We start from the raw sequence: 230,686 nt of genomic DNA on the forward strand, positions 1-230,686 counted from the left end.
TTCTTCCACCTTAAAGGGGAATATTGAGGGCGAGTTAAGAATTGGAGTTATTCCGACAATTGCAGGGAATTTATTGTACCGGGTTATTCCTGATTTGATCTTGAAGTTTCCTAAGCTAAAATTGTTCATCTCAGAAATAAATACTTCATCAATTATTCAAAAAATTAAAATGGGAGAACTCGACGCAGGAATCGTTTCTACTCCATTGAACGTCGATGGAATAGACGAAGAAATTCTATACTATGAAAAGCTGCTGGTCTACGGAAATCAAAACAGAAATAAGAAATACCTTATCCCCGAAGAAATTTCTACGGAAAAAATATGGCTGCTTGAAGAAGGAAATTGTTTGCGGGAGCAAGTGATAAATTTTTGTGGGCTAAATCCAAAGAAAATGCATGAAAACCTTCATTTTCAGCCCAATTCCTTTGAAACCTTACTAAGCTTTGTTGACAGATTAAATGGTCTAACTCTCATTCCGGAACTCTACTTCATGGACTTACCACTTGAAAAAAAATCAAAAGTCATTGATTTTCAAACGCCCGTACCCGTCCGGGAAGTAAGTGTCATTTATCACAGACCCTATGCAAAACTTCGGCTGGTGAATACCTTAATTAAAGAAATAAAAGAAACGATCTTACCACTATTGAGTACAAGTACTTTAAAGAATAATGAAATTGTGATTGCCAAAATTTAGCAAATAAAAAACAAATTAAATGAGTAGTTATTCAGATTTCAAGTGCAACTTACTAATCCTTACTTGTTTTTCAAGAACTCAAAATCTTTATCTATTCTCTAATTTTCCATCAAAAAAGCCGGATTAAAAAGAAGTGTTTCTTTCTAATCCGGTTCGGGTAATATCTATTAAAATGAAGCTTTATTTCCTTAACTATCGGTGGTTTGTTTTTTCACGGCTTCTCTTGCATCGTACACCACACACGGAAAACCAAACAAGCATTTATCCTTAATAATTTGGGCTACATTTTCGGGGACGAGTTGCTCCCATCCGGGCTCGCCGCGCTTCACCATTGCCAGCACCTGATCGGTCGTCCAGCGCATGTGTTCTACTTTATAATCCCGAATGTCCTCAATTTTATCGTTGATTACCAAATAGCTATATAACGGTTTGAGATTGTCCGGTACTTCAAAATTCTGGCAGTTATAGATCGTTTCATCGGCTCGCAGCGTGGGGTAAATCAGCAGCTTTACTTTTCGGCTAAACAACGTTGCAAAAGATTCGAGAATACCGCCCGGCAAAAAGTCGTAGTGTTTTTCTTTAAAAATATCCTGCAAACTCGGAATCCCGAGCAGAAGACCGATTTTGAGCCGCGTCAGTTTGGACAGATAAGCCACAAGGTGAAAGTACTCGTGGTAGTTGGAGATCATCACTACGTGCCCCATGGAGCACAGAATATCCACCCGGTCCAGAAAATCCTTTTCGTCAATGTGCTCATCATCTGCCTGTTGCAGGTTACGCAGCGTCAGCTCCGATACCATCAGCACGCGGGCAGGGTCCACGTCGGGCTCGGCCAAAAACTGCCGCGTACCATTTTCAATGAGGTCTACGTGTACGTTGGTAATAGGCCGCAGGCGGCCGCGCATCATCAGAATGTGCTTTTTATAAAATGCTTCCGACGGTTGCAGCACGCCCCCATCGGCGCCAAACAGGGCGGCATTGGTAAAGCCATTTTTGACCAGATGCAGGCTCATCACACGGTTGTCGACCTCCATAAAATCCGGGCCGCTAAATCGGATCATGTCGATTTCGATCCGCTCGGGGCTCAGGTCGTCCATGAGCGAAAGCAGCAGGGTATCAGCCGACATCGGGTAGTAAAAGCAGCCGTAGATCAGGTTGACGCCAATGACGCCGAGTGCCTGCTGTTGCAGTACATTTTCGTTGTCGAGCATGCGCACATGAATGACCACTTCGTTGTAGGGGCCCATCGGGTGCAGCTGAAACCGCAGGCCAATCCAGCCGTGGGGTTCGTTGGTTTTCTGGTAATTAAGCGCCACAACGGTGTTGGCAAAGGCAAAAAACAAGCTATTGGCGCCGCGTTTTTCGGCCAGGCGTTTTTCCATCAGGCTATACTCTTTGTGCAGCATTTTGATCAGCCGCGACTCGCATACGTAGCGGCCGCTCTCTTCGGTGCCGTAGATCGCATCGCTAAACGTCATATCGTAGGCAGACATCGTTTTGGCAACGGTGCCGGAAGCTCCGCCTGCTCTAAAAAATATGGAGGCCGTTTCCTGCCCGGCACCGATTTCGGCAAATGAGCCGTAAATGCGCGGGTCAAGGTTCAGCCGAAGTGCTTTTTGTTTGGTTCCGAGTGTTTTATCGTGTGAGGCAGACATGAATGTTCTTTTTTGGTAAATATAAAAAAAATACTACTTCTTTCGGTGGCTTATTCCTCCTGCACTTCACTTTCAAGGAAAAACACAAACCACCTGCGGTGACATTTTACCTTCATCTGTACAGAAGGTAATTTCTAAAAAAACAGTAAAAAATTCTGTTTCCATCCCTGTTCCTGGTTATCTTGCCTGTGGATATACTACACCAAACGAAGTTTTTCGAACCTTAGGTGTTTGTTCCGATGCCTTTTTTTCAAGCCATATTCTACGTACTCTTTGCAGTCGTCCCAACATCCGAAACAGGAATGAACAGAATACTTTTTGAACGGATCAATTCTTGAAAAGAGACAATTTTTACCCCTTAAAACACGAAAAAGACTATTAAAACTAATACTAAACCCAACTCAACTTTGTGAAAAAACAAGCAAACTACCTTTTTGTGTATGGCACCCTCATGCGAGGTTTCAACAACCCTTTTGCCGCTACACTTCGGAAGCATTCTTCTTTTGCTGGTTTGGGGCATTTTACCGGGGAATTATACCGCATCAGCTGGTATCCCGGAGCACTTTACCTTCCGAAATCTACCACTTCTGTCCATGGAGAAGTTTACAAACTCATTCATTTTGAAACACTTATTGAACAGTTGGATCTCTATGAAGAAATTGACTCCAACGAAGCACAAAGCCTGTATATCCGGCGCGAGGTACCCGTTATGACCGAACGGCAGGAAGTGATTTCCTGCTGGACATACCTCTACAATCAACCCGTTTTGGCCGCCGATTTAATACCTTCCGGACGATTTACGGCCTGATTTTTTATCTTTACATACCCAAAAACTACCCATGCATGTCTTTTAACTCTTAGTACTCCTTTTTCAACCATTTCAGGCTACCCTTAACTCACCCGTACTATGCCTACGCCCATTCAGGTTTTGCTCGTCGACGACCATCAAATCATCTCCGACAGCCTTTCGCTATTGTTTGGAACCATGGAAAACATTGAGGTAATCGGCAGCCTGAACGACAGCCGGAAAGTGATGGATTTCCTGGAATTACATCCGGTGGATGTACTCGTAACCGATCTGAACATGCCCTATCTCAATGGAATTGAACTGACGGTGCGGGTACGAGAGCAGTATGCCGACATGAAGATTTTGATGCTTACCGTCAAGGACGAACTTGACGTGATTCAGGATGCGTACCGGGCGGGTATTTCGGGCTATGTCATGAAAAAAGCCGACCGCGCAGAGCTCGAACGCGCCCTTCGATCGGTGGCCTCGGGTCAGAAGTATTTCAGCGAATCGGTGATGCGGGAATTAATGATGGGCGCTCGACCGGACACCGCCACCGAACATACCGACGAGTTTGTGCAACTGACCCGCCGCGAGGTAGAAATCGTCCGGCTTATTGCGCAGGAGCTGTCTACGACCGAAATCGCCGAGCGACTTTTTATCAGTGTGGGTACGGTAGAAACACATCGGCACAACATCATGCGAAAATTGGGTGCCAAGAATGTCATCGGGATTATCAAATATGCTATCCGGTATAAGATGCTGTAACTAACGTCTCGTTCATCGGGATTTCGATACTTACGCGGGTGAGCTGCTGTGGGGCACTTTCGAGCGTCCAGGTTCCGTGCAGTTCATCTACTCGATTTTGGATATTTCGCAAGCCAACTCCTTCTTTCGTAGTATGTTGCGACTCAAACCCCACGCCATCGTCACTGACCGAAAGCACGACGCGATTGGACTGAAACGTGAGGCTGATCCAGGCATGCGATGCCTGCGCATGTTTCAGAATATTGTTCACCAGTTCAAGGGTTATGGTATAAAGCTGATATTCTACGGCAGGATTCAGGCGGGTTTCAATCCCATCAAAGACGAAGGAAAACGACGTTTTATCGTTCCCGTTCAGCGTTCCGACCAGCTGCTGAATCGCAACTTTCAGCCCCTTGGTTTCCAGAGCTTCGGGCAGCAGATTGTGCGAAATCAGCCGAATATCTCCATACACATCCTGTACCATGCCTAGCACATCATTCAGAATTTTCTGATCTGTGGCCAGCCAATCGCTGCGATCCAGGGCTTCAAGTCGCCAGCGTATCGCCGCAATTTTGGTGTTCAGATTATCATGAAGTTCAGAAGCCATGCGCTTTCGCTCCATAGACTGCCCCCGGGCCAGCGCTTCTTCAATCTCCCTGTTTTTTGTCAACAGTTCATTGTTGCTGCTGCGAAGGCGGCGGTTTGTCCAGATAATGTACCCCACAGCCCCCAGCCCCAGCAAGAGCATGATAATCAAGAAATTACGTGTTTGCAACAAACTCTGATTTTCCAGGTTTTTAATCTTATTTTCCCGAAGTTCAGCATCGTAACTTTCCCGCAGTTCCATATACTTTTGCTGTAACTTATAGCGTTGCAGGCTGTCCTCGCGGGCCTTGTGCTTTTCCAAAAATAGGAGCGCATTTTTGTAATCTCCTGATTTTTTATAGGTCAAATACAAATTACCTTCCGCACGTGACTGCATCTCGTTCCAGCCCGACTGCCCCGCAAAATCCAGGCTCATGTTTCGGTATTCAATTGCCTTTGAAAAATCTCCTTTGGCCTCGTGTATATCAGCCAAATCGGCATAAATAGCAAAAATAACCACCCGGTTGTTGGCTTCTTTGGCTATTCGAAGCGCTTTGTTTCGGTATTCCGCCGCAAGCTTTTCGTTGCCCAGCTTTTGGTAGCAATTGGCCAGGCCGTGCGGGTTGTCGGCTTTCAGGTTTGGGCTCGTCGACCGGGGCAATAGTTTTTCTACCTGAAGGTAATAATCCAGCGCTTTGGGATAATTTCTGATGCCGAAGGAATCGTAGTAATTATAGTCTCCAAAAAAATCAAGAATCCAGCATAAATTATTGGTATTACTGCTTTGACGAGCCAGTGGGAGCGCTTTTTGGAGGTAAAGAATGCAGCGCTCGGGCAACCCGTTGTTGTTAAGCACAAAGCCCGCCAAAATGTAGGTATACGTAAGGTCATACGGATCAATCGGCAGCTTTTCAAAGTGAGCAATCGCTTGTGTATAGGCCTGAAATGCCTTCGTATAGTCGCCACGCACGTCATATTTTTTTCCGGTAGCCCGCCAGTACAAACCTTCACCCCATTGGTTTTTATAAGTTTCCGATAGTTGCAATAAACTGTCCAGATACGCGTCTGCCCGACGGTCATTCTGATTAAACAATCGCTCTGTCAACAAACTTGTAGTGGCCAGCAAGAGGCTGTCTGTTTCGGGAGAAGCAACCTGTTGTAAAAGTAACTTTCGTTTGGTAACAAGCGTATCCAGGGCCATATTCTGACCAAAAACGGCTGCATGCACCAAAAAACAGAGCAAACTCCACCCGATTTTGCGTATCCACTCTCGGTTACTTTTTTTGTATGTGGAGCAAGAAATTTTCAATTAATTTATTGGGAAAATGATGTTGATAAATCCTATAAAAGGTAGCAAAATTCAGACCCAGAATCAAGCCTTAAAACCTATGAAAGCAACTATCTTCAATAAAGTTTTTTTGAATTAATGAAAGAAAAAACTCAACCCTACCGTCGTACGCAACGTACGCATATCGGGTCGATCTTCAAAACCTACGCCATTTCCCAGAAAACTACTGATTTTACCGTAACTTCCACCTATGGAAGCGTTTATTGCCAGGTTTTCAATAATAAAAAAATTCAGACCTGCCGAGCCCATCACGGCAGGGCCTCTCATTTTGAATTCGTAGGCATCTCCATTCAAAAATACCGGATCAATCAGAAAATCCTGGCTGCAAACGCCGAGTTCCACAAAAGGTCGGAAAGCCTGCAACGTGCCGCCCAAATTGAGCCGCAGCCCCGCTCCCAGCGTGTTGAGCCGATAAACATCCCACTCTTCGGGCGTATTGAAACGGAACGAGTAACCGTCAAAACTGGCAAATACTTCGAGACGCTGATTGAACCCATACCCTACCCGAACGCCTCCACCGAGTCCGTTAGGCTCTGCTTCGTCGAGCTGATTAAAGTAACTGGATGACCAGTAACTATAATTCCCCGAGGCCCCCACGTTGAACCCTTCTGTGTTGGATCGAACGTCCTGCGCGTGTAGCGAACTATGAATTGCAAAAATTACCAGAACAAGAAATACAGGCGTTTTCATAAAAGTTTTGGGTAAAAGTGATGGATTTATCAATTATGTAAATTATTGATTTTCAATTATTTAGATAAAAATAAAATGATTTCATTGTCGGAGAACCAAATTGGTACGTACTACTTTCAGGCCATTGACCCGGCGACTTTGCTCAAATACTACCCGCTGACTATCCTTGGTGCTATACTCAGGAAACCGGATCGAAATCCACTGTCCATTGACTGCCTCCACCGCCTCAAACTGCACCGCCAGGTACGCTTTTTGCGCATTAGTAGCTTTTCGTGCATCCACGATTCGGCCCCGCACGCGCGCACCAGCCACAATGACGGGCGTGCCCTGCACCACCACGGGTGCCAGCGTTCGTAGCCATATCACCTTCCCGCTGCGGTTTTCCTGATCCGAAGAAATACTTTCCGTAAACTCCACCGGGAAGGTTTCATTTCGAAGCTCTACGGCAATCGTCCGGCTAGTAACTTTTGGCAAAACAGGGGTTTCGGGCGTTTTTTCTTCTTTGATTTTTTCAGGTGTTTCCGGCTCGTTCTTTTTGGGCTCAGGTTCTTCTTCCTTTTTAGGCTCAACGGGGCTCTTGCGTTCATCGAGAGGCTTTTCAGTTTTTTGCTTTTTCTTTGGCACCTGCTCTTTCTGGCCAGGCGGCGTAGCAGGTTCGTCCGTTGGATTTGAGGGTGGCACCTGCACCAACCGCGGATCCAGCACAACGGCAGTTTGATTATTCAGCGGAGCCGGGCTATCCGAATCCCGGATCGTTGAAGGTGAAACCTGCAGAGAATCTGCCAGAAGCTGTCCGGGAATATCCAAATCTTCGGCAGTTGGCGCTGGATCGGATGACCAAAATCCGAGTAGCATAATTACGGCTACCAACAACAAAGCGCCCATCAAAATCAGCCCTTCCAGCGTCAGCACAGACTCTTTGATTTTTTTCCAACCTTCTGATCTTTCACTACGAATAGACGAGTCGGCCAGTCGGGTGGGTTCTACCCGGGGCTTGTCGGCGGTTACGGTGGTTGGTTTTATGGAGGCAATGCGGGTAGGTTGCTGAAAATCAAGCCAGTTCAGCAGTCCCGGCGCCACAACTGCGGTAAGCGCCTGCCTGAGTTCGGGTGCAGAAATGAATCGTTTTTCAGGTTTTTTATGAAGTAATTTTTCAAGAATCTGTTCAAGATTTTTGGGTAGTTCTGCCCGATGCTCCCGAATAGGAATTGGTTTCTGACTCAGAATATGGGTGATCAACGTTGAATCCGTACTAGCTCTGAACGGCATTTTTCCCGATAACAGCTCATATAGCAAAATCCCGACGGCATACAGATCGGAAGGAACCGACGGCTCGCCACCATCCAAAAGTTCGGGAGCCATGTATTCCAGCGTGCCCATCACCCGGTTGACGCGTGTCAGGCGCTCGCTACCCACGAGCCGGGCAATGCCGAAGTCCATTAGTTTGACGAATCCATCCCGGGTCAGCATGAGGTTGGCGGGCTTAATATCGCGATGCAGAATGCCCTTCGTATGTGCATGATGCAGGCCGTCCAATGCCTGAATAATCGCCCGAATGGCATGTTCTACCGAAAAAGGCCCTTGCTTGCGAAGGAGGTTTTCGAGCGTAGCGCCATCTACAAACTCCATCACCATGAAATTATCGTCCTGATCCCGGATAAAGTTGTAGAGCGTGGCTACATTGGGATGATTAAGGCGGGCCGAAAGCACGGCTTCATTCCGAAATCGCTCAAAAAAAGTGGTGTCCCGCAGCAGGTGCGGATGCAGCATTTTGAGCGCTACCGGGCGCTGCAGGAGCGTATCGGTGGCCTTATAGACCGTTCCCATGCCGCCCTCGCCGAGCAGTTCTTCGACTCGATAGTTTTGAATCAAACGCCCGATCATAGCAAGTCAAGAGTTTCGGTAGGACGAATTTCCGCTGACTCATCGGGCTCAATCCGCTCTACAATCATCACCGTAATATTATCATGTCCGCCGCGCTGCCGGGCCAGGTCGATCATCTGCTGGGCGGCCTCACTCACCATTTCCAGGTTAAGAAATTCGGCCATTTCATCGTCGGTCAAATAATCGTACAATCCATCGCTGCACAAAAGCAAGCGGTCGCCGTCTTCAAAAAGGTAAGCCGGTTTTTCTACATCAATTTCTACCTTGTTGTGCGTACCCATCGCGCGCGTCAGTACATTGCGTTCGGGATGCGTTTCGGCATCGGCGGGCGAAATAACCCCCTCTTCTACCAGTTTCTGCACGTAGGTATGATCCGTGGTAAGTCTTACAAACTGACCATTTTTGTAGAGATACGCCCGGCTGTCGCCCACATGCGCCACAAAAAGCTGCGCGTCCCGAATCACCACCGTGGTGCAGGTCGTGCCCATGCCTTTTTGCCGGGTATTGCGGCCCGCCGTTTGCCAGATCAGCCGATTGGCTTTGGCCAGGGCAAAATAGAGGCTATCCTCAGGACTTTCTTCCCTCTGATAGTAGGTTTTGGCCACTATTTCGGTAGCCATTTGGGAGGCTACTTCGCCGGCCGCATGTCCGCCCATGCCATCGGCAACAATGGCCAGATATCCCTTTTGGAGTTGCACTTCCCGCGTGGCCGGCCTGATAAACCGCGTGGCATCTTCGTTGTTGGTCCGTACGCAGCCTACGTCCGAAAGTGCCACGGCACGGAGTTGGTTCAGGCTTGGTGAGATTTCACCGTCAGGACTGGTTGATATCCATTTTTTCCAAAACATAGGTTTCGATGGGTTCAGTGGGGCTTTTCAATTATGATTTTGGAATAAAACCAGCGAGCCATCCCGATAAGCGGGCCAATGGTGTTTCTTCCGGGTTTCGTAGCAGGTCGAGCAATTCGGCGGCAGTCATTCGATTTTTGGGCTGATGCGTGAGCAATCGTTTGATGAGTTTTCGGGAATGTCGCGAGAGTTCAGGGACAAGCAGGTCGGGCGACATGTACATGCCTCGTTCTATCTTTACCCGGATTTCGGTTTCCGTTTTTCCATCAAACGGACGGTAACCCGTCAGCATTTCGTACAAAAGCACCCCCAGCGACCAGCAATCCGAGTGCTCGCTCACGCGGTTCTGAAACTGCTCAGGAGCCATCGAATATGTAGTCCCGATTACGTAGCCTTCCTGCGTCAGGCGGGGGGTGTAAGCCGCCTTGGCAATTCCAAAATCCAGCAGCCTGGCTTCTCCTTCGGTGGTTATTTTAATATTGCAGGATTTAATATCCCGATGAATAATCCCGTGTTCATGCAGCAGCACAACGGCCGAAACGAGTTGCTCCAATAGCTGTAAAGCATACGCTTCGGGTAACCTTCTATGGCGCATAATCAGTTTTTCGAGCGTCGGACCTTCTACATATTCCATAATAATACATGGAAGCCCGTCTTCGATTACGTACTCATACAGAGCTGCAATATTTGGATGCTTCACTGAGGCCTGAATGTAGGCTTCGTTCTGAAAACGAGCCGCCTGATCTGTGCGCGAAAGAATCTTGATGGCTGCGGGAAGGCGGGTAGAGATGTGCTCTGCTTTGTAAACTTCACCCATTCCACCCGACCCCAACCACTTGGTCAACATGTACTTTCCAATTGTTCGGTTTGACAGCCCTCCACGCATAGCCTTCGTTGATTAATTAATGACTTTCTTACTTCCCATGAGTTCCATTCCGTAGTGAATCGGCACCGCAAAGGTGATGCGTGCGCCCTGCTGATCGGTTTGGCTGGCGGTAAATATTCCGATCGCATTGCCGTCTTTATCAAATACCGGCCCGCCGCTGTTGCCTGCTCCCGTAGCCGAAACAGTCAGCTGATAGTAGTCGCCCATGGTGCTGTAATAGCCCGCAACCCCGCTTTCGAGTGAGCTGCTGGTGGTTCCACGAATAATTTTTCCAATACTACCGTCGGTTACCGTTGGATCTGGCACAGTGATTACCTGCGTACCCCGATTAGAAAAATCGTTGCCATTGTTTGCCACGACTACATCGGGCGAAATTCCTGGATAACCCATCACCACTACTTTCTGGCCCGGCGCCATGGTAGCATCAGCATCTTTCAGGCTCACGGCTTCCATTTTGGTTGGCAAATCAATTTTAATCATAGCCACATCGTGCTTGTTGGAAATCCTGACCACCTTGCCGGGTGTACGCTGATCGTTCTTGGCGAACGTAACTTCCATGTAGGTATTGACGCCTTCAATAATTTTTCCAGAAATAGGCTTTTGTCCAAAGAAGGATGTTTCGGCAGGCACCCAACGAATCGGATTATCGACCCGTCCGCTTATTTTCCATTGATTACCAGTATTTTGTAGTAATAATCCAGGAAATGCATCCTGAGGAAACGAGTAGTAGGAATTCCAGCTCGCTGCTACATGTCGGTTGGTTAGAATAAAGCCATTTTCATCCACAATAAACCCGGAGCCACTTGCCCCCGAAACGGCGATGGGCCGCCCCACAGGCGTATCTTTTTTCAAGCCCAGCAGGGGTTCAATTTTCCCTGGCTCTACTTCGATATATAGCGGAATCTCGGTGATTTGGCCCGTTTTTGGGTCTTTTTGCTGGTAGTACTGATGGTAAATATCATCTCCCGTAGGCGTGTAAATCAGTTTATAGCCAAATTCGATAAATACCACTTTATCCAAATTTGCCTTGGCAATGGCCTCCGGATCAAAAGCTTCTGATTTTACCTGCTGAATAATCGTCGTGTCCGTTTTGACATAGGTAGTAGCCGGACGAATTTTATCTTTAAATACATAGCCAAGGGCGGTCAGTACGGCCAAAGCACCCACCAGGCTTGCTACGAGGGTACGCTGCGATTTTTTACGCTCATAGGTAATCACGCGCTCAAAGGTCTGCTTGCCGATTCCGCTCTTTTCCGGCGAAACGGTGTCGGGCATTCCGGCAGGCACAAACTCTTCGGTGGCTTTGGAAGGCACTTCTACCAGGCGCGTGGCGGCCATAAGTTCCTGCGGGCGCGGGTCCAGATCAAACACAAATACGGGACCGTTGGTACCCAACCGGATTTCGTCGCCCGGATTAATCTTAGCGGATCCTTTAACCCGGTTTTTATTAACAAAAAGTCCATTGCGGCTTTCATGATCTACCACGCTAAAACTCAGCTCCCCGTCTTTCACAATTTTGCCGTGCTCACGGCCCACAACTGTATCCAGGTCAGGATCAAACTGAATGTCGTTGGTGGTAGCACGGCCAAAGGTAAGCTCACTATGTTTTTGAAAATCAAACTCTTCGATTTGATTGGCTTTTGCACCAGCCAGGTGACGAATGACAAAGGTTTTGATGGTAGTCATGATTTGAAAGGCTTTTATGTTACTGGTTTTGTTTAGTGATTTGTTGTACGTGCATGTGTTGTTTGTACGATACAAATTTCTTTAAATGTGCTGCGCAGCACCATCCCGAAACACCTACATTTAAACTCGTGGAAGACCTGTAATTCATAGGTATAGGTTTACCTGTATAGCGTGCAAAAACTGTCTTTGAGCATGAATTTAGCCCAGCACCGTAGCCGCAAGCCGCCCCAAATTGAGCGTACGCGCATTGGAGTCAATAATCTGACGGTACAGTCCACCGGCTTTATAAAGCGACTCGTGCGTACCCTCGCCCACCACGACTCCCTCGCTGAGCACGTAGATGTGGTCTGCGTCCATGATCTGACTGATGTTGTGCGAAATGATGACCACCGTTCGGTCTTTTTTGATGGCGTCGAGGCTGTCTTTGATTTGCTCCGCCGTAATTGCATCGAGGCTTGCGGTGGGTTCATCCAGAAAAATTACGGGGGGATTTTTAAGAAAAAGCCGCGCAATAGCTATGCGCTGCTGCTGCCCGCCCGAAAGCGAGCGGGCTTCTGAGTCGTACTGATTGGGCAATTGCATAATCTGTTCGTGCAAACTCGCCTGTCGGGCGGCTTCCCGGATGTCTTCGGGAGTGGCATCCATGCGTCCGTAGCGAATATTTTCTTCAATGGAGCCGGAGAAAATATGGTTTTTCTGCATCACAAGCCCCACTTTTTCGCGCACCCAATCGCTATTATAATCTTCCAGCGGAAGGCCGTCCAGCAAAATGCTACCCTGCGTCGGGCTGTAAAAACCGGCCAGAAGATTCATCAGAGAGCTTTTGCCCGCCCCCGACAAACCAACCAAAGCCGTGGTTTGCCCCTGCCTGATTTCCATCGAAACGTTGCGTAGCGCCTGCGTGCCGTTGGGATACACAAAGTCAACTTCTTTGACCTGAAAATTTCCTGAAAAGGTTTCTCCACGCAAGGCCTTCGGTGTCGGTAAAAAGCGGTCGGTATTGATCATGTCAAAGAAACCTTCGGCATACGAAAGTGCCTCCGAGTATTCGTCGTAAATGCGGTGGAGGTGCCGCACGGGAGCAGATACGTTGTTGAACAACATGAGGTGAAGCAGAATGGCGCCAACGGTCATTTGCTGATTCAGCACGAAGTAAATTGTAACCACAAAAACCATCACCACACCCAGCTGCTCAGCAATAGTTTTTAGGCCATCGAACAGGTAGTTGGTGCGGTGATGTCGGATTTCGGTCGTGGAGAGCGACAACCCAAGGTGGCTTTGCCGACCCGATTCGTAGGTTTCCCGGACAAACGATTTTACCACAAAAATAGATTCCAATAAACTAAACAGCGAATTGGCTTTATCTTCTCTAAACCGCTGAATATCATGTCGCACCTGTTTTTGCCGCCTTGATTGTTCGCGGCTAATGAGCGCATAAAGCGGCATGATAAGCGTAGCGCAAATACCCACGTAGATATTTTTCTTGTACATCAAAGCCAGCGCCAGCAATGCATTGGCGAGCATCGGCAAAATATCCACGAAAATATTCTTGACGGTTTTTGCCAGACTTTCGATGCCTTTATCAATGCGTTTTTCAAGCCGACCCGTTTGATTTTGGGGTAACGCAAAAAAGGTGAGATGGTAGCTCACGATCCGGTTGATGGTGTGTGTGTACAGATCAGCAGAAAGGTTAAACCGCAGGCGATCGCTCAGGTACTTTTGTCCCAGTTGTACGAACAGATTCAGAATTTCTTTTCCAAAAAGAATAGCCGCCAACCCGCCCACAATCAGCCATACTTCCTGCTGATCGGGCAGGCCGGTATCGAGCATGCCTTGCACGGTATTTACCGAATACTCCATGACGAGGGGCGTAACCTGTGCCAGCAAGGCGCCCACGACGGTCAGGCTGAGTGTCAGAATAAGTGCTGTGCGGTAGACTTTTACAAAAGGCCACACTTTTTTTATCAGAGTGAGCGTGTTCATAGAGCTATTTTTTCAGAGTACGCGCTTTGGAAAAATCCGTCGGAAGTGCCTGCATAATCTCATGCGTCAGCAATTTTCCATCCGCTTTGTAGTCATAAAAAAGCTCCGTCATGGAAGCAATAATGTGTGGGTCATCTGTCAGGAAAGCCGTCAATTTTGAAGAGCGCCCACTTGAACTCAGCCCACTGCCCAAAATACATACGCATTTACTGCGCGCAAGACCGGGTTTGTTCTCCTGCGGGGAGCTGATGAATAGCTGAATGGGTAAAGTTCTGTTAATTTTTGTAACTCGAACACCTAAGTCCTGCATATCCAGAATCGCCTTGGCGTGTTGGTCGTACAAGAGACGCACAAGCATAGCCTGCGGGTCGGTGTCATCTGCCGACTGTTGCGCCGGAACCATGAAGCGGTTGTGGTGAGGCACGGTTTCCTGCGCCGAAAGCGGCACGTTACTTCCTGTACGGTAGGTTTCTACCTGCACGTGTTCGTTAAAAACTTTGCCCAGATATTTTAAAAAAGCGTGGTTGGCGCCTTCGTTCTGGTCGTTTAGTGTTACAAATTCTACCTGGGCATCACTGCCGATTTTTTGGAGATAAAGCGCTGTTTCGATCAGTTGCGCTTCCACATCGGTGCAATCGCGAAGCAGCGCTTCGGCTTTTCTGGCATAGTCAAACTGTGTGGCGTTGCGCAATTCGTGCGGTTTGAGATCAGCATGTTTGGCTACATAGTCCATGCGATAGGGTGAAATCCCTTCGATTCGGGCCGTATTGGACAACACCAACAGATTGTTTCCCTGGGACTTGGCCGATTCAATTACCTGCGAAATACCATTCAGCGTTTCGCGCGTACCTTCCATGAGCTGCACTTTTTCGTTCACCTTCCCACTCACATCAATCATGATCGTGTTCAACGATTGTGTAGCCTGCACGAGCAGCCCGGTTTGGGTTTTGATTCGCTCCATTTCCTGTTGATTGAGGCGATCTTTTAACCGATTGAGTTTTTCGGTCGTAACGGTCAGGTACAAACCAATAAAAATCCCTACGAACCCACCAACTAATCCGGCAATATCGAGTTCGCGGATGTACTTATCCATGCCGGGAGAAAAAAACGGATGGGTATCGGTCCACCGTCCGTTTTCCATTCGGAAGTCTGTCAGATAGTGTGTAGTATCGTAGAAAAGATAAAACCATTTGAGCCCCAAAGAGACAAACAGAATGGCAAATGGAATCAGGAAAAAGAACGTAAACAGCAACGGGTGCTTCTTGGTAATATCCAGCAGGACGGCAAAAAAGCCTTCGTCGGTTTCAGGAGCAGTAAGCGAAACATCGGTTTCGTCCTGAGAATGCAGGGTTGGTTTCATGGGGCAGGAAATCGTTATGGGTGATTTGGAACGTTAGTTCAGGAAGAGAATCAAGGAAATAAGAATCAGGACACCGCCCAGAAACAGCCCTCCAAAAGCAATAAGCAGGGCATAGTCTTCGGCCATTTCAGAAAGAATGCGGCCCGGCGTACGGTGATTGTAACGCACCGTATGGTCCTGACCTACTTTGAGTTGTCCTTTTTCAAACAACTGATTAACCTTAGCCACCAAAATTTCGCCCGTCGTGTGGTACCGAAACGTTGGTCGTTCCATTTCGTAGGAAGCTCCGTCGGTTTCAATCTCCACTTTTTCCAGCTTAATCACGCGTGCTTTTGCCTTTTTGGATTCGCTGAGCCATTGTGAATGCAACGAATACTTGTGCCAGCCAAGGGCCATACAAATCGCTCCCGACACGAGCGCTACCAGGGCATTTCCATACTCTGCTACAAAATTTTCCATGTGTTACGTTTGGTTGATTTTATAGAACAAAGTTCGACATTGAACGCCCGCAGCTCAATTGGCATTTCCCTACATTCGGAAACAGAAAAACCTGTATTTTGACATACAGGTTTTCATATAGAAAGTGGCTTTACGAGATTTTTTCAGGAAATATTTCTAAAAAAGGAGTCTAAAAATGAAGGAATTAACGGAGTTTTATCAGGAAAGCCGCTCACCGATTAGCCGAAGGCCATCGAGTGTGAGGCTGCGGTCAATCTCTACAAATTCATCCTGTAAGGTTTGGATAATAGACGACAGACCGCCCGTCGCCACGGCAATGCAATCGCCGTGCAGCTCTTCGCGGATACGCCGGATCATGGATTTTACCAAACCTTCATAACCCAGCAAAATGCCTGCCTGAATCGAGTGAACGGTATTTTTACCAATGGCCGAGGCGGGCAATTGCAGCGGCACTTCGGGTAGCTGAGCGGTATTGGCAAAAAGCGCTTTTACAGCGGTTTTTAAACCGGGCACAATCGCAACACCCAAAATTTGCCCAGCCGCCGAAACTGTCGTGAAGGTAAGAGCCGTGCCAAAGTCAACGATGACGCAATTTCTGGCATAGCGGGTGTGCGCTGCTACGGCGTTGGCAATGAGGTCGGCGCCGATTTCGTGGGGATGGTCAATGGCAATTTCCAGCTCCGGATAACTTTCCGGGCCGACCAGTATGGGGTCTTTTCCAAAGAGTGACAGGAGCATGTGCCGCAGCACCGGGGTAAGATCCGGAACTACACTACTCAGAACTACCGTACTGACGCTTTGCAACGAAAGGGAGGCTTCCAGAAAAAACAGCCGAACCTGAGATTCGTAATGAACCACCGACTCGGAGGTTGCTGAGCGTATACGCCACACGTGCAGGAGACTTTTTCCGTCATAAAGACCAAGTACAGTATCTGTGTTGCCTGCATCTACGGCTAAGAGCATAGGGTAGTTTTTTTGGTGAAAGCGACAAATTAAATGCTTTATCGAAATAAATTAGTCTTTGGGGCCGTTTTTGACCTGACAAACCTTGTTTTTTTTGCCTTTCTACGAAAGATAAAGTACTTTCCAGATTCAATAGTGTTGGTAAAACTTACTCTTCGTGCTTGATTTTTGATTTAATAATATGTCCTTATATACAATTAAGCGCCTCTGCTTCGGCCTTGGCCTCACCCTCTTCACTCCACTTTTACACGCGCAGACGGCGCTGCCTGACTGGGAAAACCCCGAAGTAATCAGCAGCAACACCAAGCGTCCGCGGGCACATTTTATTCCGTACTCCAACGAAGCTGACGCCCTGACTCCCAACGGCAAATCGAGCCTGATTCAATCGCTCAATGGTACCTGGAAGTTCAAATGGGTGTCGCATCCTTCCAAAGTTCCAGATACATTTTTTTTGCCCACAACCTCTACCAGCACCTGGGACAATCTGCCGGTACCGTCGCATTGGCAGGTGATAGCCGCCCAGGAAAATCGGCCGTACGACCGCCCTATTTTTTCCAACATCAAGCATCCGTTTGAAGCCACTCCACCCCGGATTACAGCCGATACCAATTCCGTAGGTCTTTACCGAACTACTTTTACCATCCCCCAGGCCTGGCAACAGAAACCGCTGGTCCTTCACTTCGACGGGGTGCAATCTGCCTGCTACGTTTGGCTCAACGGTCAGCTGCTGGGCTACCACGAAGATGGCATGGCGCCTTTTGAATTTGATATAGCGCCGTTGGTACAAACCGGGGTCAATCATCTGGCGGTTGAAGTCATCAACTGGTCGGATGGAAGCTATCTGGAAGATCAGGATTTTTGGCGACTCTCCGGCATTTTCCGGGATGTGTACCTGATTTCAACGCCACTCGTGCACATCAGCGACTACTTTGTCCAGACGGATCTTGACGAAAATTACCAGAATGGTACGCTGAAAGTCAATGTTTATACCCGCAACGCTACCGCACAGGCCCAATATGGCTATCAGCTCATTACGAAACTGTATGACGCCACCGGGCAAATAGTAGTCCCCGCCATCAAGCGTACTCTTGATATGCTGGAACCCGGCGCAGAACTTACGGTTCGGGAACAGATTCCGCTGCCCGCACCCAAAACCTGGAATGCCGAACAGCCCTATTTGTACACGCTCACGATGCAGATTGTGAGCCCCGACGGTCAGGTTCAGGAAGCCCTTCGGCAGCGGGTTGGTTTTCGGAAAATTAGCCTAAAAGGCGGGCAGCTACTCGTCAATGGAAAGGCAATTATGTTTAAAGGTGTCAATCGCCATGAGTTTGATCCCGAAACGGGGCGTGTCATCAGCCGGGAATCCATGATTCGGGACATTCAGTTGATGAAGCAGTTCAACATCAATGCCGTGCGCGCTTCGCATTACCCCAACGTACCCGAATGGTATGATCTGTGCGATGAATATGGGCTGTACGTAGTAGATGAAGCCAATATTGAGAGCCACGAGCTTTGGTATAAAAATATAATTCTGGCCGATAAGCCCGAATGGAAATCAGCTTTTCTGGCCCGTGGCCGGGCGATGGTAGAGCGCGACAAAAACCACCCGTCCATCATTATCTGGTCGTTGGGCAATGAAGCAAGCAACGGAGCAAATTTTGAAGCCCTGGCTGATTTCATTCGCCTCGCCGACCCAACCCGACCGATTCACTACGAAGGCCGCGCCAACTACGGCCCCACCACCCTGAGCAGTTTTGATATTGTGTCGGTAATGTATCCGTCCATTGACCACCTGATTGAACTCGTAAAAAAAGATGATACCCGGCCCATGATCATTTGCGAGTATGCCCACGCTATGGGCAATAGTGTCGGCAATTTGCAGGAATACTGGGATCTGTTTGAAAAATACCCCACGATGCAGGGAGGCTTTATCTGGGATTGGGTCGATCAGGGGCTACGACTCAAAACCGCCGATGGTCGGCCGTACTGGAACCACATCAATTATATCGACGGTGCCAATGCAGGCGACGGGCTCGTCAACCCGGATCGTACACCACAACCCGAGCTCCACGAAGTAAAAAAGGTATATCAGGCAGTGAAATTTGTAGCCGCCGATACCCTTTCAGGGAACTCTCAAACCATTAAATTAAAAAACACCTACGATTTTCTCTCGCTGAGCCCATTCAAACTCGTGTGGAAGGTTCAGGAAAACGGGCGAACGATTCAGGAAGGCATGGTTCCGACCCTCTCGGCAGCAGCCGGAAAAACACAGGACATTTCCCTGGCCTATACTCTTCCCGAAAATCCTCCGGCGGGTGCCGTCTATTTTCTAAACCTCAGCATTCAAACCAAAGAAACTACTCCATGGGCAAAAGCCGGTCACGAAGTAGCCTGGCAACAAATCCCGATTCGGCTGGCTACTCCGCAGCCCGAAGCGATTGTTTATTCAAAAAGTACTCCTTTGAAGCTGGGGCTCATTCGAGGAAAAGGCATTACGCTCACCGGTCAGGATTTCTCCGTTAGTTTTGACCGAAAAACCGCCCGAATGACGTCCTTTATCTACAAAGGAACCGAACTGCTCGAAAGCGGTCTGTATGCCAATTTTATGCGTGTGCCTACCGATAACGACGAAGGCGGCGGGACCGAAAGCTTCGCTGCCCGCTGGCGCGCTGCCGGGCTCGATTCCATGCGGCTGATGGGCTCTGATTTACGGGTCGAAAAAATTAACCCGCATGTGTATAAAGTAAGTTTGATCAAAAGCCTTCAGGGCAAAACCGGAAGTTTTGTAGTCAGTTCTATCTATACCGTTTACGCTACCGGCGATATTCATACCCAAAATACCTTTACACCGGGCGGTACGTGGCCGGCCTCTTTGGCCAAAATCGGGTTTCAGTTTCAAATGCCTGCCGCCTTCAACCAAATTTCCTGGCTGGGGCGCGGGCCTTTTGAATCCTATTCCGACCGCAAAAACAGCGCCTCTGTCGGCTTGTACAGCGGCTCCGTCGACGAGCAGCATTTCCCGTACATCATGGCGCAGGAAAACGGCAACAAAACCGACGTTCGCTGGGTGGCCGTAGCCAATGCCGATGGCCTGGGACTGCTCGCGATGGCCGACTCGCTGCTGAGTGTTACTGTTCACAACTATACAGACGAAGCGCTGCTTGCTGCCAAACGACCCGGTACACCGCTGCAAAAAGACTCCGTGACGGTGGTCAGTCTGGATATGCAGCAGATGGGACTCGGCGGTGACGACAGCTGGTCGCCGCGTGTGCATGAAGCGTATTTGCTTCCGGCTCAGACATATAGCTATTCTTTCCGGCTCAAACCCATCGACTCGCTTTCGGCTATTCAGGCTATTACAGAATCTTCACTACCCATTATTGGCCAGAAAATGAGCCCCGGTGTTGGGAATGATTCCGCTGAGCATTGAGCTGAATTTTGCCTAATGCGCACCATTCAGTTTATAATGATTGGGATTGATCAGCGGATTTAGCTTTGTGGTATGCGGGTTTGATTTCTTAAAGAAAATCCACCCACGCCGCCGGGCATACTTGGGCGTTTCGTGCGGAACTGTGGGCGCAGCCTGATGCGTGGAACGGGGCACAATGCCAACTTTCGAGCCGTAGCGCCGGGCTTTGGGCGGCTGCATTTGGCGTGCCTGTGCCGCTTTATTGGGATGCTTGTAATTATGTACAGAGACGCCCGGATCTACTTTTACTTTGGCGCGATCTTGCGCTTCGGCCTCAAATAAACCCAACATCGTGAACAAAGAACTTACAAAGAAGGTACGGATTGCTTTCATGATTATTTGCATTTTTTGACTAAAAATCAAAAATATACCAGGACTAAACTGGCGTTTGAGCAAATCTACGAAATCACAAATAAGTGGTATTTTGATAAAAAAGAGGGGAAATGCTTTGATTTAAATAAAATTATCAAGAAAAAATTGTAAAAAATCATTCCACACGTTTGCCAGGAAGCTACTTCTATAAAAAATGTAGACGATTTGGTAAAAACAGGATAAAAACGAAGGTGTTCCTTTTATTTTAAACTTTGTAAAAAAAATATACCCATCGCACTACAACCGAAAAGCCAACGGCATCGGTAGCAAGCCTGCCGCAGCTTTGCTATCTTGCACCAAACTTTTTTACGAAATTATCAGCACGCTATGTCCATTGTTGTCTCCAATCTTACAAAAACCTACGGCACCCAAAAAGCCATCGACTCGCTTACGTTTGAGGTTCGCCCCGGCGAAATCGTCGGTTTTCTGGGGCCCAATGGTGCCGGAAAATCGACAACGATGAAAATCCTGACGGGCTACCTGTCAGCGACCGACGGACAGGCGCAGCTCATGCAGCACAACGTAGCCACGGCCCCTATGCAGGCCCGGCGGGCGGTTGGCTACCTGCCGGAGCACAATCCGCTGTATTTGGACATGTACGTCAAAGAGTTTCTTCTGTTTATCGGCAAACTCTACGGCCTGAAAGGGAATGCGCTCAGCCAACGGTTGCAGCAAATGCTGGACTTGTGCGGGCTGACGCTGGAACAACACAAGAAAATCGGGCAGCTTTCCAAAGGGTACAGACAGCGCGTCGGGCTGGCGCAGGCGCTGATTCATGATCCGGCGGTGCTGATTCTGGACGAACCTACCACCGGCCTTGATCCAAATCAGTTGACGGAGATTCGGGCGCTGATAAAAACCGCCGGAAGCAACAAAACCGTACTTTTTTCTACGCACATCATGCAGGAAGTAGAAGCCCTCTGCGACCGCGTGATTATCCTGAACCGTGGCCGTCTCGTGGCCGATAGCTCCCTGTCCGACCTGCGCCGGGAGGGTGAATCGCTGGAAGAAGTTTTCAGGAAATTAACAGCCTGAGGAATTAAACAATGTGATTACTAATTACCCTACAAAAACAGCGAAGCCCTCTTCATCGGAGGGCTTCGCTGTTACAAAAAAATATAGTTTTACTTTACCGTCCCATTTCCTCGGTATAGCGGCGGGGATCGTAGCCTTTGGCAAAGAGCGGGTATTGGTCAAAAATCCGTCGTACTACATTTCGGTAGTAGTTGTTGGGGTTATCCTGCCCGTTAAAAATCCCGGAGGCGTACCCGCGCCACACCACCTGATCCGAATCTGCGTCAATCAGCGAAACGATGAGCGTGCCTTTGTCGAGGGCATATTTGATGGGTTCGTAGCGGAAGCCGTCGTTTTCGGTATCAACCCAATTTTTGATCACAGGCTGCATGTAGCCCTGATACCGCAGGTTATCATAAAAAATACCGTAGTTCACGAGCAGCGTAGGTTTTTCAGCGGTCAGCTTGTAGCCGCGCGCCTGCATTTGCCGGCGAATGGACTCATAAATCTCTGTACACAAGTTGTTGGTATCCCTTTCACATTCAAGAAAGGTATAGGTTGAATAGTCCTTGAAATTGGTTTCATAACTGTAATCGTGCTCCACGAAAACTTTACGACCAAACGAACAACCCGCCATCACAAAGGCGATTAACACAGAAAAAAGCAAGGTAGCTGACTTAACCATACACGTAGCAGAATTTTACGGATTGAAAAATGAAATATATAGTATTAAACAGTAATAGTCAACACTTTACGCCATTAAAATAAAACTTTGTACTTAGTGGCCCATATAGTAATGGACGGCTTTTTTCATTTCGGCAGGAGTAACTACAACATCGTAGGCACAACTGCCCGCGCCAGTGATCAATGAAAAACGTATTTCATTGCCACGATTTTTCTTGTCCTGACGTGTTAGGGAGACGATAGCATCCAAATCGGAGGTTTGAATGCTGACTTTACCAAAGATCGAAAAAATAAACTCTTCAACCTCATCAAGTGTTTTGCGATCAATCATATTTTTTTGAAAAGCCACAAAACTCTCCATAATCATTCCGACGGCAATTGCCTCTCCGTGCAGCAGGCGTTGCCGGGGCGGTTTGCTCAAAAAGTGCGTTTCAACGGCGTGGCCGAGGGTATGACCAAAATTCAGGATTTTCCGCAATCCTTTTTCGGTCGGGTCCTGCGCCACTACATTTTTTTTGACTTCTACCGAATGCTGAATCAAATCGGGCCAATTTTGCTCGCTCAAATCCCGGCTTTTGATCTCGTTCCATTTGTCGGCATCCGCAATGAGGCAATGCTTCACGATTTCGGCAAAGCCTGACCGCAACTCCGACTCGGGGAGTGTTTCCAGAAATGCCGGATCAATTAACACGGCAGCCGGAAGCTGAAATACGCCCAGGTGATTTTTAAATCCTTGAAAATCAACACCAAGCTTCCCACCCACGCTCGCATCTACCTGCGACAGGAGCGTTGTAGGTACTTGTATAAAATCTATACCACGCTTATAAACCGACGCACAAAATCCGCCCATATCGCCAATCACCCCGCCGCCCACGTTGATAACCAACGCATGACGGTCCAGCTCAGCACGGGTCATAGCGTTCCAGATGATTTCGCAGGTGGCAAGGGTTTTGTGGCTTTCACCCGTTGGGACGGTAATCAGCGTATGCCGGGGCAAAAACTCCCTGATCCGATTGTAGCAATGCGTGCGGGTGCGCGCGTCAGCAATGACAAATATCTTTGAATAGCTTGCCTGTTGCATAAAACCTGCCAGGCTGTTTTGGAAAGAATCTATGCGTACGGAATTGTCCATAAGTCAGAAAAACAAAGTAAATAGTGAGAGAGAATAGGGGTCAAAGATACGAGGGTTGTCTCAAAATAGGCGGAAGGCACATGTACAACTCACCCTTTTTTGCATACTTTTAGTATTTATTTCGTACAATTGTTTTTCAGTTTTTGGAGAAATAACGTGTAAAATTGACTCGAAGCCACCTGTATGCGTATCAGTGTAATTATTCCGACCTATGAGGAAGAAAAAACGATTGGTCGGCTGATCCGCGAATTGCAACAGTTTGGCGGGTCACAGCTGCACGAAATTTTGGTGGTTGATTGGCCCGGTTCTGACCAAACCGCCCAACGGGCCCGGGAAGCAGGTGCTACTGTACTGACGGCAAACAAAGCAGGCCGGGCGATTCAGATGAACTGTGGGGCAAAGGCTGCTACCGGCGATGTTCTCTATTTTGTACATGCAGATGTAGGCATTCATCTGGAATTTGTACAGGATATTCAGCAGGCGCTAAGTGAAAATTTTACGTTGGGGTGCTACCGCTACAAATTCGATTCTGATAAAACCCTCCTGAAATTTAATGCTTTTTGCACCCGCTTTGACCGTATTTGGTGCCGGGGTGGCGATCAGACCCTGTTCATTACGCGCACTGCCTTTGAATCGCTCGGCGGTTTTCGGGAAGACCACCTTGTTATGGAAGATTATGAGTTTATCTTGCGGGCAAGGCGGAAGTATCAATTTCGGATTATCCCCAAAGAGGTGGTCGTTTCTGCCCGGAAGTATGAATTTAATTCGTATCTAAGGGTTAATTTGGCTAATGCGGTTGCTTTTGTTCTCTACTTTTCGGGAGCACCGCAAGCTCAAATTATTAAGACTTATAAATCTATAATCAGGACTGAAAAGTACGGGGTCAGTGGCGAAAAATCAGCTTCTTTCCGTACAGCAAAATAACCTTAAACCTATACTCAACTTAATTCCATTTTTTGTTCATGATGAATACTCCTCTTATTTCCGGCATACAGCAAGTCGGTGTAGGCGTTTCCGATGTCACCAAAGCCTGGCAATGGTACCGACAGGTGATGGGGTTTGATGTGCCCGTTTTTAATGATCAGGCCGAAGCAAAGCTTATGATCGACTACACCGGAGGTGAAGTACATAGCAGACATGCCGTGATGGCCCTTAATATGGCCGGAGGAGGAGGTCTGGAAATATGGCAGTTCACAAGTCGTGAACCGGAAGTATGCGCTTTTCATCCCGAACCCGGTGACCTGGGTATTTATGCCATTCGGTTTAAAGCTCCTGATATTCAGAAAGCGTACGAATGGATGCAACAAAAAGCACAGGTAGGGCTTCTAAGCCAATTTCCCGATGCCAAAGGTTTTTGGGGTGTTGATCCCTACGGAAATGCCTTTCAGGTAACCGAGGATTCTTCCTGGTTTGGACAAACCGATAAGCCTATTGGCGGTGTTGCCGGGGTAGTTATTGGTGTTTCGGATGTTGATAAAGCCTTGCCCTTTTATCAAACTTTATTGAATCCGTGCGAAATAGTGTATGACCAAACGGCTCAGTTTGCCGACATTCCGGCGTCAGTGCCCAATCAACGCTACCGCCGGGTAGTGGTCCGCAAAAAAGCGATTCGGCACGGAGCATTTAGTCAGCTGCTTGGCAATGTTCAGATTGAACTCATTCAAGCCCTTGACCGCGAACCCCGCAAGCTCTTTGCCGATCGCTATTGGGGTGACTGCGGCTTTATTCACGTATGTTTTGATACACTCGACATGCCTGCTCTCAAAAGCCTGCTTACGGGCAAAGGCTATCCCTTTACGGTAGACAGTGGCGGGTCGTTTGGCATGGAATCAGCAGCGGGTCGCTTTGCTTACGTAGAAGATCCCGATGGTACCTTGATCGAACTCGTGGAAACCCACAAACTCCCGATTCTCAAAAAAATCGGCTGGTATCTCAACCTGCAAAAGCGTAAGCATCAGCGGCCTTTGCCCAATTGGATGCTACGCATGCTGAGTATCAGCCGGGTGCGCGACTGACGTCGGCTGAGGTCGAAATTGGTTTCCGGCCCATGCTCCCAACGGAAAAGCCAGAAACACTCCAAGACCCACGGCCCAATGGGTCACAGCCCCCACCAACAAAGCCAGCAAACTGACTAATACAGGATACGTATACATAAGCAGTCCAAACAAAACCGAATCGTAGAACACGGTTCCTTTTGTCTGGGCTGCTACTTTTTTGGTATAAAGCCGATACAAAGGCCGGTTGATCGCCCGCCCCAAAGCGCCTATTCCCCGCAAAAAGGCCGAAGGCTGAAGCGGTGAGCAGGCTGCAAAAAATTGGGTAGCCTCCGGCTCTTCGGTGGAGGATTCGAAAATAGTCCGGCACATTTCGTTGCGCAGAAGTGCGTTAAACTCCCGAAGCCATTTTTCATATTCAGCGGGATTTGTAGTTATATGTGAGGGGTAAATTGGCGGTCGAAAGTCGAGAACGACCCGTTTATTAGCCCCTCTGAAATGTTCGTAGGTAACACCCGTGGGCACGACTGGCAGGTTGTGCAGCGCCGGGTCGTTGCCAAACCACGCCTGATAAGCCATGCGCGCCGTGCCTTTGCCCAACGGGCGCAGTTTCCATTCGTTGACACAAACTCCTTCCGAAAAAATAACCACCGTACCCTGATTCCGCATAATCGAAAAACATTCATCCAGGGTAGTATCTATATTTTTCAGATTTTCACGCCCTTCTGTTCCGCGAAACACCGGGATCAGTTTGATCCCTCGCAGCAATCGGGCTATTTTAGGTTTACGAAAAACATCCCCGCGGGTAAGCGTATGTATGGGCTGAGAAAGTACGCCACCAATAATTACGGCATCAAAAAAAGAACCCGAATGATTGGACGCCAAAAGTATCGGCCCCTGCGAGGGTACGGCAGATTTGTTCCGTACACAAAGTTTTGTAACATATAGTGGCAGAGCCAATCGGACCAGAAAGCGGGAGAAATAGTATAACAAGCGAAATAGTTTAAATATGAAATTGAATAACCGAAATAACGTTTTTTTACGTATGTTTAAAAGTGTAGCCGGGCTTTTTGCCGCAACTTATCACTAAACTATTCATCAAAATACTTAGCGATGAACCCCCACTATGATCCCCAAGATTTAAAAATCGCTCATTTTGCAGGTACTACCCGAACCATTTCGTGCTGCGCATCCGCTTTTAAAAATGAAAACGAGCGCCTTGATTCAGGGGTTAAATAGTTTATTTTTGCAAATTACCTGTTTCCAATCCATACACTCTTACCCCCCCTCAATTGTATGCTTTCCAAAACATTTGGTAGCGCGGTATTCGGCGTCAATGCTGCCAGAATCACGATTGAAGTTACCGTTAGTCAGGGACTTCGCTTTTTTATGGTTGGCCTGCCCGACAGCGCCGTGAAAGAAAGTGAGCAACGCGTAGAAGCTTCCCTCAAAAACTCGGGCTATCGCATGCCCCGACAAAAAGTAGTAGTCAACCTCGCTCCTGCCGACATTCGCAAAGAAGGCTCCGCCTACGATCTTCCCATTGCCTTGTGTGTACTCGAATCTTCCGAACAGATTACCTGCCACCGGTCGCTGGAAGACTACATCATTATGGGAGAACTCTCGCTCGATGGCAAGCTCCGGCCCATCAAAGGCGTGCTGCCCATTGCGATAGAAGCCCGCAAACAGGGCATGAAGGGATTTGTACTACCAACTGAAAATGCCGAGGAGGCCGCAATTGTCAATAACCTGGATGTAATTGGTGTTGAAACGATGCAGGAGGCGGTCGAGTTTTTTGAAGGAAAACGTCAAATCGAACCTTTGGTGGTAGATACTCGGGATATTTTTCAAAATACGCATACGCACTATGACGCCGACTTTTCGCACGTTCAAGGACAGGAAAACATCAAGCGGGCGCTGGAAATTACGGCAGCCGGTGGTCACAACGCCATCATGATTGGCCCGCCCGGAGCTGGTAAAACAATGCTTGCCAAGCGATTGCCGTCTATTTTGCCCCCGTTAAGTTTGCAGGAAGCACTCGAAACTACCAAGATTCATTCTGTGGCCGGAAAACTAGGCGCACGCTCTACGCTCATTTCCCGGCGTCCGTTTCGGGCGCCGCACCATTCCATCAGCGATGCGGCTTTGGTGGGTGGCGGGAGTTTTCCACAACCGGGCGAAATTTCCCTGGCGCATAACGGAGTTCTTTTTCTGGACGAGTTGCCCGAATTTAAACGAACCGTGCTGGAAGTGATGCGCCAACCGCTCGAAGAGCGCAAAGTGAGCATTTCCCGCGCCAAAATGGCCGTAGAATTCCCCTCTAACTTTATGCTCATTGCCAGCATGAACCCCTGTCCCTGTGGATATTACAATCATCCGGAGAAAGAATGTGTGTGCGGACCCGGCGTGGTACAGAAATATTTAAATAAAATAAGCGGCCCTTTGCTGGATCGAATCGACCTGCACGTAGAAGTAACCCCGGTTTCATTTGATCAGATTTCCTCCACCCGAAAATCTGAAAGCAGCGATGAAATTCGTCAGCGTGTGATTAAAGCAAGGGAACGGCAAACCGAACGGTTTAAGGACCGCAAAGAAATTTACTCAAACGCTATGATGCCCCCGGAACTTGTGAAAGAATTATGTGAAATAGGCGAAGCAGGCAAAGCGCTGCTGCGCACAGCGATGGACCGACTGGGTCTGTCGGCCCGTGCCTATGACCGCATTTTGAAAGTATCACGCACGATTGCCGATTTGGCCGGAAGTGACGATATAAAAATCGAACACCTGGCCGAGGCGATTCAGTACCGCAGCCTGGACCGTGAAAACTGGGCCGGCTGATGCAACTACGCGTTTTTCCCGATAATATTCTGGAATGGCTGGCGCTTCGGCTAAAACTTGTTCCACTTCCGCTGCTGCATGCCCAGATTTTTCCGGTCGTGAGTAAAGCCGTACTGGAAGCCGTCGATGCCGGAATTTTTGAAGCCATTGAGGCGGGGCACGGCTCTGCGGAAAGCATCGCTACGGCTTGTCAGCTACATCCACGCGCTACCGAGCAGCTATTGGGCGTTCTCACATCCATGCGCTACCTGCGCTTTCGTAGACAGACCTACCGCCTTACCCGCAGTACTCGCAAGTGGATTCTGGCTCAAAGTCCAGACACCGTACGCGATCTGGCAATTTACAACAACCGCGTCGTTTGGCCGTGGCTGGATCAAATGGGCCACTACCTGCGCACCGGACAGGGCATTCAATACCACGATTCGTTTGGCCCCGACGAATGGGATCTTTACCAAAAAGCAATGAATGGCGGGGCCATTTCGGAGGCGCGCGAGTTTGCCCGTAATCTACCGTTGTCGGCCAATGCGACACGCATGCTCGACATTGGTGGGTCGCACGGACAACATTCGGTAGAAGCCTGCCGACGGTTTCCGTCCCTGCAATCTGTAATTCTGGATTTACCAGGTGCTATCGAAAAAGCGGCTCCACTCCTCGCCCGGCAAGGCATGGGAAAGCGGGTGGTTCATCAGCCGGGCAATATCCTGAGCGATCAGCTGCCGGATGCAACATATGACCTCGTGCTGATGTCGAGTTTGGCGCATCATTTCACCACTGAACAAAATCAGGAGGTTATCCACAAAATCAGTCAGTGCCTACGGCCGGGTGGAATTGTCGTAATTAATGAATTTATCCGCCCTAACCCACAGGATGCCCCCGAGCTGGTAGGCAGCAGCACGGATCTTTTCTTTGGTCTCACGAGCACGTCAGGCAATTGGTCCGTTGATGAAATTCACGGCTGGTACCGAGCCGCCAATCTACTTCCCTACAAAATTTTGAGCTACCGGGCCATTCCCGGAAGGTTTCAGGTTGTTGGTCGAAAACCTTTCTGAATTAATTGCCGCACAGCGGCACAGGGTGCACCCTGTGCTGGTAGATTACACCCTTTCAGGGCTGGACCGCACCTTTGCAACACATCTACACAGGCCTACCCTGCGCTAATGGATTGTGCCACTGCAGGGCTGGTCATGGTAGATATATGATTTTGCTCATATTTCAAAAAAATTTTTTTGTAAAACCCCTATTCCAGTCATCAGATACATAAATCAATATATTTCTTTGTTACTATTTATTTTATTTCAGTTAAAATATAATGAACGGTACATGATTTTAAAAATTATGCATTTATATTTGAGAGCATAGTTTTTCTATTATTTATGGCTTTAAAGATGCTTTCAGGGGTAAAATGGATCGTGAATAGAGTTACATGTAGTATCGTTTTAGTTAGTGTTTTTTTTAGTATAACCTCCGCTGCCAATGCATACGCATTCACTATTTCAGGTCCTGAGAGTGTCTGTATTGGCGCTACGGCAACTTTAACGGCGTCGGGTTGTACCGGAAATCTGCGCTGGTCGACCGGTGAAAGTTCGAATAGCATACAGGTTTCGCCCGTAGCTACTACCCTTTACTACGCAGTCTGCAACACGCCCGCCGGGCAAAGTTCCGCGTCGCATGTTCTGGTCGTGTTCCCAAAACCTTCTATTGAAACTAATACCTCTACCCTATGCAGCAATGCACAGGTGCTCCTGACCGCCCGCGGACTGTCGGCGAATACTCCCTTTGTGTGGAAAAGAGATGGCGTTGCATTACCCGAGACGTCTCCAACGCTATTGGCAAAAGATGCAGGAACATATAGTCTGGAAACTGCTCAAATCAGCCAATGGGCGTCTTTTGCTCCCGTTCCCTCTGGCACCGAATTCAGGGATATCGCCTTCATTGATAGCCTGCTTGGATATGCCGTTGGGCGTGAAGGAAAAGCTTTCAAAACAACAGACGGCGGACAGTTCTGGTCACCGCTGGCATTGCCCGTCCAAACAGATCTGGAAGCCGTATTTTTTGTGGATAATCTGACCGGATGGATCGTATCTGCATATGCAAATGCCCAACTTTTTAAAACTACCGATGGTGGACAAACCTGGTCGGAATCCCGGCTGAGCAATGCTTCGGGAATACAGGCCATGCATTTTGCCAGTCAGACCCACGGCTGGATTGTGGGGAATAATGGGTTGATTTTGAGAACAATAAATGGTGGAACTACCTGGACTCAGCAGAACAGCGGAACTTCCAACTGGCTGTATGGCGTCCATTTTATCAGTGAAACAACCGGGTACGCGGTTGGCGAGAATGGTACCCTTTTGTACACCACCAATGGCGGAAATACCTGGACTTCACAGACTGGCGGCGCCGGAGGTTTTTTTACAGCTGTCTCTTTCCATACTGCCACTTCCGGCTGGGCCGGTGGGTACAACGGAGCGCTGCTTAAAACCACGGATGCGGGTCAGACCTGGATACCTGTGACTTTGCCTTTTACCGAAAATATTTCAGCTATTGCTTTACCCAACGACTCAACCCTCTGGATCAGTACGCTCGAAGGGAGTCTCATGCAGAGTACAAACCACGGAGAAAGCTTTACCTACCAAAACAACCCCGCACAGTTTGGCCAACTAAATGCTTTGGCCTGGAAAGGACAAACCGGGTATCTGGCCGGTACCGGAGGCCGATTACTCCGAACCACCACCAACGGTAACCACTGGATGCTTTATGGTTCTCAGCTACGAAACGACCTTTTGGGTGCTCATTTTCTTAATAACAGTACAGGCTGGGTTGTGGGCGCCGAAGGTTATATTGGAAAAACTGACGATGGTGGAAAAAGCTGGCAAACGCAGGATTCTCAAACTCCTTTTAACCTGCACGATGTAAACTTTGTGAATGGAAATCAGGGATGGGCGGTCGGCGACGGTTCTATTCTGTTTACAAACAACGGCGGAAACAGCTGGCAAATGCAGATTTCAGGGTTATTTAGTTCTTTCCGTGATATTTTCCCTTTCGATGGTTCACTGGCGTGGGTCGCTGGCAGCGAAGGGACCATTCGCCGGACTTTCAATGCCGGGCAGGAATGGCAGTTTATTCAAACGAGTACTACACAAGATTTGAACGCCATTCATTTTGTGACACCACAGACAGGCTGGGCCGTCGGACGGAACGGAACAATTATAAAAACAACCAACGTTGGGTCTAACTGGACCACCCAAAACAGCGGTTCGCTGGCTGATTTGCAATGTGTCTTTTTTGTAAATACGTCAATTGGAATTGCCTCCGGCGGCGGACAGACGCTAAGAACTACCAATGGGGGCGATACCTGGGAAAACCTTAACATCAATGCCGGATTCCGGGATGTATATATTTATCCCGATGGGACAGGCTGGGGACTCACCTCTTCCACGGCCTACTACACCGCTGATTTTGGTCAAAGCTGGACTTCGAGTGGTTCTTTTTCAGCTGATTTTTCAGCTCGTGCGGCAAGTATTTCGCCCGCCGCAGGGTTTGCCGTCGGGCTGCATGGTTTTTTGGCGAGGCTTATTCCGCCGCAAAGCTGCGCGTCGGCTTCTATCACTATTTCTCCTAACCATTCCCCTGATTTTCTTTTGACATCTTCGGTTACAAATTATATTTGTAACAATGAGTCAATCACACTCACGGCGGCAAATTGCAACGGAACGGTACGCTGGTCTACCGGACAGACCTCATCCTCAATTACCGTTTCACCACAGACTACTACCGTCTATCAGGCTACCTGCGATATGGGCGGTAACTGCCCTCTGGAACGTTCCCTTACCGTAGGTGTTCAGTCTAAACCCTTACTTTCTGCATCTGCCGGACCGTTGTGCGCAAACGATTCTGTCATTCTCCAATCCTCTGTCCTTCCGGTGATTTGGAAAAAAAATGGAGAAATGCTCCCGGCTCATACTGCAAGCGGGCAGCTTTTGGCTTTGCAGGAAGGAACGTATACTGCCGAAAATACACCCGTTTGGTCAGCCATTCTTCCACTACCTTCTACACAGGATTTTCAGGCTGTTTTTTTCAGTACAAGTCAAATAGGATATGCGGCTGGCAAAGAAGGAACCGTCTACAAAACTACCAATGGCGGTGCGCTGTGGCAAAAGTTGACTGCTCCTTCCTCCGAGTCATTGATTTCTCTGCATTTCATTTCTCCCGATACCGGTTGGCTTTTGGCAAGTTCGGGTACGGTTTACCGCACTACCGATGGCGGTCAAAACTGGGCATCAGCGCCGGGAAATGTACTGACTCCCGCTCAAAAAATCTGGTTTAGCGATGCCTCAAACGGCTGGATCACAGGCAGCAATGGTTCCATTCAACGCACGACCAATGGCGGACAGGAATGGACCTCTCAGGCGAGCGGAACTACCCGCTTATTGCGAAGCATGTTTTTTTTGAATCAAAACAAAGGCTGGGCTGTGGGCGTCAATGGCACGTTCCTGAAAACGTCAAACGGAGGCGATACCTGGGAAAATCAGGGGGACATTACCGGACAGGATATTACCGCTGTACAATTCTTATCAGAATCAGAAGGCTGGATTACCGGCAATAATCTTCTTTTACATACCACCGACGGAGGTACTACCTGGACTTCACCTTCGGCAGCGCTGCCGGCGCTGTACTACCGGGACCTGTATTTTACCAATAGCCAACACGGGTGGATTATGGCGGGTGAGGGTATTATTTACACCAAAAACGGTGGCGAAACCTGGGATTTCTATTCCAATGAAACGCTTAGTTTTTACCCAAAAGCCATTTTCTTTACCGACAACCAAAAGGGTTTTATGGTTGCCGAAGCAGGCAAAATCCTGCAAACAACCAATGGTGGAATTTCCTGGGCTTTGTATGGCTCTTCTCTTCGGGAATCTATCATTTCCATGGCTTTCGCTACGGAAGCAGTCGGCTGGGCCGGCACCCAAAACGGCACGCTATCCAAAACCATCAACGGCGGGCAATCGTGGACAAGTCAGAAACGCTTTGAACATCCTATACTGGACGTACAGTTCAATGACGTCACTACCGGCTGGCTGACTGATGGTCAAATCTGGCGGACCACCAACGGTGGAGATAGTTGGGAACTGCGACAAAATGATTTTGGCCATTCTCATCTTTTCTCAACCGATTCGCAGCACGCCTGGGCAACAACTAGCACTGGTAGTGTGCTGCGCACAACCGATGGTGGACAAACCTGGCAGACTAGTAATCTGAACGGTAACCCCGTACCCGGAGACCTCTACTTTGTGGATAATCAGACGGGATGGTTTGTGGGGAATCAGGGTAAAATTCTCAAAACTTCGGATGGTGGCGCTACCTGGAATAGCCAAAATAGCGGCACAACCCAATTTCTTACCAGCATTTCCTTTATGAATAGCTCCGTAGGGATAGTCGGTGGCGACGGCGTTTTGCTCCGAACTACCAACGGTGGTGCTACCTGGACACAGGTTAGTGCCGCTTTTAACCAAATTCCTTTTCTGCACCTTTCCGCAGAAGGACCCGCGTGGCTTTCTAACGGAACGGGCATGTATATTTCCACAGATTTTGGTGCTACCTGGGCGGCAGTGACGGGCGCAGGTAGTCCGGCGATGCCACTTTTTACAGGGACTTTTCTGGCTAACGGCACAAAAGGCTGGGTGGCAGGCTTTTCGGGCTATGTAGCAGGTCTCACGAGTGCCGCCGGAAACTGTCGAATATCTGATCCGATTTCGCTTATCCCCCCACCGGTCCCACCCATTTTGTCAGCTTCTGATACTTCAATTCCCTTACCCGGAACGGTAACGCTTACAGCCTCCGGCTGCGACGGAAGCGTGCAATGGTCCGATGGCGTCGTTGCCACTGAGCGCAGTGTACTCATTACGAGCACAAGCATTTTCTCAGCCATTTGTACCACCGCCAATGGATGCACAAGCCTGGCTTCCGATACACTTACCGTCTCGGTTGGTGGGCCGGCAGTTGCCGTTCTATCAGGAAGTCAGTTGATTCAGTCCGGCCAAACCGCCACGCTCACGGTGACGTTGAGTGGCATTGCTCCCTGGACGCTGCAATTTAATGGCCAAACGTACAGTAACATTCAGACGCCCACCTTTGAACTGACGGTTATGCCCTACACGACTACGACCTATACCCTGTCAAGCGTGAGCAATAGTTTGGGCACAGGTAGCGTGAGCGGCAGTGCGACCATCTCGGTATTTAATATTTGTGACGTACTCGAACCGAACAATGCGGCTGCAACGGCTTTTCCTATAACTTCAAATGTATATACAAGCCCCCCCATCTGTCTGAATACGACGACTGATAACGATTGGTTTCAATGGCTCTATAATGGCAAAGTGTACTACATTCTGGTACATCCTTATGCCTACAATAGTACCGGAAATTATCAGCTGACACTCACACTGAATCTGGCAACGGGTCAGGTAGAAATCGAAACCCGCTCGGTTAATGGAAGCCAAACAGACACGTTTTTACGGCTCTTTGATTCAGACGGACTTACTGAACTGATGGCTGACGACGATGGAGGCGAAAACGCATTTTCCAAAATCGTGTACACACTGCCGCCTTGTTCTCAGGATGTTGTGCAGACCCAACGCTCAGGCACCTGGAATGACCCCTTTGTGTGGGCTTGTGGCGCAATTCCAACTTCTCTCGACAATACACGCGTCAATGTCGGGCATGAGATCACGCTGCCCGCAGGTTACATGGCAACCGTCAAAAATCTGGAAATGAATGGAGAAATAAATTATCTGCCCAACTCCGGTTTCAGTTTTGGGCAGTAGCAGAATATTTTTAAAAAATTGGCTTTACAATTCCTCGACACTCACACCAGCCAACTCCTGGAAAAGCGTCTGCCAATAGTGCGTGACGTGCGGATTATTTTCTTTGGTAGATGCCGTTGCCTCAAACGGAGATACAACCGTTACCTGTGGCGCACCGATGGCATATTGTTCAAACTTTTTACTATCCGTTTGCGCCCATCCTTTGGCCTGCGCGTCGTCGGTTGGAGGGGTAGTATGAAAATCGCGGCGATCGGCTCCTTTCACACTTTCGATCATATCGCTAAAATAGTACACACGAACCTCGGCTCCGCTTTCGGCGGCTTTGGCAATAATCGGCAGGCTTGCCCAAATATCCGTCGCCTGATTGGAAGATCCCGTATTTTGTTGATTTAACTTCACAAGCGACTGCCGGAGAAAAATCCCTTTCTCTCGTTGCAGCGAAAGTTGAAAGGCGGTTTCGATTGCTTCCTGATCGGTGGCGTTTGCGTTTTGGATTCCTTCTTTTTCGGACCGAACCGTCAGTGAAAGAGCCTTGGCTTTGGATGTATTCTCATGTATAAAATAGACTTCCAGCTTATCCCCTTTATTGGTCATATTTTGCTCCACAATGTCCCCGAGTGCCTGCCGGTACTTTTCCTGAACGAAAGCCTGATTCACATTTACACTTTGTGTTTTATCCAAAAAAACCAATGTATGAATGGGTGCAGGCGGTGTGCCGGGAGTTTGTTCTGCCGTTGGACCGCAGGCGGTGGCTAGCCACGCTAAACTTACAAAAAAAACGGGAGCTGGTGCTAAGGGAAATCTCATGAGGCACAGTAGAATTTTTGGTCTGATACAAAGCTACGGGCAGGCTCAATAACCTACAACGCCAAACGGACGAACGGATGAAATATTGTTTAAAAAACCAAAGCCCCACTCAGGAGCGGGGCTTTGGTTAAAGGGCAAATTCTGTCGCTATCAGGCATTTTTCTGAATCATCGCCATCAAGTCTTCCGAAATTCCGGTGGTAGAATAACCGCCATCGTGGAAAAGATTTTGCATCGTAACCATGCGCGTCAGATCCGAGAAAAGCGTAATGACATAATTGGCGCAATCGTCAGCCGAGGCGTTGCCAAGTGGGCTCATTTTATCAGCAAACTCAAAGAACGAATCAAACCCGCCAATGCCGGTACCCGCTGTGGTTGGCGTAGGTGATTGTGAAATGGTATTTACACGTACTTTTTTGGCTTTGGCGTAGCGGTAGCCGTAGCTTCTGGCAATGCTTTCGAGCGTAGCTTTGGCATCGGCCATATCGTTATAAAAAGGAAAAGCGCGCTGCGCAGCAATGTAGGAAAGTGCTACAAAAGAACCCCACTCATTGATGGCGTCCACTTTTTCGGCTACCTGCATAAATTTATGAAAAGAAAGCGCCGACACATCCAGGCTTTTCATGTACCATTCGTAGTTCAGATCGCCATATTGCTTTCCTTTTCGAACATTGGGGCTCATGCCTATAGAATGTAGCACAAAATCAACCTTCCCGCCCAACACGTCCATCGACTCGGTATAGAGTTTTTCCAGATCTTCTACCGATGTAGCATCTGCCGCAATTACTTTGGCATCGCACTGCTCGGCTAGTTGGTTAATCGCCCCCATTCGCATGGCAATCGGAGCGTTGGTCAGGGTAAAGGTTGCACCTTCTTCCTTTGCTTTCAGGGCTACTTTCCAGGCAATGGAGTTTTCGTCCAACGCACCGGATATAATCCCTTTTTTTCCTTTCAATAAACCGTAAGACATCTTTTTTTTGAATTTTCGATTTTAAATTCCGTTGGTTCAGACCTACTTACTTTGGGCCTTTCAGAGCCGCAAAGTAACGGATTTTTGGCAGGGAAAACTACTGCTGAGCATTTTCCATTTTCAGTACCTGTTATTTATTTTTCCGAAATCAGCGTTGTTGCTCAACCGGCGTCAGGTGCAGCACTTTTTCCAAAAACTGTTCGGTGGCCTCTTGCACGCCCTGCACGTCTTTGGAAGTAAAATGAGACGCAATGACGTGATCGCCACTTTCGGGAAAAGCCCGCTCAATTTTTTGTGTTTCAGGTGTACCCAATTTCGGAAACATTTCCTGCATCGCTTTCACCGAAACCACCTTATCCTGTTCTTCTTCATTTTTGTAGTAGTAGCCCAGAAAAACCGGCATTTTTATACGCTCATATACCTCCGGCCTTGCCACGGCGTCAATCGTTTGTTGCAGGGCAATCAGCCCGTTGGAGTCGTAGCTCGTCAACCAGTAGTTGGCCCGTCCGCCTTGCCCATAGTCTGACGTACGGCGGTCGCCGGCTGCCTGTTTCAAAATTTGCCGTCCCCACGGACCCGTAGTCATTTTGAGCGAGCTATTATATACTGCCATGCAGGGCGAATACAGCACAACGCCTTTCAGGTCAGGATTGGTAGCCGCCAAATACACCGTCAGCAAGCCTCCTGCCGAAGTACCAATCACGATTACACTGTCGCCCAGGGCTTTACCAATCGCCAGCGCGCGCTTGGCACCTGCCATAAAATTTTCGGGAGTAAGGTCATCAAAAGCTGCCGAATCGCTGATTCCTGCATCGTGCATACGCGCCAGGTACAGATTAGCCCCGTAGCGTTTGGCCAGGTTCCGGTGTACGGGGTCGCCCTCCGCCCAGCTCGCCCCAAAGCCGTGGATGTAAACAATGCTGTACGGTGTTTTTTGCCGATTGGCCGTATCTGCCCACACAATGCGTGCTCCATTGTCGGGTTTGAGATCGGGTACTGCCGCTTCTGTGCGTTGTACTTCGGCGGCCAATTCCGTCAGATTTTGGGGTACTGCCGGCAATTCAGGGGTGAGGTCAGCTTCTGGCACGTCGGGCCCCAACACAAACCCAACGGCCAGAAAACCAATAATTCCGGCCAACCAAAGAAGAAATTTTTTCATGAGTAAAGGGTTTTTAGAGATGATTTCCGAAAGATACACCTTTGCGCAAAACACTACAACCTGTCTTAGACTGATCCGATAATTCTCTTTACTAACCTTACGCCACTTCGAGGCATTGTGTATGGATAACCGAAAGTGGCTAAATTTTCTGATTTTTAATCTTTCTCAAACTGATCAAACAAAACTCTCGTTTTGAGATAATTCACAACAGAAATCGTTAGTACAAGAGGAATGTTAAAGAATAATCTCCAATTCTCAGGTTAGCCGTTATGCTTTTAACCTAACAAATCAATCCGTATTCCTGCTGAGGCCGGTGCTATCATTGCTAGGTGGTTTTCTGTATCTTTGCGCCTTAAAACAGGCCTGCCACCGGGCGGTGGGGCCTTGTTGTCAGTCAACCCGATGTAGCAAAACTCATGATTTCAAAAACGTATTCCCCCCAGGAAATCGAAGAAAAGTGGTATGATTTCTGGATTGAAAACCGCTTTTTTAGCTCCACTCCTCATCCCGACAAAGAGCCTTACACAATTGTGATTCCACCTCCGAACGTAACGGGTGTGTTGCACATGGGCCATATGCTCAACAATACCATTCAGGATATTTTGGTACGCAAGGCCCGCATGGAAGGCAAGGAAGCCTGTTGGGTGCCGGGCACTGACCACGCCTCTATTGCCACCGAAGCCAAGGTGGTGGCGATGCTGAAAGAACGGGGAATTCAGAAACGCGACCTGAGCCGGGACGAGTTTCTGGACTATTGCTGGGAGTGGACGCACAAGTACGGCGGAATTATCCTGCAACAGCTCCGCAAACTGGGTGCTTCCTGCGACTGGGACCGCACGCGTTTTACGATGGAGCCTGATTTGTACGACTCGGTAATTGATGTATTTATTGATTTATATACAAAAGGAGATATTTACCGCGGCCACCGCATGGTGAACTGGGACCCGCAGGCGCGGACGACGGTGTCGGACGAAGAGGTGAACATGAAGGAGGTAAATCAGAAATTGGTGTACCTGCGCTACGACCTGGAAGACAACTCCGGAAGTGTCACGATTGCAACTACCCGGCCCGAAACGATCATGGCCGACGTGGCGATTTGCGTCAACCCTACGGATGAACGCTATCAGCATTTGATTGGTAAAAAAGCGTTGATCCCGCTGATTGGCCGGGCGATTCCGATTATTGCGGATGAGTATGTAGAAATCGAGTTTGGAACGGGTTGTCTGAAAGTGACACCTGCCCACGATACCAACGATTATGAGCTGGGCAAGAAACACAATCTGCCAATTATTGACCTGCTGGCCGAAGACGGAACGCTCAACGAAAAGGCGCAGATTTTGGTAGGCGAAGATCGGTTTGTGGCGCGCAAGAAAATCATCAAACTCCTTACCGAAGCCGGAAATCTGGTGAAAGTAGAAGAGTATCGCTCCAACGTTGGTCATTCAGAACGCACCGATGCGGTGATTGAGCCACGGCTGTCGGAGCAATGGTTTCTGAAAATGCAACGCCTCAGTGAACCCGCCCTCGAACATGTCATGAATGATACCATTCAACTCATTCCGCCTAAGTTTAAAAATACCTATCGGCATTGGATGGAAAACGTGCGCGACTGGAACATCAGCCGGCAGCTGTGGTGGGGACACCGGATTCCGGCCTATTACCTCAGCGATGGCACCTGCATTGTAGCCAAAAGCAAGCGTGAAGCTTTACGGAAAGCGCAGCACGAGTTACAGCTTTTTGCCTTAACCGAAGAAGATTTACGGCAGGATGAGGATGTGCTCGATACGTGGTTTTCGTCGTGGTTGTGGCCAATTTCAGTTTTTAACGGTATAAAAGACCCTGAAAACAAAGACATTAACTACTACTACCCGACCAATGACCTGGTAACTGCGCCCGAAATCCTGTTTTTCTGGGTAGCCCGAATGATCATTGCCGGTTATGAGTACAAAGGAACGTACCCGTTCAAAAACGTATACCTGACGGGCATTGTGCGCGACAAGCAGGGCCGCAAGATGTCGAAGTCTTTGGGAAATTCGCCGGACCCGATTGAGCTCATCGAAAAGTATGGCGCCGATGGCGTGCGGACAGGCATGTTGTTTAGCTCACCGGCCGGAAATGACCTGCCTTTCGATGAAAAACTGGTGGAACAGGGACGGAATTTTTGTAATAAAGTATGGAATGCCTTCCGTTTGACGCAAGGCTGGGAAGTGGTAGAAACCACCACACCAAACGAAGCCTCGCTGCGGGCGATTGCGTGGTTTGAGTCACGGATTAATCAGACGCTGACGGAAGTACTGGATCTGTTTACGAAATTCCGAATTTCGGACGCATTGAACGCCGTTTACAAGCTTATTTGGGACGATTTCTGCGCGCAGTATCTCGAAATGGTCAAGCCTGAATATGGCTCGCCAATCGACGCCGCTACGTATCAGTCAACGCTTCAATTTTTTGATACGCTCATGCGCCTGACGCATCCGTTCATGCCGTTTATTACCGAAGAAATCTGGCAAAATATGGGTCAGCGGGCCGAGAAAGAAACGATTTGCCTGGCACCTTACCCACAACCCGGAGCGATTGATCACGCTATTCTGGCCGATTTTGACATCCTGTTTGAGCTGGTGTCTGCCATACGAAACTTGCGAAATACCAAAGGGATCAGCCCTAAAACAGCTCTGCCGCTTGCTATCCGAACGGATTCCGAAACGCGCTACCAAACACTGGAAGCGTTGATTCGTAAGCTTGCCAATGTGTCGGAACTCACGTTTGTGCAGGAACAACCCGAAGGCATGTCGTTTTTGGTACGCTCCGACGAGTTTTTCATCAATCTTTCCGGCGAAATTGACGTAGACGCCGAGCGCGAAACGCTGCGTAAAGAGCTGGAATATACGGAGGGCTTTTTGCTATCGGTTTCCAAAAAACTCTCTAACGAGCGCTTTGTACAAAATGCAAAGGGCGATGTTGTCGAAAAAGAACGTCAGAAACAGGCGGACGCCGAAGCTAAAATTGTGACCATCAAAGAAGCGTTGGCACGACTGGGCTAATCAAGTATATTTTCAAAAATAGCCAACAAACAAAACAGCCGGAGCAGGAGATTTGCTTCGGCTGTTTTCTGTTAAAAAAAATCTTTACCTGTACTTTCTGATTGAAATTGTCACTTTGGCAACAGGCGATAAGCTTTGTTTGCTTCCGTGGATAGTTCCTGTAAATAACTGGCCGAAATGGGCATTGTCGCAAGTGCCGAGCTGTCCTTAATTAAGGGCGCTCCTGCTTGTACAAAATCAAGCAAAGGATTGGGATTTTGCCCGGATGCCGCCTGTGCCTGTCCCCCGATTAGCTGCATCGGTTCATTGGTTTGAATGCGGCACACACCACCCAACGTAGACCGCACCTCCGCCTGAATCAGCCGACCATCGGCCCATTCCATATCAATTTCAAAACCGCCTCTTGCCCGCAAACCTTTGATTTTCCCGGAGTTCCAGGCTTTGGGCAAGGCAGGCAACAAATGAATTTCTCCGGAATGACTTTGCACGAGCATTTCGGCAATGCCAGCCGTGGTGCCAAAATTGCCATCAATCTGAAACGGCGGGTGCGCATCAAATAAATTGGGATAGGTGCCACCGCCCTGCATGCTTGACTTAGTGCTGCGCACGAGGCTAAACAAATTTGTCATGAGTTTGAGCGCCTGCTCTCCATTGCGCAGGCGAGCCCACACGTTTACTTTCCAACCCATAGACCAGCCCGTGGCGGCATCGCCCCGGCGTTCCATGACGCGCTGAACGCCCGCCATGAGTTCAGGAGTGGTTTCAAAATTCATCTGATTGCCGGGATGCAGGCCATACACATGCGAAAAATGCCGATGCTGTACCTCACTATCTTCAAAATCTTCCTGCCATTCCTGCAACTGCCCATACTTTCCGAGCTGATAAGGCAGCAGCTGTCGCAGGTTATCGGCTACTTTTTTACTAAAATCATCATCAATGCCCAAGGTAGTACAGGCTTCCAGATAGCGGGCAAATGACTCCCGCACAATAGCCATATCCATGGTTGGGCCGGGGCTGTACGTGGCTTGTTTGTTTCCGTCGTACAGAAAGTTGTGTTCCGGTGAGTGGCCGATGGGCGTTACCAAATAACCCCGCTCGTTTGGCACCAGCCAGCCCATATAAAATTGCACCGCACCTTTCAGTAAGGGCATGACGTCATTTTTCAAAAACTCTTTATTTCCCTGAAACAGATAGCGCTCCCAGTAATGACTCGTCAGCCAACCTGCGGCCATTGGCCAAAAAGAACACGGACAACTATCAATTGGTCCGGCATGCCGCCAGATGTCCATGTTGTGGTGCGCCACCCAGCCATCGTTTCCGTACATGGTACGAGCCGTTTCGGTGCCGTTGATTGCCAATTCTTTGATTGCCTGTAAAAATGGCTCCTGACACTCCGACAGATTGGTGAGTTCGGCTGGCCAGTAATTCATCTGTGCGTTGATATTGATGGTATAGCCTCCATTCCAGGCCGGCACACGCTGATCGTTCCAGATGCCCTGCAGGTTGAGCGGCTGCCCGCCCGGCCTGGAGCCCGCGATCATGAGGTAGCGTCCAAACTGAAAGTACAAGGCCGCAAACGATGGATCCTGCCCATTAGCAAAAAGCTCTACCCGGCGGTCGGTTGGCATAGCCGACTGTGGCGTAGGCTGCCCCAGCTGCAAAGCTACCCGGTTAAAAAGCCGTTGGTAATCTTTCAGATGACTTTGATAAAGCACGTCATAGCTTTTCTTAGCCACGGCTTTCAGGTAGCCATCTACCGTTGCTACCGGGTCTACGGCTCCGTCTGCCGGACTTTTATCAAATCCATTAAAACTCGTGGCTGCGGTAAGTACTACAATCACTTCCTCGGCATTTTCGATGGAAATAGTCTCCCCCGAAGCCACAACTTTCCCTCCTGCCGTGCGCACATCTGCACGGGTTTCAAAAGCCATTCCCAAACCATCAATAGCCTCTCCGTATAGTTGATTAAGAGCCGTTGGTTTGCGCTCCCCATTTTTTTCATACAGTTCAGGATATTTGTGTTGATCGCCTAATTTCTCGACCTGCTCAAAGGTTCGGCGCAGGGCAAAGCCCGGAACTTTGGCCCGCACAGATAGCTGTTTGCCCCGGCTTTGGGTTTGGGCGGTAGCTTCATGAGGTGTAGAAAATCGCAGCTTACAGCTTATTTTGTCCGGTCCCTGTTTCGTTATTTTAAGCACCATGCAATGGTCCGGATAACTGGCAAAAAGCGACCGCCGATACGTTGTTTGTCCAACCCGGTAACTTACCGTTGCGGTTGCGGTAGATAAATCCAGCGTTCGTTTGTAATCCGTGATGATGTTTTTTGGATGGGAAAAATCTATCCAAAAATCACTCATAGGCTGATACAACTGATGGTTACGTCCGAGCCACTCGCTTGTAATAAGTGCCTGCGCTTCCTGAAATTTCCGCTCACGAAGCAGCTCGGTTGCTTCTTTGTACTGCTTGCGAATGTCCGTGCTTTTGTACGTGCGGGTTGGGTCTCCGGTATAAAGCGTCCCTTCGTTGAGCTGAATATGTTCTTTTTCAGGCTCACCAAACAGCATGGCGCCCATATAGCCGTTGCCTAACGGAACGGCCTCTACCCATTCCTGAGCCGGTTTTTCGTAGTAAATAAGTAAATCCTGCTTCGGAATTTGAATGGGTGAAGTGTTGTTTTGAGCAGCCGTTTGCTGAACTATGCCTGCGGCCAGGAGAATCAAATATAAACGTGTGTACATATAAATCAGCCTAACATTTAATAGTAAAGTAAAAAGCCGAGGCCTTCTCTTGAATTTTTTGACAAATCCTTTGATTTCCATAAACTTACTTCGATTACAAAAATTGCTTTTAGATAAATATTTATTGTTTATCAATAATTATTTTACCTTTGTCAAAAATAAATCATTTTAATCTATGAAAACAGAACACATCTTGTTCGGGCTTAGAATAGTAGCCTGGGCGGTATTTCTTGGGGCCATCGTTCGCACGGCCCTTATGATTGGCTATATTATTGCCATTTTTGTATTTCCTGACAACCCCATTAAAAACAATGCTCAACCAAGCGACCTGGCCGCATTTCAACAAACTCACGAAGTAGAATTTTGGATGCTGATGAGTCTGATTATAGCCATTGCGCTATTGCATATTCAGCTTTGGGAAAAAATAAAAGATGCGCTCGAAACCATTAAAATTTCAAATCCCTTTACCGTACAAATGGCTACGCTTTTTGAAAAAACCGCTTACCTGCTGATTTCGATTTGGGTTGTTAGTTTTATTGGCAGCATCTATTTTCGTCAGGTCAGTAAGCGAACGGAAGGGCTGGAACAGATTATTGATCGGATATCCGTGGGCATGGTAGATGGCGGTGGATTTGATGCGGGCGGTGTGTATCTGCTCAATGCGGGCATCGTCTATATTATTTCGCAGATTTTTCGCCGGGGCATAGAAATGCAGCAGGAAAACGACTTAACTATTTAGTAATGAGCATTATTGTAAATGTGGATGTGATGATGGCCCGTCGAAAAATGTCGTTAACCGAACTGGCCGAAAAAGTAGATATTACGCTGGCTAATTTGTCTATTTTAAAAACAGGTAAAGCCAAAGCCATCCGATTTTCTACGCTGGAAGCGATTTGTGAAGCCCTCAACTGCCAACCCGGCGACATCCTGGAATACGTACCGGACGAAGCCGAAAAGGCGCTATCGTAACGGATCCGGAACTGCTGCCGGTGGCAGTAAAGTTTTCGTACCTTTGCGACATGGAAATACAACCTAATCTTTTTGAGGGATTTAAACTGAATCGTCAATTGCTTAACGCAATCGACGATGCCGGATATACCGCCCCTACGCCCATACAGGAGCAAGCCATTCCGCTGGCGATGGCGGGGCATGATGTACTGGGAATTGCCCAAACGGGCACGGGCAAAACGGCGGCTTTTGTGCTGCCGTTGCTCATGAAAATTAAATTTGCGCAGGGTGATTCGCCAAAAGCGCTGATTTTAGCACCCACCCGTGAGTTGGTGATGCAGATCGCCGCCGCCGTTGTGGAACTGAGCCGCTATACCGACATCCGGACAGTGGCGTTGTACGGCGGCATTGGGCCCAAGTCGCAGATTGAAGCGCTTCGGCGCGGTGTGGATATTCTGGTAACTACCCCGCAACGATTTCTGGATCTGTATGCCAAAGAAGAAATCATTCTTAAGCACATTCATACAATGGTGCTGGACGAGGCCGATAAAATGCTGGATATGGGCTTTATGCCGCAGATTCGCCGCATTTTGGAAGTGATTCCGCGCAAGCGCCAAAACCTGCTTTTTTCGGCTACATTTCAGGAAAAAGTCGAAAAATTCTCGTTTGAATTTCTGGAATTCCCGATGCGGGTCGAGGTTTCGCCGCAGTCTACTACTGCCGAAATGGTGACGCAGTCGCTGTATGAGGTGCCCAATTTTTTAACCAAAATACACCTGCTGGAATGGATGCTGGCCCAAACGGAGGTATTTAGCCGCGTACTGATTTTTACCCGAAGCAAAGAAAATGCGGACAACGTGTATAAATTTCTCCTGAGAAAGGTAGTAGAAGAAGGGGATGTTCGGGTTATACATGCCAACAAAGGCCAAAATACGCGCATCAACGCTATGGAAGCTTTTAAGGAAGGCAATGTGCGCGTGTTGGTCGCTACGGATGTAGCCTCGCGGGGAATTGATGTGACGGAGGTCAGCCATGTAATAAACTTTGACGTACCCATTATCTACGAAGATTATGTGCACCGAATCGGGCGAACAGGCCGGGCCAACCACAGCGGCGAAGCGATTACGTTCCTGACGCCTGCGGATGAGTATCACATCAAATTTATCGAAAAGCTGATCCGGGCGGAAATTCCGCGTAAATCTCTCCCGGCTGAGCTTGAAACTGTGAAGACTCCTTTTGATGAAAATCAGGACCAATTGCGGGAAATTGACCAGCAGAAACGACGCGAAGATCCTACTTTTCAGGGGGCTTTCCACGAAAAAAAGAAACGACCACACATGCGTCATACCAATAAACGCGACACACGCAAGAAAGGGCAGACCAAACGGCGGAGCCGCTCCTGACACAATAAACCCTCGTTTTGGGGCGTTGGGATATACACCCGTCCTCGGCTGGAATGCTTGAATCCGTTATTAACTCACTATGAAGATTTTAGTTCGTTTATTTTGCCTTTTGGGAGCTGCGCTGCCCGGTGTGTGTCAAACTACGATGCAATACGCCAGCACTACGCCCCGTACGCTGGACTCCAACCTGTCGCAGGCCCGAACACTTTCATTGACGGAGCGGCACGTACTTCCTTTGTTTGGTGAGCAACGCAAAACCTCGGAGCAGATTGAAGAAGAAATTCGGTTTTTGAGCGATTGCGACAAATCGTTTGCCAACCGGGAAGAAGCAAGCGTATTTTTTGCGACCCGTGCCTGGGAATATGTTCAGGAAGGGCAGCTTGACACGGCTACGTATCGATTCAATCTTGCCTATCTTCTGAATGAAAAAAATGTGGATGCATTTTGGGGATTAGGCGTGGTTTCTTTTCAAAAAGAACAGTTTGAAGCAGCCGAACGGATGCTCCGGAAAGGCGTGGAGATTGCTCCCGAAAATGTGCCGCTTATCGTAGATTTATCAACGGTTGAGTTAAGGCATTTTTCCCAGACAAACGACCGCGCAGATCTGGACGAATCGCACCAATTGCTGGTTCATGCAGCGAGACTCGATTCTACCTATGCCCAAACGTTTTATAACCTCGCTATTGCCGAATTTCATCGGGAGGATTTTGCAAAATCCTGGGAGGCTTTACACACAGGCCGCCGGTTGAATTTTTCTCTCGTTGACTTTCAGTTTGTAGAACTGCTACGGGCAAAACTCCCCGATCCAGAAGGCTTCTTTAAGTAAAAGTTTTTAAACCATAATATTGCAAAAAAGAAAAAGTGCCAACCCAGAAGGTTGACACTTTTTTACATTTACACACACATTTTTCTTTAAACTAAGCACTTATTTAAACACAAAACCCGAAGGGGAAATATCCACCTTGATGGAATCAACTACGCTCGCATCGGTTCGGTAGCGCACTACGTAGCCCGCTTGCTTGAAAGAGGGCGTAACACCTCCGTAAATAAGCCCCTGCGCAGGGTCCACGCCAAGGCCTGACACTACCCGGCGCAGAAAAGGTGTATCGGTACGAATCGTGGTATCGTCGATGCCAAATCGGTAAATCTCTCCTTTTTGGGCATAGTTGGCGGCAGGATCATAGAACGAGTACAGGAAGTAAAAGCTCCGGCGGTCAGGCGTAATGGCGAAGTTTGACGGAGTCTTTAGCGCGTGATTACCCACGCGTACATTTGCTTCAATGGCATCCGTAAGTGGATTGATTCGTACTACATTATAGTTTGACTGAATCCAGAGTTTTCCATTGGCGTCTACATCAATGGGATCAGGCGAAGCGCCAATTTTGATAATTCGCTTGACCTGATCTGTGGCGGCATCCAGGACGGTCAAGTTTTCGGTTCCGCCTACGGCTCCCAGATAAACCTCATTCCCGATTTTCACCATTCGCTCCGCACCTTTGGGCACCGGAATTTTTTTGGTTACTGTCTGTGTAGTCAAATCCACGACCGCTATGTAGCCCTGATTTTTGAAGAAATCGGAAAAATCACCCGTCGCATCCCAACACGAAACATAAGCTTTTGTGTCGTTGATACGCACGACATAGCGTGGATTTTCGATGTCGGGTGCCGACAACGTAGCTTCGGACTTGAAGGTGCCTACATTTACTATTTCTACCTTATCCTGACCAGCCGTACTGTTATCGACCAAAATGAGTGAATACGCGCCAACTTCCGCCATACTCTGCACATTTCCGGTCAGTGAACGACCGTTTTCCTGAAAGAACAGGTCATTTTGCGCCTCCGACTGCTCGCGTCGGAAGAAGGAAATGCTTCCGTTATTATCCAAAAAATTACCGGCATTCAGCACCATAACTCCCTGTTCATACACTTCGGGATCAGGTGTTTTTTCCCGGCACGCATTCATCCCCACGACCACGCATACGCCGGCTACTACTTTTAAGAATTGTTGTTTCATTTTGATTCAGAATTATATGCAACTAAAAGAGTGAACGAAAAACTACGGCCCGGCATGGCGTTCCGCTTTACATTTAAATAAAAGGCATTGGTCAGATTGTGTACCTGCGCCTGCATGGTAGCCTGCAAACGAGCCAATGTCAGGGTTTTTTCACCCAAAAGCGACACGAAAACATAGCCAGGCAGGTTTCTGGAATTGTCAAAGGTATAATAGCTTCGCTTAACGGCCCGGCCAAGCGCTGTGAGGCGCAGGGTTCCGCGCTGGGCGAAAATCGTTAAATTTCCCTGATGTACAGGAACATACACCAACTGCTTGCCTACAATATCAGCAGCATATGCGTCGTATAGGCGTTCCTGAGAGGCACGGGTGAGAGCATAGCCCGCCGTTGCTCCCAGCTGCCAGCGAAGATAGGTAGTTTGGTAACGGCTCAAAAACTCAACGCCCCGAGCTACAACCAGTTGCAGGTTTTCGACCCGGTAGTTTCTTTCCGGATTCCAGTAGGTCCAGTCGTCTACCCGATTATGAAAAGCTGTTAGTGACGCTGTAAGAATTTGTGAATCAGCAATATTTTGTTTTAACTCTACGCCTATTTCTTTGTTCCAGCTTCGCTCGGGACGGATGTCCGGGTTTCCGAGCGTTTTCCAGTAGCGCTCATTAAGCGTAGGCACGCGGTAGCTTTTTGCAACGGCGCCTTTGGCTTTAAGTGTAGTTTTTTGGGTAGTAAAAAATACATAATCGACCCCTACCGAAGGCGTCAGTGGCGGATCAAAACGAGTGACAAACGCCTGCCGAAGAGCTGCCGAAAACAGCAGGCGCTCGGTTGCCTGCCAGCGACTCATGACAAAAATATCAGCACGATTTTCGGTAATCAGCGGCAACGTGTAGCCTTCAACCCGTGTCCGATAATGCGCCAGCTCCGCCCCCATGCGGACGGACAAAGGTGATCCGTTTTTGGACAAGTTCCATTCTTTTTCTTTTTCCAGGCGAGTCACAAAGCGATCCGTGCCGGTATGTTCGGGCGTAGAAAAATCTCCTTTTCCAAACTCAATCAAATCCCGAATCCAGGCTGTGCGCCAGGTCCAGGAAGGCGTTTGATACTGTACCATAGATCGGTACGACTGCGTGCGGGTTTGCTCACGAGCTACTGGGTTTTCGGGCGCCAGCACCACGCTATTATCTGTAAACCAGGCATGTGCAGAAATTTGCCGTTGCTTTCTCAGGTTCCAGGTCAGATCCTGCACCAGTCCTCGCTGTCTACTTTTGGAAGGTTCAAACAGGTAATTTCTCCGTTCGGTTGTGCCATAGTTATTATTCATTTGGCCGTCATACACGAGCGTTTTTCCAGAAAAATAAGAAGACGCTCCTGCTTTACCTCCGTACGTGGCACCGGCCTGTGTTTGAAAATTGTTAAAACTTCCCTGCTGCCGGCAGAGCTGCGCCCGAAGCCCCGAGGGCTGTCTTCCTGCACTTTCCAGAAGGAGACTTCCTCCCACGGCATCGGTACCAACGACACTGGCGGAAGCACCATATTGAACTGCAAGGCGCTCAAATCCGGCGACTGGAAGTGTCGAAAAATCTGTTTGACCCAGGTTTGGCTGATTGATGTTCAGGCCATTCCACAAAACGGCCGTATGCATAGATGACGTCCCCCGAAAGGCAACAGTATTGAGTTGCCCCGGTCCGTAATTTTTGAACGCCATTGGGCTATGAAACGCCAGAAGTTCGCTGATATTCTGAAAGCGAAACTGCTGTATTGTCACAGAATCAATGCGTTGCACTTTGAGCCCAGCCATAAACCGCTCGGGCGCAAACCCTCTGACTGTCAGTGGATTCAACGAAATTGTGTCGTGCTGTGCATGCAGGGAATTTGATCCTGAGAGGATCAAAAACAGCAGCATCACCAACCACCAAACCTGTGGGCGAGTAACCAATTTTGTAATGAATAAAGTATTTTTAAAAAAAGTCCGAACATCGAAATGCAGCGGACGCAGTATGGGTTTTTCCTCCGAAAACCGATTCCGCGGATTATTTCAGGCAGGTCTCCTGACTTGTCTCGCTGACTCGGGCCTTCCCGTATCTTGCTGATGGATACAGTGGCTGGGGTTTGAGCCAACATCTAAACTATGGGTGAGACGTACAGTTGCGGGGACAGTTTCCGCTTCAAACGGAATTCCCTATTAAGCCTTAAAAACTCTCCTGAAAGAGCATGAGGCACCTGAAACTGACACAAAGGTAAAAAATATGTAGGGATGCGCTCTATTTTCGGGTATATTTTTTAGGAAATTGCCAAAGGGTTCGGCCACGGTTTGTCGGGATTAGTCAGTTAATCCACGGCATTCATCCTTTTCATTCGACCAAATGATTTCTGACCCATACCTTTGAAATTTTACAAGATACATATGCTCCATTCATGACACACTCTACTGCATCAACGGCAACCTCTCAGCGCCCGGCCTGGCTGATTTCTGCGTTGGGGCTTCCTGTGACCGGTAGTCTGTACGTGGCTTTTTTGTGGGATTACTTCGGAATTTATCAGCAATGGAATCACATCGCTATTCCTATTTTTGTAGCCTCTGCTTTTTTGCATTACATCTATTTTTTAGAATTAGGCATCCCTGCCCTTCGTCAAAAAAATTATACGGTTTTCTCGCTACACATTTTTTTAAGCCTGCTGTGTTTGATAAGTTTTTTCTATTTCATTCACATTACGTTTACTACTCCCGAAGAAATCGAAAAGATACTGGATCTTTTTTATCAGAATAAAGGAAAAGAAATTCTTAAAAAAAGGGGGTTTATTACCTTTATTCGGCTATTCAGTTCTTTTCTTACGGTTCTGTTTATCTTAACTTTCAACGGGCTTCTGGCCAATTGGCAGCTCAACGCGCTCAATCGTACATGGGTAGAGAAACCTTCACTTCTGAGTAAATTTCCGGCAATTGAGCCATTCCGGATCGTCGTATGGCATATTCTGGGCTGGGCATTTTGGACCTACATCAATATTTTCGATCAGATCGTCAAAGGCAAACCGATTGACTGGAGCCTTACCTTGCTGCTTGTTTTGCCCTCGATTGTCTTTTTTTATATCAGCCTGCGTACAAGTTTTCGGCTATTGGCCCGCAATCAGCTTTTTCTGGCTATTTTGAGTGCTTTGCTCCTGTGGTTTGCTTTGTGTGCGATCAAGGGTTTGTGGTTTGCCAGTCTTGTCCATTTTTTTGATTTCCCTCCGGTTTTTGATGGAAAAAATATTTTGGAGAATGAAAAATATAAGGCTGCTTCGCTAAATAGTGTGGGCACTGTGGGATATTTCGTAGGATTTGTGCTGGCGGCAGTTGGTAACAAAGAAGCCTACATTATTCTGGTCAGTTTTATTTATGGATACGCCCGGCGGGCAATTCGCGATCAGCGTGAACTCACCAAACTGGCTGAAATCCGGCAGAAAGAAGCGTTGCATCAGCAGGAACTGCAAAAGCAGGTGGTTGACGCACGGCTGCAATCGTTGAAATATCAGATAAACCCGCATTTTTTGTTCAATAGCCTTAACTTTTTATACGCCCAATCGCTGCCGCTCTCCGAAGATCTTTCGCGGGCTACGCTCCTGCTTTCGGAGATGATGCGCTACGCTCTGAACGAAAACAGCGATGAGTCGAAAGTACCGCTCGAACACGAAATCAAACACCTGGAAAATTTTCTTGAATTTAATCAGCTGCGTTTTTCCAACCGACTACAAGTCAATTTCAGCACCGAAGGCAACATTCATTTTCGCCGCATTATGCCGCTTTTGCTGATTACGTTTGTTGAAAATGCGTTTAAATACGGCGAATTACATGACGCACAATATCCGTTGATAATCAATTTATTAGTCACGGAAAACGCACTTACATTTTTTGTAAAAAATAAAAAACGGAGCGGTCCCAAAGAAAATTCAACGGGCATTGGCCTTGACAATATTCGACGGCGGTTGCTGCTCGGTTATCCCGAACGCCACACGCTTACGATTGACGATACCGAACATTTTTTTACAACGGAACTGGTGATCGTGTTGTAGATTTTGAGGGTAAATCCACAAGAAATCAAGAAAATGTAAGCACAAAAAAATCAGTCATGTTTACCAGAAAACAACCAAAACTATGTCCATTAATTGCCTGATTGTAGATGATGAGCAGGGTGCGCTTGATATTTTGACGCACTATATTCAAAAAACGCCTTTTCTGAATCTGACAGCCGCCTGCCTCGGCCCGATGGAGGCACTCGATAAGGTGTATTCTGAACCCGTGGACCTCATTTTTCTGGATATTCACATGCCCGAACTGTCCGGGATTGATTTTATAAAACTATTGAAAGGCCGCGCCCGGGTGATCCTCACGACGGCTTACAGCGAGTATGCGCTGGAAGGCTACGAACTCAGCGTGCTGGACTATCTGCTGAAACCGATTTCGTTTGACCGATTTCTGAAAGCCGTACAAAAAGCCCGCGAACAAATTGAAAGTACCTCCCTGCCGGTCTCGGAGAATGCGCCCGCTGCTACTACGCTGCCCGTTCCAGAAGAAGAAGACTATATTTTTGTAAAAGTAGATGCACGGGTACAAAAGGTAAAATTTCAGGATATTTTGTACGTAGAAGGGCTGGGAAACTACGTCAGTATTTACACGCCCTCGGAGCGGATCGTCACCCTACTGACCATGAAAGACGTAGAAGAACGCCTGCCTGCACGGCAATTTATGCGGATTCACCGCTCCTATATACTTTCGCTGGATCGAATCAATTACATTGAAGGCAATCAGGTTTTTATTGATAAAAAGACGTCCTTACCTTTGGGAGAAACCTACCGCGACCGTTTTTTCAAAGCTTTGGAAGAAAAAATGATGACCGGAAAGCGTTGACATTCCCTTTTTTCAATCTTTCATTCTTCTTTTGGCAACGATTACTACCACAGAAATTCCGCCGGTTTCGCACAAAGGTATTCTCTACATGCTTGGCGCGGTGGTCTGTTTCGGAACCGTGGGTGCCATGGCCAAATGGCTCAGTCGTGATTTTGATACCGTCGAGCTGGTGTTTTTCCGAAACCTCGTGGGAGTTGTTTTTGTACTCGTAAGCCTGCTGAACCGCCCCCTGCAACAAACCGGAGGACGCGCCGGATTGCTGGTTTTTCGGGGTGTCATAGGCACGCTATCGCTCTATTTATTCTTTTACGCCGTTCAAACACTCGGCCTTGGTGCGGCAACTACCTATCAGTACAGCTACCCGATTTTCCTGGCGGTTTTTTCGTGGCTATTTGTCGGCGAAGCGCTCAGCAGGCGCGAGTGGGGCGCTATTTTTATTGGTTTCACGGGCATCTTGTTCATTTTCCGTCCCGACCTCACCGCACCGCTGGGGCATCATGCCATCGGACTCAGCAACGCTATTTTTACGGCAATTGCCTACCTTTCTATTCGACAACTAAGTACTTTTTACGACACCCGGGCAATTATCTTGTCTTTCATGCTTTCGGGCATTCTGATGCCGGTTGCCTCCATGCTCGCCGGCGAATACCTCCACATCGACGGCTATGACTTCCTGGTCGGGCACTTCGTCATGCCCACTACGGCCACGCATTGGGGCGGGCTGCTGGCTTTGGGGATCATCGCAATGCTTGGGCAATATTTTTTGACCATTGCATTTACCTTCGATAAAGCCGGACGGGTGGCGTCGATTGGCTATTCCAACATCCTGTTTTCGGGTTTATTAGGACTTTGGCTCGGCGATCCTTTTCCCGAACTACTCACGCTGATGGGGATGGCGCTAATTATTGGCGGCGGCGTGCTGGTGTCGCTGCGTAAGCCAAAACGCCGGTAAAGAATTCAAAGGCAAATTCCCTAGCACTGTTTACAAAAACCCATTTATGGAAAGAATAGAGGCAATTAATGTAAACCGTTTTTTCACCATTTATCGCAGTATAAAAAGGATGAACGGTTATGCATGTTGAAGAAAAACCAGAAAAAATCAATACTTTGTGAGGAAGTGGAGAGGATGATTTTTCAGTTCGATTTTTGTAATCTAAAAAATGAAAAACTTTGTAGAAAAACAAGCCTTATGTTACCAAACAGAATAACTTTTGACCCAAATCAATGTGGCGGAAAACCTTGCATGCGTGGTATGAGAATTCGGGTAACTGATGTACTTGAACTCCTTGCTGTTGGTCTCACTATTGATGAAATAATCAAAGATGAGCTTCCTGATTTGGAATATGCTGATGTGGTCACATGCTTACAGTACGCTGCAACAAAACTCAACCACCCCGTATTGATAGCTGCCTAGTTCGAGGAATTTATGTTCGGTTCTCATTGTGAGCGCAAATAATAAGCCGTCACCGTTGGTTTGGATTAATTTAGTTAAATTTGATAGGTTTGTAAAAATCAAATAGACTATGGTTGTAGAAAGACAGAAAATACGGGCTCGGTTGGCTGCTATCAAGCCCATACTCGCCCAACGATATCCCATAGACAGCCTGGCGTTTTTTGGATCTGTAGCCCGAAATGAAGCAACCAACACAAGCGATATTGATATTTTGGTTGAGTTCAATAAGCCTATCGGTTTTCAGTTTTTCAGTTTGGCCAAAGACCTGGAAGACTACCTCCAAATGCCGGTTGATTTGGTCTCTCGCAATGGTATCAAACCAGCCTATTTTGTTGCAATCGAACCTGACCTGATCTACGTCTAAACGAGATCCTCGGCTACTGATCAACGATATGCTTTTGGCCATTTCCAAAATCAAAATCTATACGCAGGGCCTTGATTTTACAGCTTTCATGGCAGATATTCGTACAATTGATGCCGTAGAGCGGAACTTTGAGATTATCGGCGAAGCAGCAAATCAATTACCAGAAGCTTTTCGAGACGACCATTCAGAAATAGTATAGCATAGTGTGATAAGTTTTCGTAACAGGCTCATTCACGGATACTTCGGTGTTGACTATCAGATTCTTTGGTATATTGTCCAAAACGATTTAGCTGAATTGGAAAAACAACTTTTACAGCTTTAATTCCGCCTTTACATACGGTCAATACATTCATTTTGAGGGGAGATAAAACACTTCCTGCGTGGAAAATCCCTAATCCATGAATCCCTTTCCCACTTAATTTTCAAGTCGCTGTTTCAGCAGCGAAATCCGCACTTTCCTTTTCACAAAAAACTGTCAAAATCTGTAACTTGCCTACGCATCTTAACCTAACCTACCCTTCTGCGTATGCAACGAATTTTTCTGCCTCTTTTGGCTGTTTTTTTTCTTGTTGGAAATTCTGCCTTTTCACAAAAACGAAAAAAAGCACCTGACACTCCTGCGCCTTCTGTGGCTGTTGCTTCTGATAGTCTCTATAAAAGTTTGAAATGGCGAAATATCGGCCCGTTCCGTGGAGGACGAAGCGTCGCGGCGGTGGGCGTGCCCGGCAATCCGCTGCTCTACTACATGGGAACCGTGGGCGGCGGTATCTGGAAAACCGAAGACGCGGGCCTCAGCTGGTCTAACATCACGGATGGATTTCTGAAAACAAGCTCTGTTGGAGCCATTGCCGTAGCCCCTTCTGACCCCAACGTTTTGTACGTGGGCATGGGCGAACACGCCATTCGGGGCGTGATGACCTCGCATGGCGACGGTGTGTATAAGTCCACGGATGCGGGCAAAACCTGGAAACACCTGGGCCTTCCGGCTTCCCGGCATATTGCGTCTGTACGCATTCATCCACAAAATCCTGACGTGGTGTACGTTGCCGTGCAGGGTGCTGCCCATGCAGCGACCGAAGAACGGGGCGTGTATAAAACCGAAGATGGAGGCAAAACCTGGACGAAAATCCTGTATGTGGATACCAACACTGGCTGTGCTGATTTGAGCATGGATGCTACTAATCCACGCATTTTGTACGCAGGCATGTGGGACCACCGCCGCCTGCCCTGGAAAGTAGTAAGCGGAGGGCCCGGTTCTGGCCTTTATAAATCGACCGATGGAGGCGAATCTTGGACGAAACTCAGCAAAGGTCTGCCTAAGGAAATGGGTAAAGTCGCTGTGTCGGTCTCGCCCGCAAATCCTCAGCGGGTCTATGCCAATATTGAGGCAGAAGGTGAAAAAGGCGGAGTGTATCGCTCCGACGACGGTGGGCAAACCTGGACACAGACCACAAATGCCCGGGTAACGGTAGCACGTGCGTGGTATTACATTGAAATAGAGGCCGACCCAAAAAATCCCGATGTGGTATACTGCATCAATGCGCCACTTCTGAAATCCATTGATGGCGGCAAAACATTCGTGACGGTTCGTTCTCCGCACGGCGATAACCACGGGCTGTGGATCAATCCGCAGAATCCACAAAATATGATCAATGCCAACGATGGCGGTGCCAACATCAGCTTCAACGGTGGCGCTTCGTGGAGTACACAGGAAAACCAACCTACCGCACAGTTTTATCGGGTTATTGCCGATAAGCAGTTTCCATATTGGGTATATGGCGGGCAGCAGGACAACAGCTCCGTGATGATCACGAGCCGCACGACCGGGCCCGGAATCGGCTGGCAGGATTTTGCCAGTGGCCCCGGCGGTGAAAGTGCATTTATCGCCTTTGACCCCGAAAATCCTGAACTGATCTATGGTGGCTCGTATCAGGGCAATATTTCTGTTTTGGATAAAAAAACGGGAGAGCAAAAAGACATTATGGCCTACCCCACCATTGGCCTGGCCGAAGTTCCAAAATACCAGAAATACCGCTTCAACTGGAACGCCCCAATCGTTGCTTCTCCACAAATCCCCTCCGTGATTTATCATGGCGCAAATGTCCTGCTGCGCTCGCGCAATCAGGGTCAAAGCTGGGATGTTATCAGCCCGGACCTTACCCGAAACGACACCACCAAACAGGAAGCAGGCGGCGGGCCTTTTACCAACGAAGGTGCGGGCGGTGAAGTCTACAACACGCTTGCGTACGTGGCCGTATCACCGCACCGCTACGGCGTGATCTGGACCGGCAGCGACTGCGGGCTGGTACACGTAACGCAGGACGATGGCGCAAGCTGGCAGCAAGTCACTCCACCCGACCTGGGCGAATGCCTCATCAACAGCATTGAAGTATCGCCTCACAATCCGGCGGCAGCCTATGTGGTAGCCACCAAGTACCGTTTCAATGATTTTTCTTCCCATATTTTTTATACCAATGATTTTGGAAAAAGCTGGAAGAAAATCGTTCGAGGCATTGCTCCCGAATCCTACGCACGGGTGGTGCGTGAGGATCCCGTTCGCAAGGATTTACTCTATGCGGGTACAGAAACCGGCCTGTATGTATCGTATGACGGCGGTGAAAACTGGACGTCTTTTCAGCTGAATCTGCCCGTGGTGCCCATCAACGATCTTTTTATTCGGGACAATGACCTGTTGGCAGCTACGTCGGGGCGGGCATTCTGGATTTTGGATGACCTGAGCCCCCTGCAACAGGCAAATACGCCTTTCCAGACTGAGTTAAAAGCCAGGCTGATTACTCCCCGCACCACTATTCGCCTGGATGGGCCTTCGATTCCGGAACCGATTCCTGGCTATGGGCAAAACCCAATGGCGGGTGTGCTGATCAGCTATTTCCTGCCCAAAGATCTTGATAGCGCAACCGTTACGCTTGATGTACTGGATGCCGGAGGGAAGCGTATGCTGCGATCTTTTACCAACCAAAAAGACCTTACCTACCAAAAATATGAAGGAGGCCCGGCCCCGCAAGCGCTTTTACCCACCAAAAAAGGCATAAACCGCATGGCCTGGAATCTCCGCCGGGAAGCCCTGCCAGGCGTTGATAAAGTGTTTGTCAATGGGGATTATCGGGGAAGCCTTGTAGGGCCAGGCACTTATACTTTACGATTGATAGCGGATGGAGATACCTCCACGACCTCTGTGAAAATTTTGCCGGATCCGCGCCTGAACGCTCTGCCAGCCGACTTTGAAGCGCAACAACTCGTGCTGACTCAGGCCGAAGATGCCGTACGGGAGATGCATCAGGCCGTCAATGCCATGCGACGGGCCAAAGGACAAATTGAAGCTCTGGAAAAACCCTGGAAGGCAGATTCGACCCAAAAAGAATGGATTGCTTTGGGCAAAGAAGTTGTAGATAAAATTACAGCCTGGGAAGATCGGCTCATTAGCCCGAAGCAAAAAACATTTCAGGATGTAATCAATTTTCAGAATAGACTCAATGCCGAGCTCCTCGACCTGCGCGACCGCGCCGGAACCCACAATCCCGCTCCCACAGCAGGTATAAACGCCCGCCTGAAGGAATTGCTGGATCAATGGCAGGTACACAAAAACGCCATGCAAAAAATTGTTCAGGAAGACATTGAGCGTTTCAATGCTTTGTACAAAGCCCGGCAACTTCCAGCAGTAGTTGTAACGGACGAAAAATGAGGTAATCTGTATTATCTTTGACATGAAATGGTTAATAATCGACAGGCTAAGGCTTTTTGATTATTAACCATTGTAGAAAATGTGTTACTTTAATGAAATATATGTAGCACATTGCCCGTACAGTTAAATAGAATCCTCCCAATTTTCTATGAAGGACATTTTTGAGTTCTTTTATACCCATTCAACAGAAGGTCTGATTATTACGGATGCCGAGTTCAGGATTTTAGGAATAAATCCGGCAGCGGAAGACGTTTTTCAAATAGCCGGATCAACCTGCATTGGTAGCTCCCTTGTTCAGACCATTCCCTTTCAATGTATTGATTTAACTTTTGAAAATATTTTTGAAACCCTAACGCTCGAAGGTTCGTGGAAGGGACGGGTAAGTCATCATTTGCCGAATCAAACCATTCAGTTACTTTCCTGTAATTTTTATCAGCTCAGGCAAGAGCTTTCTGAACAGACTCACTATGCGTTTCTTTTTGATCTGATTTCGGATTCAAAGCTTTTATCAGCCTCGCTGCTTCTACAACAGGAGCAGTACGCCTCTTTCCTGAAATCATTATCCGAAGGTATCACCGTTCAGACAGAAACCTCAGATATTATTTTGTGCAATCCGGCAGCTGAGCGTATCCTGGGGCTAACGCGCGATCAAATGCTTGGGCGCTCTTCGGTCGATCCACGCTGGCGCTGTATTCATGAAGACGGAAGCCCTTTTCCCGGCGAAACGCACCCGTCTATGGTTAGCCTTGGCACGGGACTTCCGCAGCGAAATGTAGTGATGGGTGTGTACAAGCCCGATGGTGATCTTACCTGGATTAGCATTAATTCTGAGCCTATTTTTGATAATAATTCAGCGATTCCAACGGCCGTCATTACGTCTTTTAATGACATTACGGAGCTGAAAAGTATTGAGCAATCGCTCAAAAAAACGGAAGAACGCTGGAATTTCGCCCTCGAAGGCTCCGGCCTGGGTGTGTGGGACTGGAATATCGCCAAACAGGAAATTTACTTTTCGCCTCACTGTCGGCGCATCCTCGGGTTTGAGCACTACGAATTACCCGATGATATTGATACATGGCGAAGTCGTGTCCATCCGGATGACCTCCCGGTCGTAAAAGCACAACTGATTCAATATCTGAAAGGACAGCAGGAAAGATTTGAAGTTGAATACCGGGTTCGGAAAAAAGATGAAAGCTATACCTGGGTTCTGGATCGCGGCATGGTCGTCGATATTGATTCCAATGGCATGGCACGGCGTATGATTGGGACGCATGCAGATCAGCAGCAACGCAAACAGATGGAAGAAGCCGAGCGGCAGATTTCGCAGCGCTTTAAGGCCGTATTTAATTCCATGTACCAGTTTATCGGCATCATGACTCCCGACGGCTTACTGGTCGATGTCAATGAAGCCGCCCTTGCTTTTGCGGGGATTACAATGCAGGATGTGGTCGGCAAACCGTTGTGGGAAGCTCCGTGGGTGTCGTATTCGGAAACCATTCAAACGCAGATTCGGCAGGATATCGCCCGGGCTGCCAAGGGTGAGTTCATACGCCATGAACTGGAAATTGCCGGGAAACAGAATGACAGTACGATTATTGACTTTTCGCTAAAACCCGTCCGGGACGAAAACGGAATTGTTACGCTTATTATTCCCGAAGGTCGAGACATTGGAGCGCTTAAACACACCGAGAAACTGTTGCAGGAAGCCAACGAAGCATTGGCCAAACGCGCCGAAGATCTAAGTGTTTCCAATGCCGAACTGGAACGCTTTGCCTATGTCGCCTCTCACGATTTGCAGGAACCGCTCCGCACGGTAACCATGTTTCTGGAACTGCTCGATGCCCGCTATGGCGCTCAACTTGACACGACGGGCCGCACCTATATTGCCACGGTTACGCGCGCGGCCAACCGCATGAAAACCCTGATTCAGGATTTGCTGCAATATGCCCGCATCGGCAACGACAATTTTACGCTTAAATCCGTTGATAGTCAGGCGTTGGTAACGGCCGTAATTGAATCCTTCGGACAGACCATTCAGGAGACCGGAGCAAAGATTATTGTTCGTGATTTGCCACGATTACATGCCTCTGAGACAATGCTCTACATGGTTTTTCACAACCTTGTGGGCAATGCACTCAAATATAAACAAGGTGCAGAGCCCATCATCGAGATTGGCTACCGCCTGGAAGATGCTCATTACGAGTTTTTTATCAAGGACAATGGCATCGGGATTCATAGCAATTACTTCGATAAAATATTCATTATTTTTCAACGTCTTCATAAAAAAGAAGAGTATTCAGGTACTGGACTGGGGTTGGCTCTTTGCAAGAAAATTGTAGAGCGTCATCGGGGTACGATTCGGGTAGAGTCTGCGCCAGGGCAAGGAAGTACCTTCTATTTTACAATTCATAAAAAAATCAAACGGCTGCATTGATCATGTCTGCGGCACGAAATTTGATCATAGACTGTTAGCAATTAAAATTTATTTTCTAAAAAACTCTTGTATGGTACGCTTACTCACCGGTGCTGTTCTTGCCATTGTTCTGATCGCCCTATTCATGGCGTTGCGCGCCGAAACCGTAACAGAGCGTCCCAAACCACCCAAGCTCGAATGGCTGACCGTTGAGCAGGCCTATGCTCTTTCACAAACTCAGCCACGCAAACTGCTGATTGACGTCTATACCGATTGGTGCGGATGGTGTAAAGTGATGGACCGCGAAACTTATACCGACCCGCGGGTGATTGAGTACATCAATAAGAATTATTATCCGGTTAAATTCAATGCTGAGCAACGGGAGGACGTGGAGTTTGGCGGACAAAAATTTGTGTTCGTTGCGCAGGGGAACAGCGGCGTTCATCAGTTTGCGGCAAGTCTGTTACAAAACAAACTGAGCTATCCGTCTACGGTTTTTCTGGACGAAAATCTGCACATGATTCAGCCGTTGCCCGGCTATTTCAAGGCTCGTGAATTTCACGAGATCATTACTTTTTTTGGGGGAGATTTTTATAAAAATGTTCCTTTTGAAAAGTTTAAGGCCGAAACCTACCCCCAACAATTTGCAGGAGAATAATTTAGCGAGCATCTTTACTATATCAACCTCCCCTGCTTAGGCGGAGTTGTTATACCTTTTGCTCGACGTAAACTTCTCATGAATAAAATTCTTTTTCTGGCAGGAATCCTCTACCTGTGTACCGCCCTGTTCTGCTTCTCAGCAGCGCAGGTTCCTGACTCTTTGCAGCGTATTCCCGACGATTCGGTGCGGGCGCTCGCCATCGGAAAACTGGCAGCCAATACAGCTTTCAATCATAAAGATTTTTCCAAAGCATCTCAACTGCTGCGCTCCGCTCTGACCCTGAATAAAAAGCTGGGATCAGCCTATATTGACGCCAAACTTTGGCGTGAAAGCGGGATTATTGAACAAGCCCGCGAAAATGGTACCGGCGCTGTTGCGGCTTATCAAAAAGCATTTGAAGGATTCAAAAAACTAAATAATCCGGAAATGCAGGTAGATGCCCTGCTGCGTATGGAGCAGATTTATTTTGACCAAAACGAACTGGAATCGGCCCGAAAATATACCATGCAGGCGCTCAAAATCCTGGAAGCTACGCCTGGCTTGTCCGACGAACTATACGGTAATGTGTATAATGAACTTTCCAATATCAATGGAAAAGGAGGAAATCAGCCGCAGGCCTTTCACTTCATAGAAAAGGCCCGGCAGGCTTATCTGAAAACTGGTAATGAAGAGTCGGTTCAGACGGCTAATTTTAACTCAGCCATCATTCTGCGTAAAATGGGCCGCTACGACGAATCTTTGGCACGACTCCATGAGGTGCAGGAATTTGCGTTGCGTACCAACAACAATTACTTTCTGCTTTTTGTACGGATGCATCTTCCCAAAACCTTAAAAGACAAAGGCAACTATGCCGAAGCCTTGCAACAAAACGACGAAGCACTCCGCATGGTGACGACGGACGCTTCGCTCAAACAGTTTAGTTTTCTGGAAACAATTTATACAAACTACCACGAAATCTACGCCAAACAAAACGACTACAAAAAAGCCTACGATTTTTACAAACTCGCCATTCAAAATCGGGATAGCGTCATTGACCTGGAAAAAAAACGGGAAGTGGCCCGGCTTGAAACACAATTTGAAACCCGCCAAAAAGAAGAGAAGATTCAGGAGCTAGGCACCGACAATGAAGCCAAACAGCAGCAGTTGGGGCTTTTGCTGGCCTCTCTGACAGGTGTGCTTGCGTTACTTGGATTACTTTTCTGGCAGTTTGTGCGGCTGCGCCGGAGCAAAGCAAAAATCACGCAGCAATCAGAACAGCTGAAATTGCTGATGAAAGAACTTCACCACCGCGTCAAAAATAACCTGGCGATTGTGTCGAGTTTATTAAAATTACAGTCCAACCGCATGGAAGAAGAGTCGGCGGCGCGGGCCGTTCGGGAGGGTCAGCAGCGGGTAGAAGCCATGTCGCTTATTCATCAGCGGCTGTACCAAACCGATTTGCTTACAACTATTAATATGCGCGACTATTGTATTGATCTGATCGAAAACCTAATGCTGGCCTATGGCTATTCGCGAAATAATTTTGATTTGAGACTCAGCATTGAGGAAAAAGAACTCGACGTTGATTTGGCCATTCCGGTGGGACTAATTCTCAATGAATTGCTTACCAATGCATTCAAATATGCCTACAAAGACGTGCAGGTGCCCATGCTTTCTATTTCTCTCACCCGCCAAAATGGCCTGACGCTCGAAATTGAAGACAACGGTCCGGGTATTAACGAAGCACAGTGGATGCAAAACACAGGCTCTTTTGGCAAACGGCTGATCAAAAACCTCAGCGAGCAAACCGGAGGAGAATACCAAATCGGCAATAAAAATGGCACCTATTACAAGCTCCACATTACCGAACAAGTTTTACGTAAAGCGGCCTGACCTATGATGATGAACCCCGCACCTATCCGAATTTTACTCGTAGAAGATGAGGCAATTTTGGCCATGGAACTCAGCGAAACCCTGGAAATGGAGGGCTACACCATTGCGGGCACAGCCAACAACGGGCAGCAGGCGCTCACCATTTTTCAGCGAGAGTCGGTGGATTTGCTGATTTGTGACATCAATATTAAAGGAGACTGGGACGGCATCGAAACCGTGCGCAGGATTATTGCCATTCGGGCAATTCCGGTCATTTATCTCACTGCCTTATCCGATCAGGATACCATTGAGCGAGCCAAAAGAACCTACCCGGCGGCGTATATTCCCAAACCTTACAACCTCAATAGCCTGCGTCTTTCTATCGAAATGGCGATCAATAATTTTGCCCTGCGCAATAGCCCTGCGCAACTCATGACAATTCCGGCGGACGCTCCCCCGGACCGAGTAACCGAAAACCGCGAAGGCCCCACACGGGATTCAATCCTGTTGGTTGATGATTATATTTTTGTAAAAAACAACTACCGATTTGTCAAGATTATTCTACGGGACATTCTGTACATGGAAGCTGACAATAACTATACGGTCATACAGACCAATCATCAAAAACTCGCCATCCGGCAGTCGCTGAGCGCAATTTTAGATCGGTTAAATATGCCACGCCTGATCCGGACGCATCGCTCGTTTGCGGTCAACCTCGACCGGGTGGAGTCGTTTAATGACTATGAAATCAAGGTTGGAGATCATGAGATTCCTTTGGGTCGAAATTACAAAGATGAATTTCTTCGGCAGTTCGATTTTCGTTAAGATTTCGTCCGATACGTGCCGTTTTCTGCCATTGACATACATGGTTAACTCTTTCGCTACTATTTGTCACTTGCGAACACTATTCTTTTTGTATATTAATCCCCAAAACATGTAGTATAAAAAGGATGACTTATCCCTTGCCTAGCTTTCTCAATTCCAGCGATGAAACCATCGAACTTGTGGAAACTACCCAAAATCAAGGTGGGCAATTTACCACTTTGCGTCGGGTGGTGCGGCCCGCACTCGTACTTCCTCAGCCGTACCTTCACGCGCACTGTGACGAAATAATCGATGTTTTGTATGGTACACTTTCGTATACGCTCGGAGGTGAAACAGGACAGATTCGGGCCGGAGGAAGGATCATATTTCCCGGCGGGCTGCCGCATGCGCACGGCAACCTGAGTTTTTCGGAGGAGTTGATTTATTTCCAGATGTTTGCCCCTTGCCGGTCAGCAGATATGCCAATGCCGGAAATGCTGACCGTCATGGATTCGGGGAAAAATACGGGCAAAGGATTTTCTGTTGGTATTCAAAAAACAATCATTTTCTTCTTTGCCCGTCTCAGTCAGCAGCTTTGTGGTCGCGCACCTGCTAAGTAATTTATGCACCTGCCAGAAGACACAAGTACCTGATCTGCAACAACTAAAACTAACTGACTGCAAATAATCCAGTTGCAGGAAACTCGTTAAATAGTATCTCCTTCCTGCATGCGTTCGGCGTTTTCGGCCATGCGTAGCTGCTCAATAAAATCACCTATATCCCCTTCCATTACCATCGGCAGGTTATATACTGTGTAGCCGATGCGGTGGTCCGTCACCCGGCTTTGGGGATAATTGTACGTCCGGATTTTGTCGGAGCGGTCGCCACTGCCTACCATCGACTTGCGATGTGAGCTAATGGCGTCGTTACGTTTCTTCAATTCAATCTCATATAACCGCGACCGCAACACACCCAACGCCCGGTCTTTATTTTTTAACTGTGAGCGTTCGTCCTGACAACTGACGACCAAACCCGACGGAATGTGCGTGAGCCGTATAGCCGAATAGGTCGTATTAACCGACTGCCCGCCGGCGCCCGACGACTGAAACGTATCCACGCGCACGTCGTTCATGTTAATTTCTACGTCAACTTCCTCGGCTTCGGGAAGCACCGCTACCGTTGCCGCCGAGGTATGTACCCGTCCCTGCGACTCCGTAGCGGGCACGCGCTGTACGCGATGAACACCCGATTCAAATTTCAGTTTGCCATAAATATCATCGCCTTCTACCTTGCAGACAATTTCCTTGTAGCCTCCGTTAGTTCCTTCGGTATAGTCCATTACCGACAAGCGCCAGCCCATGCGCTCACAGTAGCGCTGATACATCCGGAACAAATCTCCGGCAAAAATGGCCGCTTCGTCGCCACCGGTTCCACCTCTGACTTCCAGAATAATATTTCGGCTATCGTTGGGGTCTTTCGGAATCAGGAGTTCTTTGATGGCCGTTTCGAGACTTTCTTTTTTGGGCACCAGTTCGGTAAGTTCCTCCTTGGCCATTTCCCGCAGATCTTCATCTTTTTCGGTGGTAATGAGCTCCTTGGCTCCGGCAATATCTTTTAGTACTTTCTGATAGGCATCATATTGTTCCACGATCCGTTCCAGGTCTTTGTATTCTTTGCTGAGTTTTGAATACCGCTTCATATCGGAGACAATTTCCGGCTGAATAATCTGCTGGCCAATTTCCTGGAATCGTTCTTTTAAGGCTTCTAATTTATCAAGCATCTTTTTTCTGTATCGTTTCGGGACGCAAAGATACGTAATTTAGCGTCACGAATGCGGCGGGCTTCTGTTTCCAACTCTGTATAAAACAATCGCCTGACGAAACCGTGTTACCTGTTTACATTCCAAATCTTCACTACATAGAGTTATGGTAAATCGCTTATTTCTTCCTGTCTTAGTTCTCAGTATCTTCCTGATTGGCTGTAATTCCGAAGATCGCGTCGGCAACACGAAGGAGCTTGCTCAGGAAATGAAAACCATGCAAATAAAACGTGTAACCAATACGCAACTCATCGCAACCCTTGATGAATGGGGCAAGCAAATGACGGCAGTGGCGCAAAAATCGCTTGAAAAAGAACTGAATCAGAGCCCCGATCAGGCATTCACGATTTGTGCAGATTTAGAAAAAGTACCACTCATTGCGGCGTTGAATCGAGAGTACAGCGTACAAATTGAGCTTGTAGGCCCAGCCGATATTACCAATCCAAAGCTTTCACAAAAAGAACGGGAACTGCTTGATGCCTACCTCTACAATGCCGAAAATAACCTGCCTCAGTCTGATAATGTACAAAAACTGAATGATACGTTACTGGTTTACAATGCGCCGGTAGCCGCTACAAGTCCGATTTGTAAAAGTTGCTTTGAAAATCAAAAAGTACCCTTCGCGGTGTGGAGGGTACTTTTTGATAAAAAAGCCGTAATAAAAAAGCTGGACGCGAAAAAATTAAACAAATAATACCTCTTACGACAAACTCAGGGCATCTTTCCAGCGTGCATACGCCTCCTGATAAGCATCTTTATTTTTAATGTCAGGCTCAATCGTATGCACAGCAGAAAGCCCTACGAACGCTTCGCTACGGTTTTTGTAGTAGCCTGCGCCCAATCCTGCCGCCCGGGCGGCACCTTGTGCACCGTCGGTATTATACAGCTCGACGGTAGCGCCCGAAACGCCCGCAAACGTATTTCTGAAAATAGGGCTCAGGAACATATTCGCTTCTCCTGCCCTGATATTTTTCAGCGACACACCAAGCGTTTCCATCACCTGCATGCCATAGTAAAGCGCAAATACGATGCCTTCCTGCGCCGAGCGAACCACGTGCCCCAGCGAATGACGACTAAACTGCAAACCTTTAAAGGTAGCGCCCGGATCCTGATTACACAGCATACGTTCGGCACCGTTGCCAAATGGCAAACACAGCAGCCCGTCGGAGCCAATCGGGGCATGCGCGGCCAAATTGTTCATTTCGGGATACGATACACTACCTTGCAGCAACGTATTGCGCATCCAGCTATTCAGAATTCCTGTACCATTGACACACAGCAAGACGCCATAGCGCGGCGTTCCTAATAGGTGATTGACGTGCAAAAATGTATTGACCCGCGACTCAGCATCAAATTTGGACTGATCGCTCACGCCATATACAACGCCCGAAGTGCCCGCCGTGGCGGCAACTTCACCCGGTTCGAGTACATTGAGCGAAAACGCATTGTTAGGCTGATCGCCTGCCCGATAGGTAACAGGAGTGCCTTCGGCCAAACCCAGCGCTTCGGCTGCCTGCGCCGTCAGGTGCCCCTGATCGCCGAAGGTTGGAAAAACCTGCGGGAGCAGGTCGGCTTCAAAGCCAAAATGATCAAGTAGAAAACCAGCGGGTTGCTCGTCCAGAAAATCCCAGAAAATACCCTCAGACAAACCCGAAGGTGTAGTGGCTACTTCGCCCGTCATGCGGGCAGCGAGGTAGTCGCCGGGGAGCATAAATTTATGTACTTGCGCGTAAATATCCGGTTCGTTTTGCTTAACCCAGGCTAGTTTGGAAGCAGTAAAATTGCCGGGTGAATTGAGCAAATGCGGCAGTACTACCTCCGATCCCAGCGATTCAAAAGCGGCTTTCCCCACGCCAACAGCCCGGCTGTCGCACCAAATAATGGAAGGCCGAAGTACCTGCATTTCTTTATCTACTACCACCAGGCCATGCATTTGATAGGAGATACCTATGGCCTTTACTGCGTCGGGTGCGACGCCTGACTTATGCATCACGGCCTTACTTGCAAGGCAGGCATTGTGCCACCACTGCTCGGGTTGCTGCTCAGCAAAACCCGCCTGAGGCGCATTGATTGGCATTTCGGTTTCGGGAAAAAAAGCAGAGGCAACCACTTGCCCCGTATCAGCCGCAAGCAGGCACGCCTTTACGGAAGAACTGCCTACGTCAAATCCAAGAAAGTACATAAGAATTGTGGGGTTATAGGAGTGTAGATCGTAAAGGTACAAAGCCCAACACGCATTTTGCAAGCGATTGCCAGCCTGCCAGCCATTTTGTACCTGGCTTTTCCTTCCAAAACCAGATGTAGGACTACTTCCTGCAAAAACAAAACTACCCAACTATCCTGCACAATTTCTATGTGCTGCGGATAGTTGGGTAGTTTTTTATTTAGAATTAAAACAGGACAGGCTTCTTAGTTTCCTGTATTAACCATCATAGATTCCTGAATCGACATGGCTGTTTCATGATTTTCTTCAAGAGTATTGATTCGGGCATCAACCCAGCTTCGGAATGCCGCACTTGTGGTAGAATCACGGTGTGATTTCAGAGTAGCAATGCTTTGCTGATTTGAACGGACGGCCCAATCAATGTACGCAGAATCAAACCGTGCGCCCTGTAAGCCCGAAAGCTGCGTGTACGCCTCCTGATTCATAGTTCCTAATGTTGTAGGAAGTGTGATGGCACTTTGCTGAGCCAAAGTTCCCAAATCCGTAGTCGCCATGTTGTAGTATTCCGACATGCTGACTCCATAGTCTTTTACATCCTGAGATTCTGCATTGGTCGCTACAAGCTGTCCGGTGCGAACACCCATCAAGTTGGTTTCTGCTGCTGCCATCGCAAACTCCCTGTCAACCTCTGATACCATCATGTCGTCGTTGTCATCATCCTTACAGGAAACGGCAACAAACATTCCGGCCAATAGCAATAGATTCCATTTCAGCTTTTTCATACTTTTTTCTTATTAATTTGAACGTAATAGGACATCGATGCATCACTTGGGGTGCATCAGCTATTAAGTTTCATAAATAAGTATGCCATCAACGTATATTGATCCTGCAAATCAAAATACATGTGCTTTTAAAGGGAATCAGACTATTGAAAGCACAGAAAACAAGTAACTTTCAAAAATTTGATGACATTTTTCAACATGACTATGGAAGAAATCTGTACTGAAGAATCTACGATACAGCTACAATGTAGCAGGCAAGCACTTATCAATCAGAATAGTATGGGCAAAAACAGCCCCTTACTTTTTCAAGATCGTAAATTCAACCCGGCGGTTGGCGGCCTGACCTTCGGGAGTGTCATTGGTCGCTACGGGACGGCTTTCGCCGTAGCCTTTACTAGCTACGCGGTCAGGTTCAATGCCTTTTCCAATCAGGTATTCGCGCACTGTATCAGCTCGATCCTGCGAGAGCAGCAAGTTTGCAGCATCGCTCCCGACATTGTCGGTATGTCCGCCCAGCTCAATGATGAGTTTTACATTTTGAGTCATAGTGAGGGCAATTCGATCCAGTTCGGGAAAAGACTCAGGTCGCAGCGCAGCTTTACCAAATTCAAAAGAAATATTGTTTAGGCGCACAATCTGCCCTTCCTCAATAGGGATAAGTTTTAATGATTTATTGGCAATTTCCCTGAACCCTTTTCCCTGAATAGCGGCCACCGAATCCGTTAAATCTACGTTTTCTCCTTCCGCAATAAAGTTGGGAGCCACGGCCCGCATGCTGTATTTCTTGCCATAGGGAAGCACTAGTTTATATTCGCCGGTAGTCGGATTAGTCGTAGCCGTGCCTGCTTCTTCGCCATTGGCCATGTCGTCATAAATAATTGTGGCTACGACAGGTTTTCCGGTTTTTGAATCAATCACTTTTCCACTGATAATCACCACCGGATCCGGCGCAGGCGTGGCAGGTTGTGCCGGATCTTTTGTTTCGTTGCCGGAGCCCCCTCCTAGTTTAATCCGTACCACATCACCCTTACCGATTGTGCCTTTGAAGGAAGTAAGGTAGGCATAATCTCCTACGGCAGACACGGTGTAGTAGGCGTCATAGCCGTCCGTATTTACTCCCGGCCCCAGGTTTACCGGCTTCGACCAGCGTTTCCAGGATTTGTCGATACGTTTGGTAAAGTAAATATCGTTGCTGCCCTGCCCGCCGGTCCGATCACTTGAAAAATAGAGCGTAACGCCATCTGCGGCCAGAAAAGGCGTTGTTTCGGTAAATTGGTCGGTATTAACTTCCGGACCGAGATTCTGCGGTTTGGTCCAGGAACCATTTTTTTGTTTAAAACTTACGTAAATATCATCCTGCTTGCTGTTCTTTTTTTCGCTAAAAGCCATAATCAGAACCTTGCCGTCATTCGACAAAAAGCCACAGTCAAACTGCCCTTTACTCATTTTTTCGTAACCCGGAATATCAAGTTTTTGTGGCGGTGCCCAGCCTCTCGCCAGTCGCTGACTCGTCGAAAAGCCCCGGGTTTCGTAGCGCCCGTTGGTGTAAGCACCCTTAATCAGCATGGTATTTCCGTCGGGTGTGATGCTGTATAAACTGTTATATTCTTCTTTATTGATCGGGGTCGGAATCCGTCGGGCCAGGCTCCACTGCCCATTGACCGATTCGGCAAACCAGATATCCTGACTTCCTTTATCACCAAAAGAATTTTGCGGATGACTGATTCTTGAAAAATAGAGGGTTTTGCCATCCGGTGAAATTACGGGCGCAATTTCGTTGTACTCGGTATTTACATTTTTACCTAAATTTTCAACCATTCCGGTTTGGGCCAGAAGTGGCAAAGAAAGACATAGGACAGCGGGCAAAAATGTAAATACCGAAATTTTCATGAGGTCAGGCATTGGGCTTTGTAACATACAACGTATGGTCGAGCGGCTTATTTTCTGCTTTTTGCAGGAAGAATGTCTCCATCTTTTCGAGCAATTCATCGACCGTATCTGCCACAAGCATCAAGTCGCGGTTTTCGGGCCGCAGAAAACCTTCTTCGGTCATTTTGTCTACATGCGCAATCAGGTGATCGTAAAAGCCATTCGTATTGAGCACGCCAACCGGACCATGAAAAATCTTTAGCTGAGACCATGCCAAAATTTCAAACAATTCATCGAGTGTACCATAGCCGCCAGCCAGCGCAATGACACCGTCCGACATCGACACCATTTTCGCCTTACGCTCGTGCATTGTATCTACAAAGTGCAGCTCAGTCAGGGTTTTGTGGGCAACTTCCAGTTTGGCCAGAAAATTCGGGATAATGCCCGTTACCTGCCCGCCGTTTTCGAGCACGCCATCGGCCACAGTTCCCATCAGGCCCAGGTTTCCACCGCCGTACACTGTGAGTATTTCTTTGGCTGCCAGTTTTTTTCCTAAATCATAGGCAACGTCTTTATATACAGGCTTATTTCCAGGATTGGAGCCACAATATACCACAACTGATTTCATCGTATTTTTTATTTTTTATAAGTAAATATCCTCTTCTTTGAAGTAAAAAGAGAGTTAATTTTAAGCTTCCTCAGAGATTAATTCCTGAGCCAGTTTTTTCAGATCCAACCCGCCAAACGTTCCTGAACTCATCATCAGCAGGTTCGTATTCACCCATTTTTGTTCTTTCAGAAAACCAACCAATTCTTCGGGTTTTGTAAAAACAAAAAGGTCGTCCCGTTTAAATGCCGCACGAATATCCTCTGCCGATATAGGCTCCAATCGCTTGTGTTCTACTACGTCGGGGCTATAAAAAACAACGGCAACGTCGGCTGCTTCCAGTTTGTGACGGTACTGTTTGAGAAAGGTTTTATTAAGACTGCTAAACGTATGCAGCTCGGTACAGGCCACAAGGCGGCGCTTCGGAAACTGCTCCTTTACGGCCCGCGTGGTAGCTTCTACCTTTGAAGGTGCGTGGGCAAAATCGCGGTAGGCATTCACTCCCGGTGCTTTGGCCAGCATTTCCATGCGTTTGGCCGCGCCTTTGAAAGTTTGAATGGCACCGTAAAACTCTTCATCCGTTATTCCCAAACGCTCACAAACGGCTTTTGCACCGCTGATATTTTTCATGGTATGCTCGCCAAAAATATAAAGCGGCACTTCGCCCAAAGTTTTGGTAAGTAAATACGTGTGACCGTCGCGTACTTTGTAGGGATGCGCTTCGTAAGGAATTTTAGTAACGTCCATCCGCTCTTTCTGACCGATCACGTCCAGCATATTATCCGTTTCATCAAACACCATTACGCCCGCCCGAGGCAACGAATCAGCCAGGATTTCAAACTGCCTGACGTACGATTCCCAGGTTGGATATACATTGAAGTGATCCCACGCAATGCCACTCACGAGTAAAATATGCGGCTGATAGTGCAAAAACTTTGGCGTGGGGTCGTCAGGAGAAGTAAAATATTCGTCACCTTCAATAATGATGACAGGTGCATCGGCATCGAGCCGCACCATGTGATCAAAACCTTCCAACTGCGCACCAACGAGGTAATTGAATTTTCGCTGACAGAGCCGCATGACGTGCAGAATCATAGACGTAATTGTCGTTTTCCCGTGACTTCCGGAAATCACAACTCGCTGCTTATCAATACTTTGACTAAAAACAAATTCAGGATATGAATAAACAGGAATGCCCAACTGCCTGGCTTTGAGCAGTTCCGGGTTGTCGGGACGAGCGTGCATACCCAAAAGAACCGCATCCAAATCTGCCGTAATTTTTTCTGGAAACCAGCCCATTTCGGCAGGAAGCAGCGCCTGATTGGCTAATCGTGAGCGGGAGGGTTCGTAAATTTCATCGTCGGAGCCCGTAATTTGAAATCCTTTGCGGTTCAATTCCAGCGCCAGGTTGTGCATAACACTGCCACCGATGGAGATAAAGTGTATTTTTTGTTGACTCATAAGTAGTAGGAAACAGGAAGATTTGAAAAGGGAATTGGACGGATGATTTACCGCTCTTGCCCACTTTCGAACATTCATTCTTAGATTAGGAGCCGAAGTTATAAAGATTTTTTAAGATGGCGCTCTAATTCTACTGCACAGAGCCGCGCTGAAAAGGAAGTGCGTAAGCCCCTGATTTCGTCCACTCTCAATTTTTTGATTATTTTCTTAACCAATTCTGCTTCTACATATATAAAAAACCAGTCAATAATTAAACAGATCAAACGGACCTTTCTCTCATGCGACTAAAATTACATTTCCTTGTCGGTTTCTTAGTTCTGTTAAGCACGCTGGCTCAGGCTCAGTTGCGGGTGGCCCGTATCTTTGGCGATCACATGGTTTTGCAGCGCAATAAACCCATCGAAATCTGGGGCTGGGCTTCCAAAGGTGACAAGGTAGAACTTACTTTAAACCAACAAAAAGTGACTACCCAAGCCGCCGCTGATGGTAAGTGGAAGGCGCAACTTCCCGCAATGCCTGCCGGAGGCCCGTACGAATTGAGCATTAAAACAAAAAAGCAAACCGTTCTTTTCTCAGACATTCTTTTGGGTGAAGTGTGGCTGCTATCGGGGCAGTCGAATATGGAGTGGCGCGTCAGGCAGGCAGATAGCGCCCGAAGCGAGATGGCGAGCGCAAATTTTCCGACAATCCGGCACGTAGAAATACCGCATACGTTGAGTTTTGTGCCCGAAAGCGACGTTGAGGCAGGCAGCTGGCAGCTAACTACTCCCGAAACCGTGGGCAGTTTTTCGGCAGTGGGTTATTTCTTTGCGCGCGAATTGAGTCAGAACCTAAACGTACCCGTGGGCCTCATTCACTCCTCCTGGGGTGCTTCGCAGGTAGAGGGCTGGATTAGCGAAAAAGCCATGGCCGATTCTGACGTATTAAGCGAATACCCAAAAACCATGGCCCGAACCTGGGAGCAGGATGCCCAAAATCAGGAAAGGAAACTTATTTCGCAGCTGTACGGAAAGGCCGATTTTGATATAAATGCTATTGACGAATCTGCCTATACTACCCCAATTTACGACTTTACTTCATGGAAAGTAACGGTTGATCCGGCGACGAATTGGGACTGGCAGGGCGTGTGGGCTTTTCGCGGAAGCGCCTACCTGCAACGAACAGTGGACATTCCCGAGGAGTTTGCCGCCATGGAAACAACCTTGAACTTTGGTCGAATCAACCATCGGGTTTCGTTTTTTATCAATGGAAAAAAAATGCAGGAAGGGAATTTTACTCAATCGATTGAACTGAAAATCCCGGCTGGTACCTGGCAAAAAGGATTCAATTCGTTGGTGCTGAAAATTGAACCTACTGAAAATTCTACCGGACAACAAATGGCCTTCTCGGGCTCAGGAGCAGATTTTTCGGTGGCAGGTGCCGGTAAAAAAGTTTTGCTGCAAGACAAACGCTGGCGCATGATGCCATCCTGGAAAGCCCCCCGCTCCTACGTTCGTCTGATGAATAATGTGGGGACAACCCTGTACAACGCCATGATTGCGCCGCTCATTCCGTATACAATTGCAGGTGCGCTTTGGTATCAGGGCGAGAGCAACGCCGGGCGGGCCTACGAGTATCGCAAGTCTTTTCCATTGCTGATTAGTAGCTGGCGCAAAGACTGGGGCTATGATTTCCCCTTTCTTTTTGTGCAGCTCGCCACCTACGGACCTTTTCAAAACAGCAATCAGGGCAGCGAATGGGCCGAACTGCGGGAAGCCCAAACTATGACGCTCAGCCTGCCCAATACGGGCATGGCCGTAACAACCGACATTGGAAATCCCAACGATATTCATCCGACTAATAAACAAGACGTGGGCAAACGTCTGGCGCTTTCGGCATTGAAAGTAGCCTACGGACAAGAGCTCGTCCACAGCGGACCGATGTATAAAGAAGCGCAGTTTGCCGATGGCAAAGCCGTTATTTCTTTTGAACATACGGGCAGCGGACTCGTTATAAAAGATCGCTATGGGTATCTGAAAGGGTTTGAGATTGCGGGTAAAGATCAAAAATTCTACTATGCTCCGGCCCGCATCGAAGGCAACAAAGTAGTGGTATCGCATCCCGACGTGCCACAACCCGCTGCGGTGCGCTATGGGTGGGCCAATTCGCCGCTGGATAATAACCTGTTTAATGTCGAAGGCCTGCCGGCGGTGCCTTTTCGAACCGACAATTGGAAAGGTAAAACAGAAGGTGTGAAGTTTCGGTAAAGCGTTATAATCAATTAAAAGAACTTTCTATGAAGCCAATAATTACGAAACTTTTGCTACTGATTTCTGTACTTATAGTCCAGCAGAAAGCAGTTGCGCAAGATCCTGAAAAAGAAGTGATTCAGGTAGCGCACGATTTTTTTGCGGCTTTGGAAAAAGGCGATTCAACTGCTTTTCGAGCCCTGTTTATTCCTTCGGCAAAAGTGTACACGGTTCGTGAAAAATACGCTCAATCTGTCATTAACCACCGGTCGCCTTTTACAGATACCTTTCGACCCGGAACAGTTATTAAAGAACGCATGAAAAGTCAGGGTGTGGTCGTGCAGGTGCACAACCGTACGGCGATGATTTGGGCACCGTATGATTTATGGGTCAATGACGTTTTCTCGCATTGCGGCATAGATATTTTTACGCTGCTGCTCACTCCCAATGGCTGGCGCATTGCCTCGCTTGCATATAGTATTGAAAATGAGGGCTGTACGCCTCCCTGAGCTAACTTATTTGCTTAATTTTTTTATTGGGGTTAAAAGTACCTTCCGAAACTCAACTTCGGAGCCTTCGGCTTGCAGGGCAATTTGTCCGGTAGCAGCGGTCGCATTATATCCGTAGTTTACAAAATCATCATTCACCCAAACTTTAATAGTATTTCCAAGGCACTCGATTGTCATTTTGTTCCACTCGCCTACCGGCTTTTCGGAGCCATCAGTCAGGTTTGGAATGCGCCGGAGTTTGTCTCCATTTACACCCCACTTCTCACGTGGACCGCGTCGTTTTTCCATATCGGGCACTTCAATATCTTCCTGTATACACCAAAAATCACCGGCATTGGTGTGCATCATCTGTACTTCAATAGACTTGGGAAACATCTCGTACAGCGCTCTCGGCGTAGATACAAACACCAACGCCCCGCAGTTGCCGGGTTTTCCGGCAAACCGATATTCCAGTTCAAGGCGGAAATTTTGGTAACTAGCGTCCGTAATCAGGTGCCCGCCGGGCGTGCCGAGACTAACAAGCATACCGTCGCGAACCACGAACGGCAGCCGTGCTTCCTTATTTTTGTCCATTTCCGGCACATCCGCATGCCAGCCTTTTAAGTCTTTTCCATTAAATAGACTTTGAGATTGAGCCGATGCATTTTTGGAGGAAAACAAACAATAACCAAGGGCTATCAGCCCCAATAGGTATGATTTTTTCATAGATATAAAGATTCACAGATCATGAGATACCCGTAAAAGGGCATTAGGCAGTTGGTATAATGTAAATGAATGAGTCTTGATCTGTCTATGATAAATTGGTTAAGGCAAATCAGTAATCATCTATCCTGACATTCAAGGCAATAACAATTCATCAGGAAACACGTTTTTACAAATATAAAGAGAGAAAAATATGACATACCTAATCAAAACCGGCGCAATTTGGGCAGCACTAGTTGCTCTGATAGCCTGCGGCAACAATGCACCGGAAGATACCACACCAACGCCAACCGGCCCGGCGCAGTTTTCGGTACAAGAAGCTTTTCAGGGACTTTCTTTCAGAGATCCCGTAGAGCTTGTGCATGCGGAAGATGGGAGCAATCGACTGTTTGTGATTGAGCAGCGCGGCCTGATTCGCTCGTTTTCTACTACCCAATCCAACCCTTCGGCCAATACCTTTCTGGACATTTCGGGCAAGGTGCAAAGTGGCGGAGAGATGGGTTTGCTTGGGCTGGCTTTTCACCCTGATTTTAAAAACAACGGTTACTTTTTTGTAAATTATACACGAGATAATCCCCGCGAGTCGGTCATTGCGCGTTACCAAGTGAGCAACCCGGCCACCGGTGTAGCTGACCCGCAAAGTGAAACGATTTTGTTTACCTACGCTCAGCCGTTCGGCAATCACAACGGCGGTTCGGTGCACTTTGGCCCTGATGGATTTTTGTATATTGCCACTGGTGACGGCGGCAGCGGTGGCGACCCGCAGAATAATTCTCAAAATCGAAAAAATTTGCTGGGTAAAATCCTGCGTGTAGACGTAAACTCCACAGCAAAAGGAGCTTATGGAATTCCGTCTGACAATCCTTTTGCAGGAAATCAAGAGCAATTTCGGGAAGAAATTTATGCATACGGGCTACGCAATCCGTGGAAAATCAGTTTTGACAAAACCCAAAATCAATTGTGGGCGGCCGATGTTGGGCAAAATGAAACCGAAGAAATTGACCTCATTGTTAAAGGCGGGAACTACGGATGGCGTCTGAAAGAAGGCGACGACTGCTACAATCCATCATCAAATTGCGAGCAACCCGGGTTGATCGACCCCGTTTGGGAGTACGCCCAATCCAACGGCGACCGCTCCGTTACGGGCGGTTACGTATACCGCGGCGCGCTGACTCCGGATCTTACGGGCAGGTACATTTACGGCGATTTCGTTAGTGGACGTATTTGGGCACTTGATCCACAAGCCGATGGAGCTAACCGAAACGTGCTATTGGTAGAAAAAGTCGGGTCGATTTCTACGTTCGGTGTCGATGAAAAAAATGAGCTGTATTTCTGTAATTATCAGGATGGTAAGATTTACAGAATCGTGAAAAAATAATGTTTCTCTGCTAAATTAGTTTCAATGAATGGCACTGTCTCCGCGTTGGAGGCAGTGTTTTTTAGGTCTATCGTTAATATCTAGCCTGGGTGCAGGTTTTACCAATAGATCGTTATCCATTTCAATAAAACTATACGTTTAACTTTACTACAAAAAATGGAAAGCAAAAGACCACGACGAAATATAGAAAAGGAGTCATTCCTGACAATTGGAATGACTCCTTTTCTATATCTACAAAAACCTGCTAATCAGATCATTGACGTGCCTTCACGATTTCTGTAAAATCACGGGATTTAAGCGAGGCGCCTCCTACAAGGCCGCCGTCCACATCAGGGCAGGCAAAAAGCTCAGCGGCATTGCCGGCACCTACACTTCCACCATAAAGTATTGAAATTGAGTCAGCTACGGCTTGGCCATATTTTCCTGCAAGATGTGCCCGAAGGGCTGCATGCATATCTTGTGCCTGTTCGGCGCTTGCGGTAAGGCCGGTGCCGATGGCCCAAATCGGTTCATAGGCAATCACAACTGCCTGCAATTGCTCTGCCGACAGGTGAAACAGGCTTTCGGAAATCTGCGTTTTTACTACTTCGATGAAATCTTCGTTCTGCCGTTGTTCGAGCGATTCGCCACAGCAAAAAATCGGCGTCAGGCCGTTTTCCAGGGCGCTGTCTACCTTGGCCGCTAGTTGAGCGCCCGTTTCGGCAAAGTACTGCCGCCGTTCGCTATGGCCCAAAATGACGTAAGGAATGCCAATTGCTTTCAGCATCGGAGCAGATATTTCTCCTGTAAATGCACCCGAAGCTTTCTCGTGGCAATTTTGGGCACCAAGAATTATTTTCGGAGCGTTTTCAACGTACTTGCTGAGCGTGGTAAGGTAAAGAGAAGGTACACATAATACGACCTCCACGTCGCCAAGTACTTCATCATTAATCATATGTACTACCTCAGATGTAAGCGATAGGGCTTCATCGAGCGTTTTGTTCATTTTCCAGTTTCCGGCTACTATTTTTTTACGCATACTCAGGCGGGTGATTTGAATTTTGACATAAAGTTTACTCCCAAAATTACCATTTTTTCCCGGGAAGCGTCGGAGAATGTTAAGGTTCTAAAAAAATGTAGCTTTTTTGACACTTAATAAGTTTTTTTTGTGTTTAATCAAGACCAAAGTATATACTTTTGTATAAAGAATAGCACCTGAGGTAGTTATGAGAAGAATGGAGTTTTACATACTCGCTTTTGTGAGTCTGCTCCTGTGTGAAACCGGACAGAGCCACGCTCAGATACTGAAAGTATCTGAGGAAAAATTTGGCTTTTTTTTAGACAAAAATAAAAAAACTGTACGCGTACCTTTTGAATTTTATTCAAATCTCATCATTGTACCCGTTCAGATCAATGCCTCCGATACGCTTCGGTTTATTTTGGATACAGGCGTAAGCGCTACGCTTATTACAGACCCCAAAGCCCTTGGCAATCAAAACCTTACCATGGCACGCCGGGTGCTGCTTACAGGTGCCGGCGAAGGCAACCCCGTGTATGCACGGGTTGCGCTGGACAATTCTCTTTCGATGGGTATGATGAAGGCCGCACACCAAAACCTTCTGGTTCTTGAAGAAGATTTCCTTCATCTGTCCGAATACGTTGGCGTACCCGTACACGGCATTTTTGGGTACGAGATTTTCAATAATTTCGTCGTTACCATCGACTTTCACCACAAAGAATTAGTGCTTCAAAAGGCAGAGCATTATACCTACCGCAAACGAAAAGGCGAGCAATATCCCATTACCATCGAAGACACCAAGCCGTTTACAAATGCCGTGGCGCTTGTAGCCGATGGTCGCGAGCACCCGATCCGGGTTGTAATTGATACAGGCGCCGGGCACGCATTGCTGCTTGACCAAACCTCTCGTGAGCAGATTCCGCTTCCAGAAAAAGTAATTCGGACGCAGTTGGGCCGTGGCCTGAACGGCGTCGTAAACGGCAGTTTGGGCCGCATTGAGCGTCTCAAATTTGGTAGTTTTGAACTGGACAACATCGTAGCTTCTTTTCCGGATAGCATTGCGTTTGGCGCTAAAATCCCCGAACAATCGGACCGTCAGGGGAACATTGGCTGCGAGCTGCTGCGGCGATTTAAGGTTACGATGAATTATCAGGATCATTACATGGTACTGAAACCGATCAAAAAAAGATTGCGCGAGGCCTTTGAACACGACATGAGCGGACTGGAAATCAGGTCATTGGGCACGAATTTGCAAAGCTATTTTGTACAGGCGGTGTTGAAAGGATCTCCGGCACATGCGGCGGGGCTGGCCGAAGGCGACGAAATTTTGTTCATCAACGACTATTCGCCGCAGGAAGTAAGCATCAGCGAAGTATATAAAATGCTCCAAAAAGGCGATGGAAAAGTGGTGGAATTACTGGTCAAACGCGACGGTAAAATCTTTTTTGCCAAATTCGTCCTGCATCGAATGATCTGAAGCACGAACTTTGTGCCATGGAACATTCAGCAGATTTGCAGGTCATTCTTACCAAAGACGGTTCGTACTCTTTGTACTCTCCCCATTTTGATCAGTTCTATCATTCCATTCACGGCTCGCTGCAGGAGTCTTTGCACATCTACATCGACCTGGGGCTTCGACGATTTAAAGGACCTGAAACTCAGCCTTTACGGATATTCGAGATGGGTTTTGGCACCGGCCTGAATGCGTTGCTAACTTTGCAATGGGCTCATCAGCACCAACGAAGCGTTCAGTATGTGTGCGTGGAGGCCTATCCCCTGCTACCGCAAACCGTAGAAGCGTTGCACTACGAAAATCTGACGGGACAACCGGGCCTGCAGCTTTTGCAGGAAGCCGCCTGGGGCGTTCCACTTCCCGTTTCTCCTTTGTTTGAATTCACTAAAATTGCAACACGTTTGCAGGATTTTACCTGGAACGAAGCGTTTTTTGACGTCATTTATTTTGACGCGTTTGCACCGAGAGTGCAGCCCGAGTTATGGACGCATGAGATTTTTGCACAGGTTGCGGCATTTACGGCTACGGGCGGAAATCTCGTGACTTATTGCGCCAAAAGCATCGTGCAGCGGGCGTTGCGGCAAGCAGGATTTGTGGTAGAAAAACATCCCGGTCCGCACGGCAAACGACATGTGCTCCGGGGTATCAAGGGTTGAGGTCATAAAAAAGGCGCTTCTGAAAGCGCCTTTTTTACCAGTACTGTATCTTTTACTTTTAAAAATCAACTCAACTGACTCGCCGCAGCTTCGCCTCGATCGTTTGTTGCGTATGTGGAACGACGCGTAGCCGCTCTTTGGGAATCAACTTTCCGGTATCAATACACACGCCGTAGGTGCCATTCTTAATGCGTACCAGTGCATTTTCAAGCTGAGTGGCGTACTTTTGAAGGCGTGCGGCCAATTGGCTCAGGTTTTCGCGTTCGCTGGCGTCGGCTCCATCTTCAAGCAATTTGGCGGTACCTGCCGTTATATCCGTACCGCTGTCATTCCTTTTACTAAGAGTCTCCTTAATGTAATTGAGTTCATTTCTCGTACCGTCCAGCTTTCCGCGGATCAATTCCTCAAACTCTCTCAATTCATCCTCTGAGTACCGGGTTCTTTCTTCTTGCATGGTCGTAAATTTTGAAAGATAAAACGTCGTGCGCTTAGTGTATCAACAAAATTAAGTGTAATTGTTCACAATTCCCCTAAACAGTTTCTTTAAAAAATTAAAAACAAATATTTTTTTAGCATTCGTAATTTGTGCCAAAACACCATGTAATATTCTGGGTTAAGTACGCAGAAACATGGATCATTTCTGTTTATTAATAAAGTAAAGAAGATTCTATTTTTTCGAATCAAATAAGATAATTTCAAGAAAAAATAGATTTTTGTTTTTATCGTTTCAAAAGATGTAAGTTTGTGTATTAATAGTTTAGATACTTCATTAACTTACTAAAAGTCAATTTATTAACGACCATATCAATGATGTCTTATATAGAACCGGCTCCGATCAAGGATAAAGAGAATCCGTTGGAGTCTATGATGCATCGCTTCGACAAAGCGGTTCAATTGCTCGGAATTTCCGAAGAAATGTATCACATCCTGAAAACACCCCGGAAACAGGTGATTGTGGGCCTGCCTGTCACAATGGACAATGGGGAGATCAAAACCTTTGAAGGCTACCGGGTGATTCACTCCACTATATTGGGTCCAAGCAAAGGCGGCATCCGGTTTGACCCCGGCGTTAATCTCGACGAAGTGCGTGCTTTGGCCGCCTGGATGACCTGGAAATGCGCCGTAGTGGATATTCCCTACGGTGGTGCCAAAGGCGGCATTGCCTGCAACCCACGGCAAATGTCGGCGGGCGAAGTAGAGCGTCTCATGCGAGCCTACACAACCGCAATGCTCGATGTTTTTGGTCCGGATCAGGATATTCCGGCTCCCGACATGGGTACCGGACAACGTGAAATGGCCTGGCTAATGGACGAATATTCCAAGTCCAAAGGCATGACCGTGCAGGCGGTTGTTACCGGAAAACCCCTGGTGCTGGGTGGCTCGCTGGGCCGAACCGAAGCTACCGGACGCGGCGTAACGGTGTCGGCCCTGGCCGGTATGGATAAGCTTCGCCTCAATCCGTACAAAGCAACGGCTGCCGTGCAGGGTTTTGGCAACGTGGGCTCTTTTGCGGCATCATTGCTTCATGAGCGGGGAGTAAGTATTCAGGCGATCAGTGATATTTCAGGAGCCTATTATAACGACGGCGGTATTGACATTGAAGCAGCAATCGCCTATCGGGATAGCAATAATGGTACTTTGGAAGGTTTTGCAGGTGCCGAACGTATCGGTGGCGACGAACTGTTTAGCCTGCCGGTAGATGTGCTGGTTCCGGCGGCAAAAGAAGATGTCATTACCCTGAAAAACGCAAGTTCGATTCAGGCACGCATGATTGTGGAAGGTGCCAATGGCCCTACGTCTGCCAAAGCAGACGACATCATCAACGAAAAAGGAATTATGGTCGTGCCCGATATTTTGGCTAATGCCGGCGGCGTGACGGTTTCGTATTTTGAATGGGTCCAAAACCGCATCGGTTATAAATGGACGCTCGAACGCATCAATCGACGCAGCGACCGCATCATGAAAGATGCCTTTAACAAAGTATATCAGGTATCGCAGCAATATCAGGTATCGCTTCGCATTGCTGCCTACATCGTGGCAATCGACAAAGTAGCAAGTACCTATAAATATCGCGGCGGATTCTGATTTGACCTTCCCATGAAATACCCTTTGCCCGGCAGAAAAGCATGTTTTCTGCCGGGTTTTTATGTTTTAGTCAGGAATACCAACTTTTTCGGTGCCCGTATCCCGCTCAGGACAGTATCTTTGTTTTCGGTAGCAAAACTATAATTCCCAAAAACCGTTCGTTCATGTCACTCAGCCCGCGGTTCATTGCGTTTGTTCTGGCCTTTTTGATCTCAGCAATCACTACTTCTTTTCTGACCTTTGTGCAGGACGTCACGAGGAGTATGCTCTTCGTAACGTGTGTATCAAGTTTTGTCGGTTCTTTTTTTCTGGTGCTCTATACCATCGAAATTATCGTATATAGAGAAGTCAATAAAATGTACCGGACAATTCACAAACTGAAACTGAAAGATTTCAACATTTCCCGCAAGGTATTGATCCGGGAAAGTAACCCGCTCAAACGTCTCAACGATGAGATTTTTGTGTATGTAGCCAAGAAACAAAAGGAGATTGAAGAACTTAAAAAACTGGAACAATTTAGAAGAGAATTTTTGGCAGATGTGTCTCACGAGCTCAAAACGCCCATTTTTGCCGCACAGGGTTTCATTCACACGCTGATAGACGGAGCCATTGACGACGAAAAGGTACGGGATCGTTTTTTAAAAAAAGCCGCAAAAAGCCTTGATGGTCTCGACGCTCTTGTGAAAGACCTTGTGACACTTTCGCAAATGGAAACCGGAGCCATTAAGATGAATCTGGACCGGGTTAATTTACGAGTCCTGACGGAGGATATTCTGGATCGCCTGGAAAAAATAGCGCAGGATCGGAACGTAACCTTGAAAATAAAACCGGATAAACTAACCGAAGTTTGGGTAAAAGCAGACGCCATGCGAATTGAACAGGTCATGATTAATCTGATCGAAAATGCCATAAAGTACAACAACGACGGCGGAAAAGTGATTATTCATTTTGACGAAGACAAAAAAAGTTACGCTGTTTCGGTGCGCGACAACGGCCCCGGTATTCCGCCCGAGCACCTTACCCGTATTTTTGAACGGTTTTATCGGGTCGAAAAAAGTCGCTCCAAAGAACGAGGCGGCACCGGGCTCGGGCTTGCCATTGTGAAGCACATTCTGAATGGGCACGGCTCAACGATTGCGGTAAAATCTCAGGTAGAAAAAGGAACAACTTTTACCTTTAAACTGGAAAAAACAGATGAATTTTAACACAAGTATAGTCATTCTTTCCCTTTGCTTTCTGGCCTGTGTAGCCGAGCCAACGCCCGCACCGCCACCTGTGCCTGAACTAAATGATTCAACAGGTGTGGCCCGATTTTTGTCTTTGGGCGACTCCTACACGATTGGCGAGAGCGTTCCCGAAAACGACCGTTGGTCTGTACAACTTGCCGCCTTGCTGCGCAAAGATGGTATTAATGTAGCTCCACCAGAAATTATCGCCCGCACCGGATGGACCACTGCTGAGTTAGCTTCGGCCATTGAACAGGCCAACAAACCCAGGCACTATCAGTTGGTATCGTTGCTAATTGGTGTCAATAATCAGTATCGGGGACAAAGTACCGAGCGATTCAGGACGGAATTTAAAGAATTACTCACTACCAGCATTGCCTTTGCACAAGGCCGCAAGCAGCGGGTTTTTGTACTGTCAATTCCTGATTGGGGCGTTTCGCCTTTTGGAGCCAACAGCGATCGTGCCAAAATTGCCCGCGATATTGATGCCTTCAATGCCGTAGCCAAAGAGGAGTGCGAGGCCGCCGGCGTTTTATTTATTGACATAACGCCTTTGTCTCGTTCGGGGCTCAATCAGGCAGATATGTTTGCTTCGGATGGACTGCATTTTTCAGGAAAAATGTATGGTCTTTGGGCCAGAGAAGCCCTTCCGGCAGTAAAGGCATTATTGAGTAAATAACTTTGGTACATCTTCTTTATCTATTTTCAACCATCCTTCATTTTTATCCATGTTTGTACATACTGTATTTTTTTGGCTTAAAGAAAAAGAAAATGAGCAGGCTCGGCAGCAGCTGCATGCAGGCCTAAAAGAACTGGCCACCATTGATGAAATTCAAACGGCTTATGTAGGCGCGCCTGCCGATACGCGTCGCCCGGTTATTGATCATACTTTTGATTTTTCGATCACGTTTGTTTTTTCGGACGACGCTTCGCAAGAGAGGTATCAGGTACATCCCGAACACCTCGCCTTTATTGATGCCTGCAAACACTTGTGGGAACGCGTTCAGGTCTATGACGCTGTTTCCTGAAAGAAACGGCACTACGAAGAACGGCTGACTCAGCATACAGAGTCAGCCGTTCTTCGTTTTAAAAGCAAAGACCGTTACAGGTTTAGCTGCAACGGTCTTTACTTTTATTTTTAAAATTTAATTCTCACTACACAAGACTCGAAGTGATTTTTGAGCCTAGGTACTCCCGATTCAGGCGGGCAATATTGTCCAATGAAATTTCCTTGGGGCATTCGGCCGAGCAGGCACCGGTGTTGGTACAAGCGCCAAAACCTTCTGAATCCATCTGAGCAACCATTTTCTCTGCCCGAATTTTACGCTCGGCCTGTCCTTGTGGAAGCAAAGAAAGCTGCGAAACTTTGGCCGATGTAAACAACATAGCCGACGAGTTTTTGCAGGCCGCTACGCATGCACCGCAGCCGATGCAGGCAGCTGACATGAAGGCTTCATCAGCCGATTCTTTCGGAATTGGCAAACTGTTGGCGTCGCGTGCGTTGCCGGTATTGATTGATACAAATCCTCCGGCAGAAATAATGCGATCAAAGGACGTACGATCTACCACGAGGTCTTTCACCACCGGGAACGCTGCCGCGCGCCAGGGCTCAACCACGATTGTGTCGCCATCCTGAAACGAGCGCATGTGAAGCTGACAGGTCGTTACACCTTTCAGCGGGCCGTGCGGACGTCCATTGATGTACATAGAGCACGTTCCGCAAATACCTTCGCGGCAATCATGATCAAATGCAATGGGTTCTTTGTTTTCAGAAACCAGTTTTTCGTTCAGTACGTCGAACATTTCCAGAAAGGACATGTCCGGTGAAATTCCGTCCAGAGAATAGGTTTCAAAGTTCCCTTCGGATTTTCCATTTTTTTGTCTCCACACCTTCAGGGTGAGGCTCATATTTCCTGCTGACATGAGTTGAAATTTTTAAGTGGTTGGTAGCAAATCGCTTACCAGATAAAATTTCGCCAGTAAGCGATTTTTTACAAAACAAACCGTTATTATTTATAGCTTCTTTGAGCAATTTTTATATTGTCGTACACGAGTTCTTCTTTGTGAAGTTCCCAGTTGCTTTCATCTTTAAACTCCCAGGCAGATACATACATGAAGTTTTCGTCGTCCCGTAGTGCCTCGCCTTCTTCGGTTTGGTATTCTTCGCGGAAGTGACCTCCGCAGGACTCGTTACGGTCGAGTGCATCGTGACACATCAGCTCGCCCAGTTCCAGGAAGTCAGCTACCCGGTTGGCTTTGTCCAGTTCAGGGTTAAAGGTGTTTTCTTCACCCATGACCTTTACATCTTTCCAGAACTCCTTACGCAGCGCCTGAATTTCGGCAATAGCTTCTTTTAGTCCCTGCTCGTTGCGGGCCATTCCGCACTTGTCCCACATGATTTTTCCCAGTTTCCGGTGGAAAGTCTCAGGAGACGTTTTACCCTGAATGGTAAGCAACTTTTTAATTTTCCCCTGAACTTCGGCTTCTACCTTCGCAAATTCTTCATGCTCGGTCGAAATAGCTCCCGTCCGGATTTCGCCGGCAAGGTAGGCCCCAATCGTATAAGGAATTACAAAATATCCATCGGCCAATCCCTGCATCAGGGCCGAAGCGCCCAGGCGGTTGGCGCCGTGATCCGAGAAGTTTGCTTCACCCAGGGCATACAAGCCCGGCACGGTGGTCATCAGGTTGTAATCTACCCAAAGGCCGCCCATTGTATAGTGCACCGCCGGATAAATCCGCATCGGAACTTCGTAAGGATCTTCGCCGGTAATCTGCTTGTACATATCAAACAGGTTGCCATATTTCTCCTTTACGACCGCTTTACCCAATTGCTGAATTAGCTCAGGAGTAGCATTTTCGATATTATTTTTATTAACCTCTCCCCGGCCGTATCGCTCAATAGCAGCGGCATAGTCCAGGTAAACCGCCATTTTGGAAGGTCCTACACCATATCCGGCATCACAACGCTCTTTGGCTGCACGAGACGCAATGTCACGAGGTACGAGGTTACCAAAAGCAGGATAGCGACGCTCGAGGTAGTAATCACGCTCTTCTTCCGGAATATCATTGCCGGGGCGGTTGTCATCTTTCTTTTTGGGTACCCAAATCCGACCATCGTTTCGGAGCGACTCCGACATCAGCGTCAGTTTGGATTGATGATCTCCCGATACAGGAATACAGGTTGGGTGAATCTGCGTAAAGCAGGGGTTTCCAAAATAAGCGCCCCGCTTGTGCGCGCGCCATGCGGCAGTTACGTTACAGCCCATGGCATTGGTTGAAAGGTAAAATACGTTTCCGTACCCACCTGTACATAACAAAACAGCGTGTGCTGAATGCCGTTCCAGTTCGCCCGTTACCAGATTGCGGACAATAATGCCCCGGCATTTGCCGTCGATATTGACCACGTCCAGCATTTCGTGACGGGTATACATCTTGACAGCTCCGATACCAACCTGCCGCTGCAAAGCTGAATAAGCTCCCAACAGTAACTGTTGGCCGGTTTGTCCGGCTGCATAAAATGTACGCTGTACCTGTACTCCACCAAACGAACGGTTGGAGAGCAATCCGCCGTACTCGCGGGCGAAAGGAACACCCTGCGCTACACATTGGTCAATGATACTGCCCGAAACTTCGGATAACCGGTAGACGTTGGCTTCGCGCGAGCGGTAGTCGCCCCCTTTTATAGTGTCATAAAACAAGCGATAGATTGAATCGCCATCGTTCTGATAATTCTTGGCTGCATTAATTCCCCCCTGAGCGGCAATGGAGTGAGCCCGGCGTGGGGAATCCTGAAAGCAAAATGCTTTGACCTGATAGCCCAGCTCAGCCAGCGAAGCAGCGGCAGAAGCCCCGGCAAGGCCTGTACCAACGACGATTACCTCGATCCGGCGCTTGTTGGACGGATTGACCAACGGAACAGACGAGCGAAACTTGGTCCACTTGGTATCCAGCGGGCCGTCGGGGATTTTGGCATCTAAATGAGATGAAGTTGCCATTATATATTAGGGTTTAATGAATCAATTAATTTTATTGCATCAAATGTTGTACGAAAAAATAGATCGGCATGGCGGCAAAAGCCACCGGGATCAGGATTGCAAACAGCCACACGCCCACAAAATCAAAAAGTGGGTTGTACTTGGGGTGATTGGCGCCCAAGGTTTGCATGGCACTTCTAAATCCGTGAATCAGGTGCAACGACACCGCAACCATTCCCAGCACATAGAACAAAACCAGCAAAGGGTTTGAGAATGCCTCCTGTGCTTCTACATACAAGTCTTTGACAATAATTGTTTTGGTGGTATTGTCATCATTCAGCTTTTCTTCCATTTTGCTGTTCAACACGAAGTCTGCGGGCATGTTTTCCGTGTTTACGACGGTTCCCTGCGCCAGATCGATGGTGTAGCTTTTGTAGGGCAGATGGCCAAACTTGTACTCATACCAAAACTCGCTCATGTGAACAATAATGAAAACGAGCAGGACGGTACCCAGCACAGCCATGTTTCGGCTCGACCAGCTACTTTGATTATTGATCCTGGCGTAATTGGTGGTTCCACGTGCTTTCCGGTTAACGTAAGCCAGGTAAAACCCGTAAAACGCATGGATCAAAATGAAGGCATACAAACCATACGAAATGGTCTTAATCAGTGGGTTAGTGGTCATAAAGACCGTGTACATGTTAAAAGCCAACCCTTCGTCCGATTTAAAAAGCTGCAGGTTGCCGACAGCATGAACGATCAGAAAAGTACATAGAAAAAGGCCCGTAAGAGCCACAATTAGTTTTTTACCAATAGAACTTGATAACGTTTGTGTTAGCCACGACATAGCAAAACGCGTTAAAATTTGTGCAATAAATAGATGAGATTATAACCTTTCAAAGGTACACGACAAACCTGTCCGACACAATAAAAGCCTTTCTATTTTGCACAATTGCCAATTATTTATAATGATTTTAAGTTTTTGAGGAATTAACAGTTTGTACAAAATAATTGTTTGGTTTGTGCACGGACTCAAAAGCGAGTTTTTACCAGAAATCGGTATATTCACTTTTGCAGGGAATAAATACATATTTTTTCCCTGCTTGTTCGTTCAAATGTATATTGAAACCGTTAAGCAGCCTTCCCATGCGCCCACTACTACGTTTTATATTTTTTTCACTCTCTTTTCTTTTACTTGTCTCTCAGGCACAGGCTACGCACGTAAGAGCCGGTGAGATTACAGCACGGCGAATCTCGACGACTTCCCTGACTTACGAAATAACTTTTACCGGATATTTTGATTTACAGAACGGCAGACCCGCGGCTGATGCGCAGGTAGACGTCCAGTTTTTTGTGGGCAGCACCGGGCCAATCGTCGTGCCAAGGCTGTTACCTATTGCCGAAATTGGAAATAATACTTCTCGAAACGAATATACATTTACCTACACCTTCCCGGCTCCGGGACGATTTGACATTTCGGTAAATCTTGACAAACGAAATAATAATGTACTTAACATTGGTCCTCCACCTACTCAGGAGCTTAGTTTTTATATAAAAAGTACATTGGTCATTAATGCGAGCCTTGGCCAAAACCGCACGCCTGTGCTGCTGAATGCGCCTATTGATCTGGCAGCAGTCGGACAGCGTTACATACACAATCCGGGCGCTTTTGATGCCGACGGCGACAGCCTTGCCTATCGTTTGGTAATTCCTCAGCAGGGAATTGCGGGCAGGCCCAACGGCAGCAATGTCCAGTATGCTGACCCCAATCAGGTGCAACCCGCCGGTCCTACCGAAAATGGCACCTTTCCGCCAACATTCGGTATTGATGCTCTCACCGGTGATCTCACCTGGGACGCTCCCTCCGTGCCCGGTTTTTATAACGTAGCGTTCGTAGTAGAAGAATGGCGAAACGGCATCAAAATCGGAGAAATTGTGCGCGATATGCAGATTATCGTAGTAGAAGCCCGCAACGACCGCCCCCGGCTCGATTCTATTCCTGACCTGTGTGTAGAAGCCGGATCCTTGATTCAGCAGGCTATTAGAGCCACTGATAAAAACGGAGATCGCCTTATTTTGACTACAAGTGGCGGGGTTTATCGGGCCGATCTGATTGATCCGCAGGTGGCAATTTTCCAGCCCAATCAACCTCCGAATCCATTGGGCGAAGCGGGCGGTGTATTCAGGTGGCAAACCAGTTGCGACCATATCCGGCTGGAACCTTACGATGTATTATTTAAGGTAGAAGATAATGCGGGGCCTAACTTTCCTAATCCCAATTTATTCAGAAAACTAGTTGATATTAAATCTTTCCGAATTCAGGTATATGGCCCCAAGCCCCAAAACCTGACGGCTGAACCAATCGCTGATGCGGCCGGACGGGCCTTTCGCCTAACCTGGGATCCGTACCAATGCCAGATACCGGGTGCCCAAATCGTCATTTATCGCAAAGAAGGATGTTCTGATTTTGAGGCAAATGCCTGTCAGCCTGGTCTGCCTGTTTCGTTGGGCTATCAGGAAGTAGGGCGGGTAGCGGTGGGTGCTATCAGCTATGTAGATAACAATGATGATCAGGGGCTTCGCCGGGGTGTACTGTATAGCTACCGTCTCGTGGTGGAGTTTCCGCGTCCGGGTTCTAACATAAATGAGCCGGGCTATCTGAATGGCGGCGGCAGTAGTTTACCGTCTTCCGAATTTTGCCTGGATTTGCCTCTGCTTATTCCGGTAATTACAAACGTAACCGTAGACTCAACCGGTACTACAAACGGACAAATTACGATCAAATGGACTCGGCCCATTGGTCTTTCCCCTGACGCCCTTAACGGCCCTTCACAGTATCGGCTTTTCCGCGCAGTGGGTCTTACCGGCACTGACTATACACAGATTGCAACGATCAATACACAGCTAGTACCCGGCGCTGCTGATACTCTTTTTGTAGATAGAAATCTCAACACAACCCAAAATGCTTATCGGTATCGTCTGGAATATTATTTTACTGAAAATAATGCGCTGGTCAAACTTGATGACGGCGAACCCGCAAGCAGCGTCCGACTGGAACAGGGCAATGCGGAATCCCGACAAATACGATTGCAGTGGACGGCCAATGTGCCGTGGATGAACACCAACCAAAGGCACAAGGTGTATCGCGAAGACCCTGCCAACCCAGGTGTATTTAATCAAATTGCAGAAGTACCCGTACAAGGCCCCGAAACGTTTTCATACATTGATGACGGCACCGACCGATTTGCGGCAGACGGTGATATTTCGTTGCAACTATCTGCCGATTCGACCTATTGCTACAAAGTAGAAACGGTTGGAACCTACGGGAATAATCGAATTCGTCCGGCTATACTTTTGAATCTTTCCCAAATTATTTGCGTCACACCGCTCGATACCATCCGCCCCTGCCCACCAGTGCTAAGCCTTGACACCCTGGATTGTGCTACTCTGGAACCTGATGCGTACTGTGACCAAACAACATTTACCAATAATTTATCGTGGATTTATCCGGCTCAGAACGCTCAAAATGAAGAGTGCGATCCTAATATTGTTCAGTATAACATTTATTACGCACGCTTCGCCGATGAGCAACCTGCCTTGCTCACATCCGTAGTGCCCCCTCCTACGCCACCCTCTACGACCTTTGCTCATACGGGCCTGACGTCTTTTGCCGGATGCTATGTGGTAACGGCTGTCAATCGTTTTGGAAATGAAAGTGCGCCCAGTAATTTGGTATGCAAAGACAACTGTCCGCAGTTTGCATTGCCAAACGTATTTACTCCCAATGGTGATGGACGAAACGACGTATTCCAACCGCTGAATTGTCCTGCCTTTGTCGAATCTGTTGAATTCAGAGTCTTTAATCGCTGGGGAGTGAAAGTGTTTGAGACAACTGATCTGGGTATTAACTGGAACGGTAAAACCAACGGTGGGCAAGACCTCGCCGCCGGACAGTACTACTACGAAGCGATTGTTACGTTCACATCAGTAAACCGCCCCTCGGAACCGTTGGTGTTGAAAGGCTGGATTCAACTTTTGCGCTAGCTCATGAACGTTGTCTATTTTGATGGAGTCTGTAATCTGTGCAATAGTGCCGTCAACTTTTTGATTGATCGGGATAAAAAAAAGCGGCTATCTTTTGCATCCCTTCAATCGGAAGCAGGCGTAGCAATTTTACGAAAGCAAGGTTTACCGACCGATACCTATGACAGTTTTCTGTTCCTGAAAGGAGATCAACTCTATACAAAATCGGATGCGGTACTTGAAGTGGTCCGTATCCTGGGTAGCGGCTGGCAACTGCTGTATATCTTTAAAGTAATTCCCCGCACTTTACGTGACCCGCTCTATACATGGGTTGCGGCCCGACGGTACCGGTGGTTTGGAAAACGAGCGGAATGCCGCCTGCCTACTCCGGAGCTGCGGGCAAGGTTCCTGTGAAGCGCTTATTTCCTGAATTGCCCCGTAATGCTTTTCTTTGTAGCCCGATTCACCTTGAATCGGGCTTTTTTTGAATTCAATACGTACAAATTTCTTTAACCAGTCATCAATCTATGAACGCATACGTTTTTCCGGGTCAGGGTTCACAATTTCAGGGAATGGGAGCCGAACTATACAAAACCACTCCCCTGGCCAAAGAATTATTTGACAGAGCTAATGAAATCCTGGGGTTTGACCTCGTCCGTACGATGTTTGAAGGAACCGACGAAGACCTCAAACAGACCAATGTTACCCAACCCGCCATTTTTCTACATTCGGTAGCTCTTGCGAAGGTTACGCCCGACTTCCAGCCTGATATGGTAGCGGGACATTCCCTTGGCGAGTTTTCGGCACTAGTTGCGGCGGGTGGTATTTCTTTTGATGATGGACTTCGGTTGGTGGCACAACGTGCCGACGCTATGCAGAAGGCCTGTGAGCTCCGCCCCTCCACAATGGCCGCAATTTTGGGACTTCCTGATGCCATTATTGAAGAAATCTGCGCATCAATAAAGGATGATGTGGTCGTTCCGGCAAATTTTAATTGCCCGGGACAAGTCGTAATTTCTGGTACAGTTGAGGGTGTGCAACTCGCCTGCGAAAAACTAAAAGCAGCCGGCGCAAAGCGGGCATTGATCCTTCAGGTTGGGGGTGCTTTTCACTCTCCGCTGATGGAACCTGCCCGCGAAGAACTCGCCGGAGCCATTGCACGAACGGCATTTACTACGCCTCAATGCCCTATTTATCAAAATGTTACTGCTATGCCTTCACAAGACATAGACGTTATTAAAACTAATCTTATTGCCCAACTCACGGCCCCTGTTCGCTGGACGCAGTCGGTAGAAAAAATGGTACAGGATGGTGCCACGCATTTCATTGAATGCGGACCCGGGAAGGTACTACAAGGACTGGTAAAAAAGATTTCGACGGGTATTGAAACAGCAGGATTATAATTTTTTTTCAATTAATACTTGACAGGCAATTCCAATAATACTACTTTTGCACCACTATTTAATTGAATGATTGGCAGGTGGTGTAAAGGTAGCACAGGAGATTTTGGTTCTCTTAGTCAGGGTTCGAATCCTTGCCCGCCAACGGAATGCCCCAAAAACCTCGTTTACGCACTGTAAACGAGGTTTTTTTACGTTGCAATATCTTCCCAATTTACAACAGGGGCCATTTGTGGCCACTTTTATACGTATTACTTCCCAGTCTCTTCCCAATTTACAGGCATACAAAAAACCAGTTCAAGCGCTATATCACATACCTACAAATCAAAATTCAATACTATCGCCCACTTGAATATCATGTAAATCGCAATATCCGGCATTTACCTCTACTACATATTGTGCCTCGCCCAGCGATGGGAGACTTTCTTCCGAAAAGGGTTGAGCATTTTTTTGAATGGAAACTATTTTCCGGGCCTGATCTACATAAATTATATCCAATGGCATTTGGGTATTTTTCATCCAAAATGCCTGTGGTTCGGCACGCTCAAAAATAAACAACATGCCCGTGGAGTCTGGCAGGTAGGGCCGGTACATCAATCCTTTGGCGCGCTCAGCTTCATTTTCAGCAATTTCAACATCAATTTTTTTTAGAACCCTTCCATCCCGAACAAAGCGCAGTTCGCCTTCTTTTACAAATACAGGATCGTTGGTCTTAGCCGTTTCGGAATCACCAGAAGAAGGCTCATTCCTGTCCTTTTTAAGGAACGGAACTAAAACATACCCAAGACCGCCAATGATAAAAACGGTTAGCAAAATATAAGCAAAGTAAGACTGTTTGGTACGCATACGTATATAATTAGAAAATTCTCAATCAAAAATTTAAGCATTTGATTATCAATAGTTTGAATTTATTTAAAGCCTGAAAAGTTCATTGAAGGTTGTAGGATAATCAATATTTTGCGTTTAAGGTATGAACATTACCTACAATATTCCAGGCAAAATCTTACACCCTAATCAGTACGATTCATACATGATTGACTTCATGTGTATCAACTACTTTCGCACCTCAATTTGAAAAATGACTTCGTTTTATTGAAACAGAACGTCTGCTTTATCGCTCCTGAAATAAAAATTGAACTATAAAAAACTACTTCGGGCAAGGGAATATAACGTTTATCTTCAAGGCAATAGTTGAACCAGTGTGGAGAAAGCAAAGAGCTCCTTTTAAAGAATCACCTGATAATCAAATAATTAATTTACTCAGACCACGGACATCATCTCTTAATTCGATACAAGTAGGGCGCTTTGTTTGATGCTCCTGTGTATTTTTTCTCCAAACGCTCCAAAACCTTCAAATCTAAAATTTTCTTCTGAAAGTTATTTCGGGCGTAGGTCTCTTCAAAAATGGTTTCGTACAAATCCTGTACCTCCTTCATCGTAAAGGATTCGGGCAGAAGGTTTAGCACAATACTATTTGTGTTAAGATTTAATCGTAAAGATTCGAGCGCTTTGTTAATCATTTCCGCATGATCCATCATCAGGACCGGTAGCTCGTGTACATTGTACCACTCCATTGATTCGTCCAAGGCTGTTTTTTTTGGTGTAACTTTATTAATATCTACCAAAGCGTAGTAACCCAAAGAAACAAATCGGTTGGTAAGCCATTCAAAATCTGCCTTCGAAAGTGTCATTTCACCGATAAAATGCTCCTGATTGAGCTCTATCACTTCTTCCAGAAATTCTCTGTTAGTCCGGTTTGCCTGACCAAAGTTTTTAAAATGCGCCAGAAAGATGTTTGACATGCCCGTTCGTTCTTCCAGAATCCGATGCGCTGCTTCGTCTATCCCTTCTTTTTGAAGAATAAATCCGCCCGGTAGCGCATAGAAATTTCCTTTAAAATTCAACTTCGAAACCAATATTTTAAGCGTTCGTTCCTGATAGCCAACTATCACACAGTCAATGGCAAGCTGGGGAATATATGTTTGATTATTGAATAGATTCATCAGAAATACGGCAATAAGTATTTAAGCAAAATTATATTAGGTTTATAAGTATCACAAAGTATTGATTTACAACAACATAATCCCTAATGACTAATAACCTAATAGCTAACAACTACTTATGGTTTAAGTAAAGGTACTCCTCCTCCTTAAAAAACACCATTTGCATTTTATAAATATTCAAAGAAAAAATAGTTAAAAACTTTATTGTCTATTTTTGTAGACTATATACAAATCTCCTTACCTTTGTTTTATAAAATATAAAATTAAAGCTAAGGACTCACCAACCAACTAATAAAGAAAGCAGACATCCTTCCCGACACGCTATTTTTCAGCATTACTTCCATGATTTTTTATAAGCAACTAGATACATGAAATATTTCTTCGTTATAACAGCAATTCTCTTCGTGGGTGTATTAAATTCCTTCGCTCAAAATGCAAGTACTACAAAAGCATCAGAAATCATCAGGTTAGAATCTATCCCATCATCATCAGATATGATTTGGGAAGGAGGAGAACGCACATTAATTTCGGAATGGGACAAATTGCCAACAGTTTCTAATGTATCAACTCCAAGCCTTGCGGCATTCTTACCAGACCCCTCAAAAGCCAGCGGAATGGCTCTAATTATTGCACCGGGAGGCGGCTTTCATTCTTTGAGCATAGATAATGAAGGTAATTTTTTGGCTCAATGGTGCGTCGAACATGGTATTGCAGCATTTGTCTTAAAATACCGCTTAGTTCCAACCGGCGAAAATCCTGGTAAGGAATTTATGGAAAAACTGGAAAAGGGTCAGGAAAAATTAGATGCCGATATGGCCCCGTACATAAAATTGGCCAACGCTGACGGATTGGCGGCGATAACGTATCTGCGGGAAAATGCGGCGAAATACACAATTAATCCAGCAAAAATCGGAATTATAGGATTTTCGGCAGGTGGCACAGTGGCTGCGAACGCCGGACTAAACTATACCTCTGAGAAAAATAGACCCGATTTTTTTGCACCGATTTATGCGGCTATGCATGTATTGGATTTGACAAAATTAGCCCCTAAACCAATGCCATTATTTATGGCCGTTGCGAGTGATGATTTCTTCGGTTTTCAAAAGCAGTCTATTGAGCTATACAAAACGTATAACGTAGCCAAACAGCCGGTAGAATTGCATATTTACGAAAAAGGCAATCATGGATTTGGTATGAAAAAGCAGAATCTGCCAAGTGATGAGTGGATTAATGCATTCAGAAAATGGTTAGAGTCACAAGATCTGATTTGAATAAAATAGCTTTAAATTAACTCAATAGTATTGTCAAAACCACCTGCGTTCATGAGCTTTTGAAACTGGTAAGCAGCTGCCCACTTACCAGTAGTTCTATTCCTCGTAGGCCCAGTCGATGCGGTGTTTCATGTCCCGAATTACGAGCCCCTGATTTTTGAAGTACGAACGTATTTCGTCAACCTTGTCGTACTGCTGCGCTGCTTTATGTTCGCGATACAGGCTAAGCATTCCCGTCAGCACCGACTCTCCCTGCGTGGGTTCTTCCTGTAAACCTAAAACCTCTTCGAAGAATAGAATAAAATTGTCTTTCAGGAGGTTAAATGTTTCTTCACCCAAAGCTGCCGACCGTACCTGATTCATGTAGAGCATGTTCACGTACTTCAATAAATTAAATAGATGAGCGATGGCTACGGCCGTATTCAGGTCGTCGTTCATACCGTCATAAAAGCCCTGAATGGATTTTTTTATATCCTCAATCTTCTTCTCATCCAAAGGCACATCTGCCTCAGTTACAAAGGCTTGCATTTTTATGACGCGTAAACCATTGGCTAATCGTTTAAATCCTTTCTGAGCCGCTTTAAGGGCTTCATTGGAAAAATCGAGCGTGCTGCGGTATTGACTTTGCAGCATAAAAAACCGCACGGTCATGGGACTATACGGCTGTTCGAGCAACGGGTGATTGCCGCTAAACAACTGTGCCGGCAGAAAAGAATTCCCCAACGACTTGGACATTTTCTGTCCATTGACCGTCAGCATATTGGTATGCATCCAATACCGAACCGGCTCGATGCCCGTAAGGCCGGTACCTTGCGCAATTTCGCATTCGTGGTGCGGAAATTTGAGGTCCATGCCGCCTCCGTGAATATCAAACCGATTGCCCAGATATTTGGTACTCATGCAGGTACATTCGAGGTGCCAGCCCGGGAATCCGCGACCCCAGGGTGAGTTCCACTGCATGATATGTTCGGGGGATGCATTTTTCCAAATCGCAAAATCCAGCGGATTTCGTTTTTCTGATTGGCCGTCGAGCTCGCGCGTTTCGTTAAGCAAATCTTCCAGAATTCGGCCCGAAAGCTTGCCATAATTGTTTCCTGCCTGATTGTAGGCATTTATATCAAAATATACCGAACCATTGGATTCATAGGCCAACCCCTTTTCGATCAGCAACTGCACGGCTTCAATTTGCTCAATGAGGTGTCCCGTGGCGGTAGGCTCAATGCTGGGAGGAAGCGTATTGAAGTCCTCCATGACCTTATGAAAATCGTTGGTATAGCGCTGCACAATTTCCATGGGTTCCAGCTTTTCGAGCTTAGCCATGCGTCCGATTTTGTCTTCGCCTTCGTCGCCATCGCCTACCAAATGACCTACGTCGGTAATATTGCGCACATACCGAACTTTGTAGCCACAATGTAACAAATACCTGAACAGTAAGTCGAAGGTCATAAACGTGCGTACATTTCCAAGGTGCGCATTGTTATAAACCGTCGGGCCGCATACGTACATGCCTACGTACGGTGGAGCAATGGGTTCAAAGAGGTCTTTTTGACGGGTAAGCGTATTATAAAGCTTCAGCGGCTGTTGTGTTGTCATGAAAGGGATTATGTTTTGGTTTTTCCTGACGGAATTGGCGGCACAAAAATAGGTAATTGCCAAGGATTGACCGCCAAAAATTGCATCTTACCGCCACCGCCTTCATCGGGTTCAGGGGTTTTCCTTATCTTCGCAGAGATTTTTTTATTCAAAAATACTGACGAACCGTATTAGTAACTGCATGAAAATTGTAGAAGTAGGAACCGATTCTTTTTTTCGTAGTGAATTTCTTCAGCTTCCCGTGCGGATCTACCGGCACAATCCTTACTGGATTCGTCCTTTGGATAAAGATATTGAGGCAATTTTTGACCCTCACAAAAACAAATTATTTTCGACCGGCGAATGTGCCCGATGGCTCGTTATTGATGGGAGCGATCAGACGGTGGGCCGGGTGGCGGCATTTATTAATCAAAAAACGGTGCACGCCGGCAATGAACAGCCCACGGGAGGCATGGGCTTTTTTGAATGCGCCAACAGTCCCGAAGTCGCACGATTATTGATGGATACCTGTCGGAATTGGCTTGCCGAACGAGGGATGGAAGCGATGGATGGGCCAATCAATTTTGGCGAGCGCGACAGTCGTTGGGGCTTGCTTGTGGATGGCTACGACAAAGAGCCTACCTACGGCATGGACTATCACATGCCCTACTACCGGGCATTTTTTGAGGACTACGGATTTCAGAATTACTTTGAGCAATACACTTATTACCTTCCCATGCGGGAAGAAAAAGTACGTCCGCTGCTACATCCGGCCGTTTTTGACCGCGCCCAAAGAATTTTTGCTACACCGGGCTATGATTTCCGGCATGTAAAGAAAAATGAACTGGCAAAATTTGCGGAAGATTTTCGGATCATCTACAACAAAGCCTGGGCCAAAAACCTGGGCACAAGCGATATGAGTACCGAGCAGGCACGGGCGTTGATGCAGCGCATGAAGCCGATTCTGGAAGAAGAGCTGATGTGGTTTGGGTATTACAATGACGAACCCATGTCATTTTTTATCATGCTGCCGGAGTTGAATCAGATTTTCAAGCATGTAAACGGAAAGCTGGATTGGATCGGGAAATTAAAGTTTTTGTACCATACCTACCGCAAAACCAATCATCGGGCTTTTGGGGTGATTTTTGGGGTGATACCCGAATTTCAAAAGAAAGGAATTGAATCAGCTATTGCGCTGGCCTATTCAAAAGTAGCCTGGAAACCCGGCTATCAATACACAGATCTGGAATTGAACTGGATTGGTGATTTTAATCCTAAAATGCTGAACTTTGCCAAAATGCTCGGGGGAGTCATTCAAAAAAAACATCTAACCTATCGCCTTCTATTTGATCCTTCAAAAGAGTTCAAAAGGCATCCAATAATTTGATTGACAAGCTACTATCTACGACTATTTATTTTACGTTTTACTTATAAATCGCAGCGGCAGACCGCTTTCTATTTTCAATCTCTATGAGTTTACTTACTGTTGGATCTGTGGCCTTTGATGCCCTCGAAACGCCCTTTGGCAAAACTGATAAAATTATTGGCGGTGCCGCAACTTACATTACGCTGGCTGCTTCTTACTTCACAAAAGCCAATAATCTGGTGGCAGTTGTAGGCGGAGATTTTCCTCAGGAAATGATCGACCTTTTTGTCTCACACGGCATCAATACCGAAGGTTTGCAGATAAAAGCTGATGGAAAAACTTTCTTTTGGTCAGGTAAATACCATACGGATATGAACACCCGCGACACGCTGGATGTACAGCTTAACGTTATGGGCGATTTTGACCCCGTCATTCCTGCTTCTTACCAGGGTTGCGAATATCTGATGCTGGGAAATACCGCCCCGGCCATTCAGAAACAAGTACTCGACCGCATGGAGAAACGCCCCAAACTCGTGATGCTCGACACCATGAATTTTTGGATGGATATTGCCATGGACGACCTGAAAGCGGTTTTGCCATTAGTTGATGTCCTAACCATCAATGATGAAGAAGCCCGAATGCTATCGCAACAATATTCGCTTCGCAAGGCAGCGGCAATCATTATGGAGATGGGCCCCAAAACGCTCATTATCAAAAAAGGCGAACACGGCGCGCTACTGTTTCAGGGTGACCGCATTTTCTTTGCTCCCGCTTTGCCTTTGGAAGAAGTTTTTGACCCAACCGGCGCCGGAGATACGTTTGCAGGTGGCTTCATTGGCTACCTCGCCAGTACCGATGACATTTCTTTTGAGAACATGAAACGGGCCATTATTTACGGCTCAGCCATGGCTTCTTTTTGCGTAGAAAAGTTTGGCAGCGAACGTTTGGTAAATCTTACCGAAAAAGAAATTGATAACCGCGTACTTGAATTTGTAAGCCTTGCCAGCTTCGAAATCCGTTAACTATTTGCGAACGCAGATCGTGCTTTACCTGCGGTCTGCGTTCGTTTTTAATTTTGTAAAAATCGGACAATCCGCCGAATGGGCACCGGGCAGATAGCCTGTACTCATCAGAAATTCTCCTACGATTTCGCCTCCCGTAAATCTAAAATTTTTCTTAAAAAGCTTGACCCATTCTGGCTTAGTCAAGGGATGATGCGCATCGAGCCAACCCTTCCATGATCCGTAGTCTTCCCGAAGCGCTACAATACGCTGAGCATTAAAAATAGCAGCATTTATTTTCAGTCGATTACGAATAATTCCGGCGTCATTCAGCAGGCGCTCAACATCCTGAGCGGTGTAAGCGGCCACTTTATCAATTGAAAAACCATCGTAGGCCTGCCGAAAATTTTCTTGCCTGCGCAACATCAGCGTCCAGCTTAATCCTGCCTGATTAATTTCCAGAAGCAACCTTCCAAACAACTCGTCGTCCTCCGCAATCGGGAAACCGTAGTGGTAGTCATGGTAGTGCTTATGCAACCGAAAATCAGCTGAATCCAAGGCGTCAGGATCATTTACAAAAGAACAGTACGACATAGTAAATTGGTGGCTCGCCAGAGCGCATTAGTCAGTCATTCGTTTATTTTTTCTGCGAATTTTACTCTTTACCCAGGGGTATCCCCAATAAACAAGATGCGTTGCGCCAATGCCGACGCCTGCTCCAAACAATACATCGGATAGCCAATGTTCATTTTTCATAATTCGTAGGGCACCTACCGAGCTTGCTACGGCATATCCTCCCACGCTATACCACATGCTGCGGTGTCCATATTCCTTATGCAGAAGTGTGGCCGAAGTAAAAGCCGCCGTAGTATGCCCCGAAGGAAACGCATCAAAACCCGACGCATCAGGCCTGGGATAACGTGCTACAAGTTTAAGACTTTGAGTAACACCCTGTGCGGTAACGTTGGCCAATAAGGTTAGAAGCAGTTGTTGTCCGGGCATGTGCCTCCCTTTGACACCAGCAGCTCCCAGGCCTAAACTTAGAGCTGCCGGGGCAAATGGCAGAAATTTATCGGCCTGAGTATGTATACCACCGGGATACCTGTCCACAACCTGATGCTGCAACTGACGACTTATTTTTCCCTGCACCAATAGCCCACTCGTAGCCAAAGTTGCCGGAATAATAAGTGCTTTGACGGGAAAAGCCTGCCGCAACGTATCGTCCTCCGACTGCCCCTGAACCGGAGTCATGCAGGCAAGCAATATCCAACACAACCCAAGAAATTTCTTCATAAAAACAAATGATCCAGCTTCCCAGGAAACATAATTAGCCGATAGTTTGAACGGACTTTTTTAGTATAAATTTATTGTTCAAGAATGCTGCACCGCTTCCTGAATCCGAATTAATTGGGTAAGCAGACCTTCCAACTGATCAAGCGGGAGCATATTGGCACCATCAGACTTAGCCTCGGATGGGTTAAAATGGGTTTCAATAAACAGCCCATCAGCCCCTACGGCAATTGCCGCTTTGGCGATCGTCGCAATGAGACGCGGCTTGCCACCCGTAACACCGCTGCTTTGGTTGGGCTGTTGCAGGGAATGCGTACAATCCATCACCACAGGTACTTCAAATGCCTGCATTTCGGGAATATTCCGAAAATCAACGACCAGATCTCCGTAGCCGAAGGAATTGCCCCGGTCGGTCAGGATTACAGCTGAATCCGGGTTGGTGTCCTTTATTTTTTCAACGGCAAACTTCATAGAGCTTCCCGACAGAAACTGACCTTTTTTGACATTAACCGCTTTTCCTGTTTGGGCAGCGGCAACCAGTAAATCGGTTTGGCGACAAAGAAAAGCCGGGATTTGTAATACATCCACATACTCAGCGGCCATCGTAGCTTCGTGCGCCTCGTGCACGTCAGTGACCGTCGGTATACCAAAGGTCTGACCTACTTCCTGTAAGATTTTCAGGGCTTTCTCATCACCAATGCCCGTGAACGAATCAAGCCGGGTCCGGTTGGCTTTTCGATACGAACCTTTAAAAATAAATGGAATTTTGAGACGATCCGAAATGCCGTGTATGTGCTCAGCAATACGCAGAGCCATATCCCTGTTTTCAATGGCACAAGGGCCGGCCATCAAAAAAAAATGGCCGGAATTGGTATGTTTTATATTCGAAATTGGCGACATAAACGTAGTTGTCCTGACGTTAAAAGATTTTTCAAAGATAGCGTTCTCTGCCTTCTTCTGTGTTTGATGGGAACCTTTGACCGCTCAATATTTTGTAAGCGACTGATTTTCTGATATTTTTTTAATCTGTTAAGACCCTGACCAAAAGCGTGCCTTTAAAATATTGTTTGACAAAATGATTTGAAATATCTTTCTTTGTGGCGTTTTTAACCAAAAAGCGTTCAAAAAATGTCAGAAATCGCAGAAAGAGTTAAGCAGATCATCGTCGAGAAACTTGGCGTAGAAGAGTCGGAAGTTACGACCGAAGCTAGCTTCACCAATGATTTAGGAGCCGACTCTCTTGATACCGTAGAGTTGATCATGGAATTTGAAAAAGAATTCAATATCTCAATTCCGGACGATCAGGCTGAGAACATCGGTACGGTAGGTCAGGCGGTAACCTATCTGGAAGAAAACGTGAAGTAATTTATTGTTTTACTATCCGTATCATCTTCACCCTTAATCTATTTTATGAGTTTCAAACGCGTTGTAATTACTGGTATCGGTGCCCTTACACCGGTCGGAAATGATGCTCCCACCTTTTGGAAGAATTTAGTGGCTGGTGTCAGCGGAGCTGCCCCAATCACCCGATTTGATGCCGAGCGGTTTCGTACCCGCTTTGCCTGTGAAATAAAAGGCCTTGATATCAATGATTACATTCCGCGTCAGGAGGCTCGTAAAATGGACCCATTTACCCAATATGCGGTCATTGCGACCGATGAGGCTATGAAAGACGCCGGCTTTGATACCGATAAACTGGATCTGGACAAAGCCGGCGTTATTTGGGGTTCGGGAATTGGAGGTTTAAAAACCTTCGAAGATGAGGTAATGAATTATTCGGAAGGTGGGCGCAATCCACGCTTCAATCCGTTTTTTATCCCCAAAATGATTGCCGATAGCGCCTCCGGGGTTCTATCAATCCGGTATGGGTTTCGTGGCCCAACCTTCATCACCGTTTCTGCCTGCGCTTCGGCCACCAATGCCCTCATTGACGCCTACTATTACATCCGGTTGGGTGTAATGAAGGTATGCATCAGCGGCGGCTCAGAGGCTGCCGTAACCAATGCCGGCGTAGGTGGTTTTAATGCTTTAAAAGCGCTCTCCGAACGCAACGACTCTCCCGAAACCGCTTCACGGCCTTACGATAAGGATCGGGACGGATTTGTCCTTGGAGAAGGCGGCGCAGCACTTATTCTTGAAGAATATGAGCACGCCAAAGCTCGCGGAGCAAAGATTTATGCCGAAATGATTGGCGCGGGCATGTCATCGGATGCCTATCATATTACGGCCCCGCATCCTGATGGAATCGGTGCATTTAATGTGATGAAAAATGCCCTGGAAGATGCTGGCATTCAGCCGGAAGAAATCGATTATATCAACACCCACGGCACGTCAACACCTATTGGCGATCCGCAGGAAATCAAAGCGATTGAGCGGTTTTTTGGGGATCATGCATTCAAAATGAATATCAGTTCCACCAAATCCATGACAGGCCACTTACTCGGAGGTGCCGGAGCCATAGAAGCGGCTGCCTGTATTATGGCAATTCAGGATCAGGTAATTCCGCCAACGATTAATCATTTTACAGACGATCCTGAAATCAACCCTCGTCTGAACCTAACGTTCAATACGTCTCAAAAGCGTGAGGTCAAGGTTGCTCTGAGCAATACTTTTGGTTTTGGTGGACATAATGCATCCGTTATTTTCAGAAAACTGGAAGATTAATTACTACTAATTCTATGCATCTTGGCTAAGCGAATTTTATTACCGATCCTCTCGCTTTTCAAGTCAGATAGTAGCCCTGCGGAAAAGAGTTTCAAGAAATCCATAGAATTAATTCTGGGAGAGAAGCCCGCCAATATCCGTGTGTATCAACTGGCTTTCAGGCATACGTCAGCCTCTCGCGAAACTGCCATCAAGGGATTCAGAGAGTCGAACGAACGCCTTGAATACCTTGGAGATGCCGTGTTGGGCATGGTAGTTGCCGAATTTCTTTTTACCAAATATCCCTACAAAGACGAAGGCTTCCTGACCGAAATCCGCTCCCGCATTGTCAATCGGGAAACGCTCAATCAAATTGCCCGCAAACTAGGCCTGGATCGGCTCATTGAGTACGACGGCAACCGCCGCGGCATGTCGCCCCGATCGTCTATGTATGGCGACGCCCTCGAAGCATTTGTGGGCGCTATCTACCTGGATAAAGGATTCCGTTTCACCAGAAAATTTATTCTCAAAAAACTTCTTGCGCACTACGATCTCGAAGATATTATTCAAAATAATATCAACTTCAAAAGCCTCATTATCGAATGGGCACAACGTGAAGGCAAAGAAATCAGGTTTGAAGTACTGGAAGAAAAAGGCAATCGGCATCATCGCGAATTTATCTCGCAGCTAGTTGTTGAAGAAGTAGCGTTCACTACCGGCAACGGCTTCACCAAGAAAAAAGCCGAACAGGCTGCTGCCGAAAAAGCCTGCGAGCAATTGGAGCTCAAATAATCTTTTCCTTGTGCCGCTGTTGCACAAATTACCCCTTCTTTCGTATTTTTTTATCTGAAAACACCCGTCTGAGGTATAATTTCCCATCTTTCGTAAAAGGTGTGGAATAATTTCTCGCTACTACTCGTGTCAACTTTTCACACAGAAACATGCCACTATGTCTGTATAAATTGGTAATCTTTAACCAATTCGGACATTTTGACAGAAGTTTTTATGTAAAAGGATCATGGAACAGGAATTTAAAATAGCGTATTGTAGTGTCAGAAAAAACACCGTAACAATACGCTAACCTTTAAATAGTATCACCCATGAATACCTTAGTAAAAAACGGAAATCATCAGTATCCTGGATTTTTTAATGGCTTTGTAAACAAAAGTCTGATGAATGAGCTGTTTGAACCAGCCTACAACGGTACTGCACCAGCTGTAAATGTGGTCGAAAATGAAAATAGCTTTCGTATTGATGTAGCAGCACCAGGGCTTCAAAAGTCTGATTTCACCATCAACCTTGACCAAAACCGGTTGACGATTGCCTCCAAGAAAGAGCAAAGTGAAGAAGAGAAAAATGAGAAATACACCCGTCGTGAGTTCCGCTACGCTTCTTTTCAGCGGACATTCACACTGCCCGCAACCATCGATAGCGAACAAATCAGCGCAACCTATACGGATGGGATCCTTCATATAGAGCTTCCCAAGAGAGAAGAAGCAAAGGCTCGGCCCAATCGCACGATTGAGATCGGTTAATGCGTTTGAACCCAACAGGCCAAAGGCGATTTCTCTGAACCGAAATCGCCTTTGGTTGTTATAGTATGTAAGGTGATAGACGTAGGCGGATGTGGTATGATTCTTTTTTTAACAATGAGTACCTTTGTTAAAAATTGTTAAAACCCCTCCACAAAGGAATGATAAACGATAGCACCTGCGTTTCTAAGATACATTTTTAAAACCCGAAGTAACAACTATGAATACAAACTGGAAAGCATTAATAGTGGTGGGTTTGCTGTCAAGTGCCACCACCATTGCCGGTTTCAAATTATTGGAATCAGGCAGTGAGCAGGATGTAATATTGAAAGAAGCTCCCGCCGAAACGTTGGCTCGTTTTACGTCCACCGGTGCGCCTACGGGTATGCCCGGAGACTTTACGTATGCTGCCGAGGCCACCACGCCAACGGTGGTACATATCAGATCGAGCATGATGCGCCAGGCAAGTGCTTCCAACGCGCAGATTCCTGAATTTTTTCGCGATTTTTTCGGTGATAGCTTTGAAAGACAACGAGGCCCTCAACGTGCAGAAGCAAGCGGCTCGGGAGTCATTATCAGCAGCGAAGGCTATATCGTGACCAACAATCACGTGGTGGAAGGAGCCGAAGAGCTTGAAGTGACGCTTTCTAATAAAAGAAAACTAAAAGCCAAAGTTGTAGGAACGGACCCATCTACGGATATAGCAGTGATTAAAGTAGAAGAGTCCAAATTGCCGTCGATTATTTTTGGTAATTCTGATGCCGTAAAAGTCGGCGAATGGGTGGTTGCTGTTGGAAATCCTTTTGATCTCGAATCAACCGTAACCGCCGGGATCATCAGCGCCAAAGGGCGTGGCCTGGGTATTATCAGCAACGAATACAAGAAGAAATACGGCAATAGCGGCAACTATGAGGGAGATTCGCCATTGGAATCATTTATTCAAACGGACGCCGTGGTAAATCCGGGAAACAGTGGCGGAGCGCTCGTTAATTTAAAGGGTGAACTGATTGGAATCAATACCGCTATCGCCAGCCCTACGGGTAGTTTTGCAGGTTATGCGTTTGCGGTACCTGCCAGCATTGTCAAAAAAGTTTCTGGTGATTTAATTAAATTCGGCAATGTACAACGTGGTTATCTGGGAATTGTACTGGACGACCTTGATAGCCGCAAAGCCGAAGAATACGGTGTGAAAGTGAACGAAGGTGTCTATGTTAGCAAGTTTGCCCCAAATAGTGCCGGAGAAGCTGCCGGAGTTAAACAAGGCGATGTGATTGTGAAAGTAGATGGACGCACGATTAACTCTGTTCCTGAGCTTCAGCAATCCATTGGTTTGCATCGCCCTGGCGATAAAGTCATGGTTACGGTGAATCGCGATGGGAAAGAAAAAGATCTGTCAATAACTCTGCGCAACCGTGAAGGTGGTTCCGACGTGTTGAAACGTGAGGAAGCTTCGGTAGCCCTAAGCGCCCTGGGCGCACAGTTTGATAACCTGACTACACAGGAAAAGCAGAGCCTTGCCCGCTACAAAATTCCGGGAGGTGTAAAGGTAATGTCTATCCAAGGTGGGAAATTGACCAGAGTTGGGGTGGAAGAAGGCTTTATTATTACCAAAATTAATGGCAAGCCTGTGTTGTCGGTAAAAGAACTCCAACAGGCATTGGCCGGGAAAACAGACTCAATGGTTCAGTTTGAAGGGTTGTATCCTGATTCTCCTGCTGAAATCTTTACGTTTGGATTTCGACTATAAGTCATGAAATTATAATTTCCTTTTTACCGAGTTTACAATAAACGCCAAATGCCCGAATTGCTTCGGGCATTTGGCGTTTATTGGCTAGTAACTTAAATATAAATAAAATTATTCAAAATAATTCATCACCCGGTGGCCGCTATTTTCCAGCAATTGGTCTTTTTTGAACAGTTCTACATCGGCAGTAACCATATCGTTGACCAGCGCTTTGAGATCATACTTTGGTTTCCAGCCTAGTTTGGTTTGAGACTTTGTTGGGTCGCCAATCAAAAGCTCTACCTCTGTTGGGCGGAAATAGCGCTCATCAATGGCAACAACCTCTTTTCCTATGGGCAACTGGTACGCAGGATTTGAGCAACTGGCAACGGTGGCTTTTTCGTGTACGCCCTCACCCGTAAACGTCAGTTCTACGCCTACTTCGGCAAACGCCATGCGCACGAACTCCCGGATGCGGGTTGTTTGTCCTGTCGCAATCACAAAATCCTCGGCAACATCCTGCTGCAAAATCAGCCACATGGCCTCTACATAATCTTTTGCATGCCCCCAATCGCGCTGAGCATCAAGATTCCCGAGATACACTTTGTCCTGCAAGCCCAGGGCAATACGGGCAACGGCCCGTGTGATTTTGCGGGTTACAAAGGTCTCTCCCCGAAGTGGAGACTCATGATTAAAAAGTATGCCATTGACGGCAAACATGTTGTAGGCTTCCCGATAGTTAACGGTGATCCAGTACGCATATAGTTTAGCTACTGCATACGGAGAACGCGGATAAAAAGGTGTCGTCTCGGACTGAGGCACTTCCTGCACAAGCCCGTACAGCTCAGAAGTGGAGGCCTGATAAATCCGGGTTTTTTGGGTGAGTCCCAGTAAACGAACGGCTTCCAGAATCCGTAGTGTACCGATTCCGTCAACATTAGCGGTATACTCGGGCTCTTCAAAACTAACCTGCACGTGCGACATTGCTCCCAGGTTATAGATTTCGTCGGGCTGTACGTCCTGAATGATGCGAATAATATTGGTCGAGTCGCTCAGGTCTCCGTAATGAAGATGAAACCGGACATTCTTTTCGTGGGGATCTTCGTAAATATGGTCTATCCTTTGGGTATTAAACAAGGAAGTACGGCGCTTAATCCCGTGGACTTCATACCCTTTGCTGAGTAAAAGTTCGGCGAGGTAAGCTCCATCTTGTCCGGTGATTCCGGTTACTAATGCTTTTTTCATAAAAGATTCGATGCACTGCATCCATTTTGGTTATCGAATCACAAAAATAGATAATCTAACTAAATCCACGACACCCATTTCGTATTCGTTTGAAGGCTAATACTTTGGAAAGTCGGTAGAAGCGCGAATTTGCAGTCCCTTTTTTATTTCAACGCGTTCGGGCAAAATGACTGCTGCCGGGTATTGCTGCCTGATTTGAGCCAGGTAGTTATCAGCATCCGTCCGGTACATAAAGTCTCCGGCTTTGACCCGATACGTAGGCTGTGAATAACTCACATAGGGGGCCAATTCTGAAAAAGATTGATAAACAAATGCTTTGGCGGCGTCGGCTTCCTGACGAATGTTGCCGACGTAAAGCTGAATTCTGAAACCGCTGATGTACCGAATGGCTTTATTTTGCTGGGCCATTGTATCCAACACCGCTTCCAGTTGCCGATTGATATACAGGGGCTTATCGTCCGGAGAGGGACGATAGCGTACAGGTTCTTTTTTTTCGGGTTGTTGTTTTTTTTCCGGTACAGGCTCTACGTACGAATAGTGTGGCCTGACAGACGCCAGGTTTTTCTCAAAACTTTCAGCAGCAGACCCGGGAGTCGTTTTCCTGGCACAGGCAGACAGCCCCAGGAAGATTGATAGAGCAAGCGAGTAACGAAATACTTTATAAAAATTCATGTGTCGGGGTAATTCAGGAGTACATACAAACTTAACCAAAAACGAATTAACATCCTTATTTAGCGCACACAGGCGTTATTGTATACCTTTGTTTTTCAATGTACGTAACTATGCTGATTCAGGAAAACATCTCGCTTCTTCCTTACAATACCTTCGGGTTTGATGTAAAAGCCCGCTATTTTATTTCTATATTTTCCATAGACGAGCTCCGGGCGCTGCTTAATTCTCCCGAATGGTCCTCTGTTCCAAAGCTGATTTTGGGAGGGGGAAGCAATGTTTTGCTAACTGCGGATGTTGATGCGCTTGTGATTCATATAGAAATCAAAGGAATTGAAGTAGTGGCCGAGGAATCCGGGCATGTAGTGGTACGAAGCGGGGCGGGCGTAAACTGGCATGCATTTGTGATGCACTGTGTTGAAAATGGCTATGCAGGTGTTGAAAATTTGTCGTTAATTCCCGGAACTGTTGGGGCTGCGCCCATGCAAAATATTGGTGCGTATGGGGTTGAAATAAAAGATGTCTTTGAGCATTTGGAAGCCGTAGAAATAAAAACCGGGCAGCTCAGAAAATTTTCAGCCGAAGAATGCGCCTTTGGCTATCGGGAAAGTGTATTTAAACGAAGCCTGAAAGATCAGTTTATCATCACGGCTGTTACCTTTCGCCTATCAAAAAAACCGGAGTTTCGGGTAAGCTACGGGGACATTCAGCAAACGCTGGAAGAAATGCAGGTGAAGGAGCTTTCATTGAAAGCATTAAGTGCGGCCGTTTGTAAAATTCGTCAAAGCAAGCTTCCCGATCCCAAAGAGCTTGGGAATGCCGGAAGTTTTTTCAAAAATCCGGAAATCCCAAATGAACATTTTACTGCCCTAAAAGAGCGGTTCCCTACCCTTCCGGGCTATCCGACGAGCCCGAATCAAATCAAAGTTCCGGCAGGATGGCTCATTGAACAGGCAGGCTGGAAAGGTTTCAGAGAAGGCCCGGTGGGTGTGCATGCCCGGCAGGCATTGGTGTTGGTTCACTATGGAGATGGCCACGGAGAACAAATTTTGGCACTATCGCGCCAAATTCAAGCCTCCGTTTGCGATACATTCGGCATTCTGCTAAATCCGGAAGTAAATGTGATTTAGAAAACAAAAAAGCAGGAAGCCATTAACGATGGAATCTTCCTGCTTAAAAATAGCTGCCAGCAAGTAGCTTTTGAGCTATAAAAATTTATACGAAAATTTCACACAACTACTCAAAACACAACGAAGCGGCGCCCAATAGTCCTGCATCATTGGCGAGCGTGGCTCTTTTTACCACGAGATTTTTCAGGTAATAGGGCGTGAGCCAATACTCCAATTGCCGCGTTACGGCGGGCATGATAAAATCAAAGGAAGCAGAAAGTCCGCCGCCTATCAATACCGTAGAAATATCAAGAATACGGATCATCGCTACGAGTCCATCGCCGAGCATCGTGCCTACTTCATCAAAAATCAGAAGCGCAAGTTCGTCACCTTCGGCAGCCGCCGCCACGAGCCCCGTGGTAGAAATCGTGCCATCTGCCGGGAGAGTTGTTTCACCGGTAAATCCTTCGCGCATGTCGTTTGCCAAATTGAGCAACTCTACTTTGCCGATGTTTCGTTCAAGCACCTTTCCATGCTTAGAAGGAATATGGCCGGGCTCCATAGCGTTGCCGCTTCCACCTTTAAACACCTTCTTGTCGATGATCGCTGCACCCCCAACACCCGTTCCGAGAGTAACAAAAATATAGTCTTCCGGTAGTTTTTCTTCTCCAAAATAATATTCTCCCAAAGCAGCGGCGTTGGCATCGTTTTCCAGAAAAAACGTATGATTGGGAAAACGGGCGTTCAGATCCGGAATAACGGGTGTCCCATCTATTTCAGGAATCGCCGTTATTTCGATCAGCGTGGTACGATCGCGGGTAATAAGCCCGGGAACGCCAATTCCGATGCGTTTAATCTGCGGATGTTCAATGAGTTGAAGAGCGATGGCATCACCCAGACGGTCAACAAAATGGCCAGAACTGCGCCAACTGGCAGTATCGTGGCTGTAAAAGTTGGAGATTCTTCCATCAGTAGCGTCCACGAGTCCCATTTTTACGTTGGTACCGCCTACGTCTATGCCGAGGTACTGTTCCATGAAATGTATGAAAAGAGAAGTAAAGAATGTTTTATTTTAGAACGGAAAGTTAATCATTTCTCCTGCAATCTGCATAAATTTAGATAATATCCCCCAGTTGTGGGCGAATTATCAGATCTTCTATCACGGCGGAGGCTGATAAATGGGCTGCCGACCAGATATTTTCGGCAATATCTTCGGCTTTCATAAACCGGGTCTCGGGCAAATCGGTGCCTGCCCAACTGTCGGTATACGTTGCTCCCGGCAAAATCGCTGTTACCTTAACGCCATGCGGTTTCAATTCTTCGCGAAACACTTTGGTCATGCCATAAAGTGCAAACTTGGAAATACTATACGACCCGCCATTTGGATAGGCCATAATGCTGGCCGTAGAACAAATCATGAAAATATGGCCCTGCCTGCGGCTAATCATTGTTGGCAAAAGCCCTCTTGTTATGTGATAGGCGCTGTAAACATTCGTTTCTATGGAACGTTCGAGTATTCCTTCGGGTTCTTTGTGAAGCTGACCCGGAATAAAAATCCCGGTATTGTTTACCAGAATATCCACCGCACGCTGAAACCCCAGAACGTACTCAATAAATCTCTCGGTTTCAGTACGTTGAGAAAGATCCGCTGAACAGGTATACAGCGTTACTCCGGAATAATTTTCCTGAACAAATGCTTGAAGCTCAGCCAGATTCTGATTGCTGCGCGAGCAGGTGATCACATCATAGCCACCTGATAAAAAACGTAAAACGGTGGCTCTGCCTATTCCTTTGGTTCCACCGGTGACTACAACAAGAGGATTCATTTTTTACTTTGGGTCAATTTTTTCTAAATTTCCCGAAATTATCGAATACAGTTCAGATACCATGGCTATTATAGGAAAATACTTTATTTTTTTGGGAACCCTCTTTACACGAAGAGAAAAACTGAACGTGTACTGGCGCCGTTTTATGGAGGAGTGTGTCGGAGTTGGTGTAAATTCAGTTTTCATTGTCGCCATTGTTTCTACATTCATTGGAGCTGTATCCTGCATCCAAACGGCCTATAATCTCGTAAGTCCGCTGATTCCGGTTTCGACGGTTGCACTCATTGTGCGGGATATGGAAATCCTGGAATTGGCTCCCACCATCACCTGCATTGTGCTGGCTGGCAAGGTAGGGTCCAACATTGCGGGCGAGCTAGGCACCATGCGGATTACTGAGCAGGTAGACGCACTCGAAGTTATGGGAATCAATTCGGCTTCGTATCTGGTACTTCCCAAAGTATTGGCCGCTATGTTTACCTTTCCTATGCTCGTAATTTTAGCGGCATTTTTAGGTATTTTGGGCGGCTATCTGGCTGGTACCCTAACGGGCGTAATTACCCCGCGCGACTATGTATATGGAATTCGGGATTCGTTTGTGCCCTACAATATCTTCTTCATGTGCGTCAAACCTTTCGTGTTTGGTTTTCTTATTTCTACTATTTCTTCTTATCAGGGCTATTTTACCAAAGGAGGTGCCCTCGAAGTTGGGCAGGCTAGTACACAGGCAGTTACCAATAGCTGTATCGCTATTTTGGTTGCGGACTATCTTTTAGCTCAATTATTCCTGTAAGCTATTTCCACAATTTTATGATTGAGATAAAAAACATTGTCAAATCGTTTGGCGATAAAGAAGTTCTGAAAGGAGTAAGCTGCATTCTCCGGCAAGGAGAAACCAATCTCATTATTGGTGGAAGCGGTACGGGTAAAAGTGTACTTCTGAAATGTATCATTGGCCTGATTAAGCCCGACGAAGGGGCGATTCTCTACAACGACCGCGATTTTTATAATAGCAGCCTTGAAGTTCAGCAATCGATCCGGCGGGAAATGGGGGTACTATTTCAGGGTGGAGCTTTGTTTGATTCACAGACCGTCCATCAAAACATTCAATTTCCGCTCGATATGCTCACGACCATGTCCGAAGCCGATAAGCGGGAGCGCGTGGAGTTTTGCCTGCAGCGGGTAGGGCTTGAAGGAACCGGCAAACGAATGCCCTCGGAAATAAGCGGAGGGATGAAAAAAAGGGTGGGCATTGCCCGGGCCATCGTCATGAATCCAAAGTACCTTTTCTGTGACGAACCTAACTCCGGCCTTGACCCGCTGACGGCCGTCAAGATTGATGAGTTAATTAAAGAAATCACGCAGGAATATAACATTACTACTCTCGTGATTACTCACGACATGAATTCGGTGATGGAAATTGGCGAGAATATCATTTTTCTGCACAGCGGTCACAAACTGTGGGAAGGCGACAACCAAACGCTGATGCATTCGGATGTGGCAGAATTGAATGAATTTATTTTTGCCAATAAACTACTCCGTGACCTTCGCTCCTAGATAATTTTCAGGCAGATGCACCCAAATAGCGCCTCAGTTGCGGCGGCAGCGTCTGCCGTTCAATCAGAAGTGTGGTTATGATAAAGACCAGAAACAAGAGCGCTTTAACTACGAAGGTTTGCCAGAAATCGGGCAGGACGATCCAGGACGCCGCATAAATAAATAGCCCGCCTACGCCAATGTAGCCCAAAGCCGAACTCAGGTTGTAGGGAACCGGGTAAAACTTTTGTCCAAAATAATAACACAGCCCGGCCATTAAACTACCCGAACCGGCAAAAGCCAAAGCACACCCAAAATAGCCCAAATGCGGCACAAGCAGGATATTTAGCAAAGCTGTGGTTGAAGCACCCGTCAGGGTCAAATAGGTGCCATAGTGCGTTTTATCGGTCAGCTTAAACCAGGCAGCGAGGTTATAGTAAACTCCCAGAAACAAAAATCCGAGCAGCAGCCAGGGGACTACGATGAGTCCTTCGTGGTAAATTTTCTTTCTCAAAAATAGTGTCGCCAGCAGATCAAGGTTCAGGCAAATGCCGACCCACATCAGCACGCACACGATGATAAACCACTTCATAATTTGTGCAAAAACGGCCGGTGCATTTTTGTCTTCGGCTTTGGAAAAGAAAAAAGGTTCAGCAGCGTACTTGAATGCCTGAATTGACAAATTCATAAAGATAGAAAGCTTAAAGGCCTGCCCATAAATCCCGATTGCGTCTTTGGTGGTTCGTCCGGCATAAAAATTCTCCGGCAGTAGATATTGCAGAAACATTCGGTCGAAGAGCAGATTGGTGGCTCCGGCAATATTCATGACCATGATCGGGAAAGCATATACCCACACAGGCTTGAAAATCGAAAGATTCCAGAGAAATGTGAAGTCCCGGATTTCCTGCCGTAAAAACCAGAAGAAGGTTAAGTTGGCCACGAGGTTAGCCATTATGATGTAGGCGGGGGCAATTGCCGGATTATAAAACAGGGAAACCACGGGCTGAAAAACGGTCAGATATTTCCCGTCAATAATATCCTGACATATAACAAGAAAGAAAATATTCAGGCCAATATTCAACAGAATATTAACGACCCGAATACGAACAAATTTTTTCGCTTTCTTTTCCAGTCGGAGCCGCGCAAAGGGAATTGCCACGATGCTGTCGGTAGCCATAATAATCGCCATCCAGCGTACTAACCGCACTTCTTCGGGATATTGAATAAAGCGGGCGATAGGCTCCGCAAAAAGCAGAATACTTCCCGAAAAGACCACACTAACGAGCACAACGGCGCTCATGATGAGGTTGTAATAGTGAGTACGGTCGGTTTCTTTTTGGGCAAATCGGAAAAAAGCCGTTTCCATGCCAAAGGTATACAGCACAAAGGATAACCCGGCGTAGGTGTAGAGCTGCACTTGTACAGCCAACTCCGCTGGAACAAAGAGTTGGGTGTGTAAAATAACAAGCAGGTAATTCAATAATCGGCCCAACATGGTACTGACGCCGTAAGTTGCGGTTTCGCCAGCCAGTTTTTTCAACACACTCATACTAATTCAGGGTTCTTGATTGCTTTTCTTCATCCACCGAAGCGGGCAGCAAATATACTTCTTTGGGTAGGGTTTGCACAAAAAAAGTCCTTTTCCGCCGAAACGAAAAAGGACCCCGGAAGTAACTTTCTCAATCGATTATTTATCGAGTGCAGCAATAATGTCTACCAATGTTTTTTCGATCCGGCTCCATCCTTCTTCGGATTGCAGGTCAATCGCCATGATTTTATCGCGATAATCGGCTGAAACTGTCAAATGGTAAATCCCGCCAATTAGAATTGCTATGAGCGCCTCTGTGTCAGGATAGCCTGGGATTTGTCCGATTTTTTCCGACATTTTGTTTCCCACATCATTGCGGGCATCAGAAAGCACGGGTTTTCCTGCGCCGATTTCCCAACGAATCAGATCCCGGGTTGCTTTACGCTCCCGAAGGTCTTTCAGGTTGGTTTTCATGATGTCAGTCCACACTTTACCCCGATCTTCGGGTGCAGGTGTTGGTAGATTTTCGATAAATTCCAGGCTGGAAGTTGTCGTATACTGACCGGTTTTGACAAACTGTTCCATCAGGCCATCTACGCCACCAAAGTATCTGTAAATCAGAACCTTGTTAACGCCTGCCTGACGAGCAATGAGGTTCACACCAACTTTCTCGGTGCCGTATTGCTCAATCACTTCGCCTACTGCCTTCAGAATTTTACCTTTGGTGCGCTCACGATCGCGCTTCTTTACTTTTGCTTGTGTAGCCATTTAGCGGGGTTATTTAGGAGTGTATAGTAAAAAAATAAAATGCACAGAATGAGGACTTATACTACAATGTGTAACTTTTTCTCGTGTCTCAAACCTAATTGAGAACGCATATAAACGGTGAATTCAAAATTGCTGAGTACGTAAATATGTAACCCTGTATAATTGAAAGCGCTGGTGCGGAGTATATGTAGAGTATATTGATATTTCGGTGACGAATATACAAAAAAAGATTTCGGCACCAATTTTATTTTCAAAATAAGTTACTAAAGAAACTTAGGGTTTTTAACCTCAGGAAAATTGACCAAAGAGTATTCTATTATAAAATACTGATAAACAATTATTTAAAAAACGGAATGAACACGATTGACGACAGAAGATCAGAAAATTAAGATAAAAAAAATATTTAATTGTAAACTTCAATGAAGCAATTTCGTTTAACCCAACTACTCTTTTTCTGAATAGCTTACCGAAGAATCTGCATTCGTTCAAGCCATATGCATGTAAAGGTACCTGTTAAAAAAAGAACTTATGCCTACTTTTACCCAAAAATCAAGCTAATCCATAATGCGACCAAGAGTAAAAATTTGCTGCATCAGCAGTATCAATGAAGCAAAAATGGCCATCAACTATGGTGCAGCAGCCCTGGGACTCGTTGGCCATATGCCCAGTGGGCCGGGAATAATTGAAGACGATCTGATCCATGATATTGCGAGGATTGTTCCACCGCCCATTGCTACATTTTTATTGACCAGCGAAACAAAGCCACTCGAAATAATCAATCATTTCAAACGCGTTTATACTACCACGATTCAGATTGTGGACGCACTCGAAGAAAGAGACTATGAGATGCTGCGAACCCAACTGCCACAGGTAAAATTAGTACAGGTAATTCATGTACTTGATGAGCGTTCGGTACAAGAAGCCATTGAAGTATCAAGGTTTGCAGACGCCATTTTGCTCGATAGTGGAAATCCCAATTTGTCTATAAAAGAATTGGGCGGAACCGGGCGAACCCACAACTGGGAGTTGAGCAGAAAAATTCGGGACGCAATTTCAATCCCATTGTTTCTTGCTGGTGGATTAAACAAGGATAACGTAAAAAAAGCTATTGAAACCGTGCAGCCTTTTGGCATTGATCTTTGTAGTAGCGTTCGAACGAACGGAAGACTTGATGAACAAAAATTAAAAGATTTTTTTGAAGCTCTTTCCTGAAATATCATACAATTTCTACGACATGAATAAATAAAACTAGGCAATCGCTGGCAAAGTAATCGTAAATGTACTTCCGGTACCGAAGTCAGTTTCTACCAAAATTTGGCCTCCCTGCGCTTCGATAAACTCTTTGCTGATGGCAAGCCCCAGCCCGGTCCCCTCTTTTTTGGAGCCCGGCACCCGAAAGTACCGATTAAATAGTTTGTCGATATATTGAGGAGCAATGCCCTGCCCGGTATCTTTCACCGCAATTTGAATGAATCCTTTTATGTAAACCAGCGACACATAAATTACCGATCCGTCGTAGGAGTACCGAATTGCGTTGGATAGGAGATTAGTTAATACCCAGGTTGTTTTTTCAACGTCTACCTCTGCGTAGGGCAACTCGTCGGGTATGGAAAATTCAAACGTAATACGTTTTTGAGCGGCCTGCGTTTTGACGGCTTGCACGGCATCGGCAACGAGGACTCCGGCATCCGTTGACGTTGGTATAATTTTTATATTTCCGCTTTCAATTTGAGTAATATTTAATAACTCGGAGGTAATTTTCAATAGCCGGTCAGCATCTTGCCGAATACCACTCAGCAGATTCCGCTGTTCGCTGTTCAATGGGCCGATCTGTTCATTTTCCAATAATTGCACACTCATTTTTACCGACGAAATTGGCGTTTTAAATTCATGGGAAACCGTTGCGATGAAGCTTGTTTTCGCAAAATCCAGTTCCTTGTAGGCCGTTACATTGCGTAGGATAATTACGTGTCCGATGAGTCGCGTGGCTGTTTCGCCGGGCGGAACAATAGAAATGGGGTGCGTATCCTTTTCAAAATAACTTTCCTGATGATTCGCATAAATCTTGATGGATTCAGACGCAGCATCCGACGATTGCTCAGCAGAAGTAAGCAGGTCTTCTATCAATCTTCGAACCAAATCATTCCGAAGTGCCAGCTCACGAGTTTGATGCCCAAGCAATTCGGAAGACGACAGGCCGAGAATATCCAGCGCTTTATCATTGGCAAAAATCACTTTTAAACTTTCATCCAGTCCAATTACCGGATCGGACATGTTGCTGATCAACGTCTCAATCCGTTTTTTTTCCATATGCAGCCGCGCCACATTGCTGTCTTTGTATTCTTCCAGCTTTTCGGCCATTGTGTTAAAAGACTGAGCGAGTTCACCAAATTCATCATGGCTCTCAAAATGCAGCCGTTCGTGGTAGTTTCCCGCAGCAATTTGCTGAATACTCTGTGAAAGCTCTCGTATCGGGTCGGCAATTTGGGAAGGCAAATTGATGAGCAACACAAACGCAGTAAAAAAGCAAAGCGTGGCCGTTAGAGCGATCCAAAATACGGCTTTTTCGGCCCGCTCACCTGCCAATTCGCTTTTCTGCTGAATGGCCTGCATGTTCATTTCCATAATCTTGAAAAGTCCGGCCCGCAAGGTGACTTTGGCCAGGCTATCGTTCCGGTTTTTTTGAAGTCGAACGAATGCTTCCCGAACCTGCCTCGTTACTTCTTTCTCCCGGATTTCGGTCAGATTATTCTCCTGCCGAATAAGGTTGGAGTCAAAACCCATGAGCGAACGATCCTTGCTGTTTTCCAGACTCAGAAGCATGTTTCGGCTATATTCCAGGGAGTTATAATTGGCTTTCAGGATATTTTCCGCATCCGATTTGAGCGCCTGAATGTAGCGAGTTCCCACACCACCAAGCAGAACAATCAGGATAAAGAGCAGCCCGACCCCCAGAGTTAATTTGGTTTTTATTTTCATCAGGACAGAATAACTAAGTCTATTTCGCTCATGGATAGTTTTTTCAACAGCTGATTAAAAACATTGGTAGCCAAAATCACCCGAATCAAATTGAGGTGCGGCTTGCCAACACAAATCGTAGTTATTTTTCGTAGTTCAGCCTGTTCAATAATAGCCGCCGATACTCGTGAATTTTTCACCTTGATTATTTCTGCCCCCAGCTCGGTGGCCAATTTAAAATTATTAATCAAATGCCGCTGCTTGTCCAACGGAATCCGGTCGGCACTTTCACCGGGAATCTGCACATAGAGTACGTACCATTTACTGTTGTAATAATTGGCAAGCCGGGCAGTTTTCCGAATCACCACCCGGGCAGTTTTTTCATTACTGCTTATACAAGCCATAAAACGCTCGTGCCGCACCGCTTTGGAATGGCTGATTTCCTGTTCTACCTTTCTTTCTACCTGTGATGCTACTTCTTTCAGCGCCAGTTCGCGCAGTTGTAAGATTGGCTCCTTTCGAAAAAAATTAGTCAGCGCGAGTTCAATTTTATCAGCCGAATAAATTTTCCCTTCCCGCAACCGATTGATCAGTTCATCGGCCGTGAGGTCAATGTTAACTACTTCGTCTGCCTGCGCAAGCACGCTGTCAGGAATGCGCTCCCGCACTTCAATGCCGGTGATGCGCTTTACTTCCTCGTTTAGGCTCTCAATATGCTGGATATTTACGGCCGAAATTACGTTTATACCTGCTTCCAGAATATCCAAAACATCCTGCCATCGTTTTTCATTCTTGCTCCCTTCGGTGTTGGTATGGGCCAATTCATCTACGATCACTACCTCGGGTCGAAGATTGATGATCGCCTGCACATCCATTTCTTCCAGCTCTTTGCCGCGGTAAAACAACTTTCGTCGGGGCACAACCGGCAAGCCCTCTACCAACTCCTGAGTTTCTTTTCGATTGTGTGTTTCGATATAACCCAGTTTTACATCAATCCCATTTTTTAGTAATGTATGGGCTTCCTGCAACATCCGGAAGGTTTTTCCCACGCCCGCACTCATCCCAATGTAGATTTTGAATTTTCCCCGACGCGACTTTTTGATTAAATCGAGAAATTCTTCAGCAGAGCGTCTTGTTTCTTCCATACAAGAGTTATTTGTGCATGTAACTAAGGTGCTTTGGACTAAAAGCGAAGCGAAAGCGATGTACCCACAAAGGCGTTTGTAGAAGATGGCGCATTTTTATAAGTAAACAGCGCATCTCTACTGGAAAAGGTTCTGCCTTCTACCCGCCACAAAACTTCCTGGCTGATGTGCACATCAAGATTCACTGAATACCCAAACGTCTGAAATCCATTGGGCGTATTGGTTGCTATGATAACCCCATTCTTATCAGCAAAATACTCTGCACGAGCACCAACCGACACAATACCGGAAGGCGTAAAACGAGCCATCATAATGGGTGCATACCACGGATTGTACGCTGCGCTTCCTTTGAACTTTTGTTCAATTCCTATATCAAAACCAAGGATAAGACCAAATTTCTGATGAAGTTGAAGTTGGGCATAAAGATTATGAAAATAGCGCATTCTACGCTCAGACTCAGGGTAGTCATTCCCGACAAATGAGCTGCTGTTGATCAGCAGGCGGTCGGTTGGCGTCCAGCTGACCTGATGCCCGAAGGCTGGTGACTGATTGCCCGGTTGGCGCTGAATTCGCTGCCAGCCATTTAACACAAGTCCGCTCAACAGCCACTGTCCGTCGGCAGAGGTATACGTAAGTTTCGCTCCTGACAAATAGTACGGCGAGTTTTCGGCCATCAGGCTGCGGGTCATCGTCCAGCAGTTGGCACCAATGGCACTTTCAAAACCGATGTGTGAAGCAAAAATACCCATATCGAGCCACAGCGATTTTTTTGCCGACAGTTTAACTCCTACATTGGCTTCAAACACATTTTTGAGTACTCCTTCCTCAGCCGCCAAATTTGCATTGGCGTAGGTACCAGCCATCACCGCCAACTTTCCCCGAACGCGCTCAGTTTGTACCTCGGCCTGTAAAAAACCAAGGTTAAGGTTTACTTCATTGTGCCGATTGTAGGAATACAGAAACGCTGGTCGTGTATGGTTCTCAGGATTTGAGAAATCATAGACATAGTAGGTTTCCAAATAGCCGCTGACCGTTAATTTACGAGCCTCGGTATTTAAAGAATCTGATTGCGCCCAGCTGCGGGAGTTCAATCCTGCGCATAGGAACAACCCGAAAAATATCAATAGTTTTTTCATTACTATATGCTTTCCAGCATGTCAAGTTCATAATTCAGTTCCAATGCATGAATATACTCAGGGCCCAAAAATCCCAGCAATGGTTTTTGGGTGTGTTTTTCAATCAATTTCAGCAGATTTTCTTCCGAAACCTGACGAACTTTTGCAATACGCTTTACCTGAATCTGTGCCGCTGCTACTGACAGATGCGGATCCAGTCCGCTGCCACTAGCAGTTACCAATTCGGCAGGCAAATCAGCTCGCTTTACTTCCGGGTTATGGTCAAGAAAATGCGTGATTCGATCTTCTACTTCTTTGAGATGCGCAGGATTTGACGGGCCGTGGTTACTCCCACCCGATCCTGCCGCATTGTAATCAGTAGCCGAAGGGCGTGACCAAAAGTAGCGGTCTTCGGAAAAATCCTGACCAACGTTCATGTATTGTACTTTTCCATTATAGATACGGGTATGTCCCTTTCCTTTGCCAGGAACTACCTGAGCAACACTCCATACGGCTAATGTATAAAAGACTCCAAAAAAGAGAACGCACACAGCCGTGAGTCTGATGGCAGGTAAGATGTTGGTTTTCATTGGTTTATAAAATTCGTTTAAAAAATAAATGATAAGGCAGAATCAATAAGCTTGATTCCGATAAATGGAGCGACGAGTCCACCCAAACCATAAATAAGCAGATTTCGACGCAGCAATGCGCTGGCACCAATTGGCTTGTACGCTACCCCTTTCAGCGCGAGCGGAATGAGAAAAGGAATAATGAGCGCATTGAAAATAACTGCCGAAAGTATAGCACTTTCCGGACTCGCGAGCTGCATGATGTTCAGACCTTGCAGGGAAGGAATGCCTACCATAAAAAGTGCCGGGATGATGGCAAAGTACTTGGCAACGTCGTTGGCAATACTGAAAGTCGTCAGCGTGCCGCGGGTCATGAGCAACTGCTTGCCAATTTCTACAATCTCAATCAATTTGGTTGGATCGTTGTCCATATCTACCATATTTCCGGCTTCCTTAGCCGCCTGCGTTCCGCTGTTCATGGCTACTCCTACATCGGCCTGAGCCAGGGCCGGGGCGTCGTTGGTGCCGTCGCCCATCATGGCTACCAATCTCCCCTGCGCCTGTTCGTGCCTGATGTAGTTCATTTTATCCTCCGGTTTGGCTTCGGCAATAAAATCGTCAACGCCCGCTTTTTCGGCAATATATCGGGCCGTCAGCGGGTTGTCGCCCGTTACCATCACTGTTTTTATACCCATTTTTCGCAGACGTTCAAATCGCTCCTGAATACCTGGTTTGATAATATCCTGAAGCTCGATTACGCCAATGACGCGCTCGTTTTCGGCTACTACCAGCGGCGTGCCGCCATTGGCAGAAATGGCGATAACCTGTTCGTGTATTTCTTCCGGAAAGTGATTTCCAGCTTTTTCACTCAGCGTGCGAATGGTATCCACCGCCCCTTTCCGAATCCGCGTTTGTCCGACATCAATACCCGAACTTCGGGTTTCGGCAGTAAATTTTATGAATCGGAAATTATCCAGTTTCAGGTTCGCCGGAACACCTCCCACCAGTTCAATAATAGACTTGCCTTCGGGAGTTTCGTCGCTTAGGGAACTCAACAATACGCTATGGGCAAATTGCTTTTCATCCACTCCGTTTGCCGCAAAAATGCGGGTCGCTTTTCGGTTGCCAATCGTGATGGTGCCGGTTTTATCCAATAATAAAACATCAATATCGCCCGCCACTTCAACCGCCCGTCCGCTCTTGGTAATCACATTGGCACGCAGCGCCCGGTCCATTCCCGCAATGCCTATGGCCGACAGCAAGCCGCCAATCGTCGTTGGAATCAGGCATACAAACAGCGAAATGAGTGCCGTAATGGTTACGGGAGAATTGACATACTCGGCAAAAGGCGCAAGGGTACCCGTAACCAGAATAAAGACAAGCGTAAAACCGGCAAGCAGAATGGTCAGCGCTACTTCATTGGGTGTTTTTTGCCGGCTTGCGCCTTCTACCAGGCCAATCATTTTATCCAGAAAGCTCTCACCCGGCTCGGTCGTAACCAACACCCGAATCCGGTCAGACAGCACCTTAGTTCCGCCTGTTACAGAACTCTTGTCGCCACCGGCCTCCCGAATCACCGGGGCACTTTCGCCGGTAATGGCACTTTCGTCAATCGTGGCCAGGCCTTCTATAATTTCTCCGTCGGAAGGAATTATATCTCCGGCTTCACACAGGAACACATCGCCTTTCCTAAGCTGTGAAGAGGAAACAGTCGTATACGAAGTACCCTTTTCAACTCGTTTTGCCGGAGTTTCTTCCCGGGTTTTACGCAGGCTATCTGCCTGCGCTTTGCCGCGGGCTTCGGCGATTGCCTCCGCAAAATTGGCAAAAAGCAGCGTGAGTAACAGAATCAGAAACACGGCAAGATTATATCCTAAACTGCCTTGTGAATTCTCTCCCGCAGCTATCCAAATGCAGACAAAAAACAGAATAACGGTACCGATTTCTACCGTAAACATGACGGGATTCCGAAATATGATCTTCGGATTAAGTTTTATAAAAGACTCCCGGAGCGCCTGACGCACCAGATCTTTTTGAAATAGAGATGAATTTTGGGATTTCATATGGAAAATAAGAAGTGGATCCGAATTAGTAGTAAAGAGAAAAGTATTCGGCTAGTGGCCCCAAAGTGAGCGCCGGGAAAAAGGACAAAGCCGCTACAAGTACAATGACCGCAAATACGAGCAGTCCGAAAGTGGCAGTATCGGTTTTTAATGTTCCTGCACTTTCAGGAATATATTTTTTGGAAATCAACAATCCCGCAATCGCTACCGGGCCAATGATGGGCAGAAACCGCGCCAGCAGCATCACAAGCCCACAGGCTATATTCCAAAAAGGCGTATTGTCGCCAAGTCCTTCAAAACCACTGCCGTTGTTGGCACTTGCGGAGGTAAATTCGTACAACATTTCGCTGAATCCGTGAAAGCCGGGATTGTTGAGCCAACCGGCATATTCGACCGGATCGGTCACGTACAGATGACTTGCCAGGGCAGTGCCTCCAAGGATCAGAAGCGGGTGTACCAATGCTATGCACATGGCGATCTTTACTTCACGGGCCTCAACTTTTCGGCCCAGAAACTCGGGCGTACGACCGACCATGAGACCGCCCATGAATACGCCAAGAATGATGAAAACAAAGAAATTCAGAAAGCCGACCCCTACTCCACCGTAGAAACAGTTGACCATCATGCCTACCATGGCAAACATACCCGTGAGCGGCGTCATGCTGTCGTGCATGGCATTGACGGAGCCGTTGCTCGTAACCGTGGTATTGATGGCCCAATAGGCCGATGAAGCAGCACCAACCCGGATTTCTTTTCCTTCAAAACTCCCCAAACGTTGATCAATGCCAAGAGTTGAAATCACCGGATTACCTTTCAATTCGTTTAGAACCGAAGGAATTACCAAAAGCAAAAAACCGAGAGTCATTACGCCGTAGATCATCCAGGCCAGTTTTTTTCTCCGAATTACATATCCAAAGGCAAATACCATGGCAATCGGAATCAGAAAAATGAAGGCAGTTTCGAGCATATTAGTGAGGTAATTGGGATTTTCCAGGGGATGCGCTGAGTTGGTGCCATAGTATCCTCCACCATTCGTTCCCAGTTGTTTGATAGGCACAAATGCAGCAGCCGGGCCCCGACTGATTTCCTGAACTGCTCCTTCCAAAGTTGTAGCCGCTGCTTTTCCCTCGAAAGTCATCGGTACGCCATTTAGTAGCAGGACTACCGCTCCCAGAAAAGCCAGTGGAAACAGAATACGCGTAGCCGACCGGACCAAAAGGCTGTAAAAATTTCCCAGGCGAGTAGTAGTATTTGGGCTAAATGCTAAAAAAACTACTGAACAAATAGCCATTCCCGTAGCAGCACTTACAAATTGCCATACCATGAGTGTGAGCTGTCCAAAATACGACAGCCCACTTTCACCGGAATAGTGTTGCAGATTGGTGTTTGTCACAAAACTTACCGCCGTGTTGAAGGCAAGGTCGGCCGACATCGAGGGATTTCCGTCAGGATTCAGCGGCAACCATTCCATATTGGTCAGGACAAACAGGGAGACTGTAAACCAAACCAAATTAATGGTCAGAAGCGCTTGCAGGTGCTCTTTCCAGCTCATGGGAAGGCGCGGGTCAATACCTGACAACTTAAAGAATAGACGATCCAGGGGATTGAAAAGTACGTCCAGCCGCGTGGGTTCGTAGCTGAAAACTTTGCCGATGTACCTTCCCAAAGGAATGGCCGCCGCTAATACGAGTAAGTAGGTACATAAAATTCCGAGTATTTCCGTAGGCATGATTTCTAAAATTTTTCAGGATTAATTAATACATAGCTCATGTAGCCAAAGACAGCCAGAGCAATAATCAGCAGTAGGATCATCATGGTGTTTTTTGAATTTTTTAGTAAAAATTGGTTGCAGAAAGTGGTTTCCACCCTCAGATTTTTTCGAAATAATCAATGCACTTGAACAGGAAGAGAAAAATCAGCAGTCCAAGAAAATAGAGTACGTAGGTCATAGCCGTAATTTTTGATGTTTCTTACCTAGAAGTAATTGCTATGCCACAAATTCAAGTTTCAATTCAACCCTTTGATTATTAATTATTTACGACAAAAAACTTACCTATACCAAACAAAAAACCCTTTCAAAATGAAAGGGTCGTATTGGCAAAATGAAAGGGTACAGATTCTGCTAGCTCAGGCGATACTCGGCCAGTTTTCGATACAGGGTCGTGAGCGCAATGCCGAGAAGTTCGGCGGTTTTGGTTTTATTTCCCTGCGTATAATTCAGGACTTTTTGAATATGAATCTTTTCGGCACTTGCCAGTTCGAAAGCCGAAAGTTGCCGGGGTGCCGACGCACTCGCCAGGGCAGGCTGCATGTCTACCGGCAAAAGGTCGGGCGTAAGTTCGGGGCTGTTTGAAAGAATGACGGCCCGCTCAATCACATTTTTCAGTTCGCGGATATTTCCATTCCAGGGATGGTTTTGAAGGGCTTTTAAAAAATCCCCTGAAATAGCCGTAACTTTTTTATTGGTTTTAGCAGAAAACAGGTCTAAAAAATGAGCAGCCAACTGCGCTACATCTTCGGTGCGCTCGCGCAGGGCCGGCAGCCGGATCTGAAAAACGGAAATGCGGTAGAAGAGGTCTTCCCGAAAATGTCCGGCCTCAATTTCATGCCGGAGATCCCGGTGCGTAGCAGCCAGAATGCGGACGTCTACCCGCGTGGGTTTACTTTCGCCAATGCGGATAAACTCCCCGGTTTCCAGCACACGGAGCAACTTGGCTTGCAGTTCGAGCGCCATTTCTCCGATTTCATCCAGAAAGATAGTCCCGCGATTTGCCTCGTCAAACAACCCTTTATGGTCTTTGATGGCACCCGTAAAGGCCCCGGCCCGGTGGCCAAACATCTCACTTTCGAGCATTTCTTTCCCAAACGCCGAGCAGTTGATCGCCACAAAATTATGGGTACGACGAGCGCTTTCCTGATGAATCGCCTGAGCAAAAACTTCCTTCCCGGTTCCCGTTTCTCCGGTCAAAAGAACCGTCGTGTCGGTTTGCGCCACCCGTCGTGCCAAATCAACGGCCTGCATCAAGGAAGCAGACTGACCGACAACCCGCGCAAACGAATACCGCTCGCCCAGTTGTTTTTCCAACTGCCGAACCCGCTTGGCCAAAGCGGCTTTTTCAACAGCCCGATAGAGCAAAGGAATAATTCGACTATTGTCATCGCCTTTGGTTATATAGTCGAAAGCGCCATTTTTGATTGCCTGAACACTATCCGGAATATTGCCATAGGCCGTCAGAAGGATGATTTCTACCTGCGGAAAGCGTTCCTTAATAGTAGCCGCCAATTCGACGCCACTAGCGTCGGGGAGTTTTACGTCACAAAGCACAACGTCCACATCTGCCTGTTTCAACATAGCGAGCCCCGTTTTGCCGTCGCCCGCCCCAAGTACCTCAAAGCCTTCCAGACTGATTATCCGGGTGAGCAGCGCTCTGAGCTTCTCCTCGTCATCAATGATAAGTACCGTTTTCAACGTTTTCTCTGTCTGTTCCTACGCAAATGTAGTGGTTTTGGGAAGGGCAGGGAAATGTTGGGCGGGACAAACTTTCTGATGATTAATCCACGAACATTGAAGCCAATTCTTTCACAATTGCGTTTATTTTTGGAACTGCAAACTACTCCTTACCTTTACAGCATGATACACTCCTGCCCCCTGTTGCGCTCGCTGACGCTCCTCCTGCTTATGGCTGGTCTTACCTTTTCCTGCCAAACCAGGAACTCATCCGACAACACCACTGAACAAACCGCCGCTCTGCCACCCGCTCCGAACTTCAATGCCGACTCGGCCTATGCGTTTGTAGCCCGGCAGGTAGCGTTTGGGCCGCGCGTACCCAACTCAGCGGCACACGTACAGACCGGAAATTACTTGGTAGAAACACTAAAAAAATACGGGTTTACGGTTACGGAACAACCGTTTACAGCCACCACCTACGATGGCAAAAAACTCAACGCCCGAAATATCATAGGAAGCTATAATCCGCAGGCTTCCAAGCGTATCATGCTTGCCTCGCACTGGGACTCGCGGCCGTTTGCTGATGCAGATTCTACGCAAAAGAATAGCCCCGTGCCCGGCGCCAACGACGGCGCAAGCGGTGTAGGCGTGCTGCTCGAAATAGCCCGGGTGCTCAGTCAGGATTCGACAAAGTTGTCACTGGGAGTTGATCTGGTATTTTTTGATGCGGAGGATTGGGGCAACTCTGCCGTCGCAACCGACGCCTACGCAGGTTTTTGTTTGGGCTCGCAATACTGGGCGGCCAATCGGCATATTCCAAACTATACGGCTTACTTTGGAGTTTTACTGGACATGGTGGGCGCCAAAGGGGCTACGTTTCCGAAAGAGGGCTATTCCACCAAAAATGCCAACGAAGTGGTGCGGAATGTCTGGACTACCGCGAGCCAATTGGGATACAGTACCTATTTCATTGATCAACAGGGGCCGTCGATTACGGACGACCACGTGCCGGTTAATGAAATTGCCAAGTTTCCGATGATTGATATTATTCACATGCAGGTCAATAATCTGAGCCAAACGTTTTTTAAAGAATGGCACACCACCGAAGACGACATGGACACTATTGATCCGGCAACGCTGAAAGCCGTAGGGCAAACGCTCATTCAGGTACTTTACAACGAGGCTCAGCCCGTGATTTAACAAACCAATGAAGACAACGTATTTAGTAATAATTATTTTTTTTATACTGACCGCCTGCTCCTCTGCTCCTGAAAAACTGGGTTCGCTGGATTTGGTTAAATGGCGGCAGGATCGGCGGGCGTGCGAAGGTGTGCGGCCTGGCCTTGTGGAAAGCTTCAAAGCCGAGCAGGCACAGCTTATGGGCAAGTTTGCCGATGAAGTGGGCACGATGCTGGGCAAACCTGACATTCATCAACTGGGAGGACGCAATCAGAAGTACTACGTGTATTTTCTGGAAAAAGGCTCACAGTGTGAGGATATTACCAAAAAATCGGAGGCTTTAAAAGTGATTCTGAGGTTTAATGCAATCGGTCTGCTTACCGAAATTACCTATCAGAACGATTTGCCGCAGGAATAAAGAAAGGTTTATACAAAAAACTTCTTTCGGATAATCATCTCTTCCACAACTTCCGGCACCATGTAGCGCACCGACCTGCCGTGGCGTACCGCATCACGAATATACGTCGCCGAAATATCAAGCAGTGGAGCCGAAACATAGGTTACACGCGGGTGATCCTGAAACACATGCGGAGCCGCATGCGGGCGAGGGTACACGTACAAGCCTACGTATTCCAAAATCTTTTCATGATTTTTCCAATTAGGAAACTGTCCCAGATTATCCTCACCCATAATGAGTTTGAACTCATGTTGCGGATATTTTTCCAACAACCGGATCAGCGTATCAATCGTATAGCTAGGCTTGGGCAAATGAAATTCAAAGTCGGTTGCTTTGAGGCGGGCATTGTCTGCAATAGCTCGTTCGACCATATCGAGGCGGTCAAATTCGTGTAGCAGGCTTTTATTTTTCTTAAAAGGATTTTGCGGACTCACCACAAACCATACCTGTTCCAGGTCTGTGGCCGTAGCCATAGTATTGGCAATAATCAGATGCCCGATGTGAATGGGGTTGAAGGAACCAAAAAACAGGCCTATTTTCATGCGACAAAATTCTTCACGAGCTGTTCTGCTTTCAGGAGCGTAAGCGCAAGGTCATCGTTGACAAGCACTTCGTCAAATTCCTGTTCAAAGCTCAGTTCATACCGCACTTTGGCCAGCCGCGTAGCCATTGTTTCGTCGGTTTCGGTGCCCCGGCTGTTGAGCCGCCGCTTGATTTCGTCTTCCGAGGAGACTTTCACAAAAATGGCGAGGGCTTGTTCTCCGTAGGCCTCTTTGAGTTTCAGGCCACCTTTTACGTCCACGTCAAACAATACGTGCTTTCCTTCGGACCACAGTCGTTCAATTTCTTTTTTGAGCGTACCGTAATAATTTCCGGCGTAGACTTCCTCCCACTCGGCAAAGTCGTTATTGGCTATGTGCGCACGAAAATCAGCAACGGACAAAAAGTAGTAGTCGTGCCCATCCACCTCATACTCGCGGCGGGATCTTGTACAGGCCGATACAGAAAAAGCAAGTTGGTTTGGAAATGTGTCGAGCAGGTGCCTGACGATCGTAGTTTTACCGGAACCCGAGGGTGCAGAAAAGATAATGAGTTTTCCTTTCACCAGAACCGATCAATTAGAGAGTTGTGCTTTAATAGCCGCGACAAGTTTTTCGGGGCAGGGGCGTCTTTCAACTTTGGAGTGGAGAGTTTCTTTGATACACTTTTCAAGATGATAGGTTTGAATACAGGGCATACACTTGTCCATATTCTGCCTGAAATGTTCTTTTTCCGCCTCATTCGCTTCGCCATCCAGTATTGCCTGAATCATTTTCATGCACTCGGCATGATGCTCGCAGTAATGCTTCAAGGTCTGTTCCTGCTTGTCTCCGGCAGCCTCAGATGTGTTAGATGATACATTCATCGCTGTTGGGTATTCGTAAAACCAGTGTAGTTATACAGTTGTACCTTATAACCGCAATGCCCGCAAAAAAAGTTTCACGGCTTAGGCATCATACCCCATCGAACTTGCATAATTTTTTAGTTTTTCTTTCAATAAATTCCGGGCGCGGTGGAGGCGTGAGCGTACCGTTCCGATTGGGATATCGAGGATTTTAGCCATTTCTTCATAGGTAAATCCTTCGATGTCACACAGGATAATAACCGTACGGAAATCTACCGGCAGGGCATTGAGTGCATTAGCGACTTCATCCCCGATCATGTCCTGAACGGCATCCGCGCGCAGGTCTACGGTATGCGTGGTATCGGCAGCGTCTTCGGAGTTATAGGTTGTTTCAACTTCCTGATAATCAACCTTTGAGGGCTCCTTGCTTTTTTTACGATAGTCGTTAATAAAGCTATTTTTCAGGATTCTGAACAACCACGCCTTGGCATTTGTCCCCTGTTCAAAAGACGAAATGAAACGAAAGGCTTTAAGATAGGTATCCTGAACCAGATCATTTGCATCGTCTTCATCGGTCGTAAGCCGGAAGGCGAAATTATACATTGAATCTATATGCGGCATAAATTCACGGTTGAAGACCTGATACTTCTGTTCGTCCGTGTAGCCTTCTTTCATAGGTGCTTCTGACATGGTTACTGACATAGAAATGCACAATTTACGAATTTAAAAAATAGCGCCAAACTCAATTCACACAACTTGATGAACGGCAGCTGGACTCAATCGGTAGCAGTTTTGGGCAGGTTAGCCTTGGGGGAGAGTATTCTTTTACAAACTCAAAACTCCCAAAATGGTTTAACAGCAAAAAAGCTGACAATTTTGTTAAGTAGTGAAAAAGTCGAGCCAGCTTTTGATGAGACGGCCAAATTGTCAGACAAAACGAAATTATCGCCTGGAAAATAGCTGAATGAGTACGATCAGCAAAGTAGTAAAAAGAGTACTTGCCACGATCCTAAGCAGGGTGTAGCCAATCATGCCGAAATGGCTCATTTCGATCAGAAAAAGTACGCTGTGATGAACGAAAATCAGAGGAATAAGGTAGGCCAGATACCCGCCAACGCCTAGTTCTGATAAAGTAATTTCCAGCCGTTCGGTTGTTCCTTTGGTTTCCAGCTGCAATTGAATCCAAAAAGGCCGCAGGTACGCAATGAGAACGGTGGCTGCGGCATGAATACCGAGCGTATTGTAGAACACATCGAGGATAAAGCCCGTCAGAAAACCCATAAAAAGCAATGCTGTACGGTTTACTTCGGCAGGAAGCAGCACGATGCCGGCTACGTAAATGAAGCAGAAGCCGTAGTCAAACAGTACGACATTACGTAATATCAGGATTTGCAATACCAGATAAAGCAAAAACCAAAGCGAATACTGTATGATTTCACGCAAGCTCATTGTCTCTCCTCTTCAATAGGTTTTAATAATTGGTCTTGCTCCGTTTGCAGGCGATTCTGAACGACATACACGTAGGAAAGGCTCCGGAAATCAGTTGCCACTTTCAGATCGATATCATAAAAAGTCTGATCGGGACGGATCTTTGTGCTCTTGACGGTACCTACCATGATTCCGGGCGGAAAAACTGAATTATAGTTGGAGGTGACGGCAGAATCTCCTTTGAGCACTTTTTTATAGCGGGAAATATCCATGAGCGAAATGGTCTCAGGGTCTTTACTCTGCCAGCGTGCCGGGCCAATTTCGCCACTTCGTACGAGGCGGGACGAAACCATAAACTGCGAATGAAGAATAGACGTAACGACCGAGTAATGTTCTGAACACGAACGCACTTTGCCCACTACCCCGGTAGCCGAAATCACTCCCATGCCGGGTTTGATGCCGTCGGCGCTACCTTTGTCAATTGTCAGGTAGTTATTAGTCCGGTTTGTTTCGGTCATGATCACTTTGCTCACAATGAACTCAAACCGATTGGCAAATACCGAATCAGGCGTGTAGGCGGCCGGTGCCTGAACCGGATTCAATTCTTTTAGTCGCGCAACCTGCTCATTCAGCGCGAGATTTTCGTGGGCGAGTTGCTCATTGATATCTTTGAGGTGCATGTACTCCCGAATAGAGTTCGAGAGGGTGAGCGTTTTTGCCACGTAATAGTTAGACGTATTGAAGTATTTGGCACCCCAATAGGAATTACTCTGCGTAATCAGCCAAAAGCTGAGAACTTCGAGCAGGACAAAAAAAATGAAGTTCCGGTTTCGGGAAAAGAACTCAACAAGTTGCAGCATGAACCAATATGACACACAAACCATTTACAGGCCGTCGGAAGCTCCGAGGGCCTGTAAAGAGTATTTCAATTAATTGTTCCTAGGTAATTAAGACAGGCTTATAAAGCTCTAAATTTTTGAGCACATCGCCGGTTCCGATAACGACCGCTTTCAGGGGCTCGTCTGCCACGTGAATCGGCAGTTTTGTTTTGGCAGCCAAACGCTTGTCCAATCCGTGCAAAAGTGCTCCTCCACCGGTCAGGTGAATTCCGTTCCGGTAAATGTCCGCAGAAAGTTCGGGTGGAGAAATTTCCAGAGCCTTCATCACTGCTTCTTCAATTTTGGAAATTGATTTATCGAGCGCATAGGCAATCTCACTGTACGTAACCTTGATCTCCTTGGGAATTCCCGTCATGAGGTCACGGCCCCGGATTTCATAATCTGCCGGCGGATTTTCCAATTCGGGCAACGCCGAACCGATAGCGATTTTGATCATTTCCGCAGAACGTTCACCAATAAGCAGGTTGTGTTCGCGGCGCATGTAATCGACAATATCGCGGGTAAAAACATCCCCCGCAATGCGGACGGATTGTTCACAAACAATACCTGAAAGGGCAATAACCGCAATCTCGGTAGTTCCACCGCCAATATCAACGATCATTACGCCGTTTGGCTGGGTGATGTCGATCCCAATGCCGATCGCGGCGGCAATTGGCTCATGTACCATGTACACTTCTTTGGCACCGGCATGCTCGGCAGAATCCTTTACCGCACGCTTTTCTACCTCGGTGATTCCCGAAGGGATACAAATTACCATCCGGTGCGAAGGAGTAAAAAAACGATTTCCGGTGTCGATCATTTTGATCATCCCCCGAATCATCATTTCTGCTGCGGTAAAGTCAGCAATTACTCCGTCTTTTAGCGGACGAATTGTTTTTATATTTTCATTCGTTTTTTCATGCATTTGCATAGCCGTGTGGCCGATCGCCAGCACTTTTCCCGTCGCCTTGTCTATCGCAATAATCGAAGGCTCATCCACCACCACTTTATCCTTGTTTATAATCAGAGTATTAGCTGTACCCAAATCAATCGCTATGTCACTCGTTAAGAAGTCAAACAATCCCATGTTTTAATTTAGTAAAAAAATCAACTCCTGATTTCAGATTCGCAAAATTACAGATAATTACACACAAACAAAGTCATTTGTAGAAATTACCTAATTATTTGGTAGTCAGTTAGTAAGCCTATTCAGCTACTTATTTCATATCAGGAGTTTTGTAAATAGTCGCTACCTTTACAGGATTATGGGAATTAGAGCATTACTGAGCCGGCCTTTGGCTCACTATATCGTAGAAAAGCAGCTTCGCTGGATCGCCAATAGCCGGGCTATACAAGAGCAATGGCGCCAAAGTTTGGTTACAAAAGCAAAAGATACCCGCTTTGGCAAAGACCATTTCTTTAAAGATATTCAAACCTACGCCGACTTTCGGCAGGCGGTTCCGGTGCGGGATTATGAAGAGCTGAAACCGTACGTAGAACTGATTTTGCAGGGCGAAAACGACGTTCTCTGGCCGGGCAAACCTGCTTATTTTGCCAAAACTTCGGGCACTACCTCCGGTGTGAAGTACATTCCCATTACGTCCGATTCTATTCCGAATCACATCAATTCAGCCCGGGATGCCCTTTTAACCTACATTCACGAAACAGGCAAAGCTGAGTTCCTGGATAAAAAATTAATCTTTTTGTCAGGAAGCCCGGAACTCGATCAAAAGGCAGGCATTCATCTTGGACGGCTCTCCGGAATTGTCAATCATCATGTACCCGGCTACCTGCGTACCAATCAGCTGCCTTCTTACGAAACCAACTGCATGGACGATTGGGAAGCCAAGCTTGAAAAAATCATTGACGAGACCATTTCTCAACCGATGTCGTTGATTTCGGGCATTCCTCCCTGGGTGCAGATGTACTTTGACCGTATTCGGGACCGAACCGGCAAAGACATAAAAGATGTTTTTCCTGACTTTTCACTGTTTGTGTATGGCGGAGTAAACTTCGATCCGTACCGGGCAAAGTTGTTTGAATCCATCGGTAAGAAAATTGATTCCATTGAAACATATCCGGCTTCGGAAGGTTTTCTGGCGTATCAGGACACCCAAACGGAGGAAGGACTTTTGCTTTTGCTCAACAGCGGTATTTTTTTCGAGTTTATTCCGGCTGAAAATTACTTTGATCCAAATCCTCCGCGATTGTCAATTGCGGAAGTTGAGTTGGGTCAAAATTATGCCGTAATTATCAACAGCAACGCCGGACTTTGGGGGTATTCGATTGGGGATACCGTCAAATTTGTCTCGCTGCATCCGTACCGAATCCTTGTTACGGGGCGGATCAAACACTTCATTTCGGCCTTTGGCGAGCACGTCATTGGCGAGGAAGTCGAAAAAGCATTGCATTATGCCATGGAAAGACATCCGGAAGTAGAAGTCACAGAATGTACCGTGGCTCCTATGGTAAACCCGCCCGAAGGCGGTCTGCCTTATCATGAATGGCTGATTGAATTCAAAACACCACCAACGGATGCTGAGGCTTTTGCGAAAGCAGTAGATACAAGGCTTACGCAACTCAACGTCTATTATCAGGACTTAATCACCGGTTCTATTTTGAGGCCACTTGTCATTACGGCACTCCCAAAAAATTCATTCATCAACTATATGCGCTCGAAAGGAAAGCTGGGTGGACAAAATAAAGTACCGCGTTTGTCGAACGACCGGCTCATGGCCGACGATCTGCGAAAAGGAGTATGATTTTTTGACCCCTCCCTTCTTCACCAAAAGTAGTTACCAGTTACAGTATATGACAAAGAAAAGAATCGCCCTCCTGGGTTCCACCGGATCAATTGGTACACAGGCACTTGATGTACTAAGCGCTCAGCCCGATGCATTTACGGTTCAGGTATTGACGGCTCAGCATAACGCGGATTTACTAATCCAACAAGCCATTCAATTCCGCCCGGCAGAAGTCGTGATTGGGAATGAAGAATTGGTTTCAAAGGTCAAAATTGCCCTTGAACCGCTCGGGATTAGAGTTTACTCCGGGCCGGAAGCGTTGGCCTCGGTGGTCGAATCTGACTCGGTTGATTTGGTTCTTACGGCCTTGGTGGGCTATTCGGGTTTATTACCTACGCTTCGGGCGATTCGGGCAGGCAAGGCTATTGCATTGGCTAATAAAGAAACGCTCGTGGTTGCAGGCGCACTTGTTACGCAGCTTGCCCGGGAGCATCAGGTGCCGATTTTTCCCGTCGATTCGGAGCATTCAGCTATATTTCAGTGTTTGGTTGGGGAGGAAAATAATCCGATTGAAAAAATCATTCTGACAGCCTCCGGCGGACCTTTCCGCGGAAAAGACCGGGCCTATTTGTCTACGGTCACACGGGCGCAGGCGCTTAAACATCCCAATTGGAGCATGGGAGCCAAAATCACGATCGACTCGGCCTCGCTCATGAACAAAGGCCTGGAAGTGATTGAAGCCAAGTGGCTGTTTGATCTGGAACCTTCTCAGATTGAGGTCATTGTTCATCCCCAAAGTATCATTCATTCGCTGGTACAGTTTGAAGACGGCAGCCTGAAAGCCCAACTTGGTTTGCCCGATATGCGTCTGCCGATTCAGTATGCTCTTGCGTATCCTCAACGCTTGAAAGCTGACTTCCCACGGTTTGATTTTGCCCAATACCCTTCGCTTACCTTTGAACCGGCCGACACCCAAACATTTCGGAATTTAGCGTTGGCCTATGAAGCTTTGGCCAAAGGTGGCAACAGTGCCTGTATTATCAATGCCGCCAATGAAGTTGCCGTAGCGGCATTTTTGCAGGATGAAATCAGCTTTTTGGATATGTCGGATGTGATCGAAACCTGCACCGCAAAAGTGGCTTTTATCGAAAATCCTCAGTACACAGACTATGTGGAAACCGATCAGGAAACAAGACGGATTGCCGCCGAACTAATTCATGAAAAAGTATGAACAGCGGTCTGTTAATGAAGTACTTTTCCGTAGTCATAGCCGCCTCGTTAAAGTTTTTTGCCGGTCCTATCACCGGATTTGCCGTTGGACTTAGCTGGTACGAAACGGCCCTCTGCTCCGCCGCCGGCATGATGCTCAGCGTGCTGATTTTTACTTATTTGGGAAAAGGCCTGCAAACTTTGATGGGTCGGTGGCGAAAAGGCCCCTCCAAACGATTTAGTAAATCGAGCCGAATGGCTGTGCGGATTTGGCAAAAGTTCGGAATTATTGGCATTGCCCTGCTGACGCCCTTTCTGTTTACGCCCATTGGCGGAGCTATTTTGGCCGTTGCGCTTCGCGTGCCGCGGCAATCCATCTTTTTGTGGATGCTCATCAGCGGTTTGTCGTCAGGCTTTATCTTGTCCTACCTTCTGTACCGCATGACTTTTCTTCAGGAATGGATCAGTAAATAAACCCGGGGAGTTTTGGCAAGATGTATTTTTAATGGGTATGGATATATGCTTACTTTTTGAGAACTGCGGTCCGTCGTGGGAAGTAACCGCAGTTGCTCACGCCCTTGTCATATAATTCAGTCGTTCATTAAATGACTGAACAAAGATAAGGAGTACCAATAGCCCGGATTAGAAGTATTGGGACATAAACTGTCGGATTTGGGACATAGTATTTTTGTGGTGACAAAGTCGAGAAACTACCTTCCAGATTCAGGCCGAAGTTTTGCCTACGTATTCCATGGGAGTCAGGCCATATAATTCTTTGAAGCACTGCCCAAAATAGGAAGGTGTTTCAAATCCAACCATGTAAGCGGTTTCGGAAGCCGAGTAGCCAATCTTTAATAAATTCGTAGCCTTTTTGAGCCGATACTGCCTAATAAGCTCATTTGGAGAAAGTTGAGTAAGTCCCTGAATCTTACGATACAGCGTTTTGCGACTAATGGCGAGCATTTCTGCCAAACTTTCAACCGAAAAAGCAGAGTCATCCAAACGCTCCTCTATTAACTCATACACTTTGCGCAGAAATTTATCCTGCACGGTTTCCACCGGCTCTGAGGCTTCTTTTCCGATAAGTTGCTGCTGATAAAAGAGTTGCAACTTTTGTTGACGCGTCAATAAATTTCGGAGGCGCAGGTGCAATTCTTCCAGATGAAAAGGCTTGGGCAGATAGATATCCGCTCCTTCTTCAAGACCTTTCAGAATATCCTTTTCATTGGTTTTGCTCGTCAATAAAAGTACCGCAATATGATCCGTTGCGGGATGTTTTTTGAGTAAATTAGTCAATCGAAATCCATCCATGTTGGGCATAGCCACATCCGAAATCACAACGTCCGGAAGCTCAGTTTGGGCTATTTCCCAGGCTATTTTTCCGTCTGCGGCCGTCAGCACTTCATAGATTGGGCGCAACTCATCGGCAATGAACGTTCGCAGTTCGGCATCATCTTCCACCACAAGCACTACGGCAGCCTTTTCGCTCGACCGTTTCTCCGGTCGGGGCTCGGTGGGTTCGTGCCAATCCAGAACAGGCAGCGTTGGAATGGAATCCGGTCCATGCTCTTGTTCAGAGGCCGGTTTCAAAGGAAGTTCCAGCGAAAACACCGTTCCCTGATTGATAGCGCTGCTTACCGAAATGGTACCTTCCATAAGCTCCGTCAGCTCTTTTATGAAGGCCAATCCAATACCCGTGCTTGGTTGAACAAGCGCTACATTGGGTCGTAAATCTTTTGGATTGAGCGTATGAAATCGATCAAAAATATGCGGCAATCGTTTGGGTTGAATCCCGATGCCGGGATCTTTGACCAGCAACCGAACCCCCTCCGAGTCACTGTCCGACGGTTGCGGTTCCAACGTTCCTGTATGCGGAGAATACGAGTGAATGGCATGCTCAGCCTGCGGGTAGTCCGTCAGGAGAAGGGGCGGAAGCTGATGCCGCGGAAGCAGCAGAATAACGATTTCTTTCGGGCCGGAGGAGTCCTCTACCAACGTGAATTTGAGGGCATTGGCGAGCAGATTATGAACGATTTGCTCGATTTTTTCGGCATCAAAAAAATAATTCTGCGTCAGCTGATTTTCAAACCTGATGTGCAACTTCCGGTCTTCGGCAAGAGGTTGAAAGGCTTCAACGAGTTTTTCTATAAATTGCCCCAAATCGCCCGCTGCTTCATGAACGGTTAGATTGCCGGATTCGAGCCGGGCGAGGTCGAGCAACTGATTGGTGATCCGAAGCAACTGACGCGCGTTTCGCTGCACGAGTCGAAGTTTTTGCCGCGCTTCTTCCTGTTTTTCGTCCCGGAGCAATTTTTCCACCGGCCCCAAAATCAGCGTCAACGGGGTACGAAATTCATGGGTGATATTGTCAAAAAAACGGCTTTTGAGCTCGTCCAATGAATTAATATGTCGTTTTTCCCGGCTCTCTTCCAGCGCGTTGGCCGTTCGAATCAGCGTAGCTTTGAGGTCCTCAAAATTCAGGGGTTTGGGCAAAAAATCAAACGCGCCCAAATTCATGGCTTTGCGAATGGACGAAAGGTCGGTTTGAGAAGACATGCCCACCGCGCGAAGGGCCGGATTTAGCTGAGGGAGTTCTGAAAGTAACGAAAACCCTCCCAAACCGGGCATGTGTAGATCCAGCAATACCACATTCAGCTCCGGTTTTGAGCGGATCTGATTCATGGCTTCACCGCCATCTTTTACAAAAAAGAATGTATAATTATCTGTCCCGAATTTACTTCGGAATAGCTGTTCAATTTCGGAATCTGCGTCAACTATTAAAATCTTCATTTTATAAAAATAAATAGTTTGAACAGATCTTCAAAAGGTAGCCGAACGACTTGTTTGCAACCAGCCTATTTCACAAACTGATCGGCATCTAACGGCTGACAGACTTTTGCGGAGCAGCGGTTTTTTTCTTGAAATCTCCCTGAGAAAAATACTTTTCAATGAGGCAATACATCAAAATAAAAAAGTAGCGGCTACCCATTTCTTTTATTTTGAGCTTTGATTCGCCGTACTTTCGGTTGGTCCAGCTGTTGGGCACCACCGCATACGAGTAGCCCCGCACGATTGCTTTCAACGGTAGCTCAATCGTAAGATTGAAATGAGGCGAAAGAAAAGGCTTGATGCCTTCCATCGTTTCTCTTTTGTACAGTTTAAAAGCGTTTGTTGTGTCGTTGTAGTTGATCCCCATCACCATTCGCACGATAAAATTGGCTACCCGATTGATGATTTTTTTGACCTTCGGGTAATCAACCACCTTCCCTCCTTTTGCCCATCTCGACCCAAATACGCAGTCATAATTTCCTTCGAGCATCTTGAAATAATACTTTACAAGATCTTCGGGGTCGTCTGACATATCGGCCATAAACACCGCCACGCAGTCGCCCGTAAAGCGTTCGAGACCGTAGCGAACGGCGTAGCCAAAGCCATTGGGACCGAGATTGGTATAGTAAACCAGCTCCGGAATTTCTTCTGACAGCTCATCGAGTACGCGCAAAGTACCGTCTTTGGAATTGTCGTTAGTTACACATATTTCGTGTGGAACGTTGTATTTTTCCAGCGTGCTGTGCAAAGTCCGAAGCGTATGAGGAATGGATTCTTCTTCATTATAGGCCGGTATAACTACGCTTAACTTCATGTAAATCTGCTGTATGGTAAAGTGACAAATTTGACTATTTCACTTGTAATTTCCTGGTTTTTCAACCAGCTCATGGCTTCATTTCTCTCAGCTGGGCTGCATATTTTTTTACAGTCTGCTGCACCACCGAATCGTAGGCAAAATTCAGCCATTCGTTTACATTTTCAAACATCTCTTTCCGATTTTGGATAAAAAACGCATTGGTAGTAGCCTGCACGTTACTGAGTCCGCCGCGGTGTTTTCGATACACGCCCATTGGCTCGGGCAGGTAGGCAATTTCCCCACGAGCAGCCAACTGTAACACGAGTGCCCAGTCGCCGGCAGCGGCTTTGGCATGCCAGGGAGCAAAGTCTTCCTGCAAAAAATAATTACGGTACAAAATGCTTGCCGTGGCCATAAACCAGTGATCCCGCAGTAAATCTTCTATGTTTGAAACTGCTTTTTGCGAAGGACTATTAAAAAAATGACTTTCTGAGCCATCTTCATAGATTACCTCCACGTTATGATGACAGATAGAAAAGTCGGGGTTGGCATCGAGCATTTCTACCTGTTTCTGCAATTTATACGGATCGGTCCAGTAATCGTCGCCTTCACACAACGCTACGTATTGACCCCGGCAGGCTTTCAGCAGAAAAAGGACGTTGTTTCGCCCGGCAAACTCACGAGGCTCAGCCGGACCCAAATTCTGCGGGTGCAGGTAGGCCCGAATGAGGTCAGGATGTCTGTCTGCAAAAGTTTGAATGATGTCGGGGGTGTTGTCCGTAGAAGCATCGTCACCGATGACAATTTCAAACGGAAAGGTTGTTTGTTGCTGCAACGCTCCTTCGAGCATTTGGGCAATGAAGTTCTCGTGGTTATAAACAGGCACACATACCGAAACCTTCATCATAGCGAACCTCGGAATCGGTGGGGCAACAGCGCAAAAAAACTATATACATTCATCATCCATTTGGGCAAAACAAAGCACCGCAGGATTTCCCGCACTTCCAGCGCCGACGGGCGGCGCAGATAGAGGTAGTACAAAGCAAGTGCTGCACGCCGAAAATAGCTTTTCTTGTATTGTCGGGCATCCAGCAGCATGCGATAGTAGCGCGAAATGTTTCGCCGGAGTGCAGGGCTGTACTCAAACTTGGTTTCCTGATCAATGCCCTTGTACATCATGATGCGGTTTTGCAAAAAACGGGCATCCCGATAATGATCCTTGAAACTTGCGCCGGCAGAATTTTTACGATACACCGACATCGTCTCGCCGATATAGCCAATCGGCCCGTGCTGTGCCAGAATTACGTAGCGCGGAATATCGCCACTTGTAGATTTCAAAAACCAATCGGGATAGTGCATCAGTCCGTTGCGAAACAGCACGGCCGAGGTAGCCATAAACCATATTTCCTCTTCTCCAATCAGGTCTTTTACCTCAATCACTTTCTTCTGATCTGCCGCATTTACCTCGTGAGCCGGCGTACCGTCTTCATAGGTCACGAGGGCATTATGAAAGCAGGCGGAAAAATCCGGATGCGCATCCAGAAAATCCACCTGCTTTTGTAGCTTGTGAGGGCTTGTCCAGTAATCGTCCCCATCGAGCGGAGCGATGTAGGTTCCTGTGGCCAGTTTCAGGGTTTCGATGGTGTTGAAAAGCCCATTTTGACCAAGATTTCGTTCATGCAAAACCGCCTTTACTTTACCGGGATAGCGTTTTTCGTAGTCCAGAATCACCTGCTGAGCGCCATCCGTGGAGCAGTCGTCTCCCACCAGGATTTCGTAGTCAAAATCCGTGATTTGGTCAAGAGCGCTTTGAATGGTTTTCCCAATAAAAGCAACCTGATTGTACGTAAGTATGGTAACGCTGACTTTCGTCATGGAAATATCAATCGGTTTTTCAATGAATCACTTGCCTGCCTGCGGTGGCAGTTAGGCGTACAGATCCCGTAGCTGCTGTGCCGTAGGGAAACCTGGCGTGATAAGCTCTGATTCAGGTTTATAGATATAGGCCATAGGGTAGCCTCGCTCGATGAAGGTAGGCTCGGCCAGGTTGTTATACCGCAACTGCACCGACCAGCGAATGTTGCGGGTAATGTTGTTGCCGGACTGATGAACCAAAAATGCGGAGAAGATCAGCACGTCGCCGACCTGAAACTCCGTTTGCACGAATTCATCTTCGCGCAAAGCGGCCGTAATTCCTCCCTGATAGCCCGACGTACTCGATTCGAGCAGGCCCGTGGTGTGGCTTCCCGGAATCACCTGCAGGGCACCGATTTCGGCGGCAGCGTCTACCATCGGAAACCAGATTACCGTGCTGTCGAGGGAGCCTTGTCCCGTCCGCCAATCCTGATGCGCATCGAGCTTCCAGTGTTTACTGCCATCTTTTGATAAAAAACGGCTGTTGAACTGCATAGCCGGGCGTGCGCCAATGACGGGCTTTTCGATGCCCACTTCTTTCAGTAAGCTGATTATTTTTTCATCCAGCGCAAAGCGATGCAGCGAGATGGCGTGCTGTACGGTTTTTCCGGTATTGACAAAGGCCGTAAAGTCTTTTTCAAAAAAGTCAAACATTGCATTTTCAAAGGCATCCCGGTCTTCAATGTCTACCGTACGGCCCGTCGCCCGTTGAATTTGGACGGCAAAGATTTCGCGTGCTTCGCGGTAAATCCCCGCTACGGCTTCTTTGTCAAGATAATTCCGTAGCAATAAAAACCCATTCTGATTAAATTCTTCTTTAAGCGTTGCCATAGTTTTGTTCAGATATATGTGAAAAACATCGCTAGTTAGTCTTCTTTTTTAGTCAAACGAATGACCTGCCTCAGCCGTTGCCTTGATCTTCGTGAGTGGTGCTAATCCTCCCAAACGGCATAGGCAAATCCGGCAGCGCCAAATCCGTTTCCATTGTAGAGCAGGTATTTTTTGCCCTTATGCTCGTAGCGGTGCGCATAGTTGATCATCATGTAGTCAAAATCCTCGGGATTGTCTGATTTCCCTATCCCCACCAAATGATCTTTGCGCTCCCAATGCGTTCCATCAACGGACTCGGCGTAGCCAAGCCGGTAGCTTTGGTTGCGGTCGGTGCGGTAGTCGCGGGTGTGGCGGTAGGAGTAGTACATTTTGTAAAGCCCGTCTTCTTTAAAAACACTGGGCCGCCCTACGGCGTGCAGAAAATCGTCAAATTCGAGCGTCGGCACATCGCTGATTTCCCAGTGAATGCCATCTTTTGAAACCGCCGACTGTCCCCGATAAAAAGGCTCCGGATAGCCGTGAATGTACTCGCACTTGTGCCCCGAGATGTACCACATGCGCCAGGTTCCGTCGTCTTCTTTGATCACCGACGGCTGCGCTGCCCAAATAGGATTCTGAATGCTGCGATCCATGATGGGGCCTTTGAACATTTTTTCAAAACTTAACCCACCATCCTGACTTACGGCAAGGCCCATGGAAAGCCGGTACGAATTGTGCGTTCGGTTCCAGCCGGTGTAGTACAGCCAAATGTCGCCATTGGGCTGATCCACAAACCAGGCAGGCATGGCGCCGGTTTCGTCGTACTCGCCCGGTCCGCCCAGTTCAAGCACGGGCCTATCGTGGATGTAGCGGATTTGGGAAGGGTCGTCGTACTCTACATCAATAAATGTAGGGCGCGATTGTCCCTGCGCATCGCGCGACGAGAAATATATTCTTAAAAAATCTTCGTGCTTGTAGGCAAACGGAACCTGCGCGTGCGACAGGCTGTGCGGCAGTGTTCCGTCCGGTTTATATACTACTCCTTTTTTGATCCACATAGTATGGTTAAGTTTTGAATGAATCTGAGTGTTACGTTCATTCAACTTTTCTTTTGTATTGAGATTACCCTTCGGCCTTTTCGGCTCTCAGACGCCAGTTATCCACAAAATCTTTTCCGGGAATCGGCAGATCTACGTCAATCTCCGGTGCGGTGGCGGTTACGGTATATTCCATGACATAAAAAGCGTTGCCAAAAATCCAGTGAAGTTTGAAGTTTTCCAGATTTGCAGGCAGGTCTTCCAGCGGTACTTCGGCTCTGAACAGCGGATTGGCTTTCAGAAGCATTTGGTAGCTTGGCCGGGACCGCAGCCACGGCGCTACACTTTCGTCGCCGACTACCACTTTTCCGCCCGGACGAACGACGCGGGTCAGTTCGGCAAAGGCTTTTTTGCGCTCCGAAAACGTATTGATTCCTCCAAAATGAAAAACAGCATCGAAGGTATCGTCTGCGAAAGGCAGGTAAGAGCCATTTCCCAGAAAATAATGTACGTTTACCTCTTCGGTTGACAGTTTATCCTGCGCCAGTTTTAACATATTTGGCGATAAATCGGAGAGTACAGCCGTGCCGCCGGGTTTTATTTTTTCAAGAATCAGTGCCGAGTCTTTTCCCGTACCGGCGCCAACTTCCAGAGCCGTCATGCCGGGTTTGAGCCCCATCAGATCAATCATAAACTGCCTGGTTGCGGCTTCATCCGAGTGGTTGAGGGTTTCAAAAACCCACGAAACGCCCCTGTCGTACCGCAAAAATGCCTGGTCGTACAAGTATTGTTCGCGGGCATCATCGGGCAGTAACTCTTTGGGATAAAGCATATTAACTATACCTGTATCGCCTACGGAATATACCACGCCATCCTGGCTGATCAGCGATTTTCCGTCCTCTGCCAATTCGAGAGGAGTTTGAGTAAGCGGGCAAACCAAGGCATTCAAAAAGTCCTGATGAGTCATTCTTCGGAATATTAGATTTTTTTTAGTCGGCCAAAATTAACCATTTTCTGCGAAGTCCTTTCATTAGCCGATAGGTTCTTCGTGAGCGTTTGTACAACAATTTTTAACCATTGGCATTTATTCTGAGTTAATTCGGTGGAAATAAATCCTGCATTTTTGTACGCTTTCTCTATTTTTTCATGGCAAAAAAATTACTCAAATTCAAAAATTACGACGTCCATTCCATTACTACTATCGGTGCAACCGGTGTGCTGAACGCCAACATTGCCACCTGGGTGATGCAGGTAGCAATGGGTGGAAAAATGCTTTGCGTGGCTCTTTACAAAATAGATTATACGCTGGAATTGGTTCAACAGACCGGAATTTTGAACGTAAATCTTTTGGCCGAAGACCAAACCCGGCTCATCGCGCGCCTGGGCCGAAAAAGTGGCCGACAAACCGATAAACTCAAAACCGTCCCCTACGCTACCGATGAGCGGGGCTGCCCTTACCTAACCGAGGCGATTGGCTACGCACAGTGCCGGGTGGTGAGCTACACCGATGCCGGCGATCATCTGTTGGTGGTGTGCGAGGTGCTGGCGCAAACCGTTCTGCATGCAGACAAAAACGTGCTGACCAATAATTTTTTGCGTGAAAAAGGGCTAGTGAGAGGCTAAAACGGCCGTTCGGCGTCGGTAAAAGCGAACGCCATCAACGCTCCCAATGGGCTCGTACAGCTGCCGGATGCAGGCGGCAATTGCCGGAAATCGATCGTGAGGCAGGAGCATATTTTCCATAATTGAAATGCCTTTGACGGACGCATCCACAAACAAAGCGGGACGATTGCGCTGGATGTCTTCCAGAAATAGTTTTTCACGAAACGGATATAAACTACTGGTTTTCATAAACAAATGATGCGTATGTGAATTTCGATAACCGGCCGCGCGGCGCGTCTGCACATACAGGCGATCGGCCCAGCCCCACACCACGAGCCGGTCGTTGGGCTGTCCGTTGGCCCGAATCATGGCTACCAGTTTTTTGTCCAACCGATGCGAAACGGGAGTTTCAAGCGGCTGCCGGGTATAGAGATTAAAACTCCCCTGAACGACCGCGCCCGCAAACGCCATCGCAAGTATGAGCCGTTGCCGGTTGCCCGGGGGCTGCACTGTACACAGCCATGCCGCCAAAAAAGTAAAGGGCACGAGCAGGTACAACAGGTAATGATCAAAAAAATTGCCGGATTGCACACTTGCATACACGCTTGTTCCCAATAGCAAAACGGCAAAAGAACCCAGTCGTTTTTGCGTTTTGCTTAGCAAACGAAACGACGGCCAAAGAAACAAAATCCCGGCAAGGCAGGCGGCCAAAAGCGGAATGAAGTAGAGCCCATGAAACCTGCTCCTGAAAATAAAGTACCCTATCCGGACCGGATCGAAGCGGGCCGTCATGGACTGCGAAGAAAACTCGGTGGAATATGAATAGTAGTAGTAGTTCCAGAAATAGCCGTTCCAGAAAGTAGCCACGCTGTCGTGCCAGGCATAGTACAGGTGCACGCCAAGCGTGGGCACGATGCCGCCGGCCACAAAGGCGATGAGCGAACCGTAGGCCCGCCGATAGGCCAACAAATAGGCCAGGTACGTAGCAATAACCAAACCCATGGGTATATTTTGGAATTTTGCATACAGCAAGCTCCCCAGAAGCATGCCGAGCAGAAACGCCCAGAAACCGGATAGCTTTTGCCTGAATTCGTAGCGTAAATAGCCGTACGAAGCCAGGCTGATCATGAGCACGCTGACATGCTCTGAATTGTAGCTGATGTAGTCGAAGTAGCCCGTAGTGCCGATAAAAAGACAAAGAAACCAGCTCCACAGCAGAGCGAGCGCAGCGGATGTCCACAACCGAAGCATCGCATAGAACACGCCAATAGTGCCAAGCCATAGGCTTACGCCCAGGAGTTGAGCGCTGGCGTAGGTTGGTACTACGCCGAGTTTGGCAGCTATAAACAAAGGAAGTACGGTAAGCGGACGCGAATCAGAGAAGTTCAGGAGTGTCCACCAGGTATTAGGGTAGTGTTCCATACTCAGCACGCTGGCAAGCCAGGTACTTGTGTCCTCGTTCCCTTCGGCGTTGTTCAGGTTCAGGACTCTGAAAATACTGGCAATGAGCAGAATAACCGCCAGAAAGACCGGTGAATAGCGTTTGGCAAATGGAGAATTTTTCCAATATACCAGCCAAAGCACACCGCTCGTCAGCGGCACTACCAGCAAAAGTAGAGCTGTTTCCATTGAGTTTTTTTTAACGTTGAGTTGAGTTTGTCCGACACGAGCACGTGGCTGCGCCGGTTTAGGCTGTTTCTATAATTTTTATTTCTTCTTCCGTCAAGTCGTACAGTTGATACACTAATTGGTCAATTTGGTTTTCTAAATCGGTTGTGTCGGCTTTCTGATTACTACTTTTTTCCTGAATAGCTCTCTCAGCTAATTCGATCAATTTAAACTGAGATTCCTCATCAATAAATGGAATTGGAATTTGTTCAAAATATTGTGGTTTAACCTCGATATATCCACCACTTCTAATTACACAAATACTTTTTAAAAAGTGCCAGACAACTTTTGAATTAAGAATAGCTAGTAATGATCTATCATTTGAAGGCAAGAAAACTGCCGGAGCATTTAAGTAAACCCCTGTATCATCAAATGCAAACTTGTTTGTATTTTGAAGGTTAGGAAAAATTATTTTGGGCTTTTCAAATAAATCGTAATAGGCACAGTTTCTCAATTCCCACCAAAATTCACCTTTATCAAAACGCTTTTTGGCTTTCTCTTTAAAACATTCAAGATGATTAAAAATTTCCGGATAAGATTCCTTCATTTTTCCCAATGCTACGTCCTCAGTTAGTTTACCAAAAGTCTTTGTTGTTGATTTACTTTCAAAGACAATCATTTTTTTAAATGGTTGAGGCGTTGTCCATTTCTTTAAATCTTTCCCATCATAAACATGTTTCAAAACAGCGTAATTTCCTAAATTACTTTCAATTACAAAACCTTCATTTAATCCTGTAATAATCCCTCGAAAACACTTTCCATATATTTCTCCAATAGTTTTATATTTTTGAATTTTAGCTAAAATATTTTGTTCAAATGGATTTATGAAATTCCAGGCAGACGAATTTAATTTATCCTGTGCAACTTCTGTGTATACTGATTCATCGCTTAATAAATCTTTATTGTTGAAATTAATTTTTGTGAATTTGAAAAATTTAAAATTGCTCTTATGCTTGTTTTTTTGAGCTATAAGTATAACTGGATAAGTTGTTGCTTCTTCAAAAACCGTAACATCTGTAAAATCAATGTATCTTTCAAATCGAAAATTATTTTCAACAAAATTTCTTAACGTTTTTCCTGCTGTTGTTTTGTCAAAAGTGTTATTAATAAATGAAAAATAACCCTTCTCTTTCATTATACTATGGCTTAACTCATAAAAATATGAAAAAATATCACCTCCTGATGTAAATACTTTATAGTTAGAAATAAGATGATTTTTAAAATCTCCTAACTCTTCCTGCCTGATATACGGAGGATTTCCAATCACCACATCAAAGCCTACAAAATCGCCTTCATCGTTCAGTACTTCGGGAAATTCAAAGCGCCATTCAAAGGCATTTTCAAAAATTTTATTGGCTTTTATTTCTTCTATTTCTGTTTCTATCTTTTTTGTTTCAACGGTCAGTTGCTGCACTTTTTTGTTCCAGACGGCTTTTTCTTTTTTACTCATTTCAAAAAGTTGCTGCTGATTGGTCATTTGAAACAACTCGCCCGATAGTTTGCGCAGTTTTTTTAGTTTTGGGTCATTCAAAGAAATTTCACTTCTAAAATCCGACTTAATGTCGGCAATCAGCCGTTCCATTTCTCTTTTTTGTTCCTTACTTTCGGCATTTCGGTACGTATCCACGGCTATCCGGTAGCTGTCAATCGTCCACTTGCTTTTCTTTAACGCCTGCTTAATGTCGGCATCAATAGCAAACCGGCTCACCAGGGAATTCCCGCATTTGATGTTGATGTCAATATTGGGCAATGTTTCCAGTTCGGTGGCATTTTTGTAATAGGCATTTTTCAAAAGTTCAATCCACAAGCGCAACCGACAAATCTTTACTGAGTTGGGGTTAATATCCACACCAAAAAGGCAATTTTCAATCAGCGTCTGCTTTTCGTGAAAAAGTGTTTCCTGTATACGCTGACTTTCTTTATTGGCCGGGTTATAGTCAAATAGTTCACCTTCTTCGTCCGTAACGATCAACTCATCATTCACTACTTCTACCTCGTACCTGTGCAGCGACTTAGCCTGCCTGTCTTCCAGTATTTTCAGATCGTTTTTTACCGCAATCATTTCATTCAGAGCCGAAACCAGAAAATGCCCCGACCCCACCGCAGGATCACATATTTTGATGCTGTTGACTACTTCATTGGCTTTCTTTCTTGATATTTTATGCGGGATCAACTCATAAATATCCTCAATTTTTCCAATCCCCAAATCAGGAAAATTCTGGTCAAATTTCTGCACCACCGCCTTTCGGATCGTTTCACGGCACATGTACATCGTAATGAAACCCGGAGTAAAAAACGAGCCGTCTTTGTAGCCATTTATTTTTTCAAAAATCAACCCAAGAACCGACGCATTGATCAGCGTTTTGTTATCTTCCTGAATTTCTTCGGCTCCTTCATTACTAAAATCATAGGCATTCAGAAATTCAAACAAATAGTCGAGCGTGCTTAGTTTTCCCGTTCTTTTTTTACCATACTGATCTTTCAAAACGGTAGAAGAAATGATTGGAATCGTTTTCTCGTCTTTCAAATTGCTGATAAACAAAGTAAGCTGCTCCAAATCCGTTGGCTCAAAAAGCGAAGAATTCAGGTAAGGTACTTTCTCAAACGCCTTTTTTACATCGTCGTTTCTTTTGTCATATTTACGTGCCAGCACCTGAAAAAACAACCCGTTCAGATCGTCATAGTTTTTGATTTTATTCAGATTCAAAAACGAGTACGATTGGTCGCCTTTGTGGTACGTAAGCAGCTGCGCTTCCAGCAACTTCAAAAATAAAATCCGATTGATCCACGTAATTGTGAGTTCCAGGGCTACATTGAAGAGTCGTTCCTCCTGCGTATTTCCGTATTGTCCCGGTTTTTCCAACCGGCTCAATTTATCCAGACTATCCAGCTGAATAATCGCATCTTCAAGGATTGTTCCCGTATTTCGTTCACCCGCCTTGTTGCGTTCAATCAGCTTTTTGCTTCCTTCTTTGGTTTCGGTCAGGCCAATAATGTGTAGCAGCTCACTATAAAACCGTTTGTCGAGGCTATTGCTATCGTTAGTAAAAGGTAATTTTAACAGATGCTCCGGCGACAGCAATTTGAACAACGCAATCAGCGCCGTATCGTCGGCCTTATCCGCATTACGCAGCGGTTTTTGATACTCCTGAATATTGAAATAGGTAAATTCAATTTCGCCGGTGATGTTACCGATAAACGGCTCCGCAATTTGTTTGTAAAAAAAATCGGTTTTGGTATCGGCCAGCCGTCCTCCTTCAAAATCGTTGAATTGTTTTACAAGGTTTTTATTTTGGGCAAAAAGTTTGTCAAATGTAGTCGCATCAAAAATGAACCATTCGTTGATATTGGTTGCTATGAGGTATTTTACTTCAAGATTTTTGTAGGTAATTCGCTCCCTCAAATAATACAGCACCAATTCCTGAAACGCCTTCACGTTCAGCTTTTTGGAGGTTAGCATTTCTGCTTTGTTGGTCGGTTTTTTCGCTTCAATAATTACCCCCACCGAAGTATTGGCGTGGGGGCCGTTATGAATCACAAGGTCGTTCCGGCCTTTGGTATTGATGAAGTGGTTTTGTTTGTAATAGGTATCTTTTAGAAAGTCCGAAACCAGGTTTTTATGAAACTCTTCGCTTTCCGTGTCATTTGTGCGGTCGAGTAACGAAATAAGATTGGTTTTGAAACGTTCAATTTCATCTCTGTTGGGCTTTACTTTCAGGAAGGCTTTGTTCAAAATCTTCCTTGGCTTGAATTCTCTTAATTCCATTCTACGATTTATATCCTTTTAAAGTAGGTTAAGCAGGCAAATCCGTGGGCCAAATCCGTGGGCTGTGTCGCACAGCCCCAAAGGCCCAAATCCGTGGGCTGCGTCGCACCATAGCCGTCAGGCTAAGAATAGCTTCGGAGAAGCGGAACGTTTGTAGTATCTCATAATCAGTTAGTTAACAAGCTTCGGAGAAGCGCAATGTTTGCAGCTAGTTCAAACTCGGACTCCATTGCCAAAGTGTAATATTGCGCTTCTCCGAAGCTTTTTTATAACCACAATGGCTTTTTCTACAAACATTGGGCCTCTCCGAGGCCATTAGCCTGACGGCTATGGTGTCGCACAGCCCCAAAGGCCCAAATCCGTGGGCTGTGTCGCACAGCCCCAAAGGCTGCACATCAATCTACGATGTATTTCTGTGAAATAGAAAAGTAAATCGGGGGAAATTATTGATCGTTTGCTTTTCACAGCCAAAGTGAATACCGGATTGTAAGATTTTTGGGCCGCTCCCAACGGAGCTCAAACGAATAAATATTCTAAGTTGCTACAAACGGATTGCTCCTACGGAGCTTTTTCTCTCATCCGTGGGCTGTGGTGGTACAAAGCTCACGGAAGAAAGTGGGTGAACAAGCGACGAAATACATTCAGCTACTTAGCGCGTAGCCTGCTCCAGCAATTCTCTGATTTCCTCAATATAGACCCGGTCGTTGCTGAGTCGTGGTACTTTATTTTGTCCGCCAAGTTTTTTACGGCGCCCCATCCATTCGTAAAAAGTACCGGGCGCAACCACCTGAACCAAAGGTTTGAGCAAGGCAATATCCTGAAACCGTTTGGCATCATAGTCCGAATTCAGCCGCCGCAGGGCTGCATCAAGTGTTTCAACAAAAACGGACAGATCGTTTGGATCATTGGAAAATTCGATGATCCATTCGTGCCTTCCCCGCGCGCCATCCTCCATGTACACGGGCCCGGCCGTAAAGTCCCGGACAATTGCCCCTGTCTCTTCGCAGGCTTCGGTCAGGGCCATTTCGGCATTTTCAACAATCAGTTCTTCACCAAAAGCATTGATGAAATGCTTGGTGCGGCCGCTTACTTTCAGACGAAAAGGAAAGCGGGAAGTAAATTTTATGGTATCTCCGATCAAATAGCGCCACAAACCCGAGTTGGTAGACAGAATAATCGCATAGTTTTTATCCAGTTCTACTTCATCCAAAGTCAGCGTTTTTGGAAAAGGTTTGCCTAATTCTTCCATGGGCATAAACTCATAGAAAATGCCATAGTCGAGCATCAGTAGCATTTCGCCGGGATGAGCGAGGTCGTCCTGCAAGGCAATGAAACCTTCGGAAGCGTTGTAGGTTTCGAGGTAGGTAACTTTGTCGGACGGAAAATATTTTTTGGAAAAAAGCTCACGGTAGGGTTGAAACGCAACGGCCCCGTGAACAAATACCTCAAAATCGGGCCAAACATCCAGCATAGACTGCGCGCCTTTATGCTCCATGATCCGATCCAGCAGCACGATTGTCCAGGTAGGTACGCCCAGGATACTCGTGACATTTTCCTCGGAGCATATAGCGGCCATTTTTTCCAGCTTTTCTTCCCAGTTTTCCAAAAGGGCAACTTCCAGAGGCGGCGTGCGCATAAACTCGCCCCACGCGGGCAGATTTTGCATAATTACCGCCGACACATCGCCCACCTGCGTTTCCGAATTATAGGGATTTGTATGAATCGTGCCGCCAATCGAAAGTCCTTTTCCTTCAAAAACCTGCGTATCGGGCCGATTGGCCACGAGGAGCGTCATCATATCTTTTCCGCCCATGTGGTGGCACTCTTCCAGCGACTCCGGCGTGACGGGAATATACTTACTGCGTGCGTTGGTAGTGCCCGACGACTTGGAAAACCATTCGGTTGGCGTGGGCCAAAGCACGTTGGGCTCGCCTTTCAGCACCCGCTCGATGTACGGAAAGAGATCTTCGTAGGTTGACACCGGCACTTGCTCCCGGAATTCCTGAGTGGTTTTGATTTGGCCATAGTTGTACCGAATCCCCCATTCGGTATAGCGGGCCGTTTGGATTAATTCGTTAAAAATACGCTGCTGAGTCTCGACCGGATTCTGCATAAAATCCTGAATACGCTGAAGGCGGCGTTTCAGAAACCAAACCACTACGTCGTTCACCATGCTCATAGTATTTCTTCGGAGAAATTAAATTTTAACGTATTCCAGGCTTGCAAGTTATCTGCCTGATACAAACATACCAAATTATTGATTGAATTGGAGAAGTGCCACTTCGGTTGGGGAATAGCTACTTAAAAATACGCCCACTAGTACATTTTTATGCAAATCTTATTCCCGCAGAAACAACCTGAACCAGGTTCAATCAAAAGTAAAAATATGTTTTCCTGTATGTCAGGGGTAAACATCAATTTTTTTATGCTAATTATTTGGAATTTTAGTCCCTTCCATTTAGCTTAGAATTAGAGAGAAAACACTGATACACAATAATGTAGCATAGTATACACACACATTTTTTTATAATTCAGTGTATTTTAAAACAATGTTCTCTCTCTTCTACAATGGTCAACGGGCGCTAGATGCGCCCGTTTGGCATGCACAAAATACTTTTTCTGAAAGAATCCTGTACAAATAGCTATTTGATCTATTTTTTCACTTAAATGAACGCTTACCTATACTTATTTTAATCTCGCTGTTACCATCTGACTAAATCAGCGTCTAAAACCACAATAAACGATATTGCCGTACAATAGGGACGTCGGACAACTACTCTACACACACTAAGTAATTTGAGTCAGGCTCAAAAAAAGCCTGTACTTTATTTTCTTAAAGAGTAACCCTCCCCTATATTAAGTATATTAAGTAAAGCAGGTTTCTATATGGAAACCTGCTTTTTTTTATGGTACAATTTACATCACTCATCTTTATGTAAGTTGCTCAATCAGAGCACTGTGTTGTGGATAACGACCGAGCAAATCGCTGCGATCGGCCAGTTCGAAATCTTCGAAATCGAAGCCGGGTGCCACGGTACAGCCCACAAGGGAATAGCTACCGCCCGCCATAGGTTTGGAACCGAACCACATCCCGGCCGGTACTACGGCCTGAAAAACCTGCCCGGCTTCGGGGTCATTGCCCAGCCGAATGATGCTGAGCTCTCCGGTTTCGGGATCAATTACAAAAACTTCCAGCGGATCGCCCGTATAAAAATGCCACAACTCATCGGCCTGAATGCGGTGCAGAGCCGAAACATGATGCCCTTCGAGTAAAAAATAAATAGCCGTACCAAACGAACGTGCACCGCCAAACCGTGACGGCAGCGCCTGCGCTGAAATCAGCTCCGCAGCGCGGTAAGTTTCGGCAAAATAGCCGCCCTCAGGGTGCGCCTGCATCGTCAGTTTTTCGACCCAATACGCCGCACTTTTCTTTTTTTCTGCCATAATTTTAGTTGTAAACTATTGGTCAACTATACTGCTCTTTTCAAACGTAAAAGTATTCCAAATTCTATCGTACTGATCTATACGCGCCATTTTATTAACTTTTGAGTATAAAAACCTGCGAATTTACTCTTTCCTGATAGACCTGAAACCGGTCAATTTTTAACAAACAGTAAGAATTACTATCTATGAATTTAAAAAAACTCTACCACTCCCGTTTGTTTCTGTACCTGATGGCAGCAGGTATGGTTGTTTCCTGTATGAAACTGGCGCCTACGGGTTCGTTACCCATTGTGGTTAAAGAAGATGCAGCCACGGCACGGGCAACGGAGATTCGGGACAATAGCTCCATTAAATTGGCTGATGGCCTGAAGCTCGATTTATGGGCTTCTGATTCGCTGGCACCGGACCCAATCGCCATGTCGATTGACGATCAGGGCCGGGTGTACCTGACCCGGACGAACCGGCAAAAAAACTCAGAATTTGATATTCGCGGGCATCGCAACTGGATGACGCCCTCCATTGCACTCCAAACGGTGGAAGAACGCCGGGCCTTTTTGCGTGAGACGTTTGCCCCTGAAAAAAGTGCCGAAAACGAGTGGCTTAAAGACCTTAACGAAGACGGCTCCCACGACTGGAAAGACCTGGCCGTTGAAAAAGACGAAGTTTGGCGGCTGGAAGATACCGACGGCGACGGCCTTGCCGATGTCTCTACCCGTATCCTCAGCGATTTTTTTGAAGAAATTTCGGACGTAGCCGGAGCGCTGCTCGTGCGGGCCGAAGATATGTTTGTGGGCATTGCCCCCGATATGTGGCGCCTGACCGATACTAACGGTGACGGCCTGCCCGATCAGAAAACGTCGATCAGCCACGGCTACGGCGTGCACATTGGCTTTGGCGGCCACGGCATGTCGGGTGCCATCGAAGGTCCCGACGGGCGCATTTACTGGGGTATTGGCGATATTGGCGCTTCCTTAACCGACAAATCCGGCAAAAAACACGAGTACCCCAATGAGGGAATCATCGTACGGTCGGAGCCGGACGGCAGCAATTTTGAAGTCTTTGCCGCCGGACTGCGCAATACGCATGAGTTTGTGTTTGATGAGTACGGCAATTTAATTACCGCCGACAACGACGGCGACCACCCCGGCGAAAGCGAGCGATTGGTACACATTGTGGACGGGCATGATGCCGGCTGGCGCGCCAACTGGCAATACGGAAAATATACCGATCCGAAAAACAATAGCTATAAAGTCTGGATGGACGAGCAGCTTTTCAAACCTCGTTGGGAAGGACAGGCTGCCTATATCATTCCGCCCATCATGAATTTCCACAATGGCCCCACAGGTATGGTTTATAATCCGGGTACGGCGCTGGGCTCGGAGTGGAAAAATAAATTCTTTTTGGTGGAATTTGTGGGAAATCCTGCCCGCTCGCCCATTTGGTCGTTTGGTTTGAAACCACAGGGCGCCTCGTTTGTGCTCGATGGCGAAAAAAATATCCTGAACGGTATTCTCCCCACGGGCATCCGCTTTGGCCCCGATGGCGCATTGTACGTGGCCGACTGGCTCAACGGCTGGAACACCAAAGATGCAGGACGTGTATGGAAGCTTGACGTAACGGCTGATAAAGATGATTATAAAGCCCTGCGGGAAGAAACCAAACGCCTGATGCAGCTCAACTACGCTACGCAGTCAGAAGATGCATTGCTTGGATTTTTGTCCAATCAGGACATGCGCATTCGGCAAAAAGCTCAGTTTGAATTGGTAAAAAGAGCTGCGCCGGGAGCTGCTGTTTTTGAAAAAGCGCTCGCATCCTCATCCCCTCAAATGGCGCGGATTCATGCCGTGTGGGGCTTAGGCCAATTGGCCCGTCAAAACAAATCGTATGGCAATCCGCTGTTGGCTTTGCTGAAAGACGCTGATCCCGAAATCGTAGGACAGGCCGCCAAAGTTCTTGGCGATGCGGCAATTGCTGAGGCAGGCCCGATGCTTGCTCCCCTGCTCACGAGCCAAAACGACCGGGTAAAATTCTTTGGCGCGCAAGCCATTGGCCGCGTAGGCTACACGGCGGCGGTTCCGGCTTTGTTAAAAATGATTGAGGCCAATCAGGATAAAGATGTGTACCTGCGGCATGCAGCGGTTTTGGCACTCACCCGCCTGAACCAAACGGAGCCAATTATAGCGCTTGCTAAAAGTCCTGACAAATCGCTGCGACTAGCCGCCGTGCTGGTGCTACGCCGCTGGAAAAATGAAAATGTGCGCCTGTTTCTCGCCGACTCCGACGAGTACATAGTAGCCGAAGCAGCCCGGGCCATCAACGACGACCTGTCGATTCCGGCTGCGCTGCCTTCCCTTGCCGCAACGCTCAAAGAAACCCGTTTTACGTCAGAACCCTTGCTTCGCCGTGCCATCAATGCCAGTTTGCGGGTGGGTGGAAACGAGCAGCTTGCTTCTCTGATTGCTTTTGCCAAACGCCGCAACGTACCCAAAGACCTCCGCACCGAAGCCCTCGCAACGATTGCTTCATGGGCGTCGCCTTCGGTACTCGACCGCGTCGATGGCCGCTATCGGGGCGTTGTGACTCGTGATCCAGCGTCCATTCAGGCATTGGTAGAGCCGCATCTTGCTACACTATTGGCCGACAGCGAGCCGCAGGTACTGATTGCCACTGCGGAAATCATGAGTGCTTTACAAATCAAAAGCCAACAGAAGGAACTGATCCATATCCTGAATAATAATCCGTTCCCTGACGTCCGGTCTGCTGTACTTACGTCGCTTACAGCCCTGCAATATTCCGATTTGGAATCGATCCTTAAAAAAGGAATGAACGATAGCAACGAAGATGTACGCACACGGGCTCTTAGCCTTGTAAACAGCCAAACGCTTTCAGAACAGGCACTTTCAGATATTGTAAATGTGATTTTTGCCAAAGGTTCGGTAAAAGAACAACAGCAAATGCTGCGAATTTTGAGTGCAGCACCCGCCCAGAAAACGACCACCATTCTTGGCAATCTGATTAGCCGGGTAGAGAAAAAAGAGCTATCGCCCGCGCTCAACCTCGAACTGACCGAAGCCGTAGACTCTACGCACTCAGAGGCGTTGATTAGCCGCCTTGCCGCGGCAAGGCCCAAAGGTACGGGCGTAGCCGACTATTTGGATGCCCTTTACGGTGGCGACCGTCAGCAGGGACAGCGTTATTTTTACACCAATTCTACGGGGCAATGTGTGCGTTGCCACGCTGTCAATGGCAGAGGTGGAGAAGTAGGGCCTTCGCTTACAACGATTGCCAATGAGCTTAGCCGCGAGAAAATCCTTGAAGCCCTGATTGAACCCAGCGCCCGCCTTGCCCCCGGCTATGGCACCGTGACGCTGACCCTCAAAGATGATCAGATGATTACAGGAATTTTGATGGCCGAAACCAGCAGCGAACTCACGCTGAAAACCTCCGAAGCTGAGCCGCTGAAAGTACCAACCGCACGCATCGCCAAACGGGAAAACCTTCCGTCGAGCATGCCGCCGATGGGCTATATTATGTCTAAAAGAGAGATCAGAGATGTCGTAGAATTTTTGGCAAGTCTTAAAAAGTAATTGATACTTGTTGCTTCATATAAACCAAGGCCCGCAGGTTCTCTGCGGGCCTTGGTTGTTTTAGTGTAGTTGGTGAAAACATCAAATGTATTTAGCTGTAGTTAGTGTTTTTCATCAACTACACCGAATATAAGGCTTGAAAAATAATAGCCATGAAGCATTACCAGAAACTCTTTTTATCCTGAGTTTGATTTGGCAGGCTTGTGCTTGAGTACAAATATGAGGTCACAATTTACCTGCTTAGATCCGATTCAATCACGTGCGAGATATAAAACATATACTCAATATCAGGTACTTTCAGAATGAGTGAGTTGAACTCGAGCAAAAGCATTAATTCACCTTCGGGTTTCTCCATGGTGTTTTTGTAAACGGGTGCAATCAATAATTGCTCAGCGACCCGGACAGCAACCAAATCATCTGGCTTTAAGTCCTCGAACTGATCGGCTGATAATAAATAGCCAACCAGCAAAGTTCCTGGCTTGAATTTCACATAGTCTGATGGTATTGTTTCAAAAACGACGGCAGAAGCCAATTCTTCATCAGTGAGCCGTCCTCGTCGCATAAGCCAGCCATCGGGTTGGGGGTTTCTGTCATCGAAATGAAGTAAAGTGTCTACGATTTTCTGCAATGTAAGATCAGTCCGGATTTGTGGGTCTAATTTGGGTAGAACGACAAACTCTTTGTATACAGGCTGATTTACAGACGATAACCGCGTGGTGAGTAAATTTAGATTCTTCTCTCCAAATACAATTTCTTCAGGAACGTTTAAAGCATGAAGAATTTTTTCTTTCACATCGGATCTGAAACGGGAAGTATTCAAATATACATTTATCATAGCCCGGGTAACGCCTATCTTTTTAGAAAGATCAGCCTGTTTAATATCCTTACGTTTTAGATAAACTCTGAGACTTTGGCCTTCGTGCTCATCCTTCGTTTTCTCTAACAGTGGATGGCTAGGCATAAAATGAGTTTTGCCCAAAATGTAGGCGGTAGAGCCGGGAATAGCCTTTTCTATCTGACTCAGCATGTATTCTGAGGGCTCAGTCATTTCGTTTTCGACTCTTGAAATGGTGTGGGCACCTAGTTCTACCAGAATAGCAAATTTAGGACGGGACAAATTCATTGCGACTCTTAAATCAGCTAATCGTTCAGCCGCCAAGTTTGAAGTCATTTCCGTATCCATGATTATTTGTTGAATGTAGTTGTTTGTATCTAATGTAATAGTATTTATGAAGAAGATTTAAAAGTACAAAAGTTTAATTTATTGGTCCGTAGTTGGTGAAAAATCCCAACTACACCGCAAACTAGGGCGTAAATATTGTTGGTGAATTCACCAGGCTTCGGAGAAGCCCAATGTTTGTAGGAAAAGCTGGTTTTTGTAACTAAATAGCTTCGGAGAAGCGCAATATTATGATTTTATGCTTCTTCGATGACTTTAAGTGACCGTCAACATTGCGCTTCTCCGAAGCTCCATAACTTGCTGATTATGAATTACCTACAAACATTTAGCTTCTCCGAAGCTATTCTTAGCCTGACGGCTATGGTGAAAACACCAACAAAGGCATTAACAAAATACCAATGATGGCATTCTAGCTTCCCTTACTTATCATTCAAAATCAGCGGAATTCCGCCTTTTCCTCCACCCAAAATGACAATTTTTGTATTCGGCGATTCTGCCAGTTCTTTTTGGGCTTTAATCAACTCATACTGCAACTGCCGGTCGGTAAGACTTGTCGCAATGATGGTTTGGTAATCCGAAATACCCTTGGCCTCTACCCGCTTCCGCTCGGCTTCCTGCTGTTCTTTTTGCAGGACAAATTCCATTTTCTGCGCGTCCTGTTCTGCATTTATTTTTGATTCAATGGTTTTCTTCACTGATTCAGGCAAATTAATGTTCCGAATCAACAGCTGTTCCAGAATCAGGCCACGTTCTTTGAAATCCTTGTCGATGGTTTTGTAAATCCGATCCTGAAACTCATCGCGTTTTTTGGAATAAAGTGAAACCGCATCATAATAAACAGCATTGTCCCGAATCCTTGTACGCGTAACGGGCCGAACGATTTTATCCTTATAATCTCGGCCAATTTGTTGATAAATCGTCGGTGCAGAGCTTGGGACAATTTTGTACAGAACCGTCAGGTCAATGACCACTTCCAGACCGTCTGCCGACAGCACCCGGATGGCGTCATCGCCCGATTGCTCGCCTTCCGCAGCCGTGGCCGACATGGTGTAGTTTTGGGTTTTGGTGTCGAAAACGGTAACCTCGACCAGCGGATTGACAAAATTCAATCCATTTTCAAGCACATTGGTACTTACTTTTCCAAACAGCGACTGAACGCCAATGGTCCCCGCATCAATCTGCCGAATACTCGCAGTAAGTGCACCAACGAGTGCCACGAGAATTCCCGCAATTTTGACGGGCCGTGAAAAGCGGGAGATATTCAGTGAGGGGGTATTAATCGCAAAACCCGCCACAACAAGCAGCAGACCTAAAATTATAAAAAACATAGGGATGGTAAATTAGGTGAAAGTTTGCGTGTGTTTCTGAAACCGAAGACAGGTACATATCCACACGCAGGCACATTCTGTGCTCTCCTAAATTACGGAAAAACCCAACGCCATACAAGAATTTTGATAAAAGGACGCCCCGAAGGATGTAACGTCTTCGGGGCGTTTGATTAGTAGTGGAAAAGAGGTTCAAATCTATTCCCAACCGCCACCCAACGAACGGTAGAGATCAATGAGTGCCGAAAACTCCCGTTGCCGGATCGTCGTTTGTTCCAGTTCGGCAGAAAGTACCGAGCGCTGCGCGGTGATTACTTCGAGATAGGAGGCATATCCCGCCAAATACAAATCGTTGGAAATAGATACGCCCTGCTGCAACTCCGACGTTTCCTGGGTTTTCAGAGCCGATATTTTCTTTAAATTATCAATAGTTCCCATCAGCAGAGCGGATTCCTGATACGCTTCCAGAATCGTTTTATTATAGCTGTACAACGCTTCCAGACTTCGGGCCTGCGCACGATTCTGATTGGCACGCAACGCCTGTCGATTCAGAATGGGAGCCGTTAATCCTCCCAATAATCCAAAAGCCAGCGAACCCGGATTCAGAAGTACGGCGCTCCTGAAAGCGTTTAGGCCGGTGTAGGCCGTAATGTTCAGCGAAGGCAAAAACGACAGCCGGGCTGCCTGCAACTCTTCCTGATTTGCTTTGAGTTCGAGTTCGGCCTGCTGCACATCCGGTCTCCGTCGAAGCATTTCGGCAGGAATACCCACACCAATACTTTGTGGAAGCTTTTGATCCAAAATAGGATTTCCGCGTACGATGGGCTGAGAGAAACGTCCCATGAGGGTATTGATGCGGGTTTCTATTTCCAAAATTTGTTGTCGAATTTGTATTTCCAGGCTTTGGGTATTGAGCAACTGAGCCGCAAATTGCCTGACGGCCAACTCATTGGCCCGGCCACCCTCTTTCTGAATAATTATAGTTTCCAGAGCTTGTTGCTGCAAAACGGCATTTCGTTGAATAATTTCCAACTGATTATCCAGCGTCAATAACTCATAGTACAAGCGGGCAATATCGGCCACCAGGGTAGTTTGAACCAACTGACGGCCATTTTCTGTGGCCAGAAAACGCAGGTAAGCAGCTTTGCGGCGGGTACGAAGTTTACCCCAAATGTCCGCTTCCCAGGTACTTCGAGCCCCCACAAAATAATCGGGAAGCGGGTTAGTCATGCGTTGATCGGGGTTGATATTGTCCGAAAAATTGGTATCATAATTTCCCACACCATCCATCGTATATTCACCAAATCGGCGAACACCGCCCGAAATCTCAGCATCTACCGTCGGCCACAACGCCCCGGAGCGCTCCTGCAAATCGGCCCGGGCCTGAGCAATGCGCTGCTGCGCAACGGCCAAATCCGGATTTCGGATCAGGGCTGTGTCCAGCAAAGCCACCAAATACGAATCCGTAAAAAAATTACGAATGGTCATCCCTCCTACGCTGGAACTATCCATGCGTTCCAGAAAAGTCCGGGGCGCCTGCAGCGACGTTGGTGCGGGCAAAGGTGTCATCATTTTACACCCGTTCAAAAACATAAGCACGACCGGAAGGAGGTATTTTATTAGAGGTATGTTACACTTCATATACGTAAGATTGTACATAGAACGCCGGGTGTTTCAGAAGCCGAAGAAACACCCGGCAGGTAGCTATATCTATTGATTGATTAAATTTTCTTCGGTTTCTTCCGTAGGCGCAGGCTCCACAATTTCAGGAGTTTTTTTCTCGGTAAGACTTGCAAAAAGTACGTAAAGACCCGGAATCAGGATAATCCCAAAGATCGTCCCAATGAGCATACCGCCGGCAGCGGCAGTTCCGATGGAACGGTTGCCCAGCGCACCTGCACCCGTGGCAATACACAGCGGAATAAGACCCGCAATGAACGCAAAGGAAGTCATCAGGATGGGACGCAGACGCTCGGTAGCTCCTTCCATAGCCGCTTCCAGTACCGAAAGGCCTTCTTTTTGTCTCAAAATAGCGTATTCTACAATCAGAATGGCGTTTTTACCCAAAAGCCCAATGAGCATAACCAAAGAAACCTGCGCATAAATATTATTTTCCAGCCCCAGAAGTTTTAACCCTAAAAAGGCCCCGAAAATACCCGTTGGCAACGACAGAATAACAGGCAACGGCAGCAGAAAACTTTCATATTGCGCCGCCAGCAGCAGATATACAAACACCAGACATAGAATGAAAATATAAATGGCCTGATCGCCCGACAGGATTTCTTCGCGCGTCATACCCGACCACTCGTAGGTAAATCCTTTGGGGAGTTTTTGGGCCGCCACTTCTTCTACGGCTTTGATGGCATCGCCACTACTGAATCCCGCAGCAGCGTCGCCGTTTATCATCGCCGACGTAAACATGTTGTAGCGCGTGAGCTGTTCAGGGCCGTAAACTCGTTCGAGTTGGGTGAAGGTAGAATAGGAAACCATTTCGCCCCGATTGTTTTTAACGTACATCTTGATGATGTCTTCGGGTGCCGCCCGGTAGCGCGGATCGGCCTGCACCATCACTTTGTACATTTGCCCAAAGCGAATAAAATTTGATGCATAGTAGCTCCCGATTAGCGTTTGGAGCGTACTCATGGCATTGTCGACGGTTACGCCTTTCTGGGCAGCCATGTCCTGATCCACGTGAATCAGGTACTGTGGAAAACTCGCATCAAAACTCGTGAAAGCGTTATTGATGGCCGGTGTTTCTTTTAGGGCCGCAATAAATTCATTCGTCACCCGGGCGGTTTGTTGCAAATCTCCGCTTCCGGTTTTATCCAGCAGGCGGAGCTCAAACCCGCTCGAATTTCCAAAACCGGGCACCGTAGGTGGTGGAAAAAACTCAATGCTTGCATCATGAATATTTTTTGTTTTTTCCTGCATGATCTCAATGATATCCTGCACCGACCGATTGCGGTCGTCCCAGGCTTTGAGGTTAATCATGCCCATGCCGTACGAAGCGCCTGCCGACTCGGTCATGAGGCTATAACCTGCCAGCGTAGATACTGATTCAACCTCTTCAATTTCGGCGGCCACCCGCTGCACTTCATCCAAAACGACCTCCGTCCGCTCGACGGTAGCGCCTACGGGTGTGGTCACGTTGACATACAAAACGCCCTGATCTTCGGTCGGAATAAAACCCGCCGGTAAAATAGAATTGATCCCCCAGGTAGCTGCACAAAAGGCTACTAACAACAGAATCGTGATAACCCGCCGCCCTGCGATTACTCCTACCAAAGACTTATACCGCGCAGCTACGGAGTCATAGCCGCGGTTGAAGGTGCCAAAAAAGCGATTTAGAATCGTCTGCTTCTTTTCTTCATGATGCGTATTTTTCAAAAGAAGAGCGCACAAAGCAGGCGTTAGGGTGAGGGCGTTGATTCCGGAAATAACAATGGAAATGGCAAGCGTCAGGGAAAACTGTCGATAAAAAACGCCCACCGGACCCGACATAAACGCCACGGGTATAAACACCGCCGACATCACGAGCGTGATGGCCACAATGGCGCCGCTGATCTCGCCCATTGCGGCAAAAGTCGCTTCCCGGGCACTCATATCGCTTTCGGCCATTTTGGCGTGCACGGCTTCTACCACCACAATCGCATTATCGACCACAATTCCAATAGCCAAAACCAGAGCAAAAAGGGTCAACAGATTAATCGAAAAACCCAGCATTTGCATAAACGCAAAGGTCCCGATCAGGGCCACAGGAACGGCAAGGGCCGGAATGAGCGTGGAGCGGAAATCCTGAAGGAACAGGTAGACGATCAGAAAAACCAGAATAAATGCTTCAAACAACGTTCGTACTACCTCAGAAATGGATGCATCCAAAAAGCGTGAAACGTCGTACGAGACCGTGTAGGTCATGCCGGGCGGAAAGGACGTTTCCTTCAATTCGGCCACCCGCTTCTTTACGTTCGCAATTACCTCACGGGCATTCGAGCCGGGGCGCTGTTTGAGCATAATCGAAGCCGACGGACGACCGTCAGACTTTGACGCCATGCTGTAATCCAGCGAACCAAATTCAATTTCGGCCACATCGCGCAATTTGAGCATCGAGCCGTCAGGCTCCGCCCGAATCACGATGTTTTCGTACTGTTCGGGCTCGTACATTTTGCCCGTGTAGCGCAGCACATATTGCAACATGGGCGAAGTCCGTCCTGAGCTTTGACCTGATTTTCCGGGGGCTGCTTCTACATTTTGCGCTCGAATCGCCTCAATCACTTCCTCTGTTGATACTTTATAGCTCGTCATCCGGTCGGGTTTGAGCCATACGCGCATGGAGTAATCACGGCTACCCATAATTTCAGCAAAGCCTACGCCGTCAATTCGTTTCAGCTCGGCCAACACGTTGATGTCAGCGAAGTTATACACAAACTTTTCACCAATTGTCGAATCAGAACTCATGATGTCGAGGTACATCAGCATGCTGTTTACCTCTTTTTCGGTCATAACGCCCGCCTTGATTACTTCTTCGGGCAGCTCATCAATAACCGACTGCACGCGGTTTTGCACATTGACCGCCGCGAGGTCTGGATCGGTGCCTACTTCAAAAAAAACCTGGATCAGCGTCGTGCCGTTGTTACTTGACACCGACGACATGTAGGTCATGCCCGGCACACCGTTGATGGCACGTTCGAGCGGAGTTGCTACTGCTTTGGTACATACCTCCGCATTGGCCCCTGTATATTTGGCCGTTACTGTCACCGACGGCGGAACGATTTCGGGAAATTGTGTGATGGGTAAGCTGATCAGCGCCAAACCTCCCAACAAGGTAATTAGTAACGAAATAACCAATGAAAGCACGGGTCTTCGTATAAAAAGATTAAACATGAATCGGGGCGAGTTAGATAAAAAAAATAGACCGCATACTCTTTTGATAGCTTATAGCGAAAGTCCTTCGTCAATCGAAACAGACTTCCCCGTGTCAGCTTTTACGAGCTTGGGCAGGATTTTTACATTATCCTTCAACGACTGAATCCCCTCGTACACCACACGGTCGCCTTCTTTCAAACCCGACTGCACCAGGTAATAATCCGAAAACCGGGACTTCGGCACAAAGCTTTTTACCTTCACCTGATTATCCTTACCGACTACATACACGTAGCTTTTATCCTGAATTTCAAAAACGGCTTTTTGCGGGACCAAAATAGCATCCGTAACTGCATTGGTCAGACGAATAGTACCCGAAGAGCGGTGTTTCAGGAGTTTGCCTGGATTGGAAAACTGCGCCCGAAACGCAATGGAGCCTGTTCCTTCGTCAAATTCTCCTTCCATGGTTTGTATTCGTCCTTTTTCAGGAAATTCAGAACCATCGGCCAGCTGTAATTCTACGATGCGGTTGTCGGTATCGCCAGTCTGTTTGCGGGATTTTATAAATTCGAGGTATTCATTTTCTGAAACATTGAAATAGACATACACAAACCTGGTATCCGAAACCGAAGTCAGCAGCGTTCCTTCGTCAATCAAACTTCCAACTTTGTAGGGAATCCGGTTGATGACTCCATCAAATGGCGCTTTGATTCGGGTACGGCTCATGTGAATAGCGGCATTCGTTTGGGCCGAGCGCGCTTCTTCAATTCGGGCCTGAGAGGCCAGCAAACGAGCTTCGGCTACCTCCCACTCAATTTTTGAGATCACTTTTTTATCCACCAATTGCTTGATCCGGCTTACTTCCAGCTCAGCAGCTTTGGCTTCGGCAATGGCACTTTGCAGATTTGCCTTGGCTTTGGCAGCTTCGGCTTCATATTCTTCATCATTGATACGAAAAAGTAACTGACCTTTGCGCACTTCCTGCCCTTCATCCACATATATTTGTTCCAGATAGCCTTTCACACGAGCGTAAATTTCTACATTTCTGACCGCATTGATATCTCCAACATATTCACGGTGTAGTTCTGCTTTTTGTGCTGTTAGCTCAATGACTGGAAATTCGTCTACCGTAATTTTGGGAGCATTTTTATCCGCATTTTCTTTGCTGTTCACGGTGCATCCTGCCAGCAGGAAAGCACAGATCACAGCCACATATCCGGGGGCGTTTGTTATAGTTTTCATTGATTAAATATTTTGATGGGTTAAAGTTTTTTTGTGCATAAGTTTTCCTTCCGAAATAAATCAGCCATTCACTGTCTGAATTATTCTGAAAATATTTATGTAACTAAATAAAACTTAAATAATTTAACGTGAAAATAGTGTCCTGACTATCAGGCATTCACTACACGCAGAAAAGAGGAAAATCAACCCAGTTCGGGTGGAGGTATAGAATAAGGGAGAAAAAAACTTAACCAACGTTTTTCTTCACTGAGAATAGGCGCGGCCAGCGTTTTTAGAGCCCGAAAGCAGATGAACTGCGTCACACCGTCTTCATAGTGTGTTTCCAGGGTATCTTCAAAATCAAAGTTCCCTCCTTCTACTTCTTCATTGTCAAACTCACGAGAAGAAGCATTATGAGTAACTTTTATCTTTTTTACTTTTTTGACATACGACGAAACCGGCTTGCAGCGGGTTTGCTTCAAATAACACTTTGATTTAATTAAATTTTTTGCAGGTATTGTACTATTAGAGCCATAAGAAAGGGCCTTACTTAGCGTCAGCGACAAAATCAGCACCAGCATGTAAGCCACTCGTATCATGTAGAAAAACTCAAATCGGCAGAAACTTCACTAGTAAGTAAAGACGAAGCAAAGAAAACCTACTTCTTTATAAAAACTAAAATAGTTCTAATAAAGTTTGCATAAAAATATTTTATACTAATAATCAAAATATTATTTCAAGATATTTAAATATTGCCAAATTATCAGGAGCATTCTTTTGCAAGGTCAGATTGTTCTCTATTTGTATTTTTCTTTGAATAATTTTAAAAAGAACGGATTTTTTGTAACTAAACTATTTTAATATACGTCAATCCGTCCAATTTTTAATTCAGGCTATCGAGCCATGCCTGAACGGTTGGTCCGGTGATTGAAAAAACGGTATTCGGGAATAAGCCCAGCAGCAACGTGGCCAACGCAAGTACCATCAACAGGCTCATTTCTCTTGGAGATAGGTCTGTAAGCAACGCCGCATCTTCTGACTTCCGATACCAGAATTCTCCAAAGAACATGCGCTGCAAAGTCCACAGAAAATAGGCCGCAGCCAGTACAATACCAACGGTAGAAACGGCCGGAATCCAGATCGGAATCTGCCCTGCGCGAAAGGCCCCCATCAAGGTAAATAACTCTCCTACAAAACCAGAAAAACCCGGCAGCCCCAGGGAAGCAAAAAAGGCGATACCGGTTAAGACCGTATACCGGGGCATTCGGCCAATGAGCCCGCGGTAGTGATCGATTTGCCGGTTATGCGTCCGGTCTGAAAGAACACCAGCCAGTAAAAACAACATCGCCGACAGCACCCCGTGGCTAACCATCTGATAAATAGCGCCGTTGAGTCCTTCGGCAGTTAGTGCCGCGATTCCCAGCAACACAAATCCCATGTGTGAGATTGATGAATAGGCAATCATCTTTTTGAGGTCGTACTGCGCCAGAGCATTAAAGCCACCGTACACAATGGAAATCATAGCCAGAATCGCCAGTGGAACGGAGCTATCGAGGGCTTCATTTGGAAAAAAACCATGCACGATTCTGATAAACCCATAGCCGCCAATTTTAAGCAAAATTCCGGCCAGCACAACCGAAATCGGCGTGGGCGCTTCGACGTGGGCATCGGGCAGCCAGGTATGAACGGGCACAACGGGAAGTTTGACGGCAAAGCCGGCAAACAACAGCCAGAAAGCCAGCACTCGTACCGAAGTTTCGCCCAGAAAAATACCGGAAATTGGATTGAGCCAGGCATCCGGCAGGTAATTGGCCGGATCGGCCAGGTACTCAAACCGGAATGTGTGCACCAGCTGCTCAGGCAAAAGTACGCCCTGCGCCAGGGCCTGCTGTACTTTGGAAATCAAACCTTCGGAAGGCAGTTCGCCAGCCAGAAGCCAGCCCGCCGCACGGGCCGTTTCCAGCGGATCAATCGCTGAAAGATACAGGCCAATCATCACGATAAGAATCAGTAAAGAACCGAGAAAGGTGTACACAAAAAACTTGATGGCGGCGTATTCACGCCGGGGCCCTCCCCAAAGTCCGATCAGGAAATACATGGGAAGCAGCATGAATTCAAAAAAGAGGTAAAACAAAAAGAAATCCTGCGCCAGAAAACAACCTACGACCGTGCCGCTCAGAAGCAAATACAACGCAAAGTAGGCCTTAGGGCGGGCCGTGATGGTCCAGGAACTAATGGCACCCACGAGCATAATACTTGTTGCCAGCAGCACGAGCGGCAGGCTGATTCCGTCTACGGCCAACGCGTAGTCGATCGAAACCGTGCCAAGCGAGCCCAGCGGCAGGGTGATCCAATCATAGAGCTCTGAATAGGGATAGCGACCCGTGCTGAAATCAAAGTTTGTGTATAAAAACCCGCTCAGGACAACTTCGAGCAGGCAAATGCTGAGGGTCAAAAGGCGGAGATTGCGGCTGCGGTGGGCAGGCCACACGAGCGCCAGCAAAGCGCCGGTCAGAGGCAGAAAAATCAGTAGGGTGAGCAGATGTTCACGCATGGACAGTCGATAGAGGTTTGGGATTCGGTTTCGAATCAGCTAATTTATAGTAAGTACTTGAACATATTTAGTTTCATTAAATGGACAATCAAACAATGGTACAAACATTTGATTATCAGTACAATAAAAAACTAATAACCGGGCGGCGTTCCGCTAATAACCTAACAGCTAATAGCTACTTAAATCACAAGCACCCACAGAAGCAGCAAAAGCACGCTCACAAAGGTGACCAGAAAATAGGATTGTATTTTTCCATTTTGAAATTGCCGAACTACTGCTCCTGCGCCACGCACCGAATAACTAACCGCCCGCACGCCTCCGTCGGTCAGATAGCGGTCTGCCCAGCTTAGCACATGCGCCACAACAACCATATAGCGGCTCAGGCGGTTTACGAGCGTGTCGATGCCCCGATTCTCGATGTACGCGCATGCGCGGGCTATTTTTTGCAGCGGCCCCAAAAAGAAAATGTGCTGTTGGGTTTCTTCGCTGTGCTCTGCCAATAGCCGAAGGCGATTGAATATCTGTTGTGCCAAAAGCCGCCAGTTTGGACTTTCGTCTTCTCCTGCATCGGCCAGAAAATTTCGGGTACCAGTCGCTTTTTGCCAGGCAAAGCCAATGCCGGAAACTGTTACGGCTACGGAAACCATAGGTACCCAAACAGAATGAACGTCAGGCGCATACTGCAATACCCGGAACAGCCAGCCTGACTCTGCTTCAAACGGATTAGACGAATACCAGAAAAATAACGTCCCTACTGCCAGAATCGCCATGGGTATCCACATCAAGGCAGGCGACTCGTGCGGATGAACGCTTGCAGCTGAATACCGTTTTTTTCCAAAAAAGATTAGCCACACCTGCCGGGTCATATAGTAGGCAGTGAGTCCGGCGGCCAGAATTGCCAGTGCAGCAAAGACATAAGCCACTGAACCCAAAGAAGCCGTACTCGCAAAGGCCGCCAGAAAAATAGCGTCTTTTGATAAAAATCCCGACAAAAGCGGAAGCCCCGAAAGTGCAGCTGCACAAATCACAAAACACCAGAAGGTACGAGGCATAACCGTCCGAAGGCCACCCATCGTACGCATATTTTGAGGATCAAAGTTGGTTTGAGTTTCGGTGGGATGCAGGGCATGAATAACCGAGCCTGCTGACAAAAACAACCCGGCTTTAAAAAATGCATGGGTAAGCAGATGAAACATAGCCGTTTGCCAGCTACCCAAACCAACCGCAACGACCATCAGCCCCAGCTGCGAAATGGTAGAATAGGCCAGCACGCGCTTAATATCCCAGGCCCGCAGCGCCAGCCAGGCACCGTGCAGCATTGTGATGGTACCAATGCAGGCAATGACTACCTGCGCTGTCGGGGTCAGGAGAAAGGAAATACGGGCCAAAAGAAAAATCCCGGCGGCAACCATCGTAGCGGCGTGGATCAAAGCCGACACGGGCGTGGGGCCTTCCATGGCATCCGGAAGCCAGGCCGAAAGCGGAAATTGCGCAGATTTGCCGACGCATCCACCAAAAAGACAAAGCCCGATTGCGGTCAATAAGCCCGGTGAAAGCACCGACAGGGCCGAGGGAAGAGCAGTAAAATCGGTGGTGCCGGTATGGTGCAACAAAAGCAAGATACCCGTCAGAAAGGCAGCATCGCCGATGCGGTTGAGAATAAAAGCTTTTTTGGCCGCCCAAACCGCCCGTGGTTTATGATGCCAAAAACCGATGAGCAGGTAAGACGAAAGCCCTACGAGTTCCCAAAATATGTACATTAACAGCAAACTTCCCGAAAGAAGAATGCCCAGCATTGAAAAAATGAATAGTTGCAGAAAAGCAAAATATCGGCTCCGGTTGGGGTCGTCGTGCATGTAGGCAATGGAATAGACCTGCACCAGCAGCGCCACCGCATGCACGAGCAGGAGCATGATGCCCGCCAGCGAATCAACCCGAAGCGATAAGGTAAGAACATAGGGCCCGAGCCTGATCCAGTCATACTGCATCTGAACGGACTCCGGCGAAAGAAAAAGCAGTAAACTCAGGCCAAGCCCAGCCGCTGTAAATGCGGCGGCTACCCATCCGACTGAGGCTCTTAGAAAACTGCCCATGCCTGCAATTGCGCCGAAAGCAAGAAAAGGCAATGCCAGCAGAAGAAGCACGGGAAAGGTTAAATCGGTTGAAGACATGTACTACGTTGGGTATTTGGCTGGGCAAATATCTTTAATTCGGCCCCCAATTCAAACCGAACTTACAGGTCTTTCTCAATATCATCGGTCTGTACCTGCCCATGCAGGATGTCCAGCAGTTCTTTGATCTGATAGACCGAACGATTATACGAATTACTTAAAATGATAATAATGAAGTCGTCCGCAGGATTCATCCACATCATGGTATTGTAACCTTTCCACCACCCCCCGTGATAAATATAGCGGGCTTCTTCGCGTTCGTCCAGGTGCATTCTGAATCCATAGCCATAATTTTTCATGCCTTTTCGTTCAAAACTTCGGGGAGAGAACGCTTCCCTCATGGTTTTTCTACTAAGCAAACAATTGGCTGTCAATCCTTTATAAAAGCGATACAAATCTCCGGTGGTGGAATACAAACCTTTATCACCCACTACTTCGTCGTAGTAATCCTTGGGCACCTCGCGCCCGTACTGATGCCCGACCGTTCGGAATGGCAGCGTTGAATCGGCAGCATTGGTGTTCAAAAAGGTATGCGTCATGCCGAGCGGAGCCAGGATTTGCTTTTGGAGATAAGCCTCAAAAGTCACACCTGATACTTTTTCAACAATTGCCGCCAAAACCAGATAATTGGTATTACTGTAATTGAACGAACGGTTGGGCCGATTGTAAGGTACGGGAGTCGGTTTTACAGTTGCAAACCAACGCATGACGTCCAGATTAGACGGATACTTTTTGCCGTGCCGCACGCTGTCCATGAAAGCGTAGGTGTAGTTGGGCAAGCCACTTCGGTGGCAAAGCAGATCCTTAATGGTAATGGCGCGGTACGGGAAATCAGGAAAAAAATGCTGGATTGAATCTTCTAAACGGACTTTTTTCGCCTCGTATAATTTAAGAATAGCCACTGCTGTAAAGGGTTTCGAAAGGGAGGCCAATTGAAACGCATGCTGCGAACGGAGCGTATCTTTATCTCTTAAATGAGAATATCCAAACGATTTTTCATACAGAACGACTCCTTTTTGAGCAATCAGGACATTGCCATTAAATCCTGAAAGGCGCTTTTTCCTGAAAATTTCCTCGATTTGACCGACTTTATGTGTGGCATCAATTTTCAATCGAATGGTCGCTTCCTGTTCCGCTGTCAACGGACTTCCGACACACTCGGTATACCAGTCGTTCGGTTCCTTCACTTTGCTATGTTGCGTCCGCTCACAGCCCTGCAACCCAATGAGGAGGGCAAAACCCAGCACCCATTTGGCTTTCTTCTTCACGTTTTGTATCACCAGCTCACTACCAATTTTGTGTCAAAAAATGTAATTTTAGGTAAAGAGTTTAGGAATAAGTCGTCTTTTTATTTACATCTTTGTGTAAAACGCCTAACAAAGGTACGGAGGAAAGGCTTTGAGTTCAACATTTTATGGAATCCAATTAAAGTTTCAGAAACGCTTATTGAACCAAAACCCGTAGCGACAGCGGTATTCCGTTTTCTTTCAGTGTTAAAACGTAAATATCAGGTTTAAGTATCTTTTCCGGGATAAGTTCCAGAAGTTCGGGGGAAATTCGCTGCTGTTTTAGACCAATTTCGACACCCTGTAACGAAAATAACCGAACCTGCGACATATCCTGAACAGGTAATGCAAGATAGATTCGGTTGCCCGTAGCGGGAGAAGGGCTCACGTAGGCCGACGGGTTTTGATGCGGTGTAATGATATCCTGAATGGGCGAATATTCATACGTTCCGTCCCAATCCACTATTTTCAATCGGTAGTAACTTGTGCCGGGCCTTGGGTCTGTTTCGGCAAATTCGTAAGCCTGCGGAGCTTCCTGTCCACCCGAGGCCGGCATACGGGCGACATCTACAAATCGCTTTAAATCGGTACTTCTCTGAATCACAAATTCGCGCGTATTCACTTCCTGAGCAGTTTTCCAGGAAAGATGAACTTTCTGATTGATTTTTTGAGCTTTAAAATCAACGAGCCTTACCGGAAGAATGAATAACGTGCGCTCGCCGTTGATTGTCAACTCATCAAACCACAGCGTTCCGCGACCGCTGATCGCTCCATATGCGTATATCCTGAGCGTGACTCCGGTAGATAGATTTGGATGGGCAAAAGGAATGGTCGGTTCAACAAAAACAGAAGCGCTCGTCAGCTCTACTGCCTGAATAACAGTCGAATAATTATCCAGACTACTTTTAAAAAGCACCCATACGGGCCCTTCGCCAGAGCGCTTAAGACGTACGGAGATGGACGAAAGTGTGTACTCATATTGGATTGGTGTGAATGAAATCTGCATGTAAAATGATTCATCGATTTCTGTTGGCCAACGCTTGGTAATCAAGGCCTGATTGACCGCATCGGTGATACCATATGGGCTGATTTCAAGCTGACCTACATCCGCAGAAAAGGAGGCAGCGCTAATCGAAAAATTAGTAGATCCGGACTCCCCTGAGAGTGAGTTGTCAAAAGGCCATCTGATCTGAAACGGAGTTGTTTGTGCATGAGCAAACAAGTGAGAGAAAAGCACAAAAACCAATGTGCGAACAACGAGAATGCAGTGACATAAACGCATGGAACAGAGAAGTTAAGAGGAGTAATTTCAACCCTGTTTTTCATACCTACGCTGAGCACTAGTGGTGTATCTGATTTTAAGTTAATTACTATTTAAATAAAAAAAAAGCTCTGGCGAAAATTTACGCCAGAGCACTAATTAGAACTGTTTTTTTGCTAAAAATACTTTTAAATCAGTAAGGAACAACCAGTTGGGAGCTGTACCGGGTTCCATTTTTTATGGTAGAAATAATATATAACCCTGGTGACATAAATGAAAGTGGCCGAAGTTCCAGCGTATTGGGTTCAGTCTGTTTCATGTCAAACGGAATGGTCTGTCCGAGCAAGTTAACCAACTGCAAAGACGAATCGTCAAGTAAAAAAGTACGCAACCGAACCACCTGATTCCTGATTGGATTGGGACTAACCAACAGCTGCGGCGCATTAGGATTATTGACAACATCTACCACCTTTGAGTATTCATACGTATTGTCTTTATCGACCTGCCGCAGGCGATAGTAGTTCGTTCCCAAAGCGGGTGACGGATCGGTAAATGTGTACTGTGTTTTTCCTTCGGTTTCACCGGCGGCTGCAAGTTTGCCAATATCTCCAAACTCTTTGAGGTTCGTACTCCGTTGCACCACAAACTCCTTACTATTGCGCTCCCAGGCAGTTTCCCATTCCAGAGCAACTTCTTCGCCCAGTCGCTGAGCGCGGAAATACGTCAGGTTTACAGGTAAAATTCCTTCAATTTCACGAATTCGGAGAGGACCAAACTGAATAGAACCAACTCCCAGCCCGAACCGAAAGTCAAAGTCCGTAATGGGAAGATCATTATTAGACCGCACATTTTCTGAAATCAACTCTGTTCCTGCCCATAGGCTGTACGAATTGAGTGCCAACGTATCATACGTACCAAGTGGAGTCAGGTATGGAAAAGGCTCATCTCGTCCGTTTGTCACCAGCAGGATAGCGGTTGGACCGCTCAGATTAGCCGAAGTTGTGAAGTACCTAGGATCGTATATCCGGTAGGTATTGTCACCATTAAAGGCAATCGAAAAGCGCGCAAAAGAATTTCCGGGTGAGGTTGCTCCAACTGCGGTAGTTGAGTAATTTGTACCAAAAGAAAAAAGACCCGCATTATTGCTTGCACCTGAGTTATTAGGCACATTTACGGTAAACTCAATATACAAACTCCGCAGGTTAACGCCTATGTCTGTTGAGCGCACAATACGGGCTTCGCCGCTTGTTGATGGACGATTAAACTGCAAATAGCCATCGCCGGGGCCGCTCGTCAGCGTGAGTGGAGGCGCAATACGGATAGTATCAAACTGCTGAACGGTCGGTGTGGTAGATGCGTACTCAGCCTCATCCAGAAAATCCTGTTCAAAATATACACGTTGAGCATGAACACAAAAAGGCAATCCCAGAACTGCAAGTCCCAGAATGAGTGCTGATTTTCTTATTTTCTTATAAAGATTTTTCATTTTACATTAAATAATAACACGGGTATGTTGAAAACGTGTGGTCGCTTTTTACATTTTTACAAAGGTAAGGAAATGAGCTTCGTATCTCTAAAACTTGAATAGATAAACTTCTTCCTGGATTTTATCATTTTAGGTAAAAGCTATTCTCTGCCATCCAATGTTGATTTTTCCTCATGGTTTGTTTCTGATGAAACATTTTGCGGAATGCGTGCCAAAACCAGGCCATACTTTTCATACAGAACATCCATGGTTTGGAATGATTTCAGTCGGTGTTTTTTTGTAAAAACCAAATCTCCGGGTCGGCTTTCGCGCTCCTGTGCAAACCTGCCCGAATAAAAGTGAAAACTTGGTGTGTAGTGATCGTTGACTACGAGGAGCTCATTGGGCAATGTTTTGGCGATTAACGCCGCTTCTTTTACGGGTTCCTGAAGCAGGGCACCCAACCGCGGCATCCAGAGGATGTTTACGGTTACGAGCAATACGACACCCATCAGTCCCAACCGGAGCTGCGGGGGCCAGGAGGTTTTGAAGCCTGTCAATCCAAGAAGTAGCAATAAAAATACCATGGTAAGTACATACCACACATCAAATTGTTCAGCTGCTCCACGCATGACCTCCACGGCATACTCGTCGTTTACGTACGGAATACCTGCGGGCAGAATAAACGGAATGACTGTCAATACAATCAGTAAACTCATGAGCGGGCCGACGCCAACCGGCCGTCTGCTTTGCGAAGCATACCAACCGCCTAACACAAATAACGGACTGTATCCATAAATGATGTAATGATGCAGTTTGGTACCCGACAGCGAAAAGAAAACAAACACAAAAGCAAACCACAGCAACAGAAAGGAAAAGTAGCGGTCGTACCACAAAAATCTGGCTTTGCCGAGAGCCCGAAGCATGAGACCTGTAAACGGCAACAGCCCTACCAATAGAATAGGCACAAAGTAGAGAATGCCGCCATAATGCCCTTCAAAGGCTGTTTGGAAGCGGTTGAGGTTATGATTCATGAAAAACCCCTGCAAAAACTCGTCGCCATTTTTTTGGTATTGAAGCACATACCAGGGCGTTGCCACTAACAAAAACAACGCAATTCCGCCCGGATGCAGCAGTCGAAGCAACGGTTTCCAGGTGCGCCATCGCAACAGGTAGAGTATCGTGACGGCTCCCGGCACAAGCACCGCAATGGGACCTTTGGTCAAAAACCCAAGCCCGGTCAGGAAATAAAACAGCAGAATGTAGTTTAACTGCCGGTGAGGCGCAGCCAATAATTCAAACAGACAAAACATAGCTCCTGCCAGCGCGGCGTTGAGCAGGGCATCAGCCAGGGCTGCTTTGCCGATAATCGTAACTTGTAAGGCGCAGGTAGCAAAAAGCGCGGCATACCAGGCAGTCTGATGGTTTAGTTTTCTTTTGGTAAAAAAATAAATTGTCCACATCCAGGCAATAGCCGCCAAGGCAGAAGGCAGCCGCATCGCCGCTTCGGTCCAGCCGAGCAATTGTGTAGCGGCATATTGCAGCCAATTGGTAAGGGGCGGTTTGTCGTAGCGGGCTTCCTGATTAATATAGGTAGAGATAAAATCCTGCCGAAGGACCATTTCACGGGTTCCTTCGGCAAAGAACCCCTCGTCTTCATCGAATAGCGGCGCATTGGAAAGCCCCCATCCGAAGCCAAAAAGCATGAGAATCCAAAGAACAATCTGTTGGTTTTTGTCGGTCAAAAGCATTTGAATAACGTTGAAATTTAACTCGCCATCATTCCGCCATCAATTGGCAGCGCCAGGCCGGTTACGAAGGAGTTGCCGGGGTCGCACAGCCATAAAATAGCCTGTGCTATATCGGCAGGCTCGCCGTAGCGCCCAAGCGGAATATTTTTAACTAGTTTTTGTTCATAATCAGGTGCCAGAGCAAACATTTGGTCCACCATACCGGTGCGGGTAAAAACCGGGCAAATAGCGTTGATACGAATATTTTTGCGGGCATACTCCATAGCGGCGGCCTTGGTCAATCCTACGACGGCGTGTTTTGTAGCCGTGTACACCGAGCTGTTGGGCAATGCTTTCAGGCCAGCCACCGAGGCAACATTCACAATACAGCCACCTCCCTGCGGCTGCATGTGCCGAAGCTGATGCTGCATACCAAAAAATACGCCCCCCAAATTAATGTTTACCAGCTGATGAAACTCAGCCTGCGGTACATCGGCCACTTTGCCCAGATTACCCGCCACGCCCGCATTATTGATGGCAATATGCAATCCGCCAAAGTAAGCTACCGTTTGCGAAACCAGTGCAGCAATTTGCTCAGGATCAGCCACATCACAGTGAATAAAAATAGACTCTCCACCTATTTCCTGCACCATAGCGACTGTTTGGGCACCGCTGTCATCGTTGATGTCCGAAACGGCGATTTTCCCGCCTTCACGCGCAAAAGCGAGCGCTGCCTCCCGGCCAATGCCCGAGCCTGCTCCGGTAATGAGTACTACTTGTTCTGCAAATCTTTTCATGTGCTTGGGGGGAGTGAGTGAAGGAAAAAGTATGCAGGCATACGTTTAAACACAAACCTATAAAAAACTCAACGGTTGAAAGCAGAAGTCAGGATTCTTTTTTAGAAAGCAACTCTCGCAAACCCCGATTTTCCCATGTATCCAAACGCGGCAGCACCTTTTTTTCTGACAGATAGTACAGCAATGCGGCGGTGCCGGTACCCAGAAATGCCCCCATGTGTACATCCAGAAGGTAATGCTGCAGCAGGTACATGCGTGAGTAGGCTACAAGCAAAGCCAATAGCAGAAAAAACAATTTGTATGGCATGGAGGAATTAAAAAAAGCCAGCATAGCAAATAATGCAAAGGCCGAAGTGGTATGCCCTGAAGGAAAGCTGCCATTCTGATACATTGCAACACCGCTCACGGTGTGTAGCCACGGGAGAATGTTTTCCATGACGCGGGCCGGTCGGTGTGCATCAGGAAAAACAAAATGCTTGCTGAGCTGCACAATGATTCCTGAAAATACATATCCTGCCAGAATCAGAGTACCTTTTTTTATGGAAAACCAGGCAAACAACAGCACCATACCGATCACAAAAATACCATCTCCCAAAAACGTCATGAAACTGAAAATCCAGTCCTGAGCCGGTGTCCACAAACGATTGATACTAACGATGATGTAATTTTGGGAATAAAAAAACTGTATATAACCTACGCCCAGCCAAAGCAGGCCAAAAGGCAAAAAAAAGGCGCGATGCCGATAGAAAAAGGAAATCATGCTATACCAGAAATTAAAGGTCTGTGGACGCCAGGAACCGGACTCCCTGCTGCCGGGCAGTCTCATAAATCGGATCAGCCAAATGTCCCAGGCCCGGCACGTCGGATGTGCAGTCGGTTAACAGGGTAATTTTTGGTGCCAGCGCCGGAGCGTGCCGAAGGATTTGTTTCAGGCTTGTGGCTACGCAATGCGAGCGGGCTTCTCCTCCAATCCAGATTTCTTCATAGTGGGTCAGGTCGTTGAGCAGCGCCAGATTTAGTTCCGTTTCGGGTGCATTTTCTACGGGGATTTGGGCTTGAAAAACCCCAAAATGCTCCGACAACGGGTTCTCGCCTTTTGCCAGGGTTCGGTAATTTTTCTGCGTCTGATGCGTCCATTGTACAAGTGCGGTTGCAATTGGCTCGGCCAATGCAGCTCCCCTGCTGCCGGCAAGACAATGCTCGGGCCAAATAAAATGGGTAAACTCTCCCTGTTCTTCCAGCTTCCGAACGTACGTTTTGCAGTACTCAGTCTCAAATCGAGGGAGCCACTTTCCTGTGCAAATATCGTCATAAGAAATCGGCGTAAAGGCCGCAGGTGGCTGACCATCAGCATTTTCCCAAAAACCCGGATGGGCTATATCCAGTACCTGATGCGTATCAAGAGTAGCAATTATTTGCCCGATTTGATCAGCGTGAGTGCTAATCAGCCTGGCAAGTCGTTGAATGTCCTGCTCGGCACCGGGCACAAAAAGTGCACCCTCCGGCGAACAAAAATCAACCTGAGCATCAATAATCAATAAAGTACAGCGAGCGGTGTTTTCCATGTACACAAAAGTAGGCGTTTGGGGCTGATCCGACAATTTTTTCTATCGTTCTCAGGGCCACTGCCGGGGCAAAGCAAGCTGTGCTGCGTACATTCGGGTACAGTGGCTATGTATATACTGCAAGAGTACATTGACCTCATTTTCAAAATCGACGTAATATTCTTCATCCAGTTTAGCGAGTCGAGCCAGTACAAGTTTTACCTTCTTTGCCATGTACAGCGCACATTTGTCCGTCCGTGAATTGTAGTTGCTCAGCTGCTCGCTATGTGTGGCAAAAGCCGTGGTGAGCATCCGGAGTAACAGCTCTATTTCTCCGTATTTATCTTTGGTTATTTTCACATGATAGGTTATCTCTCCGCTAAGTGTGCGAAGATCCATCATTAGCCATCCGGCCGAGGAATGATTCGTTTTGCCCAGGAGGGCTATATGCTCAAAAATCACGCTTTTCCGCTCTTCGACCGTTGCAGAGCCTTCTATTAGCTCAAAATGAAGTTTATCGGCAAGCACCCGGTCTTTTGTAATCAGACGCAGCAGCAGTTTGTCTTTCTCCCGCGTCGGCAGGTTCAAAATCGCCTTTTTAAGCGGATCATTTAATGCCATTTTATCTCTCCGTTTACTAACTTTTGGTTTACTATTTACTAAAAAATCCCTTATTTTATTCCTGTAAGTCCTACTATAAAATCATACCTTAAAAGCATGAATCGAACAATATCCCTAGTGATTATTACCACTGTCTTGTGCGTTTTTGCAGGCACTCTCAGCTATTTTATCTGCAATATCCCCTCGTATGATGACTACGCAGCCACCCTGATTTTCATCAAAAACCATTACTACCAAAACCCTGATACTGCGGAGAAAATACGGGCCTTGCTCATTCCTCATGGTGAGCATTACATTTTACTCTCCCGTGGCTCAGCAGCGCTTTTTTACACTATTTTTGGCACAATCAATTTTTCAGCGCTGGTTTGGTACCAAAATATTTACCTGCTCGCTATATTCGTTCTGATTCTTTTTATTATCAAAAATCAGAGAATTTCCTACTTCCCCGTTCTCGTTCCTATAACCCTGTTTTTGTTTAACCTTTCGCATTGGCAGGTTGCGCTTTACTACTGGGGCGGAATCCAATATTATGCCGTATTTTTCTTTTCTTTTTTAAGTTTGTTTCTGTTACATATTTCGGTTACTAAACCGTCTCATTTCTATTTTTTCGGGGCACTATTTTTTGCCGCAATCGCCCTGGTCTCCTTCGGCAATGGTATACTGGTTTTACCGTTGGGGTTTTTCTTTCTGGCCGTAAAAAACAAACGAAGTTACCTGACCGTCTGGACACTTTTCAGCCTCTTGGGAGTAATTTTCTTTCTTTCGGGTTTTCATGGGTCATTCAGCAACAAGCCACCTTTTAATCCTTTTTGGATGGCAAAATTACTCTTCACTTTTCTGGGAAGTTTTCTTTATGTGAATCCTGCTGCTCAGTTTTGGTCGCACGCCAATATCGTGCTTTGCTTTGTTGCTGGATTGGGGGTCTTTGGGTTTTGGCTTATGCTTTTATTTAAAGGATATGCCTTTAAAAATCCATTTTTGTACTGTCTGCTCTCGTTACCAATCCTCACCGGAATCCTGATTGCGATGGCTCGCTACGACTCCAAAGCAGCGGGTGGCATTGCGCCGAGGTACATGTTTTTTTCGGCTTGCCTGCCTATTTTCCTACTTTTAATTTTTCAGGATATTAAAAAAACCAAATTCCCCGTAATTTTACCGACCCTAAGTCTGATTATGCTCCTTTGGATGCTAAGCTTTGTGAACAATTGGCGGGATATTCAACGGAATAATAGAGAAATTTCCCAAACCCTGGAACAATGGCTTGAAAACCCTGCGACCCCTTTGGTGTATTACAACCCCGACCCACGATACGCAGAAGCTCTTCAATGGGCACTTGAACATGGTGTATATAGCTATTCACCTGCTGGTCAACCGTCAGGCACAATACGACTTTCCCAATCCCCACCATAAAGTTCTATTTTGAAAATAGTATTAACACAAAGGATATTTGTTTTACAAATCACATACACACATGATTTCAGTGGCCCTCTGTACGTACAACGGGGAAAACTATTTGCCCGAACAGTTAGAGAGCATTTTACAACAATCGCTACCAATAGACGAAATTGTTGTATGTGACGATGGCTCCACGGATGGCACCCTTGTATTGCTTCAAAAATTCGCAAGTCAGGTCAACTTTCCTATTCGCATCGTTCAAAACGAAACAAACCTGGGCTCAACCCGGAATTTTGAAAAATGCCTTTCGCTGTGTTCGGGAGAAATTATTTTCTTGTGCGATCAGGACGATGTATGGCGGGTAGATAAAGTAGAAAAGCAAGTAGATTATCTGCAAACTCACCCAGAAATCGACGCCGTTTTTTCAAACGCACAAGTTATTAACGACGACTCACAGCCGACCGGATCTACGATTTGGCAAGAGGTTGAGTTTACAGAAAGCTCGCAGCGCCGCTGGAAAGCCGGAAAAGCGCACGAAATTTTGTTTGGTGGTTTTGTCGTTACGGGTGCTACGCTGGCCTTACGTCGCTCATGCCTGGCTCGACTTACGCCCTTTCCGTTACATATCCCGACGCTTATTCATGATGCCTGGATTGCCCTGGCGCTGAGCCTGGAAAAGAAGATTGATTTCATTGCCGAACCGCTCATTTCTTACCGCATGCACGCAAGTCAGCAGGTTGGGTTTGGTGCAAAAACCGACCCCGTTCGGTTTTCGGATCGCTTTCGCCGCGATCGGGCCGAGAAACTTACGCCAATTCTGGAAAAAGCTGATCATGCCCAGAATATGTACGCTCTGCTCCGCGAACTGCCGTTTGTTCCGCACGAAAAACTCGTGAAACTTTACCTCCGGCAAAGGCATTTTCGCCGCCGGGCAACCCTGCCCGATAACCGTTTGCAACGACTGCCGGGCGTCATGAAGGAGGTCGTTTCGGGGCGCTATTTGTTTAGTAGTAAAGATTGGTGGCTACCGGCTTTGGGTGATATTTTTGAGTAAGAAGTAGCTGTTAGCGATTAGGTTTTTAGCCATTAGAGCGATTCAATTATACGTGCATTTAGCATTCATAGAGTATATTTCAAAGTGAAAAATTATTCTAAAATCTGAAAGTCAATTAGATAAAAAAGCTAACAGTTGGGCGACATTCCGATAAATGTTCATTACTACTTATCATCTACTTTTGTATCTTTTTTAGAGAAATCGTATTCGTCTAAACTCATGAGTTCGCTACCTGTTCCCTCCGTTGCCGTCCTGATTCCGATTTACCAAAACCATTTTTCGGAAGTAGAAAAAGCTGCATTAAAGCAGTGTTTTCGCACCCTTGACACTTATCCGATTTACTTCGTAAAACCCCAAAGTCTGGATATAAAAATACTCCTGAGCGAGTTTCCGATGGCCCGTACTCAGGCTTTTGCAGACGACTATTTTACGGGCACCGACAGTTATAACAAGCTGATGATTTCGCCCGGTTTTTACCAGCAGTTCGACGCATTCGATTACCTGCTTATCTGTCAGCCTGATGCCTACGTTTTTCGGGACGAGCTGCCCTATTGGTGCGCTCAGGGGTACGATTATTTGGGAGCGCCTACGCTGCATCAGGAAGAATTTGACGCGCTGCCTGCGCATCAGCATCAGGACTTTGCCCGGGCGCTCGCTACGCATCGTTTGGTGTTTAATGGCGGACTATCGCTACGCAGGGTAAAAGGGATTTTACGCTATCTGCGCATCTACAACACACTTTTTCCGGCCTGGATAGGCAACGAAGACATGCTTTTTTCACGCGAAGCAACCCGGCTTCGTTTGCTGAAGCCTTTCATCAAGCTTCCTTCCTGGGAAGTAGCCCTGCGTTTTTCTTTTGAGAAAAGTCCGGCTGCAAGCTTTGAACTTACGCAACATTCGTTGCCCTTTGGGTGTCATGCCTACGAGCGTTACGCACCTGATTTTTGGCATCCGTTTATCCCATCGCTCTCCTGACAGCCTGCCGTTTAACAAATTTTAACATACTAAACCGCACCAGAATGCGTTGTGGCGATGTTACAGAAAAAGTACCAAACTACTCCGACACCTATGCGTTTCGTATCGTTTATTGTTTTGTTGGCCACCTTTTGCCTGCAAATCGAACCTGTGAGCGGGCAAGTGACCCGGCAGCCTTACGTAGAAGAGCGCTACTCCCGCTCTGTGCGTATTCTTCAGGTAGAACTCACCGACCGCTACACCATCATCGACATGCAGTATGGCGAACCTGCCACGCAGCAGATGTTTAGAATGCAGCCCTTTTCTACGGGTGGATCCATTGGTTTTGATCCCCAAAGTCGTCTGTATAAACCCGGTGATACCAGGCATCGGTTTAATTTCATAAAAGCAGAGGGCATACCGGAGTCGCCTGCATCCCTGAAAGTAAGACCCGGCGAAGTGGTGCGTTTTAAGGTGTATTTTGAGCGCCTTGATCCGGGCATTGAGGTGTTTGATTTGTACGAAGGCCGTAATCCTGACCAAACTGAATACTGGAATTTTTACGGCGTTCATATTACCAATCCGGCCCGAAAAAAACCAGTGGCCAAAGCACCCGCACCCACCAAAACCCCGCCACCTGCCAAAGTACAGGAACCAGAACCCACACCAACTCCTGCTGAACCGCCTCTGCTCGACAAGGTTCCTGACGAGCTCCCCGTTCAGGAGCCGGAGTTTATCACCTTGGCCGGAACTGTTTTTGACGCCAAAACCAATAAACCCCTGTCTGCCCGCTTGTACTACCGGGAGGAAACTGACACACTGAGTCTGAATACGTCTTCGGGTAAATATCGGCTGGGACTCAATAAAACCCAACGCTACACGGTTGGAGTTCAGGCCAAAGGATACCTCAACGGCAGCTTGCTGGTAAGTCCGGCAGACTCTGCTGCCAATCCATCGCTTCGGCATGACTTCTACCTGACGCCGTTGGCCGAAGGAACGAGCGTCACGCTGAACAAAATTTATTTTGCAACTTCTCAATACCAGCTTTTATCCGAATCTTTTGACGAATTGAACGGATTGGTGGAATTGCTAAAAGAAAACCCTGGCCTGAAAATCCGGATTGAAGGACATACCGATAGCGTGGGCGATTTTGAAAAAAATGTGGAGCTCTCGCGCAACCGGGCCGATGCTGTACGTACGTATCTGATCGAAAAAGGAATTGACACCTCGCGCCTGGAAGCCAAAGGTTACGGCCCTACGCGTCCGGTTTCGAAGGGCAACAGCGAAGAAGAACGTCAGAAAAATCGCCGGGTCGAGTTCGTGATTTTGGGAACCTGATTTTTTATAGAAAGATAGTTTAGTTAGAAAAAAAACCTAAAAAAGCGGAGTCCGGCACCGAGGGACCTCCGCTTTTTTGGTGCTTTGCCTACCTTTGCCCTGCTGCCTGTCCATTTGCCTGCATCCTGGCTTTTCAAAAAACGGCACTCCTGCACAATGAATCACGTAGAACTACAACTTACTCTTTCGCCAGACTATACCGACATCCTGATGGCCGAGCTGGCCGAACTTGGCTATGAATCCTTTGTTGAAACCGACGAAGGGCTGCATGCGTATATCCTGGAAGAAGATTTTGATGAAACCCAACTCATAAGCCTGCTGGCCAAATATCAGGCTTTCAGCGCAATAGGCCATTCGTGGAAAACGTTAGAAAGAGTGAACTGGAACGAAGAGTGGGAACGCAGCTACGAACCCATTGAGGTGGGCGAAGCCGTACGGGTGAGAGCTTTGTTTCATGCGCCCGACGAGCGTTTTAAGTACGAACTGCTCATCACTCCAAAAATGTCGTTTGGCACCGGACACCACGAAACTACCTGGCTGGTCATGAACGAACAACTCAGCCTGCCGCATCAGAATCTGGACGTACTTGATGTTGGTTGCGGAACGGGGATTCTGGCGATTCTGGCCAGAAAACTAGGCGCCAAACGCCTACTTGCCTTTGATATTGACGAGTGGGCCGTAGAAAATACCCGTGAAAATTTTTCGTTAAATTCCATCACCGATTCATTGGCAGAAGTCTTTCAGGGAACCATCACGGACGTTCAACCTGAGCTGCGCTTTGGCGGTATTCTGGCGAACATCAATCGCAATATTTTATTGAATGAAATCAAAACCTACGTTCAACATTTGCTGCCCGGTGGCTGGCTTGTGGTGAGTGGGTTTTATGAAACCGATGCTCCCGACATCATTCAGTGCACTGAAAAAGAAGGACTTATCTTTGAACGGATGAACACCCGCAATCAGTGGGCAACGGTGGTTTTTAAGAGTTAAACCAAGGAATTTTTACCTGCCTTATGCATAGCAGCTATATTCAATCCGGTAGAAAAATCGGAAAACGTCCGGGCGCTCTTTGCGGCCTCTGGCTTATTTTGTGGGCATTTTTGGCGCTGCCTGCGCTTCATGCGCAATCGGTTTCTTTTTCGGAAGATCCCGGTACGTTTATCGTAGAAGTAAAAAAAATAATGGAAGCCAATGCTGTTCCTGCCTACGGACAAGCTGCTCGCGACCTGGAAACCGTCTGGATGAGCTCTGCTTCCTCAGCCCAACAAACGCAGTTTGTGACGCTCATGCGCCGCCTTGCCGGCAAAGGCCAAAAAGCAGGTCCGGTGTTTTATTTGCTGCTGCGCAATTTTCATACGGCCCTCACGCAGGAAGGCGCTGACGTAAACGGCTTGCTGACCATGCTTTCCAAAGCAAGTGAACGTTATGATGCAAAAACGTACCTGAAATTGCTGGAATCGGTTCAACTGGTTTTAGAAAAAAAACAACTCTACGCTTCTAACTATTATAAACTTTATCTAACCGAAGGAAATATTTCTTTTCGGTTTGATGAGGCCGCTGCCCCAACCCCAACAGCCAATAGCGCCGTCGCACCCACTACGAATGACGGCTGGGACGATGTACCTGCCGATACGGCGGCGGTTCTTATTCCCACTTCTCAGGCACTTCCTGTGCTGACGGGTGCTCTTCTGACCTTATCGAAAGGCCAATTTGCTATGGTAACGGCTTCCGACTCCGTAACCTTCGGGCCAAGTGAAGGAAGCGTTGCGCTGCGCGAAGGGCTTTTTGCAGGAAAAGGCGGGAAATTTTCCTGGGCTTCGGCAGGTGACTCCACTATGTATGTCGACTTTGCTGACTATTCTTTTGGAATTTCAAATCCCAAACTTAGCATCGAAAACGTAACCCTGCACGCAACCAATCGGCTTTCCAAACCTATTGCCGGTGCTTTTGAATTTAGAAGCGTTAAGCGGCAGGCAGGTAAACCTGCTACCTATCCGCGATTTGTATCAAAAAAAGACGATGCCGAGCTACGCAATACCCGCCAAAGCATGACCTACCGCGGCGGGCTGAGCCTTGTGGGCACCACGATGTACAGCACATCCCTAACCAATGAGCCTGCGCACGTATGGGTAACTTACCAGAAAAAACCCGCTTTCAGGCTTTCGAGCAAACGTTTCGTCCTGACAGATTCAGTAATCACCGCTGCTTTGGCTTCTTTTTCTCTGCCCCTGGGACAAGACTCCATCTATCATCCCGGCGTGCATTTTTATTACAGTGATGATGCCGGATATTTACGTCTCGAACGCGCCGACGGTACTTCATTTGCAGATCTTCCGTACGCAGACAGCTACCACAAAATGAATATTTGGGCCGAAGCCATGCGCTGGAATCTTGCTCAGGAAAAAGTAGAGTTCTACATGATTGTGGGTAAAAAGGAGGTTCCGGTACGGCTCGAATCATACGATTATTTCCGGAAACAGCGCTTTCAGGGCATGGCCGAAGAGTTTGGTTTTCAACCGCTGATTATGGCGGCCAATTATATTCAAACCAAAAAAGTCCAGGCATTTTCGCCCTACGACCTGGCCAATCAGTACCGGCAGGATGCTGCCATTATGCGTAGCGCTCTCGAGCGCCTTAGCTTGCAGGGCTATTTTGAAGCCAACGAAAAAGCAGATTTATATCGCCTCACCCGCAAAGGCGTTATGTATATTCTGGCTAATACGGACAAAAGCGACTACGATAATTTCCAGATAATTTCTCAGTTTGAAGCCAACAGTGAACTAGCCAACGCCACTATTTCGATGAAAGATACCCTCCTGACAATTCGGGGCGTGGAGCGGTTTGTGGTGAGTGATTCGTTGAAAATAATGGCCGTGCCATCTGATAAGCAACTCGTAATGGGCCGCGGGAGGGATTTTGTCTTAAATGGCCAACTCAAATCAGCTAATTTCAGGTTTACTGGTGCAGATATTAAGTTTAATTACGACAAATTTTTCGTCAATCTCAATCAGGTAGATTCCATCACCTATGTACCGCAGGAGCAATACGCCAAAGGTAAAGGCAGCGAAGTGGGCGGGCACGTGAAGTACGAAAAAGGCGGGACGTTTTATCTGAGTGATCCTAAAAATAAATCGGGCCGGCAAAAAGGCGGCAAATCTCCCCGATTGGTCATTCCCGAAGGGATGACTGTGTTTTTTGATCAGCCCGAACGAGGAAAATTAAAGTATCAGCGCGAAGTTTTTTTCAAAATACCCAAACTCGATTACGACAGCCTCGACCAACGGGACGTTGTTTTTACGGGCACGTTTAACTCCGGTGGCATTGTGCCCGCTTTTCAAACTACGCTGAAAAGCATGGATGATAATTCCCTCGGATTTGAGTACAAAGTCCCCGCTGAAATGAAATTATATGGCGGAAAATCATCCGCTAAGTTTGACAGTCCGCTCGTGATGGACAACAGCGGACTTCGATCTACGGGTACGCTTAGTCATTTGTCGGCTGCTATTGCAGCAGAAGAAATGCTGCTCACAACCGATTCCCTGCTTGCTTCGGGAACGGAGGCCTCCATTAAAGAAGCAACAATCGGCAAGGGTTATTTCCCAAAAGTTGAGTTGAAAAATTACTCCCTGCGCTGGTTTCCCAAAGCGGATAGTATGTTTATCGTGACCAAGGGAAATTCATTTAATTTTTATGCCGGAACCACGCAGCTCGAAGGCGGGCTGATGCTACGGTCGGTGGGACTTTTTGGCTATGGAAAACTAAAACGTGCGGATTCTGAACTTGCTTCGCGCGAAATAAAATTTAACAAAGAAGGTTTTGTAGCCAATCAATCGCAGTTTAGCGTAACCTCCGGGCAGCAGCAGTCGTTCAGGCCGATTCTTCTGGGCAAAAATGTCAATGTTGATTTCAATATTGCCAAAAACATGGTGGACCTGGCTACGGCTGCAAGCGGCTTTGGCACCGACTCCTCCACGCTCGAATTCCCGTATGCCGCCTACCGCACCTCTATAAGCAAAGCCCGATGGAATATTGCGAAAAAAACCATCGCCATGCAGGGCGACGTCAATAACTCGACCTTTACCTCAACTGCGGAAGAACAGGAAGGGCTGGCTTTCAATGGCTCGGCAGCTTTGTATGAGATTGAGAAAATGATGCTCAATATCAGCGGTGTACCCTTTATTCGCACTGCGGATGTAAAAATCATACCGGATAAAGGCCTTGTGAGTGTTCGGCGCAATGGAGAAATGAATCCTTTCAAAAACGCCCGCATCGAAATTGATACCCTCAACAGCAGCCACCGTCTGCGCGATGCATCCATTCAGATTGTGTCCCGAAATCGTTTTGAAGGTTCAGCGACCTATGAGTACATTACGGCACGCAAGGATACTTTTGATATAAAAATGGAAAACTTTGAGCTTCGCGAAACCGGTGGAGCTGTTGCTTCCTCGCGCCGAAACAAAAACGCTCCGACCCCGCCTGCCGGCACGCACTACTACACCACGGCCCGCGCCGAAGTAAGCGAAAACGACCGCCTGTTGCTCTCGCCCCGCATGCAGTACAAAGGCAAAGTGCACCTGATCGCTTACGAGCCCAAGCTGCAACTCGACGGTTTCATCCGCCCACAGCTCCGGCCCCGGCCTGAGCTGTCGAGCTCCTGGATTACCTTCAAAGAAAACGGTACGGATTCTACCTCCGACGGAACAATCAGCATTCCGATAAATAAAGATCTGAAAAATGAAGTAGAACAGCCGCTCTTTGCCGGGCTGCACTACCGCTCGGGCGGAGGCATGTACCTGTCCTTTCTATCCCCAAAAGATACGGAGCGCGACCGCGATATTTTTGTGGCACAGGGCAGTTTGCGCTATGAAGAAGACAGCAAGCTTTTCCGCATTTTGCCGCCTGCCGGAGCCGACGGCCTGATCAACGAAGCAAACGCGTTTATCTTTGACGATCAGAAAGGAGTCGCTTCCTTTGCGGGCCCGCTCAAACTGACCGACAGCGAGCTCGTGCGGGCAGCGGGGCTGGTGGATGTGCAGGTTGACAGCGCCCGGTTTGAATTCAACACACTACTGCTGTTAGATCTACCTGCGCTCGTGCCGGTAACGCCCGAAATGGCCACCAAGATTGTTCAAACAAATCTTGACGAACAAAACAGCGAAGCCGCCGAAGACGACGCCTCCCGCCTAACGCTGAAACTTGCAGCGCTGATCGGTCAGAAAGCAGCGGACGAGTACCTGACCAAAACGGCCGGAGAATACAAACCGCTGTACGAAGCCTCTAATCTGCTGGATGTTCCGCTCGTGATTTCCAATCTGGCGCTGCGGTGGTCTGACGTACACAGTTCCTACTTTTCGATGGGTAAAATCGGCGTTTCAAATATGGGCCGAAGCGACATCAATGCGCAGATGGACGGCATGTTTGAGCTACGAAAAACAGACCGGGGCGACGAGTTCAGCATGTACCTCGAAGTGTCACCGGATGTGTGGTACTATCTGGATTATTCTCAGAAACAGCTCGGCCTGGTTTCTTCCGAAATGGACTTCAATGATCAGATTCTGGCCAAATCCAAGAACGTCAAAACCAAGGATATGGAGCTGATTCAACTGGGGTTTGAGGAGAAAGCAATGTTCATGGATCGCTTCTACGATTTTTATCAGCCCGCCCTCAAAAAAGCCCGTCTTGTGAAGGCCGCCGAAAAGAAAGAAACCAAAAAGAAACCGGAGAAGAAGAAAGTCGAAGCAACCGAAGGTTTCTAACTAAAAGGCACGGAATCCGTGCCTTTTAGCGTTAATTACTAAACTATTAAATTATCTAGTTCGGGATCATTTGGTAAATCCGAATAGAATCGTATTTTTGTTCTGTTAAGTGTCTAATTACTCATTTATTTCTTGAAATAATCCTAAAAATGACAATCACCTTGTTTCTTATTTCAGTTATCGGTGCCTATCTATTGGGCTCAATTCCAACATCAGTCTGGTACGGAATTGGCTATTTTGGGGTAGATGTGCGGCAATACGGCAGCGGAAACGCAGGAGCAACCAACACTTTTCGGGTACTTGGCAAGCGTGCCGGGACAATCGTGATGCTGATTGATGTACTGAAAGGCTGGACAGCGACCTGTCTGGCGCTACTTTTGTACTATTTTAATACAATAGATGCCGGTGAACTACTTACTTATAAAATTATCTTTGGAATAATTGCCATCGCCGGGCATATTTTCCCGGTGTTTGTCGGCTTCAAAGGCGGCAAAGGTGTAGCCACACTGCTGGGCATGGTGCTTGCGGTGCACCCCGAGCTTGCCCTGCTCTGCATTACCATTTTTATCCTGACACTCCTGACGTCTCAGTACGTTTCGCTTAGTTCTATTTTGGCGACTCTCGCCTTTCCGGTGCTCTCGCTGTTGCGGGTGTTTGGGCAGCCCGATACGCTGTTGGTTGTTTTTGGATTTGTCATGTTTTTATTGGTGGTCATTACACATCAGAAAAACATCGTCCGGCTCTTTAAAGGCAGCGAAAGTCGCGTGAAACTTTTTGGAAATTCCCGCTCCGGCAACTGATTCATCCGCCTGTAAATAGCATGTGTTTTTTCATACCAAAAGCCCGGAAGCAGTAGATCGCTTCCGGGCTTTTGGCTAAGGAGCGTTTTAGCGCTCCTTCTATTTTTCATGGCTCTATGTAAAACAACTCAGGTAAGGGGACGGCGATTATGTTTGTGTGTATACTATGTGTTCATTTTACTTTACCGTCAGGCTCCGGGCGTGCTGAACCGAGCTGAGGCTGTCGAAAGCCCGGCTACGCCCAAAACAAAACAAGGCGTGGCTGATGCGGTTGCCTTCCAGGCGGGCAATGAGCTCAAAAGGCGTGGATTTGAGTAGACGATTGTTGCTTTTCAGTCGGAGGCAATCGGCCTGTACGTACACATATTTGTCGCGATCTATATCGCCAAAAACGCTGAAAACTGCCGAATGCCGTACGTCGAAGCGTTGATGCACGTACTGCGAACGAGTACGCTCCCAGTCAAAAAGCAGTTCATCGGCAGTACTGATTTTGTTTTCGGCGGGTTCGTGCGCTCTGAATTCCGGGCTGAGCAGCGCCTTGACCGCCTCACTCTGCCCTTCTGACAAAATCCGTAAAAAATCAAGCACGAGTCGCTCGCCCTGCTCAGGTGCGGGCTTGGCCGGAATTCGTTGTGCCACAGGAGACGAAATCAATCCCCAAAGATTCAAAGGAAAGCTAAAATTTTTCATAACGTTGAGTAAATTAAACAGCACCTTGTTTGATTGTCTGACGTGATGATACAAAGGTCATCCAAAACATCGCCGCTGACTTCCTGTATTTGGCCAATTTCTATCGGATTTGGGACACAGGCGTCGATTGGCTAAATTCGTGAGCCCAATCAACCGGGTTCAATTCATATTTTAAAGCATTTCATTGCTATGCAAACTTATCTGGAAAATCATAAAGAGCGTTTTTTAGGCGAACTCCTTGACCTCCTGCGCATTCCGTCGGTAAGTGCCGACTCCAAGTTTAAAGAAGATACCCGCCGGGCCGCTGAATTTGTGCGCCAAAGCATTGAAGATGCCGGGGCCGATTGGGTAAAAATTTTTGAAACACCGGGACATCCGATTGTCTATGGCGAAAAAATCATCAATCCCGCCGCGCCAACCGTCCTGATTTATGGCCACTACGATGTACAACCCGCTGATCCCTACGAACTTTGGGACTCGCCGCCGTTTGAGCCCGTCATTCGTAATGAGCGCATTTATGCCCGGGGCGCCTGCGACGACAAAGGACAGTTTTATATGCACATCAAGGCGCTCGAACTGATGCTTGCCACCAACACGCTGACCTGCAACGTAAAAATCATGATTGAAGGTGAAGAGGAAGTGGGCTCAGACCACCTCGGCGAATTTGTGAAACAGCATCGCGACATGCTCGCCTGCGACACAATCCTGATCTCAGATACGAGCATCATTGCCAACGACGTACCGTCTATTGAAGTTGGCCTGCGCGGACTCACTTACCTCGAAGTAGAAGTAACGGGCGCCAACCGTGACCTGCACTCGGGTGTGTACGGCGGGGCGGTGGCCAATCCGATCAATGTGTTGTGTGAAATGATTGCTTCTTTGAAAGACGAAAACGGGCATATTACCATTCCGGGTTTTTACGATCAGGTAGAGGAACTTTCGGCAGCAGAGCGCAAGGCCATGAACGAAGCGCCGTTTAGCCTTGAAGAATACAAAAAAGATCTTCATATCGAAGACGTAGCCGGTGAAGCCGGTTACACCACAGTTGAACGAACCTCAATTCGGCCAACGCTCGACGTAAACGGGATTTGGGGCGGCTATACCGGCGAAGGTGCCAAAACCGTTTTGCCGTCCAAAGCCTACGCCAAAATTTCAATGCGCCTTGTACCCCACCAAACGGATAAGGAAATTGAAGAGAAATTTACCAGGCATTTTTTGTCCATTGCGCCTCCTTCGGTTTCGGTACGCGTGAAGCCGCATCACGGCGGGTTGCCGTATGTAAACCCTACGGATTCTATTGAGTATGAAGCAGCGTCCATGGCAATGGAAGAATCGTTTGGTAAAAAACCTATTCCGACGCGGGGCGGTGGCAGCATCCCGATTGTTGCACTTTTTGAACAGGAACTAGGTGTTAAAAGCATCCTGATGGGCTTTGGGCTCGACATCGACGCATTACACTCACCCAACGAAAGCTACGGGTTATTCAATTATTACAAAGGCATCGAAACCATTCCGCTGTTTTTTAAACACTATGCGGCTTTGAAAAAGTAACCTATTTCGGTTTTAGGCTTATCCACCCGAAGAGTAGCACCTGTTTTGATACAGCCACTCTTCGGGTTTTTGTTGTTTTGAGTAATCACTCTTTAAGTAAAACTTACTTGTATCTTTGGGTTAATAATTGATTATAATAAATAGTTATCCAAAAATTAAATATCTGACTAATAGATTAGTGTAAATTGTTGAGAAAATCCATTACTTTTTCATGACATTAAAGTCAACCTCCCTATATACTCTGTTTTATTCATGATAAAGACGCTTGTACTCATCCTTTCTTTGAGTATCATTTTCATTGCCGGTCAGGCTCAGGATTATAAAAAAGAAGCGCTTGCGCTTTTACGTAAAAATCAGGCGGATACTCAACTACGCTCATTAAAGAATATTCAGATTACGGATGCATTTCCCAATCAAACTTCGGGTACATTTATTGTGTATGTACAGCAGGTAAAGGAAGACATTCCGGTAGCGAATGCCATTCGTACGCTGGTTTTTAAGGATCAAAAACTTATTTCCCAATCCGGAGATTTTGTACAGCGTTTTGCTTCAAAAGGCGTAAAGAAAGCACACCAAATACCAGCAGAGTCGGCAGTTAATCAGGCAATTAAACACCTTGGCCTATCCAAAGCCCTGAGAGCAAGTCCCGTTGGTTCAGATACTTTGGCGAATGGTCAGCAAATAACCTTTGCCGCAAATGCTATCTCGCAAAAACCCATTCCTGCTCAGCTTCTTTGGGTCAAAGACTCTTCGGGCGTGGCGGTGCTATCCTGGGAAGTAGGAATAAGCCCGCTGTCGAGCGACGATCATTGGCTCGTTCGGGTGGAGGTAAGCTCGGGAAGGATTGTCAACAAAGTAAACCTGACGGTTTACTGTCAGTGGGTCACGCCGCATAGTCACCTACCGGATGTTGGGCATCAGGCCGATGGCAGTCACTCGTTTCATTCACCCAACCCTGTCGTTTTACAGCCGTCAGCAGCTGTTGATTCAGTAATTTACCGTGTAATCCCTTTTCCAAATGAAAGCCCTTCGCATCTAAACGGTGCTTTTGCAGAGGTTGTAAATCCCTGGCAATTGGCTGGCGCAGGCCACCCGGCGGTAACGCTAAACTGGCACAATGACGGCACCACCGAATATTCCTATACCCGTGGAAATAACGTATATGCCTATGAAGACCGCGATGCGAACAATTTGCCCGGCCTCGCTGCCACTTCGAGTACTTCGTTACCAAACCTTACGTTCACGAGTGTATTTGACGAAAACACTGCCCCTACTGCTGCAACTAATCAGCAGGCCGCTATAACCAATCTTTTTTATTGGAACAACATCATTCACGATGTCATGTATCGCTATGGATTTGATGAACTGCGGGGGAATTTTCAGAACAATAACCTGGGGCGAGGCGGAGCTGGCGGAGACTACGTATTGGCCGATGCACAGGACGGAAGCGGAGCCAACAACGCCAATTTTTCGACTCCACCCGATGGCAGCCGCCCCCGCATGCAAATGTATCTTTTTGATCCACCTTCCGGCTCTTCAATCCAACGTGACGGCGATTTTGATAATGGCATCATTGTTCATGAATACGGACATGGCATTTCTACCCGCCTGACGGGCGGTCCCTCGCAGGTTACGTGCCTGAGCAACGCTGAGCAAATGGGCGAAGGATGGAGCGACTACTACGCGCTGATGTTTACGACCAATTGGGCCAATGCGCTCCTAAGTCAGGGCGCCGACCTGCGTCCTATCGGAACCTACGCCCTGGCACAACCTGCCACCGGAAGCGGCATCCGAACGTATCCCTACACAACCAACATGAACGTAAACCCAATGACCTATGCCTATGTAGCCAATTCGAGCAGTGTTCATTACATTGGATCTGTTTGGTGTACTATGATTTGGGATATGACCTGGGAAATCATTCAGCAAACCGGACAAATCAGTCCTAACCTCTATGAAGCAGAGTCGCCGGGCGGAAATACGATTGCGATGCGGCTCGTAACCGAGGCACTTAAAATTCAGCCCTGCTCACCCGGATTCGTAGATGCGCGCAATGCAATTTTACTGGCCGATACACTTCTTTTCAACGGTGCGTATAGTTGTGCCATTTGGCGGGCTTTTGCCCGGCGCGGACTGGGCGCAGGGGCATCACAGGGAAATAGTGATAGTTATACCGATCAGGTTGCCGCTTTCGATACGCCTTTTGCTCAAATCACTAAAACGGCAAACGTAAGCTCCGCACGGGAAAATGGAGAATTTTCATACACATTAACAGTTACATGTAGCTGCGAAGCTTTTTCAAACTATGTCATACGCGATACGATTCCATCGACGCTTACGTACCTCAGCGGTGGAGTGTATGACTCTCTCACGCGGGAAGTTACCTTTGGTCCTGTCAGTCTAAATCCCGGGCAACAGGCATTTTATTTTCTGGAAGTGAAGAACAATATGCCTTATGATAAAGTCATTCATTTGACTTCTGATGGCAGCACGTTGGCTCCTTTTACTACTTCTACCCTTTCTGGCATCAATGCGTGGGGCGTTTCAACCAATCGTTTCAGAAGTACCGGCAGCAGTTTGCGCGTTCTCAATACAGGTTTGGTGTCTACCGTTGCCCTGACATCACCCGCCTACACGCTCGGCACCGGTATTTCGATGCTTTCCTTTTGGCATTTCATTGACCTGGAAGACGGATATGATGGTGGCGTCGTGGAGATTTCTACGGATAACGGTAACAACTGGATGGATCTGCAACCATACATCATTCAAAATGGCTATAACTACATGCTCAGTTCTGACTATGCGAATTATCTGGGCGGAAGGCCGGCGTTTTCGGGTTACGTGCCTTTTTTTGTAAATACTCTGATTGACCTAAGTTCATTTATCAATCAAACCATTCGCATTCGATTTCTCTTTGGGGAAGATGAATCCTTTGGCTATGAAGGCTGGTATCTGGATGACATTGAGTTAAAATCAGAAACTTCCCTAATCAATAATGCTTACCTGATGAATGGGGCAGCGGTGGCCGGAATTGGGCGAAATATTTTACCGATTCTTCCCCCGCAGAACATCCTGAGCGTCTCGTCCGGCACCTGGACTGACCCCACAATCTGGTCGTGCGGGTGTGTCCCTCAATTCACGGATAGCGTTACTATCAATCCGGGACATACAATTCAGATTAATCGAATCAACGCCCGGGTAAAAGAAATTATGTACAATGAAGGAACAGTTGAGATGATAAATAGTGGCAGCCTTCAACTGAACTAAGACGTGCAAATGCGGTCCTAAAAATACTTTCGCCGCCCCATCGGAATGGTATTACTCAGGGTTATGGATGTAATATCAGGATTGAACGGAGTAGTTACGATGTGTTCAACCTGAATTTTCAAATCACCAATTACAACCCCGGCTCTTGGGACTATTGTTAAAAAAATATCCTGATCTTTTCGACGTAAAAAGTACGCTTCGTCAGTTTGCAGATGCCGTGCTTCAAGTTTCCCGATATAAGTACCTCCGCCACCAAGTCCTATAAAAAATCGGGTATTTCGTTTGCCGGGTGCACCAAAATAATAATCACCGAAAAGCAGTCCATAGGGTGTAAATTTCCCTTGTAACTCGCTATTGGATTCCAGATCTGTAAATTTAGGTCTAAAAACCCCGCCAAGCCGCAGGCCGAGGTTGATTCGGGGCGATACGATTACTTGTGGAGCGAGAAAAACCTGCCAACCTAATCGTGTATTTTCAAGAAATAATGGTTTAACGGTGTAGGCGGCACCCGCTTTGGAAGCTCCTGCACCAACGCCAATTTCCATGTAAGCCCGGCGTTCGTCCTGATAGGGCCGCTCAAACGACTGAGCCGTGGCCGTTTCGGCAATGAAAAAAATAAGCAAGAGGTACCATTTCATGAGTTTCATAATCCTGAGCGAGTAAATTTGTGTTTTCAATAGCCAAACCTTTTGCGCAGGAACACTTCTTCTCTCTCGCTCAAAAATTACCGCACACCACTCAGAAATCTTCCTACTGTTCAAACGTTATCCAATCCAGCGTTACTACCGGATCGGCTGCATCTTCTTCTTTCCTGACACCCACAAAATACAGCTTTTTCAGCCCGGGTGTTGCCTGAATAGGTGAAGATATTTCGGCAAATGTTTCCTTACTTCCAGTTGCTGCCAGCTCCACAGAACCTATCACCGTACCCTGAGCCGATCCTTCTCTGACTTCCATCGTCAGATTTTTTCCAGGCAACGCATAGCGGTAGGTTAGATTTTTAATGTTTTTCAAATCAATAGACTGAAAAACAATAATCGAGCCATTTTTAAGACCTGTGAGTCCATTGCGTTGTTTGGTTGCTTCAATTACCTGATCGGCCTGCTCCGCTTCTACTTTGGCCGAACGCAGCCACAGGGAAGTTTTGCCCGTCAAAGGACGAATCGCGCCCCCCGCATCGGTGTAGGAAGCCGTCAGCTGATAGACGCCTGCCTTTTTTTCTTCCAAATGCTCTTTCAGGATTTTTGTGCCTTGCGCCGGTAGCGAATTTTGGGTTTCGCCCAGGGCCAGCACGTACTTTACAATTTGCGTAGCTTCTTCTTTGGAAAGCTGCGGGTGGGCGTTCATTGCTATTTCGCCCCACACACCACCACCACCCGTAATGACCTTGTTGGCCAGGCGCGCCAAAGCTCCTTTGTCGGCCCGGTATTTTGTAGAAACATCGGCAAAAGCCGGGCCAACCGAAGGTTTATTTAATTGATGGCAAGCTTTACAATCGCTTTTTTCCAGCAGACTTTTACCCAAATCTACATTTTCGTCAGTATCCTGATGCCCAATAAGAGCGGCCTGATTGGCAAGCTGCGGAATGAAGTTAAACTGTACCTTAATACGCTTTGGGTCAATGACTTTATCTTCCTTATCTTTTACTTTGACTGCATAGTTAAACGCTTGATTATCGAAATAGAATGTTCGATTACCAGCCGTTTCAATACTAACCTGCGGGAGGGTGTTTCCGACGCCAATCATCAGCGTATCGTTGTGGCTCAGGCCTACCCGATCTGTTACCGTGAGCACCACCGGAAAAATGCCGTTTTTCTTAAAGGTAAAAGCTGTTTTGGAATCAGTAGATGAAACCGTTTTTCCATCAAATTTCCAGGCATACGTCAGTTCATCCTGATCCAGATCATAGCTTTTGGCTCCTTCAAACCGAACCGTCAGCGGCGCAGTTCCCAGCGTATCACTTGCCGAAATAACGGCCACCGGTGCGCGGTTTCCGGCATTGTAGTCAATCCTGACCAGCCGGGCATCATCGTTATCAATGCCATAGACCGAGCCATATTCGAGGGCATACAGCGAGCCATCAGGCCCAAAGGTCATGTCGATAGGCCGACGAAAGTCTCCCGTTTGCGGCATAAATTGATCCATACCCTGATAATCGTGGTTTTTGTCCAGCCGTACGGCAAATACCCAATTGCGCATCCACTCGGTAATGAATAGCGCTTTGTCGAAATAGGCAGGAAATTTTGTAGCCGATTTCAGCGCCGGATCAAAGTGATACACCGGGCCAATGATGGCACTGCGCCCGCCTTTGCCCAGTTCAGGAAACTCCGGCGATTCGTCGTAGGGATACCAGATCAGTGCTTTTTGAGCCGGGGGTAAGTTCTTGATTCCGGTATTATTTGGCGAATCGTTTACGGGATTTTCAGGGTCAAACGCAGGACCGATTTTTTCGGTTGCAAAATCAAAATCGCGGTAGGCTATGTTGTTTCCAATGAAGTAGGGCCAGCCAAAATTTCCCGCTTTTTTTGCCTGATTAAACTCATCGTACCCGCGGGGACCACGATCGCCGTCTTTGCCGCCATCCGGCCCGATTTCACCCCAATACAAAAACGATGTCAAAGGATCGACCGTAATTCGGTACGGATTGCGGCAACCCATAATATAGATTTCGGGACGCGTACCGGGCGTATTTTTCGGAAAAAGATTGCCGTCCGGAATCGTGATGCTCCCGTCCGGTTCGGGATGAATCCGCAGGATTTTCCCCCGCAAATCATTTGGATTAGCGGCTGAGCGCTGATCGTCAAAAAGCGTTCGGTCGGGGCGCTCGTCTATGGGTGTGAAGCCATTGGAAGCGAACGGGCTCGTATTATCTCCCGTAGAAATGTACAAATTTCCGTCGGGACCAAATGCCAGCGAGCCGCCCGTATGTCGGCTTATTTCGTAGTCAATCGGTATTTCAATCAGGATTTTTTCAGACTCAACATCCAGCGTATAATCGTCCCGCATAGTAAAGCGCGACACGTGCTGTTTGGGTGTTTCGGAAATAGGTGTGTTATAAAAATAGACGAAATGATTTTTCTCAAAATCAGGATCAAGCGCCAGGCCAATAAGTCCATTGCCGTATTTGGTTTCCCAAAAAACCGGAAACTCACGAATCAACCGCGTCTTTTTTTCGGCGGGGTCATACATATAGAAATTCCCTTTTCGCTCCGTAAAAAACACCTTGCCATCCGGTGCGATAGCCAGCTCCATCGGCTCGTTGAGATCGTTGGAAAGGACGGTTTTGGTAAAACGGTTTTCTTCGGGAATCGAATCTGCCGGGACTTGCACAGCCTGCACAGGCCGGGAAATCACTAAACCAAAACATAAAAATAATCCTACAAGAAGGCGGGTACGCAAGATGGTATTCTGACTACACATGAACGGAACAGACAGGTTAGGAACGGATGGATCTGATAAAACGAAACGCTCTTTTTAAACGAAAAAAGCCAATTTTTCTGGTAACTATATTTAAACTAAGACGAGTAATCCACTGAATTACCGTAAAGCGGTACCGCTATTTTTTTGGCAATTATTTCTACAAAAAAACGTAACCCGTTGTTTCCAGATTCTGTTCAGGGTTTTAGCCACAAACTATCCGTAAAATAGCGATTGGAATCCAGAAAATGCTGTTCTGACACAAACCCGCTTTCCCGCGCCAAAAGCTCTATTTCGTCCAGCGTATATTTTTTGGAAAGTTCGGTCCTGATTAATTCATTCTCCTGAAAATCAAAGGCTTGATCCAGTTCTTTGATGTACACTGTTTGCGCAGTTTTGCTCACAAGCATGCTACGGACTTCTCCTGTATACGGGTTGTAATAGCTGTAAAAATCGAAGGTTTCGGGCCGAAACTCAGCGCCCAGCTCCCGATTCATGCGATGCAGCAAGTTTAGATTAAACGCCCGGGTAACGCCCTGCGAATCGTCGTACGCTTTTTTTATAAGATCCGGATTTTTACGTAAATCAAAACCCGTCAGCAACCGATCGCCCGAATTCATGCGCTCCCAAAGCATGTGCAGCAAGTCCAGAGTTTCGCCTTTCTCGTAGTTTCCGATATTTCCTCCCAAAAAAAGAAATAAATTAGGAATGTGCTCAATATCAGGCTTTTCCAGCACTTCAAAATAGTCGCCTACCAACGGATTAACTTTCAGATTGGGTAAAGCTGATGCAAGCCCGGCGCGCAGATGTACCATCGCTTCTTCCGAAATATCAATTGGAATGTAGGTGAAATCTGCCTGCTGCTGCACCAGAAAACGAAGCAACTCCTTGGTTTTCAGTCCATCTCCGGCACCTAATTCGATAATATTAAATGAACCTCTAAACCGCAAGGCAGCGGCAATTTCTGTCGGCTGTTGCGTTAAGATCTCCATTTCGGCGCGCGTAGGATAGTACTCAGGCAGCTCCATTATTTTCTGAAAAAGCCGACTTCCCTCATCGTCATAAAAATATTTGGAGGAAATATATTTCTGCTTTGCCGACAGCCCTTTGGCTACTTCTTCGGCAAATGGGTTTCTGATTTCGGTGGATGTTGATTGCAACGTTGAGAAATTTTTAGAAGTAAAAAAAATGAATTCCAGGCGTCAACGCACCAGTCGTATACCCGTGCATTGCCATTGCAAATGCGGGTGGAAAAAATTGCGGTAGGTAGCCCGGCTGTGGCCCGGCGATGTAGCCGATGACGCTCCCCGCAACACCATTTGATTGATCATAAACTTGCCGTTGTATTCGCCGATAGCGCCCGGAGCTTTTGAAAAACGTGGATAAGGTAAATAAGCACTCTGCGTCCATTCCCAACGCTGCCCCCACGGCATGTGTGCAGAGCCAATTTCCCACTCAAATTCGGTAGGCAAACGCATGCCTTTCCAGCTTGCATAGGCCGCAGCTTCGTAATAATTGATGTGGCAAAGTATCTGACCGGGCTGTACTTCCTGCAAACCGCTGAGGGTATACTGCTGCCAGCGATTGTCTACCCAATGCCAGTACAACGGTGCTTCGGCCCGTTGGGCAGTGACCCACTGCCAGCCTTCGTCGAGCCATAGGTCGAAGTTACGGTAACCACCATCCTGCATAAATTCCATGTATTCGCCATTGGTAACCAGGCCGTTTTGTATCGTAAATTCTTCGAGAAATACTTTGTGCCGGGCGAGCTCGTTGTCGTAGCAAAAGCCTTCTCCTTCAAACCCAATGTCATACAAACCTTCGGGTATCACTACTTCTCCCGACTTTTCATTGACCTGATTCAGCAATGAAAAGCCCTGCTTATACACAGGAAAAATAGGATTATGCCCCAGAATAAATTTTAGGTCTGTAATCAGTAATTCCTGATGTTGTTGCTCATGATTTAACCCAAGCACGACCAGTTCGCGAAGGTCAGCAGGCAACACAGGAGTAGCCAATAGTTGACGCATGGCATCATCCACATAGCGGCGATAGGTGTAGACTTCTTCCACACCGGGCCGGGTAATATTCCCCCGGTCGGTACGCACCACCCGGCTGCCCACGTGGTTGTAGTAACTATTGAACAGGTAGCTGAAATCAGGGTGAAAACGCTCATAGTCCGGAAGGTTTTTAACCAAAATAAATTCCTCAAAAAACCAGGTTGTATGCGCCAGGTGCCATTTGGGCGGACTCACAAAATCGACGGGCTGAGGGATATAATCTTCCCTTTGGAGCGGCGTACACAAGTCTACGGAATAGCGACGAACGACCTCATATTCAGCGGTAATATCAGAAGTTGCAGGAGAGTCTTCGGTTAGTACAATCGTAGGATAATTCATGAGTCAAATTTGTATTTTCAAGATTTAAAATAAAAAATCTGTGCCCCGCATGGAATGCCCCGCATGGAATGCCCTGCATGGAATGCCCTGCATGGAATGTCGGGATAGAATCGCATGGATAGTAAGTATACGGAAAAGCCCGGCGGAAAATTCCCGCCGGGCTTTAAAGCTTTTTTGAACTAAAAACCAATAACGACTCAGGTCTTACCGCAGTTTCAGCGTTACGAGGGTCATGATGGCTAAAATGATGCCTACAATCCAGAAACGAGTCACGATTTTGGATTCGTGGTAGCCTTTTTTCTGGAAATGATGGTGCAAGGGCGACATCAGGAAAATCCGTTGCCCTTCACCGTATCGTTTTTTGGTGTATTTAAAATAACTCACCTGCATAATGACCGAAAGATTTTCTGCCAGAAAAACTCCACACATAATCGGAATCAGCAATTCTTTCCTCACGGCCAATGCCAGCACGGCAATTACTCCGCCGAGCATCAGGCTGCCCGTATCGCCCATAAAAACTTGTGCAGGATAGGCATTGTACCACAAAAACCCGACACAGGCCCCCACAAAGGCCGCACAAAAAATCACGAGTTCTCCGGAATTGGGAATGTACATGATGTTAAGATATTGGGCAAACTTGGCGTTTCCGGACAAATACGCCAGTACCCCGAGCGTCAGGGCAATAATGCCCGAAATACCCGCTGCCAGTCCGTCGATTCCGTCTGTAATGTTGGCGCCGTTGGACACAGCCGTAATGATAAAAATAGCTACAAGGGTGTAAATAATCCAGGTATACTCGGGTGGCAACCAGCCAAACAGCAAGGCGCTGTAATCAAATTCGTTATTTTTTATAAAAGGTACCGTAGTAATTGTCGGATGCACAATATCCTGATAGCGTTGTACTTCGCCCAGGGTAGAGCTGAGCAGCGGCTGATCGTAGACCCGAATGCGTACGTGGTCGTTGAAAGAAAGCGTCAGTCCAACAATTACGCCCAGGCCGATTTGTCCGATTACCTTAAACCGCCCGTGGAGGCCTTCCTTATTATTCTTGAATTTTTTGATATAGTCATCTAAAAAACCGATCATTCCGGTCCAGACGGCCGTAATAATCAGCAGGACTATGTAGACATTGGTAAGTTGGGCAAAAAGAAGCACCGGCACCAGCAGCGACGCCAGAATAATGAACCCGCCCATTGTGGGAGTGCCTTTCTTTTCGAGCTGACCTTCGAGACCCAAATCCCGGATCGTCTCCCCTACCTGCTTGCGTCGCAGCAGGTCAATCATTTTCCGGCCATAAACCGCCGCAATCAGCAGGGACAAGATGGTACACCCCAGCGCGCGAAAAGAAATGTACTGAAATACACCCGCTCCGGGGAAATTAAATTGTTTGTCGAGATAGTCGAACAAATAGTAAAGCATGAACGCGAAAATTGAAAGTGCGGGAAAATGATTCGCAAAATTGCTGTTTTATCCAATACCTTTATCATGTGGCTCCCGGTATTTTCTTTTTTCGGGTAAGCCATTCGCTACTCCGTCACCAAAAATACGGATGGCGTTCTAGCCATTTTCCGGCATTCCGAACGCCCGGCGCACTTCGGCTTTATCGTCAAAATCAAATTTTACACCTTTGATTTCCTGATACGTTTCGTGCCCTTTTCCGGCCACCAGAACAATATCTCCCGGTTGTGCCTCGGCACAGGCGCGCTGAATAGCTTCGCGTCGGTCGGCCAAAACCGTTACCTTGCGGTATTCCTGTGGTGGTACGCCTTTCAACATCTGATCCAGTATTTCCTGTGGTTCTTCGTGGCGCGGATTGTCGGACGTTAGAAAAACCCGACTGCTTAATTCGCAGGCGATAGCTGCCATTTTAGGGCGTTTTTCCGCATCCCGATTTCCTCCGCAACCTACCACCGTAATTACCTCAGCCATGCGTTCGTTTTCATTGGCAGTCCGCAAGTGAGCAATCGTTTCCAGTACATTTTGCAGCGCATCGGGCGTGTGGGCGTAATCCACAATCGCCGTGACATCCTGAGGCGAGCGGATTTGCTCAAAGCGACCGGGCGCACTCCGAAGATCAGAAGCGATCGATAGCACCGCGTCGGGATCCTGCCCCAGCAGAATAGCCGCACCGTACACGGCCAGCAGGTTATAGGCATTGAAGCGGCCAATCAGACGAAACCATACCTCCACGTCATTGACATCCATGTGCATTCCAAACAGAGTTTCTGCGTGGATTTTGCCTTTGAATGAAGCCATTGTCTGTAAAGAATACGTCTCTACCCGAGCCGCGCAATTTTGCACCATTACCGTACCCCGACGGTCGTCGATATTTACCAAAGCAAACGCATGTTTAGGCAGTTGGTCAAAAAAGCCCTTTTTAGCCTTTATGTAGTGGTCAAATGTTTTGTGAAAATCGAGATGATCGTGAGAAATATTGGTAAAAATACCTCCGGCAAAGGTTAACCCGGCAATACGCTGCTGCACCACGGCATGACTGCTCACTTCCATGAATACATGCGAGCAACCATTTTGCTTCATTTTTTCCAGCAGAGCCTGCAAGGTTAGGGAGTCGGGTGTGGTGTGCGTAGTGGGTATAACCTCGTCTTCCATTTGATTTTGTACCGTCGACAACAGCCCGCAGCGGTAGCCCAGCTCACGAAAAAGATTGAACAGCAGCGTAGCAACGGAGGTTTTGCCGTTGGTTCCGGTGACGCCCACAAGGGTAATTTCCCGGGACGGATGCCCGTAAAATGCCGATGCTATCAGCCCCATAGCAAGCGCTGAATTTACTACCTGAATATATGTTACGTGGGGCAGAGTTTGAGCAGGCAAAGCCTCACAAAGTACGGCCGCTGCGCCTAACTCTATGGCCTTGGGAATGTAGTCATGCCCGTCGGTTTGAGTACCCGGCACAGCAATAAACAGCGTGCCGCTTTGGACCTTCCGGGAGTCAGCCGATAGAGCCTGAATAGACTTTTGTGTGGAGCCTACCACCACCGCATCAGGGATTGCTTCGAGCAGAGTCAGGAGCTGTATTGTCTTTTCTGGATTTTCCATAGTCTATTGTAAGCTTAGCATAATACTTTTTTGCCCCGAAACCGTGGAGCCCGGCGTCAGCGATTGCGACACCACTTTTCCTTTTCCTTTGAATGTTACCCGAAAGCCTTTGTTTTCCATGATAAACAACGCATCCCGCAGGGGCATTCCGCGCAAATCAGGCACGTCCGATTTTTCAATAGATTGTGTCTTATACCGGGTTTTCCCTTTGGTTCCTACGCTGCCATGTACCCATTCGTCTTCGGTGCCCGTGATAGGGCTGAGGTGCAGGGTTTCGGCCAACAGCTGCATATCGGTAGCTTTTCCGGCAAACTGAACGGTGGCTGCTGTTTCGGAGGTCTTTATCTTTGCCGGCTCGTGAAGGCTGAGATCGTAGGCATAAATGCGGTCGGCTACTTGTTTAAAAACCGGGGCTGCTACTTCACTTGCATAAAGTTCCGTTCCTGACCCGAGGGAATTATCTACCAGCACAAAGCAACTATACTTTGGACGGTTGGCGGGGAAATAGCCCACAAAAGAGGTACGTAGGGCCCGATTTTTTAAATATTTACCATTGACCGTTTTCTGTGCAGTACCTGTTTTGCCAGCGATCAGATACGGGCTTTCTTTAAGCAGTGGCGCGGTGCCCCGTTGCACAACGCCTTCCAGCATGGAGCGTATCTTTCGCAGGGTTTTTTCTGAGCATAGCGGACTGGAATCCACGTAGGGCTCAAACTGATCAATGACTTCGGCGGAGCTTCTGACCTGCTCCACAATCATGGGCCGCACCCAGTAGCCGTTGTTGGCAATGGCGTTGTAAAGTGCCAGAATCTGAATCGGGGCCAGGCGCATCTCGTAGCCGTAAGACATGTAGGTCAATGATGATTTACTCCATAACTTGGAACTCCGGTCGCGGATCAACGGCGCGGTTTCTCCCTGCATCGCCAGGCCCGTTCGGTCTTTTAACCTAAATTTATCCAGGTATTCGAGGTATTTATCGGGTTTTTTATAAAAATACTTTTGCATCAAAAGATGCGTACCAATGTTGGACGATTTTTCGAGCACCTGGCTAGCCGTGATTTTTCCAAATCCGCCTGTATGCGAATCTTCAATGGAAACTTTGCCGTAGTTCATACGGCCATTTTTTGTGTCTACCCAGATTTCGTCAGGATTGATGCCGGTTTCTTCCAAAATCGCCATCATGGTAGCAAGTTTGAAAGTAGAGCCCGGATCCGCACCAAACGTCAGTGCGTAGTTTTTATCATCGCTAAATTCATTGGGGCCTTTGCGAGTCAGGTTAGACATCGCCTTGATTTTACCCGTAGCAACCTCCATCACCACGACACAACCAAAATTTGCCTTATAATTTTCCAGGGCCTTTTTCAGCGCAGATTCGGCCACATCCTGAAAATTAATATCCAGCGTACTATGAATGTCGTAGCCCGCTTCGGGGCGAATATTCAGTTCGTCGCCCACCGGAATTTTCACTCCTCCGGGCAGTACTTCTACCCAACTAATGCCATCCGTACCGGCGAGTTGTTTGTCAAAACTTGCCTCCAAACCTACCCGACCGTGCCCGGTTCCGGGATCAAGCGCGCCGATAGTACGGTCAGCCATGGGCGAAAACGGACGATAGCGGCGGTATTCGGGATCAAATTTGCCGCCTTTGGATTTCTTTTTTTGAAAAAATGGCCAGGTTTCTATTTTTTCCCGTTCCAGATAATTGACTGCCCGGCTCAAAAGCGGTACGTATCGCTTTTTGGCTGCCCGCGCGTTCCGGATTCGTTCCAGGTAGTAGCCCTTGGAATATTCTCCAAACTGCGTAGCAAAATAACCCGCCACCTGATCCAGATGATCAGCAAAATAGGCGCTATCGGCCACGCTCGGGTCAATGCCCACTTTATAAAAAGGCAAAGAAGTGGCCAATAAACTACCATCGCTTGCATAAATATTGCCCCGCATGGCTTCTACCGTATCCAATTTCTGATCCTGCTGCTCAGCATGCTGCGCCCAGGTTTTTTCTTTGTATACTTCGTAGTATTGCACCCTGACCAACTTTATCACCACAAATAGGGCCAGCACCACAAGGCTCCCCGCAACCAGGTAGGCCCGGTTGATCAACGCTTGTTTTTCGTTTGTTTTTGGTTCTTCCTGGCGTTTCATAAAACTTTTTAGACTTCAAAAATACGTGTAGTGTGTGTGAAATGGAGGTAATTTAATGATCCCCTGACTATTTCATGGCTATTTTCTAGTTCTATTTTTTGCAAAAAATCCACCTTTTACTGAATGTAAGTTTTGGAATCTTGTGGTCATAGTGAATTATTCTGGCGTAAAAGTTTTTATTTTGCCCTCTACACTAATCGCTATTTACTGACGATTTCTTTTTTTGGTTTCTATGAGTTTTTTAGATGCTATTTTCAAAGCTTCTACAATTTTATTTTGTAGATCTTCAATGGTATTAATCTCCATATTTCAATGAATTAAATAATTGATTATCAAATATTTATCTTCTTCAAAATGAAACCCGATTTTATATTCCTCAACTCTCTTAACTTCCTCCTTCTTATGGCACGTATGTAAGTGGCAGAATAAAACTTAAAAACCCTGTTGTCCTGAATAATGCCGATTTTCACTCCTGCACAGGTGCGACTAATTTATGCGGTGGCGTCAGGTTTTCTTCCAGACCCGTGCCCTGTACCTTTTGTACTACCTCCGACTGCTTGCCGCTTTTCATATACTCGGCTTTGATGGTTGTATACTCGGCCCGAAGATCTTCTACTTCCTTTTTCAGAACCAGGCTGCGCCGTACGTATTGCTCCGAAAGGTAGCCGATTCGCTCATAAACGAGCAGCAAAAACACCACCCACAAAAAATAGTAAAAATACCGAATGGGAATCAGGTCTTTGTTGGTTTCATTTTTTTCACCAAATACTTTTCCCAAAGGCAAAAACCGGCTCAACCATTGAAACAACGAGAACTTACGTTTTGGAGGAGGAGGAGCGGGTTTGGAGCGATCTATTCTTTTATTTTCTGCCATAGATTTTAAGGGTAAAGGGCGCTGTTTTGAAATAGAAGAAAAGGTGTGGGTGGATCCTGAAAAACTCAGGGCAGGCGCTCGGCAATGCGAAGCTTGGCGCTTCGGGCGCGTGGGTTTCGGGCGGTTTCTTCGGGCGTAGCTTCCAGGGGCTTTCGGGTGATCGAGCGGAGGGGCTTGATTTCGTTTCCAAAAAAATCCTTTTCTACCTCTCCATCAAATTTTCCCTTGTTGATAAAATTCTTGACCAGCCGATCTTCCAGCGAGTGGTACGACATCACCACCAACCGGCCGCCGGGCGCCAGTACGTCGGGTGTCTGAGCCAGAAATTCTTCCAGCACCAGCAACTCATCGTTGACTTCAATGCGCAGTGCCTGAAAAACCTGCGCAAAGTATTTGTTTTCACGATGACGGGGAGCAAAACGGCCCGCCACATCTTTCAGATCATTGACGGTTTCGATGGGCGTATTGAGCCTTGCGGCATAAATAGCCTCGGCCAGGGTACGGGCATTGTGCACTTCTCCGTAGCGCCCAAGGATTGTTTGAAGCTCAGCAGCGTTGTACTCATTAAGCACCTGCCGGGCATTTTTTTCGCTTTGGCGGTTCATACGCATGTCCAGATCAGCTTCGAAGCGGGTCGAAAATCCCCGCTCGGCGGTGTCGAACTGATGGGAAGAAACGCCCAAATCGGCCAGAATGCCGTCTACTTTTTCAATTTTATGAAGTTTCAGATAGCGGCGCAAATGCCGGAAATTGGCGGCCACAAACACAAAGCGCGGGTCGTCTTTGAGAGCTACGGCATTGGCGGCAGCGTCGGCATCCTGATCAAAGGCAAGCAGGGTGCCCGTAGTCAGGCGGTCCAGAATGGGCCGGGAATGCCCGCCTCCCCCAAACGTTACATCCACATAGATGCCGTTAGGACGGATCGCGAGGCCTTCCAGGCATTCGGGCAACATGACGGGGGCGTGATAGTTAGTTGGGGATTCCATACTTTAATTAGCAACGTGGCGAGGAACTTATTCTTGCGGCAAGTCCGTTACAAACTTAATGATTTTCCAGGGTACCCCCGTTTCCTTTTTTCGGATTTAATTTTTAACAAAACCTCTATAATAACTCATAATTCATTGATTATGAAACACCTGAGCCGCTGGTTATTGGTTATTTTCAGTACTTCTTTTGTGGCATGTACTTCTTCTCAATCTCCCGAACTTAAAACCGGAATCTGGCGCGCTACTCTCCTCCGTGAGGCTCATACCCTGCCTTTCCTGCTTGACATTCAGCCCAACTCCGACGGCAAAACCTATACGGCTTTTGCGCTTAACGGCAGCGAGCGGCTTAAACTTGATACGGCATACATCGCCAACGACTCTTTACACATTCCGATGGAGTTGTTTGATTCTGAACTGATTGGAAAAATTGATGGTGATCAGATCAAGGGTGTTTGGCGGCGCTACCGCGTCGGGCAGTTTGCCGGCGAGCTACCCTTTGAAGCCTCTTTTGGCGAAGAGTATCGATTTTTCAAACCCGACCCCGCTGCTAAAACTCCGTCTGTAAACGGAAAATGGGCCGTAACTTTCCAGGGCGAAACGGGCAAAGATTCTGCTGTGGCCGTCGGAATTTTTGACCAACAGGGCGCTACCGTTACCGGAACATTCCTGACTCCCACGGGCGATTATCGCTATTTGGCCGGAGATGTTCGGGGCGACAGCCTGTATCTTTCCTGCTTTGATGGCTCGCATATTTTTTTATTTAAAGCAAAAATTCAAGCCGACGGCTCACTGAAAGGTGGTTTTTGGGCCGGAACGACCTGGTACGAAAACTGGACTGCTCAGCGAAACGATAACGCCACTTTGCCCGATGCCAACAGCCTGACCTACCTCAAACCCGGCTATGAAACCCTCGATTTTAGTTTTCCAGATGCCAGCGGTAAGCAGGTATCGCTGCAAGATCCTGCCTATAAAAATAAGGTAGTGGTGGTACAGATCATGGGCTCGTGGTGTCCAAATTGTATGGATGAAACCAACTTTTTGTCGCCCTGGTACAAAAAAAATCGGGAGCGTGGCGTGGAAATTATCGGCCTTGCCTTCGAGCGATCTGATAAACTGGAGGTTTCTGCCCCAAAAATGAAGCGTATGGCCGAACGCTATCAGGTAGAGTATCCTATTTTGCTGGCCGGACTTAGTGATAAGGATTCGGCCGCCCGCGCCCTGCCCATGCTCAACCACGTGATGTCCTTTCCGACCACGCTGATTGTGGATAAAAAAGGAAAAGTGCGTAGTATCCATACCGGGTTTTCGGGCCCCGGCACCGGCAAGTACTATGATGATTTCGTAGAAGATTTTAACCGACTCATTGATAAATTAGTGAGCGAATAACGGAATTTTGATTTCTTTTCCGTCGTGTCGCTTTTCTTTCCTGGTGTTTTATGACTCGTGCAGAAAAGGTATTATTATTTGTTTTAGCCTGTATCAATTTCACTCATATTGTTGATTTCATGATTATGATGCCGCTCGGCCCTCAGCTGATGCGGCACTTTTCTATTGGTCCTCAGGCATTTGGCTTTATAGTTTCCTCGTATAGTTTAAGCGCCGGAATTTCCGGTTTTCTGGCCGCCTTCATCGTCGATCGCTTTCCCCGCAAGCAGGTTGTATTGGCAGCTTATACCGGTTTTGTGATTGGCACGCTGGCCTGCGGTCTGGCTCCAACCTATCCGCTACTGATTGCCGCGCGTATTTTCGCCGGAGTTTTTGGCGGCATTCTTGGCTCACAGGTCTTGTCCATTGTCGGCGATGTATTTGCGTACGAGCGGCGGGCGCAGGCCATGTCTATTGTCATGACGGCCTTTTCGGCAGCCTCGGTCGTTGGGGTTCCATTTGGACTCTACATCGCTACGGAGTTCAGCTGGCATGCTCCATTTTTGTTTGTTGGTTTTTTGGGAATAGGCGTTTTGGCGCTTATCTGGCAGTTTGTGCCCCGCATGGACGCCCACCTCGTGAGCAAGCAGCTGCGGCCCAGTCCTATTGCTGTTCTGACAACTATCCTGCGAAATCCAAATCAGATGCGGGCGCTATTCCTGACAACAACCATTATGGTGGGGCATTTCAGCATTATCCCATTTATTTCTCCCTATTTGGTCGCCAATGTTGGGTTTAGCGAAACTGACATTTATCTGATTTATCTGGTCGGCGGCGCTCTGACTATCTTCTCGGCGCCATTGGTTGGCAAGCTGGCTGACAAACGAGGCAAGTTCCCGATTTTTGTAGTGTTTGCGCTACTTTCGATGCTACCCATTTACCTAATTACCCACATGCCTCCGGCACCGTTGAGCTATGTGTTATTTGTTTCAGGATTATTTTTTGTCTTCTCCAACGGACGACTTGTTCCGACGCAGGCAATGACGACTTCGGTAGTATCTCCTCAGCAGCGGGGTGGATTTATGGCTATCAACTCGTCTGTACAATTGCTGGCACAGGCACTTGCTACTTACGGAGCGGGTGTGCTCATTGGCAAAACCTCTACCGGTGAGCTGACTGGCTACGGCACCGTTGGTTTTTTGGCAATGGCGGCTATTTTTGCCAGTATTTTTATCGCCCGCATGGTTGTTCCCATTGATGCTGCTTCCGCAAAAGCTATTCCGAAAGCGGAGCCTTCCGTATAAAAAAAGTCATTACCTTTTTGGGGCAATGACTTTACTTTTGTTCTGTTTATCAATTATTTATCGTAAAGCATCAAGTTCTGTTTTTACAAAATTCATGAGCTCGGTAATATGCTTTTTGGAAAAATCGAAAGGTACCTGAGCAGCTTCATAAATTTTGCCAATGGGTGCCGTGTAGCCAAGTTTCAGAGCATTGAGGTAGCCCTGCAAACCTGCTTCCGGATTTTCCCGGTAGTTTTTCCACACCCCAATGGCCCCCAGTTGTGCAATGCCGTACTCGATGTAGTAAAACGGCACTTCATAAATATGCAACTGCCGCTGCCAGCTGTACGCGCGATAGGCTTCCAGGCCATTCCAGTCGGTCACAGAATCGGCAAATTCGGTATAAATTTTTACCCAGGCTTCCGAGCGCTGCTGCGCTGTGTGGGCAGGATTTTCGTACATCCAATGCTGAAACTTATCGACCGTTGCCACCCACGGCAGCGTTTCGATGATGGATTCAAGATGCTGGATTTTAGCCCGGCGGAGGTCTTCCTCATTTTCAAAAAACTCATCCCAAAAATCCATTGTAAGTAACTCCATGGACATCGATGCCAGCTCAGCAACCTCGGAAGGCGGATGTTTGAAGGCATTCAGCGCCAGGTCGCGGGTAAGCAGCGAATGCACGGCGTGGCCACCTTCGTGGAGCAGAGTCACCATGTCGCGCAGATTAGACGTGGCATTCATAAAGATAAATGGAACACCAATTTCATCCAGCGGATAATTATACCCACCGGGAGCTTTCCCTTTTCTGGATTCCAGGTCAAGATGTCCCATGGTTTTCATAATCCGCAGGCAATCACCTAAATAGCTATCCAGGCGGGAGAAACAGCGGATCGTTTTATCGAGCAATTCCTGGCCGGATTCAAAGGGTTTCAGAGGCGACCGTCCTTCGGGGTCTACCTTGGCATCCCAGGGACGCAGCGCATCGACTTGCAACGAATTTTTCCGTTGTTGTGCCATATCATCCAGCATCGGCACTACGGCCTCGCATACTGCATCATGAAACTCAAAACAGTCCTGGGGAGTATAGTCAAAGCGCCCCATTGCCGCAAACATATAGTCACGATAAGTAGCGAAATCCGCATTTGTCGCCACCTGATCCCGCAGTTGAATAAGCTTCTGAATGAGTTCGTCAAGCGTTTCGTGGTCCTGATAACGGCGCTCGCTGATGGCCCGCCAGGCTTCTTCACGCACGGCCCGGTCGGTACTTTGGAGGCGGTCGGCGGCTTTTTGGAGAGTCATTTCCTCCCCGTCGAGCGTAACCGTCATCGCTCCGGCAATAGCGCCGTAGCGGCGTTCTTCGGTTTGGAGTTGCGTTTGAAGCGCCACGTTTTCTTCCCGGAAAATCTCAATGGATTTCATCATTCCCCGAATCGCCACGTCAAAACCCTGATCTGTCAATTCTTTCAGGAATGGATTGTCGGCGGCTTTCAGGTCAAGATCGTTGCCGTACATGGCGAGCTGCGGTTGAATTTCACTGATAAAAAATTGCAGCGATTCGATCAGTTCTTTGCTCGTGGTGTCGCAGGTTTGCCGAATGTAGCGCCAGGCAAAGTTTTCGGAAAGGTAAGATTCCAGCTCACTGCGATCCAGAAACCACTGCCGCAGGTCCGCTGCGTTACTAATTTCTCGGGTTTTAAGATTATCAAATAACGGCTGCACATCCTCCCAGCTCGTAAGCGCAAACTCCTCCCCGATAAATGGCCGGGGATGGCGCTGAGGAATGGCTATGTTTTCAGGTTGATTCATAAGGCTTTTCGTTCGACAGTAAAGTTGTTTTTGTTTTCTATTTATAAAAAATAAAGATAAATCAGTACCAGGCTTTCATTAGATATTCCTTAGCGAAACATGCCTACCCGTTCGGCTTCGAGTTGTAGCCGTGCCTTGTCTATGGGCACCACGCCTACCTGCTCGCAAACAAGGCCCCCGCCTAAATTGGACAAACCCGCAATGATTTGCGGAGACAAACCAAGTGCCACGCAGCAGGCCGCAATGCTGATGACAGTGTCGCCCGCCCCCGAAACATCCGTTATGCTGCGGCGATGCGCCGGAAGGTGGTAAGTTTGATCCTGAAAGTCAATATAAACGCCATATTCTGACAACGTAATGAGCGCCCCTTTTGCTTCCAGAGTCGTAATTAAATGCTGCACTACGGACTTGAACGCTTCTTTATCCTGAACATCAACCTCTACTTTGAGCCCTTCCCGGAGTTCTTTCAGGTTGGGTTTAAAAAGCGTGGTGTGGCAGTAGGCCAGAAAATTTCTTTTCTTGGGATCTACTACCGTAGGAACGTGATGTTCGTTGGCAAAAGCGGTGATTTCGGTGATAGCCTCGGGGCTAAGCACGCCTTTGTCATAATCTTCAAAAATAACTACCTGACAAGTAGGAATGAGCTCCTTTGCCTTGGCAATCAGCTGATTGCGTTCGGTGTCAGAAATCAGCGCGTCCGTTTCGGTATCAATGCGCACCACTTGCTGCGAGCCCGCAATGATCCGCTCTTTAATGGTAGTAATCCGGTCCTCACTCCGAATCAGGCCCTGACAGCTAAGCCCGCGCCCGACCAACTCCTGCTGCAAACTATCGCCGGGACCGTCGTTGCCAATTACGGTACAGATAATGGCCTCAGCTCCAAGCGCCTGCACATTCAAAAGTACGTTTCCGGCGCCGCCAAGGCGGTATTCGCGTCGGCCAACGTTAACTACCGGAACGGGCGCTTCGGGTGAAATCCGCTCTACTTTTCCCCACACGTAGGAGTCGAGCATGACGTCTCCTACGACGAGTACCCGTAATTTTCCAAAATCTTCAAAAACCTGGTCTATGGTCATTAGATATAAATATGCAAGTTAGCAAGTAGCTCAAAATCCTGATTAATTAGCGCTAGTTCAATTCTTAAAATGCCTAACGAAAAACCTGGGGCTACGACTTGTAAAGTTCTGAATTTTTATCAAAATGACCCTATTTGATCTTTATATGTCATGAATAGCAATCAAATGGAGAATTAATTATTCAAAATATACTATTTTTGAATTTATACAGTATGCAAGCATACCAAATTTATTACCCAAAACGGTCCTTGCTTTTACCCTTTGACCAATCTCCAAACCTATATTTATGGAAAATTTATTTGCCACCGAACGCCTGCGCCACCTGCTTCCCCGGATTCAGGCATTCGTTGAAACGGAATTGTATCCCCTGGAAACTACGGATTATTTAAGTGGAAACTTCTCTGTTGTTGAACCGCTACTTTTACAAAAAAGAGCACGGGTAAAAGAAGCCGGGCTCTGGGGATTGCACCTTTCGGCCGCTGATAGCGGGCTGGATCTGACGCTGTGCGAGTTTGGTCAAATCAGTGAAATCCTGGCTCGCTCACCCTTTGGGCATTTTGTATTTAACACACAGGCACCCGACATTGGCAATACCGAACTGCTGCATAAGTACGCACCCGAGGCACTTAAAGAACGGTACCTCAAACCTCTGATGGCTGGCGAAATCCGCAGTTGTTTTAGCATGACCGAGCCGGAATTTGCCGGGTCAAACCCAACCCGCATGGGCACTACGGCAATCAAAGACGGAACGGACTACCTGATCAACGGGCATAAATGGTTTACGAGCTCAGCCGATGGCGCTGCTTTTGCGGTGGTAATGGCCGTGACCAACCCGGATGCGGCCCGGCACCGACAGGCGAGTCAGATTTTGGTACCGATGGACACTCCCGGCGTAACCCTCGTGCGGAATATTCCAATTATGGGCCACAGCGGTGACAGCTGGGCAAGTCATGCCGAACTGCGCTACGAAAACGTACGCGTTCCTCAGGCCAATCTCATCGGCGCCGAGGGTGCAGGCTTTTTGCTGGCGCAGGAGCGGTTGGGGCCGGGGCGTATTCATCACTGCATGCGTTTTATTGGCATTGCCGAGCGGAGTTTTGAGCTAATGTGCCGTTACGCCGTGAGCCGTGAGCTGGAAGAAGGTACCGTCCTGGGCGACAAGCAATTTATTCAGGGATTTATTGCCGATAGTCGGGCCGAAATCGATGCCGCCCGCTTGCTGGTGCTGCGCACCGCCCGCCACATTGACGAACTGGGTGCGGCGGCTGTGCGTGAAGAAATTTCCATGATAAAGTTTTTTACGGCCAATACCATGCTGCGCGTAATCGACCGCGCCATTCAGGTACACGGTGCGTTGGGCATGACGAGCGACATTCTGCTGTCGTACTGGTACGTACACGAGCGCGGCGCCCGGATTTATGACGGGGCCGACGAAGTTCACAAATCAGCCCTGGCCCGATCTATTCTGAAAGGCTACGGACTGGATGTTAAAAGAAAGGAAACCCGCTAGCCATGAATCTAAAAATCGATGCACCGGCGGCCGTTCGGGCAGGTGAAGAAATAAACGTGAATGCACTGCAGGACTATCTGCATACGCAGAAAATCCTGCCTGCTGCTGTACTTGACGTACGGCAATTTCCGGGAGGCTATTCCAATCTGACGTACTTGCTCAAAACTCAGGATCAGCAGGAATATGTTCTGCGACGGCCTCCTTTCGGTGCTGAGCACATCAAAGGGGGCCACGATATGGAACGCGAGTTTCGGGTGCTGACGATGATTCAGCAGGCGGGTTTTACCAAAATTCCGAAACCTATTGACCTTTGTACCGACCTGCAGGTAATGAATTGTCCGTTTTACATCATGGAGCGGGTGCCGGGAGTTATTTTGCGGGCACAGTCCGACAACGCCAGGGCCCTGCCGGCAGCGGCACTGAGAACTACCTCCGAAGCGCTCGTGGACACGCTAGCTGATTTACACAAAATTGATATTTACAAAACAGGCCTGAACCAAATCGGCAAACCCGAAGGCTACATCCGGCGGCAGGTTGAAGGCTGGTACAAACGCTACCTGGCTTCCCAAACCGACGACCTTCCGGCAATGGAGCAGCTCTACAACTGGCTTAATGCCTCGATGCCTGCCGAACATGCACCCACGCTGATTCATAATGATTTTAAGTACGATAATCTCGTGCTGAATCCCGAAAACCTGAGCGAAGTACGGGCCGTACTCGACTGGGAAATGTGTACTGTGGGTGACCCGCTCATGGATGTGGGCACGGCACTCTCCTACTGGTCCGAAGCCGGCGATGGCGCTTTTGAGCAGAGTTTTAATCTTACCTGCCTTCCGGGCAACCTCAGCCGTCAGGAGTTTGCCCAACGTTACGCCCAACAGAGTGGCCGGGATGTATCCGGCATCCTGTATTACTATGTGTTTGGGCTTTTTAAAAATACCGTAGTCATGCAGCAGATTTATGCCCGCTGGAAAAAAGGTCTGACGCGTGACGAGCGTTTTGGCCGTCTGCTCGTGGGTATACAGTCGCTTTCGGATACCGCCCGTAAGGCCATAGATCGGGGTACGATGTAGGTGTACTATCATATTCATCGCATCGCATCGCATCACAGGGCTTCACCCTGCGCTTGTAGATTGCGCCCTTTCAGGGCTGGAATTAGGATTTGTACAATTAGAGTTGTTTTTCAGAAAAAACAGATAATTAAATACCTCATTTACAGACTATTAAATAAAATATTTTTTTATAAAAACTACTTTACAGGATTAATTCTATAAACAAATTTAACCCAGTCATTCACTCATGAAAGCTATTCTTTGTACGCACTTTGGCCCACCCGAAGAACTGACCCTCAGTGAAGTTCCTTCTCCCAAACCGGGAAAAGGACAGGTGACGATAGCCGTAAAAGCCTGCGGCGTCAATTTTCCGGATACACTCCTGATCCAGAACAAATATCAGTTTAAGCCGCCGTTGCCCTTTTCTCCGGGTGGCGAAGTAGCCGGAATTGTGCTGGAAGTTGGTGAAAACGTAGCGCATGTAGCTGTGGGTCAGCGCGTACTTGCCCTGACAGGCTGGGGAGGTTTTGCCGAAGAGGTAGCTGCCGATGCTGCCACAGTGCTACCTATTCCGCCGGACATGGACTTTGTGGCTGCTTCCAGCATGATGTACACCTACGGCACATCTTACCACGCCCTCAAAAACCGCGCACAGCTCCAACCCGGCGAAACCCTGCTCGTGCTGGGTGCCGCCGGAGGCGTGGGTTTGGCCGCCGTACAATTGGGCGTTCTGATGGGCGCCCGTGTAATCGCTGCTGCCTCGTCTGATGAAAAACTGGCGATTTGCCGGACGTTGGGTGCCGCTGAAACCATCAATTACTCCACCGAAGATCTGCGGGAACGAATCAAAGAATACACCGCCGGGCGGGGAGTTGACGTAGTGTATGACCCCGTGGGCGACCGCTACACCGAGCCCGCCCTGCGGTCGATTGCCTGGAAAGGCCGCTATTTGGTAGTGGGTTTTGCGGCGGGCGAGATACCCAAAATCCCGTTGAACCTGGCGCTGTTGAAAGGCTGTCAGATTGTGGGAGTGTTTTGGGGAGCTTTTGCCAAAAATGAACCGAAAGAAAGTCAGCAAAACTTTAAAGAATTACTTTACTGGATGACCGAAGGAAAACTTTCGCAGCATATTCATAAGATTTATTCACTGCCCGACGCACCCGCTGCCCTGCGAGACATGATGGAGCGGCGAGTGGTTGGAAAAGCGGTGGTGGAAGTTTTTGGAACCACATAGTAACTTAGAAAACATAGATTTTTGCGCTATTGTGACCTATGTGCCTATGTGGTAGAAGTTTTTTGGAACCACATAGTAGCATAGAAAACATAGGGTTTGCGCTATTGTGCGCTATATGCCTATGTGGTGGAAGTTTTTTGGAACCACATAGTAGCATAAAACATAGCGTTTGCGCTATTGTGACCTATGTGTCTATGTGGTGGATGTTTTTTGGAACCACATAGTAACATAGAAAACATAGATTTTTGCGCTATTGTGACCTATGTGCCTATGTGGTGGAAGTTTTTTAAACCACATAGTAGCATAGAAAACATAGGGTTTGCGCTATTGTGACCTATGTGGTAGAAGTTTTATGAACCACATAGTAACATAGAAAACATAGGGTTTGCGCTATTGTGCGCTATGTGGTGAAAAGAAAAAGTCAACCCTCAGGCAAGGCTCTAAACAATTCAGTTACAAAAGTCCTTTGTCCATCTTTGAAGAGATTCACGCAATTAAAATTGATAAGTATGCCTTTGGGGGCATTGAGTAGTTTCATGTAGGTCATTAATTGAGCCTGGTGAATTGGCAAAATACCTTCAACCGATTTAAGCTCTATTGGCAAACAGTTTTCTACGAATAAATCACACCGCAACTCTGCTTCAATATCAATGCCTTTGTAATGAACAGGCACTAACATCTCGGATTTAAAAGCAATTTTTCGTAGAAAAAGCTCGTGTTTTAGACATTTATGATAAACGCTTTCGAATAAACCTGGTCCGAGAGCTTTATGAACTTCTATTGCGGCACCTACTACCGAGTAGGTCAGTTCGTTAAAGTATTTTTTTGTCATACATTTTATTTCTTAAACATATAAGAGATATATGTCTGCTAAACATAGCCAAAAGTCAGAGGAATAAAACAATTGTTAGTAGTAGAAAATCCACATTTTTCACCTTTTACTTCCTTCAAAAAAGCAACTAATATAAAGCCTACATGACCAATTATTCAAAATTTTCAGTTTTGATATGCACCCTCTTGTAAATAACTGTTTGTCAGTAATTTATCTACAATTTCAATCTTCTTTCTCTCCTCAAAAAGAAAAACTTACACCCGCCAAAAGGATGCGTGGCTGCAGATACTGCACCTGCTGACCCACAAGAATATCTGAAATTTCAGTTTGGAAAATGGCCTTTTCATTAGCCAAATTGTTCAGCCATACGTTGTACGTCCAGCGGCTTTTGTTCGGCGAGTAGCTCCACTGTGCATTCAGAAGCATTGAGGTAGCAGCTGTGGCAAGTTCTTTTTCGGGGAGGATCGACATCGGAATCAGGTATATTTAAAGGAGTAAATAGAGTCTTTAAATATAGACGTTTTTCCATGAATGAGTCACTTCTGTTAGAGTATATATTTTAGCCTTGCAAAGCGTACAAATTGCAGCGAGGATTTAAAAGAAATAACTAACTTTCCCATTCGTCAATCCATCAAAAAAAGCTAAAAACCTTTCAATTCATGAAAACTTTTGAAACCCTTGCTGAATTCTGCGAACAGGTCGGTCAGGAAATTGGCGTGAGTGCCTGGGAAACGATTTCGCAGGCGCAAATTAACGCCTTCGCAGACGCTACCGGAGATCATCAATGGATTCACATCGACCCCGACAAAGCCGCTACCGACTCGCCCTTCAAAACCACAATTGCCCACGGTTTTCTGACGCTTTCGCTTGCCCCTAAGCTCATGGCTGAGGTCTACGAAATTCGTTCCGTAAAAATGGGCGTCAACTACGGGGCCAATAAAGTTCGCTTCACGAGCCCGGTGCCGGCGGGTAGTCGGGTCAGGATGCGGATGACGTTGCTTTCCACGGAGCCACAGGCGCCAAACGGTATTCGGGCCACGGCAGCCTGTGTGTTTGAACTGGAAGCTCATGAAAAACCCGCCTGCGTAGCGGAACTCGTAACACTGCTTTTTGAATAAATTAACCCCCTATCTTAACTATTTATTTATGAATCGATTACAAGACAAAATAGCGATTATAACCGGCGGAGCCCGGGGCATTGGCAAGGCTACGGCCCTACGTTTTGTGCAGGAAGGCGCCAAAGTAATTCTGTGGGATATGCTCGCCGCTGGTGAAGAAACCGCCCGTGAACTACGCGAGCAGGGCTACGTGGCCGACTACATGCAGGTAAGCGTAACCGATGTAGCCGCTTTGGAAGCTGCCACGAAGTCGGTCATCGATACCTACGGGCGCATTGATATTCTGGTCAACAACGCGGGCATCACGCGGGATCGTTCGTTGCTCAAAATGTCGCATGAAGAATGGAATCAGGTGCTCGATGTGAACCTAACAGGCGTTTTTAACTGCACCAAAGTGGTGGTTCCGCAGATGGTAGCGCAGGCCTGGGGGCGCATTATCTGTACGTCGTCGGTGGTGGGTATTACGGGTAATTTCGGCCAAACCAATTACTCAGCGACGAAGGCCGCGATCATCGGAATGGTGAAAACCTGGGCGAAGGAATTGGGCAAATACAACATTACGGCCAACGCCGTGGCCCCGGGTTTTATATTGACCGACATGACGGATCAAATCCCGGAAGAGGTTCGTAATCAGACCATTGCCGGTATTCCTTTGAGACGCATGGGCCTGCCCGACGACATCGCAAATGCCTATTTGTATTTGGCTTCTGACGAAGCATCGTACGTCAATGGACATACGTTGAGCGTCAATGGCGGCGTTGCCTGAAAGGAATTAATGTAGCTGTTAGCTTTTAGGTTATTAGCTACTATTCGTGTATATAACTCATAATCAATTAATTATGCTATCAATTGATAGTCAGTTAATGATAACTAATTTTCGCAAAAATTTATTACAATAACCTGAAAATCAAGTAGATAAAAAAGCTAACAGCCGGGCGGCGTTCCGCTAATCGTTAAATGCTCATAGCTACCTACCAATTAATAATACCTTTTTCGCCCAGACCCAGTTTCCCCATAAACTTGGATGAAAACTTGGAGCGAGACGTCAGATAGCGCACACTCACGCCTACGTAGGGCGTAGCCGGAGGAGCGGTTGAGGTCAGATTTTCGCGGGCGCTGTTGAAGGTTCGCAGCTGCCGAAATCCGGCTAAACCTGCCTCCACGGATACATTGAACACCGAGAGCGCGTGTACGTTGGCAGCAAGGCCGAGCTTTACGTGCTGATAGTTTTGCCGCCGGAGAAGCTTTTCTTCGGCGGTTTGTACCTGAAATCCACCGCTGTACCCGCTGACGCCCGCCAGCATATCTACGCTAAACCATTTGGTGGGATGGTAGTTGGCCGTAGCCATAAACGGCAGCAAAGCCGTAACCCGCCACTGCTTGCCCAACCGCTGATTGATGCCGAAAATGGGAATAAACCGAAGTTTTTGGTTATAAGCCAAAATAGAACCGTAGGCAATTTGACTCCTCAGGCCAATGATCCGCATGCGGGCACCGCCGCCCCAAAAGAAAGGTTGAGGCGTAAAAAACGTCTCGTTCGACTCCGTGACGCCCAACGCTGCTCCATATACCCACAGCTTGTCTTTCACGCTTGCCTGCATCCGAATGGCACCCACAGAAATGGTTTTGTAGCCATTGTCAGGAAATTTGGTTCCGTCAAATGTGGGCTGAATCTGCGTAAACTGACCGATCATGACCGTGTGGACGGCACGCAAATCAAATTTTTTACGAAAACTGAATCCGGCCTGAACTTCACTTTGTATCGGAATAATGCCCAAACCACTCGTACGCGTCAGGCCAAATTCCTGACTTCCAGCCGCCTGACCCGGCACAACGTAGTCGGCCCGAAGGGTAACATTGGGATAAAAAAGCCGACTCAGACCCAATTGCTGCGCATGTACAGAAAGCAGGCAGGTTAGGCCAAAGAAAAGTAACAGAAAAGATGTAATTTTCATGCGGGAGATCGTTGCCATTTGAAGTAGCCAATAAACGACAAAAATACGCAGCTATTGCCCATTTCCCGGTTGCTTTTGTTACAAATCGTCGTCCGCTGATTCCAAACGCACGTTTAAGTTTTTAAAACCACATCCATCTATGCTTCGTTTGCCGTCTGTTAAAAATCTTATGCTGGGCCTCCAACAAGTATTGACTCGTTTTCCGTGGGTCGTATTTGCCGCAGCTCTGAAAGTTTCAGCTGTAATTTTCCTGGTTGAAAATTCCGTAAAACACGAATTTTACTTCCTTTTTGTACGGTTGACGCTGCTGTTATTTCTGGCCATTCCTCTTTTTCTGAGTCTCACGCTTGTGGCGGAGCGACGGCAGTGGAAAGCCGCATATCAGATCCTGGCCGGGCTCGGAATAGTGGCGCTGCTGGTGCTATTTTTTATGACCATGGAACCAACGCCCATTCAGCGCGACTACTACCGATTTGGCATGTTTCTGGTATGTGCGCATCTGCTGGTATCTTTTGCACCATTTATTGGTTTTGATGAGCCTAATGGTTTCTGGCAATTTAACAAAACCATGCTCCTGCAATTTCTCACCGCTACGCTCTACGCCGGAACGCTCTTTCTTGGGCTCATCATTGCCATTGAAACGGTACGTTTTCTGTTTGATGTGCCTTTTTCATCAACCTTTGAACTGAACCTATTTTTGATAATTGCAGGATTTTTTCACACGATTTTCTTCCTCAATGGTTTTCCGGCCCGGCTCGAAACTCTGGAAAATCAGACTACTTATTCGAAAAGTGTCAAGCTTTTTACGCAATATGTACTTCTACCGCTGGAAGTAATTTACCTGATTATCCTGTACGTATATTTCGGTAAAATCCTGGTTCAGTGGCAGTTGCCGCAGGGCGGTGTGGCCTACCTGGTCATGGCGTTTTCGGTAGCGGGTATTCTGGCGCTTTTGTTACTATTTCCGCTGCGCAATCAGGCCGAAGAGCGCTGGATTCGCCTGTTTACAAGACGCTTTCATTTAGCGCTTTTTCCATTAATTATCCTGCTCTTTGTGGCCATCTTTCGGCGTATAAACGACTACGGTATCACCGAAAACCGCTATTTGGTAGCAGCACTTGCTGTTTGGCTGGCGGGAATTTCATTGTATCTTTTGTTTAGCAAAAAAGACGACATACGCTGGATTCCGCTGAGCTTATGCGTCGTTAGCTTTTTGCTGGCCGTTGGGCCGTGGAGCATTTTCAGCGTGTCACGGCGTCATCAGGCACAGCGTTTTGAAAAAATCTTAAAAGAGTATAATCTATTGAGTTTCTCACAAAATCGCAATGGAAAAATAGACCTAACCACGGAAAAATACGAACAGCTGATTTCAGGGATCCACTATTTCCGAAATCGCCGTGAACTGTCAACTCTTACGCCATTCTTTACCTCCTTACCAGCCAAAAGTCAAGAGGCCTTTACTGTCGCCAATGCCATGGAGGCGGAGCTGAGCGAGGTCGTGGACGTGAAAACTCCCGTTGAAAAAACTCAAACCTTTCAATACTATGGCCTGGCTGGTGCCGATCAGGAGGGTTTCACGATTGACATCAAGGGTTATAACTATCTATGGGGTGTGGAATTTAACGGGGAAGAATCATTTATTTCTAATGAATGGACCATTAAAACCACTGAAAAAGGGGCTTTGGTAACGGTTTTGTCTAAAGGTTCACCGGTAGTAGTTTGGAATGTAGCCGAACGCCTTGCCCAACTACAACCACAATATGGTGATTCGTCTTATGAGCTGACACCCGAGGAGCTGACTTTTTCACATACCGGGCTGAAATTGGTACTCAAAAATGCAAACAAGCAACGTGATATTTATAATTTTCAGGGCTTTCTACTACGAAAAAAGTAAGGCCGTCAGAAGCAATTTTTCAGGAGAAAAGATAGCCTTTTCACCTTTTTGAAGAGTATTTAGTAGAGGCAGGAAACAACTGTCTCACGAGCCACATCTATTTAATTTAAAACTCCATTTTCCCTAAATTTTAAGGTCATGATTCGTCTGTTTTCTTATTTCCTCGTTCTCGTTACGTGGTTTCCTGCCGTTCTGGCGCAGGGGCCAACGCCTACTTACGCCGAGCAGCTGGGTTTTCCGGCTGGCAAAAAAGTCATTATCATGCACGTGGACGACGTGGGGATGTCCTACGATTCCAACGAGGGTGCTATTCAGGCTATTCGTAACGGGGTGGCTACCTCTCTGAGCGTGATGATGCCCTGCGCCTGGGTGCCCGGCTTTGTGCATTATCTCAAACAAAACCCGGATCTTGACGCGGGCCTGCACCTCACAATGACTTCCGAGTGGAAAGATTACCGATGGGGACCGCTTGCCGGAAAACCAACCGTCAAAGGTCTGGTAGATACCGAAGGAGCGCTTTGGCCGAGTGTGGCTGACGTAGTAAAAAACGCTTCGCCTGATGAAGTTGAAACGGAGATTCGGGCGCAGCTCGAACGTGCCCGTACCATGGGTTTTGAACCTACGCACATGGACTCGCACATGGGAACGCTCTTTGCCACACCGGCTTTTCTACAACGATATATTAAGGTTGGAATAGAAGAAAAAATTCCGGTGATGTTTCCCGGTGGCCACAACACGGCGATTCGGGTAGACGAGCGTATGTCGGGCGATATGTACGCACTCACGCAGACCGTTGGAAAGCAGCTGTGGGCAGCGGGACTTCCCGTTCTCGACGACCTGCACAATGTCAGCTATGGCTGGAAACTCCCCGAAGATCCGGCACCGTCCAAAGAGAAATTGCAGGCCTTTAAAACTCAGAAATACATTGACGGCCTGGCGAGTCTGAAGCCCGGCCTCACGATGGTCATTATGCACTGTACGGATCCAACAGAGGTATTCCCGATTATTTCTGGCTCTACGCAAACCCGTGAGGGCGATTTACTCGCCATGATTGACCCAAAACTAAAAGCGTATATTGAAAAAGAAGGCATCATCCTGACCACTTTTCGGGAAGTCATGCAGCGGCGGCAGCGTGTAAAGTAAAAGTTTTAACCATAAAAAAAATGGGCGATACGGAATGTATCGCCCATTTTTTTTATGGATGTCTTACTATTTTATAAAACCGTCACCGACGTAAGTCCGGCAGATTCTTCTCTTTCCTTTTTCTCCTCCGGAAAAACAAACCGCATCGGATTGGAAACCGTTTCGGGAAGCAGCGCAGCGGCCAAAACCTCGTCAACCGTATCAACGTAGTGAAAGCTGAGGTCTTTTATATAATCGGCGTGCACCTCTTCTACGTCCTTGCGATTTTTTACACAAAGAATAATCTCTTTCACTCCCGCACGACGGGCCGCCAGAATTTTCTCTTTAATTCCGCCAACGGGCAGTACCTTTCCGCGCAGCGTTATTTCACCCGTCATGGCAATAAACGGCTTCACGCGACGCTGCGTAAAAATGGAGGCCATGCTTGTAAGCATCGTAATACCAGCCGAAGGTCCATCTTTGGGCACCGCTCCGGCAGGAACGTGCACGTGCAGATCGTAGTGATTAAAAATGCGGTAATCAACTCCCAGCCGCTCGGCATGCGCTTTCAGGTAAGAAAGAGCCGTTATGGCCGATTCTTTCATGACTTCGCCCAATTGACCCGACAGCGTCAAGCCACCTTTCCCACGGCTCAGGCTCGTTTCAATAAACAGAATTTCTCCACCAACCGATGTCCAGGCAAGGCCCGTTACAACTCCGGCCAGGTCGTTGTCCTGATATAAATCTTTGTCAAAAATTTCGCCTCCCAGAAATTTCTCAATATGGTTTTCTTTGATAGCCTTGATATATTCCTGATCCATCGCAATGGATTTGGCAATTTTTCGCAGAACAGTACCCACTTTCTGTTCCAGGTTTCGGACGCCGGATTCGCGGGTGTAGCCTTCAATAATTTTTTGAAGCGCTTTGTCTTCAATTTTTACATCATTTGCTTTCAACCCGTGCTCTTTGCGCTGCTTCGGAACGAGGTATTTCTTGGCTATCTGCAATTTTTCTTCCATCGTGTAGCCCGTCATCTCGATAATCTCCATGCGGTCACGCAGGGCGGGATGAATCGTGTCCAGTGCATTGGCCGTAGCTACAAACAGAACTCTTGACAAGTCGTATTCGACTTCCAGATAATTATCGGTAAAAGACGAATTTTGTTCAGGATCAAGTACTTCCAGCAAAGCAGAAGCCGGATCGCCGCGGTAGTCAGAGCTTACCTTGTCGATTTCGTCCAGAATAAAGACCGGGTTTGACGAACCGGCTTTTTTGATATGCTGAATAATTTTTCCGGGCATAGCGCCAATGTAGGTCTTGCGGTGTCCCCGAATTTCGGCTTCATCGTGTACGCCACCAAGGGCCATCCGGATATACTGCCGATTGAGCGATTTGGCTATTGATTTTCCGAGAGAGGTTTTGCCTACACCGGGAGGGCCATACAAGCACAGAATTGGCGCTTTCATGTTGTTTTTGAGCTTCAAAACGGCCAGATATTCCACGATCCGTTCCTTCACTTTTTCGAGGCCAAAGTGATCCGTATCCAGTATTTTCTGCGCACGAACCAGATCAAAGTTATCCTTTGTGTACTCGCTCCATGGCAAATCGGTCATCATTTCAAGGTAATTGAGCGTGACCGGGTACTCGGGAGCCATCGGATTGATCCGTTGCAACTTGTTGATTTCTTTATCAAAATGTTGCTGAACGCTTTGGGGCCATTTCTTGCCAAGCGCATTAATTCGCAAATCGTCCAGATCACGTTCGGGGCTATCAATGCCCAGTTCGTCATGCAGAACTTTGATTTGCTGACGCAGAAAATAATCCCGCTGCTGTTGGTCAATATCAGAGCTCGCTTTGGACTGAATCTCTCGTTTGAGTTCCAGCATTTCAATTTCGCGCATCATGTATTGCAGTAGCAAATTGGCCTGCTTATGACTATTGGGTTCTTCCAGCAATTTCTGTTTATCCCCAACTTCCACATTAATATTGGATGAAAGGAAATGAATCAAAAATACCGGGCTTTCGATATTGTCCAGCGCGATGCGTGCTTCCTGCGGAATCTCGGGATTCAGGCGCATGATGCGGTGGGCGCCGTCGCGAAGCGAATTTAGCAGCGCTTTCGATTCCTTACGATTGGCATAGGCAAAGGAGTCATCCATGCCTTCTATCTGCGCCGTGATGTACGGGTCTTCGCGAACGATCGATTTTATTTTGAAACGCTGTCTTCCCTGAACAATAATGGTGACGTTTCCATCCGGCAGCGTGATCATTTTCAGAATATGAGCCACGGTACCAACCTTATGCAGGTCTTCGGCGGTAGGGTCCTCCTTGTTTGGGCGTAACTGCGTAACCGCACCCATAATCCGCTGATTGACATCGGAATTGCGGTAGATTTTCTTTACCAGTCGAATGGCTTTTTGCCTGACAACTGTAACGGGTATTACCATTCCCGGAAACAGAACGGTCTGTCGGATTGGCAGAATGGGCAGTTCGTCAGGAAGGTCAAAGGGTTCGTCCACACCTTCCGGTCCACCGAGAGGTACAATTTCGAGGCTGTCTAGATCAGAATCTGACATTAGTAATCGACTATATAAGTCTGAGTTTTCAAAATTCATAGGCATTCTGTCAGTTTGACAGATATTCATTCCCAAAATACAAAAATATAAACATGTGCGGGGGTTCTATGCAGGTACAATACTTATGCCAGTCTGTACGTGTCAGTTTTTGGCTGTTTCCGATTTCGGCTATTTTACAAAGCCTGCACAGGCTTACCTTTTTTAAACAAATAAGTTTTTCGCTCGCTTCCCCACTTTGCATTGACCATATTTACCTGATCATCAAACACTTCCATTAGAAAATCATGCCGCATGACCCAACCCTCCGGATTGCCGGAAAAAGGGACTTCGAGGTAGATCCACGTGGCATCTGCCTCCTGTTCTTTTCCGATGAACTGAAACGGCTGAATCTGTCGGGCCGGGTTAGCCAAAGCAACATGTTTTTTGAGGTACTGTTCAATGTAAGGGCTATTTTGATCGCCATTTTGCAGTAAAAATCGCTTGTTATTATTGGCCAAAGATAGCCCCTTTTCCAAGTCGTCTGTAAAGGTACGAATACTTATTTCCAGCGTTTTTGACTCAGGACTGTACCGCAACTGCGTGACACTTACGTGGTACTCATGCCGAAATCTGACGGATGACAGCACGAGAAACAGGCCGAAACAAAGTAGCAACAGAGGTACGTTTATTCGTTTCCTTAGAAAATTCATTAGAATACTGCTTTCCAGACATCGTTAAAAATGGCAAAGGCCATGAGCCCCAATAGAAGCACCATTCCGACTTTCTGCGCATTTTCCAAAAAGCGATCGGAAGGTTTTCTTCCTGAAACAATTTCATACAGGAGGATCACCGAGTGGCCACCATCAAGTGCCGGAATTGGCAGGGCGTTCATGAAAGCCAATACCATCGACAGCAGGCCGGTCAGGAACCAAAACCGCCCCCAATCCCACACTCCGCCAAACATACGGGCAATCCCGATGGGACCGCTAAGCGCTTTGGATGCTGATACTTCGCCTCGGAAAATCTTTCCAAACCCTTTGATATTATTATATACTACTCCAAAAGCGTCTTTTGTACCTACCGCAGCAGCTTCCGGCAACGAATAACTTACAGTCGTATAGTTCAGTTCGCTTTTGGGATAAAATCCTATGGTACCTTCGGGCGTAATACTAACCGAAAGAGTTTGGGGTACGTTATTGCGAGTGATTGAGAATGGTACCGTCTTGCCTTGCAATGAATCCAACGCCTCCTGCAATTGGTGAAAAAAGGTAATGGGTATGCCATTGACAGCCGTTATGCGATCTCCGGTTTGGAGTCCGGCTTTTACCGCGGGCAGGCCCGGCACAAGTTCTCCAACTGTAAAGGGTTCCGCCGGGCGGATAAAATTCCCCCGTTGATCGGGTTCAGAAAGTTTTTCGATAAAGCTATTGGGAATATCAATGTCAACCTCTCCTTCTTCCGCACGTTGGACGGTGTAATAGCTATTGCTCCCCAGAAAAACATCAGAACTGACGGCTTCATCAAAATTTGTAAAGCTTTTTCCGTTGACGGCTACAATTTTATCA

183 protein-coding genes, 1 tRNA gene, 1 pseudogene and 1 riboswitch (2 of these 186 only partly in view) are annotated in these 230,686 nt (G+C 47.2%); of the genes and pseudogenes, 80 read left to right on the forward strand and 105 right to left on the reverse strand.

From position 1 onward, the window contains the following. Positions 1-694, forward strand: the 3' portion of a protein-coding gene (locus EZE20_RS00330) for a LysR substrate-binding domain-containing protein (protein ID WP_132113317.1). 242 nt of this gene lie to the left of the window's left edge; 694 of the gene's 936 nt are visible here — the last part of the coding sequence; the start codon falls outside the window, past its left edge; it ends in the stop codon at positions 692-694. 188 nt (positions 695-882) lie between these two features. Here the strand turns inward: EZE20_RS00330 and EZE20_RS00335 are convergent, their stop codons facing one another. Next, positions 883-2,349 (reverse strand): TonB-dependent receptor, encoded by a 1,467-nt coding sequence (locus EZE20_RS00335; protein ID WP_132113319.1) that lies wholly within the window; start codon positions 2,347-2,349, stop codon positions 883-885. A gap of 409 nt (positions 2,350-2,758) precedes the next feature. On the opposite strand from EZE20_RS00335, the gene EZE20_RS00340 reads away from it, so the two are divergent. Next, positions 2,759-3,157 carry a gamma-glutamylcyclotransferase family protein gene (locus EZE20_RS00340; RefSeq protein ID WP_132113321.1) on the forward strand — a complete coding sequence of 133 codons (399 nt, stop codon included), beginning with the start codon at positions 2,759-2,761 and terminating at the stop codon, positions 3,155-3,157. A 99-nt stretch (positions 3,158-3,256) separates the two neighbouring features. Then, positions 3,257-3,904, forward strand: a complete 648-nt coding sequence (locus EZE20_RS00345; RefSeq protein WP_132113323.1) for a response regulator — start codon at positions 3,257-3,259, stop codon at positions 3,902-3,904. On the opposite strand, the gene EZE20_RS00350 is transcribed toward EZE20_RS00345, so the two are convergent. The 10 genes from EZE20_RS00350 to EZE20_RS00395 form a co-directional block, all read right to left on the reverse strand. Beyond that, on the reverse strand, positions 3,882-5,711 hold the full coding sequence (locus tag EZE20_RS00350) for a tetratricopeptide repeat-containing sensor histidine kinase (protein ID WP_132113325.1): 1,830 nt from the start codon (positions 5,709-5,711) through the stop codon (positions 3,882-3,884). The genes EZE20_RS00345 and EZE20_RS00350 overlap by 23 nt on opposite strands. Before the next feature lie 180 nt (positions 5,712-5,891). Continuing rightward, positions 5,892-6,506, reverse strand: coding sequence for an outer membrane beta-barrel protein (locus tag EZE20_RS00355; protein ID WP_132113327.1), 615 nt, complete (start codon positions 6,504-6,506; stop codon positions 5,892-5,894). An 81-nt stretch (positions 6,507-6,587) separates the two neighbouring features. Next, a complete protein-coding gene (locus tag EZE20_RS00360; RefSeq protein WP_132113329.1) occupies positions 6,588-8,390 on the reverse strand; it encodes a serine/threonine-protein kinase in 1,803 nt (600 codons plus the stop codon). Then, positions 8,387-9,238, reverse strand: a complete 852-nt coding sequence (locus tag EZE20_RS00365) for a Stp1/IreP family PP2C-type Ser/Thr phosphatase (RefSeq protein WP_132113331.1) — start codon at positions 9,236-9,238, stop codon at positions 8,387-8,389. Before EZE20_RS00365 ends, EZE20_RS00360 begins: the two co-directional genes overlap by 4 nt. A gap of 31 nt (positions 9,239-9,269) precedes the next feature. After that, the gene (locus EZE20_RS00370) at positions 9,270-10,124 is read right to left on the reverse strand and encodes a serine/threonine protein kinase (protein WP_132113333.1); all 855 of its coding nucleotides are present in this window, start codon (positions 10,122-10,124) and stop codon (positions 9,270-9,272) included. A 12-nt stretch (positions 10,125-10,136) separates the two neighbouring features. Then, positions 10,137-11,810: a trypsin-like peptidase domain-containing protein gene (locus EZE20_RS00375; protein ID WP_132113335.1), complete on the reverse strand. Its 1,674-nt coding sequence runs from the start codon at positions 11,808-11,810 to the stop codon at positions 10,137-10,139. A gap of 198 nt (positions 11,811-12,008) precedes the next feature. Further along, positions 12,009-13,793: an ABC transporter ATP-binding protein gene (locus tag EZE20_RS00380; protein WP_132113337.1), complete on the reverse strand. Its 1,785-nt coding sequence runs from the start codon at positions 13,791-13,793 to the stop codon at positions 12,009-12,011. A gap of 4 nt (positions 13,794-13,797) precedes the next feature. Beyond that, positions 13,798-15,153 (reverse strand): hypothetical protein, encoded by a 1,356-nt coding sequence (locus EZE20_RS00385; protein WP_132113339.1) that lies wholly within the window; start codon positions 15,151-15,153, stop codon positions 13,798-13,800. Between the two features lie 33 nt (positions 15,154-15,186). Then, positions 15,187-15,612, reverse strand: coding sequence for a DUF3592 domain-containing protein (locus EZE20_RS00390; protein WP_132113341.1), 426 nt, complete (start codon positions 15,610-15,612; stop codon positions 15,187-15,189). 198 nt (positions 15,613-15,810) lie between these two features. After that, a complete protein-coding gene (locus tag EZE20_RS00395) occupies positions 15,811-16,575 on the reverse strand; it encodes a type III pantothenate kinase (protein WP_132113343.1) in 765 nt (254 codons plus the stop codon). A gap of 181 nt (positions 16,576-16,756) precedes the next feature. On the opposite strand from EZE20_RS00395, the gene EZE20_RS00400 reads away from it, so the two are divergent. Continuing rightward, entirely contained in the window at positions 16,757-20,008 is a 3,252-nt protein-coding gene (locus tag EZE20_RS00400; RefSeq protein ID WP_132113345.1) for a glycoside hydrolase family 2 TIM barrel-domain containing protein, read from the forward strand. A gap of 12 nt (positions 20,009-20,020) precedes the next feature. Here EZE20_RS00400 and EZE20_RS00405 read toward each other — a convergent pair whose 3' ends face one another. After that, entirely contained in the window at positions 20,021-20,380 is a 360-nt protein-coding gene (locus tag EZE20_RS00405) for a hypothetical protein (RefSeq protein ID WP_132113347.1), read from the reverse strand. 366 nt (positions 20,381-20,746) lie between these two features. Here EZE20_RS00405 and EZE20_RS00410 point away from each other — a divergent pair, with 366 nt between their 5' ends. Continuing rightward, entirely contained in the window at positions 20,747-21,454 is a 708-nt protein-coding gene (locus EZE20_RS00410; protein ID WP_132113349.1) for an ATP-binding cassette domain-containing protein, read from the forward strand. Between the two features lie 94 nt (positions 21,455-21,548). Here EZE20_RS00410 and EZE20_RS00415 read toward each other — a convergent pair whose 3' ends face one another. Both EZE20_RS00415 and aroB read right to left on the reverse strand, forming a co-directional pair. After that, entirely contained in the window at positions 21,549-22,118 is a 570-nt protein-coding gene (locus EZE20_RS00415) for a DUF4136 domain-containing protein (RefSeq protein WP_132113351.1), read from the reverse strand. A gap of 93 nt (positions 22,119-22,211) precedes the next feature. Next, positions 22,212-23,249 carry a 3-dehydroquinate synthase gene (aroB, locus tag EZE20_RS00420; RefSeq protein ID WP_132113353.1) on the reverse strand — a complete coding sequence of 346 codons (1,038 nt, stop codon included), beginning with the start codon at positions 23,247-23,249 and terminating at the stop codon, positions 22,212-22,214. 183 nt (positions 23,250-23,432) lie between these two features. Here aroB and EZE20_RS00425 point away from each other — a divergent pair, with 183 nt between their 5' ends. Further along, positions 23,433-24,173, forward strand: a complete 741-nt coding sequence (locus EZE20_RS00425; protein ID WP_132113355.1) for a TIGR04283 family arsenosugar biosynthesis glycosyltransferase — start codon at positions 23,433-23,435, stop codon at positions 24,171-24,173. A gap of 38 nt (positions 24,174-24,211) precedes the next feature. Continuing rightward, positions 24,212-25,264 (forward strand): VOC family protein, encoded by a 1,053-nt coding sequence (locus tag EZE20_RS00430; protein WP_317129147.1) that lies wholly within the window; start codon positions 24,212-24,214, stop codon positions 25,262-25,264. On the opposite strand, the gene EZE20_RS00435 is transcribed toward EZE20_RS00430, so the two are convergent. Further along, a complete protein-coding gene (locus tag EZE20_RS00435) occupies positions 25,229-26,236 on the reverse strand; it encodes a 1-acyl-sn-glycerol-3-phosphate acyltransferase (RefSeq protein ID WP_132113357.1) in 1,008 nt (335 codons plus the stop codon). The two genes, EZE20_RS00430 and EZE20_RS00435, sit on opposite strands and share 36 nt — an antisense overlap. Before the next feature lie 303 nt (positions 26,237-26,539). Between EZE20_RS00435 and EZE20_RS00440 the strand changes: the two genes are divergently transcribed. From EZE20_RS00440 to EZE20_RS00450, 3 genes are all read left to right on the forward strand, one after another. Then, positions 26,540-28,081: a YifB family Mg chelatase-like AAA ATPase gene (locus tag EZE20_RS00440; protein WP_132113359.1), complete on the forward strand. Its 1,542-nt coding sequence runs from the start codon at positions 26,540-26,542 to the stop codon at positions 28,079-28,081. Continuing rightward, positions 28,081-29,130 carry a class I SAM-dependent methyltransferase gene (locus EZE20_RS00445; RefSeq protein ID WP_132113361.1) on the forward strand — a complete coding sequence of 350 codons (1,050 nt, stop codon included), beginning with the start codon at positions 28,081-28,083 and terminating at the stop codon, positions 29,128-29,130. Before EZE20_RS00440 ends, EZE20_RS00445 begins: the two co-directional genes overlap by 1 nt. A gap of 324 nt (positions 29,131-29,454) precedes the next feature. After that, entirely contained in the window at positions 29,455-34,908 is a 5,454-nt protein-coding gene (locus EZE20_RS00450; protein WP_132113363.1) for a WD40/YVTN/BNR-like repeat-containing protein, read from the forward strand. 24 nt (positions 34,909-34,932) lie between these two features. On the opposite strand, the gene EZE20_RS00455 is transcribed toward EZE20_RS00450, so the two are convergent. The 3 genes from EZE20_RS00455 to EZE20_RS00465 form a co-directional block, all read right to left on the reverse strand. Continuing rightward, positions 34,933-35,715, reverse strand: coding sequence for a hypothetical protein (locus EZE20_RS00455; RefSeq protein WP_228713476.1), 783 nt, complete (start codon positions 35,713-35,715; stop codon positions 34,933-34,935). Positions 35,716-35,865: 150 nt separating this feature from the next. Continuing rightward, a complete protein-coding gene (locus EZE20_RS00460; protein WP_132113365.1) occupies positions 35,866-36,684 on the reverse strand; it encodes an enoyl-ACP reductase FabI in 819 nt (272 codons plus the stop codon). Between the two features lie 148 nt (positions 36,685-36,832). Then, positions 36,833-37,843: an alpha/beta hydrolase gene (locus tag EZE20_RS00465; RefSeq protein WP_132113367.1), complete on the reverse strand. Its 1,011-nt coding sequence runs from the start codon at positions 37,841-37,843 to the stop codon at positions 36,833-36,835. A gap of 416 nt (positions 37,844-38,259) precedes the next feature. On the opposite strand from EZE20_RS00465, the gene EZE20_RS00470 reads away from it, so the two are divergent. Beyond that, positions 38,260-40,884: a valine--tRNA ligase gene (locus EZE20_RS00470; protein WP_132113369.1), complete on the forward strand. Its 2,625-nt coding sequence runs from the start codon at positions 38,260-38,262 to the stop codon at positions 40,882-40,884. A 110-nt stretch (positions 40,885-40,994) separates the two neighbouring features. Here the strand turns inward: EZE20_RS00470 and EZE20_RS00475 are convergent, their stop codons facing one another. Further along, positions 40,995-43,622: a glycoside hydrolase family 95 protein gene (locus EZE20_RS00475; protein WP_132113371.1), complete on the reverse strand. Its 2,628-nt coding sequence runs from the start codon at positions 43,620-43,622 to the stop codon at positions 40,995-40,997. 175 nt (positions 43,623-43,797) lie between these two features. Here EZE20_RS00475 and EZE20_RS00480 point away from each other — a divergent pair, with 175 nt between their 5' ends. The 4 genes from EZE20_RS00480 (at position 43,798) to EZE20_RS00495 (ending at position 46,799) form a co-directional block, all read left to right on the forward strand. Continuing rightward, a complete protein-coding gene (locus EZE20_RS00480; protein WP_132113373.1) occupies positions 43,798-44,361 on the forward strand; it encodes a DUF2975 domain-containing protein in 564 nt (187 codons plus the stop codon). Positions 44,362-44,363: 2 nt separating this feature from the next. Further along, the gene (locus tag EZE20_RS00485) at positions 44,364-44,591 is read left to right on the forward strand and encodes a helix-turn-helix domain-containing protein (protein WP_132113375.1); all 228 of its coding nucleotides are present in this window, start codon (positions 44,364-44,366) and stop codon (positions 44,589-44,591) included. A gap of 50 nt (positions 44,592-44,641) precedes the next feature. After that, positions 44,642-45,973 (forward strand): DEAD/DEAH box helicase, encoded by a 1,332-nt coding sequence (locus tag EZE20_RS00490; protein ID WP_132113377.1) that lies wholly within the window; start codon positions 44,642-44,644, stop codon positions 45,971-45,973. A gap of 79 nt (positions 45,974-46,052) precedes the next feature. Beyond that, positions 46,053-46,799, forward strand: coding sequence for a tetratricopeptide repeat protein (locus EZE20_RS00495; RefSeq protein WP_228713477.1), 747 nt, complete (start codon positions 46,053-46,055; stop codon positions 46,797-46,799). Positions 46,800-46,898: 99 nt separating this feature from the next. Here EZE20_RS00495 and EZE20_RS00500 read toward each other — a convergent pair whose 3' ends face one another. Together EZE20_RS00500 and EZE20_RS00505 are read right to left on the reverse strand one after the other, a co-directional pair. After that, entirely contained in the window at positions 46,899-47,987 is a 1,089-nt protein-coding gene (locus tag EZE20_RS00500) for a DUF5074 domain-containing protein (RefSeq protein ID WP_132113379.1), read from the reverse strand. Further along, positions 47,984-49,918 (reverse strand): TonB-dependent receptor plug domain-containing protein, encoded by a 1,935-nt coding sequence (locus tag EZE20_RS00505; RefSeq protein ID WP_228713478.1) that lies wholly within the window; start codon positions 49,916-49,918, stop codon positions 47,984-47,986. Before EZE20_RS00505 ends, EZE20_RS00500 begins: the two co-directional genes overlap by 4 nt. Before the next feature lie 85 nt (positions 49,919-50,003). After that, positions 50,004-50,221: riboswitch (cobalamin riboswitch) on the reverse strand. Between the two features lie 176 nt (positions 50,222-50,397). Here EZE20_RS00505 and EZE20_RS00510 point away from each other — a divergent pair. The 12 genes and pseudogenes from EZE20_RS00510 to EZE20_RS00565 all read left to right on the forward strand — a co-directional run bounded on the left by EZE20_RS00510 (position 50,398) and on the right by EZE20_RS00565 (position 64,736). Beyond that, entirely contained in the window at positions 50,398-52,032 is a 1,635-nt protein-coding gene (locus EZE20_RS00510) for a sensor histidine kinase (RefSeq protein WP_132113381.1), read from the forward strand. 82 nt (positions 52,033-52,114) lie between these two features. Further along, positions 52,115-52,867, forward strand: coding sequence for a LytR/AlgR family response regulator transcription factor (locus tag EZE20_RS00515; RefSeq protein ID WP_132113382.1), 753 nt, complete (start codon positions 52,115-52,117; stop codon positions 52,865-52,867). A 31-nt stretch (positions 52,868-52,898) separates the two neighbouring features. Then, the gene (locus EZE20_RS00520) at positions 52,899-53,819 is read left to right on the forward strand and encodes a DMT family transporter (RefSeq protein WP_228713479.1); all 921 of its coding nucleotides are present in this window, start codon (positions 52,899-52,901) and stop codon (positions 53,817-53,819) included. Positions 53,820-53,942: 123 nt separating this feature from the next. After that, complete coding sequence (locus EZE20_RS00525) at positions 53,943-54,281, forward strand: DUF433 domain-containing protein (protein WP_228713480.1); 339 nt, start codon at positions 53,943-53,945, stop codon at positions 54,279-54,281. Between the two features lie 109 nt (positions 54,282-54,390). Continuing rightward, complete coding sequence (locus EZE20_RS00530; RefSeq protein ID WP_132113384.1) at positions 54,391-54,684, forward strand: nucleotidyltransferase family protein; 294 nt, start codon at positions 54,391-54,393, stop codon at positions 54,682-54,684. A gap of 28 nt (positions 54,685-54,712) precedes the next feature. Next, positions 54,713-55,006 (forward strand): annotated as a pseudogene (locus EZE20_RS24350) (HepT-like ribonuclease domain-containing protein). A 204-nt stretch (positions 55,007-55,210) separates the two neighbouring features. Further along, a complete protein-coding gene (locus tag EZE20_RS00540) occupies positions 55,211-58,387 on the forward strand; it encodes a WD40/YVTN/BNR-like repeat-containing protein (RefSeq protein WP_132113386.1) in 3,177 nt (1,058 codons plus the stop codon). Positions 58,388-58,535: 148 nt separating this feature from the next. Further along, on the forward strand, positions 58,536-60,821 hold the full coding sequence (locus EZE20_RS00545) for a PAS domain S-box protein (protein ID WP_132113388.1): 2,286 nt from the start codon (positions 58,536-58,538) through the stop codon (positions 60,819-60,821). 70 nt (positions 60,822-60,891) lie between these two features. Then, complete coding sequence (locus EZE20_RS00550; protein ID WP_132113390.1) at positions 60,892-61,458, forward strand: thioredoxin family protein; 567 nt, start codon at positions 60,892-60,894, stop codon at positions 61,456-61,458. Positions 61,459-61,536: 78 nt separating this feature from the next. Further along, on the forward strand, positions 61,537-63,333 hold the full coding sequence (locus EZE20_RS00555) for a histidine kinase dimerization/phosphoacceptor domain -containing protein (RefSeq protein ID WP_132113392.1): 1,797 nt from the start codon (positions 61,537-61,539) through the stop codon (positions 63,331-63,333). A gap of 3 nt (positions 63,334-63,336) precedes the next feature. After that, on the forward strand, positions 63,337-64,137 hold the full coding sequence (locus tag EZE20_RS00560) for a response regulator (protein ID WP_228713481.1): 801 nt from the start codon (positions 63,337-63,339) through the stop codon (positions 64,135-64,137). 125 nt (positions 64,138-64,262) lie between these two features. Then, positions 64,263-64,736 carry a cupin domain-containing protein gene (locus EZE20_RS00565; protein WP_132113394.1) on the forward strand — a complete coding sequence of 158 codons (474 nt, stop codon included), beginning with the start codon at positions 64,263-64,265 and terminating at the stop codon, positions 64,734-64,736. Positions 64,737-64,822: 86 nt separating this feature from the next. Here the strand turns inward: EZE20_RS00565 and prfA are convergent, their stop codons facing one another. After that, the gene (prfA, locus tag EZE20_RS00570) at positions 64,823-65,896 is read right to left on the reverse strand and encodes a peptide chain release factor 1 (RefSeq protein WP_132113396.1); all 1,074 of its coding nucleotides are present in this window, start codon (positions 65,894-65,896) and stop codon (positions 64,823-64,825) included. A gap of 145 nt (positions 65,897-66,041) precedes the next feature. On the opposite strand from prfA, the gene EZE20_RS00575 reads away from it, so the two are divergent. Next, on the forward strand, positions 66,042-66,629 hold the full coding sequence (locus tag EZE20_RS00575) for a hypothetical protein (RefSeq protein WP_132113398.1): 588 nt from the start codon (positions 66,042-66,044) through the stop codon (positions 66,627-66,629). Positions 66,630-66,635: 6 nt separating this feature from the next. On the opposite strand, the gene EZE20_RS00580 is transcribed toward EZE20_RS00575, so the two are convergent. The 5 genes from EZE20_RS00580 to EZE20_RS00600 form a co-directional block, all read right to left on the reverse strand. After that, positions 66,636-68,117, reverse strand: a complete 1,482-nt coding sequence (locus EZE20_RS00580; protein ID WP_132113400.1) for a xylulokinase — start codon at positions 68,115-68,117, stop codon at positions 66,636-66,638. A gap of 227 nt (positions 68,118-68,344) precedes the next feature. Then, positions 68,345-68,881, reverse strand: a complete 537-nt coding sequence (locus EZE20_RS00585; RefSeq protein ID WP_132113403.1) for a DUF4142 domain-containing protein — start codon at positions 68,879-68,881, stop codon at positions 68,345-68,347. A 297-nt stretch (positions 68,882-69,178) separates the two neighbouring features. Beyond that, complete coding sequence (locus EZE20_RS00590) at positions 69,179-70,699, reverse strand: OmpA family protein (protein WP_228713502.1); 1,521 nt, start codon at positions 70,697-70,699, stop codon at positions 69,179-69,181. 76 nt (positions 70,700-70,775) lie between these two features. Beyond that, positions 70,776-71,378, reverse strand: coding sequence for an LOG family protein (locus tag EZE20_RS00595; RefSeq protein WP_132113405.1), 603 nt, complete (start codon positions 71,376-71,378; stop codon positions 70,776-70,778). Positions 71,379-71,438: 60 nt separating this feature from the next. Continuing rightward, positions 71,439-72,818 (reverse strand): UDP-N-acetylmuramate--L-alanine ligase, encoded by a 1,380-nt coding sequence (locus tag EZE20_RS00600; RefSeq protein WP_132113407.1) that lies wholly within the window; start codon positions 72,816-72,818, stop codon positions 71,439-71,441. A 278-nt stretch (positions 72,819-73,096) separates the two neighbouring features. Here EZE20_RS00600 and EZE20_RS00605 point away from each other — a divergent pair, with 278 nt between their 5' ends. Both EZE20_RS00605 and EZE20_RS00610 read left to right on the forward strand, forming a co-directional pair. Next, positions 73,097-75,064 carry a sialate O-acetylesterase gene (locus tag EZE20_RS00605; RefSeq protein ID WP_132113409.1) on the forward strand — a complete coding sequence of 656 codons (1,968 nt, stop codon included), beginning with the start codon at positions 73,097-73,099 and terminating at the stop codon, positions 75,062-75,064. Positions 75,065-75,093: 29 nt separating this feature from the next. Continuing rightward, positions 75,094-75,555, forward strand: a complete 462-nt coding sequence (locus tag EZE20_RS00610) for a nuclear transport factor 2 family protein (RefSeq protein WP_132113411.1) — start codon at positions 75,094-75,096, stop codon at positions 75,553-75,555. Positions 75,556-75,561: 6 nt separating this feature from the next. Here EZE20_RS00610 and EZE20_RS00615 read toward each other — a convergent pair whose 3' ends face one another. After that, complete coding sequence (locus EZE20_RS00615) at positions 75,562-76,260, reverse strand: 3-keto-disaccharide hydrolase (RefSeq protein ID WP_132113413.1); 699 nt, start codon at positions 76,258-76,260, stop codon at positions 75,562-75,564. A gap of 190 nt (positions 76,261-76,450) precedes the next feature. Here EZE20_RS00615 and EZE20_RS00620 point away from each other — a divergent pair, with 190 nt between their 5' ends. After that, the gene (locus tag EZE20_RS00620) at positions 76,451-77,635 is read left to right on the forward strand and encodes a PQQ-dependent sugar dehydrogenase (RefSeq protein WP_132113415.1); all 1,185 of its coding nucleotides are present in this window, start codon (positions 76,451-76,453) and stop codon (positions 77,633-77,635) included. Positions 77,636-77,888: 253 nt separating this feature from the next. Here the strand turns inward: EZE20_RS00620 and tpiA are convergent, their stop codons facing one another. Then, entirely contained in the window at positions 77,889-78,653 is a 765-nt protein-coding gene (gene tpiA / locus EZE20_RS00625; RefSeq protein WP_132113417.1) for a triose-phosphate isomerase, read from the reverse strand. 196 nt (positions 78,654-78,849) lie between these two features. Between tpiA and EZE20_RS00630 the strand changes: the two genes are divergently transcribed. Then, entirely contained in the window at positions 78,850-80,109 is a 1,260-nt protein-coding gene (locus EZE20_RS00630) for an aspartyl protease family protein (RefSeq protein WP_132113419.1), read from the forward strand. A gap of 17 nt (positions 80,110-80,126) precedes the next feature. Continuing rightward, entirely contained in the window at positions 80,127-80,801 is a 675-nt protein-coding gene (gene mnmD / locus EZE20_RS00635; RefSeq protein WP_132113421.1) for a tRNA (5-methylaminomethyl-2-thiouridine)(34)-methyltransferase MnmD, read from the forward strand. A gap of 70 nt (positions 80,802-80,871) precedes the next feature. Here the strand turns inward: mnmD and EZE20_RS00640 are convergent, their stop codons facing one another. Continuing rightward, positions 80,872-81,255, reverse strand: coding sequence for a TraR/DksA family transcriptional regulator (locus EZE20_RS00640; RefSeq protein ID WP_132113423.1), 384 nt, complete (start codon positions 81,253-81,255; stop codon positions 80,872-80,874). 356 nt (positions 81,256-81,611) lie between these two features. On the opposite strand from EZE20_RS00640, the gene EZE20_RS00645 reads away from it, so the two are divergent. The 4 genes from EZE20_RS00645 to EZE20_RS00660 all read left to right on the forward strand — a co-directional run bounded on the left by EZE20_RS00645 (position 81,612) and on the right by EZE20_RS00660 (position 85,140). Then, positions 81,612-82,886, forward strand: a complete 1,275-nt coding sequence (locus tag EZE20_RS00645; protein WP_132114149.1) for a Glu/Leu/Phe/Val family dehydrogenase — start codon at positions 81,612-81,614, stop codon at positions 82,884-82,886. Positions 82,887-83,050: 164 nt separating this feature from the next. Next, positions 83,051-84,091, forward strand: a complete 1,041-nt coding sequence (locus tag EZE20_RS00650) for a sensor histidine kinase (protein ID WP_132113425.1) — start codon at positions 83,051-83,053, stop codon at positions 84,089-84,091. Then, complete coding sequence (locus EZE20_RS00655) at positions 84,081-84,791, forward strand: SGNH/GDSL hydrolase family protein (protein ID WP_132113427.1); 711 nt, start codon at positions 84,081-84,083, stop codon at positions 84,789-84,791. Before EZE20_RS00650 ends, EZE20_RS00655 begins: the two co-directional genes overlap by 11 nt. Before the next feature lie 49 nt (positions 84,792-84,840). Then, positions 84,841-85,140, forward strand: coding sequence for a Dabb family protein (locus EZE20_RS00660; protein WP_132113429.1), 300 nt, complete (start codon positions 84,841-84,843; stop codon positions 85,138-85,140). Between the two features lie 127 nt (positions 85,141-85,267). Here EZE20_RS00660 and EZE20_RS00665 read toward each other — a convergent pair whose 3' ends face one another. The 3 genes from EZE20_RS00665 to EZE20_RS00675 all read right to left on the reverse strand — a co-directional run bounded on the left by EZE20_RS00665 (position 85,268) and on the right by EZE20_RS00675 (position 88,936). Next, positions 85,268-86,020, reverse strand: a complete 753-nt coding sequence (locus tag EZE20_RS00665; RefSeq protein WP_199879865.1) for a succinate dehydrogenase/fumarate reductase iron-sulfur subunit — start codon at positions 86,018-86,020, stop codon at positions 85,268-85,270. Between the two features lie 101 nt (positions 86,021-86,121). Continuing rightward, positions 86,122-88,110 (reverse strand): fumarate reductase/succinate dehydrogenase flavoprotein subunit, encoded by a 1,989-nt coding sequence (locus EZE20_RS00670; RefSeq protein ID WP_132113433.1) that lies wholly within the window; start codon positions 88,108-88,110, stop codon positions 86,122-86,124. A 31-nt stretch (positions 88,111-88,141) separates the two neighbouring features. Then, entirely contained in the window at positions 88,142-88,936 is a 795-nt protein-coding gene (locus EZE20_RS00675) for a succinate dehydrogenase cytochrome b subunit (protein WP_132113435.1), read from the reverse strand. Between the two features lie 299 nt (positions 88,937-89,235). Here EZE20_RS00675 and EZE20_RS00680 point away from each other — a divergent pair, with 299 nt between their 5' ends. The 4 genes from EZE20_RS00680 to EZE20_RS00695 all read left to right on the forward strand — a co-directional run bounded on the left by EZE20_RS00680 (position 89,236) and on the right by EZE20_RS00695 (position 93,657). Next, positions 89,236-92,133: a T9SS type B sorting domain-containing protein gene (locus tag EZE20_RS00680; protein ID WP_132113437.1), complete on the forward strand. Its 2,898-nt coding sequence runs from the start codon at positions 89,236-89,238 to the stop codon at positions 92,131-92,133. Between the two features lie 3 nt (positions 92,134-92,136). Beyond that, positions 92,137-92,526, forward strand: coding sequence for a thiol-disulfide oxidoreductase DCC family protein (locus tag EZE20_RS00685; protein WP_132113439.1), 390 nt, complete (start codon positions 92,137-92,139; stop codon positions 92,524-92,526). 113 nt (positions 92,527-92,639) lie between these two features. Then, on the forward strand, positions 92,640-93,515 hold the full coding sequence (fabD, locus tag EZE20_RS00690) for an ACP S-malonyltransferase (RefSeq protein ID WP_132113441.1): 876 nt from the start codon (positions 92,640-92,642) through the stop codon (positions 93,513-93,515). Between the two features lie 71 nt (positions 93,516-93,586). Then, positions 93,587-93,657, forward strand: a tRNA-Gln gene (locus EZE20_RS00695). 179 nt (positions 93,658-93,836) lie between these two features. Here EZE20_RS00695 and EZE20_RS00700 read toward each other — a convergent pair. Both EZE20_RS00700 and EZE20_RS00705 read right to left on the reverse strand, forming a co-directional pair. After that, on the reverse strand, positions 93,837-94,358 hold the full coding sequence (locus tag EZE20_RS00700; protein ID WP_132113443.1) for a DUF192 domain-containing protein: 522 nt from the start codon (positions 94,356-94,358) through the stop codon (positions 93,837-93,839). 428 nt (positions 94,359-94,786) lie between these two features. Beyond that, positions 94,787-95,515, reverse strand: a complete 729-nt coding sequence (locus tag EZE20_RS00705) for an NUDIX hydrolase (protein ID WP_132113445.1) — start codon at positions 95,513-95,515, stop codon at positions 94,787-94,789. A 368-nt stretch (positions 95,516-95,883) separates the two neighbouring features. Here EZE20_RS00705 and EZE20_RS00710 point away from each other — a divergent pair, with 368 nt between their 5' ends. Continuing rightward, a complete protein-coding gene (locus tag EZE20_RS00710) occupies positions 95,884-96,786 on the forward strand; it encodes an alpha/beta hydrolase (RefSeq protein ID WP_132113447.1) in 903 nt (300 codons plus the stop codon). 96 nt (positions 96,787-96,882) lie between these two features. Here the strand turns inward: EZE20_RS00710 and cysS are convergent, their stop codons facing one another. Continuing rightward, on the reverse strand, positions 96,883-98,379 hold the full coding sequence (gene cysS, locus EZE20_RS00715; protein WP_132113449.1) for a cysteine--tRNA ligase: 1,497 nt from the start codon (positions 98,377-98,379) through the stop codon (positions 96,883-96,885). Positions 98,380-98,560: 181 nt separating this feature from the next. Here cysS and EZE20_RS00720 point away from each other — a divergent pair, with 181 nt between their 5' ends. Further along, positions 98,561-99,745 carry a hypothetical protein gene (locus EZE20_RS00720; protein WP_132113451.1) on the forward strand — a complete coding sequence of 395 codons (1,185 nt, stop codon included), beginning with the start codon at positions 98,561-98,563 and terminating at the stop codon, positions 99,743-99,745. 83 nt (positions 99,746-99,828) lie between these two features. Continuing rightward, positions 99,829-100,746 (forward strand): PfkB family carbohydrate kinase, encoded by a 918-nt coding sequence (locus EZE20_RS00725; protein ID WP_132113453.1) that lies wholly within the window; start codon positions 99,829-99,831, stop codon positions 100,744-100,746. A gap of 24 nt (positions 100,747-100,770) precedes the next feature. On the opposite strand, the gene EZE20_RS00730 is transcribed toward EZE20_RS00725, so the two are convergent. From EZE20_RS00730 to kdsA, 3 genes are all read right to left on the reverse strand, one after another. Next, positions 100,771-101,319: a DNA-3-methyladenine glycosylase I gene (locus EZE20_RS00730; protein WP_132113455.1), complete on the reverse strand. Its 549-nt coding sequence runs from the start codon at positions 101,317-101,319 to the stop codon at positions 100,771-100,773. 27 nt (positions 101,320-101,346) lie between these two features. Beyond that, a complete protein-coding gene (locus EZE20_RS00735) occupies positions 101,347-102,018 on the reverse strand; it encodes a phosphatase PAP2 family protein (RefSeq protein ID WP_132113457.1) in 672 nt (223 codons plus the stop codon). A gap of 78 nt (positions 102,019-102,096) precedes the next feature. Beyond that, the gene (gene kdsA, locus EZE20_RS00740; protein ID WP_132113459.1) at positions 102,097-102,915 is read right to left on the reverse strand and encodes a 3-deoxy-8-phosphooctulonate synthase; all 819 of its coding nucleotides are present in this window, start codon (positions 102,913-102,915) and stop codon (positions 102,097-102,099) included. A gap of 228 nt (positions 102,916-103,143) precedes the next feature. Between kdsA and EZE20_RS00745 the strand changes: the two genes are divergently transcribed. From EZE20_RS00745 to EZE20_RS00765, 5 genes are all read left to right on the forward strand, one after another. Then, a complete protein-coding gene (locus EZE20_RS00745) occupies positions 103,144-103,380 on the forward strand; it encodes an acyl carrier protein (RefSeq protein ID WP_132113461.1) in 237 nt (78 codons plus the stop codon). A gap of 45 nt (positions 103,381-103,425) precedes the next feature. After that, positions 103,426-104,679 (forward strand): beta-ketoacyl-ACP synthase II, encoded by a 1,254-nt coding sequence (fabF, locus tag EZE20_RS00750; RefSeq protein WP_132113463.1) that lies wholly within the window; start codon positions 103,426-103,428, stop codon positions 104,677-104,679. Between the two features lie 21 nt (positions 104,680-104,700). Next, positions 104,701-105,450, forward strand: a complete 750-nt coding sequence (gene rnc / locus EZE20_RS00755; RefSeq protein WP_132113465.1) for a ribonuclease III — start codon at positions 104,701-104,703, stop codon at positions 105,448-105,450. 308 nt (positions 105,451-105,758) lie between these two features. Next, complete coding sequence (locus EZE20_RS00760) at positions 105,759-106,193, forward strand: Hsp20/alpha crystallin family protein (RefSeq protein WP_132113467.1); 435 nt, start codon at positions 105,759-105,761, stop codon at positions 106,191-106,193. Positions 106,194-106,410: 217 nt separating this feature from the next. Beyond that, the gene (locus EZE20_RS00765; RefSeq protein WP_132113469.1) at positions 106,411-107,937 is read left to right on the forward strand and encodes a Do family serine endopeptidase; all 1,527 of its coding nucleotides are present in this window, start codon (positions 106,411-106,413) and stop codon (positions 107,935-107,937) included. Between the two features lie 108 nt (positions 107,938-108,045). On the opposite strand, the gene gmd is transcribed toward EZE20_RS00765, so the two are convergent. Both gmd and EZE20_RS00775 read right to left on the reverse strand, forming a co-directional pair. Then, positions 108,046-109,158: a GDP-mannose 4,6-dehydratase gene (gene gmd, locus EZE20_RS00770; protein WP_132113471.1), complete on the reverse strand. Its 1,113-nt coding sequence runs from the start codon at positions 109,156-109,158 to the stop codon at positions 108,046-108,048. A gap of 96 nt (positions 109,159-109,254) precedes the next feature. Continuing rightward, positions 109,255-109,830 carry an SPOR domain-containing protein gene (locus tag EZE20_RS00775; protein ID WP_132113473.1) on the reverse strand — a complete coding sequence of 192 codons (576 nt, stop codon included), beginning with the start codon at positions 109,828-109,830 and terminating at the stop codon, positions 109,255-109,257. Positions 109,831-109,928: 98 nt separating this feature from the next. Between EZE20_RS00775 and murB the strand changes: the two genes are divergently transcribed. Then, positions 109,929-110,957: a UDP-N-acetylmuramate dehydrogenase gene (gene murB, locus EZE20_RS00780; protein WP_228713482.1), complete on the forward strand. Its 1,029-nt coding sequence runs from the start codon at positions 109,929-109,931 to the stop codon at positions 110,955-110,957. A 106-nt stretch (positions 110,958-111,063) separates the two neighbouring features. Here the strand turns inward: murB and EZE20_RS00785 are convergent, their stop codons facing one another. Both EZE20_RS00785 and EZE20_RS00790 read right to left on the reverse strand, forming a co-directional pair. Next, positions 111,064-111,972, reverse strand: coding sequence for an ROK family protein (locus EZE20_RS00785; RefSeq protein WP_132113475.1), 909 nt, complete (start codon positions 111,970-111,972; stop codon positions 111,064-111,066). Positions 111,973-112,051: 79 nt separating this feature from the next. Next, entirely contained in the window at positions 112,052-112,762 is a 711-nt protein-coding gene (locus EZE20_RS00790) for an SDR family oxidoreductase (protein WP_132113477.1), read from the reverse strand. 61 nt (positions 112,763-112,823) lie between these two features. Between EZE20_RS00790 and EZE20_RS00795 the strand changes: the two genes are divergently transcribed. Both EZE20_RS00795 and EZE20_RS00800 read left to right on the forward strand, forming a co-directional pair. Then, positions 112,824-113,552: an MlaE family ABC transporter permease gene (locus EZE20_RS00795; RefSeq protein WP_132113479.1), complete on the forward strand. Its 729-nt coding sequence runs from the start codon at positions 112,824-112,826 to the stop codon at positions 113,550-113,552. A gap of 17 nt (positions 113,553-113,569) precedes the next feature. After that, a complete protein-coding gene (locus tag EZE20_RS00800; RefSeq protein ID WP_132113481.1) occupies positions 113,570-114,316 on the forward strand; it encodes an ABC transporter ATP-binding protein in 747 nt (248 codons plus the stop codon). A 7-nt stretch (positions 114,317-114,323) separates the two neighbouring features. Here the strand turns inward: EZE20_RS00800 and EZE20_RS00805 are convergent, their stop codons facing one another. Further along, complete coding sequence (locus EZE20_RS00805; protein WP_132113483.1) at positions 114,324-115,844, reverse strand: polysaccharide biosynthesis C-terminal domain-containing protein; 1,521 nt, start codon at positions 115,842-115,844, stop codon at positions 114,324-114,326. 138 nt (positions 115,845-115,982) lie between these two features. Continuing rightward, a complete protein-coding gene (locus EZE20_RS00810; RefSeq protein WP_132113485.1) occupies positions 115,983-116,591 on the reverse strand; it encodes a TetR/AcrR family transcriptional regulator in 609 nt (202 codons plus the stop codon). A gap of 564 nt (positions 116,592-117,155) precedes the next feature. Here EZE20_RS00810 and EZE20_RS00815 point away from each other — a divergent pair. Then, positions 117,156-117,803, forward strand: coding sequence for a phosphoribosylanthranilate isomerase (locus tag EZE20_RS00815; RefSeq protein WP_132113487.1), 648 nt, complete (start codon positions 117,156-117,158; stop codon positions 117,801-117,803). A gap of 36 nt (positions 117,804-117,839) precedes the next feature. Here EZE20_RS00815 and EZE20_RS00820 read toward each other — a convergent pair whose 3' ends face one another. The 8 genes from EZE20_RS00820 to EZE20_RS00855 form a co-directional block, all read right to left on the reverse strand. Further along, entirely contained in the window at positions 117,840-119,570 is a 1,731-nt protein-coding gene (locus EZE20_RS00820; RefSeq protein ID WP_132113489.1) for a sensor histidine kinase, read from the reverse strand. Beyond that, positions 119,570-120,694 carry a sensor protein KdpD gene (locus EZE20_RS00825; protein ID WP_132113491.1) on the reverse strand — a complete coding sequence of 375 codons (1,125 nt, stop codon included), beginning with the start codon at positions 120,692-120,694 and terminating at the stop codon, positions 119,570-119,572. Before EZE20_RS00825 ends, EZE20_RS00820 begins: the two co-directional genes overlap by 1 nt. Before the next feature lie 38 nt (positions 120,695-120,732). Continuing rightward, positions 120,733-121,830, reverse strand: a complete 1,098-nt coding sequence (locus tag EZE20_RS00830; RefSeq protein ID WP_132113493.1) for a porin — start codon at positions 121,828-121,830, stop codon at positions 120,733-120,735. Between the two features lie 2 nt (positions 121,831-121,832). Beyond that, positions 121,833-122,399, reverse strand: coding sequence for a potassium-transporting ATPase subunit C (locus tag EZE20_RS00835; RefSeq protein ID WP_132113495.1), 567 nt, complete (start codon positions 122,397-122,399; stop codon positions 121,833-121,835). Positions 122,400-122,416: 17 nt separating this feature from the next. Beyond that, on the reverse strand, positions 122,417-124,441 hold the full coding sequence (kdpB, locus tag EZE20_RS00840; protein ID WP_132113497.1) for a potassium-transporting ATPase subunit KdpB: 2,025 nt from the start codon (positions 124,439-124,441) through the stop codon (positions 122,417-122,419). Positions 124,442-124,466: 25 nt separating this feature from the next. Next, positions 124,467-126,170 carry a potassium-transporting ATPase subunit KdpA gene (gene kdpA, locus EZE20_RS00845; protein WP_132113499.1) on the reverse strand — a complete coding sequence of 568 codons (1,704 nt, stop codon included), beginning with the start codon at positions 126,168-126,170 and terminating at the stop codon, positions 124,467-124,469. Positions 126,171-126,175: 5 nt separating this feature from the next. Next, positions 126,176-126,256 carry a potassium-transporting ATPase subunit F gene (locus tag EZE20_RS24610; RefSeq protein ID WP_165933393.1) on the reverse strand — a complete coding sequence of 27 codons (81 nt, stop codon included), beginning with the start codon at positions 126,254-126,256 and terminating at the stop codon, positions 126,176-126,178. 307 nt (positions 126,257-126,563) lie between these two features. Next, on the reverse strand, positions 126,564-127,910 hold the full coding sequence (locus tag EZE20_RS00855) for a sigma-54-dependent transcriptional regulator (protein ID WP_132113501.1): 1,347 nt from the start codon (positions 127,908-127,910) through the stop codon (positions 126,564-126,566). 162 nt (positions 127,911-128,072) lie between these two features. Between EZE20_RS00855 and EZE20_RS00860 the strand changes: the two genes are divergently transcribed. Together EZE20_RS00860 and EZE20_RS00865 are read left to right on the forward strand one after the other, a co-directional pair. Beyond that, a complete protein-coding gene (locus EZE20_RS00860) occupies positions 128,073-129,089 on the forward strand; it encodes a M28 family peptidase (protein ID WP_132113503.1) in 1,017 nt (338 codons plus the stop codon). A gap of 7 nt (positions 129,090-129,096) precedes the next feature. Then, the gene (locus EZE20_RS00865) at positions 129,097-129,486 is read left to right on the forward strand and encodes a hypothetical protein (protein WP_132113505.1); all 390 of its coding nucleotides are present in this window, start codon (positions 129,097-129,099) and stop codon (positions 129,484-129,486) included. Positions 129,487-129,494: 8 nt separating this feature from the next. Here EZE20_RS00865 and nadD read toward each other — a convergent pair whose 3' ends face one another. From nadD to EZE20_RS00885, 4 genes are all read right to left on the reverse strand, one after another. Continuing rightward, positions 129,495-130,067 (reverse strand): nicotinate (nicotinamide) nucleotide adenylyltransferase, encoded by a 573-nt coding sequence (nadD, locus tag EZE20_RS00870; RefSeq protein ID WP_132113507.1) that lies wholly within the window; start codon positions 130,065-130,067, stop codon positions 129,495-129,497. Continuing rightward, entirely contained in the window at positions 130,064-130,630 is a 567-nt protein-coding gene (gmk, locus tag EZE20_RS00875) for a guanylate kinase (RefSeq protein WP_132113509.1), read from the reverse strand. Before gmk ends, nadD begins: the two co-directional genes overlap by 4 nt. Before the next feature lie 9 nt (positions 130,631-130,639). Further along, positions 130,640-130,930 carry a phosphohydrolase gene (locus tag EZE20_RS00880; RefSeq protein ID WP_228713483.1) on the reverse strand — a complete coding sequence of 97 codons (291 nt, stop codon included), beginning with the start codon at positions 130,928-130,930 and terminating at the stop codon, positions 130,640-130,642. Positions 130,931-131,011: 81 nt separating this feature from the next. Further along, positions 131,012-131,611, reverse strand: coding sequence for a sigma-70 family RNA polymerase sigma factor (locus EZE20_RS00885; RefSeq protein WP_228713484.1), 600 nt, complete (start codon positions 131,609-131,611; stop codon positions 131,012-131,014). 57 nt (positions 131,612-131,668) lie between these two features. On the opposite strand from EZE20_RS00885, the gene EZE20_RS23895 reads away from it, so the two are divergent. Beyond that, complete coding sequence (locus EZE20_RS23895) at positions 131,669-131,869, forward strand: hypothetical protein (RefSeq protein ID WP_165933374.1); 201 nt, start codon at positions 131,669-131,671, stop codon at positions 131,867-131,869. On the opposite strand, the gene EZE20_RS00890 is transcribed toward EZE20_RS23895, so the two are convergent. From EZE20_RS00890 to EZE20_RS00900, 3 genes are all read right to left on the reverse strand, one after another. Further along, positions 131,852-132,358, reverse strand: a complete 507-nt coding sequence (locus tag EZE20_RS00890; protein ID WP_132113511.1) for a hypothetical protein — start codon at positions 132,356-132,358, stop codon at positions 131,852-131,854. The genes EZE20_RS23895 and EZE20_RS00890 overlap by 18 nt on opposite strands. Beyond that, positions 132,355-133,197 carry a rod shape-determining protein MreC gene (mreC, locus tag EZE20_RS00895; RefSeq protein WP_132113513.1) on the reverse strand — a complete coding sequence of 281 codons (843 nt, stop codon included), beginning with the start codon at positions 133,195-133,197 and terminating at the stop codon, positions 132,355-132,357. The genes EZE20_RS00890 and mreC overlap by 4 nt, the downstream gene beginning before the upstream one ends. A gap of 79 nt (positions 133,198-133,276) precedes the next feature. After that, a complete protein-coding gene (locus tag EZE20_RS00900; RefSeq protein WP_132113515.1) occupies positions 133,277-134,302 on the reverse strand; it encodes a rod shape-determining protein in 1,026 nt (341 codons plus the stop codon). A 178-nt stretch (positions 134,303-134,480) separates the two neighbouring features. Here EZE20_RS00900 and EZE20_RS00905 point away from each other — a divergent pair, with 178 nt between their 5' ends. Genes EZE20_RS00905 through EZE20_RS00915 form a run of 3 tightly spaced genes read left to right on the forward strand, consistent with a single transcriptional unit; the run spans position 134,481 to position 137,642 of the window. Continuing rightward, positions 134,481-135,977 carry a GH3 auxin-responsive promoter family protein gene (locus EZE20_RS00905; protein ID WP_132113517.1) on the forward strand — a complete coding sequence of 499 codons (1,497 nt, stop codon included), beginning with the start codon at positions 134,481-134,483 and terminating at the stop codon, positions 135,975-135,977. A 49-nt stretch (positions 135,978-136,026) separates the two neighbouring features. Then, the gene (locus EZE20_RS00910) at positions 136,027-137,190 is read left to right on the forward strand and encodes a 1-deoxy-D-xylulose-5-phosphate reductoisomerase (RefSeq protein WP_132113519.1); all 1,164 of its coding nucleotides are present in this window, start codon (positions 136,027-136,029) and stop codon (positions 137,188-137,190) included. A gap of 14 nt (positions 137,191-137,204) precedes the next feature. After that, on the forward strand, positions 137,205-137,642 hold the full coding sequence (locus EZE20_RS00915; RefSeq protein ID WP_132113521.1) for a hypothetical protein: 438 nt from the start codon (positions 137,205-137,207) through the stop codon (positions 137,640-137,642). 249 nt (positions 137,643-137,891) lie between these two features. On the opposite strand, the gene EZE20_RS00920 is transcribed toward EZE20_RS00915, so the two are convergent. From EZE20_RS00920 to EZE20_RS00950, 7 genes are all read right to left on the reverse strand, one after another. Further along, on the reverse strand, positions 137,892-139,958 hold the full coding sequence (locus EZE20_RS00920; protein ID WP_132113523.1) for a response regulator: 2,067 nt from the start codon (positions 139,956-139,958) through the stop codon (positions 137,892-137,894). Positions 139,959-140,046: 88 nt separating this feature from the next. Beyond that, positions 140,047-140,811: a glycosyltransferase family 2 protein gene (locus tag EZE20_RS00925; protein WP_132113525.1), complete on the reverse strand. Its 765-nt coding sequence runs from the start codon at positions 140,809-140,811 to the stop codon at positions 140,047-140,049. 70 nt (positions 140,812-140,881) lie between these two features. After that, positions 140,882-141,700 (reverse strand): glycosyltransferase family 2 protein, encoded by an 819-nt coding sequence (locus EZE20_RS00930; protein ID WP_228713485.1) that lies wholly within the window; start codon positions 141,698-141,700, stop codon positions 140,882-140,884. Next, complete coding sequence (locus EZE20_RS00935; protein WP_132113527.1) at positions 141,697-142,668, reverse strand: glycosyltransferase family 2 protein; 972 nt, start codon at positions 142,666-142,668, stop codon at positions 141,697-141,699. The genes EZE20_RS00930 and EZE20_RS00935 overlap by 4 nt, the downstream gene beginning before the upstream one ends. 51 nt (positions 142,669-142,719) lie before the next feature. After that, positions 142,720-143,538, reverse strand: a complete 819-nt coding sequence (locus EZE20_RS00940) for a phytanoyl-CoA dioxygenase family protein (protein ID WP_132113529.1) — start codon at positions 143,536-143,538, stop codon at positions 142,720-142,722. A gap of 101 nt (positions 143,539-143,639) precedes the next feature. Then, positions 143,640-144,575, reverse strand: a complete 936-nt coding sequence (locus EZE20_RS00945; protein WP_132113531.1) for a hypothetical protein — start codon at positions 144,573-144,575, stop codon at positions 143,640-143,642. A 64-nt stretch (positions 144,576-144,639) separates the two neighbouring features. Continuing rightward, positions 144,640-145,521, reverse strand: a complete 882-nt coding sequence (locus EZE20_RS00950; protein WP_132113533.1) for a class I SAM-dependent methyltransferase — start codon at positions 145,519-145,521, stop codon at positions 144,640-144,642. A gap of 179 nt (positions 145,522-145,700) precedes the next feature. On the opposite strand from EZE20_RS00950, the gene EZE20_RS00955 reads away from it, so the two are divergent. Then, positions 145,701-146,177, forward strand: a complete 477-nt coding sequence (locus EZE20_RS00955) for a flavin reductase family protein (protein ID WP_132113535.1) — start codon at positions 145,701-145,703, stop codon at positions 146,175-146,177. Here EZE20_RS00955 and EZE20_RS00960 read toward each other — a convergent pair. Further along, on the reverse strand, positions 146,163-147,785 hold the full coding sequence (locus tag EZE20_RS00960; protein WP_132113536.1) for a hypothetical protein: 1,623 nt from the start codon (positions 147,783-147,785) through the stop codon (positions 146,163-146,165). The two genes, EZE20_RS00955 and EZE20_RS00960, sit on opposite strands and share 15 nt — an antisense overlap. A gap of 58 nt (positions 147,786-147,843) precedes the next feature. Continuing rightward, on the reverse strand, positions 147,844-151,590 hold the full coding sequence (locus EZE20_RS00965; protein WP_132113538.1) for a class I SAM-dependent DNA methyltransferase: 3,747 nt from the start codon (positions 151,588-151,590) through the stop codon (positions 147,844-147,846). A gap of 296 nt (positions 151,591-151,886) precedes the next feature. On the opposite strand from EZE20_RS00965, the gene EZE20_RS24510 reads away from it, so the two are divergent. Next, positions 151,887-152,009, forward strand: coding sequence for a hypothetical protein (locus tag EZE20_RS24510; RefSeq protein WP_262709629.1), 123 nt, complete (start codon positions 151,887-151,889; stop codon positions 152,007-152,009). 230 nt (positions 152,010-152,239) lie between these two features. On the opposite strand, the gene EZE20_RS00970 is transcribed toward EZE20_RS24510, so the two are convergent. Both EZE20_RS00970 and EZE20_RS00975 read right to left on the reverse strand, forming a co-directional pair. Beyond that, positions 152,240-153,769, reverse strand: coding sequence for a GH3 auxin-responsive promoter family protein (locus EZE20_RS00970; RefSeq protein WP_132113540.1), 1,530 nt, complete (start codon positions 153,767-153,769; stop codon positions 152,240-152,242). Between the two features lie 752 nt (positions 153,770-154,521). Continuing rightward, positions 154,522-155,034, reverse strand: coding sequence for a cupin domain-containing protein (locus tag EZE20_RS00975; protein ID WP_132113542.1), 513 nt, complete (start codon positions 155,032-155,034; stop codon positions 154,522-154,524). A gap of 185 nt (positions 155,035-155,219) precedes the next feature. On the opposite strand from EZE20_RS00975, the gene EZE20_RS00980 reads away from it, so the two are divergent. Continuing rightward, on the forward strand, positions 155,220-158,621 hold the full coding sequence (locus EZE20_RS00980) for a DUF7133 domain-containing protein (RefSeq protein WP_132113544.1): 3,402 nt from the start codon (positions 155,220-155,222) through the stop codon (positions 158,619-158,621). A 232-nt stretch (positions 158,622-158,853) separates the two neighbouring features. On the opposite strand, the gene EZE20_RS00985 is transcribed toward EZE20_RS00980, so the two are convergent. The 16 genes from EZE20_RS00985 to EZE20_RS01060 all read right to left on the reverse strand — a co-directional run bounded on the left by EZE20_RS00985 (position 158,854) and on the right by EZE20_RS01060 (position 180,636). Beyond that, complete coding sequence (locus tag EZE20_RS00985; protein WP_132113546.1) at positions 158,854-159,804, reverse strand: helix-turn-helix transcriptional regulator; 951 nt, start codon at positions 159,802-159,804, stop codon at positions 158,854-158,856. Between the two features lie 416 nt (positions 159,805-160,220). Beyond that, on the reverse strand, positions 160,221-161,129 hold the full coding sequence (locus EZE20_RS00990) for a prohibitin family protein (protein WP_132113548.1): 909 nt from the start codon (positions 161,127-161,129) through the stop codon (positions 160,221-160,223). A gap of 195 nt (positions 161,130-161,324) precedes the next feature. Then, positions 161,325-162,698 carry a TolC family protein gene (locus EZE20_RS00995; protein WP_228713486.1) on the reverse strand — a complete coding sequence of 458 codons (1,374 nt, stop codon included), beginning with the start codon at positions 162,696-162,698 and terminating at the stop codon, positions 161,325-161,327. 138 nt (positions 162,699-162,836) lie between these two features. After that, positions 162,837-166,007, reverse strand: a complete 3,171-nt coding sequence (locus tag EZE20_RS01000) for an efflux RND transporter permease subunit (protein ID WP_132113552.1) — start codon at positions 166,005-166,007, stop codon at positions 162,837-162,839. Positions 166,008-166,058: 51 nt separating this feature from the next. Further along, the gene (locus tag EZE20_RS01005) at positions 166,059-167,228 is read right to left on the reverse strand and encodes an efflux RND transporter periplasmic adaptor subunit (RefSeq protein WP_132113554.1); all 1,170 of its coding nucleotides are present in this window, start codon (positions 167,226-167,228) and stop codon (positions 166,059-166,061) included. 182 nt (positions 167,229-167,410) lie between these two features. Beyond that, the gene (locus EZE20_RS01010; RefSeq protein WP_165933375.1) at positions 167,411-167,788 is read right to left on the reverse strand and encodes a hypothetical protein; all 378 of its coding nucleotides are present in this window, start codon (positions 167,786-167,788) and stop codon (positions 167,411-167,413) included. Between the two features lie 302 nt (positions 167,789-168,090). Next, complete coding sequence (locus tag EZE20_RS01015) at positions 168,091-169,761, reverse strand: complex I subunit 4 family protein (protein WP_132113558.1); 1,671 nt, start codon at positions 169,759-169,761, stop codon at positions 168,091-168,093. A gap of 179 nt (positions 169,762-169,940) precedes the next feature. Then, on the reverse strand, positions 169,941-171,932 hold the full coding sequence (gene nuoL / locus EZE20_RS01020; RefSeq protein WP_132113560.1) for an NADH-quinone oxidoreductase subunit L: 1,992 nt from the start codon (positions 171,930-171,932) through the stop codon (positions 169,941-169,943). A gap of 62 nt (positions 171,933-171,994) precedes the next feature. Continuing rightward, positions 171,995-173,200 carry a serine hydrolase domain-containing protein gene (locus tag EZE20_RS01025; protein ID WP_132113562.1) on the reverse strand — a complete coding sequence of 402 codons (1,206 nt, stop codon included), beginning with the start codon at positions 173,198-173,200 and terminating at the stop codon, positions 171,995-171,997. Positions 173,201-173,375: 175 nt separating this feature from the next. After that, complete coding sequence (locus EZE20_RS01030) at positions 173,376-174,500, reverse strand: hypothetical protein (RefSeq protein WP_132113564.1); 1,125 nt, start codon at positions 174,498-174,500, stop codon at positions 173,376-173,378. Positions 174,501-174,672: 172 nt separating this feature from the next. After that, entirely contained in the window at positions 174,673-175,965 is a 1,293-nt protein-coding gene (locus EZE20_RS01035; RefSeq protein WP_132113566.1) for a T9SS type A sorting domain-containing protein, read from the reverse strand. A gap of 140 nt (positions 175,966-176,105) precedes the next feature. After that, a complete protein-coding gene (locus EZE20_RS01040) occupies positions 176,106-177,695 on the reverse strand; it encodes an ArnT family glycosyltransferase (RefSeq protein WP_132113568.1) in 1,590 nt (529 codons plus the stop codon). A gap of 17 nt (positions 177,696-177,712) precedes the next feature. Then, on the reverse strand, positions 177,713-178,471 hold the full coding sequence (locus EZE20_RS01045; RefSeq protein ID WP_132113570.1) for an SDR family NAD(P)-dependent oxidoreductase: 759 nt from the start codon (positions 178,469-178,471) through the stop codon (positions 177,713-177,715). An 88-nt stretch (positions 178,472-178,559) separates the two neighbouring features. Then, positions 178,560-179,231, reverse strand: coding sequence for a phosphatase PAP2 family protein (locus tag EZE20_RS01050; protein ID WP_165933376.1), 672 nt, complete (start codon positions 179,229-179,231; stop codon positions 178,560-178,562). A 13-nt stretch (positions 179,232-179,244) separates the two neighbouring features. Then, positions 179,245-180,036, reverse strand: a complete 792-nt coding sequence (locus EZE20_RS01055) for a cysteine hydrolase family protein (protein ID WP_132113574.1) — start codon at positions 180,034-180,036, stop codon at positions 179,245-179,247. Between the two features lie 51 nt (positions 180,037-180,087). Beyond that, complete coding sequence (locus tag EZE20_RS01060; RefSeq protein WP_132113576.1) at positions 180,088-180,636, reverse strand: hypothetical protein; 549 nt, start codon at positions 180,634-180,636, stop codon at positions 180,088-180,090. A 96-nt stretch (positions 180,637-180,732) separates the two neighbouring features. Between EZE20_RS01060 and EZE20_RS01065 the strand changes: the two genes are divergently transcribed. From EZE20_RS01065 to plsY, 7 genes are all read left to right on the forward strand, one after another. Next, positions 180,733-182,046, forward strand: coding sequence for a hypothetical protein (locus EZE20_RS01065; protein ID WP_132113578.1), 1,314 nt, complete (start codon positions 180,733-180,735; stop codon positions 182,044-182,046). 61 nt (positions 182,047-182,107) lie between these two features. Next, positions 182,108-183,085, forward strand: a complete 978-nt coding sequence (locus tag EZE20_RS01070) for a glycosyltransferase family 2 protein (RefSeq protein WP_132113580.1) — start codon at positions 182,108-182,110, stop codon at positions 183,083-183,085. A 219-nt stretch (positions 183,086-183,304) separates the two neighbouring features. Beyond that, entirely contained in the window at positions 183,305-184,060 is a 756-nt protein-coding gene (locus EZE20_RS01075; RefSeq protein ID WP_132113582.1) for a DUF5672 family protein, read from the forward strand. Positions 184,061-184,153: 93 nt separating this feature from the next. Then, positions 184,154-185,377 carry an OmpA family protein gene (locus tag EZE20_RS01080; protein ID WP_165933377.1) on the forward strand — a complete coding sequence of 408 codons (1,224 nt, stop codon included), beginning with the start codon at positions 184,154-184,156 and terminating at the stop codon, positions 185,375-185,377. A 156-nt stretch (positions 185,378-185,533) separates the two neighbouring features. Beyond that, positions 185,534-186,367, forward strand: a complete 834-nt coding sequence (gene prmA, locus EZE20_RS01085; RefSeq protein ID WP_132113586.1) for a 50S ribosomal protein L11 methyltransferase — start codon at positions 185,534-185,536, stop codon at positions 186,365-186,367. 23 nt (positions 186,368-186,390) lie between these two features. After that, positions 186,391-191,133 (forward strand): hypothetical protein, encoded by a 4,743-nt coding sequence (locus tag EZE20_RS01090; protein WP_132113588.1) that lies wholly within the window; start codon positions 186,391-186,393, stop codon positions 191,131-191,133. A 149-nt stretch (positions 191,134-191,282) separates the two neighbouring features. Continuing rightward, entirely contained in the window at positions 191,283-191,933 is a 651-nt protein-coding gene (plsY, locus tag EZE20_RS01095) for a glycerol-3-phosphate 1-O-acyltransferase PlsY (RefSeq protein ID WP_132113591.1), read from the forward strand. 177 nt (positions 191,934-192,110) lie between these two features. Here the strand turns inward: plsY and EZE20_RS01100 are convergent, their stop codons facing one another. Next, entirely contained in the window at positions 192,111-192,623 is a 513-nt protein-coding gene (locus EZE20_RS01100) for a hypothetical protein (protein WP_132113593.1), read from the reverse strand. A 189-nt stretch (positions 192,624-192,812) separates the two neighbouring features. On the opposite strand from EZE20_RS01100, the gene EZE20_RS01105 reads away from it, so the two are divergent. Both EZE20_RS01105 and EZE20_RS01110 read left to right on the forward strand, forming a co-directional pair. Then, positions 192,813-194,174: a dipeptidase gene (locus EZE20_RS01105; protein ID WP_132113595.1), complete on the forward strand. Its 1,362-nt coding sequence runs from the start codon at positions 192,813-192,815 to the stop codon at positions 194,172-194,174. Positions 194,175-194,426: 252 nt separating this feature from the next. Further along, positions 194,427-197,441 (forward strand): M36 family metallopeptidase, encoded by a 3,015-nt coding sequence (locus EZE20_RS01110; protein WP_132113598.1) that lies wholly within the window; start codon positions 194,427-194,429, stop codon positions 197,439-197,441. 17 nt (positions 197,442-197,458) lie between these two features. On the opposite strand, the gene EZE20_RS01115 is transcribed toward EZE20_RS01110, so the two are convergent. The 9 genes from EZE20_RS01115 to rsmH form a co-directional block, all read right to left on the reverse strand. Further along, complete coding sequence (locus tag EZE20_RS01115) at positions 197,459-198,079, reverse strand: hypothetical protein (protein WP_132113600.1); 621 nt, start codon at positions 198,077-198,079, stop codon at positions 197,459-197,461. A gap of 112 nt (positions 198,080-198,191) precedes the next feature. Continuing rightward, positions 198,192-200,861 (reverse strand): PQQ-dependent sugar dehydrogenase, encoded by a 2,670-nt coding sequence (locus tag EZE20_RS01120; RefSeq protein WP_132113602.1) that lies wholly within the window; start codon positions 200,859-200,861, stop codon positions 198,192-198,194. A gap of 194 nt (positions 200,862-201,055) precedes the next feature. Beyond that, a complete protein-coding gene (gene egtD, locus EZE20_RS01125) occupies positions 201,056-202,018 on the reverse strand; it encodes an L-histidine N(alpha)-methyltransferase (protein WP_199879859.1) in 963 nt (320 codons plus the stop codon). Positions 202,019-202,060: 42 nt separating this feature from the next. Continuing rightward, on the reverse strand, positions 202,061-203,257 hold the full coding sequence (gene egtB, locus EZE20_RS01130) for an ergothioneine biosynthesis protein EgtB (RefSeq protein ID WP_132113604.1): 1,197 nt from the start codon (positions 203,255-203,257) through the stop codon (positions 202,061-202,063). A gap of 204 nt (positions 203,258-203,461) precedes the next feature. Continuing rightward, positions 203,462-204,676: a phospho-N-acetylmuramoyl-pentapeptide-transferase gene (gene mraY / locus EZE20_RS01135; RefSeq protein WP_132113606.1), complete on the reverse strand. Its 1,215-nt coding sequence runs from the start codon at positions 204,674-204,676 to the stop codon at positions 203,462-203,464. A 138-nt stretch (positions 204,677-204,814) separates the two neighbouring features. Next, positions 204,815-206,314: a UDP-N-acetylmuramoyl-L-alanyl-D-glutamate--2,6-diaminopimelate ligase gene (locus EZE20_RS01140; RefSeq protein ID WP_132113608.1), complete on the reverse strand. Its 1,500-nt coding sequence runs from the start codon at positions 206,312-206,314 to the stop codon at positions 204,815-204,817. 3 nt (positions 206,315-206,317) lie between these two features. Beyond that, the gene (locus EZE20_RS01145) at positions 206,318-208,456 is read right to left on the reverse strand and encodes a penicillin-binding protein (RefSeq protein WP_132113610.1); all 2,139 of its coding nucleotides are present in this window, start codon (positions 208,454-208,456) and stop codon (positions 206,318-206,320) included. Positions 208,457-208,922: 466 nt separating this feature from the next. Further along, on the reverse strand, positions 208,923-209,330 hold the full coding sequence (locus tag EZE20_RS01150; RefSeq protein WP_132113612.1) for an FtsL-like putative cell division protein: 408 nt from the start codon (positions 209,328-209,330) through the stop codon (positions 208,923-208,925). Between the two features lie 65 nt (positions 209,331-209,395). After that, complete coding sequence (gene rsmH / locus EZE20_RS01155) at positions 209,396-210,316, reverse strand: 16S rRNA (cytosine(1402)-N(4))-methyltransferase RsmH (protein WP_132113614.1); 921 nt, start codon at positions 210,314-210,316, stop codon at positions 209,396-209,398. A 141-nt stretch (positions 210,317-210,457) separates the two neighbouring features. Here rsmH and EZE20_RS01160 point away from each other — a divergent pair, with 141 nt between their 5' ends. Then, the gene (locus EZE20_RS01160) at positions 210,458-211,702 is read left to right on the forward strand and encodes a peroxiredoxin family protein (protein ID WP_132113616.1); all 1,245 of its coding nucleotides are present in this window, start codon (positions 210,458-210,460) and stop codon (positions 211,700-211,702) included. Positions 211,703-211,752: 50 nt separating this feature from the next. After that, positions 211,753-212,985, forward strand: a complete 1,233-nt coding sequence (locus EZE20_RS01165) for an MFS transporter (RefSeq protein WP_132113618.1) — start codon at positions 211,753-211,755, stop codon at positions 212,983-212,985. A gap of 57 nt (positions 212,986-213,042) precedes the next feature. Here the strand turns inward: EZE20_RS01165 and EZE20_RS01170 are convergent, their stop codons facing one another. Both EZE20_RS01170 and EZE20_RS01175 read right to left on the reverse strand, forming a co-directional pair. Beyond that, positions 213,043-214,773 (reverse strand): M3 family oligoendopeptidase, encoded by a 1,731-nt coding sequence (locus EZE20_RS01170; protein WP_132113620.1) that lies wholly within the window; start codon positions 214,771-214,773, stop codon positions 213,043-213,045. 89 nt (positions 214,774-214,862) lie between these two features. Beyond that, entirely contained in the window at positions 214,863-215,849 is a 987-nt protein-coding gene (locus EZE20_RS01175; protein ID WP_132113622.1) for a bifunctional heptose 7-phosphate kinase/heptose 1-phosphate adenyltransferase, read from the reverse strand. A gap of 286 nt (positions 215,850-216,135) precedes the next feature. On the opposite strand from EZE20_RS01175, the gene EZE20_RS01180 reads away from it, so the two are divergent. The 3 genes from EZE20_RS01180 to EZE20_RS01190 all read left to right on the forward strand — a co-directional run bounded on the left by EZE20_RS01180 (position 216,136) and on the right by EZE20_RS01190 (position 219,645). Beyond that, entirely contained in the window at positions 216,136-217,359 is a 1,224-nt protein-coding gene (locus tag EZE20_RS01180) for an acyl-CoA dehydrogenase family protein (protein WP_132113624.1), read from the forward strand. A 2-nt stretch (positions 217,360-217,361) separates the two neighbouring features. Next, a complete protein-coding gene (locus EZE20_RS01185) occupies positions 217,362-218,432 on the forward strand; it encodes a phosphotransferase (protein WP_132113626.1) in 1,071 nt (356 codons plus the stop codon). Positions 218,433-218,658: 226 nt separating this feature from the next. Beyond that, positions 218,659-219,645: an NADPH:quinone oxidoreductase family protein gene (locus EZE20_RS01190; RefSeq protein ID WP_132113628.1), complete on the forward strand. Its 987-nt coding sequence runs from the start codon at positions 218,659-218,661 to the stop codon at positions 219,643-219,645. A 421-nt stretch (positions 219,646-220,066) separates the two neighbouring features. On the opposite strand, the gene EZE20_RS01195 is transcribed toward EZE20_RS01190, so the two are convergent. After that, positions 220,067-220,477, reverse strand: coding sequence for a GxxExxY protein (locus EZE20_RS01195; protein WP_132113630.1), 411 nt, complete (start codon positions 220,475-220,477; stop codon positions 220,067-220,069). A gap of 240 nt (positions 220,478-220,717) precedes the next feature. Continuing rightward, complete coding sequence (locus tag EZE20_RS01200; protein ID WP_132113632.1) at positions 220,718-220,948, reverse strand: hypothetical protein; 231 nt, start codon at positions 220,946-220,948, stop codon at positions 220,718-220,720. Between the two features lie 188 nt (positions 220,949-221,136). Between EZE20_RS01200 and EZE20_RS01205 the strand changes: the two genes are divergently transcribed. Both EZE20_RS01205 and fabG read left to right on the forward strand, forming a co-directional pair. After that, positions 221,137-221,595 carry a MaoC family dehydratase gene (locus EZE20_RS01205; protein ID WP_132113634.1) on the forward strand — a complete coding sequence of 153 codons (459 nt, stop codon included), beginning with the start codon at positions 221,137-221,139 and terminating at the stop codon, positions 221,593-221,595. A 28-nt stretch (positions 221,596-221,623) separates the two neighbouring features. After that, entirely contained in the window at positions 221,624-222,361 is a 738-nt protein-coding gene (fabG, locus tag EZE20_RS01210) for a 3-oxoacyl-[acyl-carrier-protein] reductase (RefSeq protein ID WP_132113636.1), read from the forward strand. Between the two features lie 205 nt (positions 222,362-222,566). On the opposite strand, the gene EZE20_RS01215 is transcribed toward fabG, so the two are convergent. Further along, positions 222,567-223,568, reverse strand: a complete 1,002-nt coding sequence (locus EZE20_RS01215) for a hypothetical protein (RefSeq protein ID WP_228713487.1) — start codon at positions 223,566-223,568, stop codon at positions 222,567-222,569. Between the two features lie 121 nt (positions 223,569-223,689). Here EZE20_RS01215 and EZE20_RS01220 point away from each other — a divergent pair, with 121 nt between their 5' ends. Beyond that, positions 223,690-225,444: a DUF4153 domain-containing protein gene (locus tag EZE20_RS01220; RefSeq protein WP_132113638.1), complete on the forward strand. Its 1,755-nt coding sequence runs from the start codon at positions 223,690-223,692 to the stop codon at positions 225,442-225,444. A gap of 138 nt (positions 225,445-225,582) precedes the next feature. Further along, positions 225,583-226,587, forward strand: a complete 1,005-nt coding sequence (locus tag EZE20_RS01225) for a polysaccharide deacetylase family protein (RefSeq protein ID WP_132113640.1) — start codon at positions 225,583-225,585, stop codon at positions 226,585-226,587. Between the two features lie 71 nt (positions 226,588-226,658). On the opposite strand, the gene lon is transcribed toward EZE20_RS01225, so the two are convergent. The 3 genes from lon to rseP all read right to left on the reverse strand — a co-directional run. Then, a complete protein-coding gene (gene lon / locus EZE20_RS01230; protein WP_228713488.1) occupies positions 226,659-229,142 on the reverse strand; it encodes an endopeptidase La in 2,484 nt (827 codons plus the stop codon). Positions 229,143-229,315: 173 nt separating this feature from the next. Beyond that, positions 229,316-229,795 (reverse strand): DUF6702 family protein, encoded by a 480-nt coding sequence (locus tag EZE20_RS01235; protein ID WP_132113644.1) that lies wholly within the window; start codon positions 229,793-229,795, stop codon positions 229,316-229,318. A gap of 35 nt (positions 229,796-229,830) precedes the next feature. After that, positions 229,831-230,686: the 3' portion of an RIP metalloprotease RseP gene (rseP, locus tag EZE20_RS01240; RefSeq protein WP_132113646.1), read on the reverse strand. It continues 464 nt past the right edge of the window; only the last 856 of its 1,320 coding nucleotides appear in the window; its start codon lies off the right edge, out of view; the stop codon is at positions 229,831-229,833.

Source organism: Arundinibacter roseus, assembly GCF_004348825.1.
GTDB lineage: Bacteria > Bacteroidota > Bacteroidia > Cytophagales > Spirosomataceae > Arundinibacter > Arundinibacter roseus.

Excerpts from the sequence above, each read along its gene's own strand:
- EZE20_RS24610 (WP_165933393.1), bottom strand. The coding sequence starts at position 126,256 with ATGATGATCCTACTGCTGATTATTGCTCTGGCTGTCTTTGGCTACATG.
- EZE20_RS00980 (WP_132113544.1), top strand. The coding sequence starts at position 155,220 with ATGAATTTAAAAAAACTCTACCACTCCCGTTTGTTTCTGTACCTGATG.
- EZE20_RS00680 (WP_132113437.1), top strand. The coding sequence starts at position 89,236 with ATGCGCCCACTACTACGTTTTATATTTTTTTCACTCTCTTTTCTTTTA.
- EZE20_RS00935 (WP_132113527.1), bottom strand. The coding sequence starts at position 142,668 with ATGACGAAAGTCAGCGTTACCATACTTACGTACAATCAGGTTGCTTTT.
- EZE20_RS01115 (WP_132113600.1), bottom strand. The coding sequence starts at position 198,079 with ATGAAATGGTACCTCTTGCTTATTTTTTTCATTGCCGAAACGGCCACG.
- murB (WP_228713482.1), top strand. The coding sequence starts at position 109,929 with ATGTACGTAACTATGCTGATTCAGGAAAACATCTCGCTTCTTCCTTAC.
- EZE20_RS00665 (WP_199879865.1), bottom strand. The coding sequence starts at position 86,020 with ATGAGCCTCACCCTGAAGGTGTGGAGACAAAAAAATGGAAAATCCGAA.
- EZE20_RS01015 (WP_132113558.1), bottom strand. The coding sequence starts at position 169,761 with ATGCGTGAACATCTGCTCACCCTACTGATTTTTCTGCCTCTGACCGGC.
- EZE20_RS00405 (WP_132113347.1), bottom strand. The coding sequence starts at position 20,380 with ATGAAAGCAATCCGTACCTTCTTTGTAAGTTCTTTGTTCACGATGTTG.
- EZE20_RS00835 (WP_132113495.1), bottom strand. The coding sequence starts at position 122,399 with ATGAAAACCAACATCTTACCTGCCATCAGACTCACGGCTGTGTGCGTT.
- EZE20_RS01010 (WP_165933375.1), bottom strand. The coding sequence starts at position 167,788 with ATGCTGGTGCTGATTTTGTCGCTGACGCTAAGTAAGGCCCTTTCTTAT.
- EZE20_RS00345 (WP_132113323.1), top strand. The coding sequence starts at position 3,257 with ATGCCTACGCCCATTCAGGTTTTGCTCGTCGACGACCATCAAATCATC.
- EZE20_RS00710 (WP_132113447.1), top strand. The coding sequence starts at position 95,884 with ATGAAATATTTCTTCGTTATAACAGCAATTCTCTTCGTGGGTGTATTA.
- EZE20_RS00610 (WP_132113411.1), top strand. The coding sequence starts at position 75,094 with ATGAAGCCAATAATTACGAAACTTTTGCTACTGATTTCTGTACTTATA.
- prfA (WP_132113396.1), bottom strand. The coding sequence starts at position 65,896 with ATGCTTGATAAATTAGAAGCCTTAAAAGAACGATTCCAGGAAATTGGC.
- EZE20_RS00445 (WP_132113361.1), top strand. The coding sequence starts at position 28,081 with ATGCAACTACGCGTTTTTCCCGATAATATTCTGGAATGGCTGGCGCTT.
- EZE20_RS01105 (WP_132113595.1), top strand. The coding sequence starts at position 192,813 with ATGCAAACTTATCTGGAAAATCATAAAGAGCGTTTTTTAGGCGAACTC.
- kdpB (WP_132113497.1), bottom strand. The coding sequence starts at position 124,441 with ATGAAATCCCAAAATTCATCTCTATTTCAAAAAGATCTGGTGCGTCAG.
- EZE20_RS00500 (WP_132113379.1), bottom strand. The coding sequence starts at position 47,987 with ATGAAACAACAATTCTTAAAAGTAGTAGCCGGCGTATGCGTGGTCGTG.
- EZE20_RS23895 (WP_165933374.1), top strand. The coding sequence starts at position 131,669 with ATGAACGGCAGCTGGACTCAATCGGTAGCAGTTTTGGGCAGGTTAGCC.
- EZE20_RS00575 (WP_132113398.1), top strand. The coding sequence starts at position 66,042 with ATGGTAAATCGCTTATTTCTTCCTGTCTTAGTTCTCAGTATCTTCCTG.
- EZE20_RS00455 (WP_228713476.1), bottom strand. The coding sequence starts at position 35,715 with ATGAGATTTCCCTTAGCACCAGCTCCCGTTTTTTTTGTAAGTTTAGCG.
- EZE20_RS00425 (WP_132113355.1), top strand. The coding sequence starts at position 23,433 with ATGCGTATCAGTGTAATTATTCCGACCTATGAGGAAGAAAAAACGATT.
- EZE20_RS00525 (WP_228713480.1), top strand. The coding sequence starts at position 53,943 with ATGTTGAAGAAAAACCAGAAAAAATCAATACTTTGTGAGGAAGTGGAG.
- EZE20_RS00585 (WP_132113403.1), bottom strand. The coding sequence starts at position 68,881 with ATGAAAAAGCTGAAATGGAATCTATTGCTATTGGCCGGAATGTTTGTT.
- EZE20_RS01065 (WP_132113578.1), top strand. The coding sequence starts at position 180,733 with ATGAATCGAACAATATCCCTAGTGATTATTACCACTGTCTTGTGCGTT.
- EZE20_RS01035 (WP_132113566.1), bottom strand. The coding sequence starts at position 175,965 with ATGAAAAATCTTTATAAGAAAATAAGAAAATCAGCACTCATTCTGGGA.
- EZE20_RS00745 (WP_132113461.1), top strand. The coding sequence starts at position 103,144 with ATGTCAGAAATCGCAGAAAGAGTTAAGCAGATCATCGTCGAGAAACTT.
- EZE20_RS00515 (WP_132113382.1), top strand. The coding sequence starts at position 52,115 with ATGTCCATTAATTGCCTGATTGTAGATGATGAGCAGGGTGCGCTTGAT.
- EZE20_RS00390 (WP_132113341.1), bottom strand. The coding sequence starts at position 15,612 with ATGGAAAATTTTGTAGCAGAGTATGGAAATGCCCTGGTAGCGCTCGTG.
- EZE20_RS00890 (WP_132113511.1), bottom strand. The coding sequence starts at position 132,358 with ATGAGCTTGCGTGAAATCATACAGTATTCGCTTTGGTTTTTGCTTTAT.
- cysS (WP_132113449.1), bottom strand. The coding sequence starts at position 98,379 with ATGACAACACAACAGCCGCTGAAGCTTTATAATACGCTTACCCGTCAA.
- EZE20_RS00375 (WP_132113335.1), bottom strand. The coding sequence starts at position 11,810 with ATGACTACCATCAAAACCTTTGTCATTCGTCACCTGGCTGGTGCAAAA.
- EZE20_RS01185 (WP_132113626.1), top strand. The coding sequence starts at position 217,362 with ATGAATCTAAAAATCGATGCACCGGCGGCCGTTCGGGCAGGTGAAGAA.
- fabF (WP_132113463.1), top strand. The coding sequence starts at position 103,426 with ATGAGTTTCAAACGCGTTGTAATTACTGGTATCGGTGCCCTTACACCG.
- mreC (WP_132113513.1), bottom strand. The coding sequence starts at position 133,197 with ATGCTGCAACTTGTTGAGTTCTTTTCCCGAAACCGGAACTTCATTTTT.
- EZE20_RS00470 (WP_132113369.1), top strand. The coding sequence starts at position 38,260 with ATGATTTCAAAAACGTATTCCCCCCAGGAAATCGAAGAAAAGTGGTAT.
- EZE20_RS00490 (WP_132113377.1), top strand. The coding sequence starts at position 44,642 with ATGGAAATACAACCTAATCTTTTTGAGGGATTTAAACTGAATCGTCAA.
- EZE20_RS00600 (WP_132113407.1), bottom strand. The coding sequence starts at position 72,818 with ATGAGTCAACAAAAAATACACTTTATCTCCATCGGTGGCAGTGTTATG.
- EZE20_RS01045 (WP_132113570.1), bottom strand. The coding sequence starts at position 178,471 with ATGAAAAGATTTGCAGAACAAGTAGTACTCATTACCGGAGCAGGCTCG.
- EZE20_RS00655 (WP_132113427.1), top strand. The coding sequence starts at position 84,081 with ATGAATTTTAACACAAGTATAGTCATTCTTTCCCTTTGCTTTCTGGCC.
- EZE20_RS00790 (WP_132113477.1), bottom strand. The coding sequence starts at position 112,762 with ATGAATCCTCTTGTTGTAGTCACCGGTGGAACCAAAGGAATAGGCAGA.
- nadD (WP_132113507.1), bottom strand. The coding sequence starts at position 130,067 with ATGAAAATAGGCCTGTTTTTTGGTTCCTTCAACCCCATTCACATCGGG.
- EZE20_RS00815 (WP_132113487.1), top strand. The coding sequence starts at position 117,156 with ATGCGACCAAGAGTAAAAATTTGCTGCATCAGCAGTATCAATGAAGCA.
- EZE20_RS01055 (WP_132113574.1), bottom strand. The coding sequence starts at position 180,036 with ATGGAAAACACCGCTCGCTGTACTTTATTGATTATTGATGCTCAGGTT.
- EZE20_RS00545 (WP_132113388.1), top strand. The coding sequence starts at position 58,536 with ATGAAGGACATTTTTGAGTTCTTTTATACCCATTCAACAGAAGGTCTG.
- EZE20_RS00900 (WP_132113515.1), bottom strand. The coding sequence starts at position 134,302 with ATGGGATTGTTTGACTTCTTAACGAGTGACATAGCGATTGATTTGGGT.
- EZE20_RS00945 (WP_132113531.1), bottom strand. The coding sequence starts at position 144,575 with ATGTGGATCAAAAAAGGAGTAGTATATAAACCGGACGGAACACTGCCG.
- EZE20_RS00530 (WP_132113384.1), top strand. The coding sequence starts at position 54,391 with ATGGTTGTAGAAAGACAGAAAATACGGGCTCGGTTGGCTGCTATCAAG.
- EZE20_RS00560 (WP_228713481.1), top strand. The coding sequence starts at position 63,337 with ATGATGATGAACCCCGCACCTATCCGAATTTTACTCGTAGAAGATGAG.
- EZE20_RS00725 (WP_132113453.1), top strand. The coding sequence starts at position 99,829 with ATGAGTTTACTTACTGTTGGATCTGTGGCCTTTGATGCCCTCGAAACG.
- EZE20_RS00675 (WP_132113435.1), bottom strand. The coding sequence starts at position 88,936 with ATGTCGTGGCTAACACAAACGTTATCAAGTTCTATTGGTAAAAAACTA.
- EZE20_RS01220 (WP_132113638.1), top strand. The coding sequence starts at position 223,690 with ATGCTTCGTTTGCCGTCTGTTAAAAATCTTATGCTGGGCCTCCAACAA.
- egtB (WP_132113604.1), bottom strand. The coding sequence starts at position 203,257 with ATGAATTATCCTACGATTGTACTAACCGAAGACTCTCCTGCAACTTCT.
- EZE20_RS00565 (WP_132113394.1), top strand. The coding sequence starts at position 64,263 with ATGACTTATCCCTTGCCTAGCTTTCTCAATTCCAGCGATGAAACCATC.
- EZE20_RS00630 (WP_132113419.1), top strand. The coding sequence starts at position 78,850 with ATGGAGTTTTACATACTCGCTTTTGTGAGTCTGCTCCTGTGTGAAACC.
- EZE20_RS00760 (WP_132113467.1), top strand. The coding sequence starts at position 105,759 with ATGAATACCTTAGTAAAAAACGGAAATCATCAGTATCCTGGATTTTTT.
- EZE20_RS01110 (WP_132113598.1), top strand. The coding sequence starts at position 194,427 with ATGATAAAGACGCTTGTACTCATCCTTTCTTTGAGTATCATTTTCATT.
- EZE20_RS00730 (WP_132113455.1), bottom strand. The coding sequence starts at position 101,319 with ATGTCGTACTGTTCTTTTGTAAATGATCCTGACGCCTTGGATTCAGCT.
- EZE20_RS00645 (WP_132114149.1), top strand. The coding sequence starts at position 81,612 with ATGTCTTATATAGAACCGGCTCCGATCAAGGATAAAGAGAATCCGTTG.
- EZE20_RS00830 (WP_132113493.1), bottom strand. The coding sequence starts at position 121,830 with ATGAAAAAACTATTGATATTTTTCGGGTTGTTCCTATGCGCAGGATTG.
- EZE20_RS00975 (WP_132113542.1), bottom strand. The coding sequence starts at position 155,034 with ATGGCAGAAAAAAAGAAAAGTGCGGCGTATTGGGTCGAAAAACTGACG.
- EZE20_RS00385 (WP_132113339.1), bottom strand. The coding sequence starts at position 15,153 with ATGAAACCAACCCTGCATTCTCAGGACGAAACCGATGTTTCGCTTACT.
- EZE20_RS00860 (WP_132113503.1), top strand. The coding sequence starts at position 128,073 with ATGATACACTCCTGCCCCCTGTTGCGCTCGCTGACGCTCCTCCTGCTT.
- EZE20_RS01080 (WP_165933377.1), top strand. The coding sequence starts at position 184,154 with ATGCGTTTCGTATCGTTTATTGTTTTGTTGGCCACCTTTTGCCTGCAA.
- EZE20_RS01195 (WP_132113630.1), bottom strand. The coding sequence starts at position 220,477 with ATGACAAAAAAATACTTTAACGAACTGACCTACTCGGTAGTAGGTGCC.
- EZE20_RS00370 (WP_132113333.1), bottom strand. The coding sequence starts at position 10,124 with ATGCGTGGAGGGCTGTCAAACCGAACAATTGGAAAGTACATGTTGACC.
- EZE20_RS01180 (WP_132113624.1), top strand. The coding sequence starts at position 216,136 with ATGGAAAATTTATTTGCCACCGAACGCCTGCGCCACCTGCTTCCCCGG.
- gmd (WP_132113471.1), bottom strand. The coding sequence starts at position 109,158 with ATGAAAAAAGCATTAGTAACCGGAATCACCGGACAAGATGGAGCTTAC.
- EZE20_RS01120 (WP_132113602.1), bottom strand. The coding sequence starts at position 200,861 with ATGTGTAGTCAGAATACCATCTTGCGTACCCGCCTTCTTGTAGGATTA.
- EZE20_RS00495 (WP_228713477.1), top strand. The coding sequence starts at position 46,053 with ATGAAGATTTTAGTTCGTTTATTTTGCCTTTTGGGAGCTGCGCTGCCC.
- EZE20_RS00550 (WP_132113390.1), top strand. The coding sequence starts at position 60,892 with ATGGTACGCTTACTCACCGGTGCTGTTCTTGCCATTGTTCTGATCGCC.
- EZE20_RS01140 (WP_132113608.1), bottom strand. The coding sequence starts at position 206,314 with ATGGAAAATCCAGAAAAGACAATACAGCTCCTGACTCTGCTCGAAGCA.
- EZE20_RS01145 (WP_132113610.1), bottom strand. The coding sequence starts at position 208,456 with ATGAAACGCCAGGAAGAACCAAAAACAAACGAAAAACAAGCGTTGATC.
- EZE20_RS00720 (WP_132113451.1), top strand. The coding sequence starts at position 98,561 with ATGAAAATTGTAGAAGTAGGAACCGATTCTTTTTTTCGTAGTGAATTT.
- EZE20_RS01165 (WP_132113618.1), top strand. The coding sequence starts at position 211,753 with ATGACTCGTGCAGAAAAGGTATTATTATTTGTTTTAGCCTGTATCAAT.
- EZE20_RS00820 (WP_132113489.1), bottom strand. The coding sequence starts at position 119,570 with ATGAAAATAAAAACCAAATTAACTCTGGGGGTCGGGCTGCTCTTTATC.
- EZE20_RS00995 (WP_228713486.1), bottom strand. The coding sequence starts at position 162,698 with ATGATGACACCTTTGCCCGCACCAACGTCGCTGCAGGCGCCCCGGACT.
- EZE20_RS01215 (WP_228713487.1), bottom strand. The coding sequence starts at position 223,568 with ATGGCAACGATCTCCCGCATGAAAATTACATCTTTTCTGTTACTTTTC.
- EZE20_RS00775 (WP_132113473.1), bottom strand. The coding sequence starts at position 109,830 with ATGAATTTTTATAAAGTATTTCGTTACTCGCTTGCTCTATCAATCTTC.
- EZE20_RS01150 (WP_132113612.1), bottom strand. The coding sequence starts at position 209,330 with ATGGCAGAAAATAAAAGAATAGATCGCTCCAAACCCGCTCCTCCTCCT.
- EZE20_RS00395 (WP_132113343.1), bottom strand. The coding sequence starts at position 16,575 with ATGCTCTTAGCCGTAGATGCAGGCAACACAGATACTGTACTTGGTCTT.
- EZE20_RS00335 (WP_132113319.1), bottom strand. The coding sequence starts at position 2,349 with ATGTCTGCCTCACACGATAAAACACTCGGAACCAAACAAAAAGCACTT.
- EZE20_RS00410 (WP_132113349.1), top strand. The coding sequence starts at position 20,747 with ATGTCCATTGTTGTCTCCAATCTTACAAAAACCTACGGCACCCAAAAA.
- EZE20_RS01030 (WP_132113564.1), bottom strand. The coding sequence starts at position 174,500 with ATGCGTTTATGTCACTGCATTCTCGTTGTTCGCACATTGGTTTTTGTG.
- lon (WP_228713488.1), bottom strand. The coding sequence starts at position 229,142 with ATGTCAGATTCTGATCTAGACAGCCTCGAAATTGTACCTCTCGGTGGA.
- EZE20_RS01170 (WP_132113620.1), bottom strand. The coding sequence starts at position 214,773 with ATGAATCAACCTGAAAACATAGCCATTCCTCAGCGCCATCCCCGGCCA.
- EZE20_RS00985 (WP_132113546.1), bottom strand. The coding sequence starts at position 159,804 with ATGGATACGGAAATGACTTCAAACTTGGCGGCTGAACGATTAGCTGAT.
- EZE20_RS00465 (WP_132113367.1), bottom strand. The coding sequence starts at position 37,843 with ATGAAAAAATTTCTTCTTTGGTTGGCCGGAATTATTGGTTTTCTGGCC.
- EZE20_RS01070 (WP_132113580.1), top strand. The coding sequence starts at position 182,108 with ATGATTTCAGTGGCCCTCTGTACGTACAACGGGGAAAACTATTTGCCC.
- EZE20_RS01040 (WP_132113568.1), bottom strand. The coding sequence starts at position 177,695 with ATGCTTTTGACCGACAAAAACCAACAGATTGTTCTTTGGATTCTCATG.
- EZE20_RS00925 (WP_132113525.1), bottom strand. The coding sequence starts at position 140,811 with ATGAAGTTAAGCGTAGTTATACCGGCCTATAATGAAGAAGAATCCATT.
- EZE20_RS00965 (WP_132113538.1), bottom strand. The coding sequence starts at position 151,590 with ATGGAATTAAGAGAATTCAAGCCAAGGAAGATTTTGAACAAAGCCTTC.
- EZE20_RS00865 (WP_132113505.1), top strand. The coding sequence starts at position 129,097 with ATGAAGACAACGTATTTAGTAATAATTATTTTTTTTATACTGACCGCC.
- EZE20_RS00885 (WP_228713484.1), bottom strand. The coding sequence starts at position 131,611 with ATGTCAGTAACCATGTCAGAAGCACCTATGAAAGAAGGCTACACGGAC.
- EZE20_RS00450 (WP_132113363.1), top strand. The coding sequence starts at position 29,455 with ATGGCTTTAAAGATGCTTTCAGGGGTAAAATGGATCGTGAATAGAGTT.
- EZE20_RS00360 (WP_132113329.1), bottom strand. The coding sequence starts at position 8,390 with ATGATCGGGCGTTTGATTCAAAACTATCGAGTCGAAGAACTGCTCGGC.
- EZE20_RS00880 (WP_228713483.1), bottom strand. The coding sequence starts at position 130,930 with ATGAATGTATCATCTAACACATCTGAGGCTGCCGGAGACAAGCAGGAA.
- EZE20_RS00480 (WP_132113373.1), top strand. The coding sequence starts at position 43,798 with ATGAAAACAGAACACATCTTGTTCGGGCTTAGAATAGTAGCCTGGGCG.
- EZE20_RS00950 (WP_132113533.1), bottom strand. The coding sequence starts at position 145,521 with ATGACTCATCAGGACTTTTTGAATGCCTTGGTTTGCCCGCTTACTCAA.
- EZE20_RS00595 (WP_132113405.1), bottom strand. The coding sequence starts at position 71,378 with ATGAAATCAGTTGTGGTATATTGTGGCTCCAATCCTGGAAATAAGCCT.
- EZE20_RS00825 (WP_132113491.1), bottom strand. The coding sequence starts at position 120,694 with ATGGAAGAAACAAGACGCTCTGCTGAAGAATTTCTCGATTTAATCAAA.
- EZE20_RS00735 (WP_132113457.1), bottom strand. The coding sequence starts at position 102,018 with ATGAAGAAATTTCTTGGGTTGTGTTGGATATTGCTTGCCTGCATGACT.
- EZE20_RS00460 (WP_132113365.1), bottom strand. The coding sequence starts at position 36,684 with ATGTCTTACGGTTTATTGAAAGGAAAAAAAGGGATTATATCCGGTGCG.
- EZE20_RS01160 (WP_132113616.1), top strand. The coding sequence starts at position 210,458 with ATGAAACACCTGAGCCGCTGGTTATTGGTTATTTTCAGTACTTCTTTT.
- EZE20_RS01075 (WP_132113582.1), top strand. The coding sequence starts at position 183,305 with ATGAGTTCGCTACCTGTTCCCTCCGTTGCCGTCCTGATTCCGATTTAC.
- EZE20_RS00580 (WP_132113400.1), bottom strand. The coding sequence starts at position 68,117 with ATGTACTTTCTTGGATTTGACGTAGGCAGTTCTTCCGTAAAGGCGTGC.
- EZE20_RS00670 (WP_132113433.1), bottom strand. The coding sequence starts at position 88,110 with ATGGCAACTTCATCTCATTTAGATGCCAAAATCCCCGACGGCCCGCTG.
- EZE20_RS01200 (WP_132113632.1), bottom strand. The coding sequence starts at position 220,948 with ATGTCGATCCTCCCCGAAAAAGAACTTGCCACAGCTGCTACCTCAATG.
- EZE20_RS00960 (WP_132113536.1), bottom strand. The coding sequence starts at position 147,785 with ATGGAAACAGCTCTACTTTTGCTGGTAGTGCCGCTGACGAGCGGTGTG.
- EZE20_RS00785 (WP_132113475.1), bottom strand. The coding sequence starts at position 111,972 with ATGGAACAGTACCTCGGCATAGACGTAGGCGGTACCAACGTAAAAATG.
- EZE20_RS00660 (WP_132113429.1), top strand. The coding sequence starts at position 84,841 with ATGTTTGTACATACTGTATTTTTTTGGCTTAAAGAAAAAGAAAATGAG.
- EZE20_RS01005 (WP_132113554.1), bottom strand. The coding sequence starts at position 167,228 with ATGAAAACTATAACAAACGCCCCCGGATATGTGGCTGTGATCTGTGCT.
- fabD (WP_132113441.1), top strand. The coding sequence starts at position 92,640 with ATGAACGCATACGTTTTTCCGGGTCAGGGTTCACAATTTCAGGGAATG.
- EZE20_RS00905 (WP_132113517.1), top strand. The coding sequence starts at position 134,481 with ATGGGAATTAGAGCATTACTGAGCCGGCCTTTGGCTCACTATATCGTA.
- EZE20_RS01050 (WP_165933376.1), bottom strand. The coding sequence starts at position 179,231 with ATGATTTCCTTTTTCTATCGGCATCGCGCCTTTTTTTTGCCTTTTGGC.
- EZE20_RS01175 (WP_132113622.1), bottom strand. The coding sequence starts at position 215,849 with ATGACCATAGACCAGGTTTTTGAAGATTTTGGAAAATTACGGGTACTC.
- EZE20_RS00380 (WP_132113337.1), bottom strand. The coding sequence starts at position 13,793 with ATGAACACGCTCACTCTGATAAAAAAAGTGTGGCCTTTTGTAAAAGTC.
- EZE20_RS01100 (WP_132113593.1), bottom strand. The coding sequence starts at position 192,623 with ATGAAAAATTTTAGCTTTCCTTTGAATCTTTGGGGATTGATTTCGTCT.
- aroB (WP_132113353.1), bottom strand. The coding sequence starts at position 23,249 with ATGGACAATTCCGTACGCATAGATTCTTTCCAAAACAGCCTGGCAGGT.
- EZE20_RS00475 (WP_132113371.1), bottom strand. The coding sequence starts at position 43,622 with ATGTACACACGTTTATATTTGATTCTCCTGGCCGCAGGCATAGTTCAG.
- EZE20_RS00990 (WP_132113548.1), bottom strand. The coding sequence starts at position 161,129 with ATGTTTTTTATAATTTTAGGTCTGCTGCTTGTTGTGGCGGGTTTTGCG.
- EZE20_RS00485 (WP_132113375.1), top strand. The coding sequence starts at position 44,364 with ATGAGCATTATTGTAAATGTGGATGTGATGATGGCCCGTCGAAAAATG.
- EZE20_RS00795 (WP_132113479.1), top strand. The coding sequence starts at position 112,824 with ATGGCTATTATAGGAAAATACTTTATTTTTTTGGGAACCCTCTTTACA.
- EZE20_RS01090 (WP_132113588.1), top strand. The coding sequence starts at position 186,391 with ATGCATAGCAGCTATATTCAATCCGGTAGAAAAATCGGAAAACGTCCG.
- EZE20_RS00430 (WP_317129147.1), top strand. The coding sequence starts at position 24,212 with ATGATGAATACTCCTCTTATTTCCGGCATACAGCAAGTCGGTGTAGGC.
- EZE20_RS00400 (WP_132113345.1), top strand. The coding sequence starts at position 16,757 with ATGTCCTTATATACAATTAAGCGCCTCTGCTTCGGCCTTGGCCTCACC.
- EZE20_RS00940 (WP_132113529.1), bottom strand. The coding sequence starts at position 143,538 with ATGGCAACGCTTAAAGAAGAATTTAATCAGAATGGGTTTTTATTGCTA.
- tpiA (WP_132113417.1), bottom strand. The coding sequence starts at position 78,653 with ATGCGTAAAAAAATAGTAGCCGGAAACTGGAAAATGAACAAAACGCTC.
- EZE20_RS00620 (WP_132113415.1), top strand. The coding sequence starts at position 76,451 with ATGACATACCTAATCAAAACCGGCGCAATTTGGGCAGCACTAGTTGCT.
- EZE20_RS01205 (WP_132113634.1), top strand. The coding sequence starts at position 221,137 with ATGAAAACTTTTGAAACCCTTGCTGAATTCTGCGAACAGGTCGGTCAG.
- EZE20_RS00355 (WP_132113327.1), bottom strand. The coding sequence starts at position 6,506 with ATGAAAACGCCTGTATTTCTTGTTCTGGTAATTTTTGCAATTCATAGT.
- EZE20_RS00640 (WP_132113423.1), bottom strand. The coding sequence starts at position 81,255 with ATGCAAGAAGAAAGAACCCGGTACTCAGAGGATGAATTGAGAGAGTTT.
- EZE20_RS00705 (WP_132113445.1), bottom strand. The coding sequence starts at position 95,515 with ATGAATCTATTCAATAATCAAACATATATTCCCCAGCTTGCCATTGAC.
- EZE20_RS00915 (WP_132113521.1), top strand. The coding sequence starts at position 137,205 with ATGAAGTACTTTTCCGTAGTCATAGCCGCCTCGTTAAAGTTTTTTGCC.
- EZE20_RS00765 (WP_132113469.1), top strand. The coding sequence starts at position 106,411 with ATGAATACAAACTGGAAAGCATTAATAGTGGTGGGTTTGCTGTCAAGT.
- kdsA (WP_132113459.1), bottom strand. The coding sequence starts at position 102,915 with ATGTCGCCAATTTCGAATATAAAACATACCAATTCCGGCCATTTTTTT.
- EZE20_RS00365 (WP_132113331.1), bottom strand. The coding sequence starts at position 9,238 with ATGTTTTGGAAAAAATGGATATCAACCAGTCCTGACGGTGAAATCTCA.
- EZE20_RS01190 (WP_132113628.1), top strand. The coding sequence starts at position 218,659 with ATGAAAGCTATTCTTTGTACGCACTTTGGCCCACCCGAAGAACTGACC.
- EZE20_RS00510 (WP_132113381.1), top strand. The coding sequence starts at position 50,398 with ATGACACACTCTACTGCATCAACGGCAACCTCTCAGCGCCCGGCCTGG.
- EZE20_RS00415 (WP_132113351.1), bottom strand. The coding sequence starts at position 22,118 with ATGGTTAAGTCAGCTACCTTGCTTTTTTCTGTGTTAATCGCCTTTGTG.
- rsmH (WP_132113614.1), bottom strand. The coding sequence starts at position 210,316 with ATGGAATCCCCAACTAACTATCACGCCCCCGTCATGTTGCCCGAATGC.
- kdpA (WP_132113499.1), bottom strand. The coding sequence starts at position 126,170 with ATGCCTACGGAAATACTCGGAATTTTATGTACCTACTTACTCGTATTA.
- EZE20_RS00955 (WP_132113535.1), top strand. The coding sequence starts at position 145,701 with ATGGCAAAAAAATTACTCAAATTCAAAAATTACGACGTCCATTCCATT.
- prmA (WP_132113586.1), top strand. The coding sequence starts at position 185,534 with ATGAATCACGTAGAACTACAACTTACTCTTTCGCCAGACTATACCGAC.
- nuoL (WP_132113560.1), bottom strand. The coding sequence starts at position 171,932 with ATGTCTTCAACCGATTTAACCTTTCCCGTGCTTCTTCTGCTGGCATTG.
- EZE20_RS00970 (WP_132113540.1), bottom strand. The coding sequence starts at position 153,769 with ATGAGCATGGTGAACGACGTAGTGGTTTGGTTTCTGAAACGCCGCCTT.
- EZE20_RS01060 (WP_132113576.1), bottom strand. The coding sequence starts at position 180,636 with ATGGCATTAAATGATCCGCTTAAAAAGGCGATTTTGAACCTGCCGACG.
- EZE20_RS01000 (WP_132113552.1), bottom strand. The coding sequence starts at position 166,007 with ATGTTTAATCTTTTTATACGAAGACCCGTGCTTTCATTGGTTATTTCG.
- EZE20_RS01225 (WP_132113640.1), top strand. The coding sequence starts at position 225,583 with ATGATTCGTCTGTTTTCTTATTTCCTCGTTCTCGTTACGTGGTTTCCT.
- mraY (WP_132113606.1), bottom strand. The coding sequence starts at position 204,676 with ATGCTTTACTATTTGTTCGACTATCTCGACAAACAATTTAATTTCCCC.
- EZE20_RS00615 (WP_132113413.1), bottom strand. The coding sequence starts at position 76,260 with ATGAAAAAATCATACCTATTGGGGCTGATAGCCCTTGGTTATTGTTTG.
- EZE20_RS00605 (WP_132113409.1), top strand. The coding sequence starts at position 73,097 with ATGCGACTAAAATTACATTTCCTTGTCGGTTTCTTAGTTCTGTTAAGC.
- EZE20_RS00700 (WP_132113443.1), bottom strand. The coding sequence starts at position 94,358 with ATGCGTACCAAACAGTCTTACTTTGCTTATATTTTGCTAACCGTTTTT.
- mnmD (WP_132113421.1), top strand. The coding sequence starts at position 80,127 with ATGGAACATTCAGCAGATTTGCAGGTCATTCTTACCAAAGACGGTTCG.
- plsY (WP_132113591.1), top strand. The coding sequence starts at position 191,283 with ATGACAATCACCTTGTTTCTTATTTCAGTTATCGGTGCCTATCTATTG.
- EZE20_RS00810 (WP_132113485.1), bottom strand. The coding sequence starts at position 116,591 with ATGGCTACACAAGCAAAAGTAAAGAAGCGCGATCGTGAGCGCACCAAA.
- EZE20_RS00930 (WP_228713485.1), bottom strand. The coding sequence starts at position 141,700 with ATGATGAAGGTTTCGGTATGTGTGCCTGTTTATAACCACGAGAACTTC.
- EZE20_RS00685 (WP_132113439.1), top strand. The coding sequence starts at position 92,137 with ATGAACGTTGTCTATTTTGATGGAGTCTGTAATCTGTGCAATAGTGCC.
- EZE20_RS00910 (WP_132113519.1), top strand. The coding sequence starts at position 136,027 with ATGACAAAGAAAAGAATCGCCCTCCTGGGTTCCACCGGATCAATTGGT.
- fabG (WP_132113636.1), top strand. The coding sequence starts at position 221,624 with ATGAATCGATTACAAGACAAAATAGCGATTATAACCGGCGGAGCCCGG.
- EZE20_RS00800 (WP_132113481.1), top strand. The coding sequence starts at position 113,570 with ATGATTGAGATAAAAAACATTGTCAAATCGTTTGGCGATAAAGAAGTT.
- EZE20_RS00650 (WP_132113425.1), top strand. The coding sequence starts at position 83,051 with ATGTCACTCAGCCCGCGGTTCATTGCGTTTGTTCTGGCCTTTTTGATC.
- EZE20_RS00555 (WP_132113392.1), top strand. The coding sequence starts at position 61,537 with ATGAATAAAATTCTTTTTCTGGCAGGAATCCTCTACCTGTGTACCGCC.
- EZE20_RS00440 (WP_132113359.1), top strand. The coding sequence starts at position 26,540 with ATGCTTTCCAAAACATTTGGTAGCGCGGTATTCGGCGTCAATGCTGCC.
- EZE20_RS00540 (WP_132113386.1), top strand. The coding sequence starts at position 55,211 with ATGCAACGAATTTTTCTGCCTCTTTTGGCTGTTTTTTTTCTTGTTGGA.
- EZE20_RS00590 (WP_228713502.1), bottom strand. The coding sequence starts at position 70,699 with ATGGTTGAAAATTTAGGTAAAAATGTAAATACCGAGTACAACGAAATT.
- EZE20_RS00805 (WP_132113483.1), bottom strand. The coding sequence starts at position 115,844 with ATGAGTGTGTTGAAAAAACTGGCTGGCGAAACCGCAACTTACGGCGTC.
- EZE20_RS00920 (WP_132113523.1), bottom strand. The coding sequence starts at position 139,958 with ATGAAGATTTTAATAGTTGACGCAGATTCCGAAATTGAACAGCTATTC.